Annotated in this window: 253 protein-coding genes, 12 tRNA genes, 1 other RNA gene and 10 pseudogenes (1 of these 276 only partly in view); 135 read left to right on the top strand and 141 right to left on the bottom strand. The window is 34.3% G+C overall.

Annotated elements, in window-relative coordinates; translation table 11 throughout:
* Nucleotides 1-1136 carry the 5' portion of a Cdc6/Cdc18 family protein gene (locus YN1551_RS04660; protein ID WP_012714016.1) on the bottom strand. It extends 58 nt beyond the left edge of the window, so the window shows 1136 of its 1194 coding nt (coding positions 1-1136); it begins with the start codon at nt 1134-1136; the stop codon falls past the left edge of the window.
* A 309-nt stretch (nt 1137-1445) separates the two neighbouring features.
* On the opposite strand from YN1551_RS04660, the gene YN1551_RS04665 reads away from it, so the two are divergent.
* Nucleotides 1446-1519, top strand: a tRNA-Ala gene (locus tag YN1551_RS04665).
* A 4-nt stretch (nt 1520-1523) separates the two neighbouring features.
* On the opposite strand, the gene YN1551_RS04670 is transcribed toward YN1551_RS04665, so the two are convergent.
* From YN1551_RS04670 to YN1551_RS04730, 14 genes and pseudogenes are all read right to left on the bottom strand, one after another.
* The gene (locus YN1551_RS04670) at nt 1524-2855 is read right to left on the bottom strand and encodes a tRNA(Ile)(2)-agmatinylcytidine synthase (RefSeq protein ID WP_012717286.1); all 1332 of its coding nucleotides are present in this window, start codon (nt 2853-2855) and stop codon (nt 1524-1526) included.
* Nucleotides 2852-3103, bottom strand: coding sequence for an Lrp/AsnC ligand binding domain-containing protein (locus YN1551_RS04675; RefSeq protein ID WP_009990524.1), 252 nt, complete (start codon nt 3101-3103; stop codon nt 2852-2854). The genes YN1551_RS04670 and YN1551_RS04675 overlap by 4 nt, the downstream gene beginning before the upstream one ends.
* Before the next feature lie 311 nt (nt 3104-3414).
* An RNA gene (gene rnpB / locus YN1551_RS15540) (RNase P RNA component) lies at nt 3415-3719 on the bottom strand.
* Nucleotides 3720-3743: 24 nt separating this feature from the next.
* Nucleotides 3744-3911 carry a preprotein translocase subunit Sec61beta gene (locus tag YN1551_RS04680; RefSeq protein ID WP_012711854.1) on the bottom strand — a complete coding sequence of 56 codons (168 nt, stop codon included), beginning with the start codon at nt 3909-3911 and terminating at the stop codon, nt 3744-3746.
* Nucleotides 3912-3931: 20 nt separating this feature from the next.
* Nucleotides 3932-4678: a phosphoglycerol geranylgeranyltransferase gene (locus YN1551_RS04685; RefSeq protein WP_457852378.1), complete on the bottom strand. Its 747-nt coding sequence runs from the start codon at nt 4676-4678 to the stop codon at nt 3932-3934.
* Nucleotides 4629-4952, bottom strand: coding sequence for a transcriptional regulator (locus tag YN1551_RS04690; protein ID WP_012711852.1), 324 nt, complete (start codon nt 4950-4952; stop codon nt 4629-4631). The genes YN1551_RS04685 and YN1551_RS04690 overlap by 50 nt, the downstream gene beginning before the upstream one ends.
* A gap of 155 nt (nt 4953-5107) precedes the next feature.
* Nucleotides 5108-5470: an SWIM zinc finger family protein gene (locus YN1551_RS04695; RefSeq protein ID WP_012714013.1), complete on the bottom strand. Its 363-nt coding sequence runs from the start codon at nt 5468-5470 to the stop codon at nt 5108-5110.
* Between the two features lie 253 nt (nt 5471-5723).
* A tRNA-Val gene (locus tag YN1551_RS04700) sits at nt 5724-5798 on the bottom strand.
* Nucleotides 5799-5824: 26 nt separating this feature from the next.
* Complete coding sequence (locus YN1551_RS04705) at nt 5825-6289, bottom strand: RecB-family nuclease (RefSeq protein ID WP_012717288.1); 465 nt, start codon at nt 6287-6289, stop codon at nt 5825-5827.
* Complete coding sequence (locus tag YN1551_RS04710) at nt 6261-7229, bottom strand: DNA cytosine methyltransferase (protein WP_238527878.1); 969 nt, start codon at nt 7227-7229, stop codon at nt 6261-6263. Before YN1551_RS04710 ends, YN1551_RS04705 begins: the two co-directional genes overlap by 29 nt.
* Nucleotides 7216-7753: pseudogene (gene tfe / locus YN1551_RS04715) on the bottom strand (transcription factor E). The gene YN1551_RS04710 and the pseudogene tfe overlap by 14 nt, the downstream one beginning before the upstream one ends.
* Nucleotides 7746-8228: a tRNA methyltransferase gene (locus YN1551_RS04720; protein ID WP_039698602.1), complete on the bottom strand. Its 483-nt coding sequence runs from the start codon at nt 8226-8228 to the stop codon at nt 7746-7748. The pseudogene tfe and the gene YN1551_RS04720 overlap by 8 nt, the downstream one beginning before the upstream one ends.
* A gap of 50 nt (nt 8229-8278) precedes the next feature.
* A complete protein-coding gene (gene hflX / locus YN1551_RS04725; protein WP_012711836.1) occupies nt 8279-9349 on the bottom strand; it encodes a GTPase HflX in 1071 nt (356 codons plus the stop codon).
* Nucleotides 9346-9840: a multiprotein bridging factor aMBF1 gene (locus tag YN1551_RS04730; protein WP_012717290.1), complete on the bottom strand. Its 495-nt coding sequence runs from the start codon at nt 9838-9840 to the stop codon at nt 9346-9348. Before YN1551_RS04730 ends, hflX begins: the two co-directional genes overlap by 4 nt.
* A 72-nt stretch (nt 9841-9912) precedes the next feature.
* Here YN1551_RS04730 and YN1551_RS04735 point away from each other — a divergent pair, with 72 nt between their 5' ends.
* From YN1551_RS04735 to YN1551_RS04745, 3 genes are all read left to right on the top strand, one after another.
* Nucleotides 9913-11094, top strand: coding sequence for a proteasome-activating nucleotidase (locus YN1551_RS04735; RefSeq protein WP_012717291.1), 1182 nt, complete (start codon nt 9913-9915; stop codon nt 11092-11094).
* Nucleotides 11095-11197: 103 nt separating this feature from the next.
* On the top strand, nt 11198-11602 hold the full coding sequence (locus YN1551_RS04740) for a PUA domain-containing protein (RefSeq protein WP_012714002.1): 405 nt from the start codon (nt 11198-11200) through the stop codon (nt 11600-11602).
* A complete protein-coding gene (locus tag YN1551_RS04745; RefSeq protein WP_012711832.1) occupies nt 11599-12321 on the top strand; it encodes a proteasome assembly chaperone family protein in 723 nt (240 codons plus the stop codon). Before YN1551_RS04740 ends, YN1551_RS04745 begins: the two co-directional genes overlap by 4 nt.
* Here the strand turns inward: YN1551_RS04745 and tgtA are convergent.
* On the bottom strand, nt 12289-13797 hold the full coding sequence (gene tgtA, locus YN1551_RS04750; RefSeq protein WP_012717292.1) for a tRNA guanosine(15) transglycosylase TgtA: 1509 nt from the start codon (nt 13795-13797) through the stop codon (nt 12289-12291). The genes YN1551_RS04745 and tgtA overlap by 33 nt on opposite strands.
* Entirely contained in the window at nt 13794-14234 is a 441-nt protein-coding gene (locus YN1551_RS04755; RefSeq protein ID WP_012714001.1) for an Lsm family RNA-binding protein, read from the bottom strand. The genes tgtA and YN1551_RS04755 overlap by 4 nt, the downstream gene beginning before the upstream one ends.
* A 46-nt stretch (nt 14235-14280) precedes the next feature.
* Here YN1551_RS04755 and YN1551_RS04760 point away from each other — a divergent pair, with 46 nt between their 5' ends.
* Complete coding sequence (locus YN1551_RS04760; RefSeq protein WP_012717293.1) at nt 14281-14679, top strand: DNA-directed RNA polymerase subunit G; 399 nt, start codon at nt 14281-14283, stop codon at nt 14677-14679.
* On the opposite strand, the gene psmB is transcribed toward YN1551_RS04760, so the two are convergent.
* From psmB to YN1551_RS04775, 3 genes are read right to left on the bottom strand one after another with little or no spacing between them, the layout of a single operon-like run.
* On the bottom strand, nt 14676-15266 hold the full coding sequence (gene psmB, locus YN1551_RS04765; protein WP_012711828.1) for an archaeal proteasome endopeptidase complex subunit beta: 591 nt from the start codon (nt 15264-15266) through the stop codon (nt 14676-14678). The two genes, YN1551_RS04760 and psmB, sit on opposite strands and share 4 nt — an antisense overlap.
* A gap of 35 nt (nt 15267-15301) precedes the next feature.
* Nucleotides 15302-16582, bottom strand: coding sequence for a histidine--tRNA ligase (gene hisS / locus YN1551_RS04770; RefSeq protein ID WP_012717294.1), 1281 nt, complete (start codon nt 16580-16582; stop codon nt 15302-15304).
* Nucleotides 16583-16588: 6 nt separating this feature from the next.
* Nucleotides 16589-17011 (bottom strand): tRNA-splicing endonuclease, encoded by a 423-nt coding sequence (locus YN1551_RS04775; protein ID WP_012717295.1) that lies wholly within the window; start codon nt 17009-17011, stop codon nt 16589-16591.
* On the opposite strand from YN1551_RS04775, the gene YN1551_RS04780 reads away from it, so the two are divergent.
* Complete coding sequence (locus tag YN1551_RS04780) at nt 17012-17524, top strand: TFIIB-type zinc ribbon-containing protein (RefSeq protein WP_012711825.1); 513 nt, start codon at nt 17012-17014, stop codon at nt 17522-17524.
* 55 nt (nt 17525-17579) lie between these two features.
* Nucleotides 17580-19238 (top strand): thermosome subunit beta, encoded by a 1659-nt coding sequence (gene thsB, locus YN1551_RS04785; RefSeq protein WP_012711824.1) that lies wholly within the window; start codon nt 17580-17582, stop codon nt 19236-19238.
* On the opposite strand, the gene YN1551_RS04790 is transcribed toward thsB, so the two are convergent.
* The 6 genes from YN1551_RS04790 to YN1551_RS04815 form a co-directional block, all read right to left on the bottom strand.
* Nucleotides 19235-20860, bottom strand: a complete 1626-nt coding sequence (locus YN1551_RS04790) for an ATP-binding protein (RefSeq protein ID WP_012717296.1) — start codon at nt 20858-20860, stop codon at nt 19235-19237. The two genes, thsB and YN1551_RS04790, sit on opposite strands and share 4 nt — an antisense overlap.
* 26 nt (nt 20861-20886) lie before the next feature.
* Nucleotides 20887-21168, bottom strand: a complete 282-nt coding sequence (locus YN1551_RS04795; protein WP_012713999.1) for a hypothetical protein — start codon at nt 21166-21168, stop codon at nt 20887-20889.
* A 119-nt stretch (nt 21169-21287) separates the two neighbouring features.
* Nucleotides 21288-21539 (bottom strand): hypothetical protein, encoded by a 252-nt coding sequence (locus tag YN1551_RS04800; RefSeq protein ID WP_012713998.1) that lies wholly within the window; start codon nt 21537-21539, stop codon nt 21288-21290.
* Between the two features lies 1 nt (nt 21540).
* Nucleotides 21541-21780 (bottom strand): 30S ribosomal protein S17e, encoded by a 240-nt coding sequence (locus YN1551_RS04805; RefSeq protein ID WP_012711820.1) that lies wholly within the window; start codon nt 21778-21780, stop codon nt 21541-21543.
* Between the two features lie 10 nt (nt 21781-21790).
* Nucleotides 21791-22939, bottom strand: a complete 1149-nt coding sequence (gene fbp / locus YN1551_RS04810; RefSeq protein ID WP_012713997.1) for a fructose-1,6-bisphosphate aldolase/phosphatase — start codon at nt 22937-22939, stop codon at nt 21791-21793.
* Between the two features lie 31 nt (nt 22940-22970).
* A complete protein-coding gene (locus YN1551_RS04815; RefSeq protein ID WP_012717297.1) occupies nt 22971-24779 on the bottom strand; it encodes a ribosome biogenesis/translation initiation ATPase RLI in 1809 nt (602 codons plus the stop codon).
* A gap of 377 nt (nt 24780-25156) precedes the next feature.
* Between YN1551_RS04815 and YN1551_RS04820 the strand changes: the two genes are divergently transcribed.
* Nucleotides 25157-25231, top strand: a tRNA-Arg gene (locus YN1551_RS04820).
* A gap of 87 nt (nt 25232-25318) precedes the next feature.
* Here YN1551_RS04820 and YN1551_RS04825 read toward each other — a convergent pair.
* The 13 genes from YN1551_RS04825 to YN1551_RS04885 form a co-directional block, all read right to left on the bottom strand.
* Nucleotides 25319-26053 carry an IS1-like element ISC796 family transposase gene (locus YN1551_RS04825; protein WP_012715555.1) on the bottom strand — a complete coding sequence of 245 codons (735 nt, stop codon included), beginning with the start codon at nt 26051-26053 and terminating at the stop codon, nt 25319-25321.
* Between the two features lie 190 nt (nt 26054-26243).
* On the bottom strand, nt 26244-27599 hold the full coding sequence (locus YN1551_RS04830; RefSeq protein WP_012717299.1) for an MFS transporter: 1356 nt from the start codon (nt 27597-27599) through the stop codon (nt 26244-26246).
* A 71-nt stretch (nt 27600-27670) separates the two neighbouring features.
* Nucleotides 27671-27760 (bottom strand) — tRNA-Arg (locus YN1551_RS04835).
* Nucleotides 27761-27803: 43 nt separating this feature from the next.
* Nucleotides 27804-28139: a transcription factor S gene (locus tag YN1551_RS04840; protein WP_012717300.1), complete on the bottom strand. Its 336-nt coding sequence runs from the start codon at nt 28137-28139 to the stop codon at nt 27804-27806.
* Between the two features lie 18 nt (nt 28140-28157).
* Nucleotides 28158-28430 (bottom strand): hypothetical protein, encoded by a 273-nt coding sequence (locus tag YN1551_RS04845; protein ID WP_012711785.1) that lies wholly within the window; start codon nt 28428-28430, stop codon nt 28158-28160.
* Entirely contained in the window at nt 28427-28705 is a 279-nt protein-coding gene (locus tag YN1551_RS04850; RefSeq protein WP_012711784.1) for a DNA-directed RNA polymerase subunit L, read from the bottom strand. Before YN1551_RS04850 ends, YN1551_RS04845 begins: the two co-directional genes overlap by 4 nt.
* A complete protein-coding gene (locus YN1551_RS04855) occupies nt 28695-29264 on the bottom strand; it encodes an exosome complex RNA-binding protein Csl4 (protein WP_012717301.1) in 570 nt (189 codons plus the stop codon). Before YN1551_RS04855 ends, YN1551_RS04850 begins: the two co-directional genes overlap by 11 nt.
* Nucleotides 29265-29269: 5 nt before the next feature.
* The gene (gene dph2, locus YN1551_RS04860) at nt 29270-30271 is read right to left on the bottom strand and encodes a diphthamide biosynthesis enzyme Dph2 (RefSeq protein WP_012717302.1); all 1002 of its coding nucleotides are present in this window, start codon (nt 30269-30271) and stop codon (nt 29270-29272) included.
* On the bottom strand, nt 30268-30804 hold the full coding sequence (locus YN1551_RS04865; RefSeq protein WP_012711781.1) for a 50S ribosomal protein L16: 537 nt from the start codon (nt 30802-30804) through the stop codon (nt 30268-30270). Before YN1551_RS04865 ends, dph2 begins: the two co-directional genes overlap by 4 nt.
* Nucleotides 30805-30845: 41 nt before the next feature.
* The gene (locus tag YN1551_RS04870) at nt 30846-31091 is read right to left on the bottom strand and encodes a KEOPS complex subunit Pcc1 (protein ID WP_012711780.1); all 246 of its coding nucleotides are present in this window, start codon (nt 31089-31091) and stop codon (nt 30846-30848) included.
* On the bottom strand, nt 31060-32139 hold the full coding sequence (locus YN1551_RS04875) for a DHH family phosphoesterase (protein WP_012713993.1): 1080 nt from the start codon (nt 32137-32139) through the stop codon (nt 31060-31062). The genes YN1551_RS04870 and YN1551_RS04875 overlap by 32 nt, the downstream gene beginning before the upstream one ends.
* A complete protein-coding gene (locus YN1551_RS04880; protein ID WP_012713992.1) occupies nt 32112-33008 on the bottom strand; it encodes a lysylphosphatidylglycerol synthase domain-containing protein in 897 nt (298 codons plus the stop codon). The genes YN1551_RS04875 and YN1551_RS04880 overlap by 28 nt, the downstream gene beginning before the upstream one ends.
* Nucleotides 33008-34051: a HesA/MoeB/ThiF family protein gene (locus tag YN1551_RS04885; RefSeq protein WP_012717303.1), complete on the bottom strand. Its 1044-nt coding sequence runs from the start codon at nt 34049-34051 to the stop codon at nt 33008-33010. The genes YN1551_RS04880 and YN1551_RS04885 overlap by 1 nt, the downstream gene beginning before the upstream one ends.
* On the opposite strand from YN1551_RS04885, the gene YN1551_RS04890 reads away from it, so the two are divergent.
* From YN1551_RS04890 to YN1551_RS04935, 10 genes are read left to right on the top strand one after another with little or no spacing between them, the layout of a single operon-like run.
* On the top strand, nt 33954-34778 hold the full coding sequence (locus YN1551_RS04890) for a transketolase (RefSeq protein WP_015581337.1): 825 nt from the start codon (nt 33954-33956) through the stop codon (nt 34776-34778). The genes YN1551_RS04885 and YN1551_RS04890 overlap by 98 nt on opposite strands.
* A complete protein-coding gene (locus YN1551_RS04895; protein WP_012717304.1) occupies nt 34747-35688 on the top strand; it encodes a transketolase family protein in 942 nt (313 codons plus the stop codon). The genes YN1551_RS04890 and YN1551_RS04895 overlap by 32 nt, the downstream gene beginning before the upstream one ends.
* Nucleotides 35689-36729, top strand: a complete 1041-nt coding sequence (locus tag YN1551_RS04900; RefSeq protein ID WP_012711774.1) for a chorismate mutase — start codon at nt 35689-35691, stop codon at nt 36727-36729.
* A gap of 1 nt (nt 36730) precedes the next feature.
* Nucleotides 36731-37726: a 3-deoxy-7-phosphoheptulonate synthase gene (aroF, locus tag YN1551_RS04905; RefSeq protein WP_012713990.1), complete on the top strand. Its 996-nt coding sequence runs from the start codon at nt 36731-36733 to the stop codon at nt 37724-37726.
* Nucleotides 37723-38787, top strand: coding sequence for a 3-dehydroquinate synthase (gene aroB / locus YN1551_RS04910; protein ID WP_012713989.1), 1065 nt, complete (start codon nt 37723-37725; stop codon nt 38785-38787). The genes aroF and aroB overlap by 4 nt, the downstream gene beginning before the upstream one ends.
* Nucleotides 38772-39581: a shikimate dehydrogenase family protein gene (locus YN1551_RS04915; RefSeq protein WP_012717305.1), complete on the top strand. Its 810-nt coding sequence runs from the start codon at nt 38772-38774 to the stop codon at nt 39579-39581. The genes aroB and YN1551_RS04915 overlap by 16 nt, the downstream gene beginning before the upstream one ends.
* Entirely contained in the window at nt 39559-40734 is a 1176-nt protein-coding gene (gene aroC / locus YN1551_RS04920) for a chorismate synthase (RefSeq protein WP_012717306.1), read from the top strand. Before YN1551_RS04915 ends, aroC begins: the two co-directional genes overlap by 23 nt.
* Nucleotides 40704-41510: a shikimate kinase gene (locus YN1551_RS04925; protein WP_012717307.1), complete on the top strand. Its 807-nt coding sequence runs from the start codon at nt 40704-40706 to the stop codon at nt 41508-41510. The genes aroC and YN1551_RS04925 overlap by 31 nt, the downstream gene beginning before the upstream one ends.
* Nucleotides 41479-42723 carry a 3-phosphoshikimate 1-carboxyvinyltransferase gene (aroA, locus tag YN1551_RS04930; protein WP_012713987.1) on the top strand — a complete coding sequence of 415 codons (1245 nt, stop codon included), beginning with the start codon at nt 41479-41481 and terminating at the stop codon, nt 42721-42723. The genes YN1551_RS04925 and aroA overlap by 32 nt, the downstream gene beginning before the upstream one ends.
* Nucleotides 42720-43382, top strand: coding sequence for a type I 3-dehydroquinate dehydratase (locus YN1551_RS04935; RefSeq protein ID WP_012717308.1), 663 nt, complete (start codon nt 42720-42722; stop codon nt 43380-43382). Before aroA ends, YN1551_RS04935 begins: the two co-directional genes overlap by 4 nt.
* Here YN1551_RS04935 and YN1551_RS04940 read toward each other — a convergent pair.
* Nucleotides 43343-43696, bottom strand: a complete 354-nt coding sequence (locus YN1551_RS04940; protein ID WP_012711766.1) for a Rieske (2Fe-2S) protein — start codon at nt 43694-43696, stop codon at nt 43343-43345. The genes YN1551_RS04935 and YN1551_RS04940 overlap by 40 nt on opposite strands.
* A gap of 217 nt (nt 43697-43913) precedes the next feature.
* On the opposite strand from YN1551_RS04940, the gene YN1551_RS04945 reads away from it, so the two are divergent.
* The 4 genes from YN1551_RS04945 to YN1551_RS04960 all read left to right on the top strand — a co-directional run bounded on the left by YN1551_RS04945 (nt 43914) and on the right by YN1551_RS04960 (nt 46946).
* Nucleotides 43914-44207, top strand: coding sequence for a hypothetical protein (locus YN1551_RS04945; RefSeq protein WP_012711765.1), 294 nt, complete (start codon nt 43914-43916; stop codon nt 44205-44207).
* A 1-nt stretch (nt 44208) separates the two neighbouring features.
* Nucleotides 44209-45861: a helicase C-terminal domain-containing protein gene (locus YN1551_RS04950; RefSeq protein WP_012717309.1), complete on the top strand. Its 1653-nt coding sequence runs from the start codon at nt 44209-44211 to the stop codon at nt 45859-45861.
* Between the two features lie 7 nt (nt 45862-45868).
* A complete protein-coding gene (locus YN1551_RS04955; protein ID WP_012713986.1) occupies nt 45869-46663 on the top strand; it encodes a thioredoxin family protein in 795 nt (264 codons plus the stop codon).
* Between the two features lie 64 nt (nt 46664-46727).
* Nucleotides 46728-46946, top strand: coding sequence for a sulfurtransferase TusA family protein (locus YN1551_RS04960; RefSeq protein ID WP_012711762.1), 219 nt, complete (start codon nt 46728-46730; stop codon nt 46944-46946).
* Between the two features lie 4 nt (nt 46947-46950).
* On the opposite strand, the gene YN1551_RS04965 is transcribed toward YN1551_RS04960, so the two are convergent.
* Nucleotides 46951-48858, bottom strand: a complete 1908-nt coding sequence (locus YN1551_RS04965; protein ID WP_012717310.1) for a hypothetical protein — start codon at nt 48856-48858, stop codon at nt 46951-46953.
* Nucleotides 48859-48922: 64 nt separating this feature from the next.
* On the opposite strand from YN1551_RS04965, the gene YN1551_RS04970 reads away from it, so the two are divergent.
* From YN1551_RS04970 to YN1551_RS04980, 3 genes are read left to right on the top strand one after another with little or no spacing between them, the layout of a single operon-like run.
* Nucleotides 48923-49558: a superoxide dismutase gene (locus YN1551_RS04970; protein WP_012717311.1), complete on the top strand. Its 636-nt coding sequence runs from the start codon at nt 48923-48925 to the stop codon at nt 49556-49558.
* Between the two features lie 33 nt (nt 49559-49591).
* Nucleotides 49592-50677 (top strand): sugar phosphate nucleotidyltransferase, encoded by a 1086-nt coding sequence (locus YN1551_RS04975; protein ID WP_012711759.1) that lies wholly within the window; start codon nt 49592-49594, stop codon nt 50675-50677.
* 11 nt (nt 50678-50688) lie between these two features.
* Nucleotides 50689-51393 (top strand): Rossmann-like domain-containing protein, encoded by a 705-nt coding sequence (locus YN1551_RS04980; RefSeq protein ID WP_012713984.1) that lies wholly within the window; start codon nt 50689-50691, stop codon nt 51391-51393.
* Here YN1551_RS04980 and YN1551_RS04985 read toward each other — a convergent pair.
* Entirely contained in the window at nt 51380-52561 is a 1182-nt protein-coding gene (locus YN1551_RS04985; RefSeq protein ID WP_012713983.1) for a hypothetical protein, read from the bottom strand. The genes YN1551_RS04980 and YN1551_RS04985 overlap by 14 nt on opposite strands.
* A 40-nt stretch (nt 52562-52601) precedes the next feature.
* Between YN1551_RS04985 and YN1551_RS04990 the strand changes: the two genes are divergently transcribed.
* From YN1551_RS04990 to YN1551_RS05045, 12 genes are all read left to right on the top strand, one after another.
* Nucleotides 52602-52934, top strand: a complete 333-nt coding sequence (locus YN1551_RS04990) for a DUF2175 family protein (RefSeq protein WP_012711756.1) — start codon at nt 52602-52604, stop codon at nt 52932-52934.
* 126 nt (nt 52935-53060) lie between these two features.
* On the top strand, nt 53061-53843 hold the full coding sequence (thyX, locus tag YN1551_RS04995; protein WP_012711755.1) for an FAD-dependent thymidylate synthase: 783 nt from the start codon (nt 53061-53063) through the stop codon (nt 53841-53843).
* A gap of 79 nt (nt 53844-53922) precedes the next feature.
* Nucleotides 53923-54312 carry an NADH-quinone oxidoreductase subunit A gene (ndhC, locus tag YN1551_RS05000; RefSeq protein WP_012711754.1) on the top strand — a complete coding sequence of 130 codons (390 nt, stop codon included), beginning with the start codon at nt 53923-53925 and terminating at the stop codon, nt 54310-54312.
* On the top strand, nt 54309-54803 hold the full coding sequence (locus YN1551_RS05005) for an NADH-quinone oxidoreductase subunit C (RefSeq protein ID WP_012717312.1): 495 nt from the start codon (nt 54309-54311) through the stop codon (nt 54801-54803). Before ndhC ends, YN1551_RS05005 begins: the two co-directional genes overlap by 4 nt.
* Nucleotides 54781-56013, top strand: a complete 1233-nt coding sequence (locus YN1551_RS05010) for an NADH-quinone oxidoreductase subunit D (protein ID WP_012713980.1) — start codon at nt 54781-54783, stop codon at nt 56011-56013. The genes YN1551_RS05005 and YN1551_RS05010 overlap by 23 nt, the downstream gene beginning before the upstream one ends.
* Nucleotides 56013-57071, top strand: a complete 1059-nt coding sequence (nuoH, locus tag YN1551_RS05015) for an NADH-quinone oxidoreductase subunit NuoH (protein WP_012713979.1) — start codon at nt 56013-56015, stop codon at nt 57069-57071. Before YN1551_RS05010 ends, nuoH begins: the two co-directional genes overlap by 1 nt.
* Nucleotides 57059-57562 (top strand): NADH-quinone oxidoreductase subunit NuoI, encoded by a 504-nt coding sequence (nuoI, locus tag YN1551_RS05020; protein WP_012711750.1) that lies wholly within the window; start codon nt 57059-57061, stop codon nt 57560-57562. Before nuoH ends, nuoI begins: the two co-directional genes overlap by 13 nt.
* Nucleotides 57543-58046, top strand: a complete 504-nt coding sequence (locus YN1551_RS05025) for an NADH-quinone oxidoreductase subunit J family protein (RefSeq protein WP_012711749.1) — start codon at nt 57543-57545, stop codon at nt 58044-58046. Before nuoI ends, YN1551_RS05025 begins: the two co-directional genes overlap by 20 nt.
* 2 nt (nt 58047-58048) lie before the next feature.
* Entirely contained in the window at nt 58049-58336 is a 288-nt protein-coding gene (locus YN1551_RS05030) for an NADH-quinone oxidoreductase subunit NuoK (RefSeq protein WP_012711748.1), read from the top strand.
* Nucleotide 58337: 1 nt separating this feature from the next.
* Entirely contained in the window at nt 58338-61724 is a 3387-nt protein-coding gene (locus YN1551_RS05035) for a proton-conducting transporter transmembrane domain-containing protein (protein ID WP_012717313.1), read from the top strand.
* On the top strand, nt 61724-63118 hold the full coding sequence (gene nuoN / locus YN1551_RS05040; RefSeq protein WP_012713977.1) for an NADH-quinone oxidoreductase subunit NuoN: 1395 nt from the start codon (nt 61724-61726) through the stop codon (nt 63116-63118). The genes YN1551_RS05035 and nuoN overlap by 1 nt, the downstream gene beginning before the upstream one ends.
* Nucleotides 63111-64145 (top strand): inositol-3-phosphate synthase, encoded by a 1035-nt coding sequence (locus YN1551_RS05045; RefSeq protein ID WP_012713976.1) that lies wholly within the window; start codon nt 63111-63113, stop codon nt 64143-64145. The genes nuoN and YN1551_RS05045 overlap by 8 nt, the downstream gene beginning before the upstream one ends.
* Before the next feature lie 108 nt (nt 64146-64253).
* Here the strand turns inward: YN1551_RS05045 and thiI are convergent, their stop codons facing one another.
* From thiI to YN1551_RS05145, 21 genes are all read right to left on the bottom strand, one after another.
* Nucleotides 64254-65375, bottom strand: coding sequence for a tRNA uracil 4-sulfurtransferase ThiI (thiI, locus tag YN1551_RS05050; RefSeq protein WP_012716393.1), 1122 nt, complete (start codon nt 65373-65375; stop codon nt 64254-64256).
* Complete coding sequence (locus YN1551_RS15790) at nt 65347-65565, bottom strand: hypothetical protein (RefSeq protein WP_012716392.1); 219 nt, start codon at nt 65563-65565, stop codon at nt 65347-65349. Before YN1551_RS15790 ends, thiI begins: the two co-directional genes overlap by 29 nt.
* Before the next feature lie 67 nt (nt 65566-65632).
* Entirely contained in the window at nt 65633-67999 is a 2367-nt protein-coding gene (locus YN1551_RS05055) for a hypothetical protein (protein WP_012716391.1), read from the bottom strand.
* A 94-nt stretch (nt 68000-68093) separates the two neighbouring features.
* The gene (locus YN1551_RS05060) at nt 68094-69137 is read right to left on the bottom strand and encodes a hypothetical protein (protein ID WP_012716390.1); all 1044 of its coding nucleotides are present in this window, start codon (nt 69135-69137) and stop codon (nt 68094-68096) included.
* A 250-nt stretch (nt 69138-69387) separates the two neighbouring features.
* Nucleotides 69388-69475: transfer RNA gene (locus tag YN1551_RS05065), tRNA-Arg, on the bottom strand.
* A gap of 24 nt (nt 69476-69499) precedes the next feature.
* On the bottom strand, nt 69500-70141 hold the full coding sequence (locus tag YN1551_RS05070) for a DUF434 domain-containing protein (RefSeq protein ID WP_012711741.1): 642 nt from the start codon (nt 70139-70141) through the stop codon (nt 69500-69502).
* A 9-nt stretch (nt 70142-70150) separates the two neighbouring features.
* The gene (gene alaS / locus YN1551_RS05075; RefSeq protein WP_012717314.1) at nt 70151-72853 is read right to left on the bottom strand and encodes an alanine--tRNA ligase; all 2703 of its coding nucleotides are present in this window, start codon (nt 72851-72853) and stop codon (nt 70151-70153) included.
* 220 nt (nt 72854-73073) lie between these two features.
* Nucleotides 73074-73394, bottom strand: a complete 321-nt coding sequence (gene rpl12p, locus YN1551_RS05080) for a 50S ribosomal protein P1 (protein WP_012713971.1) — start codon at nt 73392-73394, stop codon at nt 73074-73076.
* A gap of 46 nt (nt 73395-73440) precedes the next feature.
* A complete protein-coding gene (locus tag YN1551_RS05085; RefSeq protein ID WP_012713970.1) occupies nt 73441-74457 on the bottom strand; it encodes a 50S ribosomal protein L10 in 1017 nt (338 codons plus the stop codon).
* Nucleotides 74454-75110 carry a 50S ribosomal protein L1 gene (locus tag YN1551_RS05090; RefSeq protein ID WP_012713969.1) on the bottom strand — a complete coding sequence of 219 codons (657 nt, stop codon included), beginning with the start codon at nt 75108-75110 and terminating at the stop codon, nt 74454-74456. Before YN1551_RS05090 ends, YN1551_RS05085 begins: the two co-directional genes overlap by 4 nt.
* Nucleotide 75111: 1 nt before the next feature.
* A complete protein-coding gene (locus YN1551_RS05095) occupies nt 75112-75624 on the bottom strand; it encodes a 50S ribosomal protein L11 (RefSeq protein ID WP_012717315.1) in 513 nt (170 codons plus the stop codon).
* A 5-nt stretch (nt 75625-75629) separates the two neighbouring features.
* Entirely contained in the window at nt 75630-76088 is a 459-nt protein-coding gene (locus tag YN1551_RS05100) for a transcription elongation factor Spt5 (RefSeq protein ID WP_012713967.1), read from the bottom strand.
* Nucleotides 76089-76092: 4 nt separating this feature from the next.
* Nucleotides 76093-76281: a protein translocase SEC61 complex subunit gamma gene (locus YN1551_RS05105; RefSeq protein ID WP_012711734.1), complete on the bottom strand. Its 189-nt coding sequence runs from the start codon at nt 76279-76281 to the stop codon at nt 76093-76095.
* Between the two features lie 31 nt (nt 76282-76312).
* Nucleotides 76313-77281, bottom strand: a complete 969-nt coding sequence (gene ftsY / locus YN1551_RS05110) for a signal recognition particle-docking protein FtsY (protein ID WP_238527879.1) — start codon at nt 77279-77281, stop codon at nt 76313-76315.
* Between the two features lie 104 nt (nt 77282-77385).
* Complete coding sequence (pfdA, locus tag YN1551_RS05115) at nt 77386-77829, bottom strand: prefoldin subunit alpha (protein WP_012717317.1); 444 nt, start codon at nt 77827-77829, stop codon at nt 77386-77388.
* Nucleotides 77830-77835: 6 nt separating this feature from the next.
* Complete coding sequence (gene rpl18a, locus YN1551_RS05120) at nt 77836-78096, bottom strand: 50S ribosomal protein L18Ae (protein WP_012711732.1); 261 nt, start codon at nt 78094-78096, stop codon at nt 77836-77838.
* Nucleotide 78097: 1 nt separating this feature from the next.
* The gene (locus YN1551_RS05125; protein ID WP_012713966.1) at nt 78098-78769 is read right to left on the bottom strand and encodes a translation initiation factor IF-6; all 672 of its coding nucleotides are present in this window, start codon (nt 78767-78769) and stop codon (nt 78098-78100) included.
* A complete protein-coding gene (locus tag YN1551_RS05130) occupies nt 78766-79032 on the bottom strand; it encodes a 50S ribosomal protein L31e (protein WP_012711730.1) in 267 nt (88 codons plus the stop codon). The genes YN1551_RS05125 and YN1551_RS05130 overlap by 4 nt, the downstream gene beginning before the upstream one ends.
* A gap of 3 nt (nt 79033-79035) precedes the next feature.
* A complete protein-coding gene (locus tag YN1551_RS05135; protein WP_012717318.1) occupies nt 79036-79191 on the bottom strand; it encodes a 50S ribosomal protein L39e in 156 nt (51 codons plus the stop codon).
* Nucleotides 79188-79544 carry a DNA-binding protein gene (locus tag YN1551_RS05140; RefSeq protein ID WP_012717319.1) on the bottom strand — a complete coding sequence of 119 codons (357 nt, stop codon included), beginning with the start codon at nt 79542-79544 and terminating at the stop codon, nt 79188-79190. The genes YN1551_RS05135 and YN1551_RS05140 overlap by 4 nt, the downstream gene beginning before the upstream one ends.
* 12 nt (nt 79545-79556) lie before the next feature.
* Entirely contained in the window at nt 79557-80021 is a 465-nt protein-coding gene (locus YN1551_RS05145) for a 30S ribosomal protein S19e (RefSeq protein ID WP_012716386.1), read from the bottom strand.
* Between the two features lie 70 nt (nt 80022-80091).
* Here YN1551_RS05145 and YN1551_RS05150 point away from each other — a divergent pair, with 70 nt between their 5' ends.
* Nucleotides 80092-81255, top strand: coding sequence for a nicotinate phosphoribosyltransferase (locus tag YN1551_RS05150; RefSeq protein ID WP_012717320.1), 1164 nt, complete (start codon nt 80092-80094; stop codon nt 81253-81255).
* Here YN1551_RS05150 and YN1551_RS05155 read toward each other — a convergent pair.
* The gene (locus YN1551_RS05155; protein ID WP_012717321.1) at nt 81252-82307 is read right to left on the bottom strand and encodes an AbrB/MazE/SpoVT family DNA-binding domain-containing protein; all 1056 of its coding nucleotides are present in this window, start codon (nt 82305-82307) and stop codon (nt 81252-81254) included. The genes YN1551_RS05150 and YN1551_RS05155 overlap by 4 nt on opposite strands.
* A gap of 61 nt (nt 82308-82368) precedes the next feature.
* Nucleotides 82369-83364 (bottom strand): DUF711 family protein, encoded by a 996-nt coding sequence (locus tag YN1551_RS05160; RefSeq protein WP_012717322.1) that lies wholly within the window; start codon nt 83362-83364, stop codon nt 82369-82371.
* A 43-nt stretch (nt 83365-83407) separates the two neighbouring features.
* Here YN1551_RS05160 and YN1551_RS05165 point away from each other — a divergent pair, with 43 nt between their 5' ends.
* From YN1551_RS05165 to YN1551_RS05180, 5 genes are read left to right on the top strand one after another with little or no spacing between them, the layout of a single operon-like run.
* Nucleotides 83408-83809, top strand: coding sequence for a DsrE family protein (locus YN1551_RS05165; protein ID WP_012713962.1), 402 nt, complete (start codon nt 83408-83410; stop codon nt 83807-83809).
* Nucleotides 83806-84036 (top strand): sulfurtransferase TusA family protein, encoded by a 231-nt coding sequence (locus YN1551_RS05170; RefSeq protein ID WP_012711723.1) that lies wholly within the window; start codon nt 83806-83808, stop codon nt 84034-84036. The genes YN1551_RS05165 and YN1551_RS05170 overlap by 4 nt, the downstream gene beginning before the upstream one ends.
* 41 nt (nt 84037-84077) lie before the next feature.
* Complete coding sequence (locus tag YN1551_RS05175; protein WP_012717323.1) at nt 84078-84971, top strand: cysteine synthase family protein; 894 nt, start codon at nt 84078-84080, stop codon at nt 84969-84971.
* 16 nt (nt 84972-84987) lie between these two features.
* Nucleotides 84988-85146 (top strand): hypothetical protein, encoded by a 159-nt coding sequence (locus YN1551_RS17010; RefSeq protein ID WP_012711721.1) that lies wholly within the window; start codon nt 84988-84990, stop codon nt 85144-85146.
* On the top strand, nt 85139-85795 hold the full coding sequence (locus tag YN1551_RS05180; protein WP_012717324.1) for a BUD32 family EKC/KEOPS complex subunit: 657 nt from the start codon (nt 85139-85141) through the stop codon (nt 85793-85795). Before YN1551_RS17010 ends, YN1551_RS05180 begins: the two co-directional genes overlap by 8 nt.
* Here YN1551_RS05180 and YN1551_RS05185 read toward each other — a convergent pair.
* The gene (locus YN1551_RS05185; RefSeq protein WP_012713960.1) at nt 85775-85963 is read right to left on the bottom strand and encodes a hypothetical protein; all 189 of its coding nucleotides are present in this window, start codon (nt 85961-85963) and stop codon (nt 85775-85777) included. The genes YN1551_RS05180 and YN1551_RS05185 overlap by 21 nt on opposite strands.
* A 38-nt stretch (nt 85964-86001) precedes the next feature.
* On the opposite strand from YN1551_RS05185, the gene moaA reads away from it, so the two are divergent.
* Genes moaA through YN1551_RS05205 form a run of 4 tightly spaced genes read left to right on the top strand, consistent with a single transcriptional unit; the run spans nt 86002 to nt 89588 of the window.
* Nucleotides 86002-86928, top strand: a complete 927-nt coding sequence (moaA, locus tag YN1551_RS05190; RefSeq protein WP_012717325.1) for a GTP 3',8-cyclase MoaA — start codon at nt 86002-86004, stop codon at nt 86926-86928.
* Entirely contained in the window at nt 86925-87983 is a 1059-nt protein-coding gene (locus YN1551_RS05195; protein WP_012717326.1) for an aminopeptidase P family protein, read from the top strand. Before moaA ends, YN1551_RS05195 begins: the two co-directional genes overlap by 4 nt.
* Nucleotides 87984-88036: 53 nt before the next feature.
* Complete coding sequence (folE, locus tag YN1551_RS05200; RefSeq protein ID WP_012717327.1) at nt 88037-88663, top strand: GTP cyclohydrolase I FolE; 627 nt, start codon at nt 88037-88039, stop codon at nt 88661-88663.
* A 25-nt stretch (nt 88664-88688) separates the two neighbouring features.
* Entirely contained in the window at nt 88689-89588 is a 900-nt protein-coding gene (locus YN1551_RS05205; protein WP_012711715.1) for a DUF7343 domain-containing protein, read from the top strand.
* On the opposite strand, the gene glnA is transcribed toward YN1551_RS05205, so the two are convergent.
* The 4 genes from glnA to YN1551_RS05225 form a co-directional block, all read right to left on the bottom strand.
* Nucleotides 89585-91000: a type I glutamate--ammonia ligase gene (gene glnA / locus YN1551_RS05210; protein WP_012717328.1), complete on the bottom strand. Its 1416-nt coding sequence runs from the start codon at nt 90998-91000 to the stop codon at nt 89585-89587. The two genes, YN1551_RS05205 and glnA, sit on opposite strands and share 4 nt — an antisense overlap.
* A gap of 122 nt (nt 91001-91122) precedes the next feature.
* On the bottom strand, nt 91123-91731 hold the full coding sequence (locus YN1551_RS05215) for an ATP-binding cassette domain-containing protein (protein ID WP_012713955.1): 609 nt from the start codon (nt 91729-91731) through the stop codon (nt 91123-91125).
* Nucleotides 91728-92129, bottom strand: a complete 402-nt coding sequence (gene trxA / locus YN1551_RS05220; protein ID WP_012711712.1) for a thioredoxin — start codon at nt 92127-92129, stop codon at nt 91728-91730. Before trxA ends, YN1551_RS05215 begins: the two co-directional genes overlap by 4 nt.
* Complete coding sequence (locus YN1551_RS05225; RefSeq protein WP_012713953.1) at nt 92116-93498, bottom strand: class I adenylate-forming enzyme family protein; 1383 nt, start codon at nt 93496-93498, stop codon at nt 92116-92118. Before YN1551_RS05225 ends, trxA begins: the two co-directional genes overlap by 14 nt.
* Nucleotides 93499-93516: 18 nt before the next feature.
* Between YN1551_RS05225 and YN1551_RS05230 the strand changes: the two genes are divergently transcribed.
* The 4 genes from YN1551_RS05230 to YN1551_RS05245 are packed head-to-tail and all read left to right on the top strand — an operon-like array spanning nt 93517 to nt 96909.
* Nucleotides 93517-94395, top strand: a complete 879-nt coding sequence (locus YN1551_RS05230) for a beta-ribofuranosylaminobenzene 5'-phosphate synthase family protein (RefSeq protein WP_012711710.1) — start codon at nt 93517-93519, stop codon at nt 94393-94395.
* Between the two features lie 8 nt (nt 94396-94403).
* Nucleotides 94404-95423, top strand: coding sequence for an RsmB/NOP family class I SAM-dependent RNA methyltransferase (locus tag YN1551_RS05235; RefSeq protein ID WP_012713952.1), 1020 nt, complete (start codon nt 94404-94406; stop codon nt 95421-95423).
* Nucleotides 95424-95434: 11 nt separating this feature from the next.
* On the top strand, nt 95435-95944 hold the full coding sequence (locus YN1551_RS05240) for a DapH/DapD/GlmU-related protein (protein WP_012713951.1): 510 nt from the start codon (nt 95435-95437) through the stop codon (nt 95942-95944).
* On the top strand, nt 95941-96909 hold the full coding sequence (locus YN1551_RS05245; protein WP_012713950.1) for a radical SAM protein: 969 nt from the start codon (nt 95941-95943) through the stop codon (nt 96907-96909). The genes YN1551_RS05240 and YN1551_RS05245 overlap by 4 nt, the downstream gene beginning before the upstream one ends.
* On the opposite strand, the gene xerA is transcribed toward YN1551_RS05245, so the two are convergent.
* Complete coding sequence (gene xerA, locus YN1551_RS05250; protein ID WP_012713949.1) at nt 96880-97755, bottom strand: site-specific tyrosine recombinase/integron integrase; 876 nt, start codon at nt 97753-97755, stop codon at nt 96880-96882. The genes YN1551_RS05245 and xerA overlap by 30 nt on opposite strands.
* Nucleotides 97756-97824: 69 nt before the next feature.
* Here xerA and YN1551_RS05255 point away from each other — a divergent pair, with 69 nt between their 5' ends.
* A complete protein-coding gene (locus YN1551_RS05255; protein WP_012717329.1) occupies nt 97825-99339 on the top strand; it encodes a cation:proton antiporter domain-containing protein in 1515 nt (504 codons plus the stop codon).
* 12 nt (nt 99340-99351) lie between these two features.
* Nucleotides 99352-99870, top strand: a complete 519-nt coding sequence (locus YN1551_RS05260) for a cob(I)yrinic acid a,c-diamide adenosyltransferase (RefSeq protein WP_012717330.1) — start codon at nt 99352-99354, stop codon at nt 99868-99870.
* Here YN1551_RS05260 and YN1551_RS05265 read toward each other — a convergent pair.
* Nucleotides 99854-100783 (bottom strand): ornithine cyclodeaminase family protein, encoded by a 930-nt coding sequence (locus YN1551_RS05265; protein WP_012713947.1) that lies wholly within the window; start codon nt 100781-100783, stop codon nt 99854-99856. The two genes, YN1551_RS05260 and YN1551_RS05265, sit on opposite strands and share 17 nt — an antisense overlap.
* Before the next feature lie 151 nt (nt 100784-100934).
* Here YN1551_RS05265 and YN1551_RS15795 point away from each other — a divergent pair, with 151 nt between their 5' ends.
* Nucleotides 100935-102458, top strand: coding sequence for a hypothetical protein (locus tag YN1551_RS15795; protein WP_012717331.1), 1524 nt, complete (start codon nt 100935-100937; stop codon nt 102456-102458).
* Between the two features lie 31 nt (nt 102459-102489).
* Here the strand turns inward: YN1551_RS15795 and YN1551_RS05275 are convergent, their stop codons facing one another.
* From YN1551_RS05275 to YN1551_RS05295, 5 genes are all read right to left on the bottom strand, one after another.
* Entirely contained in the window at nt 102490-103572 is a 1083-nt protein-coding gene (locus YN1551_RS05275) for a sugar phosphate nucleotidyltransferase (protein WP_012717332.1), read from the bottom strand.
* Between the two features lie 2 nt (nt 103573-103574).
* Nucleotides 103575-105350: a glutamine--fructose-6-phosphate transaminase (isomerizing) gene (gene glmS, locus YN1551_RS05280; protein ID WP_012717333.1), complete on the bottom strand. Its 1776-nt coding sequence runs from the start codon at nt 105348-105350 to the stop codon at nt 103575-103577.
* 40 nt (nt 105351-105390) lie between these two features.
* Nucleotides 105391-106335 carry a mevalonate kinase gene (mvk, locus tag YN1551_RS05285; RefSeq protein ID WP_012711699.1) on the bottom strand — a complete coding sequence of 315 codons (945 nt, stop codon included), beginning with the start codon at nt 106333-106335 and terminating at the stop codon, nt 105391-105393.
* A gap of 197 nt (nt 106336-106532) precedes the next feature.
* Nucleotides 106533-107693, bottom strand: coding sequence for a threonyl-tRNA synthetase editing domain-containing protein (locus YN1551_RS05290; protein WP_012713944.1), 1161 nt, complete (start codon nt 107691-107693; stop codon nt 106533-106535).
* Between the two features lie 22 nt (nt 107694-107715).
* Nucleotides 107716-108984, bottom strand: a complete 1269-nt coding sequence (locus tag YN1551_RS05295; protein WP_048052117.1) for an MBL fold metallo-hydrolase — start codon at nt 108982-108984, stop codon at nt 107716-107718.
* Nucleotides 108985-109042: 58 nt separating this feature from the next.
* Between YN1551_RS05295 and YN1551_RS17415 the strand changes: the two genes are divergently transcribed.
* Nucleotides 109043-109393 carry a nascent polypeptide-associated complex protein gene (locus tag YN1551_RS17415; RefSeq protein ID WP_012713942.1) on the top strand — a complete coding sequence of 117 codons (351 nt, stop codon included), beginning with the start codon at nt 109043-109045 and terminating at the stop codon, nt 109391-109393.
* On the opposite strand, the gene YN1551_RS05305 is transcribed toward YN1551_RS17415, so the two are convergent.
* Nucleotides 109359-110084 (bottom strand): helix-turn-helix domain-containing protein, encoded by a 726-nt coding sequence (locus tag YN1551_RS05305; RefSeq protein WP_012716376.1) that lies wholly within the window; start codon nt 110082-110084, stop codon nt 109359-109361. The two genes, YN1551_RS17415 and YN1551_RS05305, sit on opposite strands and share 35 nt — an antisense overlap.
* A 36-nt stretch (nt 110085-110120) precedes the next feature.
* Between YN1551_RS05305 and YN1551_RS05310 the strand changes: the two genes are divergently transcribed.
* Nucleotides 110121-110196, top strand: a tRNA-Pro gene (locus YN1551_RS05310).
* Between the two features lie 118 nt (nt 110197-110314).
* On the opposite strand, the gene YN1551_RS05315 is transcribed toward YN1551_RS05310, so the two are convergent.
* Nucleotides 110315-111547, bottom strand: coding sequence for a glycosyltransferase family 4 protein (locus YN1551_RS05315; RefSeq protein ID WP_012713940.1), 1233 nt, complete (start codon nt 111545-111547; stop codon nt 110315-110317).
* Nucleotides 111548-111603: 56 nt separating this feature from the next.
* Here YN1551_RS05315 and YN1551_RS05320 point away from each other — a divergent pair.
* Nucleotides 111604-111677 (top strand) — tRNA-Ala (locus YN1551_RS05320).
* A 28-nt stretch (nt 111678-111705) separates the two neighbouring features.
* Here the strand turns inward: YN1551_RS05320 and YN1551_RS17420 are convergent.
* Nucleotides 111706-111855 (bottom strand): annotated as a pseudogene (locus YN1551_RS17420) (putative integrase); the annotation flags it as partial.
* 194 nt (nt 111856-112049) lie between these two features.
* On the opposite strand from YN1551_RS17420, the gene YN1551_RS05325 reads away from it, so the two are divergent.
* From YN1551_RS05325 to YN1551_RS05340, 4 genes are all read left to right on the top strand, one after another.
* Entirely contained in the window at nt 112050-115754 is a 3705-nt protein-coding gene (locus YN1551_RS05325) for a hypothetical protein (protein ID WP_012717335.1), read from the top strand.
* Nucleotides 115755-115796: 42 nt separating this feature from the next.
* Complete coding sequence (locus YN1551_RS05330) at nt 115797-116990, top strand: hypothetical protein (RefSeq protein WP_012713926.1); 1194 nt, start codon at nt 115797-115799, stop codon at nt 116988-116990.
* A 112-nt stretch (nt 116991-117102) separates the two neighbouring features.
* Nucleotides 117103-117178, top strand: a tRNA-Gly gene (locus YN1551_RS05335).
* A gap of 17 nt (nt 117179-117195) precedes the next feature.
* Nucleotides 117196-119376 carry a tRNA(Met) cytidine acetyltransferase TmcA gene (locus tag YN1551_RS05340; protein ID WP_048052025.1) on the top strand — a complete coding sequence of 727 codons (2181 nt, stop codon included), beginning with the start codon at nt 117196-117198 and terminating at the stop codon, nt 119374-119376.
* Nucleotides 119377-119427: 51 nt separating this feature from the next.
* On the opposite strand, the gene YN1551_RS05345 is transcribed toward YN1551_RS05340, so the two are convergent.
* The 6 genes from YN1551_RS05345 to YN1551_RS05370 form a co-directional block, all read right to left on the bottom strand.
* Nucleotides 119428-119512: transfer RNA gene (locus tag YN1551_RS05345), tRNA-Ser, on the bottom strand.
* Between the two features lie 24 nt (nt 119513-119536).
* Nucleotides 119537-120097, bottom strand: a complete 561-nt coding sequence (locus YN1551_RS05350) for a class I SAM-dependent methyltransferase (RefSeq protein WP_012711692.1) — start codon at nt 120095-120097, stop codon at nt 119537-119539.
* On the bottom strand, nt 120087-120833 hold the full coding sequence (locus tag YN1551_RS05355) for an RNA-guided pseudouridylation complex pseudouridine synthase subunit Cbf5 (RefSeq protein WP_039698542.1): 747 nt from the start codon (nt 120831-120833) through the stop codon (nt 120087-120089). The genes YN1551_RS05350 and YN1551_RS05355 overlap by 11 nt, the downstream gene beginning before the upstream one ends.
* On the bottom strand, nt 120830-121129 hold the full coding sequence (locus tag YN1551_RS05360; RefSeq protein WP_012713923.1) for a tRNA pseudouridine synthase A: 300 nt from the start codon (nt 121127-121129) through the stop codon (nt 120830-120832). The genes YN1551_RS05355 and YN1551_RS05360 overlap by 4 nt, the downstream gene beginning before the upstream one ends.
* Nucleotides 121130-121134: 5 nt before the next feature.
* Nucleotides 121135-121425 carry a 50S ribosomal protein L14e gene (locus YN1551_RS05365; RefSeq protein ID WP_012713922.1) on the bottom strand — a complete coding sequence of 97 codons (291 nt, stop codon included), beginning with the start codon at nt 121423-121425 and terminating at the stop codon, nt 121135-121137.
* Between the two features lie 41 nt (nt 121426-121466).
* Complete coding sequence (locus YN1551_RS05370) at nt 121467-124205, bottom strand: DEAD/DEAH box helicase (protein ID WP_012717337.1); 2739 nt, start codon at nt 124203-124205, stop codon at nt 121467-121469.
* 39 nt (nt 124206-124244) lie between these two features.
* Between YN1551_RS05370 and YN1551_RS05375 the strand changes: the two genes are divergently transcribed.
* The 3 genes from YN1551_RS05375 to YN1551_RS05385 are packed head-to-tail and all read left to right on the top strand — an operon-like array spanning nt 124245 to nt 127032.
* Nucleotides 124245-125963 (top strand): ATP-binding protein, encoded by a 1719-nt coding sequence (locus tag YN1551_RS05375; protein WP_012713920.1) that lies wholly within the window; start codon nt 124245-124247, stop codon nt 125961-125963.
* Entirely contained in the window at nt 125964-126278 is a 315-nt protein-coding gene (locus YN1551_RS05380; RefSeq protein WP_012711687.1) for an RNA polymerase subunit Rpo13, read from the top strand.
* Nucleotides 126279-126282: 4 nt separating this feature from the next.
* Entirely contained in the window at nt 126283-127032 is a 750-nt protein-coding gene (locus YN1551_RS05385) for a DNA polymerase sliding clamp (RefSeq protein WP_012711686.1), read from the top strand.
* Here YN1551_RS05385 and YN1551_RS05390 read toward each other — a convergent pair.
* From YN1551_RS05390 to YN1551_RS05410, 5 genes are read right to left on the bottom strand one after another with little or no spacing between them, the layout of a single operon-like run.
* Entirely contained in the window at nt 126999-128138 is a 1140-nt protein-coding gene (locus YN1551_RS05390; RefSeq protein WP_012717338.1) for an amidohydrolase family protein, read from the bottom strand. The two genes, YN1551_RS05385 and YN1551_RS05390, sit on opposite strands and share 34 nt — an antisense overlap.
* The gene (locus YN1551_RS05395) at nt 128111-128809 is read right to left on the bottom strand and encodes a GTP cyclohydrolase IIa (protein WP_012713918.1); all 699 of its coding nucleotides are present in this window, start codon (nt 128807-128809) and stop codon (nt 128111-128113) included. The genes YN1551_RS05390 and YN1551_RS05395 overlap by 28 nt, the downstream gene beginning before the upstream one ends.
* A complete protein-coding gene (ribH, locus tag YN1551_RS05400) occupies nt 128806-129270 on the bottom strand; it encodes a 6,7-dimethyl-8-ribityllumazine synthase (RefSeq protein ID WP_012713917.1) in 465 nt (154 codons plus the stop codon). Before ribH ends, YN1551_RS05395 begins: the two co-directional genes overlap by 4 nt.
* The gene (gene ribC / locus YN1551_RS05405) at nt 129251-129718 is read right to left on the bottom strand and encodes a riboflavin synthase (RefSeq protein ID WP_012717339.1); all 468 of its coding nucleotides are present in this window, start codon (nt 129716-129718) and stop codon (nt 129251-129253) included. Before ribC ends, ribH begins: the two co-directional genes overlap by 20 nt.
* Nucleotides 129715-130374: a 3,4-dihydroxy-2-butanone-4-phosphate synthase gene (locus YN1551_RS05410; RefSeq protein WP_012713916.1), complete on the bottom strand. Its 660-nt coding sequence runs from the start codon at nt 130372-130374 to the stop codon at nt 129715-129717. Before YN1551_RS05410 ends, ribC begins: the two co-directional genes overlap by 4 nt.
* A gap of 128 nt (nt 130375-130502) precedes the next feature.
* Between YN1551_RS05410 and YN1551_RS05415 the strand changes: the two genes are divergently transcribed.
* Nucleotides 130503-131261 (top strand): DUF2208 family protein, encoded by a 759-nt coding sequence (locus YN1551_RS05415; protein WP_012711680.1) that lies wholly within the window; start codon nt 130503-130505, stop codon nt 131259-131261.
* Here YN1551_RS05415 and YN1551_RS05420 read toward each other — a convergent pair.
* Nucleotides 131233-132537: a cobyrinate a,c-diamide synthase gene (locus YN1551_RS05420; protein ID WP_012717340.1), complete on the bottom strand. Its 1305-nt coding sequence runs from the start codon at nt 132535-132537 to the stop codon at nt 131233-131235. The genes YN1551_RS05415 and YN1551_RS05420 overlap by 29 nt on opposite strands.
* A 62-nt stretch (nt 132538-132599) precedes the next feature.
* Here YN1551_RS05420 and pcn point away from each other — a divergent pair, with 62 nt between their 5' ends.
* Genes pcn through YN1551_RS05440 form a run of 4 tightly spaced genes read left to right on the top strand, consistent with a single transcriptional unit; the run spans nt 132600 to nt 135841 of the window.
* Nucleotides 132600-133379: a proliferating cell nuclear antigen (pcna) gene (gene pcn / locus YN1551_RS05425; RefSeq protein ID WP_012713914.1), complete on the top strand. Its 780-nt coding sequence runs from the start codon at nt 132600-132602 to the stop codon at nt 133377-133379.
* Nucleotides 133380-133381: 2 nt separating this feature from the next.
* Complete coding sequence (locus YN1551_RS05430; protein ID WP_012717341.1) at nt 133382-134368, top strand: uroporphyrinogen decarboxylase/cobalamine-independent methonine synthase family protein; 987 nt, start codon at nt 133382-133384, stop codon at nt 134366-134368.
* Nucleotides 134361-135359 carry a methionine synthase gene (locus tag YN1551_RS05435; protein ID WP_012717342.1) on the top strand — a complete coding sequence of 333 codons (999 nt, stop codon included), beginning with the start codon at nt 134361-134363 and terminating at the stop codon, nt 135357-135359. Before YN1551_RS05430 ends, YN1551_RS05435 begins: the two co-directional genes overlap by 8 nt.
* Before the next feature lie 23 nt (nt 135360-135382).
* On the top strand, nt 135383-135841 hold the full coding sequence (locus YN1551_RS05440; protein ID WP_012717343.1) for a 30S ribosomal protein S15: 459 nt from the start codon (nt 135383-135385) through the stop codon (nt 135839-135841).
* Here the strand turns inward: YN1551_RS05440 and YN1551_RS05445 are convergent.
* Nucleotides 135838-136224: a CbiX/SirB N-terminal domain-containing protein gene (locus YN1551_RS05445; protein ID WP_012711674.1), complete on the bottom strand. Its 387-nt coding sequence runs from the start codon at nt 136222-136224 to the stop codon at nt 135838-135840. The two genes, YN1551_RS05440 and YN1551_RS05445, sit on opposite strands and share 4 nt — an antisense overlap.
* Before the next feature lie 77 nt (nt 136225-136301).
* Here YN1551_RS05445 and YN1551_RS05450 point away from each other — a divergent pair, with 77 nt between their 5' ends.
* Genes YN1551_RS05450 through YN1551_RS05475 form a run of 6 tightly spaced genes read left to right on the top strand, consistent with a single transcriptional unit; the run spans nt 136302 to nt 139865 of the window.
* On the top strand, nt 136302-136946 hold the full coding sequence (locus YN1551_RS05450) for a 30S ribosomal protein S6e (RefSeq protein ID WP_012711673.1): 645 nt from the start codon (nt 136302-136304) through the stop codon (nt 136944-136946).
* An 8-nt stretch (nt 136947-136954) separates the two neighbouring features.
* A complete protein-coding gene (locus YN1551_RS05455) occupies nt 136955-138202 on the top strand; it encodes a translation initiation factor IF-2 subunit gamma (RefSeq protein ID WP_048052297.1) in 1248 nt (415 codons plus the stop codon).
* Entirely contained in the window at nt 138181-138603 is a 423-nt protein-coding gene (locus YN1551_RS05460) for a PIN domain-containing protein (RefSeq protein ID WP_012713910.1), read from the top strand. Before YN1551_RS05455 ends, YN1551_RS05460 begins: the two co-directional genes overlap by 22 nt.
* A gap of 3 nt (nt 138604-138606) precedes the next feature.
* Complete coding sequence (locus YN1551_RS05465) at nt 138607-139149, top strand: DNA-directed RNA polymerase (RefSeq protein ID WP_012711670.1); 543 nt, start codon at nt 138607-138609, stop codon at nt 139147-139149.
* 6 nt (nt 139150-139155) lie between these two features.
* Nucleotides 139156-139356 carry a transcription elongation factor subunit Spt4 gene (gene spt4 / locus YN1551_RS05470; protein WP_012711669.1) on the top strand — a complete coding sequence of 67 codons (201 nt, stop codon included), beginning with the start codon at nt 139156-139158 and terminating at the stop codon, nt 139354-139356.
* The gene (locus YN1551_RS05475) at nt 139329-139865 is read left to right on the top strand and encodes a GTP-dependent dephospho-CoA kinase family protein (RefSeq protein WP_012713909.1); all 537 of its coding nucleotides are present in this window, start codon (nt 139329-139331) and stop codon (nt 139863-139865) included. The genes spt4 and YN1551_RS05475 overlap by 28 nt, the downstream gene beginning before the upstream one ends.
* 84 nt (nt 139866-139949) lie before the next feature.
* Here YN1551_RS05475 and YN1551_RS05480 read toward each other — a convergent pair whose 3' ends face one another.
* Both YN1551_RS05480 and YN1551_RS05485 read right to left on the bottom strand, forming a co-directional pair.
* The gene (locus YN1551_RS05480; protein WP_012717345.1) at nt 139950-141194 is read right to left on the bottom strand and encodes a 2,3-bisphosphoglycerate-independent phosphoglycerate mutase; all 1245 of its coding nucleotides are present in this window, start codon (nt 141192-141194) and stop codon (nt 139950-139952) included.
* On the bottom strand, nt 141191-143470 hold the full coding sequence (locus tag YN1551_RS05485; protein ID WP_012717346.1) for a CDC48 family AAA ATPase: 2280 nt from the start codon (nt 143468-143470) through the stop codon (nt 141191-141193). Before YN1551_RS05485 ends, YN1551_RS05480 begins: the two co-directional genes overlap by 4 nt.
* A 23-nt stretch (nt 143471-143493) precedes the next feature.
* Between YN1551_RS05485 and rgy the strand changes: the two genes are divergently transcribed.
* Nucleotides 143494-147213, top strand: a complete 3720-nt coding sequence (gene rgy, locus YN1551_RS05490) for a reverse gyrase (RefSeq protein ID WP_012717347.1) — start codon at nt 143494-143496, stop codon at nt 147211-147213.
* 17 nt (nt 147214-147230) lie between these two features.
* Complete coding sequence (locus YN1551_RS05495; protein WP_012711664.1) at nt 147231-148100, top strand: carbon-nitrogen hydrolase family protein; 870 nt, start codon at nt 147231-147233, stop codon at nt 148098-148100.
* A 3-nt stretch (nt 148101-148103) separates the two neighbouring features.
* Here the strand turns inward: YN1551_RS05495 and YN1551_RS05500 are convergent, their stop codons facing one another.
* Nucleotides 148104-148436, bottom strand: a complete 333-nt coding sequence (locus tag YN1551_RS05500) for a 30S ribosomal protein S25e (protein WP_012711663.1) — start codon at nt 148434-148436, stop codon at nt 148104-148106.
* Between the two features lie 48 nt (nt 148437-148484).
* On the opposite strand from YN1551_RS05500, the gene YN1551_RS05505 reads away from it, so the two are divergent.
* From YN1551_RS05505 to YN1551_RS05525, 5 genes are read left to right on the top strand one after another with little or no spacing between them, the layout of a single operon-like run.
* On the top strand, nt 148485-149216 hold the full coding sequence (locus tag YN1551_RS05505; RefSeq protein WP_012716358.1) for a TrmB family transcriptional regulator: 732 nt from the start codon (nt 148485-148487) through the stop codon (nt 149214-149216).
* Nucleotides 149217-149259: 43 nt separating this feature from the next.
* Entirely contained in the window at nt 149260-149412 is a 153-nt protein-coding gene (locus tag YN1551_RS05510) for a ribbon-helix-helix domain-containing protein (RefSeq protein WP_012711661.1), read from the top strand.
* Between the two features lie 49 nt (nt 149413-149461).
* On the top strand, nt 149462-150283 hold the full coding sequence (locus YN1551_RS05515) for a tRNA (adenine-N1)-methyltransferase (protein ID WP_012711660.1): 822 nt from the start codon (nt 149462-149464) through the stop codon (nt 150281-150283).
* 24 nt (nt 150284-150307) lie between these two features.
* Complete coding sequence (locus YN1551_RS05520) at nt 150308-150640, top strand: hypothetical protein (RefSeq protein ID WP_012711659.1); 333 nt, start codon at nt 150308-150310, stop codon at nt 150638-150640.
* Nucleotides 150637-151617: a V0D/AC39 family V-type ATPase subunit gene (locus YN1551_RS05525; protein ID WP_012717348.1), complete on the top strand. Its 981-nt coding sequence runs from the start codon at nt 150637-150639 to the stop codon at nt 151615-151617. Before YN1551_RS05520 ends, YN1551_RS05525 begins: the two co-directional genes overlap by 4 nt.
* Here YN1551_RS05525 and YN1551_RS05530 read toward each other — a convergent pair.
* Nucleotides 151600-151935, bottom strand: a complete 336-nt coding sequence (locus tag YN1551_RS05530) for a hypothetical protein (protein ID WP_012711657.1) — start codon at nt 151933-151935, stop codon at nt 151600-151602. The two genes, YN1551_RS05525 and YN1551_RS05530, sit on opposite strands and share 18 nt — an antisense overlap.
* A gap of 48 nt (nt 151936-151983) precedes the next feature.
* Between YN1551_RS05530 and YN1551_RS05535 the strand changes: the two genes are divergently transcribed.
* Nucleotides 151984-152964 (top strand): aldo/keto reductase, encoded by a 981-nt coding sequence (locus YN1551_RS05535; protein WP_012716357.1) that lies wholly within the window; start codon nt 151984-151986, stop codon nt 152962-152964.
* A 22-nt stretch (nt 152965-152986) separates the two neighbouring features.
* Here YN1551_RS05535 and YN1551_RS05540 read toward each other — a convergent pair whose 3' ends face one another.
* The 6 genes from YN1551_RS05540 to YN1551_RS05565 all read right to left on the bottom strand — a co-directional run bounded on the left by YN1551_RS05540 (nt 152987) and on the right by YN1551_RS05565 (nt 156584).
* A complete protein-coding gene (locus tag YN1551_RS05540; RefSeq protein WP_012711655.1) occupies nt 152987-153565 on the bottom strand; it encodes an XTP/dITP diphosphatase in 579 nt (192 codons plus the stop codon).
* Nucleotides 153525-154223, bottom strand: a complete 699-nt coding sequence (locus YN1551_RS05545; protein WP_012717349.1) for a Kae1-associated kinase Bud32 — start codon at nt 154221-154223, stop codon at nt 153525-153527. Before YN1551_RS05545 ends, YN1551_RS05540 begins: the two co-directional genes overlap by 41 nt.
* Nucleotides 154184-155179 carry a KEOPS complex N(6)-L-threonylcarbamoyladenine synthase Kae1 gene (kae1, locus tag YN1551_RS05550; protein ID WP_012717350.1) on the bottom strand — a complete coding sequence of 332 codons (996 nt, stop codon included), beginning with the start codon at nt 155177-155179 and terminating at the stop codon, nt 154184-154186. Before kae1 ends, YN1551_RS05545 begins: the two co-directional genes overlap by 40 nt.
* Nucleotides 155180-155182: 3 nt before the next feature.
* Nucleotides 155183-155410 carry a 30S ribosomal protein S27ae gene (locus YN1551_RS05555; protein WP_015581307.1) on the bottom strand — a complete coding sequence of 76 codons (228 nt, stop codon included), beginning with the start codon at nt 155408-155410 and terminating at the stop codon, nt 155183-155185.
* A complete protein-coding gene (locus YN1551_RS05560; protein ID WP_012713901.1) occupies nt 155352-155714 on the bottom strand; it encodes a 30S ribosomal protein S24e in 363 nt (120 codons plus the stop codon). Before YN1551_RS05560 ends, YN1551_RS05555 begins: the two co-directional genes overlap by 59 nt.
* A gap of 66 nt (nt 155715-155780) precedes the next feature.
* The gene (locus tag YN1551_RS05565) at nt 155781-156584 is read right to left on the bottom strand and encodes a sulfide-dependent adenosine diphosphate thiazole synthase (protein WP_012717351.1); all 804 of its coding nucleotides are present in this window, start codon (nt 156582-156584) and stop codon (nt 155781-155783) included.
* Between the two features lie 89 nt (nt 156585-156673).
* On the opposite strand from YN1551_RS05565, the gene YN1551_RS18150 reads away from it, so the two are divergent.
* Both YN1551_RS18150 and YN1551_RS05570 read left to right on the top strand, forming a co-directional pair.
* Nucleotides 156674-156883 (top strand): TRASH domain-containing protein, encoded by a 210-nt coding sequence (locus YN1551_RS18150; protein ID WP_012711649.1) that lies wholly within the window; start codon nt 156674-156676, stop codon nt 156881-156883.
* Complete coding sequence (locus tag YN1551_RS05570) at nt 156814-157431, top strand: UbiX family flavin prenyltransferase (RefSeq protein WP_012717352.1); 618 nt, start codon at nt 156814-156816, stop codon at nt 157429-157431. The genes YN1551_RS18150 and YN1551_RS05570 overlap by 70 nt, the downstream gene beginning before the upstream one ends.
* Nucleotides 157432-157471: 40 nt before the next feature.
* On the opposite strand, the gene YN1551_RS05575 is transcribed toward YN1551_RS05570, so the two are convergent.
* Genes YN1551_RS05575 through glyS form a run of 6 tightly spaced genes read right to left on the bottom strand, consistent with a single transcriptional unit; the run spans nt 157472 to nt 161592 of the window.
* Complete coding sequence (locus tag YN1551_RS05575; RefSeq protein ID WP_012711647.1) at nt 157472-157861, bottom strand: hypothetical protein; 390 nt, start codon at nt 157859-157861, stop codon at nt 157472-157474.
* Nucleotides 157862-157901: 40 nt separating this feature from the next.
* A complete protein-coding gene (endA, locus tag YN1551_RS05580; RefSeq protein WP_012717353.1) occupies nt 157902-158450 on the bottom strand; it encodes a tRNA-intron lyase in 549 nt (182 codons plus the stop codon).
* Nucleotides 158451-159092, bottom strand: coding sequence for a hypothetical protein (locus tag YN1551_RS05585; protein ID WP_012717354.1), 642 nt, complete (start codon nt 159090-159092; stop codon nt 158451-158453).
* 25 nt (nt 159093-159117) lie between these two features.
* Entirely contained in the window at nt 159118-159522 is a 405-nt protein-coding gene (locus YN1551_RS05590; protein WP_012713897.1) for a hypothetical protein, read from the bottom strand.
* Nucleotides 159519-159884, bottom strand: coding sequence for a hypothetical protein (locus YN1551_RS05595; RefSeq protein ID WP_015581305.1), 366 nt, complete (start codon nt 159882-159884; stop codon nt 159519-159521). Before YN1551_RS05595 ends, YN1551_RS05590 begins: the two co-directional genes overlap by 4 nt.
* Nucleotides 159868-161592: a glycine--tRNA ligase gene (gene glyS / locus YN1551_RS05600; RefSeq protein WP_012713896.1), complete on the bottom strand. Its 1725-nt coding sequence runs from the start codon at nt 161590-161592 to the stop codon at nt 159868-159870. Before glyS ends, YN1551_RS05595 begins: the two co-directional genes overlap by 17 nt.
* 53 nt (nt 161593-161645) lie before the next feature.
* On the opposite strand from glyS, the gene speB reads away from it, so the two are divergent.
* Entirely contained in the window at nt 161646-162539 is an 894-nt protein-coding gene (gene speB / locus YN1551_RS05605) for an agmatinase (protein ID WP_012717355.1), read from the top strand.
* Here the strand turns inward: speB and YN1551_RS05610 are convergent.
* The gene (locus YN1551_RS05610) at nt 162526-162672 is read right to left on the bottom strand and encodes a DNA-directed RNA polymerase subunit P (protein ID WP_009988725.1); all 147 of its coding nucleotides are present in this window, start codon (nt 162670-162672) and stop codon (nt 162526-162528) included. The two genes, speB and YN1551_RS05610, sit on opposite strands and share 14 nt — an antisense overlap.
* 95 nt (nt 162673-162767) lie before the next feature.
* Between YN1551_RS05610 and yciH the strand changes: the two genes are divergently transcribed.
* Nucleotides 162768-163070, top strand: coding sequence for a translation initiation factor (yciH, locus tag YN1551_RS05615; protein ID WP_009988719.1), 303 nt, complete (start codon nt 162768-162770; stop codon nt 163068-163070).
* Here the strand turns inward: yciH and YN1551_RS05620 are convergent.
* Nucleotides 163060-163989, bottom strand: coding sequence for a transcription initiation factor IIB (locus tag YN1551_RS05620; RefSeq protein ID WP_012717356.1), 930 nt, complete (start codon nt 163987-163989; stop codon nt 163060-163062). The two genes, yciH and YN1551_RS05620, sit on opposite strands and share 11 nt — an antisense overlap.
* A gap of 159 nt (nt 163990-164148) precedes the next feature.
* Here YN1551_RS05620 and YN1551_RS05625 point away from each other — a divergent pair.
* The 4 genes from YN1551_RS05625 (at nt 164149) to YN1551_RS05640 (ending at nt 166300) form a co-directional block, all read left to right on the top strand.
* Nucleotides 164149-164221, top strand: a tRNA-Gln gene (locus YN1551_RS05625).
* Between the two features lie 253 nt (nt 164222-164474).
* A tRNA-Gly gene (locus tag YN1551_RS05630) sits at nt 164475-164550 on the top strand.
* A 170-nt stretch (nt 164551-164720) separates the two neighbouring features.
* Complete coding sequence (locus YN1551_RS05635; RefSeq protein ID WP_012713894.1) at nt 164721-165305, top strand: helix-turn-helix domain-containing protein; 585 nt, start codon at nt 164721-164723, stop codon at nt 165303-165305.
* Entirely contained in the window at nt 165302-166300 is a 999-nt protein-coding gene (locus tag YN1551_RS05640) for an aminotransferase class I/II-fold pyridoxal phosphate-dependent enzyme (protein WP_012713893.1), read from the top strand. Before YN1551_RS05635 ends, YN1551_RS05640 begins: the two co-directional genes overlap by 4 nt.
* Here YN1551_RS05640 and YN1551_RS05645 read toward each other — a convergent pair.
* From YN1551_RS05645 to YN1551_RS05655, 3 genes are read right to left on the bottom strand one after another with little or no spacing between them, the layout of a single operon-like run.
* Complete coding sequence (locus YN1551_RS05645) at nt 166280-166717, bottom strand: GtrA family protein (protein ID WP_012711637.1); 438 nt, start codon at nt 166715-166717, stop codon at nt 166280-166282. The genes YN1551_RS05640 and YN1551_RS05645 overlap by 21 nt on opposite strands.
* Before the next feature lie 38 nt (nt 166718-166755).
* On the bottom strand, nt 166756-167466 hold the full coding sequence (alaXM, locus tag YN1551_RS05650; protein ID WP_012717357.1) for an alanyl-tRNA editing protein AlaXM: 711 nt from the start codon (nt 167464-167466) through the stop codon (nt 166756-166758).
* Nucleotides 167467-167739, bottom strand: a complete 273-nt coding sequence (locus YN1551_RS05655) for a hypothetical protein (protein WP_012716330.1) — start codon at nt 167737-167739, stop codon at nt 167467-167469.
* Between YN1551_RS05655 and cdvB1/B2 the strand changes: the two genes are divergently transcribed.
* Both cdvB1/B2 and YN1551_RS05665 read left to right on the top strand, forming a co-directional pair.
* The gene (gene cdvB1/B2 / locus YN1551_RS05660; protein ID WP_012717358.1) at nt 167693-168454 is read left to right on the top strand and encodes a cell division protein CdvB1/B2; all 762 of its coding nucleotides are present in this window, start codon (nt 167693-167695) and stop codon (nt 168452-168454) included. The two genes, YN1551_RS05655 and cdvB1/B2, sit on opposite strands and share 47 nt — an antisense overlap.
* A 56-nt stretch (nt 168455-168510) precedes the next feature.
* Entirely contained in the window at nt 168511-169653 is a 1143-nt protein-coding gene (locus YN1551_RS05665) for a tryptophan--tRNA ligase (RefSeq protein WP_039698541.1), read from the top strand.
* Here the strand turns inward: YN1551_RS05665 and cbp1 are convergent.
* A complete protein-coding gene (gene cbp1, locus YN1551_RS05670; RefSeq protein WP_012711633.1) occupies nt 169622-170074 on the bottom strand; it encodes a CRISPR DNA repeat-binding protein Cbp1 in 453 nt (150 codons plus the stop codon). The genes YN1551_RS05665 and cbp1 overlap by 32 nt on opposite strands.
* A 55-nt stretch (nt 170075-170129) precedes the next feature.
* On the opposite strand from cbp1, the gene YN1551_RS05675 reads away from it, so the two are divergent.
* From YN1551_RS05675 to YN1551_RS05685, 3 genes are read left to right on the top strand one after another with little or no spacing between them, the layout of a single operon-like run.
* Nucleotides 170130-170852 (top strand): DUF72 domain-containing protein, encoded by a 723-nt coding sequence (locus YN1551_RS05675; RefSeq protein ID WP_012717359.1) that lies wholly within the window; start codon nt 170130-170132, stop codon nt 170850-170852.
* An 8-nt stretch (nt 170853-170860) separates the two neighbouring features.
* Nucleotides 170861-171421 carry a LysE family translocator gene (locus YN1551_RS05680; protein WP_012717360.1) on the top strand — a complete coding sequence of 187 codons (561 nt, stop codon included), beginning with the start codon at nt 170861-170863 and terminating at the stop codon, nt 171419-171421.
* The gene (locus YN1551_RS05685; RefSeq protein WP_012713888.1) at nt 171411-172136 is read left to right on the top strand and encodes a 5-formyltetrahydrofolate cyclo-ligase; all 726 of its coding nucleotides are present in this window, start codon (nt 171411-171413) and stop codon (nt 172134-172136) included. The genes YN1551_RS05680 and YN1551_RS05685 overlap by 11 nt, the downstream gene beginning before the upstream one ends.
* Here the strand turns inward: YN1551_RS05685 and YN1551_RS05690 are convergent.
* On the bottom strand, nt 172107-172457 hold the full coding sequence (locus tag YN1551_RS05690) for a helix-turn-helix domain-containing protein (protein WP_012711629.1): 351 nt from the start codon (nt 172455-172457) through the stop codon (nt 172107-172109). The genes YN1551_RS05685 and YN1551_RS05690 overlap by 30 nt on opposite strands.
* 98 nt (nt 172458-172555) lie before the next feature.
* On the opposite strand from YN1551_RS05690, the gene YN1551_RS05695 reads away from it, so the two are divergent.
* On the top strand, nt 172556-172774 hold the full coding sequence (locus YN1551_RS05695; RefSeq protein ID WP_012713887.1) for a hypothetical protein: 219 nt from the start codon (nt 172556-172558) through the stop codon (nt 172772-172774).
* Here YN1551_RS05695 and YN1551_RS05700 read toward each other — a convergent pair.
* From YN1551_RS05700 to YN1551_RS17020, 7 genes are read right to left on the bottom strand one after another with little or no spacing between them, the layout of a single operon-like run.
* A complete protein-coding gene (locus YN1551_RS05700) occupies nt 172768-173658 on the bottom strand; it encodes an Mrp/NBP35 family ATP-binding protein (RefSeq protein ID WP_010922978.1) in 891 nt (296 codons plus the stop codon). The genes YN1551_RS05695 and YN1551_RS05700 overlap by 7 nt on opposite strands.
* Entirely contained in the window at nt 173659-174222 is a 564-nt protein-coding gene (locus tag YN1551_RS05705) for an adenylate kinase family protein (protein WP_010922979.1), read from the bottom strand.
* On the bottom strand, nt 174219-174383 hold the full coding sequence (locus YN1551_RS17015; RefSeq protein WP_012717361.1) for a hypothetical protein: 165 nt from the start codon (nt 174381-174383) through the stop codon (nt 174219-174221). The genes YN1551_RS05705 and YN1551_RS17015 overlap by 4 nt, the downstream gene beginning before the upstream one ends.
* Nucleotides 174384-174385: 2 nt before the next feature.
* Nucleotides 174386-175030, bottom strand: a complete 645-nt coding sequence (locus tag YN1551_RS05710) for a rhomboid family intramembrane serine protease (protein WP_014512761.1) — start codon at nt 175028-175030, stop codon at nt 174386-174388.
* Nucleotides 174970-175572: a site-2 protease family protein gene (locus tag YN1551_RS05715; RefSeq protein WP_012713883.1), complete on the bottom strand. Its 603-nt coding sequence runs from the start codon at nt 175570-175572 to the stop codon at nt 174970-174972. The genes YN1551_RS05710 and YN1551_RS05715 overlap by 61 nt, the downstream gene beginning before the upstream one ends.
* 2 nt (nt 175573-175574) lie before the next feature.
* Entirely contained in the window at nt 175575-176198 is a 624-nt protein-coding gene (locus tag YN1551_RS05720; RefSeq protein WP_012716326.1) for a hypothetical protein, read from the bottom strand.
* A gap of 19 nt (nt 176199-176217) precedes the next feature.
* On the bottom strand, nt 176218-176376 hold the full coding sequence (locus tag YN1551_RS17020; RefSeq protein ID WP_012711624.1) for a hypothetical protein: 159 nt from the start codon (nt 176374-176376) through the stop codon (nt 176218-176220).
* A gap of 27 nt (nt 176377-176403) precedes the next feature.
* On the opposite strand from YN1551_RS17020, the gene YN1551_RS05725 reads away from it, so the two are divergent.
* Nucleotides 176404-178917: an MMPL family transporter gene (locus YN1551_RS05725; RefSeq protein ID WP_010922983.1), complete on the top strand. Its 2514-nt coding sequence runs from the start codon at nt 176404-176406 to the stop codon at nt 178915-178917.
* Here the strand turns inward: YN1551_RS05725 and YN1551_RS05730 are convergent.
* Complete coding sequence (locus tag YN1551_RS05730; RefSeq protein WP_014512759.1) at nt 178889-179809, bottom strand: thiamine-phosphate synthase family protein; 921 nt, start codon at nt 179807-179809, stop codon at nt 178889-178891. The genes YN1551_RS05725 and YN1551_RS05730 overlap by 29 nt on opposite strands.
* On the opposite strand from YN1551_RS05730, the gene YN1551_RS05735 reads away from it, so the two are divergent.
* Together YN1551_RS05735 and YN1551_RS05740 are read left to right on the top strand one after the other, a co-directional pair.
* Nucleotides 179769-180527 (top strand): DNA double-strand break repair nuclease NurA, encoded by a 759-nt coding sequence (locus YN1551_RS05735; protein WP_010922985.1) that lies wholly within the window; start codon nt 179769-179771, stop codon nt 180525-180527. The two genes, YN1551_RS05730 and YN1551_RS05735, sit on opposite strands and share 41 nt — an antisense overlap.
* Nucleotides 180508-182256, top strand: coding sequence for an ATP-binding protein (locus YN1551_RS05740; protein ID WP_012717362.1), 1749 nt, complete (start codon nt 180508-180510; stop codon nt 182254-182256). Before YN1551_RS05735 ends, YN1551_RS05740 begins: the two co-directional genes overlap by 20 nt.
* Here the strand turns inward: YN1551_RS05740 and YN1551_RS05745 are convergent.
* Both YN1551_RS05745 and YN1551_RS05750 read right to left on the bottom strand, forming a co-directional pair.
* The gene (locus YN1551_RS05745) at nt 182251-182520 is read right to left on the bottom strand and encodes a hypothetical protein (RefSeq protein ID WP_012711621.1); all 270 of its coding nucleotides are present in this window, start codon (nt 182518-182520) and stop codon (nt 182251-182253) included. The genes YN1551_RS05740 and YN1551_RS05745 overlap by 6 nt on opposite strands.
* A 15-nt stretch (nt 182521-182535) precedes the next feature.
* Nucleotides 182536-183441: a selenocysteine-specific translation elongation factor gene (locus YN1551_RS05750; RefSeq protein ID WP_012717363.1), complete on the bottom strand. Its 906-nt coding sequence runs from the start codon at nt 183439-183441 to the stop codon at nt 182536-182538.
* A 50-nt stretch (nt 183442-183491) separates the two neighbouring features.
* On the opposite strand from YN1551_RS05750, the gene YN1551_RS05755 reads away from it, so the two are divergent.
* Nucleotides 183492-183773 (top strand): TIGR00304 family membrane protein, encoded by a 282-nt coding sequence (locus YN1551_RS05755; RefSeq protein WP_010922988.1) that lies wholly within the window; start codon nt 183492-183494, stop codon nt 183771-183773.
* On the opposite strand, the gene YN1551_RS05760 is transcribed toward YN1551_RS05755, so the two are convergent.
* Nucleotides 183770-184861 carry a zinc-binding dehydrogenase gene (locus YN1551_RS05760; RefSeq protein WP_048052299.1) on the bottom strand — a complete coding sequence of 364 codons (1092 nt, stop codon included), beginning with the start codon at nt 184859-184861 and terminating at the stop codon, nt 183770-183772. The genes YN1551_RS05755 and YN1551_RS05760 overlap by 4 nt on opposite strands.
* Before the next feature lie 79 nt (nt 184862-184940).
* Here YN1551_RS05760 and YN1551_RS05765 point away from each other — a divergent pair, with 79 nt between their 5' ends.
* Both YN1551_RS05765 and YN1551_RS05770 read left to right on the top strand, forming a co-directional pair.
* A complete protein-coding gene (locus tag YN1551_RS05765; RefSeq protein WP_010922990.1) occupies nt 184941-186275 on the top strand; it encodes a DEAD/DEAH box helicase in 1335 nt (444 codons plus the stop codon).
* Nucleotides 186262-187719, top strand: coding sequence for a DUF790 family protein (locus YN1551_RS05770; RefSeq protein WP_010922991.1), 1458 nt, complete (start codon nt 186262-186264; stop codon nt 187717-187719). The genes YN1551_RS05765 and YN1551_RS05770 overlap by 14 nt, the downstream gene beginning before the upstream one ends.
* Here YN1551_RS05770 and YN1551_RS05775 read toward each other — a convergent pair.
* Complete coding sequence (locus YN1551_RS05775; RefSeq protein WP_012717365.1) at nt 187706-189331, bottom strand: B12-binding domain-containing radical SAM protein; 1626 nt, start codon at nt 189329-189331, stop codon at nt 187706-187708. The genes YN1551_RS05770 and YN1551_RS05775 overlap by 14 nt on opposite strands.
* A 127-nt stretch (nt 189332-189458) precedes the next feature.
* Here YN1551_RS05775 and YN1551_RS05780 point away from each other — a divergent pair, with 127 nt between their 5' ends.
* Nucleotides 189459-190601 carry a metallopeptidase TldD-related protein gene (locus YN1551_RS05780; RefSeq protein ID WP_010922993.1) on the top strand — a complete coding sequence of 381 codons (1143 nt, stop codon included), beginning with the start codon at nt 189459-189461 and terminating at the stop codon, nt 190599-190601.
* A gap of 32 nt (nt 190602-190633) precedes the next feature.
* A complete protein-coding gene (locus YN1551_RS05785) occupies nt 190634-191182 on the top strand; it encodes a class I SAM-dependent methyltransferase (RefSeq protein ID WP_012717366.1) in 549 nt (182 codons plus the stop codon).
* On the opposite strand, the gene YN1551_RS05790 is transcribed toward YN1551_RS05785, so the two are convergent.
* The gene (locus tag YN1551_RS05790) at nt 191166-192587 is read right to left on the bottom strand and encodes a tRNA uridine(34) 5-carboxymethylaminomethyl modification radical SAM/GNAT enzyme Elp3 (protein ID WP_012717367.1); all 1422 of its coding nucleotides are present in this window, start codon (nt 192585-192587) and stop codon (nt 191166-191168) included. The two genes, YN1551_RS05785 and YN1551_RS05790, sit on opposite strands and share 17 nt — an antisense overlap.
* 76 nt (nt 192588-192663) lie before the next feature.
* Here YN1551_RS05790 and YN1551_RS05795 point away from each other — a divergent pair, with 76 nt between their 5' ends.
* The 7 genes from YN1551_RS05795 to YN1551_RS05825 all read left to right on the top strand — a co-directional run bounded on the left by YN1551_RS05795 (nt 192664) and on the right by YN1551_RS05825 (nt 197593).
* On the top strand, nt 192664-193296 hold the full coding sequence (locus YN1551_RS05795; protein ID WP_012717368.1) for an HAD family hydrolase: 633 nt from the start codon (nt 192664-192666) through the stop codon (nt 193294-193296).
* Nucleotides 193297-193372: 76 nt separating this feature from the next.
* Complete coding sequence (locus YN1551_RS05800; RefSeq protein ID WP_039698596.1) at nt 193373-193657, top strand: twin-arginine translocase TatA/TatE family subunit; 285 nt, start codon at nt 193373-193375, stop codon at nt 193655-193657.
* A gap of 36 nt (nt 193658-193693) precedes the next feature.
* Nucleotides 193694-194011 (top strand): twin-arginine translocase TatA/TatE family subunit, encoded by a 318-nt coding sequence (locus YN1551_RS05805; protein ID WP_012716323.1) that lies wholly within the window; start codon nt 193694-193696, stop codon nt 194009-194011.
* On the top strand, nt 193995-194879 hold the full coding sequence (tatC, locus tag YN1551_RS05810; RefSeq protein ID WP_012717369.1) for a twin-arginine translocase subunit TatC: 885 nt from the start codon (nt 193995-193997) through the stop codon (nt 194877-194879). The genes YN1551_RS05805 and tatC overlap by 17 nt, the downstream gene beginning before the upstream one ends.
* A gap of 133 nt (nt 194880-195012) precedes the next feature.
* Nucleotides 195013-195969: an ABC transporter substrate-binding protein gene (locus YN1551_RS05815; protein ID WP_012717370.1), complete on the top strand. Its 957-nt coding sequence runs from the start codon at nt 195013-195015 to the stop codon at nt 195967-195969.
* On the top strand, nt 195970-196956 hold the full coding sequence (locus YN1551_RS05820; protein WP_012717371.1) for a FecCD family ABC transporter permease: 987 nt from the start codon (nt 195970-195972) through the stop codon (nt 196954-196956).
* Entirely contained in the window at nt 196934-197593 is a 660-nt protein-coding gene (locus YN1551_RS05825) for an ABC transporter ATP-binding protein (RefSeq protein WP_012717372.1), read from the top strand. The genes YN1551_RS05820 and YN1551_RS05825 overlap by 23 nt, the downstream gene beginning before the upstream one ends.
* 140 nt (nt 197594-197733) lie before the next feature.
* Here the strand turns inward: YN1551_RS05825 and YN1551_RS05830 are convergent, their stop codons facing one another.
* Nucleotides 197734-198507, bottom strand: a complete 774-nt coding sequence (locus YN1551_RS05830; RefSeq protein WP_012717373.1) for an ATP-binding cassette domain-containing protein — start codon at nt 198505-198507, stop codon at nt 197734-197736.
* A 144-nt stretch (nt 198508-198651) separates the two neighbouring features.
* On the opposite strand from YN1551_RS05830, the gene pstS reads away from it, so the two are divergent.
* The 8 genes from pstS (at nt 198652) to YN1551_RS05870 (ending at nt 208206) form a co-directional block, all read left to right on the top strand.
* Nucleotides 198652-199869: a phosphate ABC transporter substrate-binding protein PstS gene (gene pstS, locus YN1551_RS05835; RefSeq protein ID WP_012717374.1), complete on the top strand. Its 1218-nt coding sequence runs from the start codon at nt 198652-198654 to the stop codon at nt 199867-199869.
* A gap of 2 nt (nt 199870-199871) precedes the next feature.
* Complete coding sequence (gene pstC / locus YN1551_RS05840) at nt 199872-200756, top strand: phosphate ABC transporter permease subunit PstC (protein WP_012717375.1); 885 nt, start codon at nt 199872-199874, stop codon at nt 200754-200756.
* Nucleotides 200753-201571: a PstA family ABC transporter permease gene (locus YN1551_RS05845; protein ID WP_012717376.1), complete on the top strand. Its 819-nt coding sequence runs from the start codon at nt 200753-200755 to the stop codon at nt 201569-201571. Before pstC ends, YN1551_RS05845 begins: the two co-directional genes overlap by 4 nt.
* Before the next feature lie 223 nt (nt 201572-201794).
* Entirely contained in the window at nt 201795-202820 is a 1026-nt protein-coding gene (locus tag YN1551_RS05850; protein ID WP_012717377.1) for a pyridoxal-phosphate dependent enzyme, read from the top strand.
* Entirely contained in the window at nt 202817-203479 is a 663-nt protein-coding gene (locus tag YN1551_RS05855; RefSeq protein WP_012713867.1) for a DUF72 domain-containing protein, read from the top strand. The genes YN1551_RS05850 and YN1551_RS05855 overlap by 4 nt, the downstream gene beginning before the upstream one ends.
* Nucleotides 203480-203563: 84 nt before the next feature.
* Entirely contained in the window at nt 203564-204388 is an 825-nt protein-coding gene (gene proC, locus YN1551_RS05860; protein WP_012717378.1) for a pyrroline-5-carboxylate reductase, read from the top strand.
* A gap of 54 nt (nt 204389-204442) precedes the next feature.
* Nucleotides 204443-206599, top strand: a complete 2157-nt coding sequence (locus YN1551_RS05865; protein ID WP_012717379.1) for a hypothetical protein — start codon at nt 204443-204445, stop codon at nt 206597-206599.
* Entirely contained in the window at nt 206596-208206 is a 1611-nt protein-coding gene (locus tag YN1551_RS05870) for a hypothetical protein (protein ID WP_012713864.1), read from the top strand. Before YN1551_RS05865 ends, YN1551_RS05870 begins: the two co-directional genes overlap by 4 nt.
* On the opposite strand, the pseudogene YN1551_RS05875 reads toward YN1551_RS05870, so the two are convergent.
* Nucleotides 208187-209454 (bottom strand): annotated as a pseudogene (locus tag YN1551_RS05875) (hypothetical protein). The gene YN1551_RS05870 and the pseudogene YN1551_RS05875 overlap by 20 nt on opposite strands.
* 15 nt (nt 209455-209469) lie before the next feature.
* On the opposite strand from YN1551_RS05875, the gene YN1551_RS05880 reads away from it, so the two are divergent.
* Together YN1551_RS05880 and YN1551_RS05885 are read left to right on the top strand one after the other, a co-directional pair.
* Nucleotides 209470-209757 (top strand): hypothetical protein, encoded by a 288-nt coding sequence (locus tag YN1551_RS05880; RefSeq protein WP_012711599.1) that lies wholly within the window; start codon nt 209470-209472, stop codon nt 209755-209757.
* On the top strand, nt 209742-210407 hold the full coding sequence (locus tag YN1551_RS05885; protein WP_012711598.1) for a hypothetical protein: 666 nt from the start codon (nt 209742-209744) through the stop codon (nt 210405-210407). The genes YN1551_RS05880 and YN1551_RS05885 overlap by 16 nt, the downstream gene beginning before the upstream one ends.
* A gap of 37 nt (nt 210408-210444) precedes the next feature.
* Here YN1551_RS05885 and YN1551_RS05890 read toward each other — a convergent pair whose 3' ends face one another.
* Complete coding sequence (locus tag YN1551_RS05890; RefSeq protein WP_012713862.1) at nt 210445-211134, bottom strand: hypothetical protein; 690 nt, start codon at nt 211132-211134, stop codon at nt 210445-210447.
* 59 nt (nt 211135-211193) lie between these two features.
* On the opposite strand from YN1551_RS05890, the gene priX reads away from it, so the two are divergent.
* The 5 genes from priX (at nt 211194) to YN1551_RS05915 (ending at nt 216784) form a co-directional block, all read left to right on the top strand.
* Nucleotides 211194-211658 (top strand): DNA primase noncatalytic subunit PriX, encoded by a 465-nt coding sequence (gene priX / locus YN1551_RS05895; protein WP_048051913.1) that lies wholly within the window; start codon nt 211194-211196, stop codon nt 211656-211658.
* A gap of 49 nt (nt 211659-211707) precedes the next feature.
* Nucleotides 211708-211947, top strand: a complete 240-nt coding sequence (locus YN1551_RS05900; protein WP_080513534.1) for a hypothetical protein — start codon at nt 211708-211710, stop codon at nt 211945-211947.
* A 132-nt stretch (nt 211948-212079) separates the two neighbouring features.
* Nucleotides 212080-213003, top strand: a complete 924-nt coding sequence (locus tag YN1551_RS05905; RefSeq protein ID WP_012717382.1) for a hypothetical protein — start codon at nt 212080-212082, stop codon at nt 213001-213003.
* A 38-nt stretch (nt 213004-213041) separates the two neighbouring features.
* Nucleotides 213042-215846, top strand: coding sequence for a leucine--tRNA ligase (leuS, locus tag YN1551_RS05910; protein ID WP_012717383.1), 2805 nt, complete (start codon nt 213042-213044; stop codon nt 215844-215846).
* 2 nt (nt 215847-215848) lie between these two features.
* Nucleotides 215849-216784, top strand: coding sequence for a nucleoside hydrolase (locus YN1551_RS05915; RefSeq protein WP_012713858.1), 936 nt, complete (start codon nt 215849-215851; stop codon nt 216782-216784).
* Here the strand turns inward: YN1551_RS05915 and YN1551_RS05920 are convergent.
* A complete protein-coding gene (locus YN1551_RS05920; RefSeq protein WP_009991401.1) occupies nt 216781-216936 on the bottom strand; it encodes an AbrB/MazE/SpoVT family DNA-binding domain-containing protein in 156 nt (51 codons plus the stop codon). The two genes, YN1551_RS05915 and YN1551_RS05920, sit on opposite strands and share 4 nt — an antisense overlap.
* A gap of 169 nt (nt 216937-217105) precedes the next feature.
* Between YN1551_RS05920 and YN1551_RS05925 the strand changes: the two genes are divergently transcribed.
* The 3 genes from YN1551_RS05925 to YN1551_RS05935 all read left to right on the top strand — a co-directional run bounded on the left by YN1551_RS05925 (nt 217106) and on the right by YN1551_RS05935 (nt 220553).
* Nucleotides 217106-218092, top strand: a complete 987-nt coding sequence (locus YN1551_RS05925) for a tetratricopeptide repeat protein (protein WP_012716316.1) — start codon at nt 217106-217108, stop codon at nt 218090-218092.
* A gap of 31 nt (nt 218093-218123) precedes the next feature.
* Nucleotides 218124-218456, top strand: coding sequence for a hypothetical protein (locus YN1551_RS05930; RefSeq protein WP_015581281.1), 333 nt, complete (start codon nt 218124-218126; stop codon nt 218454-218456).
* A 471-nt stretch (nt 218457-218927) separates the two neighbouring features.
* Nucleotides 218928-220553, top strand: a complete 1626-nt coding sequence (locus tag YN1551_RS05935) for a cupredoxin domain-containing protein (RefSeq protein ID WP_012717384.1) — start codon at nt 218928-218930, stop codon at nt 220551-220553.
* 946 nt (nt 220554-221499) lie between these two features.
* Here YN1551_RS05935 and YN1551_RS16530 read toward each other — a convergent pair.
* Nucleotides 221500-221658 (bottom strand): annotated as a pseudogene (locus YN1551_RS16530) (IS256 family transposase); the annotation flags it as partial.
* Between the two features lie 15 nt (nt 221659-221673).
* The gene (locus tag YN1551_RS05940; RefSeq protein ID WP_012717385.1) at nt 221674-222732 is read right to left on the bottom strand and encodes an ISH3-like element ISSis6 family transposase; all 1059 of its coding nucleotides are present in this window, start codon (nt 222730-222732) and stop codon (nt 221674-221676) included.
* A 157-nt stretch (nt 222733-222889) separates the two neighbouring features.
* Here YN1551_RS05940 and YN1551_RS16535 point away from each other — a divergent pair.
* The 5 genes and pseudogenes from YN1551_RS16535 to YN1551_RS18085 all read left to right on the top strand — a co-directional run.
* Nucleotides 222890-223018, top strand: a pseudogene (locus YN1551_RS16535) (ISH3 family transposase); the annotation flags it as partial.
* A 14-nt stretch (nt 223019-223032) separates the two neighbouring features.
* Nucleotides 223033-223166, top strand: a pseudogene (locus tag YN1551_RS18075) (IS701 family transposase); the annotation flags it as partial.
* A 134-nt stretch (nt 223167-223300) separates the two neighbouring features.
* Nucleotides 223301-225802, top strand: a complete 2502-nt coding sequence (locus tag YN1551_RS05945; RefSeq protein ID WP_012716310.1) for a tetratricopeptide repeat protein — start codon at nt 223301-223303, stop codon at nt 225800-225802.
* 123 nt (nt 225803-225925) lie between these two features.
* Nucleotides 225926-226072 (top strand): annotated as a pseudogene (locus tag YN1551_RS18080) (IS630 family transposase); the annotation flags it as partial.
* 4 nt (nt 226073-226076) lie between these two features.
* Nucleotides 226077-226253 (top strand): annotated as a pseudogene (locus YN1551_RS18085) (IS630 family transposase); the annotation flags it as partial.
* Between the two features lie 21 nt (nt 226254-226274).
* On the opposite strand, the gene YN1551_RS17865 reads toward YN1551_RS18085, so the two are convergent.
* The 6 genes and pseudogenes from YN1551_RS17865 to YN1551_RS05970 all read right to left on the bottom strand — a co-directional run bounded on the left by YN1551_RS17865 (nt 226275) and on the right by YN1551_RS05970 (nt 229492).
* Nucleotides 226275-226409, bottom strand: coding sequence for a hypothetical protein (locus YN1551_RS17865; RefSeq protein ID WP_274379018.1), 135 nt, complete (start codon nt 226407-226409; stop codon nt 226275-226277).
* 42 nt (nt 226410-226451) lie between these two features.
* Nucleotides 226452-226586, bottom strand: a pseudogene (locus YN1551_RS16540) (IS110 family transposase); the annotation flags it as partial.
* A gap of 72 nt (nt 226587-226658) precedes the next feature.
* Nucleotides 226659-227603 carry an IS110 family RNA-guided transposase gene (locus YN1551_RS05955; RefSeq protein ID WP_012717387.1) on the bottom strand — a complete coding sequence of 315 codons (945 nt, stop codon included), beginning with the start codon at nt 227601-227603 and terminating at the stop codon, nt 226659-226661.
* A gap of 161 nt (nt 227604-227764) precedes the next feature.
* Nucleotides 227765-228106 (bottom strand): annotated as a pseudogene (locus tag YN1551_RS05960) (IS110 family transposase); the annotation flags it as partial.
* Nucleotides 228090-229109, bottom strand: coding sequence for a tyrosine-type recombinase/integrase (locus YN1551_RS17425; RefSeq protein ID WP_052292739.1), 1020 nt, complete (start codon nt 229107-229109; stop codon nt 228090-228092). The pseudogene YN1551_RS05960 and the gene YN1551_RS17425, both read right to left, overlap by 17 nt.
* 293 nt (nt 229110-229402) lie before the next feature.
* Nucleotides 229403-229492 (bottom strand) — tRNA-Glu (locus YN1551_RS05970).
* Between the last annotated feature and the right edge of the window lie 361 nt (nt 229493-229853).

Consider the following 229853-nt stretch of genomic DNA (forward strand, 5'->3'; position numbering starts at 1 on the left):
TTCTTATCAACAGCTAAACCTATCTCCTTAGTCTTACCATACCTACCACGATTAACAACCTTGGCTGTTAGTATACCTACCATATCTAATTCATTTATAATATCACTAACTCTTCTTTGCGTGATAGGTTCCACGCCTAACTTCTTACAAATATTCAGATAAGTCTCATATACAGCACCAGTAGTCAAAACTACGTTATCTTCTGAAGACATAGAAGCCACTGCGGTAAGAACTAACTTAGAGTGAAAAGGAAGGGTTAGTATAATATCCCTTACTCGATCCCTCTCTATTTCTTCCTTAGCTAGATGTACGTACTCCTCTTTAACCTTAGAATCCTTCAACCTCTCAGCTATTTCACCTGCAACTCTCAAAAGATCTAAAGCCCTACGTGCATCTCCATGCTCTCGTGCAGCTAATGCTGCACATAATCTAATTACATTATCCGGTAAAACTCCAGGCCTAAATGCCATTTGGGCTCGCTTTGTCAGAATATCCTCTAACTCTTCAGCGTTATAAGGGGGGAAAACTATCTCTTCTTCACTTAAACTACTTTTAACTCTAGGATCCAATAAATCTACAAACTTAACATCATTAGTTATTCCTATAAAAGAAACTTTACTCCTATTTACCTCACTATTGATCCTGCTTAACTTGTATAGAATATCGTCGTTATACCTCTTAACAAAAGCGTCTATCTCATCCAAAACTATGACAACTTGCGAATCATACTCTCTTATAGCTTTTACTAAACGTCTATACAGCTCAGCTATGGACAACCCGGTAAAAGGAACCTTTACATCTAAGGATTCTAATAAATCAGCCAATACTCTATATGGCGTATCTATCTGCCTAGTGTTAATATAGATATACTTAAATTTTCCCAAAAATTTTTTATGAAATCTAGATAAAACAAACTTTACTACAGCCGTTTTTCCTGTTCCAGTCAATCCATATATGAAAATATTGTTGGGTTTCTCTTCTCTATATAGTGGAGCTAAAATGCTTGCAATTTTTCTTATCTGATCCTCCCTATGTGGTAACTCATCTGGAATATAATCAGGCATCAAATATTCTCTATTTACAAAGATACTTGAAGTTCTAAATGAAGAAATAACTTCATCAATTATATCACTCATCTTTTCTATTGTTTGTGCTAACCCAGCTTTTAAAATATAAGCTATTTAACTGGGGAGTAAAAAACCCCTTTATTTCCACTGGAAAAATGTAAGTTGTGTCATATACAAGTCCTACCCCAGTATTTCATTTGGAGATTCTAGTGACATAAAATAAGCTTTGATTTCATTCTTATACAATTCTTTTGTATAATGGTTATCTAATTATAACAAAATGTTGCTCAAAATAATCTCCAATGGAACCGAAGGGGTGTCGCTGAAGATATGAACAGGTAAAATTTTTAATCTATCCTTGTCTTTATTTTTACTCAAGGGCCGGTAGCTCAGCCTGGAAGAGTGCTCGGTTTGCACCCGAGAGGTCCCGGGTTCAAATCCCGGCCGGTCCACCTTTTATAGATGATAATCAAGCTTGTATAATTCGGATCTATACATATCTAGGAACTTTCTCTCTTCATGAAAACTTTGATTATTGTTTTCTAGTGTTAAGAATATAGGTCTGGTAAGATGCCTGTAAGCTCTAGTTTGGTAAATTCCTAATGATAAGTTTCTTATTATATTTTTCATACTCTTATTAGCTGTATTTATAATATATTTACATTTTTTACATTTATATCCCTTATTTTTTCCTAGAGATTTTGTAGGTCCACCACATATGGGACATTTAGGATTGACCAGTTGTAGATCATTTAATTTTAATATTTCAAACCTCTCTAGCTCTATGATCTTTCCATAAGTTATGGATGGCTTTATAGCCCCATAAGCTACTATTTCGTCACCTTCTTTTAATAATTTAGCTGCACTATTTAACTCCCCAGTTTCTTTATACACGAGTAAAATATCATCGTCTGTAGTCCTAATCATTACATCTCCGCCTTCAAGTATCTTTATATTTTTTATTTGTATAACTTTCTTAATTTCTTGGTAGAAACGATTACCAACTTTTTGAAAATGAATATCGGTATTTTGGTTAGTCTTAAAAACAGCGAAGAAATTGATATCTTCATTTGATTCTATTAGTTCCATAGCCTTAATTAGGTGTTCTATGGAGGTTCCTCTAATACCATATAGGATTGGATCATTTCCGTGTGGAGTTATAAGGGGAGAGTCATTTATGTAATCATAATTTGCAAACGTTAGCGGGAACGTCTCCTCATCAACTCTCTTTACCGAATCTTCATTTATCATTCTCTTTTTGAGCCAATTTTCTTTTTTCCTATAAGTAATTAATTCATAGGTGTAATCCCCACTCATTCCTAGCGCTGCAATACTTCCGATAATACCTCTATCTCCTCTAATTTCTATATCGTTTTTCTCTGCGAATTTTTTCGCATAATCTATAGGAATGATATCTAAGATTCCTTTAATATAGAAATCGTATAGTTTTTCGAATAAAGATTTATATTTATCATATTCAATTATTGCTATTCCAGGTCTTCTTCCGTGCTCTAGTGCTAGTGAAACATTTTTAACATATTTAACTGAATATGAAAAAATTATATCTGCTAACTCTTTCTTTGTTCCGTTAAAGTCAACAATAAGTTTTATACTCGCATTACCTCTTGTCTTCCAAGGTATATTGGGGTTTAGTCTGACTAAATAAGGTAAGTCTAATAAAATAGTATTATGGTTTTTATACAAATAGGAGGTCAGAATAACAGAAAAATGTGTAGTGCAACCAAACTTGTAGGAATCGTGGTCGTCAATCCCTATTAGATATTTCATTTCTTTATTACACTTCTTCCCTCCATTATTATCATTGTTAATGTCGATCTTACTTTAGGTATCTTTCGTATCGAATTACTGATGAAATTCTTTAGCTTATCCATATTTTCAGTTTCAACTTTTATTACGATATCATATACCCCATAAACTACATATGCTTCCACGACTTCATTCATGTTTTTTAGCTTTTCGAATACCTCTTCTTCTCCTCCAGCATCTGTATTTATAAGGACTATCGCACTAGCCACTTTTATCCACAGAGTTTTAATTTTATATAGCTATAAGAACTTTGCGACAATTAATGTACTTTTTTTGATTGATTTTGGAAAAGACAAAAGTATATATAAAGATAACCAACAATTCAAATAATTTTAAAAAATAACCCTAAATATTTAATATATAATGATATAGGTGATAAAGGTAAGCTTAGTCTTTTAGAGAAGGACAATAACGATATATTTTAACTAGAGACGAAATTTATAACGTCTAAAGATCTCGATAATAAACTATCACTTTAACACTGTAGAAAGTTTGTATTGTTTTCACTAATATACTAGTAGGGACCCCTAGCATAACCCGGCTTCTGTACTGGGGGATTCGACTAAGCGTACTGCAAGGAGTCAACCCTTTATTCATTCCCCTTTAACTTGCTCCCAAGAGGTCTACCGTTTCAAGTCCCGATACTTTCATCTATCACGTACTACTAGCAATTACTTGCTAGTAGTTCCGTTCATCTATCTAGTATTAAGACTTCGTTTCTGTGTAGTTGCCAGGGATTCTATCCCTACCCCTTTCGGGGTTCTTGCAAGGGTTGGAGGCCGGAGTTTCCTCAGGTTTTATCCCGTTACCCCCGCTAGGGGTCCCATAATTAACTTTCTCGTTATAGCTTTAAAATAGTTTTGTGATCACTATAACGATAATTGTTAATGCTAGACTAGCTCCTATTACAATTTTAGGATTTATCTTGATTTTCTCGTTTTCCTCCTCATAATATCTAATTAATCCTGCCATTGACATTACTGGGACAGTCTCTTTTTTCTTCTTTGATGAAGGCATTATAAACCCCTCTTCCTTGGTTATTTATTCTTTATTCCCCTTATTATTTTTATTGCCTTATCGACGTCTCTTTCAATTATATTTCCAGTAACAATTATATTTGCTCCAGCTTCAACTAATTTTAAAGCGACTTCCACGCTTCTTATTCCACCTCCTATAATTAACGGGATACTGGAAGCCTTTTTGATAAAAGATATCATTTCTGGCCTTATTGGTTCTGGGGCTCCAGATCCGGCCTCGAGGTAAACAAAATCCATTCCTAAATACTCCGCGGCTAAAGTATAGGCAGTTGCTAACTCAAAATTATCATAGGGTATTACTCTGGCCTTGCCTATGTGTGCTGCAGTACCTCCATGTCCTACTATTACATAAGCAGTTGGTATTACCTCCATTTGTAACATTTTTATGATTGGAGCAGCTACTATTTGCGCACCTATCACATAATATATATCGTCAGAGTTTAATAGGGATAAAAATAATAATGCATCAGCCTTCTCAGATAAAAGGTTTATATTGCTAGGGAATATAATCTTCGGTATTTCATAATCGTCAAGTAAGGATATGACAAAATCTAATTTATCTTTAGAAACACCTAATGTGCCTCCAATAAGAAACGCATCGGTTCCAACGTTATATAAGTTCTTAGCAATATATTTAAGTTCTTCACTAGAATTAATTTTAAATGGGTCTAGGAGAGAAAAATGTAATTTCTCATTATCATTTAACTTGTCCATGAGGTATTTCTTCACTTTCCCCTTCAATTTCATTTTCTTCTTCCGTATTTTCATTAGTTCTCTCTTTTATTTGTAATCTTCCCTCCAAGTACATGTCTATGAATTTGGAATAAGCATTTGCCTCATCAAATACAGAGGGTACTTCAATTTCAGTATAAAGACCACAACTTCCACATGTAATTGTTGCAATATTATCTTTTATCTTTACACTAATTGAGACCTTTCCACATCTAGGGCACTCAAATGTTTTCGGTAATTTAGGCTTTACTCTGATAATTTTAGTCCTCTTTCGTCTTTTCCCTCCCATAATCGACCACTATTTATTTTTACCTTTCTTCTTTTTCGTATAAATGTCTTTTGTACTTGAAGACTTTATTGGAAATTCCATTAATATTATATAAATTATTATAAATGCCAATATCAAAATCCCAGATATAAATACTAACTGCACATCGTTCAAAGTCAACTCTCCACATTGCTCAATATTCTTCTCAGTTTTAAAGATTTTCCACAAGTGTATATCTCGGTTAAAATTTCTTTAAAATCCTCTGTATATAACTCAATTTTTGTTAATTGATCCTTCTCTAATGCATATTTTAAACCTAAAGTATGATAGCAAAAGTCATACTTGTTTCTTAAAAGTACATTGAATAAATAAAATGGACAACTACAGTAATTAAGATCAAGGGTGTAATCGTTATTACGTCCAATATAAATAAAAATCGTGAACAAAGTACCTTTAAGAGATAGACTTACAAATCTTCCTTCTTTAACTACTCTTCTAGCTTTCAATAGAAGATGCCTATTTGTTTGATTTGAAGACACTTATACTTCTTTATCCCGTCTAAGGATTAATAATTTATCTAATAATCAGTTTCACTATCGCTAGTCGATTGCTAAATTGTTTAGATCGTGGCAGAATTTCTAGTATCGTTGTTCCATGATTCATTGGAGATAAAAGTTGTCATAACATTATTTCTGACCTCCACTGCCCTAAAGGAGAAGCTTAAGGTTGTGATCTGTTAAAATATTATATAATATCGACTTTTTCGATTAAAATATGATAAAATTTAAAGTTTGGGCCCGCTGGGATTTGAACCCAGGACCTCCGCCGCGTCAGGGCGACGTCCTAACCAGGCTAGACGACGGGCCCTTAATACTAGGTTATTGTTTTCTCTTTTAAACTTTACCTTCTACTAATTGTAAATACTTACATAAAAAGAAGGATGCCAAACTTACGGCTCCTAAATCTTGAGCATCTTCTACTATTCTTACATACTCCCCTAGAGATTGTTCTATTTTGTTAAAACCACTCCCTTCTATTCCAGAAAATATTATCAATATTTTATCATATTTCATAAGAATATTAAAATCAATTTGTTTTTCAGCATTCTGTGATACTAGGAGTGTAATTTCTGGTTTTAATAGATCTATAGCGTCCTTTAGTTCTGGCAGTACCAAAATAGGCTTATTATATTTAAATGCTAGTTTACTAACTTCTGGAACTCCAGATTGCGCAGCTGTCCCACCTAACTTAGTGAGAACTAAATACTTTACGTACTTTATATTAAAGGCTAATTTAGAAAAGTCCAAGAGTCTTTGATTACTAGTTAGGTTATGTAGGCCGAAATATAACTCTTTCATTTAGTATACCCAGAATCTCTTTAGCTATAGCGGTAGATAAGGCTACTGGAACAGATTCACCTACTTGATTATACTGTTCATCTTTGCTTCCTAAAAATACATGATCATCAGGATAACTCATTAGTCTGGCCTGCTCTCTCACAGTTAAGAATCTATCATGGAATGGGTGTATAAATCTAGAATTACCCAAAATTGTAGGTGCTAGATCGAATGGAGAAAGTCTAATATATAGTGGCATACTTTTTCCCTTACTCGCCTTGTACATTGTTAAATACTCTCCGTACCCAATTTTAGAAATTTTCAGAAGTTTTTTCTCGTTAGGCTCGCTTACCTCGTTATTAGGAACGTCTAGTTTGCTATCTAAATCATGAATCGCATCATAAACTGTGACTCTTTTTTGAATTTTAATAGGCAATATTTTAACGTTTGAGATGAATACCCTATTTCGTTTAGATGGGTTACCATAATCTTCAGCATGTAATATATTGAAGAATATATTATTGTATCCAGCTCTTTTAAATTCATTAATTAGAGCATCTCTTAGTGATTGAGTTTCAATAATCGCTGGAACATTTTCCATTACAAAGATTTTCGGTTTTAGTTCATCCACAATCCTTATGAATTCCAGTGTTAAACTCCCTCTTTGATCTAAATATAATCTATCTAAAGGATCTTGCATACGTAAGGGATTAGCTGCAGTATATCCCTCACATGGAGGGCCTCCAATTATTACGTCTATTTCATCCCCTACATTTTTTAAAATCTCTTTTCCACTTATTTGTCTTATATCGTCTTCGATTACTATTGTATTTGGAAAATTTAATGAATATGTTCTAGCTGCAGCGTGATTTATATCTATTGCTAATTTAGGCTCTATTCCTAATTTTTTGAAACCTAATGAAAATCCTCCAGCTCCAGAAAATAGATCAATGACTTTTATTTGCCCCAAAGTTTTGTCTCCTTATCTATCTCTTCCTCTATTTGTCTTATTTTTTGCTCCAAGAATGACTTAATCTTTTCCGTATCATAGTAGGTTAGTTGAGATCCACATTTCAAACATTTAAATTCATTTTCAAACGCTTCCTCAAATGAATATCTACTATTATCTTGTGGACATATGAAGAACGTATTATTTTTCTCATATTCTAATCTTGATTTTAATTTATCCAATATTAACCTTTTTCTATTTAATAGTATCTCATTAATTTGATCTATGTTAGGCTTCCAATAATAAATGAACCATCCGCTATCTTTATCCCTTGTTTTCCTATAACTTACAAAACCTTGCTCCTCCAGCAAATTCAATTTCTTTCTCACATCATTAACCTTTATATTAAGCTGATTCGCTATTTCTTCATCTGTCATTTCAGTCCCTTTTTCTAGTAGCACTCGCAAAACATCAATCACGTCATCTCCCAACAAACTTTTCGCTAGATTAATAAACAAGTCCTCTGCATTAACCATTTCTTATCACCTTCTTGCCAACATTCTGAGGTAATATCTTTATTTTCGCATCTCCAAATTCCATATATAGCTCTCGTCCCTTATAAATTCTGTCTAAAAAAATTGCCAGTGCTGCTACTTCAGAATGTGGCTGATTCCCTATTGCTATGTTGTAATCCACATTACGATAATACCAACCTTCAACTTTTTCTGCTCCTACAATTATTAATAGAGGATATTTTATTTTATCAAGCTTATCTTGAAGATCGTTAATATTAATTCCATACATTGTTAAGTGTATTACCGTACCTCCTTTTTCTTTCCATTCATTTACAATATTCTTGCCGTTTTCGATTTCTTTTACCAAAAAATATGACGATCCACCCCAACTATCTATGACTTTTGATATAGATTTTATCATTTTTTCATCTTTACCTTCGATATAAACACCCTTAGCTCCAAAAGCTCTTGCTACTAAGATTACATGTGTTGTCACTCTTTTATCTCTAGCTGGTCTATGGCCTAACCTTAAAACATATATATCTTTCAACTCAACTGTGTTGTTAGCTGGTATATCCTCTCCCTTAATAATTCAAGATTTGTTCTCTTTAAAGCTGATATAGGTATGACATCGAATATGGGAGAATATAACTCTTTTGATAGCTTTTCTATTAGATTAAGCTTTTTATATAAATCGCCATCAATTTTATCAATTTTATTAAGGGCTACTAGTATAGGCTTACCCGAAACTCCTATTTCTCTTAAAATTTCGAAAGAGGATTGCAAAGTCTCAATTAGTAAATTTTCCGAAAACATAGAATCTATTACAAGAATTAATGCATCTGAGTATTTTGCTTCTGACAGAGTGACGAAGAAAGCATCTACAATTTGTGGTGGAATTCCTCTAATAAATCCTACAGTATCAACTAGCATAATCTTTCTATTATTTATAGAGAGGGCATATCTTTTAGGTGACATTGTGGTAAATAGTTTTGTATCAACTTTCTGTGTTAACCCGGTTAATGAGTTAAATAACGAGGTCTTTCCGGAGTTTGTATATCCTACGATTCCAACAGAAGGAATATTGTTCCTCTTATTAGATTCTATGGATTTTTCTTTAAAGGCCTTTATATTTTCTAATTCCTTCATAAGTTTATTGATTCTTCTTTTATAAAATTTTATTGTAGATTCTACTCCATACGTTCCAGCTCCTAAAGGACCTTGTTGTTCGCCTATTTTTGATTTAGTATACGTTTCCTTTATTATCGGTAGTTCATACTTAAGCCTGGCCAGTTCTATTTGCATTTTTGCTTCTTTTGACCCTGCATGCAATGCAAATATTTCTAAGAGAAGGAGTATTTTGTCTAGGATCTCTTTTCCTTTTAGTTCTTTTCTCAGATTTATAAAGTGTCTGGGCTTAAGTTGTTCGAATACGATTAAAGTGGAAATCTCCTCGTCGTTTTTAATTTGTTGCAGCTTATCATATTGTATATAAAATTTCACATTAGGCGATTTTGGTAATTTGTAAATCCTAACTATCTTGTAGTTAGCCCCCTCAACTAACGCGATTGCCTCTTCCTTAAATTCTTCAGATACAAAAAGAACTGCACTTTTCACTTCTTTCCCTCTTTAATATTAACTACATCCCCTAAGGTTAATTCTGTTTCATCGAATTCTTTCTCGCTTTCTTCATTTTCTAATGGGGTAACTAGCTTAATACCAAGAATTTTCTCTAGCTGTCTGGCTTGAGAGATTGTAGGCTTCAATTTACCACTTTCAAATCTTTTAATGATATTTTCCGATACTTTTAATTTCTGTGCTAATTGTTGTTGTGAGATACCCAATTGTTCTCTAGCATTTTTAATAATCTTGTAATAGTCTGCTACAATTTCTAATTCAGTATCTGCCATTTTAGGCGGTTTAGGAGTGGTTTTCTTTTGTGTTTCACTTTTCTTATTATCCTCTTTTACTATCACTGCATGCTTTCTTATTCTATTGTAACATGAATTACATACAGTAATAATTGAGCCTTCATATGACATAGTTATACCTTTACCATGAATTGGAGATCCACATAATTCACAGTATTCTTCACTATTAGCTTGCATATAGATACCTATTGTAAATACTTGTATTAAACATTTTTAGTCTATGTCAAACAAGTATATATACGAGTTAAATTGTCCGGAGATTTTGACACAATAAGGGATGCTTCTTCTTCAGACGAGGTTCAATTGGTTAGATTATTAGAAGAAAAAATCAAGTCATTACAGATTGAAATTGAAAATCTAAGAAAAGAACTAAATTATTATAAAGCAGAAATGGAAAAAATGTTAAGTCCTCCATTAATTGAGGCAGTTGTATTAGACGTTTTACCAGACGGTAGAGTACTAGTTAGAAGTTCGTCTGGACCAAATTTAGTAGTAAATGTAGCTAGTCATATTGATCAAAAATTAATAAAGCCTGGAGTATCTGTTGCCTTAAATCAAAGAGGATCTACTATATTAGAGGTTTTGCCACAGAAGGAAGATCCAATTGTAAAGACAATGGAAATTGTGGAAAAACCTAACGTAACTTATTCTGAGATAGGTGGATTAGAAGAGCAAATAAAGGAGTTAAGGGAAGTTGTGGAATTACCTTTGAAGAAGCCTGAGATATTTAGAGAGATAGGAGTAGAACCACCAAAGGGAGTTTTATTATATGGTCCGCCAGGTACTGGAAAGACTATGTTGGCAAAAGCAGTAGCTACTGAGAGTAATGCCGTCTTCATTCATGTTGTTGCTTCAGAGTTCGCACAAAAATTTGTGGGGGAAGGTGCTAGGATAGTTAGAGAGTTATTTGAAATGGCTAAAAGAAAGGCACCATCAATAATCTTCATTGATGAAATTGATGCCATAGGTGCTAAGAGAATAGATATAGGAACAAGTGGAGAAAGGGAGATACAGAGAACGTTAATGCAGCTCTTGGCTGAGCTCGATGGATTTAATCCGTTGGATAACGTTAAGATCATTGCAGCTACGAATAGGATAGACATATTGGATCCTGCATTATTGCGACCTGGTAGATTTGATAGGATAATAGAGGTTCCCTTACCAGATTTTAGAGGAAGAACTGAGATATTTAACATATACCTAAAGAAAATGAAAGTCGAGGATAATATAAATCTTGAATTATTGTCGCAGCTTTCAGAAGGATTTAGTGGTGCTGATATTAAGAATGTTTGTGTTGAAGCAGCGTATATGGCAATTAGGGATGGTAGGAATAAGGTTACAATGAAGGATTTAGTTAATGCTATAACCAAGATTAATGTTAAAAGGAATAATATGGAGAGTATGAAAGAGAGGCGAGAGAAGTATAGCTAAGTATAAAGAGTTTTTAAGTGAACCAGTAGAAGCAAGCTATAATGAAATCTCAACCTTACGTTACATTGCTGAATATCAATTCGATTATAATGTTTCTAGATGTTTGTTTCCCGAGGATAAGCATTTTTTAATTCAGAGATCCATAAATACAAAGAAAATCAGAAACGTGTTAACCAGTGGGGGAGAGTTATATTTAGTGTTAAGGGCCCAAGATGTTTTATTTTCCCTTACCTTGTTAAGCGGGAGTGTAATTAAGGGTTGTTCAAAGTTTCCAGAATATAGGGTTGTAATACCCAAGAATTTAGAAGAGTTTATAAAAAATGGAAGAAATGTTTTCTCTAAACATGTAATAGCAGTTGATAAACGAATAAGGGCTGGAGATGAGGTGATAGTTGTAAATGAAAATGACGAGTTAATAGCAATAGGTAAAGCTAAATTATCCGGAGAAGAAATGATGGAGTATAAAAGAGGTATGGCAGTTCACGTGAAAAAGAGGTGTACTAGATGAGTAATGTTAAGATAATAATAAAGAAAGACTTAAGTGAGCTAAAAGGTTCTACATTTATAACTGGATTTAGAACTATAGGGGAGGTAGGCTATTTAGCAATAAGACATTTAGCCTTAAAAAGAAAAATGGAAAGAATAGGGTATGTTGTAACTAAATATTATAGAGACGTCACGTTTGTAGATGATTACGGTATCGCAACACCTTTTGATATATTTTATGACAAGGATAAACATTTAGTACTATTACTTAATCATATTTTACCGTTTCAACGTGAGTGGAATGATTTCGCTTCACAAGTTATAAAATGGATTAAGAAATTATCGATTAATAATATACTTCTAGTAGGAGCACTAGATAAAAGGTATAAAGTTGGAAATGAGAGTTTAAAATGGCTAAAAACATCAAAATGCAGTTTGAATTTAGATTACCCTCAATTAGACAAACAATTACTAATGGTAGGTCCATTAGCTTTATTCACTTTACATTCTGAAATTGAAGACTTGCCAGCATTAGTTTTGTTACCATACGCAGATCGTGAAAGGACAGATCCAGTAGCAGCTGCAACTGCAATAGAAGTTTTAAATAAAATGCTTAGCTTAAACGTTAGTGTAGATGAATTATACGAAGAGGCAAAAAGAATAGAAGAGGATTTACAAAAACAAATGGAGTTATTGCAGAAAGAATTATCAAGAGGAAGTGCTGATAGAGTCTATATGTAAACCTAGTTTTTCACAGTTTACTAACTCTACTTTTTGGTAATTTTTACATCTTAAGAACGAAACGATTTTAGTTTTCATGTCTGCTATTACGTCTTCATCTATTTCGTTTGGAATCTCGAATTGAGATAGTGGATAAGAGTCCGAGACCTCTAACGGTATTAAACCAAAAAACGGTATCGCTATAAATATGTCACTACTATTATGATCAGTTATTCTTTCCTTTATACTTTTAATATAATCATAGGCAGTATCGCTTATCGCCTTATCATAGCAATATATAGCTACTTTATCTTTCTTTTGCACATACCTTTCCAAAAATCTCGAGTGACGTATGATTTCTGGCCTATGTAAAGAGTTATTATCAAATAAAAACAAACCTTTTGGATCTCCCCTTATTCTAGGGTCATATTTTTCTAAATAGTCTTTATATTTTATCAATCTTTTGAATGCAGAATATACTGCAGGATGAGAGTAAGCTTTTTCTTGAAGATATTCAAATAGTCTTCCTTCCTTAATTGCTTGTTTAGCTGCTTTGAATTCTTCTAAAATAGTATAAAGGTTATGAATAGCTAATGCTCTTGTTCTTTCTTCCTCATTCATTTCAAGTAAATCTTTAGGTGTGTATTTAGAACATATTGGACAAGAACATGGAAAATATTCTAAATCCTCTAATTTGTATACACGTGTCCTAGTAATATATCTATTATCTCTAGCATATATTATATATGAGGCAGAGTCAAAGCTATCTACTCCTAATGCTACTGCAAATGGAATGATATGAGGTAACCCTCCTCCGAATAAATGAAACGGAATTCCTCTTTTTATGTTAGATTTAGCAGTATAAATCATGTCAATTACGGTATCATACATGTACCGCTCTAAGAGAACTGTTGGACTACCAAGCGCAACCATATTGTATATGTCTTCAAATTTAGATAATCCTTCAGCAGAAGTCTTAACTAGATCAAGATATTTTCCTCCTTGTATCGGATATACCCAAATAATATTGTTATCTTGATTTTTTACTATGATTTTTGATGCTTCTTCTATTCTCTTTAAAGTTTCATATACTGTTATTTTAGCATTTTCATAATCATTTGTATTTCCGGTAGGTAAATCTAATATTACCCCAATGTCCGGTTTTATCTTGAGCTGATAATTCACTATCTCATAATTGGTTATTCCTATATCCCCATACTCTAGAATTTGATATGCTCCCGAATCCGTCATTATGATCATATCTTCAGAGTTTAGCTCCTTATGTATATCATCTTTTATATATTTATTTTTATATAATATATACGAATTTGTGATAAAATTTTTAAATCCCATATTTTTAATCTCATCTATTGATATTTCATCTTTTAATATACTAATTACTGGAAAGAATACTGGAGTTTCTAAGTTACCGCTTCTTGTTTTTAAGATTCCTATTCTTCCTGCCAAATCTTCGTATTTCACTTCAAATACGGTCATAGACCTAATTCCTTTTTCTTTTTATTTATATAATCGTTGTATAGATCGTAAATTCTTTGGGCCATTGGCCCACTTCCTTCTACTCCATTTTGTGATACTTTAATTCTCTCCAGAATTGTCACTACTCCTGTCTCTTCGTAAACTTTTATATCAGCTGGCCTTAAATTTAAGGATTTTTCAACTAATTCTGCAAACTCTCTTGGCTCAAATAGAGGAGGATTCTTAATTATTATCTCAGAAATTATATTTCCATTTATCATTAACTTATAGAAAGTGTTATTATTATCATCTTTAACATTTGTTAAACTAATAATAAATGGCGAAAGTTCATATGCATAAAGTTGACCAGTATACGTTTTTCCATTAGTTGTTTTTACAATAATAGTCTTATCTATTAGGTTATTCAATTCGCTCGAGATTCTTCTTCCACTACTCATATTATAGTCCCCAATAACGTTAATAAATTAAAACTTAAATAGTAATATGATGGAATCAAAGGCACAAGAAATAATTCTAAGTTGTGAAATAAATAGTATTGAAAGAGGTAGCCTAAAGAATTTATCCATAATACACATGTCTTGCAACGACTTTAATATAAGTTTTGATATAATTGATAATATCAATATATTTAGCCAAAAAGAAAAAGTGAAGGCTATCATTTCTAAAAATAGGCTATCATATACTAATGATGACTTCTGTGGACACGGCTATATAGTTACTGAGCTCAAAGATTCTTCTTCAAACAACGGAAATAGATATACAACGATAATTTCATTATTTGGATTGCTAGTAAAGATAATAAGCAATAAAGAAAGCTTTCTTAAAACACATCAATTAAATGTTATGGATCATATTTACTTCTGTGTGAAGAAAAATACTTAGTATGGGATGAATTTGTTTTCATAGTTTCCTTTCTTATCCATTATCGCTAAATCTATTCCATCTCCCGATGTGATATCACGTTCTATAGATGCTTTTATCGCCTTTGTTATTAATTGTGCTGCTATGTCTAAATTCATATTAGGATCATATTCAGATTCAAGAACTCCTATAGCGATCCTGGCTCCCGATCCCACTGCAGCGTAGTTATCTTCAATTAATGAACCTATAGGGTCTAATACATAAAGTTGTGGTCCTTTTTCATCCACTCCACCGAATAGAATCTCTGAAATGAACGGCATTACTTTATACTGATATAGTATTACTGAAAGTAATTTAGCTGCAGCGTGAACAGAAATTGGTTTACCAGTTGAAATCTCATAGTACTTTATTTCTACATTCATTATTCTCGTCAAAGTCTGTAAGTCGCCATATATTCCGGCCCCCGCCATGAGAAATTTACCTATTTTATGTACTTTCTTCGCTTGTTTACTTAGTACATAACCACCATAGCTTAATCGTCTTTCAGAAGCTAATACAATTCCATCATTTACCTTTAAACCAATAGCAGTTGCAGGCAATTCTTCCATGTTAGTTTACCCATAAATATACTTCTAAATGCCATTTATAACGTTTGTTTTATTGCATCTTCAATGTTCTCTAGTGGAACGGAAATCTGTTTTCGTGTAATTAAATTTCTAACAGTTATCATATTTTTCTCCAATTCTTGCTTACCTATTATTATCGCGACTTTAAATCCTTGTGAGGCGTAGTAAGGTAATAGCTTTGAAAGAGGCTGATCTTTAGTGTTTATTACTACCTTATATTCTTCTTTTCTTAATATCCTCGATACCATAAACATGGATGGAATTGTATCTTCTGACATGCCTATTACTATTACATTTACTGGTTCTTCAACTTTCAAGTCTTTAATTACTAATAAAGTTCTCTCAACTCCTATTGCAAATCCTATTGCAGGTGAGGGTAAGCCACCATAAAGTTCTATAAGTTTATCATATCTACCTCCTCCGGCAATACTAAACTGTACCGAGGGATGAAGAACCTCAAATATTAATCCAGTATAATATGCCAATCCTCTTACAAAACCTAAGTCAATCTTAAATTTTATATTTAAGTCGCTTAGAATCCTAGACAATCGAAATAGATATAAAAATTCACTTTTAATATCTAGTCTTGAAACTTCCTCTAATTCAGCTAGGGACTCTATATCTTCTAGCTTTGTATCCTTCTTAGTTAGAATCTTATAAAAAAAGTCTATTATATCTTTATTCTTTAGGTTTTTTTCAAGGATATCTAGAGCTTCGTTAATCTTGTTCTTATCTATTAGATGCAAGATGTGCTCTTGTAAATTATCTTCAATATTATATTTGTCCATTATTTTTCTAAATATGCCAATATTATTTATTTTAATAGTTATATCATTAGAAAGATTAAGCTTATCATAAAAATTATATAACAAGTCTAGTACTTCTAGATCAGCTAAGATAGAAGAATCACCTATCATCTCTATTCCAGCTTGTCTAAATTCTCTATATCTGCCATATTGCGGTTCATCATATCTATAAACGGTACCAAAGTAGAATAGTCTTATCGGCTTGGGTGAACTCTGTAAGTTTTGTATATAAGCTCTTGCTACACTTGGTGTTATTTCAGGCCTTAATGATAACTCTCTATCTGCCTTATCCTTAAACACATACATGGTTTCCCTTAACTCCTCCCCGCCCTTCAACGCAAACAGTTTAAATTCTTCTACTACTGGAGTTATAATTTCAGAATATCCATATTTTATTGCTAAGTCTCTGAAGGTAGATTCTAAATATCTAATTTTTTCTGCGTCGATTCCAATATAGTCTTTCATACCTCTTACTGTTTCAAATTTTGTCATGTTAAGTCACTTTGACATTTTTATCTCAGATATTGTGCAATATGTTACATCTCCATATTTATCAACAATTGAAAGATAAAGTTCTAAATTCATTGATTTCGACTGATGTAGTTTATCTAATATTTTCTTAAAACTTACCTTTTCATTTTCATCTACTATTAAAACCATAGCAGTATATTTTCCATTTTCCTTGTCCTTTATTATAAGCGATTGTTCATCTATACCGTCAATTGTAACTCTTCCTCTCTGCTTTAAGTCAACAAATACATCAACTTTATCCCAATTTACAAGATAAATGATCTCACTAGGTAACTGTTTAGATGAGCTTAATGCTAAATATATCTTCTCTAAAGTAGTTTCAGCTTTCTCAGACATTATAGTCACATTATCAAAAATAAGTATATTCCCCATAAAAGTTATTGTTTTCATATGGAATGTCCTGTATGTGGTTCAAACGAAATAGTTTGGGATAATAAGAACGGGGAAGTTGTATGTAGTAATTGTGGTATAATTATTGATAATATTTACTATAGTGGGCGAAATGAATCAGAGAGTACAGAGACAATCATAATAAGCAATAAGTTCTATAAAGATGATATCTTAATTAAAGAATTAAGAATTAAGACTTTCTTAAAGAAGAATCGTATTGAAAACAAGAAAACAGATCAATATGAAATTATCTTAAGATCTATGTTACTTGATGCTCAATATAAAAAAATATATAAAGTGTTATATGACGAGGGTATTTTGAGTGGTTTAAAAGCTAAAAGTAAACTAGGTCTTCTAATTTATTTTAGATTTGCATTAAATGATCGATATTTGCATCAATTGAAAGAATTTGGTATAAAAAATGAAAATCTTAGAAAAAGACTTAAAAGAATTAGTAGGAAACGTTTAACATTAATTTTCGATAAACTCAACGAAGAAAGTGATCGGATCTGATTTGAGTAAAATTTTTATATAACCTTTTTTTAAGACAGAGTGGAAGGTGCGTAAAATGGCAACAGCTACAGTTGCAACTACACCCGAAGGTATACCTGTAATAATTTTAAAAGAGGGATCAAGTAGAACATATGGAAAAGAAGCTTTAAGGGCTAATATTGCTGCAGTGAAAGCAATTGAAGAGGCATTAAAAAGCACCTATGGTCCACGTGGAATGGACAAGATGCTTGTTGATAGTTTAGGAGATATTACAATAACAAATGATGGAGCTACTATTCTTGATAAAATGGATTTACAACACCCAACAGGTAAGCTTTTAGTTCAGATAGCTAAAGGACAAGACGAGGAAACAGCTGATGGCACTAAAACTGCTGTAATTCTAGCTGGAGAATTAGCTAAAAAAGCAGAAGATCTTTTATATAAGGAGATTCATCCAACAATAATTGTAAGCGGATATAAGAAGGCAGAAGAGATTGCATTAAAGACCATCCAAGATATAGCACAACCGGTCAGCATAAATGATACTGACGTACTTAGGAAAGTAGCATTAACATCCTTAGGCAGTAAGGCAGTAGCAGGTGCACGAGAGTATTTGGCTGACCTTGTGGTTAAAGCAGTGGCACAAGTAGCAGAATTAAGAGGAGATAAGTGGTATGTTGATCTAGATAATGTACAAATAGTTAAAAAACATGGTGGTAGCATTAATGATACTCAATTAGTATACGGCATAGTAGTTGATAAGGAAGTTGTACATCCGGGCATGCCAAAGAGGATTGAAAATGCTAAGATAGCGCTTTTAGACGCTTCATTAGAAGTTGAGAAACCCGAATTGGATGCAGAAATAAGAATTAACGATCCAACACAGATGCACAAATTCTTAGAAGAAGAAGAAAACATATTGAAAGAAAAAGTAGATAAGATTGCAGCTACTGGTGCTAACGTTGTAATATGCCAGAAAGGTATCGATGAAGTTGCACAACACTATTTAGCTAAGAAAGGTATATTAGCTGTTAGGAGAGCCAAGAAGAGTGATTTAGAGAAATTAGCTAGAGCTACCGGAGGTAGAGTCATATCAAATATTGATGAATTAACTTCACAAGATCTAGGTTATGCCGCATTAGTGGAAGAGAGAAAAGTAGGAGAGGATAAGATGGTATTCGTAGAAGGTGCAAAGAATCCAAAATCAGTTAGTATACTAATAAGAGGAGGATTAGAGAGAGTAGTAGATGAGACTGAAAGAGCTCTTAGGGACGCTTTAGGTACAGTGGCAGATGTAATAAGGGATGGTAGAGCAGTAGCTGGTGGTGGAGCTGTTGAGATAGAGATAGCTAAGAGATTAAGAAAGTATGCCCCACAAGTTGGTGGCAAAGAGCAATTAGCAATTGAAGCATATGCTAATGCAATAGAAGGACTTATCATGATATTGGCGGAAAATGCAGGATTAGATCCTATAGACAAATTAATGCAATTAAGAAGCCTTCACGAGAATGAGACCAATAAATGGTATGGACTTAATTTATTTACTGGAAATCCAGAGGATATGTGGAAATTAGGTGTTATTGAACCGGCATTAGTGAAAATGAATGCAATTAAGGCTGCAACAGAAGCAGTAGCATTAGTGTTAAGAATAGACGATATTGTAGCAGCTGGAAAGAAGGGTGGAAGTGAGCCAGGCGGTAAGAAAGAGAAAGAAGAAAAGTCCTCTGAAGACTAAGACATTTTTTTAATTTTAATTATTATAGGAACTTTTAGATTTGGCGCGCTTATTACTGCCTCGCCTACGTCTAGTTTATCTAAACTTTGTGTAAGCCTTTCATCAAGTGATAACGTATCTCTAATAGCCTTCTTATCAATATCAGATTTTATTGAATGAATAATCTTGATATTTGTATTTTTTAACACATTCTGTGAAAGTAGTGAAGGCGATTGTGTAATAAAGCATAGGCCTATATTATATTTTCTGATCTCAGAGGCTAATCTATCTATAAATTCATTTCCTTCCTTATTGAAATAATTTTGAGCTTCATCTAGAATGACAAGAGTCTGTTGAGTTATCTTATATCTTATATAACTTTCCACTATAAGTTTTATTAGGAATAATGAATACAATTTCCTAAGTTTAAGATTCGAAATAAATCCTAAGTTTATGACTGTAGAAGTCATCAAATAGTCTGGGAACTCATTAAGGGAAATTTCATCTATAGTAGAAAATAATTTTGAAGCAGTCGGTATAAATAAGATAAATATTTTTCTAAGCAACGCATATTTTACGTCTCTCATCCAGTATGAGGTATCCTCAATATTATTAATAACTTCTAATAACTGATTAATTGAGAATTTTCTATAACTTTTTAGTTTTAATAATATAGTATAAAGTAAAAATCGTTGTGGATCTGTTAATTGTAAAACATCTCCAATAATATCTACTGTATCCTCTACGTCCAGATCTATCAAGTGCAACGGATTTATTTTTACTATAGTTTCCTCATCATAAACTCTAAAATCGTTTTTAAGGAATTGAGCATATTCACCATGCCAATCTAATATAATCACCTTAACACCTTTGGTGTGTAATTGAGAAGCTAAAAGTATCGCCGTATTTGTCTTTCCAGATCCAGTACTCCCAAATATGCCTATATGTCTTGTTATGTCCTTTACTCTTATACCTACCTTTGATGTTACTGTTCCATTAGTAGCCTCTCCTATCTCTACGTCAAAATCCTCAGATACAATATTATTAGAGTTAATAGGATTGGTGTAGGTTATCTCTGACACCGTTAAAAAAGGGTAGTTCCCAAAGGTCATTGGAATTGGAAGTACGTTTTTTGATGGTTGAATAACTTTAAACTCTAAATGCGGAGCTATGGCTTTTGCTAGCACCAATAAATTATTTACTTCTTCCATAAAACTATCTAGTCTTGTATCAGCAGAATTCTCTAATATCTTATAAATTATAATTGAAGAACCTAGTTTATTTTTTTCTACTATAGTGAATATTGTGAACTTAAATTCAGAATCTTTTCTGGCTATCGCATTTATAAAGTCTTTAAGTTCTTTTTCTATATCGTTTTTATTCGAAGTTGGTTCAATTTTACCTGTTATTTTCATAGCAACACCGCAAACGCAAGTATTGTCGTAAACGATTTGGAAGATTCCATTTTTTAGAATATATTTATTTATATGTAATTTTAAAGAATTTCTAAAAATAAACGAAATAATTATCACTATTATAATTGGTACCATGAAAAACACTAAGTTAATATTAATTAAATTATGAAACAGAATACCAATTCCCAGAACTATGAGTAATATAGGAACCCAAAGATTTTTATTCATCTTGTAACGAGTTTTATGATTATTAACTACAGCGAGTCGATTAAAAGTAATGCGTTCTTAGTTAAAATTAATCTTTCTTTATTTCCTACAATTTGATATGGTAAGTAGTCTTCTTTAGTACTAACAGCCTTTTTACATTCTATTAAATACAACTCATTCACCTTACCGATTTCACTTCTAATGTAATCTAATGCATCCTTTATTTGTTCATATGGTAATAGGAGAAGTAAGAAAAACATAGTTGGACTCTTTATCTTATTTCTAGTTGTATTATAGTTGAAGTATAAAAAGCAAGCTTGTCTTAGCACCCCTTCAAACGGTACGATAGGTAAGACTTGACTAACATAATTATTGTCGTTTTTAATTAAGTTATTAACTTTAGCAACGTCTATCTTATCTAACTTACTTACTTGAACCTTCGATATCTCTAACCACCATGATTTATGGGTATTATCTCAATGATATCATTTTCATTTAAAAATTGATCATTATATAATCTCCAGTCTTTTCCATTTATTAATATTAGAATTCCAGATTTTATTTGATTATTATGGTTCAATATTAGATGCTTCTCGCCATCTATCTTCAGTAATACATTGAAAAGTTCTTTATCACTGACGTCTATTTCTCTGCAATTAAGTTGAGAAACTAGTGGTCCCTTTAATATCACTTTCGGCATTCTAGATCTCTTCTGATATTTCCTCCTTCTCTTCAGTTGGAGAAGTCTCTTTTTCTTTCATGATTTTATAATACCTTGTAAGATATCCCGCTATTCTGTTCCTCACTTTCTTTGACTTTACATCAACATACCTAACAACTATTTGTTTATTTGTATTATAATCATCTTTTATTTCATCTTTATATTGGTTATATATCTCCTTTACTATTCTTTTTATATCTTTAGTGTATATATTACCCATTTGAATCACCTTATTCATGCGAACTTTCGTGTGAATATACGCTTGGTTTAGTTTTATACATATCTGTCTCTTTCTTAAATCTATTCTTTAACTTCTCTATTACTAATGGGAGTGTGGTGTACTCCATTTCTTGTGGCTCTAATCTATGAGGCATAAATGGGCCATGTTTCCTAATGTAATCTGCAATTATTACAGCTGTTCTCCTTACCTCATCAAATGCAGGATCATCAAATAAATCAGTAGGCCCTACTAGTTTCCCATTTTTGATGTTAAATCCTAAACCTACTAACCTAGGAGGACCATCGAACCTTGTGGCTCTCGCATCCTTTTGTGATACTGGCATAAGAGGTCCATAGTGACTACCTCTCATCCACCCCGGTACCAAATAAGGTACTGTAAATGCTTCTAAGATTTCTCCTAACGCAGGCAAACCGTGTTGAGCTCTTACTACCATAACTGGATCGTCTTTGCCTACGTATTTGCCAGCTATTAGATTCAATCTTTCTACAGAAACAACTGAGGCTTGTAAATTATCGGCCTTTCTATAAACTCTTCTAACAATGTATCTGCTAGGGGTTCCTATTAACGCAAGTAGATCGTAAGTCTCTTCTGGTGTGTTTAAAATTATTGACTCTCCTTCATATACATCTAAAACTTCAAATTTATATCCTTCATGCATGGTTGGATCTATTACTAGCCCAGCAGTATTGAATGGGTCTGCAAATATTTTATATAATGGTAGATTATATGCACCAGGCTCAGTCTTATCAGCCATAAAAATAACCACTGGTTCAGCAGGTCTCTCCTCAAATTCCATTTCAGCAATTCCAGGACCCATTCCTCTAAGATTTCCAGAAAAGGAATCTGAAAGCAAATCTTGCCCTGCAGCATATAATCCTAAATCCTTAGCTACTTTCGCAGCTTCTTTAAAGGCATTCCAGGCTGTTTCATGAACTTTAGTATCTAGTTCTCCTCTATTATGAGTCATTATTAATTGTAAATCGTCTCCAACATAAGTTATGTAATAATCGGAAATTACGTTATTCCTTTTAGCTTCTGCTAATATCTTATTAGCTGCAGCTATAGTATCAGGGTGAACAACATGATGTCCAGCTAGGCTTCCTATATCGGCTTTGATCACACTAAGTGTAGTTTTCATAATTTAATTTAGATATACATAACTAAAAATCTTACTGGGTAGAAAGAACCATGGAGTAATACTCTCCTCTTTCTTTCTGGACCCTATCTAAGTAACTTCCGATTTTATTTACTCTAGGTCTTCCAGTCTCAGCATCTCTTCTGAACGTTACCTCTAATTCTCTCAAAAATTCGTTCATTCCCGTTTTTAGTGTTACTGGAGATGTAGCAAATCCAGCTTTCTCTGGCTCTCCTTTGAAAACAATAATTCTATCCGCTATATAGTCATGTATTGAAAGATCATGATCTATGATAAAGGTTACTGCTTTTCTCTCTCTCACAACTCTCTTTATAGCTTTAGCAACGATATACCTCTCTTCGACATCAAGATAAGAAGAAGGTTCATCTAAAACATAAAGATCAGCCTCTTTCGCTAAAGTCGCTGCTATATACAATTTCTGTAACTCACCTCCACTTAGATCATTCACATTAGACTCTAGTAACCTATGTAAGTTAAGTCTCTTAGTTACTTCTTCGAAGAACCATGATGACGTAGAAAGTGTATCTTTGCTTACGTTTTCTAAGTACTGTTGAACAGTTCCATCGTAATTAGGTAAAATTCGTTGTGGTTTATAAGATAATATTTGTTTTTCAGGAGTTACAGAGCCTTCATCTGCTGAAATTTCACCAACTAATATTCTTGCAAAAGTTGTCTTTCCTATCCCGTTTGGTCCTAAAATTCCGATTATTTCTCCCTCTTTAGCCTCTCCTTCATTTACTACTAGCTGAAAATCACCTAACTTCTTGATTATCTTAGTCCATTTCATTTTTGTTTTTAGATCTTTAGAGAGATCTAAATCACTAATCTCTTTTAGCATAAACCTTATTTCGTCTGGTCTTATTTTCATATTTTCCGCTGGTAAATATCCTTTTAGAAAATTATTTATGCCAACTCTCGCTGCATAAGATTTTGATACCCTTCCATATACTGAACTTTCTCCATAAATTATGTGTATCAGATCTGTAAGATAATCTAAAACTATCAAGTCATGATCAACAACCATAACATATTTATTCTTTAATAATTCTCTAATTGCTTTAGCCATATTCATTCTTTCCCTAACATCTAGATAAAAGGAAGGTTCGTCAAATATATATATATCTGCTTCTCTTAATAGTGAAACAGCTATTAATAATCGTTGAAGACCTCCTCCAGAAAGTACATTAGCATCCTTATTCCAAAGATTAGCCATATTTAGAAGTTCTTTAACTTCATCTTTTTTCCCTCTTTCGTCTATCTTTGTCAAAATTTCGTTTACTGTACCTTTAAGGAATTTTGAAGCGTACTCAACGTATTGAATCTTATGTATTATTTTTAGCCCATTATTATATAATTCCTTAAAATAATTATATAATTCCTTACCTCTAAACTTTTTTAATACTTCATCCTTACCTAATTTGGAATTAGGATCACCAAAATTCGGAATTAATTCACCAGCCACTATTTTAAGCACTGTAGTTTTCCCTACTCCATTCTTTCCTAATACTCCTAATATCGTATTATTTTTAGGCGTTGGTAAGCCAAACAATTTAAATCCATTTACTTTGTATCTGTGTATAACCTCCCCTTCCAACTCGTCTGGCAAGTTTACAATCGATATCGCTTCGTATGGACATTTCTTCACACATATTCCACAACCTATACAGGTTTCTTCATAAATTACTGGTTTCCCTTTAACAATGTCCGATAGTTCTATTGCTTTTCCTCCAGATCTGTCAACAGGACAGAAGTTTATACATTCTAAGTTACATTTATCTGGCTTACAAAAGTCATAATTTATTACGGCAACTTTCACGAACACTCACCTACTATGTAAAAATATACTTGTTGTTAGAATACTCACATCCTATAAAATTACCCTCTATGTCATTTAATAAATCTTCCTCTACTTTTAATATTTTTCCTAATTTCAATCCTTCTCGAGAGATGACTGTAATAAGAAAACCCTTAATACAAAAACATTCTAACTTTTCTCTAAAAGGTCAAACTATAATTGATGAGAATTTCGAGATCATTCATGAAGCTAAGAGAACCCCTTATATATGGATATGAAACTTGCCTTATAATTTAAGAAGGTTTAGTGGCGTTAACACCTAAGAAGGCGAAGTTTTCTTCCTTACACCTTGCAGCTATACTATGCCTAACAGTTTAAAATATCGTATGAGGCATATTTATGTTGGACCCGTAGCTCAGCCAGGATAGAGCACTGGCCTCCGGAGCCGGTGGTCCCGGGTTCAAATCCCGGCGGGTCCGCATACTACATTTTTTGGGTTCAGATTAAGATTTGTAAATCTTTATTAAAAAGATAATTTAATGTTAAATAATGGGATAGTGTCGTCGTTAAGCTACAAATTCTGGGATTAACCTTCTCTCCCATAAGACTAGGGCTATGGAGTACATCATGGTGCGAATGCTCCTATTTACTGCCTTCGTTGCTCTCTTGAATCTAATTAGCCTATCCCTTAATGAGGAATGAAAGGACTCGTTCGGGTTAACTGGCGAGACAACCGTGTGGTCTTTCAACCAGAAGTACAAGTTATAATCATCGCTCACCCATCTACCCTCGTCAGGCAAATACTTTTTGACCTCAAGGAAAGTACTCTCATCCCTATCCCCCACAGAGTAAATGAGGTAAACTCCCAGCTTCGTGTACACGTAACAAGTGAAAACCCACTTGTAAAAAGCCCTAGCATTCTTGTACAAGTAAGTCCACATCTCATCAACAACCTTAGCAACAACCTTACCCTTGACCAGCTCCTTAGCCCTACCCCACAACTCAACCAACTTCTCATGCTTTTTCCTACCATAACGCTTAATCCAAGTGAAAACAGTACCAAGAGGTACGTTAAGCACCCTAGAAATAGCCCTCATACTCATACCATTAGCATACATTCTCAAAGCCTCCTCCCTCAACTTCCTAGAATGATGATGATAACTAGCATCACCCAAGAAGTACTTACCACAATCCCTACACAAAAACTTCTGCCTACCCAAAGGCCTACCACACTTAACAACATGATGACTACCACAAGAGGGACAAGAAACGTCTTGCCTAAATACAGGCTTCCTACCCATAAGTAATACTCGTTATACAAATATAAATAACTTAACGACGACACTACCAATAATGGTACACTCTCTACTCTCTAAGTTTTATGAGAAATTCACGATTGCCCATTATACCATAAATAGCTAAGCTTATCACAGTTTTTATTAAAATCTTTATATATTGCGACTAAAAATAAAATATTAAGTAAAAACTATTTCAACTTAACTCTACTCCTTTGGTTTCTGGTATTAAAAGTAGAGTTATAATACACGATACTAGTGCAATTGTTGAGTATACTGCTAGTAATGCAGGGAGTCCAAATTTGGCTAATAGCAGAGGAAATGCTGTAATACTAAAAGCTGCGGCTAGTCTATCTGCTGCCACACTAATAGCTTGGCTGGTCCCCCTAACTTTGGTTGGAACTAACTCTGAAGTTAGCATTGCTGACCCTATTATAGATGCGGGTCCAATTGCTGATGATAAATAGTTCATAAGATAAAATAATAGACCCAACAATGCCGCCTCTCCGGTTAAACTTTCTGCTGCTTTTAACGGATTACTTATATGTATGCTAAGTCCAAAGTAATACGGATTCATGAGAAGCATTGTATACATGAAAAGCCAAAACGCAACACCAGCATAACCTATCACAATTAATGGTTTTCTTCCTATTTTGTCCACTAGATAAATGCTTATTATCTGACCCGGTAAACCTGCAAGAAACTGTGCCAAATATGTGAATTCTATGGGATTTAGGCCTAAGTTTCCCGCTATGGTTATTGGCCCGTAGATCGCAAACGTAGAGGAATATATATCGTAAAGAAGCCAGAGTATAGAAGATATAATTGTAATTCCTATAGCTGATATGAATCTTTTTGAGAATGGAACTTCATCTAAAGAAATTGTAATTTTACTTTTTATTTCGTTTTCCAACTTTTTTAATTCTTCTCGCTTTGGTTTAATTCTAGTCAAGAATTTATATGTTTCAGGGAGTTTTCTCCTTAGGTAAAATACAGAAACTGCTGGGAGGATTCCCATAAACAATACTATTCTCCATATGAGATCATTCCCTATGTTAATTAACAGCAAGATTTGTTCGATAAATGCTGCGGCAACTGCACCCATTCCCCAAAGTACTGCAAATGTTATTATCATTCGTTTTCCTCTATTTTTGGGATTTGAATTCTCTGCAGTAATTATAGGAGAAAGAACATAATCTGCTCCAATTCCAAAACCTAAGATTATTCTAGACATAGCTAACTCTGTAAAATTCGTTGATATCGACTGAAATAGTATTCCTAGACTCATTAAAGCTACATCGAGACCATAGATGAACTTTCTTCCTAGTTTATCTGATAAAAAGCCTAATAGAATTGCAGAAACTGCTGCACCATAATACGCACTAGCTATAACTATTCCTTCCTCAAGCCCATTTAATAAAAATTCCTTTTGTATATAATAGAAAACTAAAGAGATCGCGTAAAGTTCATACCCATCAGTAAATACTCCCATACCCGCTGTCAAGACGCTCTTGAATTCTAATGTGGAAAAATTCGTTTTATTATAGTCCATTTCGTGTTGTATGTATTTTGTTGAGATTATAAGAGTATCTAGAATTAGTATATACCAAGTGATAATATGTGCGGACCCGCCGGGATTTGAACCCGGGACCGCCGGCTATCCCCCTTAGACGCTAGAAGGCCGGCGCTCCGTCCTGGCTGAGCTACGGGTCCAACATAAAATGAGAATTCAATAAAATAAGATTTTCTCATTCTTTTATTCGTACTCTCTCCATACTTTACCACATTTTGTGCACTTATAAAATCTAGTTGGTGGCTCATCTGCCCTTCTAGTTTGCAATATCCAGAAGTAGGCTTCGTCATTTTTACATGAAGGACATAGAACACCTTTTATTTTTTGAGCCCCACTGGGCATTTCCTCCTCCTCTAATATTAACGTTTTTTCTTTAATACTGTGTTTTACTTTGCTTGTCACTACTATTGTTGTCTCTGGAACCTCCTCTTCATAACCACATTTCGTGCATCTATATATGTTCTTACCATTGGATTTCTTTGGGACCATCATAGAGTTACATTTGGGACAGAACTTCATTAATACCACGCTACAAGCTTAACCATTTACTTTATCTATATTTAACTTTTCTGATAGTTTCTTTATGAGATTTTCACATATTTTCTCTGGTTCTTGTTCTTTAAAGTTTTCACCAATTCCGATATTAGAATATCTGATTTCATCAATTATGGAAGATGTAGCTATTTGCTTAATTAGATTCTCCTCATTTATATCTAAAAATAGCTTTTCTAAGAAATTACCCCTAAATATACATATTGCATACAAACAATCGACTTTAACTAATATTGCTATCCTTGTCTCCTTTTTCACTTACTTAATCCCTTTATTTCGTCTATATAATGTGAGGCCATTACTCTTACAGTTTCGATAGCTTTTAGTAAAGCATCTTTAGGAGCTATTGAACCATCAGTTAGTATTTTAACTATTATTTTATCAGTTAGGGGATGCGGTTGATAATATGAAGCAAAACTTACACCACTAATTTTCCTCAAGGTACCCGCAATTAAGTTACCTAACGTATGATCTTCCCCTTCTATCTCTAATTCTAAGTAATTTCTTTCACTTTTTAGTATTTTAATTTCCACCTTTCTTCACCATATAAGATCCTATTTTTCGTTGTTCAATATTTCCGCATCTCTGACATTTTAAATTATTTTCGTCTTGCTTGATCAATAAGTATCCACATCTTGAGCATCTAGCATAAATAACTCCAAGATCTTTCATCTTAATAGTTAAAGCTAAAGGAAAAGTGTATGAAAGTAATTTAGCTTTAATTAAGTCTCCGATTTTTATAGCATCTGTTATACTATTAAGTTTTTTATTACTTATTTGAGAGATATGTAAGTAAGCCGAAATTGATGACGCAAGACTTTTCTCCTCGATACCTACTATTGAAACTAGTGCTGAATCTTCTTTAATAGAATTTACAATACCGATCACGTATTTAGCCTTCTTTAAGTGTTGAAGTATGATTTTCTTAAATCCCAGTACGTTACTTTTCCTATTTAGCATATCATAAAAGATTTTTCCTACAACCGCAGCTCTAACTATACCATTTTGTTCATACGTACCGTCGCCAGCTATAAATTCTTCAATCACTGCTAGCTCTTCTCCGGGTAAGGTTAATTCACCTTGAACTCTCATTTACTTCACCATGGGAAAATATAGGGTTCCAGACTATTATTTATGATCATTTTGGCCTCTCCAGGTGTTAACACTGGCTTTTCATAGTTATATAGATCATCTATGGGCAATCTAGGGCAAGATGTAACTAAAAATACATCTATATAGCTTCTATCTAGATTTCTAAGTACATCTTGTGTTAACACTTTATTTGTTACTATAAAAACATCATAGCCTTTTTTAGTTAGCTCATCATAGAAGTATTTTATCATATTTGGTCTATTTTGCCCAACCTTAACACCTTGTATAATTACCCAAGTGCGTTTATCCATTGCTTGTAGGATTTTACCATATCTAACTTTTAGTATCTTCCTAACCTCGTTTGTTATATCCTCACTTTTCTGTAAATACGGATCAAGTTTTATAGTCGGTTTATTTGTAGCTAATCCTAAACCTAAAGCATGAAATAGTCCACCTGATACAATAACATATGTATCTGCTTCTACTTCGGCTGCTTTGTAGTCACAGCCTAAAATTTGACCATTAAACATAAATCTATTAGATGGCTTGCCTATGACTACATCGTATCCCTTATCTTCTAAGAAAGACTTAATTTTGGACACTAATCTTACGTGCTGTAAGGTTGCTGTTAATGAGATTTTTCTTCCATTATATTTACTGATATCATTTTCTAAAGATTGAAGAACACTTTCAGAAATATTCAAATTACTTTCAGCATTAATAAATATCGTAGGAAACTTAGGATAGTACCACGTATAAGGGGTATGACCGAAATGAATTATTAGGTCAGCATTTACTTGTTGGGCTTCATCCTCAGCTATGTCACAAGCCCCCCAACTAGGTTCACCAGATATTATAAAATCAACGTTAGGTAGCTTTTCCTTTAACTTCTTTACTATATCTATAGAAAAATACTTCAATCCTTCGGGAAATTGTAAAAGAACCCGTTTTGCGTCCTTTTCACGTATTTCCTTCACTACACGTTCTTCTTCAAAATTATAGCTCAACTTTGAACCTCCTGTCTTATGGGCCTTAATGGAATGATCTCAATTCTAGTACGCAAAGGTAACTTCTTTGATGCTATCTTTAACGCCTCTTTTGCAAAGTCTAGATGTTCCTTCTTAACTTTTACTACAATTAAAATTTCTCCTAATTTTTCAATCCTAGCAGCAGTACCAATTGGTGTACCAAAAGACAATCTCATTCCGTCCTGTAATCTATCAGCTCCAGCAAACGCCATCATTTTATTCTCTCTTAATACATGATGGGGGTACTTTAAGATCCACATAAAGAACGAAGTTTCACTTCCAGTTCTCTTAGTTAATGTCTTTAGAGTAATAGTCCTAACAGCTTCCAAAGCATTATGCCTTATTTGCCCTATCTCAGTAGTAATTAACCTAACTTCATAGTCATAATCTCCATTTGGATTTCCAGATGTAAATTTAGTTATCTTTGGTTGTGGAATACCAGGGATGTATTCTTTCCTGGTATATGCAGGACCGGAGAAATGTCTATAACATCTTCCAGGTCGTAGTGGCATTTAACCTCACGATATAGACTTTTGTATTAAAGACTAAATATTTAACTTATAGCATCAAATGACGATTGAAGTGCCTTTATATGCGCTAATATCTCGTCCGCAGTATTTCTGACTGTCATTAAGTCATTTGGCTTTGTAATTCTCATCTTTATTACAATCTCTAACTCTTTGCCTTCAACCTTGGTTTGAATTGACATTCCTTCTGGTAAATTTACATTATCAACGTTTAAACTTCTTATAATTAGTTCTGCATCTTCATGTTCCGATAAGATTCTTAATTCTATCATCAATTTTAATCAACCCTTCTTTCTTTATTGATGGGATAAAAAATCTACTAGTGTAAAGCTTATCATTATCTTTTATTACTATCATTTTATCTCTCCTTATCTTTTGTAATTGTAACAATATTATTTGCACCAAAAAAGGAGAATTAAAATTGACTGTTTCAACAATATAATACGATTGCTTATTTTCAACTAAATTAATTGAGAATCCCTTGGAGAGAGTTTGTCTAAATCTGCTGATTAATGCCTCAGCATAAGATGACGATAAAACAAACTGCAAGATCTCATTACTACCGATAGTATCAAACGAATAAATTAACGAAAACGCTAACTCTAATATATCATAGTCAAGATAAAAAAATCTATCCGTAATTATATCATCTCTAGTAAATTTCGGGTTTTCTTTTACAATAGTAGAAATTATTCTGAAAAGTAATGTATTTAACTGACTCTCGTTTAGATCTTCTAGTTTTGCTATTTCACTAGTATTTATTTCCTTTATAAGATTTATTGTATTTTCTCTATTGCCAGATATACTAGGTATATAAGGATCCAGAGAAAACATTAAAGATAAAAAGAGTGGTAAAGTTTTATATGCTGGGATTTTCAGATTTTTTTCATTAGTTATATCAAATTTTTCCATTTCTTTTATTATTTCTAGTTCCCATTCAGAAAATGGTCTTCTATCTACTATTGTGGATGTCACAATACAACTAGTAATTGGTAAAACATCTTCAGCAGTTATAGGCAAATATGAGCAAAAGGAGTTTTGTCCTAAGAAATACTTTTTCTTATCATCTATTATCCATTTACCGTTAGAGTCAATTCTGATTTGCGTCTCACATTCTTCTGGAATGAACGAAAGAATGAAAGAATTCTTAGTATTCTTGGAAATAATGAATGAAAATAATATAGGCTCTATAGAATAGTATACAGATAAACACAAACTATCCTTTGAATATATATTCCTAACTACTTCCCTTATTTCTTGGTTATTGGGCTCTCCTAAGAATAGTTCCATTACTATCTCTTTAGAATTTCTTTTGACCATTTTTTAAGCTCTTCAAAGCTCATATCCTTAAAGAAAATAGATCCAAGTAAGTTTGATATGATATAGTTTAATCTTGTTGCAAAAACATAAGAGGGATTTAAAAATATTGATAGTGCTAACTCCCCCACTACTGCAGCAGATGGTATTGGTATTAATATAGATACTTGATATAAAAAAGAGATAAAAATTGATATAAAAATATTATGTGTAATATAATAAAAATAGCCACCATAGCAAGCGAAACCAAGTATATCAATTATGATATAAATTACAAAATCCTTTGTGGTTCCCTGCTTAAGGTAATACTTAAATTCCATATAATCTGTCACAATTCGTTCCATTTTAACTATCTTAAAGATGAATTGTTCTATTTTGTTTACTTTATTATGCTGCAAGTAAAAATATGATAGTGCAGCTATCCATCCAGCTATGTTAAATAATACGACTAAAATGAATATAAATTCTAATGGGTTAAAAAAGAATGGCAATAGTAAAATATAACCCAAACATATTGCAAGTACATCTATGGATCCTATAAGGATAGAGTAACTAAATGCTTGCCTTAAATTTACTTCATGTTTATTATAAACTAAGCTTCTAACTAGTTCCTGCCCAGCCCATCCAGGTAATAACAGACCTACAAAATTACCCAGTAATCTAGCTCTTAATGCTATGTCTACTCTACGCTTAATTAGCGATGAATCCTTAAATGATGAGATGGAATTCTGAGCAACATACGCTAAAAGAAAAATTAGAAAGAATTTGGGATCCTCCTTTAATACATATACTACATTGATTTTAAATATGTATGCATAGATTATAATAACCACAAATGGAAGAACAATCGCCGCAATGTATTTCTTATCCATTATCTTCCCCTTTTCTCGAAACATCCAATATTAGGATAACATAAAATTGCATTCCCGATGTTTTTAAAAACTTTAGGCTTATCTAACTCCGTTACTTTCATATTAACCCTAAATATTCCGCAGTTAGGTTTAGTTATTTTCTGATTTAGAAAAGGGTATTCATTTAGTACACATGTCTTGCATTGAAAGTTCTTCTCGATGTTTATCCTCTCAATTTTTAGTTCTCTAGAATCTATGTAAAACAACGAGTAATCCGGATTACCTCTCAAATGATTAAGCATTAAATTAACTTGAAGCGTGGCTGTTAATTCTACTATTAATGGAGTAGTTCCGATGACATCGCACGAATTTCCAATTTCATCTTGATCTGAATAATTAATAAAACAAGATAGGCAAGAAGTTTGATTAGAATCTATTAATTTAACAGAGCCATATTCACCATTAATCCCTCCATATATTAGGATTTTTCGCAATTTTACTGTGGCATCATTTAATAATAACTTGTAGTATAAACTATCTAAAGCATCAAATACATAATCCTTATCAGAAATTAGCTTCTCAACATTTTGCTCGTCAAGTATATCTATAATATAATTTATTTTGATTGAAGAATTTATAAGAGATAACTTTTTAGCACAAATCTCTGCTTTAGGCTTACCTACATCGTTCTCGTCAAACAAATGAACCCTATGCAAATTAGTTACGTCTAATACATCTGCATCAACTACAGTTATCTCTCCAACTCCTAATCTAGCTAAGAGCTCCGCAATAGCAGAACCCAAAGCTCCACAACCTGCAATTAATATCTTTAGTTCATTTAACCTCTGTTGAACTCCTAATCCTAAGACTAAGAGCTGCCTAGAATACCTTTCCACAAGATTATAATGTAGAATAATCTTTAAAAATAAGTGTTGCCTACTAAAAGTGGGGATTGATATTGTTCCAATGGAAAAAGGTGGAGGAAGTGATGGAACTCCAATATCAATAGAAGAATTGGATAAGTTAAGACAAGTAGCTGAAAAGGCAAGAAGAAATGTAATCAAAATGCTGTTTTATGATCAGACAATCCATGTAGGATCTTCTCTAAGTAGCATAGAGATACTAACTACATTAATATTCAAACATATAAGGACTGATTCAAGCTTAGTGAATAAGGACTGGTTAATTTTAAGTAAAGGTCATGCAGCACCAGCTCTTTATGCTGTTCTAGCTGAAAAAGGTTATATAAAAGAAGAGGAACTTTGGAGAATACAAGATATAACGGGATTACTACAAGGTCATCCAGAGACTTTTATTCCCGGTGTAGATATGTCGACTGGTAGTTTAGGGCAAGGATTAAGCTTTGGAATAGGTGTCGCTACTGGTATAAAAATGGCTAATGGAAGTGGAAGAGTGTATGTGATAATGGGTGATGGAGAACAAGATGAGGGAGAGATATGGGAGGCTATGACACATGCAGTAGTTAGAAATCTTGACAACTTGATTGCATTTATAGAGATGAACAATTTCCAGCTTGATGGTTCAACAGAGGAGATAAAACCAAAGAACTTCTTACCTAAGGTATGGGAAGCGGTAGGTTGGAAAGTGTTAAACTGTGATGGACATGATTTCATAAGTATTACTAATGCAATCAACGAGGCACATAAGGCAAGTAAACCTGTTGTAATATTCGCTAAAACTGTAAGAGGAAAGGGATTCCCCGCAATAGAAAATACCCATAAACAGAGGTCTAGTCCAGATGATGCAAGGAAATATCTACTCAATGCGTGAAACTTTCGGAAGATTGTTAGCAGATCTAGGAGATAAGAACAAAGATCTAATTGTGATAACTGCAGATGTAGGAGACTCTACCAGAGCATTATACTTTAGAGAGAAGTTTAAGGATAGATACTTTAATATCGGCATATCAGAGCAAGACATGGTAAATTTTGCTGCTGGCCTAGCTGCTGTTGGAAAAAAACCTGCTATAGTTAATTTTGGGATGTTCTTAATGAGAGCTTGGGAGCAAATAAGGAATAGTATAGCTAGAATGAATCTGGATGTTAAGATGTTTGTAACGCACACCGGATATAGTGACCATGGTGATGGATCTAGTCATCAAGTTCTTGAAGATATAGCGTTAATGCGTGTTTTACCAAACATGAAAGTAATAGTACCAGCGGATCCTAAGGATATTGAAAGAAGCTTACCAGTAATAATAGATGAGGAAAGAGGCCCATTGTACTATAGGATAGGTAGGGAGTATTCACCACCAATTACAGTAGGTCAAGAATATGAATTCAAAATTGGCAAAGCTTACGTAATTAAGGATGGAAGCGACTTAGCCATAATAGGGGCAGGTGTCGTTTTGTGGGACGCCTTAAAGGCAGCTGAGGAATTAGAGAAATTAGGAATTAGTGTAGCGGTTATAAATTTATTCTCAATAAAGCCGATAGATGAAAGTACTATAGAATATTATGCTAGAAAGACTGGTAAGATAATTACGATTGAAGAGCATAGTATATATGGAGGTATTGGTTCTGCCGTTGCAGAGGTTACAGCTAGGCGTTATCCAGTACACATAAGATTTGTAGGTGCCACGACTTTTGGAAGGTCTGCTAGAAGTCAAAGGGATCTACTAGATTACTATAATATAAACTATAAAACTATTATAAGGGAGGCAATTGAGTTATTGAAGTAGATGACTGAGGAAATAGCACGACTAAGGGAAGAAATAGATAAGGTAGATGAGCAGTTAGTAAAATTGCTCTCGTATAGATTAGAATTATCTAGAAAAATAGGGAAAGCTAAGTTAAATTCCAACGTAAGTGTTACCGACGAGAATAGGGAAACGAAAGTTAGAGAAAGATGGATATCTAACGCAAAAAAGTATAACATTCCGAATAGTTTAGTCGAATCAATATTACCTTTAATTTTTTCCTATTCTAAATTAGTTCAGATAAATCCTGGAGAGAAAGAGAAGGTAGTAATATATGGATACGGTGGAATGGCTAGATCGATTGTTTCTATTCTTTCATTAGCTGGTCATGAGGTATCGATTACTGGAAGAGATTTAAGTAAAGCGGAGATTTTGGCTAATCAGTTTAAATGCGTAAGTATGGCTCCATTAAGAGCAGTAGATTGGGGAGATATAATTATATTTGCAATACCTCCTAATGTTATATTAAGTAATTCTAATGAGCTATTTTCAGATAAGCTTAAAGGCAAAGTTGTGATGGATATTAGTTCTTCTAAATTTGAGATTTTTAAATTTCTAGAAGAATTATCTAGAAAATTGGAATTCAAGTACATTTCTACTCATCCACTTTTCGGCCCAATTGAATATCCCGTAGGTGAGAGAATAGTAATTATACCTTCCCAAACTAGTTCTAATAATGATATTATAAGGATTGAGAATTTTTGGAGAAAAAGTGGTTTAGTACCTATTATAACAGATGTTGAAACTCATGAAAAGGCCATGGCAATTGTTCAAGTTCTAGCACATTATTATCTTTTAGGTTTATCCAATGCAATTGAAACTTTATCATTAGAGTTAGGTGTAGAGTACAGTAATTTTCATACTACAAACTTTAGAGAATTAAATAAGATTTTAAAGAAGGTCAAAGATCTGAAAAATGTAATTATTGAAATACAAAAGCAAAATCCTTATTCTTATAAAGTTAGAAATATAGGTTTAGAGGAGCTTAAAAAGATTAAAGAAGAATTAGAGGGAGGTAAATAGAATGATCTTATACGTCCTTAAAGATAAAAGTGATTACTCCACACTAGTAGAAAAGCTAAATGAAAACTCAGCCTCTTTTAAAGTACTAAACCTATATGGTAAGAACTTGGTATTAGCATGGCCAGATCAAAACACTAAAGGTATCATTGATAGTAGTATAGAAATAGCTGTGGAAGTTAAGAAAAGTTATGTCTTAGCTAGTAATGATTGGAAAAAGCAACCGACAGTAGTAAATGTGAAAGATGTAGAAATTGGTAGTAAAAAGGTAATAGTAGCCGCAGGTCCTTGTGCAGTAGAAAGCGAAGAACAAGTTCTTACTACTGCCAAAGCTGTCAAAAGAGCTGGCGCATCACTACTTAGAGGAGGTGCTTACAAACCTAGGACAAGTCCATACTCCTTCCAAGGTATAGGAGAAGAAGGGGTAAAAATCTTAAGGAGAGTAGGAGACGAAGTGGGTTTACCTATTGTCACAGAAATAATGGATACTAGAGATTCTACTATATTTACCCAATACGTTGATATGATACAGATTGGAGCTAGGAATGCACAGAATTTCTCCCTATTAAAGGAAGTTGGTAAGTTAGGAAAACCAGTACTACTTAAGAGAGGTATGGGAAATACAGTAGAGGAATGGCTTCAGGCTGCAGAATATATTTTACTAGAGGGAAATGGTAATACGGTGTTATGCGAAAGAGGAATAAGAACCTTTGAAAAGTCGACTAGGTTCACACTAGACATAGGTGGAATGGTAGCTGCTAAGCTAATGACGCATTTACCCATTTGTGCTGATCCAAGCCATCCTGCAGGAAAAAGAGAACTAGTACATTCTTTAGCACTGGCTGCAGTTGCTGCAGGTGCTGATATGTTATTAGTTGAAGTTCATCCACATCCAGAAAAGGCATTAAGTGATTCAGAGCAACAACTAACACCAGAATCATTCGAAGTCTTAATGGATAGGATTAGAGCATTAGCTAGAGCCTTAGGTAGAGATGCATGAGAGAATCCTTAGAAGACATCTGTTGCTCTAAAATAAGGGTAATAGTGGGTGAAGGTTCACTTTCAAAATTATCTGAAATTAAAGATAGTAACACTGTAGTTATTTATTCAAGGAGAGTCGATGTAACGGACAAAATTAATAAGTATTTACCAAATGTATACTTCATTCCTATCAATGATGGGGAAAGTGCTAAAGAATTATCTAATGTAATCTCTATAGTAGAGAAGTTATTTGAAAGAAATTTAGATAGAGGGGATTATGTTATTGCTGTTGGTGGGGGAACAGTAACTGATGTAGCAAGCTTCATAGCGTCGATATATTTAAGGGGATTGAACTTAGTAAATGTACCAACTACCTTTTTGGGCATGGTTGATGCCGCAATAGGAGGTAAGAATGGAGTAAATTTTAATAATATAAAGAACTTAATTGGAACATTCTATCAACCTAGTATGATAATTTCTGATTTAGAATTTTTGGAAACTTTGCCAATAGAAGAATTAAAGAAGGGATTAGCTGAAGTAATCAAATATGGCTTGACTCTAGATAAAGAATTGTATGACTATTTATCTTTAAATAAGGATAGGGTAATAAATAAAGATAAGCAAGTATTGGAAGAGGTAATCTTTAGATCTACATTAGATAAACTCGGCATTGTGAAAGAAGATGAGAGAGAAACCAAAGGAATACGAATAGTTCTAAATTTCGGTCATACTATAGGTCATGCTATAGAAGCTGGTTCCTCTTTTAATGTTCCTCATGGTTACGCTATTTCTGTAGGAATGGTTTGTGAGGCTAAAATTGCTGAGGAGTTAGGTTATGCGGAGGAAGGAGTAGTAGAAGACGTCTTATGGTTATTACAACTTTATGGATTGCCTTATGATATATCTCAAATAGATGCTCCAATAGATATTAGACTTGCGTTAAATGCAATTAATATGGATAAAAAACATAGGAAAGATGCAATTTTGATGCCCTTTCCCACGAGAATAGGTAGCTGGAAAAAAGTCGAAGTCCCTCTAGATACTATAAAGGGGTTTGCTGAACAATGCTTGAAGAAATAAATTATGATACTAAGTTATTTGGACTAATAGGTAAAAACATAAAATACACGTTATCTCCTTATATTCATAATTTCTCATTTACAACACTAGGAATAAATGCGGTTTACCTAGTTTTTGATCTCGATGAAATGAAATTTAATCGTATAATTAATGGTTTATTGGAAATTGCAGAAGGGCTTAACGTTACGATACCGTACAAGGAGGAAGTAATGAAATATTTAGATAATACTGATACATACTCCACAAGAATTCAAGCTGTAAATACAATATACAAAAAGGGTGGTTATAACACTGATTATTTGGCAATAAAAAATCTTGTCAGAAAGAAAATTGGAAATATGTCTGGCTATGAATGTTACGTATATGGTGCTGGAGGCGCAGCAAAAGCTGCTGCTTTTGCGTTATCTGAATTAGGATGCTCTAGCATTAGTATTGTAAATAGAACCAATTTAAGGGCTAATGAGTTAGTTGAATTACTAAATAAGAACGGTTATAATGCGTCAATTAAGGAGAATTGTAATAGTACTAGCAATATTGTCGTTGTTAACAGTACTCCTAATCCTTCTGTGGTCCCCGAGAATTGTATTCAAAAATCCGAGCTAGTTATAGAATTTGTTTATAAGCCAGTTGAGACTGAGTTAATTAAAAATGCTAAAAAATATAGTATAAAATATATAGACGGTCTAGAAATATTAGTAAATCAGGCTGTAGAAGCAGAGAAGATATGGTTTAATAAGAGTGTATCAGATGAAAAGATTATAGAGTATCTTTATGCCAGGAAACTCGTTTGGTAAACTATTTAGAGTAACCACGTTTGGAGAGAGTCATGGCCCTGCAGTGGGTGTAGTAATAGATGGAGTTCCCGCTGGTTTACCATTAACTGTCGAAGATATAAAGTTTGAATTAGAATTTAGGAAACCTGGAAGATTATATGTTTCTGGAAGAAGAGAAAAAGATGAACCAGAGATATTAAGTGGGATCTTTAATAATAGAACTACTGGATCTCCAATAGCAGTTATAGTACGAAATACTGATGTAATATCAAGTTTTTATGAGGAGATTAGGTATAAGCCAAGACCTGGGCATGCTGATCTTCCGTTTATAATGAAATATGGATATGAAAATTGGGATTATAGGGGAGGTGGAAGAGCAAGCGCTAGAGAAACGGTAGGTAGAGTGATAGCAGGTGCAGTGGCTAAGAAGTTGCTTATGTTGGCAGATACTTGGATAGCAGGACATCTTAGGAGTTTAGGACCAGAAGAGTTAAATGAAGAGGTAACATTCGAGGAGGTTTTATGCTCAAAATATAGCCCAGTGAGAGCTAGTAAAAAGGTTCTTGAGGAAAAATATGAAGCGTTAATAAAGAAAGCTACTCAAGAGGGAGATAGTTATGGTGGAATTGCTGAAGTGATAACTAAAAATCCACCAATAGGGTTAGGAGAACCAGTGTTTGATAAGATGAAGGCTGAATTAGCTAAAGCAATAATGTCAATCCCTGCTGTAACGGGTTTCGAATACGGTTTAGGTTTTATGGTAAGCAAAATGAAAGGGAGTGAGGCCAATGATGAGATTATAAGAAAGGATAATAAAATCGGCTGGAAATATAATTACGCCGGAGGAATTTTAGGTGGTTTAACTAATGGCGAAGATCTTATAGTGAGATGTGCATTTAAACCTACTAGCTCGATTAGAAAGCCTCAAAAAACTATAGATTTAAGGAACTTAGAGGAAACTTACATTTCGGTAATTGGTAGACATGACCCAGCAGTAGCAATTAGAGGAGTTACTGTTGTAGAGTCAATGGTAGCACTAACCTTAGTAGACCATGCTATGCGTGCAGGAGTTATTCCACTAGTTAAACTTACAGAAGAGCAAGGTAATATTGTACAACAGCGTTGGGAGAGGTATGTGAGATCATGCAAACCTATGGAGGAGTCTCAATTATAAACGCGTTACCATCTTGGTATGGCTCATCCATGGCAGTCAATTTAAAGGTTAAAGTAGAGATTAAAGAAGGTAAAAGAGATTATTCTAAAGAGAGTGATCTAATTAGGGTCATTATTGATTACTTTAAAGAAAAGTACTCAATACCAGATATTGTAGTTGACATTGAATCTGAACTTCCACAGAAGAGTGGATTAAAAAGCAGTAGTGCAGTTTCTGTAGCTTTAATAGCTGAGATTGCAAAGCGATATAATCTAAGAAATATTAACCCTCCAGTGTTATCTGCAATACTTTCGTTGAAAGCTGGAGTATCATACACTGGAGCGCTTGATGATGCAACTGCATCATATTGTGGGGGAATAGCATTCACCTATAATAAGATGTTTAGAATAGTAAAGTTGGATAACCCCGAGGATGATTTATCTGTTCTCATATTGGCTAGGGGAGGAAGGCAAAAATCGGTCAATTTAAACGAGTTAAGAAAATACAATCACGTCTTTGAGGAGATTTTTAGGATAGCACTTAAGGATTCTTTGACTGCTATGAAGATTAATGGAATATTAATTGCAAATATTTTAGGTTACCCTTTAGATCTAATCGAAATAGCATTAAAGAATGGAGCGTTAGCTGCTGGGATTAGCGGAAATGGCCCGTCGTATTTTGCAGTATCTAGGTATGGAGAAGAAGGTCCAATATACGAAAGCCTTAAGAGATTTGGAGATGTTATTATAGCTAGGCCTGTAAGCCTTGATTGTAAGGATTTATCCATCAGAGATTAGTGGGACAATAAAAGCTCCTCAATCAAAAAGTTTAGCAATTAGACTAATTTTTCTTTCACTTTTTACTAGAATACATCTTCACAATCTAGTTCTATCGGAAGATGTTATAGACGCTATAAATTCAGTAAGGGCATTAGGAGTTGAGGTGAAGAATAATTCCGAATTCATACCTCCAGAGAAATTAGAAATCAAGAAGAAGTTTATAAAATTGAAAGGTTCAGGGACTACTCTTAGGATGCTTATTCCAATAGTAGCTGCAATAGGTGGAGAAGTGACAATTGATGCTGAAGAGAGTTTAAGGAGAAGACCTTTAAAAAGAATCGTAGAAGCATTGAGTAATTATGGCATATCTTTTTCTTCCTCTAGCTTGCCTTTAACCATCACTGGAAAGTTAAGTAGCTATAATATAAAAATTTCTGGCGACGAGAGTAGCCAATACATTTCTGGCTTAATATATGCTCTTCATATCCTAAATGGTGGTAGTATTGAAATACTGCCCCCAATTTCGTCTAAAAGTTATATTCTGCTTACAGTAGATTTATTTAATAGATTCGGTTCTAATGTTAAGTTTTATGGTAATAAGATTCATATTAATCCCAATAATTTAGTCGAATTTCAAGGAGAAGTAGCTGGAGATTATGGCTTAGCTTCATTTTATGCGCTTTCTGCATTAGTTAGCGGTGGTAGAACTACAATAGTTAATTTATGGGAACCAAAGGAGTATTTCGGTGATCATAGCATTGTTAAAATACTTAAGGAGATGGGTGCTACTAGTGAATATTTAGACGGTAAATGGTACGTGGAGGCTAAAGACAAATATTCTTCCATAAAAGTAAATATAGATGATGCACCTGACTTGGCTATGACAATTGCAGGATTAGCTGCAATAGCAGAGGGAACAAGTGAAATTACAGGAATTGAACGATTGAGGATTAAGGAAAGTGATAGAATCGAAAGCATAAGGAAAGTTTTAGGATTATATGGTGTAGGAAGTGAAGTGAAGTCTAATTCCATTTTGATATTTGGAATTAACAAAAGGATGTTAAGCTCTCCGATTACGGACTGTTTAAATGATCACAGAGTAGCTATGATGTCTTCAGCTTTAGCTTTAGTGAATGGTGGGGTAATTACATCTGCTGAATGTGTAAGTAAGAGTAATCCTAATTACTGGCAAGACTTATTATCACTAAATGCGAAGATTTCTATTGAATGAGACCTTTAATAGTAGCCTCACTGCCAATAAAAAAGATAGAAGACTTAAAACTTATAGGTAATTTTTTAGATGCAGATCTAATAGAGCTAAGGCTTGATTATCTAAAAGATCGAGAGGTTAGTGTAATATCTGATTATTTTGAATTTTTAGATAAATACAGAAATAAATTAATAATAACGTTAAGAGATAAGGCTGAGGGGGGAATAAACGAATTAGCGGACGAATTAAAGATAAGTCTTTTAAAGGAACTTTACGACAAACAATTTCTATATGATGTTGAGGTTTCATTTCTCCAAAAACATAATGTACCATACGATAATGCGATAGTTTCTATCCACTATTTTAACTATCTTCCAACTTCAGAAAAGGTAAAGGAGATTGTTAGTAAGTTTTATGAGAAAGCGTTTAGTGTTAAGATTGCAGTTCTTGGTCTAAAAGGATATAAGGAGGTAATATTACCTCTTCTTGAATATGAAAACGTAACTGTAATTCCGATGAGTAATAATCCTTTAGAGAGGATCGCAGTTGGTCTACTAGGCTCAAAACTCGTCTATTCGTACGCAATAGAACCTTTAGCACAAGGTCAACTTTACTATAAAAAAGTAATCCAGATTTTTGATTATATTAACAATATAATAACTTCGTCTTCAGTTACTTGAACTTTGTATAATTTTATAGGCTTTTTGGCTGCGCCTTTCTTAGGTTCTCCACTATATATAGAAAAATGAGAAAAATGACACTGGCATACTAATTCCTCTTTTATGATGACGCCGTATTTTGAAAGATCGCATCCCAAATGGGGACATCTATTATCAAAAACGAAAAATCTATCTGCTCCTAGATAAAAAATAACTAATTCTTGTCCATTTGGTAGTGTTATTTTTCTCTTTTCACCTGTTTTAAAGCTAGTCTTACTTATCCTTATATTTTCCACGTCTTTAATATGAGCTAATGGAAAATTAAAGTAAACCATTTATAAGTAAAATACTCTTAATACAGTAACATTGACCTTAATGGGTGATTTTTTAGCAACTAATATTAAAAATTTTCCTTAGCGGTTATTTAATCTTGTTAATCAAATTGTAAGATTTAAACATAGTAGTCATAGGATAATAAAAACTGCTTAAAAGATTATGAACAAACAATTTATAAGATTGGAAGCAAATTAAGTAGAGTAGAGGAAATCAAAGATGTTAGAAATAAGTGAAGATCTTAAAGCAAAACTTGATTACAGAATATTTGAGATAGTTCAAAATTCACCTGCTACCGAAATTAGAGCCATAATCATAACCTCTTTACCACCATCAAGTGATGTGATAAATGAGATTCAAAAAGAGTCATTAAAGATAGAAAGAGTATTTAATATAATGAACGTTGTAAAAGTTAGAGGAAAAGCAAAGGCCATTGTATCCTTACTGGATAAGTCTTTTGTAAAGTATATTATGCTAGAAGAAGTTATAGTAAACACTCCACAATTAATCTAATGTGGAACTTAGAGAGTGGCAAAGCAAAATAGCTGAAAAAATTGTTGAAGCATTAAGAAATAATTTTTTAGTCTCATTACAGGCACCTACTGGTAGCGGTAAGACTCTATTTGCACTCTACGCTTCTTTCAAGGTTAAGCCGAAAGTGGTATTTATTGTCAGAACCCATAATGAGTTTTTCCCAGTCTATAGAGAACTATCACTACATTTTAAAGATAAAAAATATGGATTTTTAGTCGGTAAATCTTCTGCATGTGTTTTTAGTTCTTCTGACGTTGATCCCCAAGATATATATTGTAATGGATGTGAAATTTTCAATGCATCCACAATTACTATAACTGATCCGCCAAAGGTAAGTCTGAATAGACTAAAGGAGGAGGGTAAAAAATTAGGGTTTTGCCCATACTACTCGCTATTGGAGAGTATAAAAAGCGCTGATGTGGTACTACTCACTTATCCTTATCTGTTTATACCTTGGCTTAGAGAATCCTTAGATATTAATTGGGAGGACTATGTTGTCGTGATAGATGAGGCTCATAATATAGAGAATATTTCTAATATAGAGGAGAAAAAGTTAAACAAAAGAATCGTAGAGATGGCAATTTCTCAAACAAAATCACAGAATGTGAGATTAATATTGGAAAGGCTCAAGGAAAACATAGAACAAATAATTTATTCAGAGGATAAATATATACTTATTGAAAAGGAGAAATTAGCCAGCATCATTCCTCCTAATGAGGAAATTGAGACTCTAGCTGAGGAATATGAAGAAGTTAGAAAGAATATGATAAAAAATAAGACAGTAAGTAGGAATTATCTTGGTTCGATTTTGAGGTTTTTTGATTTAGTTAATGATGAAAGAGTTAGAGTTTTTTCATATTCAAATTCCTTGGTTGTAAAATATATAATACCCTCCTATTTTACTGATATACTAAACGATGAAAAAATTACCTATATGTTAATGTCAGGTACTATGCAACCCTTGGATTATCTTAGAAATATTATAGGAATTACTAGAAAAATATTATATGTTGATGCTGAAAAGGTTATGAAAAATAGATTAACTGGGACATATGAGTGTCTTATATCTATAGATGTTACAACTACATATAGTTTAAGGTCAGAGCAGATGGCACGTAAATACGCATCATATTTATTAAAAATTTTCTATAATTCCAGAAAGCATGTTCTAGCTATATTTCCTAGCTACGAGTTTATGCGAATTGTATCTAAATTTCTAAATGTAAGATATTTGGCAGAGGATGCAGAAACTAATATCGAAGAGATAATGAGTAATCTGAAAAAAGAAAAAACAATTATAATGGGTATAGCAAGGGGTAAGTTAGCTGAAGGAATTGAAATAGTTGAAAACGGAAGTAGTTTGATATCAGATGTGGCAATGGTAGGTATCCCTTATCCTCCAATAGACGATTACTTAAAGATACGTATTGAGGAGATATCAAAAAGACTGAAAAAAGATATCAGTAGCGAACTAATAGGCATACAAGCATTAATTGCGGTAAAACAATCCATAGGTAGGGCCATCAGAGGTCCAATGGATAGCGCAACTGTATGGCTTCTCGATAAAAGATATGACAGTCTATGGTGGAAGAAAGAACTTAATTGCTTGAATGCAAGGAAAATTAAACTGTGAAATAGAAATGGAAGTACAGATTTTTACTCACAAAAACTGTGTAGAATGTAATATGCTTCTTGAATATTTAGAGAATAAGGGACTATTGGGGAAAGTAAAAATTATTGATACTGAATTATATCCATTTTTAGCTTTTGAAAGGGGCGTCATTTCAACACCGTCCATTTTTATAGATGGGAAATTAGTGTATGCGGGTATTGTAGATTTTGAGGAGTTCGAAAGGATTTTAAGTGGAGAAAAAGTAACTAGGCAAATAGATAAGGATAAGTTAGTTGAAAAATTAATGCTTGGTATAGTTGACTCTTTCGCTGCTACAGCTTGGTTGTATATTAATAGGGACTTTGATTCGTTCCTAGCGCAAAAGGATTTCGTGATGGCAGTAACTGGATTATCCCTTTTAGATGAGAAGGAAAGAGAAGAATATTATAATTATTTAAGAAACATAATGATAAAAGAAGGAGAGAAGTACCTAGAGGAATGGAAACCTAGAATGCTAAGAAATATATCGTCTAACTTCATTAGGGAGATATTTTGGTTATATGAGACAAAAATAAGTAAAGAAGTAGTCATGCAGAAATATTCAGTAGAAGTTTTCGCTCATTGGCTAATGGTAAGAGGCGGTGCAGTAGGAAGAGTTGGTCTAAGGATTTATCCACTTTCTGATTCCACTTTAATGAGAAGGGTATTAGAGGCATATAACTTCATGTTAGGGAACTACGATGATATATTCAATAAGGTTCAAAAAGAACAAACGGAACTGAAGGCTAAAAATAGGGAACAAGTAAGGTATTTACAAATTTAAAAACCTAACCATTAAAGCTAAAAACGTTTTAAACTTTTTAATCTCTGTTAAAATAACTCCTTTTATGGAGAAATTAGATCTTAGGGGAAAACCATGCGAAGAATTTATTCTAGAAATTTCAAAATATTTGGTAGCTATGAAGGTAGGTGATAGCATATTAGTACTAACAGATAAAGATAGAGTTCTATGTACTCATCAACTTCTGAGAAATGCTCCTAGGTACCTTTTTAAAGCGGATGTAGTTGACGACTATGCTGAGATTACTATAAAAAGACTAAGATAGGAAACTATCTCATGTAACAGATTGAATCATTAACAACTCTTAAATTTGTACCCTTTTCTTGTAGTACAAGATCTATGAACTTACCATAATCTAATGCTATTCCCAACTCACTAAGTTTTACGCATCCTTCCTCTATCACTTTTTGCAAGATGAGATCATAATTATCATTAATCAAGTTAATAACATCAGCAATTTCATTCTTATGAGTTATTATACTGGACAAATCTTGAATTACTTGAAGCGAAGAAGATAACGTTTCTATTCTCTTACATATCGGCTTAGTGGAGTCATTTATTTCTTTTTCAAGCAAGTTAATAAGCTCGAATTCTTTATATCTACTTAATGAAGGTATCTCGTTCTTGATGTGTTCGTAATCCTCTTTAACTTTAGCTAACACACTAGAAGCTGTCTTTAAACCTTGCTCTAAGATTTCCCTACTTTTTATTATGAAGACAGCAAGTTTCTCGTCATTGAGCTTTATTATGTTCTTCAATAATTCTTGATTCATATGTAAATTAAGAGAATTAGATAATTGTAAAAACCTTAGCATCAGTTCTGTACATGTCTTGCAACTTTCTAAATTTTCTTTACTAAGTAGTATCTTTAGATACTTAATTGACATTTCTATATTAAGTCTTACATCAATTATTTCGTTCTCGTAGTTCTTGCCTAACAACAGTTCCAATGAACTACTTATACTTTCAATATATTTATATAACAAGTTCACATTTTCATTCATTCTCATCATTAATTTATTTATCCTAATAACTCCCTCATCATTAATTTTTATAGGCTCAGATAACTGTTCTATTTTATCTAACACAATACCATAATTTTTAATTTCATCTACAATTTCGTTATATCGTGATATTTGATCAAATAGATAATCGTTAATACTTCTTTCTAGCTCTAATCTTTTGGCGTTTAATTCTAGCTCAATATTTTGCAAAGTCTTTATATCAGATATATTTTCCAAGTTATTTGAAATGTCAGCAAAGAACTTATTATACTTCTGAATCAAAGGAGTTAGCTCTATATCATTAGTATCCTTTGCGAGTAATTTTATCTTTTCTAATATTCCTTTAAGGTCGTCTATATTTTCATCGATTCTATTTCTCATCTCAACTACTTCTTTTTTAACGTAGAAATTAGCTTTAATCAGTGATACTATAGAAGGAATTATATTTAAAATCAAAGTTAATACTGAAACTAAGGTTATTACTTCTAAACTCTGATTATTTAGATAAAGAAAGATAGAAAGTGGTAAAAATCCAGTTAAGCTAAATAACTCTCTTATACTAAACAATATACCAGTAACCAGAACTAATATAATAGATACCAAGGGTAAATAACTATACAATATTAGGGTATAATGTAGAGTAATAGGTATTATTAGTAAAGGTAATGCAGATAAAATATTTACTATGATTTTACTATTTTTTTCAGCAATTCCAAAAGGTAAAAACAATAAAAAGAAGGGATTGTAGATTGATAAAAGTATTGAACTAGATACTATTATACCTCCTACAGAACTATATCTTAAAATGGAAAATAGAGGTATTATAAATACAAAAATTAACAACAGCAGTATTTCTATTAGATATTTAATTGAGTAGCTTTGAATCAGAGGATATAGTGCGACATTATATAGTACTTTATAAATCGCAGCACTGTCTATAATATATATTGATAAAAGTATTATAGAAAGAGGTTTATGAAAGAAAAACGAAATTACCGAGATAATCGCTATGGCAAAATATATATAATCGCTAGGCAAAAACGAAATAAAGATTTTGTATGATAGAATTGCGTTAATTACTGCTACTATTACTCTATTTATGTAATCATATATAGTTTCACTATTTGGCTCCGGGTTCTTTATAAACATGCTTAAGATAATATTATCTCTCAAAGATATATATGGTTTACTAGCTTTAGTAAGTTAAAGATATAAACGGTTCTTCATATCTATACCTATGACTCTCCAAATTCAGTTTAAAAAGTACGAATTGCCTCCATTACCCTATAAGGTAGATGCATTAGAACCATATATAAGTAAAGATATAATTGATGTACATTATAATGGGCATCATAAAGGCTATGTAAATGGAGCAAACTCACTCCTAGAAAGACTAGAAAAAGTAGTAAAAGGAGATTTGCAAGCTGGGCAGTACGATATTCAAGGCATTGTGCGTGGCCTTACGTTTAACATTAATGGGCACAAATTGCATGCCTTATATTGGGAAAATATGGCACCAAATGGGAAAGGTGGTGGAAAACCTGGTGGTGCACTAGCAGACTTAATAAATAAACAATATGGTAGTTTTGATAGGTTTAAGCAAGTATTTACTGAAACTGCTAATTCACTACCAGGAACTGGTTGGGCTGTTCTCTATTATGATACTGAGTCAAGCAATTTACAAATTATGACGTTCGAAAATCACTTCATGAATCATATAGCAGAAATACCTATAATATTAATATTAGATGAATTCGAGCACGCGTACTATCTTCAGTACAAGAACAAGAGAGCTGATTACGTTAATGCATGGTGGAATGTAGTAAATTGGGACGCAGTGGAAAAGAAGTTACAGAAATATTTAACGAAGTAATAGTTTTTTATCCATCATCGCATTTTTCTTAGTATGGTATCTGCAATTGTACTAGCTGGAGGTTATGCTACTAGACTTAGGCCCTTAAGTTTGACTAAGCCGAAAGCTCTTTTCCCTATTTTAAATAAACCTATTCTAGGTTATATTCTAGAAAGTCTTATGAATTCTGGTGTTGTTGATATATATTTATCATTAAGAGTAATGGCTGATAAGATAATTGACTACTTAAAGGATATTAATATGATAGATAAGGTTAAGATTGAAGTTGAAGATGAGCCTTTAGGTGATGCGGGTCCTTTAAAACTGATTTCTGAGAAGCATAATTTAGATGAGGATGTTCTAGTTATATATGGAGATATTTATAGTGAAATAGATGTGAAATCACTTCTAGATTTTTATTATAAAAAGAGTTGTGATGCTGTAATAGTAGGAACGGAGGTACAAGATCCTAGAAGATATGGCGTACTTTATACCGAAAATGACATATTAGTGGAATTAATAGAAAAACCTAAAAAACCCATAAGTAATTTAATTAATGGTGGAGTATATATTTTTAAAAAGGATCTATTCAAGTTAGTGGATACTCCATCTTCTATTAGTAAAGACTTCTTACCTAAGCTACTTAGAACCAAATGCATTGCGGTATATAAATATCATGGGATATGGGCGGATATAGGAATCCCTGACGACTATCTTAGGCTTAATTTTGAGGTACTAGTACAAAAATACCCTAAGGGCTATATTAATTCATCAGCTAAGGTTAGTGAGAAATCTACACTCATTCCTCCTTATTATATTGGTTCAAAAAATGTCATTGAAGATGACGTTTACATTGCGTCCAATACTATTTTGGGCAATGATGTGGAAGTAGGAAAAGGAACTTACATATCTGAGAGTATCCTAATGAATAAGGTGAAGGTTAAAGAGTATACATATATATCTGGGTCTATAATAGCTGACAAAACTAAGATAGGAAGATGGAATCATATACTAGATGGGTCTATTTTAGGCGAAGAGGTAATTACTAGTGATGGAGTGCTTATAAATCGACGCACGATAATCTTGCCTAATAAGGAAGTAAAGGAACATGTATATGATAAAGGTAAAATAATATTGTAAAGAGTGATAATTTGATCCTTAGGGAAGTTATTGAGGAATTATCATATCAGTTAAAGCAAAGGAAGATTATAAACGTATGTGTTAGCCCTACTTATACATCAGTAATGTTAGATGATCAATCCATGGGAATTTCGCATACTATAATAGATGGTGAGATAGAAGGTGCTGGTGAGATAATAGGGAAAAATGCATATAATGTTGTAATAAATAATCTGGATTCGAATTTACAAAGATCTTTATCTCTAGCAATTCTAAATGCTTTAGGAGATATAAATGATTTTACGCAAGGTGATCCTATTAATTTATACTCTGGAGGAAAGCTTTGCGTATTTGGTTTTTCACCACAATTATCATATAGTAATTTCGATAGCGTGATTGTTTACGATTTTATATCTATGGAAAATAAGAGGGTGGGTAGTACTGAAATAAGACCTTTCTCTTCATTATCTCATGAAGTATGCTCTACTGCACTCATTTTTGCATCTTCTCTAGTCAATAATACAATAGATAGGATTCTTAGTCAGATCTCAGCTAATCACCTAATTCTAACTGGCATTTCTTCGGTAGATGCACCGATTTCGCTTAAAAATCATGGATTTGAAGCCCTTGGCAAATTATTTCCAATAGAGAAATACCGAGTATTTCGAACGATATGTGAAGGGGGTAGTAGTAGGTTATTGAGTAAATATATGACAAGATATTTTAAAAAGTTGTAGGCTGTATTTCATCAACTTTTGAATAGCATTTCCCATTATAATATAGCATAGAATCTTGGCAACCATTATTCTTCACTATAGTAATTCTCGCATCTATAATATCAAGGTAACGATTAGCTTTTATACTATCGAAAAGTTTGAGATAAGCTATTGCCGCTCTTGCAATAACCTTAGGATTATCTAGAGAACCTCCTAACGCACTGCTTAATCCCTTGAGAGCTAAATTTTTGTATGTTTCATCACCAGTTATATTCCATAATCGTGAAAAGAATATGGAAGCTTCAGAGTTTGAAATTGGCTCTAAATAAGGTATTTTGGTTATATCATCAACTTCCTTTATGTCTCTAAAACCTTTTTCGTGTTGTAAATTATTCTTTATGTATTCTGCAATTTTTATAGAAAGATTAAGATAGTCTTCATTTAGTGTTCTTTCATATTCACTAACTAATGCGTTACCTGTTAAAGCTTCATCAAGTAAAATTCCCTTACTTTCTTTTCTCTTACTTCTATATACTTCACCGCTACCAGCATCTATAAAATCTATTAATGTTTGTACACTACTTATGCCGTAATTTACTAACATTGCAATGTTTGCAGAGTATTTCTCATCGATTTTTATTTCTCCTTTTCCTTCTAAAAGATATCTAGCTAAATCGTCAGAGTATTTTATTTTGTCTTTTATTTTAAGATATTCCTTATATACGTTAGTGTATGTAAAATAAACTTCTATCATTCTACTATCCGCTTCATAACCTTCAATTACTCTATTTACTGTCTCATATATTATACTAGGAGTGGGTTCTAAAGGCCCGGGGGTATATTCTTCTAGTTTTATACCTTTTATTACTTTTCTTTTATATTGATCCACTATCTCTCTCAGTTTGGTCTCAATAAATTTAAGATCTTTAGATTCTATTACCGCGATTAAATCTAGAGTAGGAGTAAGAATAGTAATTGTTGGTATTATTCCTCGTGTTAGTCTGATAGTATACGGAATGTATTCTAGTGCATCTACCTTTTTGCCTATATATTTTGAAAAAATTATTAACTCTTTTAGTTTTGAATAAATAATGTCACAGTCCTTGCAGTTTTCGTCGGTAAAAAATAGTAATATGGGCTTGTCGAAGAATTTAGCGTCATCAAGTATGCGTGAATTTAGTATCATCATTAACCGTAAGGCTTATTTACATATAAAACTTCTACTATCTATGAGTCGTCCTGCTACAAAATGGAAGTGTGTGTTATGTAATAATACAATATATTGGGATGAGTTATTCACTTATTTAAAAAATGGTGTTGCTCATTATACATGTTTGAGAGAGAAAGCAATCAGGAATGCTAAGATTGATAGCAAAGAATTAACTTTGCTTTTAGACTCTCTAGAGGAAGAATTAAAATCAATAGTTTCTTATAAGCAAAAGTTGTCATCACTACAAAATGAGGAGGCAAAAAAGACGCTAGATCAAATTGAAAAGGATGCAGAGAAGAACGCCGGGATTTTAACCAGATTAATTGAGAAGTTTAGCGATCTTTCTCAATAAATTACAATGATATTGATACGAAATTATTTTTATTAAAGTTACATGAATATTTTGGATCAAGTAAGTCTTCAATAGAGCCATGAACCATATTTCTTAAAAATGTAATGAGAGATAGTAGTATTTGATATGATCTCTGTTAAGTTAGTCTCATATACGAATGATGGGGAGAAAGTCATTGCTATTGCAGCTAAGATGAGTAGGAGTAGGAAGGGTTGGGATTATCATGAGAAGGAGATGAGCAATGACGAGGTCGAGATATGGATTAAGGACGCAATTCTCCATGGATACTGGAGTGTTCTTGAGCATTCTGTATACACGTTTTCGATAGAGGGCATTTCAAGAGTTGCATCCCATCAATTAGTGAGACATAGGATAGCCTCATATACACAAATGTCCCACCGTTTCGCTAAACCAGTTGATGATTATTATAAGCCGATAGTTCCGCCATCAGCTAAGAAAAGGGACAGAGAGTTCATAGAGAAAGCGTATAAGGAAGCTTATGACAACTACTTCAATCTTTTACAATCTGGTGTACCAGAAGAAGATGCTAGATATGTGCTACCAAATGGAGTAAACACTAATATTGTAGTGACAATGAACGCTAGGGAATTATATAACTTCTTCGCGTTAAGGCTTTGTAGTAGAGCTCAGTGGGAAATCCGTGCCATAGCATGGATGATGCTTGAGGAAGTTAAGAAAGTCCATCCATACTTGTTTAAATATGCTGGGCCAAATTGTATTATACATGAAAACTTCATAAGAAATGAAAACGAATCTATAACTTTAGAAGATATATTTAAAGATTACAAATTAGAGTTCATATCTCAAAGGTGTATTGAGGGAGTGTTGAGAGATGGGATTAAAAAATGCGTTATAAATTCGCGTTCAATATTACATAATATTAAATAACTTTCCTGTAGTATTGAACTTTTAACTGTAACTTTTTAACGAAGAGTATTTAAATGATCATCTTTTATATACACATGCGATGTCATTTACACAAGCTATTTTAGGATTTGGGATTCCCATTGTAGCTTTTCTGGCTGCTGGATACGGTCTTTACAAGTTCTTGCTGCTAATACTTCCATCGAAGCCTAACCCCTTAAAGGTTAGTCGATTTGAGGCAGGAAATATTCCAACGGGTTTAGGAAGACTTTGGTTCCCCTTACAATATTATGGTTATTTATTACTTTATGTTACCTTAGAGCCAATAATTGTATTATTACTTCCGATTGCATTCTCTGACTATTACACGACACTAGTAGCTTTCAGGGATTTGCTATTGATAATTGTGCTGTTTATTGTTTTGATGTATCCTGTTCTATATTACGCCATTAAACAAATTAATTTATTATATCAGTGGGAGATGAGAAGATGAGCGAAGCGTTAAAAAGTCTTATAAATGATTTACAGACTAAGTTTAAATGTCAAGCTAAAATTGAAAATGATAGACGAATAACTGTGATTGTGCCTGATAAGAAGATTATGAAAGATGTAGCAAATCACTTAAAAAATTTTGGGTTCGATCATGTTAAAGCAGTAACTGGCATAGATTATCCTGAGCAAGAGAAACTAGAGGTGGTTTATCATATATCTTCATACTCAAATTTGGATCTGGCCAAAATAATACTAGCCTTAAGAATAACAGTAACGTATAAAGATCCTTCTTTGCCTTCATTATATTCAATATTTGAAAGTGCTTGGATTGGAGAAAGGGAAACCTATGAGATGTTGGGGATTAGGTTTGAGGGTCATCCAGACCTTAGGAGATTTTTCTTGGATGAGGATTTTGAAGGAGTATATCCATTAAGAAAATCATTTAAGATTAAGTTGGAGGGGATTTTCGTTGACAAGCCAACCACAGAATGAAGCACAAGAACAACTACTAGCAGCTACTGGGATGTCTGTGGAGTTCATACCAGTTCAAGGGGAGCTTAATGTAGGTCCACAACATCCCGGTTCTGGTCATATGAGGATATTTGTAAAATTAAATGGAGATATCATAGAGGATGTAGACTTAGATGTCGGCTATGTTCATAGGACGGTGGAAAAACTTTCAGAAAATAGAAATTACATGCATCTTATACCTTTAGTAGAGAGGCCAGCAATTTTAGATTCTATACATATGAATTTAGGCTATATTATTGCGGTAGAAAAGATTTTAGGAGTTGACGTCCCAGAAAGGGCACAGTATTTGAGAAGTTTTGCAGCAGAGGTAAATAGGATAGCTAGCCACCTCTATGGATTAGGTATTTTGTCGATATTCCTAGGTCATTCTACTGGGTTTATGTGGGGTTTTGGAGATAGAGAAGTATGGGTTACCATATTGGAAGCATTAACGGGGGCAAGAGTTACTAATTCGTATGTAATACCGGGTGGAGTTAGAAGAGATATATCGCAAGAAATAAAAGATATGACCTTAAAAGCCATTTCATATCAGCGCAGAAGGCTAGAAGATTGGAAAAAAATCTTCTTTTACAATCCATCAATTAGAGCGAGGCTCGAAAATGTTGGAGTAATGAGTAAAGAAAACGCTATCAAGTGGGGTGCTGTTGGGCCTAATTTAAGAGCATCTGGAGTATACTATGATGTTCGAAAGATAGAACCGTATGGAGCTTATGATAAGTTAGACTTTGAGATTCCCGTATATAAAGAGGGAGATGGTCTAGCAAGAGGTTTAGTAAGATTAGAAGAAATCGAACAAAGTATGAGAATATTAGAGCAGATAATAAAGAATATACCAGAGGGTAATATTTTATCAGATAGGTTCTTTAAACAGATACCTCCTACTAGGCTTAAGAAGTATTGGGAAACATATAGACGTATTGTATTGCCAGGCTATTACGCTTCATTTAGACCACCTAAGGGTGAAGCTATATCTAGAGTTGAGGCTGGAAGAGGAGAGCTAGTATATTATGTAGTAAGTGATGGCTCTCCTAAACCTTATAGGTTAAGAATGATAACTCCCTCTTATAGGTCAATATATGTTTTTAAGGAATTATGTAAAGGTTCGCGATACGCCGATTTAGTTTCGATTTACGGTAGTTTAGATTATTTCCCTCCGGAGGCTGATAGGTAATGAGTGTTCTCTCCGCTTTACAATATTATTTCTTTTATCCTTCATTTTTCTTGACAGTAATATTTCCTGGACTAATATACACTCTAATTTTTCTTTTAGTCACTATATGGTTTGAAAGGAAAGCCGCTGCTATAGTTCAACTCAGGTATGGTCCTTATTATGCATCTAAAAGGATAGGAGGATTGCTCCAGTTATTTGCAGACGCTATAAAATTTGTCTTCTCGGAAATAATAGTTCCTAATGGAGTAAATCAAACACTCTATGCACTGTCCCCGGTCCTAGTTTTGATATTTGCGTTTTTGCCCATGTCTCTTATACCAATTTCCACTATTCCACCTCAAGGCTCTATTTTATCAGTGTACCATAGTATATTTTATGATAGCCAGATTCATCAAGGCGTTTTAGTTCCGTACCTTATCGAGTACAATTTGATAGGAATAATTGCATTGGAATCTCTATATCCAATCCTTGTCATATTCTTGGCATGGAATACTAACAATAGATTTGCTGTAGTAGGATCTATAAGGGAAGCTTATCTGTCAGTATCTTATGACGTTCTAATAATAATTTCCACACTTGCGTTAGCATTAGAGTACCATACACTTGATGTCGCTAAGATCGTGACTTCTGGAATACCAGGATTTATAGCTAATCCTATTGCGGCATTCGTTTTCTTAGTTGCAATGTTAATAGGTTCTTCAAGATTTCCTTTTGAAATAGTTGAAGCTGAAACTGAATTAGTTATAGGTCCTTACACTGAATATAGTGGTTTTCTATTTGTGTTAACCATGGCAGGTTCTTACATAGCGAATTTAGTTTATGCAATTCTTTTTGTGGACTTGTTTTTAGGTGGTTGGCTACCATTCACTGGATTTACTGGTGCAGTATTTACTGTTTTCAAAGCCGCAATAATAGTATTTTTTGCTGTTTTTCTTAGAGCGGTTTATGGAAGGTATAGGATAGATCAAGCTCTAAGGGGGAGTTGGAAGTATTTCTTCCCTCTTGCCTTAGCTTCCTTAATATTAGGTGTGGTGGTGGGTTATTTATGGATAAGGTGAAAGAATATAAGAAAGAAAATATAGCAAGTCTATTTGCAGAACATATACAATCGATAGTTACGGGTATAAAGTATTTCGTAAAACCTCAGAGAATAACGCTGCAATACCCAGAGGATAGTCTTAGTCTTCCTACTGGTTATAGAGGAATGATTAGACTTTACAAAGATGTATGTATAGGCTGTACTTTATGTGCATTAATATGTCCAGCAGATGCTATGAAAATGGTAACGCAAAGTGGAAAGAAGTTCCCTCAAATAAATTATGGTAGGTGTGTCTTCTGTGGTTTCTGTGTAGACGTATGTCCAGTGGATGCGTTAAAAGAAACTAAAGTTCATGATCTCGTTTTTAATTCTAGAAAACAACTAATTTTTGACCCTGATAGATTTAACGTAGATGTAGATGAGGTTCCCCTAGAAAATAAGCCAGTGAGAAAAGTAAAAGCAGTAGTAGATGAGAAGAGGGGGATAAAATATGTACCTGCAGACGAGTGAAATAATACAATATACATTGTTTGCATTTTTTGGGACTATGGCTATAGCGTTTTCGATATACATTGTCAGAGCTAAGAATGTATTTTATGGTGCAGTAAGTCTAGCATTTCTAGGTTTAAGCATAGCTGCACTAATAGCGTTAGAAGCACCTTCAACTTATGGCATATACTCAGTGTTTCACATTCTTCTTTACGTGGGAGCGACTGTAACTTTCCTAGCTATTTCCTTAGTCATGTTTAAGGATCTAGAAGTTAGGATTCGTAGAGGATCATTAGGGATATTGGCCGGAGGAGCAGTAACTCTTCTATTCTTAATTACAATTTTTATATCTAATTTTAAAGTTTCTCCATCAACGTTGCAACCAATTAATTTCCAGATATTAGCTAATGATCTTTTAGAAAACTATTGGTTCCCATTGATTATACTTATCGTAGCTCTATTAACTACTTTAATTGAAGCAATAGCTTTAGCTAGGAGGGATTAGAAATGATGGATCTTGGTTTATTAGGTATCATAATATCTGGTCTCTTGATAGGGATAGGCATATATGGTCTATCCTCAACATCAAATATTATCCGAGTATTATTATCGTCCGAAATTATCTTAAATGCGTCAATTTTATTTGTTTTCTCCTATTCCAGTGTCGTAGGTATGGTCTACAAGCCTGTAATATTTTCCCTTTTCGCAATAGGTATGGCCTTAACAGAAGTTGTAGTCGCGTTCGCAGCTGTTCTCTTGTATTATAGACAAAAAGATAAACTGGAGGTGGAATAAAATGATTTATTTCTCTTTTATATTATTGGTAATTTCATTTATATTGGCAGTCTCAATATTTTTTATTAGATCAAGAATAGCTTCATTTATTGTAAGCCTACTGTCGATAGCTATAAACGTTCCATTTTTATTTTTAAAAGGTAGTTATGAATACATTTTTGTCTCAAAATATATAGAAGATTTTGGAATAGTTATAAACAATCTCAATTATCCATTTATAATAACTATTCTAATAGTTACATTGCTAACTACTATATACTCCTTAAGATACATGGAACATAAGTTCAAGGAAGAAAACAAACATAATTGGGGTCTTTACTACGCTTTATACACTTTATTTGGTCTTTCCATGCTGTATACTGTACTATCAACTAATCTATTGGAGCTATACATATTTTTGGAGATTTCACTAATCTCGTCATTTTTGCTAATAGCACTTTACGGGTATGGTGATAGACGTAGGATAAGCCTTATGTATTTCATTTGGACGCATATTGGTACAATACTGCTTTTGGCTTCAATTATAATAATAGGTCTTACTTCAGATTCTATGAATATTTATACGGATGCCTATACTTTTGTGAATTATTCCACGATACCTTACTCTATTTTGGTATTTATAATAGCAGTTATTGGAATGTTTATAAAAGGTGCTCAAGCTGGTTTTAATATATGGTTACCTTATGCTCATGGTGAAGCTCCAACTCCTATTTCAGTACTATTAAGTCCAAATATGGTGGGTTTAGGAATATTCGTAGTTATCATTTACTATTATCTATTCCCTACTATGTCCTTCATAGCCCCTATATTTATAGCATGGGCCCTCATAACAATGATTTACGGCGGAATTAACGCGTTGGCCCAAAAAGACTTCAAGAGATTCTTAGCGTATTCAAGTGTTTCTCAAATGGGTTATATGCTATTAGGTGCTTCCATCGCCTTTTTAGGAGGACTACCGACTTCTATTATCTCATTACCTTTAGGAATATTGGCAAGTATCCTAATCTATGTTTCTCATGGATTCGGAAAAGCTATCCTATTCATGAGTGCTGGTGCATCAATAACTGAACTAAATGAAAGGAATATTGAAAAATTAGGTGGACTTTATCTATCTTCCCCTCTTCATTCCACGATGGCGTTTATAGGTACTTTAAATCTCCTAGGTCTACCTCCAACAATTGGTTTGATAAGTGAAGCGTTATTAATATTTTCGGTAGGTACGATATTAGATAAGATAGGATTAGCAGGGTTTATAATAATAGTAGCCTTTATAATGATTGCAATAGGTACTTCTTCAGCGTATATAGGTTACTTATTCAAGACTGTTTATGCTGGCAAAAAGGAAAATAAGAATCTTGACAATCTAAAAGAGTACTCAATCCCAATGCTATTGATTGGAGTAGTTAGTATAATTACCTTCTTTATTCCTCAGTACATATCTCCGTCTTTAACATTTACATTATTGTTTTCAAATTCCATAATTTTACCACTAGTAGCATTCTTACCTGTTATAGGTTCATTAATTGCACTAATAACTCCGAAGTCATTAAATCAAGATTTGAGAGGAGCAATAGTGGTGTTGACAATAGGTATTTCAATGGTCTTATCCGCGTTATTGCTAGTTAGTAATTTAGGGCAACCGTTATTCGGGCATCCCCAATTATCATACTCATTTGGTTATTTACAATTTAGTGCGAACTTGCTTCAATCTATTTTATCCCTTTTCGTGTCTTCACTATCATTCTTTATAGCATTATATAGCATAGGGTATATGAGAGAGGATAACGTTTTAAGAAGATACTGGGGGTTCTTTGGGCTTTTCGTAACGTCAATGCTATCTGTTGTGTTAGCTAATAATGTTCTACTGTTTATTGCGGGATGGGAGGGAACTAGCCTAGCCTCCTATGGTCTAATTAGCTATTGGTTAGATGACAATGAAAGAAATGTAGTTGGAGATTTTGGAAGAAGAATATTTGGAATTGAAAACATTTCCAAACCAACAACTAGTGGGATCAGAGCTTTAATTTTCACTCGTGTAGGTGATGTTGGCTTGTTAGCAGTATTAGGTTATTTGCTTTCACTATCAAGTTACAATTATATCTTGTATCCTATGTCAAATATATTATCTACAGTATTTTCTGCATTATCTACTGTAGCTTCACGTCCAGAAGGGTGGTTAATATTGCTAGTATTCTTTTTAGGGGGGCTTGCTAAGAGCGCACAATTTCCTTTCACTCAATGGCTATTAACCGCTATGACTGGTCCAACGCCAGTCAGTGCTCTAATACATGCAGCTACCATGGTTAATTTAGGAGCCATCCTTACATTCTTTACTTATCAATTTATATCCATAAATACAAACACTTATTTATTCTTCGCAATAATGGTGGGAATAACGTTATTTACTGCATTATATACAAGTGTTAATGCTCTAGCATCAAATGAACAAAAGGTAATTTTAGCTTATTCTACTGCAGATCAAATATCGCTTATGATATTCTCATCTTCTTTAGGTGCTTTACTTGGAAACGTAGGTTTGGGAATAATAGTAGGACTTATACAAATGCTTGCACATGGAATCTATAAGGCATCTCTCTTCATGAACGCTGGTTCCGTAATACATTATACAGAAAGTAGGTATGTAGCTTCGAAACCATTATTATATAAGGAGATTCCTTCTGTGTTTGTTTTACAACTAATTGCTGCGCTAAACCTAGCTAATTTGCCACCTTTAATAGGATTTTGGGCCCACAATATCATAGGCAATTTAGTTAGTAGTGCTTCATCTACTATATTTTACTTGTATATAATTCTTGAATTCCTAGGCGCAATATATATATTAAGATATATTGCTAGAACGTTCTTATGGAAAGGTGAGGAACATGATACTCATGAACATGGGCACCTGAGTACTTTGATGGTTATAAGCCCTGGATTATTAATATTAGCATCAATCATACTAGGCATACTTTACTTTAATCTGGCGACTTTCTTCAATGTTATACAACTTTCAGATATAGATTTTATTAGTTTAATATTATCTGTAATAGGTTGGATAATCGCTTTTGCCGTATATACTAGACGTTTAAACTTAAGTTCTATAATGCCTCTAATAGATTTTGCCTACTATGGTTGGTATGTAAATCCAGGTTTTGACAAATTTGGGTATATCTTCAAAGGTTTCGCCAATGCTTTATTCAATAACTTTGAGAGAGGGGTTATCGATATAGGGCTAAATGAGAGACTACCTAAATCTGTGATAAACTTTGGCTCGAGAATCTATAACGTGGTAGAGGACCACATCCTTGGGGACTATATTATGTTATATGCATGGGGTATAGTTTTACTTTTAATTATTGTTTTAGTTCTATTCGGGGTGATTGGATAATGAACTTGGATTATTATTTACCAATTTTAATACCATCAATTTTAATTTTATTTTCTTCAATCTCCGCATTATTTATAGATAATGGTGTTAATGAAAGTAGGTTTAGATTATCGCTGATACTTTCCGAAGTACTTGTAGGGGTTAGCCTAGTGTTTTTAATTTACTCTTGGGTGGCTGGTATCGTGAACTATACATTATTTTCTAAGTCTTTATTTATAGATGTACCTGGCTATTTCTTCTCAATAACTATTTTTAGCGTAGGTTTACTTGCGATTTTATTGAGCAAAGATCATATAATATCTTGGTCTACACGCTCCTCTATGTTATCATTAATGTTACTATCCTTACTAGGTTTATTTTATATGTCCTTTGCTAACAATATTATTATTATTCTCACTACTTGGGCAATATCATCTGCTGCAAGTTATGCAATAGCTATGCTTAGAAAGGACTATAAGTCAGTTAACGCTGGTATTAAATATCTTATTATGGGACTATTGTCAAGCTCGATCATGATAATTGGTTTTGCTTCGTATTTAGTTTCAACTGGTTCACTACTATTTACCACGTCTGTACTTTATCCAAATCTCTTCCTTTTCTCTATATCTTTCATTTCAATAGCATTTCTATTCAAGATGGGAGCTTTTCCATTTCAAGCTTGGTTACCAGATGTTTACACAGATGCTGATAGAATATCAGTAGCGTTCATTTCAAGCGTTGGTAAGCTTGTAGGTATAATTCCTTTATTTAGAGTAGTATATCTCTCAGATCCTAACATAGTAGAGGTAGTTATATTCATAGTTATTTCGATAGGTAGTATGCTAGTTGGAAATATAACAGCTTTTTCAAGAAGAGATATTGCAGCAGTACTTTCATTTAGTTCAATAACTCAAGTTGGATATATCTTAATAGGTTTTGCGATGTTCACGATATCTCCAGCTATAGCTATTGTCGGTATTCTAGTGCAGTCTCTTGCATATGGAATAGCACAAGTAGGTCTATTCGGTATAGTGAGTCACGTAGAGAAAATATCTGGGACTTCTGATATTTCTGGGCTTAGAGGTATATCATCTCAAGATAAGCCATTAGCTTTTGCCATAGTAATTCTTATACTAAGTTTACTTGGGATACCACCGCTTTTTGGATTTTGGGGTAAGTTATTCTTATTCGAAAGTTCATTTACATATCCTTGGCTTACCATAATTGCTGTCCTCAATAGTGCGATATCTGCTGGATATTACGTTCCTATAGTTAGAGAAGTATTTAGAGAAGGAGAGTTTGAGATTACAAAAAGCTCAGAAAGAGACATTGCAGTAGTCTCGGCAATTTTAAGTATAATATTAGGTATAGTTATTCCAATTGTATTCCAGATTTTGGTGAGTCAGATTGGTTAAGATTGCGTTAATTGGAGTAGGTAATGTGGCCTCTGCATTAGTACAAGCTATAGAACTAGCTAAAAACGGCAAGGAAATATATGGAATATTGGATCTTCCCATAAAGCCATATGACATAGATGTAGTAGCTGCTTTTGATATCGATAAGAGGAAGGTAAATAGGAAGCTTAGGGAGGCAATATTTATCAAACCAAATGTTGTTGATAAGTATGTGGATGTTAGGAGCGATGTAATTGTAATGAGAGGTCCTACTCTAGATGGAAGAGTTGGGGTTCTTTCGAACATTATTGAAGAATCTGAAGAGAAACCGGTTAATGTAGTTGATATCTTAAAGAAAGAGAAAGTAGATGTAGTATTAAATCTATTACCTACTGGAGCAGTAAATGCGAGCAGTTTTTATGCTAAGGCTTCATTAGAGGCTGGTTCTTCTCTTATAAATTCCACTCCTTCTCCAACTGCAAAGGAATTTAAAGATCAATTTAAGGAGAAAGGTCTTGTAATCCTAGGGGATGATTTATTAAGTCAAATAGGGGGAACTATCACACACGCTGGAATAATAGAATTTTTAAAAAATAGAGGTGTAAGGGTTTTAAAGTCTTATCAGATAGACATTGCTGGATCTACTGAAGCATTAGTTACGTTAGAAGATTGGAGAAAAGATCTTAAAAAAAGTATAAAGTCATCTCTTATCTCTTCGTACGCCAACGGGGCTGAGGTTGTAGCTGGAACATCTGATTATGTGGAATTTCTAAAAGATAGAAGAGTAAGTTATATGGTAATTGAAGGCTTATATGGAATAGGGATCCCAGTAAGAATTGATATTTCTCTGAAGACATATGATTCTTTTAACGCAGTTGCTCCTTTAATGGATCTAATAAGAATTGCCAAACTCCTAACTCAACACGGTTATAGTGGTGCTGTAAAAGAGGTTTGTTACTATTACTTTAAGGATCCTCCAGAAAAGGCTAAGAGTATTATGGATGCTAAAAAATCATTGGATTCTCTTTTGAATAAGCTTTTAGGATAGAATCTTTACTCTTTTTTAATGGTAAAAGACTGAAATAGGCTTCGTCATTTATGGTTAGGTGATGTGAGAACCCCGGACTGATAAATGATGTACGCGTGTGAGGGCTGATCATATTTCAATTACCTCTGAGTTTTCAAGTACTTTCTCGTAATCAATGTTTAGATTCTCCTCATCCTTTAGTACTTCATCAAGTTCTACAGACGTCCTAGCTTTAGTTGATATTGCACAATATTCTGGGAGTTTTATTGAATATTCATAGGTTCCAATTTTCCTTGCAAGTTCGACAATCTCTTCTTTATCAAATCCAATTAAAGGTCTAAAAATTGGATATTTTATCCCGTATTCAGTTACGTATAAATTAGTCATGGTTTGTGATGAGACTTGTGACAGAGATTCCCCTGTGGTTATAGATTTAGCGTTTGCCTTATCACATAACCTTTCAGCTACCTTATACATTACTCGCTTTAACATGACTACACGATTTCTTTTCTCAATCTGCGATAATTTAATTAACACGTCTGTGCCATTTACGATAAATAGTTTTAATTTATGTCCTCCGCTCCATTTTCTAAGGACACTTAATTCTTCCAATACAAACTTCCTATGTACACTTCCTCCTAAATTGAAGTTTAAAATAACGGGAATTGAACCTCTTTTCATCATCATCCATGTGGCTACGGGCGAATCAATTCCTCCGGAAAACAACACAACGGTCTTTCCAGCTACTCCAACAGGCAACCCCCTAGGGCCCTTAATAATTTTATAATAAAAATACGCTACATCATTCCTAATTTCTATGAATACCTCAACTTCAGGATTCTCTAGATTAACTCCTCTGGAAAATGGATATAAAGCTTCACCAACTTTCCGTTGTACATCTAGACTGGTAAAATTATGAGAACCTATTCTTTTAGCTCTTACAGAAAAAATCTTACCTTTGACTATTTCAGCAAAGACTTCCTTAGCTTTGTTAATAATATCTTCTAAATTATTATTGTAAGATTTAATCGACATAACTGGTGAAAAGGAGGCTATTCCAAATACCTTACTAAGCTCCTCTATGTTCTTATTGTTATCGTTAACTTCTAAAAATAATACGCCTTGCGATCTCCATATTTTCCCTTCTTTTATAACACTTCTTATATTATTGGCTAGCGTGTGCTCAAAATTTCTTCTGGATCTGGGAGATTTTAGCGCAATTTCACCCGATGGTCTTATGATGATTAACATTATTCTTCACTCTCATGTAGTGTAAATATAGCTGTACCGTATGTCTACAAAATTTTTGTCCACATTCACACTCAGAATCAACAATTTTAAACTCGTTAATTTTTATTTTTACCTTATAGTGACCAGCAGCACATCTAGCACCTACAAGACCTTCTACGATATTATTATTGATGGACGTGATAATTATCATAATAGAAAAAGGGGAATGTGAAGAAAAAAGATTATTCTTTCTACGAAAAGGCTTATGCTTTAAATACTTAACCCCAGTATGGAGTAGATGTTGAGGTTGTAGTAGTTGAAGAAGAGGACGAACTCATCGATGTACTTGATGAATAAGATATCTCTGGTGCTGTCAATATCCAAGGTACTGGTTTAAAGAATGTTAAGTTAACCACTACGCCGTTTCCTACTATTATTGGATCCTTAAATATGTAGCCCTTAGCTCCCCATGTCCACATCGATACATTCTGGCTGGGCGTGAATATTACAGTTATAAATGGATTAGCTAGGCCAGTGACCGAGTTTATTGATGAATAACTAAATGTCACATTTCCGTTTATAGCATAAGCGAAAGCTAATATTGGCACTTGCCCATTTGGTGCTGTTCCTCCATTTGCTGGATTGTAGAATACTACTGAGAAGTTAAATATGGTCAAGTTACCATTAGGTGTTACTATCTTAGTGTTTGGCTGTATTGCAACTATCATGTTACCAGCTACTGCTACTCCTCCTTGTGTACCATTTATTTCGTAGCTATATACGTTAACTGGAGTTAGTCCATACGCGCTACCTACACTCACTTGTACTGGTTTAGGTGTTTGTGCAACTGGAGTTGGTGCTGATTCAAATATCCATATAACTGGTTTGAAGAATTGTGTGTTAATCATTACACCATTTCCATACAACCAGTGATCTACAAACTTGTAGCTTCCACCTATGTATGCAGTACCATTAAATGTTCCACCAAACCAAGTCCATGAAGTCCAAGTACTTGGAGCTCCCCATACAACTGTTATCGGTGGTTGCGCTACAACTTTTCCATTACTCATTGTTACTAATGAAATACCCGGTGTTATCTGATTATTTACAGCAAAGGCGAACGCATAAAGTGGTGTTAAGTTTAATGCAGTAGGAGGTGAATATATAGCTTCTAGGCTAAAGGTTACTAATGAGAAATTATATACAGATAACATTGTACCATTAGCTAATGCTGCATAAGTATTTGGTTTCACTATTACTATAATATTGCCAACTTGCAATGTATATCCTTGGCCGCTAGTAGCGTTTACAGTAACAGTTTCTTCTCCATTAACTTTCATAATTGGCTCGTTTAAGTTATAGTAAATTGTGTCAGATAATGCATTAACTTCAGTTGAGTTCCATACTTCCTTGGTTATTTGCCAGCTAGCTGTAGTGGTATTGTAAACGAAATATGCGGTTATTGCAACATGCAGATCATATATCATTGGGAAGTTAGGTTCACCTTGATTTACAAATCCATAGAATACTGTGTCGTTAGCTATAACTTCAGCAGTTGCATTTGATGGAGATAAATACACTTTAACTGTTGGTGGAATAGCTGTTCCGTTGGGTAAAAGATTTTGCACATATGTTAAGGCAAAGATGAAGTATTGGTCCCAAGTGTTGAAAACGTTTGCTATACTAGAAACTCCAGTATAAGTTCCCGCTTTAAATACTGGAGGTAATTGTCCAATTAACACTAATTGTGCATTTGGAGCGAAGTTCTTTGCTATCGTATTACCTGGAAATTCCGCTCCTAATGCGTTCATCTGTGACAAGAATTCATCAAGTACTTGATTTGCTTGTATTGAGTGTTGAGATGGATATCCTGCAATTACAGTTGATGGAGGTACCTCATTCCCTTTCCACATTAGTTCAGTAATTTCCGGAACTCCGTGAATGTACTGTACTATTATAGTATTGCTAGCATTAAAGACTTGTAAGTATACTGGATCTGCGGTGGGTGCTACAAAGTATTGCACAACGTCAGTTACATTGAACGTGTTTCCATTAATTTGGGTTACAGTGGGTAATGCAGTGGTGTAGAAGTATACTGTCTCATATGTTCCGAAGAAGTTAGCTAGCCAAGTTGTATTAAATTTAGTTAAGTTGTATGTTCCGGCAAACGGCTGGCCCATTATGTATGCAGTAAAGTTAGTTGCTAATAAAGGAACAACATCTGATGGAGATTCTATCGCAATGCCATCATAGAATTGTAATACTGTAGATAGAGCTGCGCCAGGTTTATATCCCGAAATGTTTAATTTACTGATTTGTTGTAACATTTGTTCATATAAGGTCTTATAATAAGAATAGTTTGTTTCTGCTTGCTTATATAGGGTGTAATTATTCTGAGCCTCTGCTAGTACTGCATTATACATACCTTCTAGTACTTTGTACTGGGAAGCTAGTTGTGAATATGTCTGATTTAATTTAGTATAGTTTCCTTGTAATGCCATGTATTGACTATTTTCGCTCTGATACTCATTATATGCGTTAATGTATCTCGAGTTTGCTACTGAATATTCATAAAAACCTACAGCTGCTATTACAATTAAAACTACTGCTACTATAGAGAATGCAATAGTTTTCATATCTGCCATTTTGGATCGAGAAGAAAGTTGAAACTTATTTAAAAAGTTTTTACCCAAATCTAGTTACTTGCATTTGAAATTAACTTCTTAATTGCGGTTAAACCTAGGTTGTAATCTTGAGATTTTTGTATATTATGGCTCCAAGTGAAATCGAGGATAATAGAGTTAATATTGCTGAGTTTATTTCTATATCTCCAATACTAACCAAAGAAGGTATTAGAAATCCGCTTAATGAGGCTAGGTTCATGCTAGGCCCTATTTTCGTTACTTCAACTTTCATTGATCTAATTATAATAGGTAATAACGAATTAAGACCCAATCCCAATACGGTAAAAGGTATGAATATCCATACTTTAAGCATAATAAATGATGCAAATCCCAAAATTCCTATAATTAGAGAACTCAGCAGTGATGTAATTCTAATGTTTCTGATAGCTGGTAGAATTATATATGCTATAAATGAAATGGAATACGCGATTATAGTTTCCTCTATTGCATTACTTTCTCCTAATAGTGATGGAGTTAGCTGTAATATATATGCTGGTTCAAATCCAAGTAAAAATATTAACAATGCTTTCCACGAGAACACCATACCTATATTTCCTGGATAGGAGAATAATCTCTTATCAGTACTAGATCTCTTGATTAGAAAGAAAAATACTAGTGAAAAAGAGCTTGCTATAAGTATCATTTTTCCCACTAGGAATGATATGAGTGCGGCCAGTATCCATCCTAATGCCCATCCGCCCATCGTCATTCCTACAATTATTTTGCTCCTACTCTGAGTTGCAAGTTCTACTGCTGCTGATGTAGCTAAACCGAATAGAATTCCCGTTGCTACCCTTAATGGAATTAGTACAAGGGTATTTGAAGCCATAAAGAATTCCACTATATCCAAAATAGCCATATTTCCCAACGAGAGATAAGTTATTCTCTCAATGTCCATTTTTGTCATTAGAAAAGGATATGTTATTGGGGTTATCGCTCTTCCTATGAATGGAGCACCTATTAATAGGAACTCCACTAAGCCAGTATAATCTGTATATTGTAGATAAAAAATGAAATTGATAAGGAAGTAGGAAGATAATGTAAAGCTTAATACTGGTAGTATGGTAGTTTTCCTCAACGGTATTTTTATACCTAACATTTCAATCAAGATATATACTTTTCAGTTTGAATTTAAAATTAAGCATCATGTAAGTATAATCTACTTATACTTTTCACTATCAATAATTATTATAATGATAGTTTTATATAATTATTACATGCTATCGAAGTTCTTTATTGCTGATAGAGAAATTCATAATATATTATGTGAAGATTTTTATAGCAGAAGCTGACTTCCTATTCGCCCTAAAGAGCAAAGTTTTCAGTTATAAACACATTATGATAATGTGCGGACCCGGCGGGATTCGAACCCGCGACCACCGGCTTTCTTCCGAAAGTTAGGAGGCCGGCGCTCTATCCTGGCTGAGCTACGGGTCCAATTATTAGATTACTATAATCCCATTAAAGTTTTTCTTCAAGATTAACAATCCAAGGTCCCTTAAGTATCTTAAATCCGCTTTCGAAAAATATATTGTTTAAGATAGTGGAAATTTTTTGTGACTTAAACAAGATTACGAAATCGTTACTATAAACAGCTTTATTTGAAATTATTATCTCTTTATCAGCCTTGTTAACAGTTCTTATTTCTATACCTTTTTTCCTTAATCTGCTTGCTATCTCGCCACTGTTACTCAACTGTTTATCAAGTATTATCTCGCATTTTATTCTATGTTTCTCGCAATATTCAGAAATTAGCATTAATGTATCGGATATTATCTCACTAGATTTATGTCTTCCTAAGCCTAGATCTCTAAAGAAACCATCATCACATAGGTATAACTCCTCATTATTTATCGCAGAAATTAGTGTTAAAGCCAAATTATATCCATCTAGAATAACTTCTCTTTCTTCATTGTTTATTTTTCCTTTAATTATTTCTATTTCCTTATCGGAATGTACGCAACGATATAGTAAGAGTCGTTCTAAGCTGGATAAGTTATATCTAGCAGCTATTACATCAAGGACAACCTTTCTGGAATAATCTCTGTTTAAAAAATATTTATAATCTGTGTAAGCTTCCCTAAAAACATCTGTGAAATACATAATATTCTCTTATAGTGATTTTATCACTATCTCTATTATTTCTTCTTTACTCTTTTTACTATTTAGAATTACGTTTGCAAATGTGCCTTTTCCTCCTCCTTTTCCTCCTCCCTTTAGTAATTCTTCTACTATCTTATCTACTCTCATGTTTTTAGATGTGGCAATTTGTAATCTATTATCTGAGATGGATATTGCAATAGTATTATCTGTGGAAGTTAATTTCCTTAGTATCTCCTTGTTTTCCTCTTCATCACCTAATCCCTCTATGATGTATATTTTATTACCGTTGATTTCGTAAGGCTTTAGATTATTTAGTAATTCAGTTTCAATTATTCTTCTATATTGGATTATTAAATTATTTTTCTCCTCAATTTCATTAAGTATTCTTCTTAATCTACTGGTTAGTTGATCTGGAGAAGTACCTATTATTTTCGAAGCTTCAACGATTTTCGCTTGAGTTTCCCTAATATAGTCAACTAATGCTGGTCCCGCAACGTATTCAAGTCTTATTACACCATCTTGTATTCTCTCAACGTTGATTATCTTCACAGCTCCTATCTCACTAGTATTACTTACATGAGTTCCTCCACAACTCTCTATATCCCAGTCCTTTATCTCTAACAATCTGATTGTTGCAGAATTAGGTACTCCACCCTCATATATGGATACTCCATATTTCATTTCAGCTTCCATTCTGTTCATTTCTAAAGGTTTAACTTGTCTTCTATCAGATATCACACTATTTGCGTAGTTTTCTATTAGCTTAACCTCTTCCTCAGTTAAAGTCTTATGATGAGTGATATCTAGTCTTCCTTTTTCCGGTGTCTTTTCAGCTCCAGCTTGCCATACATGCTCACCTAATACTTTTTTAGCAGCTGCAAGTATTACGTGTGTTACTGTATGATGTCTCATTAAACGATATCTTCTTTCCCAATTAATTTCCCCTCTTACATTATCTCCAACCTTTATTGTTGATGGCTCCTCCTTTAGTATATGTACTATCACATCATTTACTTTCTGCGTATCTATGACTTCATATCTTTTACTACTTTTTTCATCGATTATGAGGCCAGTATCACCTAATTGCCCTCCTCCCTCTGGATAGAATGTGGTCTTATCTAAAATCAGATAGTTTTTATAAACTCCCAACACTTTACCTTCAAAAGATCTCATATACTGGTCTTTATAGTATAATTTTTCAGTTGGCTGTAACGCAGTGATATATTCTAACATATCCTTAGGCAATTTAACTTTGTCATATGCACTTTTGATTGTTGAGGTTTGATGTCTCTTAGCCACTAACGCGTAAAAGTTACGCGGTAGTTCAAATTTCACACTCTTTTTCTTTAGTTCCTCTTCTAGTAGATCTGGAGGAATACCATTAGAATCGTAGACTTGTATTAAATCTTCTGTTGTTATTTCGCTCTTTCTAGCTAAAGTTGAGGCTATAGATGGAACTTTTTCCAAAATCTTTTCAAATCTCTGTTGTTCTAATTCTACCGCGTCTAATATGTAATCTTTGTTCTTTAATACTTGAGGGAAATCTTCCTTCCAGAAGTCTATTTGTTCTTTTACTAGTTCATAAAGTCTTACATCCGATTTAAGTAATCTTAGTACTTTTAAGGCTCTTCTTATAACGAGTCTGCCAAGATATCCTTCACCAGAGTTGGAAGGAACTAGACCATCAGCTAGCATCAACATTATTGTCTTCGTGTGGTCTAAGATCTGAAATACCTTAGCTGCCCTATCCAATTCTTCTTCAACAGCTTTAATATCAATTCCTAATTCCTTGCTAACCATTTGTCTATGAATTTTTATAGTATCCGGATTATCTGGGTCTATTTTGCCTGCAAATCTAGATGCTACTTTTAGTAATGTCTCATCTATATAAGCTACGCCTATTTTGTTAAAGAATTTATATACTAAATTACCATATATTGCGTGAAATGCCGAGGGAGTCTTTTGTGTTATCCACGCAATTCTTTCTACACCATATCCGGTATCTACAATTTTCAATTTGAGTGGAGTATAATTACCATTATCGGTTATCTTGTATTGCATAAATACTAGTGTAGCTAACTCTAATCCACCTACTGTAACTTCTAAGCAAGGTCCAGCATTTCCTCCCCCTTCCCACCAAGATTCTTTGAAGTTCAATTCCTCTTCTGGTATTCCTAACTCTTTTGTGAAGAATTCTGTAGCATACGCTGTTGTTTCCTCCTTCCAATACACATAATGGTCTGGATAGTTGAATGCGTGATGTGCGGCCATTTCGAAAGTAGTTAAATGTCTTCCAAAGGTTATTCCGACATTATCTATATCCTCTAATCTTATTGAGGGCTGCGACACTACTAGTGGATTTGTGGGTGGGGGAACTAAGCCACTAGTTACATGTGGCTGGAAATCAACTATACTTGCTATTGTTAGATATAAGTCCTCTCTCCATCTAGCCAAAACTGGTTTAGGAGATATTCGTGTATGTCCTCTCTTTTCGAAGAATGAGAGGAATTTCTCTCTAGCTTCCTTGACAGTCAAGGGTTGGCTTTTTATATTTATGTCAAAAAAGTAGTAGTCGGTACAAGGTATGTCTGAACAATATTCTTTCTTTTCATCCCTAGTCCAAAATGGTGTTTTGCATGATTTGCATATTTTTCGCTTGAAATCATTCTTGATAAAGAAATTCAGTCTGTACTCCTCTTCACTAGCTTTCATACAATAAAAAGAAAAGTATCTAAAGCTTAAAAACTGACTTCTTCCGTAATGGGATTCTAGAGTAGATATTCGTTTTTAATTCATTTAAGATTTCTCTCTAAGGAAATAACCTAAAAAGTATATTCCAAATGACAAAAACAAATCTTAAATGTTGTCCCTTAAAAAGTATTGAATTAATATCTCTACATTAAAAGATTGTTTCGTTATCCTTAACAAAGCCTTAACCGAATAGGGAGGCTAACCCGCTCGCAATTTCTTCTTCGCTTGGTCCTTTCTTTTCTTCTTCTTTCTTTTCTTCTTTCTTCTCTTCAGCTGCAGGCTGTGCTTGAGCTGCTTGTGGTTGCGCGGCTACTGCTACTGGCATGGAAGCTGCGTTCTTTAATACTTCATCTATGTTCACTTCTTTTAATGCAGCTACTACAGCTTTTAATCTTACCTCATCTACGCTTATTCCAGCTGCAGTTAGTATATTCTTTAGTGTATCTTCATTTATTTCCTTCTTGGCTGAGTGTAATAGGAGACTCGCATATATGTACTCCATTGTTATTCACACTCCACATTTTTGTCTTAGGTTATATAAATTTTTATCATCCAAATAAGGATGCAAGTCCACTTCCAATTTCTTCTTCGCTTGGTCCTTTCTTTTCTTCTTCTTTCTTTTCTTCTTTCTTCTCTTCAGCTGTTGATTGTTGGGTTTGGGTCTGTTGTGCTGAAGGTAATTTTACTCCTAAATCTACTTTTCCACTTATAGCTGTAGCCAATGCATATGCTTTAGCAACAGCTTTAGATATTACTGCTTGGGCTGATTCTGGTGTAAGGTATCCTATCTCAGATGCTAACGTAATCGCATTCTTAAATATCTTGTTTATTGTAAACTTTAATACATCAGGAACTGGATATGCTATCTCTACTGCAAGAGTAAATGCGTTCCTATAAGCTTCAGCTATATTACTCCTATAACCTTCTAAATTAAGTTTTAGATTTTCTGCAGGAATTACTAAACCCTCATGATATGCTACTTTTATTTTTAATTTGACGTACACTGGCATTATTCCAAGTTTCTGTAAAATTGGTAAAGCTTCTGTCGGAATTACATCACCAGGTTTTGCTACTACGGTATCTTTTACTACGTGTACCTTACCATCTTGTACCTTCGTTTGTACCTTTAACTTTCCAAACACACTTAATATTGGTCCAGCAGGCATTCCAGTATCTCCCGCAGGAATTATAACCTCCTCTTCAGCCTTATCCCCTGGCATGGCGTACCTTCTCAGTTTATAATTTTCGAAGAACATGTTAGTTAGGAATGGGTTATCTTTAGTAAATATGAAGACGTTTGGACCAGTTAAATATTGCTCAAGTTTTTCTGTACTTATACCAGCATTTTTAGCAGCTATCTTGAATAAAGTGTTCTTAGTTACCTTTATTATAGCTTTTCCTCTTAATTTCTTCCTAATTTCGTGTAATTTGTCTGCTGGGAAACCTTCGAGGCTTCCAATTAGTATAGTATTACTATTTTTAATAAGCTCAGTTAATTCCTTAACTTCTTCAAGCTTCCAACTGGCAACTTTTTTCTGCTTCAAGGCTAGAGCCAATCTTTTCACCTTAACTCTACTTTTACTACCTTACCCATAGTAGTTTTTACATATATATTCCTTATCTTTTGGGCGTATCCTTTAGATTCTATTACGTTTAGTACTGCCAGTGCATTTTCAGCTAAATCTGCAATTTGTTGGTTCTCAGTGCCTATGAATGCTTGTGTTTGGGGTTGATCTTTAGTCTTAACTAAAGTTGATCTTTTAAATCTCAGTATATACTCTGATATATCTGCAGTATTCGGTAATGGTGTTGGGAATTTTCCTCTGGGACCTAAAGCTGGGCCTAATATTCTACCTACCAAAGCCATCGAATCTGGAGCTATTAGAAACCAATCATTTTGACGAGCTAATTTTTTAATTGCCCTCTTATTTCCTTGTAGTCTTTGTAATTCTTCTTTGGTTAAAATTGTATTAGGTTCAGCTTTCTTTGCGTACTCTAACTGCTGAATAGTTGGGACTACTAAAACTTTCTTTGACTTTTCTGGAGGCTTAGGTAATACCACTATTTCTCTTAGCTTCAGGTCCCCCTTTTTCATATCAACTTCTTTAAATGTAACTATTATCTCTACGCTCTGGACAAAATTTCTCTTGGGGTTGTTTTCGGGAGATAATGCCAGCTTAAGGGAATCTTCAATATTACTTCTATCAACGATTGGCATTTTACTCTTTCACCTCATTCCATTCATTCTCATATTTTGCTAATAAATCATCATATTTACCTTCTTCCACTTCTTTTACTAGTTCTTTAGGGTCTTTATTTTCCACAGTTACTCCAATAGATTTAGCTGTACCTAGCATACTCTTAACTGCAGCCTTTAATGATTTCGTAGTTAACCCCGGCTTTTTCATAATCACGATTTTAATTACTTGTTCCAATGATAAATTACCTATCTTTTTGTGTGCAGGGTCTCCAGATGGTTCGCTAGCTCCAGCTTCTTTTAATAGCAATGCAGTAGTAGTAGGTATTCCAACTTTTATTTCGTATTTCTTAGTATTACTATCAACTTCTATTGTTACTGGAACTGACATGCCTTTAAAACTACTTGTAGCCTCATTTAATTTCTTGACAACCTCCCCGACATTTAGTCCTAACTGCGAAAGTGTTGGTGCTAATGGTGGACCTGGCTTAACATTACCTCCTTCTACCATTATTTTTATAGACTTTGTGGGCATTTACTTCACCTTTTAGACACCTTAATTTGATCTAAAGGAACTGTGACTTGTAATGGAAATGCTGATTCTAAAATATTTAACACTACCTCTCCTTTAGCTTCCTCAACTCTTACCACTTGAGCCTGAGTACCCCTAAAGGGACCAGAAATTACTTCTACTACATCCCCAGGTTTTACGGTTGGACCTATGGTTTTCTTAGATACAATTTTTAGTACCTCATCTCTAGGTAGTAAACCTTGTGCAAGTCCTCTTGCATTCCTTATCCCAGCAATTAATGGTTTAACTATATGCAAACCCTCTGCCTCCAGAACTACATATCCTTTCAAATTGGGTGGAACAATTATTGCATATATTCCTTTAATATTATTAGTTTTTATTCTCTCTTCTAACATTAAAGCTACATTTATTTCTTGCCCTCCAACAACTTTTACAGCATAATAATTTCTCATATTCGGTTTTTCCACAAAATTACACCCCAATTAATGTCAATGCAAGTTGAATTATGTAAGCTAATACACCTACTACGACTAATACTAATAAAGTAACTTTAAGGTTAAGTGAGAAAAAGTTCCTATCCGGTTTCCTAGCTACTGTAATTATTCTATTCCAGTCCTCCCTAAGCCTTCTGAACCAGCTAATTAGCTTATTTGAACTCACAGTAATTTATAATTGGTTCAAGGTATTTAAGTTAACTGAATAGTCTTTGAATGAACCACTCGGCATTAAACGGAATTAGATCATCATAAGTTTGACCCACTCCTAAATATCCAACAGGCTTATTCAATTCATACGCTAACGATAATATTACACCACCTTTTACATCTGCATCAACTTTAGTCAATATTACTAGATCGAATCCAACATTATTTTCAAAATATTTAGCTTGTTCCAATGCGTCGTTTCCACCTAGAGAGTCTAAAACTAATATTTTCAGATTTGGTCTGGTGATATTAACAACTCTCTTTAGTTCATTTACTAAATCAGTATCTGTGTGCATTCTTCCTGCAGTATCAATTAATACAACATCTATTCCTCTGCTTTTAGCTGCCCTTATTGTGTCATAAGCAACTGAGGCAGGGTCTCCTCCATATTTGCCTTTGATTAAAGGTATCTCCAAGTTTCTTGCATGGATTTCCAATTGTTCTTGTGCTGCAGCTCTAAACGTATCTGAAGCTGAGATAATACACGATAAACCATTTTTTTTAAGTATATATGCAAACTTAGCAATAGTTGTAGTTTTACCTACTCCATTTATTCCGAAAAATATTATTATATAAGGTTTCGTTGATTTCTTTATTTCTTCTAATACATTCATTGGTTTATTTTTTGTTATTATTTCGGTGATGGATTTTTTTAAAGAATCTTTTACTATTCTTTCAAGATCTTCACTTCGCCTTACCTTTTTACCGATTATGTTTTCTTTCAGATCTTCAAGAATTTTCTCGGCAACTTCAAAAGAAACATCACTTTCAAGTAGCTGATATCTTAATTCCTCTATGAAATCCTCAATATCTTTCTCTTTGATTTCTTTGTATCTGAAAACATCAAAAATACTTCCGCCACTCTTCTTCTCCTCTTCTTTACTTTCTTCCTTTACTTCACTGGTTGTTGATTGATTCGTTACGTTATTACTAGTTTGCTGTTGATTACTACCAATACTCTGCGTAGGTATATTTTGTTCGATCTTTTCTGTTTCTTCTTGCTCTCCCTTTAATTTATCTACAAAATTAGAAAAAGCTTTCTTTATTTTATCAAAACAATTTATTCACCTTGTTGTCTCCTAGCGGCAGCTTGCTGTATTTGATTTAGTATGTCAACTATCTGATTGTATGTACTAGCAGCTTTTTGAAGTTCATTATTTAGATTTTGTGCTGCTTTACTTATCTCATCTTTTCTTTTATCAAGAATTTTTATAGCTGAATCTAGATCTACTTCCGCGTAGTAAGATAAACCTAAATGGACAGTTACCTTATCCCCTACTACACCCCCTACTTTGGCTAAAAGATATCCTTTCCTATCTATGAAGACTAACATTTCTTTATTTCCACTCTTTATCGTCTCTATGGCTTGTTTTGCAGAATCTATTGAATTTATTGACTCTAGTAATTCTAATTGAGTTCTCTGTAATGAATCTATGTACCTTTTTAAGTAATCTGCTTGCGCTATTAAATCGTCTAACGTTATACCTCCTTGTCCTTGACTCATGTCTCATCACATTATAATTTTATCAATCTTTGCTAATTCTCTTATCCTTCTATCTGGAATTTCTTCTTCTTTTATTTCACTTATTTGCTCTATCTTTATGTTATATCGTTTTATCTTATTTTTACTACCAAAATACGAATAAATATACTCAATTGCTTGTTTTTCATTCAGTGCTCTAACTATTTTTACAAATTTTCTCTTCTCTGGATAGTGGGACTCTCCAAATAGGGCAGATCCTTTGACAAGGTAAAACTTTATTTCACTCATCTCATTCACCTAATGCTTTTTGAATTCTTAAAATCTCTGGACCCGTAGTTGACGCACCTACTAACGTTCCTTTATCGTTTGCGACTAGTCCACTTCTAATGAAGACGCTTCCAAAATTTACCGTGCCTATATCTATCTTTACGCTGAATAATTTTTCCAGTTCTTTTAGTTCTTTCTCACTTGTATCTACATGTACTAATCCGCCTTTATTTGTTACAACTCCTACAGAACCTACGGTTATCATTTGGGCTATTTTTCCTCTTCTTATCTCTTCAACGCCTAAGGTCTCTTTTATTATCTTTTCTTCAATATCATTAAATTCAGGATAAATTAATGCTGCCTTATTATTTGTGAGTATTGTGTTTCCCAACGCGGTTACTTTTGAATTAAGAACCTCAACTCTGCAGTCCCTAAGATTCTCCTTCAGAAATCTGAACTCATCATCAATTGTGGATTTAGGTAAAAGAATGCCGTTATCATTACCACTTATAAAAATACCTAAAAGAAAACTTCTGGATATCTCCGCTTCTATTAACTCAGTTCCTAATATTTGAACAATATTTTCTTTTGTTTCACTATCTAATCCTCTAGGTACTACTGTATATTTATTATTAGTATAAATATAGACCCCTATATTATCTGTTCCAAAAATTGATAACCTTTGCAGATTCATCTACTTTTAATAGCAAGTCTTACAAGATATATTTTTTCTCCTACCTTACTAACTACTACTCTAACTTTACTAACTACCTTATCATTTCCGTTTTTAGATATTGACTTAGCTAACAGTGGATCTATTACTACCTTATCCGCGTTAAAGTGCCTTGCCACAATTTTTCTTACGAATTTCACTGCCCTCTTACTTCTTCCAGTCCTTTTTCCAGTTTTTATTTTTCTCAGATTAATTACCATTTCAAAATTATCCTTCTCTTTCATTTTTTACACCTTTAGATCATTTCTCCTCCAATTCCTTCTAAAGGGATTATACCTAACTCTTCCACGGGTCTTTAACACTATCCATATTGGTATTGGAGAGTTTGCTTTTAATGCTTTGGCTAATCTAAATTTCTTAGCTACTGGTTTATTTCTACTCATTTCCATCCTCTCTCTCTTATTTGTATTTTGAAATCGCGTCTGTTCTGTTCTGAAATCTGTTCTAGTATTTGCTTTAATTCCTCATCTGTTATTGGTACCTTTATTCTCCCAGATTGTGCCAGCGCAATTAACTGATTCTCTAATGATTCAGCAAATTCAGGCTTAACTAATTTTATATTTGTTAGTCTCTGTCGTGCCTCAGGTGTTAATATGACTCTTAATATTGACTCTTTTTGGGATTCTAGTTCCGCTTTTCTTTTTCTCTCTTCTTCTAGCCTTTTTTGCTCTTGTGCTGCTTTTCTTCTTAATAATTCTTCTAATTCTTCGTCATTATATGAGGTTGGAGCTGACATCTTTTTCACCCCTTATTCTAAGTATACTTTCAAAGAAGTATTATTCTCGGCCAGCTCTTTAAAGATTTCTAATGCTAATTTATCTAATAATGACCTTCCCTTAGGACTTAAAGTTCTCCCCTTATTCTTTATTTTTTGAACTAGTCCTGCTTTTTCTAATTGTTGAAATATTAATCTATTTACATGACCAGGAGCTTTTACGAATTTTTCTGGCCTAGTCCCCCTTCTTTTGCTTCCACCGTAGATTGTTCTTGTTTTTTCTATTCCAATAATCGAGTTCACGTAAAGTTTTCTCAATAACGATGCAGTTCTTATATACCACCAATCCTCTGAGTTATCTGGGACTCTTTCCTTAAAGCTAGCTGTTTTAGCTAATAATGCCCAATCTGGTGGGTTCACAGTCTTCACATTCTGCTTAAGATATATCGCTAGTCGTTTTATCAAAAGTTCCGGAGGTACCATTTCAGCTGTTATCATTATAAGACTCCATTACATTCGTAGTATATAAGGTTTAAAATTTTTCCTTTTTAATAACATATGATCTTGAATGGAATTTTATATAGCCGATTTTAAGCAGATTAAGGAGGGTAAAGTTACAGATATTTATTTTGAAAGAACCTTAAAGACACTAGAGTATCTCGGAATTAAAGACGCTAAAGTGAGGATGGAAGTGCATTCTTACGGTTTACCTAAAGGCTATGAATGGGCTCTTTTCACTGGTTTAGAGGAAGTCCTTCATTTATTGGAAGGTGTACCAGTTAACGTTTACGCGATGCCAGAAGGCACATTATTTAAAGAAATAGAGCCGGTTATGATAATAGAGGGCAATTATTTGGATTTCGGAATTTATGAGACTGCATTTCTAGGAATATTAAGGCATTATTCTAGTATATCTACTAAAGCTGCTAGGCTTAAATACCTCGCAATGGACAAAACGTTATTTTTCTTTGGTTTGAGATCTCTCCACCCTGCATTAGCTCCTATGGCAGATAGGGCAGCTTACATAGGTGGTATGGACGGGGTTTCCGGTGCCATGAGTAAGGAATATCTAGGAGTTGACCCTTCAGGTACTATGCCTCATGCGTTAATGCTTGTTGTAGGTGACAACGTGAAAGCCTGGAAGGCTTTTGATGAGGCTATGGCTCCTGAGGTTCCTAGAATAACCTTAGTTGATACATTCGAAGATGATAGAACTGAGGCTTTAAAGGCGGCAACTTTACTCGGTAAGAAATTGTATGGTGTAAGGTTGGATACACCATCAAGTAGAAGAGGTAATTTTAGAAAAATTATTCAAGAGGTTAGATGGACGTTAAAGATACACGGTTATGACCACGTTAAGATATTTGCGAGTGGAGGGATAGATGAGGAGGATATAATTAATCTTCGAGATATCGTTGATGGATTTGGAGTTGGAACGAGTATAGCGTTTCCTCCAAGCGTTGATTTCAGCGCTGATATAGTAGAAAAATTTGTCGATGGTAAATGGGTGCCTTTTACAAAGAGAGGCAAATGGCCTGGAGCTAAGCAAGTATATAGATGTGGGAAGTTAAATGATATTATTACCCTTATGGATCAGAATCCTCCTACTTCAGACTGTAAGCCCTTACTTCAAAAATATATTGAGAATGGGAAGATTGTAAAACCTTTACCTTCTCCAAAAGAAATAAGGGACTACGTGATTAAACAGCTGACCGAATTGCAAAGTAGCTAGCCTGTTATTAGAATTTCTTTTTGATTTTCTATGCTTCTGTTAAACGCTATTTCAGTTATAGGCTCCATTCTTCTTATTGCATTATATAACCTTAAGTTAAGTGCTCGTAATACCGCGATCAAGCTAGGAGATTTGATCTCTTTTATCATTTCCTCTGATATTATAGCTTCAGTTATTAATACTCTTCTTAGTGTTCTTAATTCTTCCATTACTTCATTTATCAGTATGGTATCTTCTTTCGCCAGAACTTTTACTGCATGGTCTATTACAGAAGAAGTTTGCTCTATATACATATTTATCTTGTTCCATAGTCTTTTCATTTCCTCAAGATCTGATGGATGCAATGACAATAGATCTAATGCTATCTCACTTATCTCATCTGCAGCCTCCTCTATTGCCTTTATTAAAATTCTGTTTCCTACTATTTGTATTCTTTTAACTCCTATCATATAGGCTAAACTTCTATTCATTTGAGCTAATAGTAATTGTCTTAAAGCTAGATAATATAATCTATCTACTTCTCTTTCTAATTCTATTACTTCTTGTAAGAAAGTTCTACTTGATTCCTTAATTCCAAGATCTAGGTAGTGAAGCATTTGTTTTATTGAATTTGATAATCTATTAATTAGATTGTTCATGGTATATTTTGTAGGGTCAAGAAAAGATTGTATTTGTATTGTATCTGTTGTTTGCGATACAATCTCTAATCCAATCAAGTTCCTTATCGTATCTTTAACTTTCCTCAGTATATCCTCAGTAAATATCCCACTTTTACTTTCTATATCTATCCTATCATAGCCTAGAATGTACAATGAGTATATTACTCTGCTTACTAATTCACCTTGCACACTATCATTTTGTATACTTATTTTCATCTCTTTTGCCTTACTTTCCGCCTTTAGATTAGGCGGATATACTTTTAGACTACCATCCTCATCAACTTCTAGATATACACTTTCGCCTGGACTCAGAGATACTTCCTTAACCCACTCTGCAGGTAAAGAAACCATAAGTGTAGATTTGCCGAACTTTTGAACTCTTCTAACTTCCATTAAATACTACCTCCACTTGTATCATATAGTTCAAAGTTTATAAAAGTAGTTTTATACTATACTATACTACTTTTACCTCGGGTATTTCTCCAAACATCTTAGTTAATACTGGGCTTCCATTAGTTGGTATCATCCTTACACCGTAGGGTTTTCGTTTTGTATATTGAATATAGTAAATTGATTTCAATATATTTTCATATGTAACTAAATCTGAATATATACCAACCATGTCAATGCCTGCGACACAAACATAACTCATTAATAACAAATCCTTTAAAGTTATGCTTCCCTCCTTAGCTCTCTCCTTAAGAAGATTATCCTCTGCAACTGGTAACATTAATTCTGAAAAACCTATGGGATTTACTCTATTTCTCCAAACCCCCTCAAATATCTCCCTATTAATTTCGGCTATTATTGATAAATTGGAGATGTCAAATATTTTCCTACTCCTATTTTCTATGATTTCTCCCACACTACTTTCCATCCACGGTGATAATGACGCATCAATTCCTAAGTATTTTATACCTAATTTCTTCTCTAATTGTCTCCCTATTGCGTCTGCTTTTGATAAGGCCTCATTTATCTTTCCTTGTCTGAATTCATTTACATATAGTAAAGATAGTCCAAAAGAGTCATAAATAGTATTCGAAGAAGAGGTTGGAAAATATGGGGTTAGTAGAAAATCTTGGTTAAATAATAAGGCAAACCTCGACGCTTCCTCAGGCTCTAGACTAATGTTAAGTTTTGCTAGATCTTTTAGTTTATTCGTTGTTTTTACTAATACATGAGCGTAAATTCTATTATCAGATTTCAAAATGTCTTTAATTTCTCCTAATCTCTTATCTTTTTCTTGAAGATTGACTAGACTAAATATAATTTCATTATGCGATGTAGGTAATAGTTCTATTAGCTTGCTTAAGCTTAAATCACTAGGTGTAGGTGGTAGTGAGATCCTTTTACTCCATATGCTGTTATCATTTAATTTACTTAATTTCTCCGTGTATTCATTAATTTTTGAGTAGTTAGTGACGAAAATTGTTATCGCTCTTATCATCATCTTGTTTACACTTTTATAATCTTTGTAGAAGTTTAAATTACTGATGAGTAAGATTACTATCTTGCTTGCAGATAATAGTTTAGATAAACTCTATCATGGTCTGGTAGTAGCTTTAGGCGCAAGAGCGTTAGGCTGGGATGTTAAGTTTTTCGTAACATCGCAAGCCGTAATTCTTTTCACCAAAGCAGGGAAGGGAAAAGGGAGATTAGGTTTACCTTTCCTTGCCAGATTTTTCGTTAAGCTTCAAATGAGGAGACTATCTATTCCAGATCCTGAAAAATTAATTGATGATGCGATAAATCAAGGTGTTGAGTTCTTTGTTGATGAGGCTGGCTTAAGGCTTGTGGCCGCTAAAAGTGAAGATCTATTAGATAATGTTAAATTATCAGGAAGTATATCATTTCTATTGGAAGCAAAGGAATCAGATGTGGTGATTACACTATGAAAATTATCGAATCAAATGATATATGCCCAGTTATTTTAACTAATGTAGTAAAAGAGTGGGTTTCCCTAAAAAAAGGCGAGGAGGAGGAATTAGTAATAATTACTACATGGCAAGCGGTAGGGCAAGAGTTAGAGAAATGGTGTAACGAAACTGGTAATCTATTTCTTGGCGTATCTAAAAAGGATGGAAAGTTAGAAGTAAGGCTAAAGTTGATTAAAAATAAATAAATACCAGTTTCTCACTACTAAAATCTCGGTAGATCTATATTGTGTCAAAACCTCTTCACGTATTCTCAAATGAGCAAGAGTTACTAGAAGGCATGTGGCCTACTCCGCTACTAAAACTTAGAATAGGAAATGATACGTGGGCTAAACTAGAATTTTATAATCCTTTTAGCAGAAGTGTAAAAGATAGGACAGCGTGGTTCTTATTTAGACAAGCGTTAATAAAGAATGTAAATCATATAGTTGAAGCCACCTCTGGCAATACTGGAATAGCACTAGCATCATTATCGTCAATTTATGGAATGCAATTCACAATGTTTCTCCCAGTAGTTGCCCCAAAGGTCTATAAGGTTTTGGTGAAGCTATTAGGAGGTAATGTCATAGAAGCTGGCAATTCCACCAATGATGTAATACCTTTAGTAAAGAGGTTTGCAGAAATGAGCAATGCGGTCAATTTGGATCAGTTCAATAATCCAATAAATGTAATAGCTCACTATGAGACTACTGCTAGAGAAATTGATGAACAGTTAACTTCTATTGGAAAGAGACCTTCACGTATTATAGCCACAATGGGAACTGGAGGTCATATAGCAGGGGTTGCTAAGTATTTTAAAGAGAAATACGGGGATAATGTAGAGATAGTAGGAGTCCAACCCTCAGAAAATTCCAGAATTCCGGGGATAAAGAGACAAAATGGATCTAATTCTTTACTGAGGGATATAAAGATAGATCGCGTAGTTGATGTAAGTTTGGAAGAGGCAATTGATGGAACAATTAGCGTGGCAAGGACTTCTGGGATTTTAATAGGCATAAGTGCAGGTGCTACTGTGGCAGCCTATAAGAAGATAAACGACGTTTCCTCAACTACAGTGCTTATATTTCCAGATGATGCTTTCAAGTATGTTGATATTCTAGAGCAAACTTTAAAAGAGATTTAGGAGTAAGCAAATAACTGTGCCAGAAGTAATAGTTATAATGAACAAGAAAGGAGATATTTTGGATTTTTCTCCTAGAAGCTTAGATATATCAAAATTTTTATCTAAAAAACCTAATGAGATATATGATGACGGAGAGTTAATAAGGTTAAGAATAGATATAGCAAACGATGTTTAAAAATTCATACAGTCAGTCAAGAATTATAAAGAAGGATGAAAAGATATATGTGCAAAAATGCTACATGACAATCTTTGGAATAAAGTGGTATTTTATCTCCACTTTCTTTTGGAATTATCCATATGTTGCTGATCCTAAGGAAAGATTCGTTAGAGAACTGGATTTTTTCTTGGATAACACATGGAAGGATATAGTTATTGTACCTAAACTAATCGATATTGATGCAAAAGAACTTTGCATTACTAGAGAGTTTATAGAAGGGGATGAAATAAATGAAGAAAATATAGAGATCGTGGCGAAAGGCTTAAGAGAAATTCATGAGGTCGGATATGTGCTAGGTGACACTAAAATAAGTAACTTTGTTATAGTAAATAGAAGTAAGTTAGCTGTCATAGACGCTGAGCAATCATTTAAATCTAATAATCTGTATTATAGAGCTTGGGATTTAGTAGTATTCTTCTTATTTTTAAGTTACAAAATAGTTAATATAAATCACTTCCAGGAGGTAGCTAAAAGATTTCTAGATGAGTATATGCCAGATAAGAGTATTGCTAAAGAGTTCTTTGATATAAAGAATATAAATCTAATGGGATTATACCCTCCTACTCATTTATATATACTAAAAAACTTAATGAGTAATTTTTATTAAAATATTTGTTGTATCTTTTATAGTCTCTATATTAGAGTCTAAAATTCTTGATCCACATGCTGGACATCTATAGTAATATCTTATTACCTTCTTTGTGCCATCAGTACTTTCAGACTCAGCAATAAAGTCCATTCTAATTCTGCATTTTGGACAAATTACTGCATTCATACATGTGTTTATAATCTTTTGAGGTAAAAAAGCTATTAATGATTGATAGATTTGGTAGACCATTAGAAGATCTTAGGATAACGTTAACACACGTATGTAACTTTGAATGCTTCTTCTGCCATATGGAGGGGGAAGAAGGAGATAATTACATTTTAAGTAAAGAAGATATTCTATTAGTTGCCAAAGTAGCTAAGAACTTTGATATAAACTCTGTGAAATTAACTGGAGGAGAACCAACATTACGACGAGATCTGGTTGAAATTGTTCGAGGACTTAAGCAATTAGGATATAGAGACGTGTCCATGACAACTAATGGTCTTCTCCTAAAGGATTTGGCTTATAAATTAAAGCTAGCTGGACTTGATAGGATTAATGTTAGCCTTCACGCTATTTCAAGGGAGACATTCAAGAAAATTACGGGCGTAGATGCTTTCGATAGAGTAATTGAAGGGATAAAAAGCGCTATAGACGTGGGTTTAGTACCAGTTAAGTTAAATTTTGTTGTAAATAGGAGAAATCGTGAAGAAGTCTTTAAGTTTATTGAACTATCCCAAAATTTAGGTGTAAATGAAATACATCTTATAGAACTACATCCAGTAGGATTAGGGAAATTAGCTTTTAAAGAACATGATGATTTAAGAGAAATAGAAGAGTATATTGAGAAAATATCTATTAAAAAGCAAATTAGGAAAAAGCATTTTAGACCACGTTATGTGCTACCTTCTGGGTTAATAGTTGAGGTAATCAAGCCTTATGCAAATCCAATATTCTGTGCTGGATGCAATAGGATTAGATTATCTGTTGATGGAAAGTTGAAGACGTGTTTATATAGAGAAGATAACGTAATAGATATATTAGATATATTAAAAGGTGAATATTCGGAAGACGTTAAAGAGGAACTATTAGGAAGGGCCTTTATGATAGCAATAGCTATTAGAGAGCCTAACTTCAAATATAAAATATGAATAGATTAAGAAAGCTCAAGGCGATCCTAGAAGATAAAAAAGATAGTTGTGCTATAATACTTGGTTCTCCAAATTTATTTTACTTCCTAGAGTATTCTGGAGCAGGGGCGTTAGTTTATTGTGATTCACGTTTTACCTTGCTCGTTCCCGCTCTAGAGATGTACAGAGCAGAGAATGTAAAAGACGTTGATATTGTGATTTACTACCCATCTAAAATTCTTGAGAATGTTATTGAGGGTAATATATTTAAAGCTATTGAAAAAATTATCAATAAGAATAGCATAATGGTAGACGTAAACTGGGTTGATGCGAGTACGTATAGGGCATTATCAGAAAAGTATAGGGTAATGGATTTTTCTAACGAAATAACAAGGTTAAGGGAAGTTAAGGATGACGATGAGATAGAAAGAATAAGAAAAGCCGGTGAAATCACTGCCGTTGCAATGAAAATTGGAATGGAAAAATTGAGTGAAGGAACCTCTAATGAAAAACAAGTTGCAGGCATTATCGATATGACTATGAAATCTATGGGTGCTGAAGATTACGCTTTTCCATCTATAGTGGCCTTTGGGGAGAATTCCGCATACCCTCATCATATTCCTACAGATCGTGTGTTAAGAAATAACGACATTGTACTCTTTGATATAGGTGCGAAATATAATGGTTACTGTTTTGATAGTACTAGGACTTTTGTATTTAAAAATAGTGAAGCAAAGAAAGTCTATGAAATAGTTTTGGAAGCGCAAATGGAGGCTATAGATATTGTAAGGGATGGGATAGTGGCTTCGGAAGTAGATGTTATTGCTAGAAGAGTTATAGAAAAGGCTGGTTATGGTAAATATTTTATACATTCTACGGGTCATGGAGTTGGGATAGAAATTCACGAAAGTCCTGCAATTTCAATGAATTCTAAGCAAATATTAAAGGAAAATATGATTATTACTGTCGAACCTGGAATATATCTGAAAGGCAGGTTTGGTATACGTATAGAAGATACCCTTATAGTAACCAAGGGTAAACCAATCGTGTTAGAAACTGCTTATAAGCTGTTGTAGAAGTTTTTTAACAAAATAGTTATAATAGATTTCTTCACTAAACTATAAACGGTATGCAAAAGACAGAATTAGATGACCAAAAACTAGTAGAAGAAATAGCTAGAAGGATTAGAGAAATTCTCGAACTACTGGGTGAGAATCCAGAAAGAGAAGGGCTTAAAGAGACACCTGAAAGAGTAGCAAAGGCTTTATTAGAAATGACCTCAGGGTTGAGAACGCCACCCCCTCAAATAAAGGTATTCAGTTTAGGCGAAGATGGTGAAGCATACGAAAAGAACCAAATAGTATTAATAAAAGACGTTAACTTTTCGTCATTGTGTGAGCATCATATGTTGCCAATAATTGGAAAAATTCATGTAGCGTACATTGTTAGTAATAGTGGCAAGGTTGCTGGTTTTAGCAAAATAATTAGAATTGTAAATTATTACTCATCTCGTCTTCAAATTCAAGAGAGGTTAGTAGAGCAAATAGCTGATGCTATAATGAATAGCGAAATAAAACCTAAAGGTGTTATGGTGATCGGGAACGCAATACATATGTGTTCATATGTCAGAGGAGTAAAGGATAAAGAGGCCAAGTTAGTTTCAGTAGCATACAGAGGGCTGTTTAAGACTAATAGAGCTTTACAAAATCATGTCTTCAGGTTACTCGATAATGCAAATAAGGTAAACTTATTATAGAGTTTTTTAGAATAATTAATTGTTAATGAGTAGTAAAGATAAAGTTATATCTATCTTGAAGGAAAAAGGTTCTGTTCCTCAAAGTGAACTAGGGAAACTTTCTGGATTATCGAAGAGTAGATTATCTGAAGTCTTATCCGAACTTGAGAAAGAAGGTGTAGTAAAGAGAAGAAAGGTTTTAGGAAAAAACCTAGAGGTGAGCTTATCTCAAGATAGATTCTTAAGGTTAGGGATTATAAGAGCTGCAGAGTATCCGTTCATAATTCCATTTATCAAAAACTTAGAGAATAGAGGATACAACGTTACTGTTAAAATTTATGAAAATGGGGTTGATTTGACTAGGGACTTAGTTGAAGGCAAGTTAGATTTAGGTTTATCCCCGATAATAACGCAAATGATATTTTCAACAATATATCGTAATATAAGAATTATTGGGGGAGGTGCTAAAGGTGGAGGTGGAATTATAGGCAAAACGTGCAACAGAATTGCATCAACTGTGATGTCAAGTATGGAAATATGGGCATTTAGTGAATTCAAGAATATTGAGATCATTCCATCTTATAGTTCGTATCAAATGTTGGACTTTCTTGAAAAAGGAATAGTTGATGGTATAGCAATCTGGGAACCCTTTTTGTCAATTTTAGAGAGGAAGGGACATAAAGTGCATAGATTTACACCATTGCATTGTTGTACATTAGCAGTAAGGGATACTATGGATTGGGAGAGAATAAAGAATATTTATGAGGAGTCGTTTAGCTGGTTTAAGTCTTCTATGGATAGGTGGATTTCAAGTTATTCAAACTTACTTAATATTGATTACAATATTCTAAAAGAAGCATCAAAAAATTATGAATTCGACTATTACCTAGACCTTAATGAGTTTAAAAATGCGTTAAAAAATTCTGGAATTTTTATACCAATTTAAGAATCTAGGTAATAGTATAACTCCATAGGGTGTGGATAGCCTTGCAAGCTTCGTGCTTCATCTCTCTTTAGGTCTATGTAAGTATCTAACAATGACGAATTAAATACTGGCTTTAAGAACTCTTTATCACTTTCCAACTCATCCAAAGCTTCATTTAATGATCTAGGTAGTTCTTTTATTCCTAATTGTCTTCTCTTCTCTGGAGTTAGATGATATATGTTCTCATCCACCGGATCTCCTGGATCTATTTTCTTGTTCACACCATCCAATGCAGCCATTAGCAATGCAGCAAATGCTAAATATGGATTAGTGGAAGGATCTGGAGGTCTATACTCTATTCTCTTAGCCTTCTCCATTCCTTTGTAATATGCTGGAACTCTAACTACAGCACTTCTGTTTCCCTTGCTCCATGCAATGTAAATAGGAGCTTCAAATCCTGGTATCAACCTTCTATAACTATTTACAGTAGGAGACACTATTGCTGATAAAGCTCTAGCATGTGTTAAAAGACCTCCGATTACATATCTTCCAAACTGGCTTATCTCTGCATATTCTTCATTAGGATCATACATTAAATTCTTCTTTCCATCCTTAGTCCATAAACTAAGGTGCGTATGCATACCCGTTCCATTATCACCATAAATAGGTTTTGGCATGAAAGTTACTACCAATCCGTGTTTTGCAGCAACGTTTTTGGCTACATACTTCAAAGTTTGAACCTTATCTGCAGTATCTACAAGAGTGGAGAATCTGAAATCTATTTCTCCTTGTCCTGCAGTTGCAACTTCATGATGTGTAGCTTCTATGGTATATCCAAAGTATTTAACTAAAGTATCAACGATCTCTAATCTTACATCCATTAGTTGATCAACTGGTGGTGCAGGGTAATATCCTTCCTTAAATCTTATTACAAAGGTTCCACTATCGCTCCATGGAGCCTCTCTTGCATGAATTTTGTATCCAGTTCCGGACTGTGGAGTACTTACGTCTAATTTTACCTTATCAAACATGAAGAATTCCAATTCTGGACCATAGAAAGAAGTGTAACCTTGTTCTGCTTGATATTTCTCAGCTTCCTCTGCTATGAATCTAGGATCCCTTTCAAATCTTCCCTTTCCTCCTCCCCAGAAAACTTTGCATAATACTCTAGCTACTCCAGGAGACCAAGGAACTAGTGTCATGGTTTCTGGTACTGGTAATAGCACCATATCGCTTTCATAAATACTAGTAAATCCTCTTATACTGCTTCCATCTAATTTACCGAAACCTGTTTTTAGAGATTCTAAATCAAAATCACTAGCAGGAATTGTAATATGATGTAGTCTACCAGGGACATCTGTAAATTGTAGATCTACCCATTTTATGTTATTTTCCTTTAGGAATTTGAGTACATCTTCTGCAGTACTTGGCATGTATGTGGCTACTCATATATAGTTTAAAAAGATTCCTAGATATTATCATAGAAAGTTTTCACATTCTTATGTAGGATTTCACATGAGATTTCTCAAAACCTTTCAATTATCTTATAAACCTTTTAAAAAACTTTATGTAGAGAGCCATTATTCATCACGTAATGATGATCGGAAAATTTTGCATCCTCAGTATCTTGAGTAACATAAATTAGTTCTATTTGATTCTTTTTACATAAATCCACATAAATATTAATAAAATGTTCCTTTTCTGAGATATTGCTGAATCCTTCATCAACCAAAATTAGATTAGGTTTTGTTAAAATAGCTGTAACTAATGACACTTTCTCTTTATTTCCTAAGCTCAAATTACCTACTTTTTTATTCTCATCTGGAACTCCGAGTAATTTAGCTAACTCCATTATTTCTTTATCATCTACTTTTCTTCCCTTTAGTTTAGCTCCCCATGTCAGATGTTTCTTTAAGTCCAATGTGGGAATATAACTTTCTGGAGTTACTAATACAATGTTTCTCTTATTAATGGGTAAATTTGTAATATCTATGTTATTTAATTTAACATACCCTTCGTCTGGTTTTAAAATTCCGGCTATCACGTTTAATAATGTGCTTTTCCCACTACCATTTTTACCAGTAATTGCAATTATACCTTTTTCAGAAAAGTTAACATTTAACAAAAAAGCCTGTAATCTCTTTTTTACATATACCTCAATCATTCTAAGTATTTATTTATAGTACTCTCTAAAGTATCTTCATCAACAGCCCCAACTAAAGAGTCAACTAATTGACCATTAACGAAAATTAACGTAGTAGGTATGTTAAGTACACTATACTTATCTGCAATCTTTTGATTCTCATCAACATTTAATCTTCCAAAAACTGCTTTACCTTTATACTTTTCAGCAACTTTTTTGTAAATTGGTTCATAAAGGTGGCATGGAGCGCACCATTCTGCCCAGCAATCTACTAAAACTAACTTATTATTTCTAATTACTTCATCGAAGTTCTCTTCAGTTAAGACTAAGGTAGCATCCTCCTTCTTTTTACCATACTCCTCAGCCTTCTTTTGCAACCTTTCAGCAACTTCCCTAATTAATGAATCAATTTCGCTCAATCCTATCTACCACATAAACTTTCTTCAATCTCTTATAAAAAGCTACCCTAGAATTTACATAATTAAGTAATTCATCTTCAATCCCAGTCTTGAGCTCCTTTACCTTAACCAAGGCAATAGGTTGTTGTCCTAGATTTCCAGCGTCTTCTCCTATAACTTTCACGTCTTCCACCAGTGGATGAGTCTTCAAGATTTCCTCTAAATCTCTCGGAAATATCGGATATCCCTTAAATTTTAGCATCCTCTTTTTAATTCCTCTAAAATACAATAGGCCCTTTTCATCAATCCTAACTAAATCACCCGTTCTTAGCCATCCCTCATTAAACGCTCGAGCTGTCTCCTCTCTATCCTTATATCCTAACATTAGCCAAGGAGCCTTAACCCATAACTCCCCTTCATTATTCTCCTTCCCCTCGTTATCTACTATCTTTATTTCAACGCCCGGCAAGGGTTTTCCTATTGAAATTACACCAGCCAGTTCCTTGGGCTGGAAAGTTATAATTAAACCTTCAGTAAAACCATACTGTTGAACAATATCTTTTCCGTACTTACTCTTAAAGGTGTTTACGGTTGATGGAAACAACGGAGCAGCAGAGCTTACACATAATTCTAAACTATCTAATTTCCTTTTTTCCTCGTTATTCAAGTAATCGTAAACAGTTGGAACAGTTGATAGGTAGTTAATGTTATATTTATTTATACTTTCAATGGCTTCATTGACGTTAAACTTACCCATAACATATAGCGTTCCTCCAGCTTCCAAGGTAACACCTAACACGCTATTTCCTAAGACGTGAGCTATAGGGACTGTTAGTATTCCCCTAATCTCTTTAAGGTTAATCGAATTGTAAAGCGTTGCAGAATTAAGTTCAACCCTACTGGCACTATGCAATACTTGCATCGTCCTTCCTGCTATTCCAGCATAATAGTAAATTAGGCCTACCTCGTCTTCTCTATACTCGTATGGTTTTGTAAAAATGTCTTTTCCCTTCTTATTGACTATAACCTTATACGATTTGAGAACATCGTATTCTCTCTTATGTATTTCCTCGTCGGTTATTATTAGATCAGGATTTGAGTCATCCAAAATGAACTTTAAATCTTCTGCTGAAGTTAATGGATCAACCGCAACTACCTTTCCCCCAGCCCAATATATTGCCAAATAGTTAATTACTGACTGAAGGGAATTAGTCATCACATGAACTACAGTATCTCCAGGTGAGATATTGGAAGCAACATATGCTACCTCTCTTGCAGCTTGTTCGTAAGTAATTGACTGATTTTTATCAATTAAAAAGGTTTTTGAAGGAGTTTCTTTATACCACTTATAAAGTAACGTTGCTAGACTCACAGTTTCCTTTTTTATCACACAATCTTATTAATTCTTATGATAAAGATTATTGGGCTTTCACGCATTCACATTACGTTGTTTGACCTTGAGGGGAAATACGGCAGAATTGATGGTGGGGTAGGAGTCGCCTTAAAATATCCTAGGATAGTGGTTAGGAGTGGCAATTGTTTCAAGCCTGAAGTCTCTTTACCCTTTGAGGTCCCTAAAATGTGTATAGAGGAGGACTTTGAAGAGCATATAGGACTTGGTCATACTACACAATATCTGTTATCAGTAGCTAAGCTATCCGCTGAGTATAATTTTAAGAGACTCAGCTCATATGAACTAGCCAAATTGGTAAAACGAGGTGGAACATCCGGAGTCGGAGTTTACGCCTTCGATTATGGGGGTTTTATAGTAGATGGTGGGCATTCCACTAAAGTAAAAAGGGAGCTACTGCCATCGGATTTCTCCTCTGCTCCTCCTCCCCCATTAATAGCTAGGCTAAATTTTCCCTGGTATATTTACGTTAATGTACTTAAGGGTGGTAGAAGAATATTTGGTAAGGATGAGATTAAGGCATTTAAGGAGGCTAAACTGGAGGGATTAGACACTTTAGCGAGAGTAGTCTTAATGGAGTTAATTCCATCAGTTGCAGAAAAAGATTTAGAAGGGACACTAGATGCGATCTCGTTAATACAAAATTTGGGATTTAAGAAAGTTGAGGTCTCTTTGCAAGCTGATGAGGTCAAAAAACTTATGAATGATATGGCTAAAATTGGTTTTCCTGCGGGCCTTTCCTCCTTTGGCCCTGCTGTCTATACATTCGTTAGCTCTAAAAGGGAGGGTGAGGAGTTAATTTCAAGATTTGATGGGTTTATATCTGAACCAAATAATGAGGGTGCTAAGGTATTCTGGAGTACGATAAATTCGTAATTAGTGATTTGAAAGAAGTATATGGTGAATACTTAAATGACTTCCTAGATGCCATAAGGAAGCCGAATCCTAGATTATACGTTAGGGTGAATACCCTAAAGACCTCTGTAGAAAGTATACTGGAAAAGCTTCCACATTTTAAGTTAGACGAAGATTTCAAAGAGGCAATTTACACTGAGATAAAAGGACCAAATGAGATTAACATTCGTCAAAATAAGGTTATTGTAGATAAGAAAACTGCTGAGAGCGTTATGCTAGGTGCTAACGTTTACAAACCGGGTCTGAAGAGGGTTGTAATTAATGATCCCAAGGATAAAATGGTTACAGTTTATAGTGATCATGAGATACCAGTAGCTGAGGGTAAATACTATGGTACGAATACTGATTTGATAGTAGAGGTTACGAATTCCTTATACACTTCTCCTAAATTAGCTGATTTATCAGAGTTGAAGAATGGACTAATATACGTTCAAGGTAAGGCATCGATGTACGTTGCTCATTTACTTGATCCACAGCCTAATGAGAAAATCGTAGATATGACTGCATATGCCGGTGGGAAATTAACTCATATTTATCAGTTAGAGCCTAGAGTTAAGCTTATTGGTTTTGATCATACTGAGAAGAAGGTAGAGAAATTACGGGATTTAGTAAATAAGATGGGAATGAGAATAGAAATATACAAGGCAGATTCAAGATATCTTTACGAGGATTATAATATAAGGGATGTCGATAAAGTGATTATTGATCCCCCATGTTCAGCGTTGGGGATAAGACCTAAATTATACGATAAGAAAACTGAACAAGATATACTTAATTTCCATAAATATCAGAAGCAATTCCTAAATTCCGCTTATAAGATTTTAAAGAAAAATGGTGTGGTAATTTATTCTACTTGTACTGTAACGACATGGGAGAACGAGAAGGTTATAAATGATCCTAGATTTTCAGTAGAATACGAGATTAGATTTCATCCCCATATTCACGAAATTACCGGTTTTTTCATAGCTAAGCTAATAAAGAAAGGCTAAAAATTCTATATATGCCAATAGAAGAATATTTAGGTAAAACCCCAAAGGTTTCTCAGAAAGCGTACATACATCCTACTTCTTATATCATAGGTGATGTAGAAATAGGTGATTTGACTAGTATATGGCATTATGTTGTGATTAGGGGAGATAATGATAGTATAAGAATTGGCAAGGAATCTAACGTGCAAGAGAATACTACAATCCACACAGATTATGGATATCCAGTTGAAATTGGTGATAAAGTCACAATTGGACATAACGCTGTTATTCATGGTGCTAAAGTTTCATCACACGTTATTGTGGGAATGGGGGCAATATTACTTAATGGATCTCAAGTTGGGGAATACTCAATTATTGGAGCTGGGTCTGTGGTTACTCAAGGTACTGTTATCCCTCCCTATAGCGTAGCAGTTGGAGTTCCCGCAAAGGTTATCAAGAAGTTAAGAGAAAATGAGATTACAATAATTGATGAAAATGCTGAAGAATATTTAAAGCATACAAGGAGGTTATTAAAATTATGAATAAGGATCTAAAAGCCATAAAATGGTTTATTATCACTCAAATTCTCAAGGATCCTTTTAATCCCGCATATGCAACATTCAAGGTAACATCCAGATGTAATTTGAGATGTACGTTCTGTTCTCCATCATATTACTCTGGGGAATTGGGAGAGGGAAGTACAGAAAGAGTGAAAAAGATAATAGACAATTTGAGGAATTCGTCAATAGTTGTTTTATCGTTTGAAGGTGGAGAGCCAACTTATAGGCCAGACATTTTAGATCTTTTAGAATACGCACACGATGGATCCTTTTACGTTATGCTCACAACCAATGGTTATAGGCTTAAAGATGAGAATTTCCTCACCAAATTAGCAGACAAGATAGACTTCTTGCACTACTCAATAGATGAATATCATTGGAATGTAAAGGAATTAGACAATTTATGTAGATTTAGACAATATGGTCTTAAGGTTAACGTTCAAACTGTAGTTACCAGATATAACCTCCATAAATTGGAGGAAAAAGTTAGAAAGGTCGCAGAATGTGGATACAAGATTCTTGCAATGCCAGCAGTAGATTACCCCAATTCGAAGGTAAAGTTAGCACCAGATCCGTATGAATTTTATAAAGTATTATACGATCTCAAGAGAAAGTATGGTTCCACTTTAAATAACTCGTGGGGATTCATAAATGCCATAATAGGCAAGATACCCAAAAGGGTGGTAAGTTACGCAATAACAATATATCCTAATGGTGACTTACCTTACCCAGATGATATAAATGGGGACATAGTGGGTAATGTAGCCGAAAAACCGCTAAATAAGATATTGCAATCTAAAAAAGTGAAGGAATTACAGCAGAAAATGCTAGAAAACCAAGCTAAATTTGAATACTTACATTTACAAACTGCTTCATTCAATAGCATTAGAGATTTGGCGTCATATGTTAGTGAAATGTTAAAGTGGCGTTTTACTGGAAGAGCTTGACATTGCCTTAAGGTATTCATTCCTTAAGTCGTCTAAAACTAGATGTGTATAAATTTGGGTTGTTTTTATATCCTTATGTCCTAGAAGCTTTTGCAACGTTATTACATTAATTCCCCTTTTTAGTGATAACGTAGCGAAGGTGTGCCTTAAAATGTGTGGTCTTAACTCAATTTCAACCTTATTGCCTAATCTCTTTAGCTTTCTATATAAAGCATCGTAAGTTATATCAAATAACTTCTCATCAAGTTTCTTTCCCTTCATGTATTTTCTCAACAGTTGCTTAGTCTCATCGGTAAAGAAAACTACTCTTTCCTCACCATTCTTAGTATTCCTGACTCTAATCATGTTATTTTCCAAATCCACATCCTTTACTAATACCGATAGTAGTTCATTTGCACGCAAGCCAGTATCTAATAATAATCTTATTATTAATTTATCCTTAGTTCTCTTGCACGTGTTAAGAACTTTCTGAATTTGACTCTCATCTAGAGCTTTAACTTCTTTTCTCCTTACTTTAGGAATAGGTGGCTTTACAGAAACGTTAAGCCATTTAAGGAATCTTCTCACTGCAATTATATAATATCTAATTGTAACACTCTTAGCTCTCCTTTTTTCCACCTCATCTCCTTTAACCTTACCCTCTCTGTTTAACAGATTAGAAATCCATTTGTTTAAATCTTCGCTAGTAACCTTTCTAGGATCCTTATTTATAAAGTCCAAGAAGTCCTTTACTGCGGTGGAGTAAAGCTTAATAGTTCCATTTCCGGCCCCTGCTAAAACTAACGCGTTTATGAAAGCGTTATAAAGATCTCCAGATTCTGGTGGAGAACCCAGCTCAAGTTTCACGTATGATATATAGTGGAGTTAAGTCTCAAAAGGATAAACTCTTAATAATATGGTATTACTTACCTTACTATGGTATCAATACTTCTGATTTCACTATTGTATCTAGGAATAATGTTGATAGCTGCCAAGATATCTGAGGAAATATTTAGGAGAATTGGTTTAGTAACTTTTGTTGGTCCTATATTAATGGGTATTCTACTTGGAAATGGTGTATTCGGAGTTATACAGATTAATGAGATTATCTCGTTTATTACATCTCTTGGTATAATTTTTCTATTATTCTTGGCTGGAGCTGAAGAGTTCGACGTGGAAAATAGACCTAATGCTAACATATTTCTAGCAGTAATATTAGAGTCAATTATACCATTTTCGGTAGTACTAGTTGCGCTCTATGTTGTAGACTCAAAGGACTCCCTAATTCTCGTAGCTCCATTGGCGATGAGTAGTGCTGGTCCGTTATCTAGAATGTTAATGGATGTTGAAATTTCTGAAAACAGAATTTCTAACCTAATTTTCCAACAAGTGATCTTAATAGAAATAATTTTTGTAATATTATTTGCGATATTCTTGAGGACTGGTAAAATTCTGATTACAATAATTGAAATTTTCTTAGTATTCGCATTTACGATAATGTTCGGTGGAACTTTAGCCAAGATTCTAGAGAGAATAGAGTATTATTTTAAGGCTAGAGAAATAGAGTTTGCTTTCCTTATTGCAATAATTTTAATTATAGGCTATTTATCAGAATTATACAAGTTTAATTCAGCTATATCTGCCTTCTTTTTGGGTATATTGCTAAAGAATTATTTAAAAGATAGGCCCGAATTGCTGGAGAGACTTCATGCATTTACATATGGATTCTTTGAACCATTATTCTTTTTGGGCATAGGCTTATATGTTACTGAACTAAACATAATTATTATTCTTTTTTTGCTCTTTTTCTCATTAATAATCGCTTCTAAATTCCTTGCAGGTTTTATTTCATCAAGAGTTGTAAAAATTGATGGGAAGATAAATGGAATTGCAACTAGTGTAAAGGGGGGAGTAGATTCATCATTATTACTTACAAGCTTAACTTTAGGATATATAAACGAATTCATGTACTCGTTTTCGATATTAGCGATTTCACTTTCAGCATTAATAGCTCCCCTTCTTTTTCAAATGAGCTACAAAGCTAGAAAGAAAATTTCAGAGAGTAAAAGGGTAAAGCTTTCTCAAGAGGTAATTAAGCTTCAAATAAAACCACTTTACGTTACATGTCAAGAGAATTTAAGGTCTGTAATTTCAAAAATTAGTGAAAGAGGCGTTAGGGGAATAGTTGTTGTAAATTATGAAAATAAACCACTTGGTTATGTGTCAATACAGACTCTGCTTGAAATTGATCCAGAACTATATGAAAATACTAAAGCTTGTGATGTGCTACTGGAAGAAGTTCCAATAGAATATGATAACGTGAAAATTATAGATCTGCTAAGAAAATTTAGGGAGACTGAGAAGCCAGTAATAGCAATTGTAAATAAGGAAGGAGTTTTAGTCACTACAGTTTATGAAAGAGAATTAGCGAGGTTTTTAATTTCCTTGTGAGCATTACATCATATGACAGTTTGGTATACGGGAACTGGTGATAAGGGTAAGACAAAATTACCTTCAGTTGGTGAGATTTGGAAGGATGACGATATTGTAAATGCTATTGGAGACCTTGATGAATTAAATGCCAGTTTAGGTGTAATTTCGTCCCTTTATCCACAACTCCGTGAAATTATAGTGAGAGTTCAATCAGACATATTCTCGCTCTCCTCGGAAATTGCAGGGTTCAACTTGAATTTTGAAGAAGATAAGGTAGAATGGATAGAAGAGGAGATCAATAATTTCTCTAAGGGTTTACCAGAGTTAAGAAATTTTATTTTGCCTGGTGGACATATCGCATCTTCATTTCTTCATCTAGCTAGAACAGTATGCAGAAGGAGTGAGAGAAGTGTAGTAAAGCTACTAAAGAGGAATAGGGCAAAGGAAGTCCACGTTAAATATCTTAATCGCCTATCCTCACTACTATTTGTTTTAGCGTTATATGTTAATAAGCAAGAGAATGTGCAAGAAATTATATGGAAACGTTAACTCCAATTCCTCTTTTTGAAGCTTCTTTGTAAGCTATATGGGCAGTTACATTATCCTCAGCTGCAATTCCCACGGTTTTAAATAATGACGGCCTCTCTACCTTTATACCCTTATCTATTATCTCCCCTAATTCCTTTATCATCTTATTTTCCAATAATCCCCTTTGTTTAGGAATAATGTAATCACCGCTCTCTTTAGAAACCGCTTCCAATGAGTCGACAATATAACTTTTTACCTTTACTATAGTATCATCGTCTATCTCTCTTGAATCGGGAGTATGGGCACCTATACTTGATACATGAAATACGTCCTTTAGATATTTTCCTAAGACTACTGGAACATTGGATGAAGTGGTTGCAAAAATGATATCTGAATTCTTCAATAATGTCTCTAAATCTGTAGCCTCACCGCCAATTTTCCTAGCCAATTCGAAGTGAGATTTTCTAGCAGAAATGTAAATTTTCTGAACTTTGAAGTACTCTAAGGCTAACTTGGCGTGATAATACGCTTCAATTCCCGCACCTATTATTCCCAAATTGCCAATATTTCTACCATTTATGGCTATTTCAGTTGATAATACACTTGCTGCAGCAGTTCTTATTGCAGTTAATGTTGTTCCATCAATTATCGCTAAAACTTCTCCGGAATCTGGTGACATCAATATTACAACGCCTTGAACTGACGGTAAACCTCTTTCTTTGTTCTCAGGTATAACGTTAACTATTTTGGTTACAAAAGAATAATCAGTAGATGAGGGCATTAGACCCCACCAATTTCCCTTTACACTCATCACTAAACGTTGTGGTTGATTTATCTTCTTCTGATAATTTAGTTTGAACGCCTCTCTTACTGAGTTTACGGCTATTTCAGCTTTGAACAGTTCATCTAGATCTTTTCTTGTTAAGATAATCATTAAGTTAAGATCTTTTTATCGATTATAAACTTTAACATTATTTTGGAATATTCTGATCAATATAAGAATTAACGCTAGGACTATATGCAGTATTATTTAAAAATGTTTTTAAGGGGCATTAAGGGCACATTAAAAGGGAAATCAATAATTAATGTTCTATCTAATGCATCTTGACCCATTGTATTTAATACTTACTAACATAATACTACTAAGCAAAAAGTTTATTTACAAACACGGTTTGCATAATGTGATGTCAGTAAATTTAAGAAAAGTACTTGTAACTGGTTTTATATCACTATTTGTAATTTTAATGTTAATACTTCCTATCACATTAGCGCAATCGCAAACGGTAACTAATATAACACTTGTTCCAACTGGCTTTATCACAATTCCTACAACTAGTTCATCTGCCTCGTTTACGGCTTATGTCATAAATAATAACCCAAATAGTGAAACAGTTACTGTTTATTTGAATGGTAACTCATATACTACAGTAACTATCCCTCCCTATTCTTACTCTCCAGTTACGTTATCTTTACCAACTGGTAAGAACGTTTTAACCGTAAACGGCCAGTCTCTAATAATTACCGTGAATAGCGTATCTAAGGTCGTATCTGCGAATATCTTGCTAAACAATAGCGCAAACTTAATATTAATAAATGGAATATCCGGTAAGCTTTACACAGTAAATCTAACAATTTCGAATATTCGTAACTGGAACACGTCTGTATCAACATATACCTATTCATCAGTATTTCTCACCAATATGTATAGGCTATACAATGCTCCATTTGAATTACAACCGCCCCTCTCAAACTCTTCTTACGTACCGATTCTAGTACCAAGTTACGTCTCACAAGGTCTATATTATTTCTACAATTACATTCAGTTCTACAATATTAGTAATTATCGACAAGTATTAGGATACGTTCCATTTGTAATTTTTGTAAATGTTAGTTATGGATTAAATGGTACTTTAGTTACGTCCAATACATATACGTCTAATAACATTACAGTGTCATTTGTGACAACAAATGGCTATATATACATTCTATCTAAATATCCATTTAGCTTGAGCGATAAAGTTATAGTGGAAGTTTTACCACAATCATCGTCTCTCAAGCCATTTACAACAGCCATAGGCAATTTCACTTCAACGCTGACAATAAATGGTCAACCAATTCAAGAACCTTACTTTGGCAGTAATAGCACTGAATTCGCATATGGTAGTTCTTGGATAGAATTAAAGATACCTGAACAGTATACTGGAACACAATATCAAATAAATATAACTTATATTACACCTCATGGTATAGTAAGCACTGGATTAATACCCACAATTACTTCCACTACAACAACCACCACGACCAGTACCACATCGACTACCAGCTCTACCACAACTACTACAACAACTTCTACAACGACCGCTTCGACTACAACTACATCTTCCTCAACTACTACAACGACTACTTCTACTTCCACGTCTTCAACCACGACTATATCCACAACCTCAACGACTTCAACTTCTACCACATCGACTACCACACCTACAACTTCTTCTTCAACAACCACGTCTGTTACTAGTTCCGGGATATCAACTCCAGTTATAATAGGTATTGTAATAGTTATAATAGTTATAGTAGTAGCTGCCGTAGTACTTTTAAGAAGAAGATAGAGAAAACACTAAAGAAATTTAGGCTTTTTTATTAAATTTTCATACCAGCTTCTATTACACTTCCATGTTTAATTACTTTTTCTGGTGAAATTAAAGCACCTAGTTTATTGAATCTAGGCCTACTTAGTGATTGTGCTGGATAACTTGCAGTTATGACAGAAGCCCCTATCTTAGCTCCTTTACCCACTATTGAGTAAGTCAAATAGGATTTAGAACCCACTTCAGCGAAGGGTTCAATTAGTGAATGAGCAATTTCACAGTAAGCCCCTATCTTAGCTCCCTCTTCTATGGAGGAATAGTCTCTAACTAAAGAAAACGATCCTACGTAAGCGTTTTTACCGATATAAGCTGGTCCTTTAATTATCGCATAATCTTCTATTATCGCATTATCTTCAACAATAACTCCCTTCCCAATTATCGCATCTTTCGAAATTTCAGCCTTATCTGATATAACGCTTTCCTTTCTCCTTAACAGCGTTTCTAATGCGAATAGTAAATCCTCTGGATAACCTATGTCAACCCAATTCTCTGACCAAATAAAATAGTTGAGTTTAGCTTCACTAGCAAGAAGATCAATATAATCCAGAAGAGAAGTGAAATTGTCCTTTGGTTTTGGTAATATGTAAGCTCCACCTAATGCTAGGGTTGAGCTTTCTTTAACCACCTTCAGTTTGTTGTCAACGATTTTAACTAGACCGTAAGTTTCTGTTCCCTCACTCACTGGTACCAACGGTATAACGGCTTGTCTCCCTGTCATTATGTAAGTGTCCATAAGGCTTTTGTAGAATTCCGCAGGTACAACAATATCACCAAATGCCAACACAAATACATCGTCATCAATCTTTTCCATACCATCTAGAACTGCACCATCAATTCCTTGTCTCTTTTGTACTATAGTTTCAAACGATACATCAAGTTTCTCAACCTCTTCTTCTATTTGATTTCCCTTCTCGTTTACGATTATCTCAAATTCTTTTACGCCTGCTTTCTTTAAACCATCTATTGTGTAGTTTATTATTGCTTTGCCTAGTACTGTGATAGCCTCTTTCTGAACCTTGTCAGTGTATGGCAATAATCCTTCTCCCTTTCCTCCAGCTAACACTATAGCTTTCATCTTTACTCAACCGTTACTGTTTTGGCCAGGTTTCTAGGCTTATCTGGATCGTATCCTCTTTTAACAGAAGCGTAATATGCTATTAGTTGAATTATTGGCGCTATTGCAAGTGAAGAGAGTTTTTCATCAGTATTTACTAGAATCTCAGTATCTGCGAAGTTAAGTCTCTTATTCACACTTATTGAATAAGTCTTACCACCTCTCGCTTTCATCTCTTGTAAATTCTTCTCCAATTCATCTACCAGTTCTCCATCGTTTATGAAGACTATTGGAAATCCATTCTCAACTAACGCTATCGGTCCATGTTTACTTTCTCCAGCTGGATACGCTTCAGCGTGGATGTACGCTATTTCCTTTATCTTTAATGCTCCTTCCATTGCTAAAGGTACTCCTAGACCTCTTCCCAAGTAATAGGCGTTGTTCTTGTTAGCCAACTCCTCCCCAATCTTCTTAGCAAATCCTTCCGTCTCAGTTATTATATTTCTAACTGTCTCGTGAGCGTTTTCTAGATAAGAGATGCTTTCCTTTTCTATTAGAGAATACAAGAAGAGTAAGGATGCAATTTCAGATGTGAAAGTTTTCGTAGCCGCCACTCCTATTTCTGGTCCAGCTCTCATATATAGTTTGTAATCGCTTTCCCTAGCTATGTCGCTCTCAATTACGTTTGTTAATGCAATTATCTTAGCCCCTTCCTCTTTGAATTTCCTAATACCCATTTTGACGTCTAGAGTTTCTCCACTTTGACTTATCGCAATTACAATATCACCTTTTTTAACTCTAAAATTATGATATTCTGAGGCAATTAATGGAATACTCATATATCCTTTTCTAGCAAGTAATAATGAGAAATAAAATCCAGCATGATAACTTGTTCCAGCAGCTGTGACTATTATTCTAGAGGACTTCCTTATTTCCTCAGCGATTTCACTTACCTTATCAATTTCACTTAAAAGTCCAGAGATCGTATCTTTAACAGCAATTGGACTTTCATGAATTTCCTTAAGCATAAAGTGAGGATATCCTTCTTTAGAGGCTGAGGATGCGTCCCAATCTATAATCTTTATCCTACTTGTGACATCTATTGGATTATCGTTTTCGTCTTCTATATAAACAGTATTCGGCGTTACATAGCCTAGCTCTCCATCAGATATTACTATAACCTTTCTGGTGTAAGGTAGAAATGAAGGAATATCACTAGCTATAAACGTCTTATCGTCTCCTAATCCTATTACTAATGGGTTATCTCTCTTTGCGAAGAAAATTCTCCTCTCTCCCTTAACTACTGCCAAAATCGCAAAGCTACCTTGAATGCTTTTTACTGCACTTCTAAAAGCTTGAAAAGTATCCATACCCCTTTTCATGTATTCCTCCATCATATGGGGTATTACCTCAGTGTCAGTCTCACTTTTGAACTTATGGCCTAGAGACTGTAACTCATCTCTTAGCTCTTTAAAATTCCTTATTGTTCCATTATGAATTACCGCTATATTATTACTACAATCTGTATGTGGATGAGCATTATAGTCAGTAGGGGCTCCATGAGTAGCCCATCTGGTATGTCCTAAAAACGCGTAACCAGACAACTCTTTAATATTCTTCTTCCTTACTACTTCCTCAACAGTACCCTTAGCCTTTCTTACCTCTAAATTAGCACTTGAAAGTGCAGCAACGCCAACACTATCATAACCCCTGTATTCTAGTCTATTAAGGCATGACACTACTAATTCAGCTAGTCTCTTGCTTTCCTTATTCGAAACAACCCCTATAATTCCACACACAATAATCTATCTTCTAGTTACTGGTAAATTAGACTTTTCCTCATATTATCGAAATATCGACACCATCTTTGATTAGAGTTGAATTAACTATCCTAGCGTTGTAGCTCTTTAAAAGAACTTCAGCCTCAACGGACTTTATACATATTATGGAACCTCCAGCCCCTCCCCCACTAATCTTACAACCTTTTATTCTCAATTGTTTAGCTCTAGAAACAATCTCATCAGCTTCTGGAGAAGTTATTCCTAATGAAAATAATAATCCATGATTTACGTACATTAAGAGTCCTAATTCCTCGTAATTTTGTTCAATTATTAAGGATTTAGCTCTATTAGTTATCTCACCTATTACATCCAATATATTATCGAAGACTTCCTTGTTTAACTCCTTAAGTTTTCTAACACGCCATAAGACATCAGCAGTACTCATACTCCTCCTTATGTAACCAGCTGTTAGTTCAAAATTAGTATCTATCCTTTCAAATCCCTCTCCTCCGGGCAGGAAATAAATCAAACCACCATAGGTTTCAGTATAAGTATCCATCCTACTTGCTATTCCTTGAACCTTTAACTCTATGTCGTGGGAAATTTTGGCTATTTCGTCTCTGTTTAAATCGATTCCCAAATATTTAGAATAAGCAGCAACAGTACCAACAATAACTGCAGCACTTGTACCTAATCCAACAGATGGTTCAACTGTGGAGTCTATTTCTATTTTAACTGGCTTCTTCATTTCAAAGTAATTCAATACTTCAAATACATACCTAAGTACTTTCTTCGCCTCATCACTCTCAATTTTCATCTCATTTAGATCTAACTTAACCCCTCTTATATTGAGGGACGGTGATATAATTAGGAATCTGTCACTCTCACTTACCCTAACCTTTAGGCTCTCTGAAATAGTCATTGCGATGGCCGGTCTATCATAAACTACAGCGTGTTCTCCAAATAATGTTAGCTTTAACGGAACCTTAGCTTCTACTCTCATCCCATGAAAAATCTGAATTTAAAATAAAAAGTTCATTTACGTCTTTTAGACTTACTTCCTCTCGTTAAGGGACCTTCCTCATTTTATTTAGGTCACATCTCTTACTAGAGAGGCATTAAAGGGTTAGTATCCAATTGCAGCGTGAAATATTTGTCTAGCTTCCTCCTAAAATTTCGTACTTCATTCACATCGCAAACTCAGCGGTTTTCGTGCTTATAGAGACTATAATAAAGTGGTAAGTTCTGCCTTTCCTTAACCTCATCCTTTATCTCCTTAACTAACTCCTCTACACTCATACTCTTTTGCTCATTATTCGCTCTAATTTTTACAGTAAGCGTACTAGTCTTCACTTCCCTTTCTCCTATAATTATGACGAAAGGTATCCACTCAGTCCCAGCTCTCCTTATCTTATTTCCTAAGCTATCATCCAAATCATCAATATTAACTCTTATTCCCTCCTTTCTTAACCTTTCCGCAACTTGTATTGAGAAATCTAAGAAGTCCTTCTTTACTGGTAACAGTCTAACTTGAATTGGATTAAGCCAATCTGGCAAAGTAGGAGGCTGTTTCCTAATCGATTCTAAAATAAAGTAATATACCAATCTTCCAACGTCCACATAAGTTCTACTCTCGTTTACCCACCAGACCTTAATTCTATTTTTGCTATCAATAATCTCTTTGGGAAAATCTAACTCCTTAACACCACCGTACACTGCTATTACCCTAGGATTCTCATTAATACATGGGAGAATTCTTCCGCTCTCAACATTTCGATAAAGTATACTCATTTCACCATTACTTACGTTTTCATTATTCTCGGATTCGAAAATTGGTTGAAGTATGTTCCTTAAATATCCTATTACTGCTCTCCTCATAAACGCGCTTTCAGCAGAGGTAGGAAATCCGAACTTTTCACAGTACTTCAACTCCTCACTTTTCTCCAACTCCTCACCCTTTCTTATTCTCCTAGATAACTCGCTTAAGGGATGGCCATAGCAAGATATTGAAAAAGCCTTGTACCAACCAAATGGTGCCCTATAAACCTTTACCTTATCCTTTAATAAGTTCTCCAACGATTCAAGCACCTTTATGGCAGTGTCTGGATTTGCTAAGTTAGAAGATAAGTGAGCATAAGGATAAATAACCACGGAAGCTGCTTTCACCTTACTGTAAACGTCTAAGATATCGTTTATGGCCTCGTTTAAAATCTCCTCATTATCACCTTTCTCCACTGTAGTAAAACAGACCAGAACGTTCTTTAACTCTATTGACTTTAATTTAGCCTCTTCTGGTTCCTTAATGGCTTTTTCCTTTACATTAAACGAGAAGTCCGACGCGTGAATAAATAGTATTATCACAAATTACGTCTACTTCAAACGTTTATAAACTAATTTCTTGACCATTTTCCGGAATTATTACTTCAACTCCAGTCTCTTGCTTTATTAAATCAGCCAATGACGTTTCGTTATCTGGAGAACCGTGAACTAGTACCGCCTTTTCCAAACCCTTAATCGATTTGACTATCTCTAGAAGTTGTCTTCTCCCAGCATGACTTGAAAAGTCAAAGATCTCCAATCTAGCCTTTAATAACCCAGAATACTCATCGAACTTACCCATTTCCAATAACCTCCTCCCCGGTGTGTTAATAGCTTGATAACTAACTAAGAATATCGCATTCTTACTACTTTCTGAAAGCTTTTTGAAGTAATAAACAGCTGGTCCACCCTTAAGCATTCCCGCACTGGCAACGATAACTCCTCTCTCCTTCCATGCTCTATGTCTATCCTCCCATCCCTTAACGTAATTGAAATTATCGTAAGCCTTCTTAAGTAAATCTGGTTTATTTAAAAACTCCCTAAAACCAAGCATTATCTCCGTTATCTCTCTAGACATTCCATCATAGTAAACTGGATAAGGGAAATCCCTTTCCGCCAATACAGACAACACTTCTTGGCTTCTCGCTAAACTAAAAGCCGGTACTAAGACAGTCCCACCACTCTCAACGACTTCTAAAACCTTCTCGTAGAACTCGTTCTCAACGTCTTTCCTATTAGGATGGTTAAATTTACCATAAGTCGACTCCATGACTAGAACATTTGCATTCCCTATACTCTCAATTTCTGCTGGTTTCATCAATTTAGTCTCAGTTAAGTTAATGTCTCCGGTAAATGCTACTGCGCCTTTCTCTGATGATACCTTAATAATGGAACTTCCAGGTATGTGGCCGGCATTATATAGTGAGACTTTCATACTATCAATTTCCGTCTCTTCCCCATATCCAATCGCCATGAAATTGTCCATGGTCTTCCTTACCTCAACCCACTCGTAAGGTATTTTAGAACCGGAAAGCTTTAGGAAGTCCTTTAACATAACCTCAGTTATTATCCTAGTTGCCACAGTGCCGTAGACCTTAGTATTCAATGAGCCTATTTGATAGATTGGCAAAGCTCCTACATGGTCTAGGTGTGCATGAGATACGACAAAGCCCTTTACTCTATTAGGCACTTCCTGCAATGGAAAATTTGGATTATCCTTTTCATCAAAGTTCACTCCATAATCTAGTATGATACTGCTGTCGCTATTTCCGACCTCAATAGCAGACCTGCCTACCTCTCTTCCTCCACCTAATATTTTCAGAAAGTAATTCATTTGTGAAATATTGTAACCGCAAACTATTAAGTTTACTTCTTCTTCAATAAAACTTGTAATGGCAAAAATTAAACCCTCAGACCTAAAGAAAATGGAAAGAATGGGAATAAAAACTGAACAAATAAACGCAATTAGAGTGATAATTGAGACTAATGAAAAGAATATAGTAATTGAAAATCCCACTGTTACGAAAACAAACGTCATGGGCAATGAGGCAATTGTTATATTTGGAGGAGAAACTAGGGAAGAACAAAAACATAACCAAGTAGAGATAAAAGAAGAAGATGTCAAATTCGTCGCCGAGCAAACTGGTAAAAGCGAAAAGGAAGCGAGAGAGGCCTTAATTAAGGCAAATGGTGATATAGCAAAGGCAATTATGATTCTGCAAGGAGAGACTTCAAACCCTTAATCAAATCCTCCTCAGTTGGCTTCGTAGAGACTATAATATTTATTCCTTCAACCTCACTTAGCATCAATGCTAAAGGATCTAGCTTAATTGGTCTGTGGAAAACAACTATTTGAGGCCTTATTGGGGCAACCTTAAGAGCTATCATTGGAGACCTACCGCTACTTACCCTCGTGAAGACCACAACCCTATTCACCATCATGCTCAAAACTTGATAAAACTCCAAGCCGCTTAAGCTGAGAATAGCCCTAATACTATCAGTAACAATATAACCATAAATCTTCTTATCAGCAACAAAAGAGTTTACAACAACACCGTCAACAGCCCTAATTAACTTATCTATGCCAATAGGAGAATTGAAATCCCTCATATCAATAATGAAAGGAAAATTTATACCAAACATCTTAGCCAATTCTTTAATAACCTTATAACCCCTCCTGGCGTCTATAGAAATCAAAGCTAGCACATACCGCTTAATGAACTCACTACCAGCTTGCCTTCTCCCCCTCTCGTAATCTGCAATAACGGATTGCTTAATCCCCATCTCCCTAGCCAATTCGCCTTGAGAAACATTAAACATCTCTCTCCATTTCCTTAAAGATCCCGACACATCCTTACTCCAAACAATGTCTCCAGATATTCTCTTTCCAATGGTCTCTATTGCATAGGAGTCAAATAGTTCATCAACTGCCATTAGTGTTATAAACACGCGTTATAATTTAAATAATAGGGGTCCGTGGTCTAGCCTGGACTAGGATGCGACGTTCGGGTCGTCGTGGTCCCGGGTTCAAATCCCGGCGGACCCATACACAAGATGTAAAAAGTTTTTCCTTAAAAAAAGATACAAAACGGTCCGTCCGTGTAAGTTCCTCATGAGTAGTAGTAGCAGAGTATTGAATAAATTATTAAATACAACCCACTAGTTTAAATGTACTTCTTTATGATCTTTAACACAGCCTCAGCTACGTTATCCCAACTGGAATGTAACTTTAAAAACTCCATTAACTTATTTCCATTCATTATTTCTTCAATTTTACTCTCATTCATTTTATAGAATCTTAAAGCATTTTGCGCCATGCTTCCCTTATCGAACTCCTTAACTATACTAACGCTTTCTAAACCCCCATAAACGCTTTTAATTGCGGGAATACCATACGCAACAACTGGAGTACCTAGAGCTAAGGACTCTAAGACTACTAGGGAAAAACCATCAACATGAGAAGGGTAAATAAGAACCTTAGCCCTTGACACAATTTCAGCTAACTCCTCTCTCTTCACAAAACCCTTATACTCAACCTTCAAATCGTATTTTCTAACCTTAGACCAAAACCTCCTCTCGCTATACTTATCGAAAAACTTACCCATTACAACTAACCTTATCCTATTACCACTCTTCTTTTCCATTATGCGTAAAATGTCTGGCAATTCGTGAAATCCCTTATCTTGATTCAACCGACTCCAGAATATAACGTAATCCTCCTTTCCTTTGTTTCTATACTTCATGAGAAATGGGTCAAAAGCGTTACCAGGTTTTATAATTTCCCCTTCCAAGCCTGACTCAATCAAAGGGGCTTCGCTAACACCAGCCAGAAAAGTTGGCTTATTACTTACCTCTTTTTTTAGTAATCTCTTATACAGAAATTTCACATACTCGTTATATAAGAACCTAGTGTGAAAACCTTTGCCAGTATACGGATTAACACCATAAAATTTCATTAACCTTCTCAAGTATCTTAAAGAATCGTTATAAAATGGGGGTTCATGGAAAGTTATACCGTACTTTGTATTCCTAGCCAAGTAGAAAATGTCAAGCGATGTATGGTCTGGTTGATACAAAATATCAGCGTCAACCTTATAATCTTTAGAGAACTCCTTAGCGACCTTATCAGCGAATAAAAACCTCTTAATTTTACTAATCTTCTCCCTCTCTTCCAATATCTTATAAAACTCCTCAGCAATTCTTATGCCTTGGCTTTCCAACTCCTTTGCCTTCTTTTTTACTACTTCCTTATCCCAAACTAGGACTGGGCTTGTAGGGTAGTAGATAATTTTGAAGTGATTTTTAAGCCTAATTGTAACCTCATAAGCATGAACTGAGCCTCCTCCCGCAAAGTATGGTGATAGAAATTTGTCGTAAACGATTCCAAGTGTAGTCATTTTTCCTATCCAATCGCATAAACTTTATTTAGTCTAAATAAAAATTCTTAACCAGTGGGCCGGTAGCTCAGCCTGGAAGAGTGCTCGGTTGGCATCCGAGAGGTCCCGGGTTCAAATCCCGGCCGGTCCACTGCGTTAGGGGGAACACCCCCTAAAACCCCCAATGTTATTTTTACAACCTTATCTAAAGGTCCTACGTAATGGTCCCTTCTGTTACCTTCATTATCCTTCTCTATCTTGTGAACATAATACTTCTTCCCTCTCTGACGAATCTTATATTGCCCGGCTGAGAAAACTCTATAAACCATATTTAAACTAGCCCCTTTTCGGTCATATAAGCTTTTAAGCACGGGGCTAATGCCCTACTCAGTAGTCGAGTTGAAAGGAAGTGGCGAAGATTCACAGTCCAAAAACGAATTTAACTCTGCTTATTTTGTGCTAAATTCAATCCGTATACAAAGCTTTATAAAGTATTTTTGCTTATTCCACTACCAGAGGTAGTATGAATAAAACCCTAGGTCTAATCTTAACCTCTGTATTCCTCCTATCTACTTTAGGCATAATAACTGGATTTATAATACCGACACAAGCTGCCAACTCTAATGATGCGGCAATATATACAATACCTAGTACTACTAGTGTAACTAATACTTCTAATATAGTAATTAATCTATTCTTGAACTCTACATCAAACGCTACAATCGCTGCCCAAGCAACTGGGTTTAATTATGGTCTGGCAATTAACTATACTTTAAATGCAACACAGTTTACCTTAGTAGTACCAAACGGTAACTCTAATATAACATATGGACCAATAGTATTAGGTCCCAATGATTATGGAAAATATGGCTATTTTGACTTAGCTCACAATTCCGTAGTTCTATTATTAAATACCACTGGTTCTTCTAAAGAATTAGCATATAGTTATGAGCAAAGTATTGGTGTGACTCCTTCAGCAAGCTATAAGATTTATAACTATACCAATAGAAGCGTGTCGGTTAATCAATATATGAATGAACTAAGCTTACCAAGTTTAATTTCCAAAGCGACTAGTGGAAAATATAATAGTCTAGCAAAATTACCAGCAGGTACTAAACTAGAATTTACTTATGCAGGTGTCACTTACACTATAACCATATCCCCAACTGTGAAAATTGTGAAACTGGTAGGTACATTATTAAATCCATTGTACTACGCTAACTCAAAAATGCTGCCAGGTGTTAACTACGCAGTTGGTAGAAGTAATATAACCGTAGCTGTTTACGATAACTTCATTACAACTACAACTTCACCATTTAACTTTACCTTAACCTACTCCTCGTTAGCTCCAGCATTAATATACTGGTTTGTGATAGCTACTACAACATCTAACCATAGTGGTGTTCCCACGCCAACAGCCAACTTCCAAGCGCCACCGTTTAAAAAATACTTCAAATCAAATAGTACAATATTGTATTCTGCTGCGCCTACTAATAGTTCAATACTAATGTTCAATGGACAAATGAGCGTTACCGCAAATGAGAACGTAACGCTAACCTTACAGACCGGTACTAATATTTTCACGTCTCGAAACTTCAATGTAACACCACCAGGTAACTATACCTTCTTAGGCAGACTAGGTGTTGGATTTAATGCCTATATTTATCAAAACGGTAGCGCATCATTAGCTGCAAATATATTTAATGGTACCATAAACTTCCTCTTCAATAGTACTTTACAGAAAGCCAGTTTTATTTTCTTCCTTGCTCCGATAGTTCCAATAAGCTTAAACGGTTCGACAGTGATCTATAACGGAGTATCCATAAACACTGGCTTCCCGCAAGTAGTATTAATGTTCAACATAACTGGTAGTTTCACTAAGTCAGGAGATAACTATCTAATACACGGCTCAGTGAACGAAGCTCAATTGTATCCATTGAATTCGAGTACTTTAGATAATTTAAATAATGCAACTAATGGTCAACAATTCGTAAATGACTTAATTTCAGCCTCTGTGAAGCCTTTAGTATATTACTCTAACTATGGTGAATCTACAACAACACTACCTGGAACATCACTATCCTTCACTGTCTTAATGCCATTAAAATTCATTGTTGAGACATTAGGCTATATATATCTAGTAATATTCCACATATGGGGTCCATCGACAACCGTAACTGTAACTGGTGTTGACTATAACAATATTTCAATTTTACTAGGTTCATTTAGAGCTTATATTGCACTTCCAAGCTTCTACACGGTACCTAAAACTCCATTAGTTGGTTTGACATGTGATAACATGTACACATTAGCACAAATAAGTGATGCAGGATCTGTATTACAGACTTCCACAGCCAATTCGAGTGCTAACAACGCTGCTGTTATGGGACCTTACGACTTAATGTTCAAAGCTGGTCTACATGTTACCATTTATAATGGTACTAAGTCGATAAAGAATGGAAATGAAAAGGTAGGTCCACTACCCAATGCAACAACAGCTCCTATAACTACTACTGTTACACTAAACGGACAGACTGTAGCGTTAACCTATAACTCTCCTCCAACTGGATATTATCCTGTTGACTTTAAGTTCGAGCCAGGGTTTGGTTACAACGTTACAACAAACGTTATATACAACACTTCAACTCCAACATATGTAATAACTGTATATATGCCATTAAAGTATATACTGAACACCAAGATTGTAATATCGTATGTAAGCCCAGACTATGCAGCTTTCTACTACTATTTAAGCACTGGACAATATCAAACTAATAATGTAACCCTAACGTTTGCAAATGTTACTCCAGAATTAGTAATGCCACAAGTGTTCCCAGTCGGGAAACTATATATGCCATTCGGAATTTATGATCCATATTACGTATTCTACAGCAGTATAAGTATAGGCCCACAAAGTGGTGTAATCGAGGCCATTGAGAATGGATTCAATGTTGGAAATATTACTGCGATTACTGTACAGTTAAGCGGAATGAACGAGTCAATAGTATTGTCGCCATTAAATGTTAGTAAATTACTAGTATCACCTAACTTAGGCGAAGTATCTCAGTGCAGTCCATTATTTGAAACTACGTTATTCAACATATCTGCACTAGCTTCGCTATTAGGTCTACCAAATCCAGCAGCTTTGAATGGGAGTTACTTATACGTAACCTATCATGATGTTATTAGTGGAGCCTATGTGACAAACAAGACCTTGCTAGTAGTAGGTCAATTCTACGTAATGCCACCAACTACTCCAGGCTCAGTGGAATGGATATTAACTGCCAAATATGTTAACGCTACAACTGGTATTCCAGTTGAGATAAGCTATGCAGTAGTACAACAGCCAAGTGCTAAAGTACTTGACATAAATGCGGCTAACGCGAGTATTACACAAATACAAGTAACCGGCGTTAAGATAGTTAGCAAGTATGCTACTGTAACGGTTATGTACAACCCAAGTAATGCAAGTACTATAGTATACATGAACGGAATGTTTGTAGCGTCTTATGGTGGTAATCTAATATCCACGCTATCACAGACTTCAACATATGGTGTCTATTATGGACCAGTGGTAAACTTATATGTAGCAGCTGGTTCATTAAGCAGTCCAAATGGAACAATGTATATAATATTAGGATCTCATAAGGTTTCAGTGGGAACTGCTAATCTATACACCTATGCTGGATATCACTTCGGTCCATATACTGCTTTACCATTAGCGTCTAATGTAACATTCACTGTACAAGATCCAGTAACTAAAGCGACTGTAAGTGGGCAAACTACGTTAGGTGCATTTAACAACACCCCAATTAGGTTAGCTCCATTAGGCGTGTCGATACCCCAGACAGCTCAATACAAGGTATTCTACTACTACAGTACCCCATTAGTCTTAAGTCCAACTAGTCAGTACATAGTGTTATCTGCGACAAGCGTTATACCCTATCCATATCCATTCTATATAGAAACTGTATCATTCTTAGGTTATAACGTAACTACTGGCACTCCAGTACCCGGTACTCCAGCATTCCAGACAGTATACTCGCCATCCTTAGGTCCTGGTGTAGTGTTACAAGTACCAGTTCAATCATATCAGTTCATAAGCTTGTCAAGTCCAAGTGAGCCCCATACAGTAGTAATGTTTGCAGTACCATTTGCTGGTGGTCCAGCAATATCTCTATACCCAACATTCTTAGTGTATACCAACGTGACGGCTGTTTCAAGTTAAAAGGTTTTTATTTTTTTCTCTTTACCATATATTTGAGGTGAAATGGTTATGAAAAAAACATTCGTTTTATCTACCTTGATATTAATTTCAGTTGTAGCACTAGTGAGTACTGCAGTTTATACATCTGGTAACGTTACTTTTTATAGTCCTAGTGTAAATAATCAGATTTACTATGTTGGAAAATCAGTGACGATAGATGCAGTTGTTCCTACTCAATTTGCTGGGCAAGGTGCCGTCATAAATTTATTCTATCCTAATTCAACCTTAGCTGCAAGCATTCCTACCAAAGTTAATGCTTCGGGTGGAATTTACGTACCAAATGCGTATACATTCACTAATGTAATTGGAATTTGGCAGATTACCGTAGAAGTTGCTGGTGGTGTTGCCGTAGGTACTATTAATGTTAATGTTACAACTCCCGCAATAGCTCCAATAATATTAACTTTACAAAACTTGGCAATGTATGAAAATAGTTACCCACAGTTTATAGAATTGGCTAACGGTATAATAACTTCAGTGGTAATGCAGAACGGAACTGTGAATGTTATGGGTTATGTGTATAATACAACTGTGGCTCCATTATCTGGGGCAAAAGTTTCCTTAACTCTTAATATACCAAGTGTCGGGACTGAGACATTCACTACCACTACCGCTGCGAATGGATCATTCATGCTGAGTTTCCAAGTTCCTCAATTGTCAACCAGTTTAACTCTAATATCGTCTTACTTGATTAGTGGGAGCTTGACGATATCTTATGGTACCCATACTGTTACTTATAATGTATTTATAACTGCAATTCCAAACTATCTTAGTGTAATTAATGCTTTAAATACTCAAGTCAATACGTTAAAGGCTGAAATTTCATCATTAAATGCTACTATAACCAGCTTAAACAAGAGCTTAGCTAATGCAAATACGCAAATATCTACTTTACAGGGTGAGATTTCCAATTTGAATACTGAAATAGGAAAGTTGAATAGCACTGTAGGTTCGCTAAGTAATCAGCTTGCTTCACTATCTTCACAATATACTACTTTAAATAATCAAGTTACAGCACTAAATGCTAAGATTGGTAATTTGAGCACAAGTCTTAATAATTTAAGTGGAGAAGTTGCCAGCTTGAAGGGTACTGTTAGTAGTTTAACTACGGTAGCTTATGGTGGAATAATAGCTGGGATAATTGGTCTAATTGTTGCCATAGTAGCAATAGTGCTAGTCATGAGGAGAATAAGTTAAGTTAATTATTTTTTTAAAAAGAAGGTTTTCTCTTTTTTCCCTTTTCTTTTTTTAAGGAGCTACTGGTTTGAAGAAAAAAATAAATACCTTCCCATTCTCATAATTATACAGTGCGGCCGTAGTCTAGGCTGGATTAGGACGCCGGCCTTCCAAGCCGGTGATCCCGGGTTCAAATCCCGGCGGCCGCATACATAATGTGGTGAAAATGTTTCAAAGCTATTTCATGGACGCGGTAAATGGTTATTATAGGCACTTAGCAATAATTGAATCCCAAGATTATCTAGAGAAGGTCAATTCGCTGGTTGAGGAATATTTAGAAGTCAATAAGAAGCCAAGGGTTATATATGGTTTTCATCCATGGCTTGATAATTCAAAGGATAGAATGATTGAATTTAGGAAGAAATTTGAAAATTTTCTTGACATAGATTATTCAAATTCAGAGAAATATCTTGGGCAAAGTGTTGATTTGGTAATATTAGATGCAATAGGTGATTTTAGGCCTAACTACATAGCTAGATTCGTAGACATGACCAAGGGAGGAGGTATGGCAATAATTTATAGTGATGACATTTTAAGGGGTAAGTTGTATAAGGAGTCTTTGACTAGGGATGGTGTTGTAAAAGACCTATTTGAAAGGAGGTTTATGGAACTGGCAAAGAGGTATAGGGGTATAATTTTCTTGCAAGGGGATAGGTTAACCTTTACTCCATACTCCTCCAATGAAACTCACAAATCTCATAAGAAAATTCCTAAAAGCCCTAAAGTTCCAATGCAGCTTCATGAGCTTTGTCTATCCTCTGATCAGAACAAGGTTCTTGAGGAGTCCCTGTTCATCACTAGCCCAGGGAAAAGGGTTCTAGTAGTAACTGCTGCTAGGGGTAGGGGTAAGAGTGCATCTATAGGTTTGTTTCTATCTTATCTAATGACTGAGGAAAAGTTCGGTAATATCCTTGTGACTTCCCCAACATATTACTCTTCACAAGAGATATTCAACTTCGTAATTAAAGGATTAGATGCTCTAAATGTCAAGTATAAACTAACTACCTCAAAGGATGGTAAGATAATGAAGATAACTACTGGTGAATCCAGAGTAAAGTGGGTTTCCCCTGACTTGGCTAGAAATGAGGAGGGTGATCTAATAGTTGTAGACGAAGCTGCTGCCATTGGTATGGAGTTTTTGGATTATATTTTACAAGGCTGGGATAAGACGATCTTGGTTACAACTGTTCATGGCTATGAGGGTTCTGGTAAGGCGTTTTTAAAGTACGTTAATAGATTAAAGAGTAAGGTTCTTTTGAAGCACATAAAGATGGATTATCCCATTAGATATGCTAAGGGTGACCCCATAGAGAAGTTCATGTTTGACGTATTCCTACTTGATGCTGAACCTGCTGAGGTTATGTATAATGGAGAGCTGAAAATAGAAGATGTCTCTCAAGAGGAGTTATTTCAAGATAATAATTTGCTAAAGAGTGTTTATGGAATACTGGTTACTGCTCATTATAGGAATTCTCCGGACGATTTGATGCTTTTAGGTGACATGGCGTTTCAAAAGATTGTAGTTGGTTATTCGTCTGAGAAACCAATTGCTGTTTGCCAAGTTGTTTCTGAGGGAGATCTTACTGATAGGCAAATAGAGGATATTTCCAATGGTTTAAAGAATGAGGGGCATTTGATTCCCCATAGGCTCATAAAGTACATGAGGGCATTTGATTTCGGTAAGTTGAAAGGTTGGAGGATAATGAGGATTGCCGTTTCTCCGGAAAATCAAGGTAAGGGTATAGGAAGTAGAATTATTGAAGAGGTTATTAAGATGGCGAAGGGAGTGGATTGGGTAGGGTCCTCCTTTGTTGCAGATTATTCCGTTTTACGCTTTTGGATTAAGAATGGATTTACTCCAGTCTACTTATCCTCTATTAAGAACGAGGAGCTTAACGGTTACTCTGTTATTGTAATTAGGGCATTGAGCGAAAAAAGTAAGGGGTTTGTTGTAAAGCTTTCCAGTTTATTGAAGGATAAGTTACTGAGGACTTCTCACCAGGTTTATTATAATTTGAACCCTCAACTTATCGCTTTGTTAATGAGAAATACTTATAGTGAAAGAAGAGAGGGAGAAGTACCGGATTTATATGTTAATAAGATCAAGGCTTATATAGAAGGTAAGGTACCTTATAATGTTATTGCTGAGACTGCGCATTTTTTAATCACTAAGCACTTTTTGGAACTTAAAGTGAATCTGAGTATCGAAGCTGAGGCTTCTTTAGTTGCTAGGGTTTTACAAGGTAAAAGTTGGTATCATGCTGGTTTAATGTTAGGTTTGAGTAGTAGGGAAGTTGAAGAAAGGGTTAAGCAAGGTTTAGAAGTTTTGTTAAGAACATATTCGTGACTAATTAGTATAATGAATGGACGAATATTTTACAACATAGAAATAATCATACGCCGGGGACGGGATTTGAACCCGCGCAGGCTTTACGCCTACTGGCTCTCAAGGCCAGCCCCTTGGACCACTCGGGCACCCCGGCAAATTATAGTTTTACATTGTAGCTTTAATCTTTAACTATTGTGATTAAGGAGTACCCTTTTTTTCTCTTTATCGATTCAATTTTAAATCTTTTACCAAATATTTTCTCTATGTTCTCTTCACCCTTATATGCTACTAATTGCAAGAATCCCTTTTCAACTAGTCTATCATATGATTGGTCTTCAAGTTTTTTTAGAAAATCCACTCCTTTAGAAAGCGGTGGGTTAGAATAAATTGCGTTAAATTTAACGTCAACGGGAACATTGTCGAAGATGTCTGATTTTAATATTATTGTCCTATTTTCGACTCCATTAAGTTTGGCATTTTTCTTAGCTAACTTTATGGCTATGTAGTTTACATCTACCATGTAAACCTTTAGATTAGGGTTTTTTAATGCTAAGTAAATTCCTATGGGCCCATAGCCACAGCCAACGTCTGCCACTATTCCGCTTTCCGCTAATTTTATGTTTTCTAAAAGTACTCTTGTCCCCAAGTCTAATTCCTTTTTTGAAAATATCCCCGGGGAGGAGAGAAGGGTTAGAGGTACACCATTAATTACTTCAAAAATCGCGTATTCATGACTCATGTTTTTTCCATGCTTTCGGATATATATCTCTCTGCATAAAAACTCTACTCAAATTGACCACTATACCCTTTTTGGCGTTTTCTAACTCTTTACTATCGATTAATGCGTTACCCGTCGCTACTAATTCCCCCTTAAGTGTTAATACGGCAACTGTATCGTTTCTTTTGAAGTTCTGGTAGGCTACTATACCGGGTACTGCTAGTTGTGCACCGTAAGCTAACGCATTTACTGCTGAGTCCTCTATTATAAGTTTGGGCATTTCACATGTCGCATATTCCATTGGCATAAGTACTCTTCTCAATTCCGTTTCGTCCTTGCAGTTCTTGTATAAGTATATTGCTTCAGAAAGGTCATGTAGCTTCACTAAATTTGTAGATTCTGTGAAAATCCCTGATCTAGTTCTTCTTAACTCTCTCATGTGTGCCCCACAACCGTAAATTATCCCTATGTCATGGCATAATTTTCTCATGTAAGTTCCAGAGTCACAACTTACTCTGAATAGTACTAATTTCTTGTCCATGTCAAGTATTTCTATATCATATATACTTCTAACTCTCAATCTCCTCTTGACTGATGATCTAACTGGTGGTCTTTGGTATATTTCTCCTTCAAACGATTTTATTATCTTTGTCAATTCCTCTTTATCGTATTCACAGTGGACTTGCATTACGCATACGTACTCTTTTCCTCCTTTACTTATGTAATTCATTATTTTAGTTGCGTTCTCTATTCCTATCGGTAATACGCCGGTAACTTTTGGATTACCCCGCCCAGTGAAATGGGCTCCAGGGTCCCCCCATGTCCCGCTTTGTTAACGTTTAACATCTTTTTAATCCAATACGCCACTTCATGACTTGTTGGTCCGGGAGGTTTATCAAGGTTTATTATTGAGTTTTTTATATGTACGTCTATTGGTCTTTTCTCTGGATAGTATCCGTATGTATCTGATGTCTCACTATCTTTTCTTATCTTCCATTCATTTTTATATCCACAAAAATTATCTATTTTGTAAATAAAATCATTTAGAATCATCTAAATCACAATGTTGGTATTTTAATCTTTATTCTCTCTTTCATGTACTCTGTTAAACCAGCTTCCTCTATTTTCTTCCTTACTTCCTCATCTGAGGCTCCTTTCTGTATATCTATTTTCTTATCAGTTGGTTCTAAATGTAGAATGTTGACTCTTCTTCTTTTAACACCGCTTATATCTTTTGGTCCAGTGACTAATACGAAGTTGTCATCTATTATATCGACTATTACGCATTTGCTTCCAGCTTCTCTTCCCTTTACTTTTACACAAATTCTTCCAACTTCAATTGCGGGCATTTTTAGTCTCACAAAAACTTTTAAGAGGCTTAAATTTAAGATTAGTGCCAGTATTTTCTTGTTCTTATAAACCTTTTTTCTTCATCTATTAAGGCCATGTAAAATTCATTTTCCCCTTCACTTAATTTACTTAAAACTTTGCCTAAATTACTTGGTCCCACTCCATTGGTTGCTAATGCTATAAGGGTATATTTACCGTAATCTGGGAAGAAGGAGGCAATTCTCTTTAGGTCTTCTAATTGTCTTTTTTCCCTACTTGTTAATTTCTCCCCTTTTATCGCTTTTCTCACTATGTTTATAGAATCGTTATCATCTGGATTAGTTGCCGTTAAGAAGATTGAGGAGCATTTAGTGCATTTGTTAGGTGAGTTGATTATAGAATAAATTGAATTCCATCCACATGAAAGACAGATTAGCCTTAACTCCTTGTTTACTAGTCTCTTCTTGAAGATCTCTATCATAAGTGGTTTTTCCTCTTTGTCAAATACAGTGTAATTAAGGATTTTATCAAGAAATTGCCTAGCTAAGGAAGATGCTTCGTAAACCTCAACTATTTTCCAGCTGTAGTTTTTGAGTTCCTTTAATATTTCTATATCATAATTTTTCACCAATAGCTCATTAACTGCCTCTTCTCCGATTATTGTATCTCCATAAGCTTTTATAATGGATGATGTAAGCGTTATTTCCTTTTCTGGATCTACCATTCCAAACCTCTTTATTTCCACTAATAATTTCCACTTGAATTGCGGACTTTCCTTTATTCCTCTCTTTAAGATTTCGACTATTTTAATTATAGGCAAGGAATTTAGTGTATTGACTATTTTTTCCATGTCATTTTCAGTTATTGGTAGTACAGAAGATATTGCGATGTGATATGGATCTGCCCTATAGGATGTTTTGGTCTGTTTTTCCACATCTAACATAACTGAAATTATTGCACCAAGTGTGTTGTTCCCCCTTGAACCAAATGGTGAATGAATTATAATTAAGTTATTCTTTACTATTTCAACTAAGATAAGATCTGGTCTTAGTTCTGGGTATCCTCTTTCTACGAATTCCCTTACTACTTTAGATATACTATCGTCCTCAGTTTCTATTTTTCCCTTTTCTAACATGTAAATATACTCGTAAACTTTCCTTGCTATCTCTTTCTCAACCGGAATTGATTCCCCAAACCAACTTGGCAATATTCCGTTTTTTAGTTCAGCTCTTTCTACGAATATCCTATCGTTTTCAATAGATACGACTTTCCATAGCTTGCTTCCTAAAATGAACACGCTTTCCTCATCTAACGAGGCTACGAAATCTTCATCCAAAGTACCTATTTTGATGTTAGTAGCGTGGTCGATTACAATATAGCTTCTAATGGAATCTGGTATCATATTAGTAGTGTAATAATATTTCCAGATTCTTCTACTTGGGACTAGGCTTCCATCTTCCCTTCTTTTAACTATTTTAGCACTCTCTAGGAGTTCTATCACACTTTCGAACATTTCGTCCGTGAAGTTCTTGAAATAAAATGAATTACGTAGAATTTCCAAGATTTCGTTAGGATTTTTATAGCCCTCTAAAACCATTCCCGCTATTTCATGTGCTGCAACATCAAGCGGGTTTTCCTCAAATAGCGGTTTTTCCAAATAACTTGAATATAATGCCTCTATTATTGCTCTACACTCTAGAATATCGAAAACGTCCTCTGAAGGTATAACGTAACCTATAGACGTTCTACCTATTTTATGTCCGCTTCTTCCCACCCTTTGAATTAACCTAATCACTTGTCTAGGTGACATGTATTGGACTACTAGATTGATTCTACCAATATCTATACCTAGCTCTAAACTTGAAGTTGCAACTATCGCGTCTATATTTCCACTCTTAAAGTCGTTTTCCGTTTTTATCCTAATTTCTCTTGATAATGAACCGTGATGAGAACCTATTTTTAAGGAGTAGTTGCTTGTGAGATGATTGGCTACGAATTCACTAGTCTCCCTAGTATTTGTAAATATTATGATTGGCTTATTATTTTTTATAATCTCGTTAAGTTTCTCGAGTCTTGCAATTGTATCTGGCCTTAATCCTAACCTTACTGCTAAATCTGCGTCTTTCTTTTCAACCTTAGGAAGGATCAGATTTACTTTTATATCCTTTATTGCGTTAATACTTGCTACTTCTACTTCTCCTTCCCTATCCAAGTATATTTTTGCCATCTCAATATCTCCTATGGTAGCAGAAATTCCTATTAATTGAATTCTATTTCTTGTTATCTTTTTGATTCTTTGGAGTAGTACAGAGAGTTCAATTCCTCTTTTCTCGTCTAACATTTCTTGTAATTCATCTATTATTATCCATTTCAGGTTTGTAAAGTATTTCCTAAAAGTATCGTTCAGTATTAAGTATAATAATGTTTCTGGAGTTACTATCAATACGTCAGGTGGGTTATCTAAAATTTCCTTCCTTTCCCTCTGGGAAGAATCTCCGTGTCTAACGTTAACGCTGATACCAAATGCATCTCCTACTCTTTTTAACCTTGACTCAAGGTCTCTATTTAGCGCTCTTAAGGGAGTTATGTAGAGTGTTGATATTTTTTCTGGTTTATCTTTGAAAATTGTGTAAAATATTGGTAATATTGCAGCCTCTGTTTTCCCATATCCAGTTGGTGCTATGATTAAAACGTTCTTTCCGGAGAGTATTTTAGGTATTGCTATTTTCTGGATTGGTGTTAGGTCTTCATAACCAAGTTTCTTCAGTCTTACCAAGAATTCATTGGTTACATTTATCATTACTTTAGCAGTAATGTAATACTAAAGGGGAATATATAAATGTATGAGAAGAGACACATTGTGGCTAATTTACTAATGCTTATCATAGCTTACCTAATTGATCGTTTAATGAATTATTTGACATTTGGAAGTAATCTAAGTCAGCTAGTAAATAATTTGTCTATATTATTGCTGGTAATTCCCATATTGATGATAATATTCTCAGTAGTTATCACTTTAATGTTTTCATCCATAATAGTCTCATTCCTTTATTATGTAACAGCAATAGCTTACGCGTTAATTATTTCAAATAATGTGGACTTCAATCTTATCTTATCTACATTCTTAAATCTATTAGGATATTATGCTCTTGCTACCATTGTTATTGGAGCTATATTGGGGATTTCTAGAAGAAGTTTTCCAGATGAGATTTTGTTAAATATTTCCAGGTTAAATGTTAATATTAGTAAAAATAAGATTATTTACGGTGGGTTGTTCGTTGTGGTGTCCTTTCTGGTTTTCTATGAAGTTTTGTCCAATCTCTTTCTATTTATTGGTAGTATGGCATCATTTGTCCTGACACTTCTTGTTTCAAATGATCTCGTTTTCCCTTTGATTATCTTGTCATGGTTCTCATTTCCTTTCCTATTTACGCAATTAGCTACTTATTCTATAAAGGAAAAGGGGATAGAGTTGGGTTATATTGAGGGAATATTGGCTCCTTCTTTAGTTAATAGGATATCTAACACCAAATACGGATGGAGAAAATTTTCCAATTTGAAATTTCATCTAAATTTTGACGAATCAAAGAATTATAACATAGTAATATTGGGTACGAGTGGATCTGGAAAGTCTAGTTTAGCTAAAAGTATTATTGGAAAATTTTCAGATATTAGTTACTTAGTTTTTGATTTACATGGAGAATACGAGATTGAAAGTGGAGAGAGGATTGATATCTCTAAAAATTCGTTAAATCCACTTTCATTAAATGGCGCATCACCTAGGCAAAGGGCACTGGAGGTTGCTTATATGCTAAGGTCCATTTTCAGACTTGGCAATTTGCAAACTATAGATATTTTTAATATCATAATGGATACCTACGCTGAGAAAGGGATCGATGAGAACGATGAGAGTAGTTGGAATTCAACACCACCGACTTTTAGGGATGTGCTATTGATGATAGAAAGAAGAAAGAAATTGGTTGAGAATTCACAAGATCTTTCTAGGCTATCTTCCATAGAACCTTATATACAATTTTTGTCTAATCAAATTTTAAGTGGCAATAGTTTGGACATGAAAAAGATCTTTGAGGGTAATATAATTCTGGATTTTTCTAAAGTTGCTACGGATGAGCTAAAATATATTTTGATTGAGACTATACTTAGAGATTTTAGAAATTATCTATATAGGCGTGGAATTTCTCGTTTGTGGAAATTTTTGGTTATAGATGAGGCGCCTTTTATACTAGGTAAAGAGACTGGGTTAGAAATTGTTGAGAGGTTATTCGCGGAGGTAAGAAAGTTCGGAGTGGGAATGATTTTGATATCTCAGATAACTGAGAATATAGAAAATATTTTCCAAAATTCAAGTTATATCTTTATATTTAATGTTGTTGAGCCGAAAGAGTTAGACTACTTAAGTAGGGCATTGGGAGGGAGCGATAGGGATAGATACGAGGCTATTTATCAAGCTATTCGATCTTTAGAAAGGGGTCACGTAGTTACTATAAGCGGGGATAGTATAGATATACTTTTAGTAAAGCTTAATTCTTTAAAATAAATGGTATCTGGTATGTCAACAGAGGAGGAAAAGGAAGGGACTATTGACGAGGAAGTTAGTGAAGAAAGGGAAGTTGAGGAGACATCAGAGGAGGAGTTTCCAAAACTTTCAATACAAGATATAGAGTTGCTAATGAAAAATACTGAAATTTGGGATAATTTATTGAATGGTAAGATCTCTGTAGATGAAGCTAAGAGGTTATTTGAGGACAATTATAAGGATTACGAGAAGAGGGATTCCAGAAGGAAAGCTAAAAAAGCGGTTAGTAAAAAGGTTAAAAAGACCAATAAAAAAGAAAAGAGTGTAGAGGGTTAAAGTTATGTTTAAGATTATTTACCCTAATGCGAAAGACTTTTTCTCGTTCATCAATTCTATTACAAAAGTTACTGATTCTATTGTTCTAAATTTTACGGAAGATGGAATATTTTCGAGGCATTTGACTGAAGACAAAGTGTTGATGGCAATTATAAGAATACCTAAAGACGTTTTGAGTGAATATAGTATTGATAGTCCCACTTCAGTTAAATTAGACGTTTCTTCAGTAAAGAAGATTCTTTCAAAAGCTAGGTCAAAGAAAGCTACGATCGAGTTAAGTGAGACCGACAGTGGATTAAAGATTATAATAAGAGACGAGAAAAGTGGGGCGAAAAGTACCATTTATCTTAAAGCGGAAAAGGGTCAAGTTGAACAATTGACTGAACCAAAAGTTAATTTGACCGTGAATTTCACTACAGATGAGAGCATACTTAATGTGATAGCAGCAGATGTATCTTTAGTTGGAGAAGAGATGAGGATTTCAACAGAAGAGGATAAGGTAAAGATAGAAGCTGGTGAGGAAGGTAAAAAGTATGTTGCATTGCTAATGAAAGATAAGCCCTTAAAAGAACTCTCCATAGACGCATCAGCTACATCTTCTTATAGCGCGGAGATGTTTAAGGATGCTATAACAGGCGTAAGAGGTTTTTCAGCCCCTACAATGGTGAGCTTTGGTGAGAATCTCCCTATGAAAATTGATGTGGAAGCAGTTAGTGGAGGTCACATGATCTTTTGGATAGCACCAAGGTTATAAATTATTTTATTGCCTCTTTTTATAATTCCCATATATTTATTGTTTGAGCTTAGTATCCCTGAATTCTCCCCCTCAAGAATTAATAAACCAGCTTCAATGTTGTTTCCCTCTTCTATCCATCCTCTAATCCCTAAAAACCTATAAGCGTTAATAGTACTGGCCTTCAATATTTGTAATGAGTAGTCGGAAAGTGGATCCTGAATTCTGGAAATCAGAAGTAAGGTTTCCATTTCCTTCCACATGTCTGGATCTAATACTCCCCCATTGTCAGTTCCAATCACTACGTTAACCCCGCTTTTTAACCCGTTTATAACCTTTGGTATTCCTACAGAGAACCAGAGGTTACTCCTTGGACAGTAAACTAGGGAGGCCCTCTTATCTCTTATAACGTTAATTTCCTCTTCACTTAGATGCGTTCCGTGTATTATTAGATTTGGGTCATATTTCCTCATCACATATTCTAAATCGTTTTTTAACCAATGCTTCATGGTCTCAGATATGTGGACTGCCCTAATTTTATCCTTAAATGTATCTCTTATTAACTCCATATTAGATGTACTAGAAGCACTAGATAACCCATAACCGTCAGCTATTTCATATAGTCTATTTAAAATATAGCTGTACTTGAATTCATCTTCTTCAAGTCTTCCTAGGAAGTAATATTTTACTCCGTTAGCAGCCATTTTATTCTTAATAGTATTCGAAAGTAAGCTTCCCTCTAATCCCTGCTCTCTAAAGTCGATTATTATATTAGAACCTAGTTCTCTTCCTCTCATGACGAATCTCTCTATAGAGTTCATGATTGATTCTTTTGTATTTTTGCTTAAACATTCATATTTAATACTATACGGATCTCCAACAACTTCACTTATTGGCATATTGTATCCCATTTCTTGGCATATGAAGTCGGCAGAATGAACATGAGCGTTAACTAGTCCAGGGATTAAGATTCCGTTTTTAAATGTTATGCCTTCAGCCGAGAAGCCATTTCCTATATGAGTTATTATACCTTCTTCTATTTCTAAGTTAACGTTCTCTCTTATTTCTAGTTCCTCTCCTACTAAAGCTAGTCTTACGTTTAGTGATATTCTTCCTCTATATGCCAAGTCTTTTCCCTATTATTCCTTATTTTCTCTAAAGAAGTAGTAGCCAATTTTATTGCAGTTCTCGCATTTTGTCCTATCCCTATCCCTACCTTTATCTTATTATCATCACTAAATTTCTCTATTACCTTATTGACGCTATTGGTGGACACAAAGCCTAGATAGTTATCTCCGCCTAAATATTGCAGTATCCCGCCTATCTTGTATAAAAATCTCGATAAGTCTACATATATATTGGTTATCTCCAAAAATGAGTCATATACAGATGTGTATTTTAATGCTTCCGTGTTGAAGTTTATATCGAAATGTAATGCAGCTATTTTTTCGTCCACATATTCCTTAAATTTGTCTTCTTTATTATTTAGGCAAACAGATGCATTCCATTGCGCCTCTAGCGGAGTTTTTCCATAACCTAAGCAAGTCTTTATTCCTACTGGAAGGTTTTCTTGCATATCGTTTATCATGTAGATAAGTTGGGTATTAGTTATTCCATCAACTATCATCAAAAAATTATCAAACCTGAGTTGAAGGGGAAATGTGCTATATTGTGAAGCTATCTCATGAATTTTCATCATGAATTTATTCTGAATTTTTTGAATTAACCATTCCCTATCATATCCTAGTCTCTCAGTCCACTCCCTATAATCTACAAGCTTTATCGCTAATACCTTCAATCTATAATCACCGTTTCCTTAACCTCTTTCAGCTCATCTATCTTTCTCGTCCTTTGAACTAACTTTATTGCAGCCTCTACTGCTCTGGTTGCGTATTCTTCAATTCTTTCAACAGCTTGCTCATGAGTTGCTCCATGACCAATTATTCCTAGTGTCACAGGTTTATTGAATTCTGTAGAGAGGTCAACTATTTTCCTAGCAGTTTGGCTTGCAACTATTTCATCGTGTTTAGTTTCCCCTTTTATTACTGCTCCTAAAGTCACTACGGCGTCTATGAAATCTTTCTCAAGCAGTTTTTTAATTGCAAGAGGCATGTCGAATGTCCCAGGTACTTTTATAACTACTTTTACCTCAGCGTTTAAGAATTTGGCATGTGACAATGCTTTTTGTAACATTAATTGCGTTATATCGTAGTTGAACTCGGCTACTACTATTCCTAATCTAATCGATTTCTCCTGCATTATTATACCCCTGCCTCAACCCTTTCCCTGCGTATTTAGTTAGTGCGTTTTTACCTTCCTTTACGAGCTTAACTAAGTTTTTAGCGTGTTTAGTAGCCCTATCAATTGCTATCTCCTTTAACTTTTCTTCATCATCTGCCTCATCTTCATGTACTGTTACGTCAATTACATGTTTAGAAGTTAGAATTTGAACCATTATTAAGCCTATGCTTGTAGCCAAGTAGCTATACTTATCCAATATCGTTTTACCTACCCAGCCTAGGGTTATTACACCATCACAACCTTCATCTAGTAATCTCTTTGAAGCTACTGGTAAATCTTTAATGCCCGGTACAGTATACCTAATGATCTCCGCTTCATCGTCTTCACTTCTTATTACCTTATACGCTATGCTTCCCATATCAACCCTGGAAAATGTTGCATCGGCTATTCCGTATTTTCTCGTCATATAACCACCTCTTTAAAAATATCTTTTCCCTCTATAAAGTGAAATCCTAGATTTTTTGCAATCTTTTTTACTTTTTCTTTACTCATGCTTAATTTCTCATCTAGCATCTCCGCTATTACCGCACTACTTTCTAACCCTAACTTTTGTAACAGCGCGATTGATAATTCAGTATGGCCTCTTCTCTCCCTTATATCTCTTGCAATTAGTATTGGCACATGGCCCGGTGTCATGAAATTCTCGTAAAATTCCCTTCTCGCATCTTCTGGATTTGTTTTAGTTTTAGCTATTATTTTATGTAATTCACTTATTGTAATATATCTATCATAGTCAGAGATTCCAGTTTTTGTATTGACATGGTTAACCCATAGGGAAAACGCTGGATAATCTCCATAAGAAGGCTTCTTTACTAATTTTTTGTATAATTCGTGTCGTTTTAACTCTTCTGCCATAAAATTCAAACCCAATGTTTTAGCTTCACTATTTGACGTTGCGTAACATATCAATCCTCCTGCTTCTTTTCTCAGAGTGTATATACTTTTCCAGCTTATTACTCCTGCGTAAAATATCATGTCTGTTTCTTCCTCTCTTCCGTCAAAGTCGTATATTAATAGCGGTATTCCAGACTCCAAATCTTTACGTAAACTAAGAAAATCCATCCCAAGAATATCAGAACTGCAATAGTATAAAAAAGTATTTACTCATATCTAAGTACAATATTTATTTGAGAGTTTAAATTATTGATCCAACAGAAATATAAGCCAATGTTATTAAAGTTATAGTAGCAATGTCATCTACTGGATATAATCCCTTCAACTGGAAGTTTGTACTACTATCACAAGTAATGATGATATTGTTTTCGCTAGTACTTAGCTTTTTCCCAAAATATTTTATAGAATTTTACATACTATATATTTTGGTTTACTTGGGTATAACATCCGTAATAATGATGCGTTCAAATCCTTTACTTAGAGAAAGGAGATCTCTAGGTGAGATAGCTAATGCTAGGACGTTATATGAAGAGAAAAAGGCAAGTGAACTTGTAAACAAGGATGAGGAATATTTAAAGGAAACTACTGAGGTAATGAAGAAGAATTTCTCCTCAATGGGTATAATGTTCTTATATATGATAATTCTAGTATTAATTTACAATTATGTAATAATTAGATTTGTCACCAACATTGATAATACGCTGTATAAATTTGGATTTTTCGTATTGTATTTTGAATTACTCTACGGTGTTAGCTTTTTAATGAACAGACGTGTACTAAAGTTTCAGACTAATATTCCCATGGCGCCTACATCATATAAAATAACAGAAAAAGGTGTTATAGCTACTGATAGATCGGGTGTATTTTTACCATCAAAGTATTTAGTAGACGCTCAAATTTCTCAAAATAGGGATAAGAAATACGTTGAGATAAAGTCTTCATCAAAGTTTCCATTCCACGTTAGGCTTTATTCACAAGATATAGACAAGGTAGCTGAATTAATTGAAAGAGTAAAGAAAATAGAGCTTAAAAAACAATCTTCTGCTGAAAGTTAGAAAAGTGCAAGTGAGAGTAATTTGCAATAGTATTATTGCTTTTTACACCATCTAATTTATCAACAATACCTTTCCCTATTCTAACTTTAAATACAAATTCTTTTTCATTAACGCTAATGGGTTTAGATATATGAAATTCATGTCCCCTAACTAAACTATTTTTGTTTGCTATGAAGTTTTCATTAATTGCTTCTAATTCTGTATATCCAATTGTTAATTTATCCTTAGTTTTTAGGTCAATATCAAAAATACCCACCATATTATAATTTTTATTATTCTCATCTATTAGATTTTTAGACAAGTACATTAGGCCACCACACTCAGCATAGATTTTCACTCCAGAATAAGACGAATTTTTAAGCCAACTTTTTGTCTTGATAGATCTTTCTAGTTCATTTAGATGAAGTTCTGGATAGCCTCCTCCGATATATATAGCTTCTGCATCTTCTACGTATTCGTCATTTAGTGGGCTGAAGAATTCCAATTCATATCTGCTTCTCAATATATCTAAGTTTTCTTGATAATAGAAACTAAAAGCGGGATCGTAAGCTATTGCCATTTTTCGTTTTAATCCCTTATTCTCATCATCTTTAGGAAGATCGACTTCAAGATCTTCATCAGAAGCCATCTCATAGATTTTATCTAAATCAACGTATTTCTCTACTAACTCTGATGCATATCTAATTAAGTCTTGTACTTCTTTATTATCCTCAATCGTGACCAAGCCCAAATGTCTGGATTTAACTTCCAGATTCTTATCAAATGGAACATAGCCTAAAACTTCAACATCTTCTACTGCAGTCTTACAATAATTATAATGGGTCTCTGAAGCTATTTTATTAAAGATGACTCCTCGAATATTCACATCGTTTCTATAGTATTTTAACCCCTTTACAATTGCACCCACAGTACTTCCTATATTAGAACAATTAATTATCAAGATTACTGGAGTCTTAGTAACTTTAGCTAGCTCATACGTGCTGTAAAGCGTATCTACACCATCATATAGACCCATTACTCCTTCAATTATTCCTATATCGAATTCTCTTCCATATTTTATTAAACTTCTCTTTACATTGTTTTTCCCCATCATCCATAAGTCTAAGTTTATTGAAGGAAAGCCTGTGGCAATCTTATGATACCCGGGATCTATGAAATCTGGTCCAGCTTTGAAACCTCTAACTCTGTATTTTTTAGATAATGCTTTCATAATTGCTGATGTGATAAGTGTTTTTCCCGATCCACTTCTGTCTGATGATAATAATATTCTTCTCATTGTTAGAAGTATATTCTCTAAAGGATAGTTAAATCTTTTGAATCTTTAGTTAGATTGAAAGTATGATATATCTTAAATCTTTTGAAAGGAATATAAGATTGATTGACATGAAAGTAGTTTATGATGATGTGAGGGTTCTCAAAGATATTGTACAAGCTTTAGCCAAGTTAGTTGATGAAGCGGTATTAAAGTTTAAGGAGGATAATGTGGAATTAGTTGCATTGGATAGGGCTCACATTTCCCTAATATCAGTTAAATTGCCTAAGGAGATGTTTAAAGAGTATGACGTAAGTGAGGAATTTAAGTTTGGCTTTAATACCCAATATCTGATGAAAATTCTGAAAGTAGCTAAGAGAAAAGAGGCAATAGAAATATCTAGTGAATCTCCAGAGAGTATTATCATAAATATTATAGGAGGAACTAATAGGGAGTTTAATGTTAGGAACCTAGAGGTATCTGAGGAAAATATTCCAGAAATCAACCTGCAATTCGATATATCAGCCACGATTTCTTCAGATGGTTTTAAGTCAGCAATATCAGAAGTTTCAACAGTGAGTGATAATGTAATCATTGAGGGTTATGAAGATAAAATATTGATTAAGGCTGAAGGAGAGAATGAAATTGAAGTTGAATTTTCTAAAGATACTGGTGGTCTTCAAGATTTAGAATTCTCTAAGAACTCCAAGAACTCATATTCTGGAGAATATCTGGATGATGTCTTGTCATTAACTAAACTTTCAGATTTCGTCAAGATAGCATTTGGTGACCAGAAGCCTCTTCAGTTATCCTTTAATATGGAGGGAGGAGGGAAAGTTACTTATTTATTAGCTCCAAAAGTTTGATAATGAATGTGAAAAAAGCCTTAGTGGGCAGTTTTCCAAAAAATCCCAAATTGGGAAAAATAATTTCATGGTATAATATGGGCAAGATAGATAAGGAGAAACTAGAGAAGTACATTAATGAAAATGTAAAGAAATTCTTTGAGCTAGCTGGAGATGTTAAATTAGACTATACTACCAATGGACTATTCAGATGGGACGATGTTATTGATGTAACATTTGGTTTTATTAGCGGTGCTGAAAAAGGTCCTTTGCAAAGGTTTTTTGATAACAACTTCTATTATAGGCAACCTGTAATTAAGGAGAAAATAAATGTAAAGACAAGAGAGGAAAACCTTTTCCTACAAGATTTAGAGTCCTCTAGGAAAATTAAGGAAGAATTAAGTTTATCTTCTAAGTTGAAAGCCGTAATTCCAGGGCCTTTAACATACTATGTACTATCTGATAATCGGTATTATAAGAATCCAATAGACCTAATGATCGATTACGCATCAGCTGTTAATTCATTATCGCAAGAACTTTTAAATGTCGTCGATGCAATAGAAATTCATGAACCTGCAATATTTAGTAGTAACATAAAGAGAGATGCTTTAGAGAAATTACCAGAGATATACAAAACTATGTTTGATAATGTAAAAATAGAGAAGCATCTAATGACCTATTTTGAAATTAATAACCTAAAAAGGCTAGATATACTCTTCTCCTTACCAGTAGACTATTTCGGTATAGATGTAATAGAAAATTTGAAGAAGCTTGGGAGAGTATATACGTATTTCCCTTCTAGGAAAGTATACTTAGGTATACTAAATGCTAGGAACACTAAGATGGAAAAGATAAGTACAATTATTAGAGTTTATAACTCAGTTAAGCGAAAAGGTGTAAGTGATTTGATTATAGGCAATAATACCTTATTTGACTTTATACCCGAGGTTGTTGTTGTAAAGAAACTAAAACTTTTAAAGAAATTAGAAAAGGTGGAGAGTAATGAGTAAGTTACCTTTACTTCCTACAACTGTTATTGGAAGCTATCCTAGGCCTAAATGGTTAAGAGAATCCATAAGACTCCATAAGGCAGGTAAAATAAGCGACGAGGACTTACAAGAGGCCTTTAGCGATGCTGTAATAGCAGTGCTTAAAGATCACTATAATGCAGGAGTTGATGTTCCTACAGATGGCGAAGTTAGAAGGGATGAGATGGTTGAATTTTTCGCTGAGAGAATAAAAGGATTTAAGTTCTATGGTCCAGTAAGAGTGTGGGGAACGGCATATTACAGAAAGCCTTCTGTTGTTAGTAAAATTGAGTACAAGAAACCAATGCTAGTTGACGAGTTTACTTTTGCAAAATCTGTCTCTTATACTGATAACTTGAAAATAACAATAACTGGTCCTTACACTATAGCTGAATGGTCCTATAATGAATACTATAAGAATAAAAAGGACTTAGTTTTTGATCTAGCGAAAGCGATAAATCAAGAAATCAAGAACTTGGTAGAAGCTGGAGCTAAAATAATACAAATTGATGAGCCAGCCTTACACACTAGAAGGGAGGATGTAAGTTGGGGAGTGGAAGCAGTAAATGAAGCTGTAAAAGGTGTAAACGCTAAGTTGGTTATGCACATATGTTATGGTGAATATAGCTTTGTTGCACCATACTTGAACGAGCTTAAGGTTGATCAGATAAATTTCGCATTTAAAATTTACAACTATAAGCCTTTAGAGCTTTTGAAGAGATATGGTTTCGATAAGGAACTTGGAGCTGGAGTAATAGATGTGCATAATAGAAGGATCGAGACATCTGAGGAAGTCGCTAATGATATAAGAAAAATTTTAGAATATTTCACACCAGAGAAGGTGTGGATAAATCCAGACTGTGGATTGAAATTGCTTTCTAGAAAAATAGCCTATCAAAAACTGGTATCAATGGTAGAGGGAACAAAGGTTGTAAGAGAAGAACTTAAAAGGAAAGGATATAGTGTAGATTAAAAGTAGTAATTTGGTGAGTATAGATGAACAAGAGAAGGGCTAAAGGGAAATCACATTCAATAAGACCTGCTAGAGCTGGAGCGCCCAAATGGGTGAGGCTAACCAGAGAAGAAGTTGAAATGCTGGTAGAAGAATTAGTGAAAAGAGGTTATACTCCATCTATGATAGGGATAATATTAAGGGATCAATATGGAATTCCTTTAGTTAGGCAAATAGTTGGGAAAAAAGTTACTCAAATATTAGAAGAAAGAGGTTTAGCTCCTCAAATACCTGAGGATCTGTTCAATCTAATAAGGAAAGCAGTAAATATAAGAAGACATATCAATGAGTATCCACGTGATAAGACAGCCAAGAAAGGATTAGAAGAGGTTGAGTCAAAGATCAGACGTTTAGCTACATATTATAAGAGCGTTGGAAAGCTTCCACAAGAATGGGCTTATGATCCTGCAAAGGCAGAACTACTAGTAGCTGGCGCAAGTTAATAGTTTTTGTTGTAAGTTTCGTTAACCCTTTTAACTAACACTTCTCCAATTTTCTCATCAAATCCCAAAGGATCGGCTATTATTATTTCAATTTCCTTTCCCATGTATTGTATTTTCTTTTCGTCACCATCTATACCTAGTAGCCTTGGGATATCTCTTTTGAAATGAGTTCCAGTTGCAAATAATAATGGAACTACTACTATCTTATTAGCTCCCTTAGCTAGAAGATTACTTAGTGCCTCGCTTAACGTAGGTTTATTAAACTCTAAGAAGCCGAATTCTACTAAATTAAAATATCTAGATAAATATTCTGCGTACTTAATTCCAACATCTTTCCATTCTGGTATCTTGCTACCATGTAAAACTAATAAAACTCCTAACAACGTTTCTCATGTAACTTATGGTGATGCGATTTTATATATTTGTTTTAAGTATACCACACAAAAGGTGGCATTGTTAAATGCCGGACTTCAAAATTGTCATTTCAGATCCACAATCTGTAGAGCCTAAAAGAATAAAGGTTAAAGTAAAGGCAAATGACCAAATAAAATCTATAGCTGGAGAAAAGGAAGGAAAAGCGGTACCCCAGGCTAAAGTTAATGAGAAAACTAAACAATTATTAAATATTGATACGCTCATTACATTAGAAATAACCAAACAAGAAGGGGATAAAAAGGTAAAGGTAAAAAGCCATTTTAAGGTTGAAGTAGATAACAATGTACCAGATAACGAAGTATGGATAAGTAAAACAATGGCAGAGAAGTTTGGAGCAGAAGATTTTGAAGCCATTGCATATAGGACTAAGACGTTACAAATAAGTATTGATCAAGACAAGGCTACAAATCTAGTTGGTCTAAAAATAGGTGATACATTTGAAGCTAATCAACTGATTGGATTACCAGTTAAGTTAAAGATAACTGGAGGATCAGATAATTCTGGATTCCCAATGCGATTTGATGTTACTGGAGCGGCTAAGCGTAAAATATTGCTAAGTGGGCCTCCTGGATTCTACCCGAATGAAGATGGAGAAAGAAGAAGAAAAACTATAAGAGGAAATACCATTAGCCAAGAAATAGTTCAAATTAATACCATAATAGTAAGGTGAAGCAGTTTTTGGCATGGCCTAAAGCTCAACCAGAAGTTAATATAGGTGTAGTTGGACATGTAGATCACGGTAAGACAACACTAGTTCAAGCTATAACGGGAATTTGGACTTCAAAACATTCTGAAGAACTAAAAAGAGGTATGACGATAAAATTAGGTTACGCGGAGACTAATATAGGCATTTGTGAGAGTTGTAAAAAACCAGATGCATATGTAACCGAACCCTCATGTAAATCTTGTGGATCGGATGAGGAGCCCAGGTTCTTGAGAAGAGTTTCCTTTATTGATGCCCCTGGCCATGAGGTTCTAATGGCTACAATGCTATCTGGAGCAGCGTTAATGGATGGTGCAATTCTTGTTGTTGCTGCAAATGAACCTTTTCCCCAGCCCCAAACTAGAGAACATTTCGTAGCACTAGGTATAATACGAGTGAAAAATCTAATTATAGTTCAAAATAAGGTCGACGTAGTCTCCAAAGAGGAAGCATTGTCGCAGTATAAGCAAATAAAGCAGTTTACAAAGGGAACTTGGGCCGAAAATGCACCTATAATTCCAGTAAGCGCGCTTCATAAGATTAATATAGATACTCTAATAGAAGGCATAGAGGAGTATATAAAGACTCCTTATAGGGATTTCTCACAACAACCTGTTATGCTTGTAATAAGGAGTTTTGACGTTAATAAGCCCGGTACCCAATTTAATGAGCTGAAGGGTGGCGTGATAGGTGGTAGCATTGTACAAGGCTTATTTAAGGTTGATCAAGAAATAAAAGTATTACCTGGTTTAAGAGTAGAAAAACAAGGTAAAGTGTCTTATGAACCTATTTTCACAAAGATTTCATCCATAAGATTTGGAGATGAGGAATTTAAGGAGGCTAAACCAGGAGGTTTAGTAGCAATAGGTACATATTTGGATCCCTCATTGACTAAGGCTGATAATTTGCTTGGAAGTATTGTAACCTTGGCTGATGCTAAGGTTCCAGTTTTATGGAATATCAGAATAAAATATAATCTCTTGGAACGTGTAGTTGGAGCTAAGGAGATGTTAAAGGTAGATGCCATAAGAGCTAAGGAAACATTGATGTTATCTGTAGGTTCCTCTACGACTTTAGGGATAGTTACTTCTGTAAAGAAGGATGAGATTGAAGTGGAGTTAAGAAGACCCGTGGCAGTATGGTCTAACAATATTAGAACTGTTATAAGTAGACAAATAGCTGGTAGGTGGAGAATGATAGGATGGGGGTTAATAGAGATCTAAAAGTACTGATTGATACTAATATTTTATTATATGTATACGATGGTTTAGATCCATTTAATAAGGTATTGGAATTTCTAGATTATAAACCGGCCTTTTTTATTCATTCCGCAGTATTAAAAGAGTTAGATATTTTATTTGAAAAGAATAAAGAAAGATTTATTATTACATCCAGAATCAGAATAGCCAGGAAATATTTGGAAGTATATAAAAACTCATGGAATTTAATAAATGATTATGACGATTTACCTACAGATGAGGCGTTGATAAGGACTGCTCTTAGATATAACATGTTTATATTTACTAATGATAAGCAATTAAAAAATAATGCAATTAAAAAGGGGATAGGAGTTTTATTTCTTCAAAATAGGAGTAAAATTATAAAATCCTTATATCCTATCTAACGTATGTATAAACTTATTAAAGCACGTAGCATTGTGAGGATCCCACCCAATGAGTTTGGTAAACCATTAAATGAGATCGCTTTAAATGAACTAAGACAACAATATCAAGAAAAGATCCTTAAGGATTTAGGTCTAGTTTTAGCTATATTAAATGTGAAAACCAGTGAGGAAGGGATATTAGTATTTGGTGATGGTGCTACTTATCATGAGGTCGAGTTTGATATGATAACCTATGTACCAGTTGTACAAGAAGTAGTTGAGGGTGAGGTTTTACAAGTTGATAACTATGGTGTGTTCGTTAACTTAGGACCGATGGATGGCCTCGTTCACATTTCCCAAATAACAGATGATACACTAAAATATGACAATGTAAGAGGTATAATATTCGGTGAGAAATCTAAGAAAGTAATACAAAAGGGTGACAAAGTAAGAGCAAGAGTGATAAGCGTAGCGTCTACGGTAACAGGTAGATTGCCTAGAATCGCTTTAACTATGAGACAACCCTACTTGGGCAAGTTAGAGTGGATAACACAAGCTAAGAAGTGAGTGTGAATGGCTAAGAAATCAGTTTTTAAAGCATGTAAAAACTGTAAGGCATTAGTAGAGACTGACAAGGAAACATGTCCAGTATGTGGCAGCAGTAGTTTTACAGAAGAGTGGGATGGTATGATTATTATCATTGATTCAGAGTCTGAAGTAGCTAAAATAACTGAGGCCCCAAAACCATGGAAATACGCGATAATAATAAAGTAAACCTATGTTTTGCTTTTGATAATTTAAGGAAAGAACTTTCTAGACCATATGGTATTCTTTTTACAAATAACAAACTCTTTTTAGATTTTGTATCTAAATCGATACAACAAGGTTTCAAGGTTATAACTGTAGGGGATTACGTAAGCAGAGTATTAGAAGAAAATGGTATAATCCCCTTCTTAGAAGTTATAGATGGAAAAACCAAGAGATCTATACCACAAAGGACTATTGTAAAGAATAAGGAATATAGGGTAACCAATGAGGCGGGGAAAATTCGATTTGAAATATTTGAAATTATGGAGAACATCCTAAAAGATAGGGATGGTGGAGTAGTTTTTGTAAATGGAGAAGAGGACTTACTTGTTATTCCGGTCACATTGAGTGCAGATAATGGTGATATAGTTATTTATGGGCAACCTAATGCGGGAGCGGTTGTAATTATAGTAAACGAGATGATAAGGTGGAGAGTAAGAGACATATTAGAAAAAGCCGTAGTTAAAGAATGTTAACTCTCTTTCATATTGGAGAGCAAATTCTACTTTAATCAGCCCTGCGCAGGATCTTCATTTTTAAATCCGTCCTTCCGAGCGTCATCACGCACCATATTTTTCTGCTCTATTAGAGTAGTTTAGCAATATATTTGTTACGTCCAATCCTCTTATTCTTAGACTTCCCTTTCTAGCCTCCTTCTCGTTAAAATCTCTGGCATTATCATTAATAATTGGATAAGGCACGTAGAGAAGTATTGGAACTGGATCTCCTGAATGTTCTTTAACCTCCACTGGGGTCGCATGATCTCCAGTAAACATCAATATTAGATTATCTCTTCCAACATTGTCCACAATAGTTCCTACCACTTTATCTATCCTCTCAATCGCCTTTACTTTTTCTTCTACTAGCCCATCATGTGATGCAGCGTCAGTAGCCTTAATATGTAGAAAAACGAAATCATTCTCCTTTAATAGTTCTATTGCCGCTTTAGCTTTAGCATTATAATCAGTATCTATACCTCCAGTGGCGCCTACTGGTGTTACAACGTTCATACCAAGTTCTCTACATATCCCTTTTATAAGTGCTGTAGCTGAAACAGCAGCAGCTTTAAGCTTAGTATAGCTTGAAAATGATGGCAACTTAATATAATGCGCAGCTCCTCTTAACAATACTATATTAGCCGGCTTCTCTCCTTGTTCTATTCTTCTCTTATTTACTTCTGAGGAGTTTAAGACATCGAAAACTTTCCGCGTAAGTATGTTGATTATCTCAGCGGTTCTCAGAGCTTCAGTAGAATCTTCCAATGGTTTACTTTCTAGAACTTTTAAGCCTTCGTAATGAGGATCAGTGTCACTAACCTTATCACTTATTCCTTTCCCGGATAATACTACCGCTACTCTATGTTCTGTTCCTTTATAAAATCTAATTTTTACGTCGTTTATCTCTTTAATTTTTTCATTTAATTCCTTTACTAACTCCTCTCCCTCTTCAAGCTTCCTTCCTGCTCTTCTATCAACTACTACTAGATCATTGTTCACTGTAGCGAAATTTCCTCTAAACGCAACATCTCCATGTTTGAGTGTGGCTCCAGCCCCCAATGCCTCGAAAGCCCCTCTTCCTCTATAATAAACGTGTGGATCTAGCCCAAATATTGATAGATGTGAAGTATCACTCCCCGGGATTACGCCAGGGGATATTGGATCCATCAAACCAATCATTGAGTTTTTAAGTAAATCACTTATGGCTGGTTTATTGGCAGCTTCTAATGGGGTTAATCCATTTAATTTAGATACTGGTCTGTCTCCTAAACCATCTGCAATTATTAAAAGAATTTTGTATTGCTTCAACCAATCACCGATCTCTTTATTTCCTTTACCATGTTTTCATATCTCATAATATCAGCTTTAGTCAGACTAGGCGTTACAACCTTCATGGTATCTAGGAAATCTTGCATAGTGATTTTTATTTCCAGATTGCTCATACAATTCTTTATGGTCTTATCACTACACTCTTGGTCTTTACACTCCTTTTTGGCTTTATTTAAACACTCATAATACTTTTGTCTTAATACTTTCATTGTGGTTTCCCTAGCTAAAGCCTCTATATCAGCTCCAGTATATCCCTCAAGTTTTTTGGCCAACTCCTCTAGGTTCACACTGGAATCTATGGGTAGTGTTTTAGTATAAATTTTGAGTATCTCTATTCTAGCCTTTTCGTCAGGTGGGGGGACATATATTAATCTATCAAATCGACCTGGTCTTAACAGAGCTGGATCTAGAATATCTGGTCTATTAGTTGCAGCTATAACTACAACTCTATTTAGCGATTGGATTCCATCCATTTCTGATAGTAACTGATTTACTATTCTTTCTGTTACACCGGAATCGTGTGTAAAGCCTCTCATGGGCGCAATCGAATCTATTTCATCAAAGAATATTACACAAGGAGCCGTTTGCCTTGCCCTCCTAAATATTTCCCTAACTGCTTTTTCACTTTCACCTACCCATTTGGATAATATTTCTGGTCCTCTCACTGCTATGAAGTTTGCTCCGCTTTCAGTTGCAACAGCCTTTGCAAGCATCGTCTTTCCAGTTCCTGGTGGACCAAATAATAATATACCCTTAGGTGGTCTAATACCAAGCTTTTCGAACATTTCTGGGAATTTTAATGGCCACTCAACAGCTTCTCTTAATTGCTGTTTAGCTTCTTCCAATCCTCCAATATCCTCCCATTTAACTTTTGGCACTTCCACATATACTTCTCTAAGGAGTGTTGGTTGGATGAACTTCATGGCGTCAATGAAATCTTGCATAGTTACTTTCAATTCCTTTAAGACATCGACTGGTATTTGTTCTTGTTCTAGATTAATTTTGCGTTCATTAATAAACCTTCTTAAGGCATTCATTGCTGCTTCTCTAGCTAGAGCTGCTAGATCAGCTCCAGTATAGCCGTGAGTCTGTTCGGAGATTTTATCTAAATCCACATCCTCAGCTAGAGGCATATTTCTAGTATGTACTTGTAGAATCTCTTTTCTAGCCTTAGCGTCAGGCGGTCTAATCTCTATTTCCCTATCAAATCTACCTGGTCTTCTTAATGCCGGATCTACAGCATCTGGTCTATTAGTTGCTCCTATGACTATTACTTTTCCTCTTCCTTTAATTCCATCCATTAGAGTCAACAATTGCGATACCACTCTTTTCTCTACTTCTCCGGTAACTTCTTCCCTCTTTGGTGCTATCGCATCTATTTCATCGATGAAAATTATAGCTGGCGCGTTCTTTTCCGCCTCCTCAAAGATTTCCCTTAGTCTCTGTTCACTTTCACCGTAGAATTTACTCATTATTTCTGGTCCATTGATTGAAGTGAAGTACGCACCTATTTCATTAGCAAGTGCCCTAGCCAATAAGGTTTTTCCAACTCCTGGTGGTCCATATAGTAATACACCCTTAGGTGGTTCTATTCCTAGATGCTGGAAAACTTCCGGATGTCTCATTGGAAGTTCTACTATTTCTCTTATTTTCTCCTTTACGTCTTCAAGGTCGCCAATATCTTCCCAAGTCACCTTAGGTACTACTGCAGTTTCCTTTACTGGTTCTTGTCTTATCTCTAAGGAAGTTCTACCTGTAACTCTTACAGATTGTGAAGGCTGTGTTGAAACTACAACGAAGTCTATGGATCCAACGTAAGTAGGAACAGAAATTGTTTCTCCTCTGCTTAGAGGTTTATCCATTAACCAGTCTTTAACATATTCTACAAAACTTTGGCTAAAGGAAATAGGTTGTGTTGGAGCTAAAACTACCTTGCTAGCATCTTGCACTTGTGCTTTCTTTACCGTAACTTCATCTCCAATACCCACTCCTATGGATTTTCTAATGTAACCATCTATTCTTATCTCACTGTCCGCTATTCCATCTCCTATTAACGCTTGTGCCAATGAAGATCCTGAAGGCCCAGTAATCTCTACATAATCACCGTTCTCTATTCCTAACCTACTCATAGTGTAATCAGTTATTCTGGCGACCTTCCTACCAACATCTCTTTGCCTAGCTTCTACCACTCTCAATTTTAATTGTTGGGACATATTAATCATCTTTCCGAAACGTTTAAAATAAGTCTTTCTCATTAAGACTATACGAGATTGAGAAATTGACAAGCATAGACAAAGTCCCTCCCTCAATATATACTAGATCATGTCCCAATTGTGGAGGAAATGTATCATCTCAGAGGCTATTTAACGGTTCTGCATGCGAATCGTGCTTAAAGGAGGATAAAGAGTTTAACAATTTATCTGATCTGATTAATATTCTTTCTGAAAACAATACTTTGAAAAATCTTAACCAATTATATAATATATTGGAAGAATACAAGGAAGTTGAAGAAATATTCAGTAAATTACTAAATAGTTCGAAACCTATAGGTCCTCAAAGGTCATGGATAATAAGGTTCTTAAGGGGAGAAAGTTTTGCAATAATAGCACCTCCCGGTCTAGGTAAGACGACATTTGGCTTAATAATGTCCCTATACAATGCTACTCGTAATAGGAAATCAATCATTATTTTCCCAACTAGGACTTTAATATCACAAACGGTAGATAAACTGGCAAAATTTTCTGAATCATACTCATATTCACCTAGAATACTTTATAATAAACAATCTTCTACTCAGACTGAGAACGTATTAGAACAACTTAAAAGTGGGGATTTTGACATATTTGTTTCTACTAGTAGATATGTTATTCAGAATCTATCTGAATTGTCGAATGTAAAGTTTGACTTTATTTTCGTGGATGATGTAGACGTTGCGTTAAAATCTGGGAAAAGTGCCAAGGCAATACTTCGGCTGGTAGGGTTTACTGATGAGGATATTCAAACAACTATGAAATTACTTAGAGAAAATATAGGTGATGAAGAGAAGTTCGGAAAAATCCAAGAAATTAGAGAAAATAAACTAAAGGACAAAATAGTAATTTTCTCCTCTGCAACTATTAGTAGGGGAAATCCAACACTCTCATCACTTATGGGCTTTAGACCCGGGAGTTCCGTAATATACCTAAGGAATATTTATGACTCTTATATTGATCTGACTCAAACTTGTAAAGAGCGAGATGTTGACGAATGCACACTCGGTACTGTTATTAGAGTTCTTAAAAGGCTTAATGACGGTACTTTGATTTTTGTGCCTATAGATAAAGGTGTTCAATATGCCGAGTATTTAGCTTCAAATTTGAGAGACCATGGGATAAATGCAGAATCAGTTGCATCGTCTTCTATTTCCAAATTGGAGAAATTTGAGAGAGGTGAGGTGGGATCTCTAGTCGGTGTGGCAACTCATTACGGAGTTTTAGTTAGAGGAATAGATTTACCTTGGAGAGTAAAATATTCAATCTTTGTAGGTATACCAAAATTTAAATTCAAAATTGGCGAATATATGCATCCATTGGCGTTAACTAGACTACTAAACTTAGTATACTTAGTGAAGAACGATGACAAGATAAGGGGCTTACTTAGTTATATTCGTAAGAGATTAAGAAGAATAAGCCCTGCAGCTTTAGCAATGTTAGCCAAGGATATAAGAGAAGGAAAGATAGATGATGAGAGGCTAAAGGAGGCGTATAGTTTAGTTAATGAATATCTAAAAGATACTGAGTTTTTGAAAAAAATATCAGCTGTTGGGGATTTGGTAATAGAAGGGGATTATATTCTAATGCCAGACTATTTAACCTATATTCAGGCTAGTGGCAGAACATCTAGACTTTACGGCGCTAATTTAACTACTGGTCTTTCAGTATTATTAATAGATAATCTTAGATTATTTGAATTACTTAACAAAAAACTAAATTTAATCTTAGATGAAGTAAAATGGTATCCCCTAGATATAGATGCAGATAGACTTGGACAAGTTAGTTTAAGTGATATTGTAACTAAAATAACTGAAGAAAGAGAGAATTTGAGTAAAATGAAGAAAGAGGGAAGAGTAGAATCGTCCGCTATTAACGTTAAGACTACTTTATTTATAGTTGAATCTCCTAACAAGGCTAAAACTATTTCAAACTTCTTTTCAAGACCATCTACAAGATCGTATGGTAAGCTCAGAGTTTATGAGACAGTACTTGGAGATAGGATCCTAATTGTGGCTGCTAGTGGTGGGCATATTTATGATCTAATAACTGAAGATGACAATGAAAGATACGATGGCAATTATGTATATGGAGTTCTAGTAAAAGATAACAAATTTGTTCCAATTTATTCTACCATAAAGAAATGTGAAAAAGGTCATCAGATAGTAAAGGATCTAAGTGAGAATAAATGTCCTATTTGTGGGTCCAAAATAGTTGCTGATAAGACAGAGGTTGTAGATATACTGAGGAAATTGGCTCTTGAAGCTGATGAGGTTCTTATAGGTACCGACCCTGATACTGAAGGAGAAAAAATTTCTTGGGATATATATTTGGCTATTCGACCATTTAATAGTAATATAAAGAGAGCTGAATTTCACGAGGTAACTAGAAGAGCAATACTTAATGCAATAAAGAATCCTAGAGAATTTAACGATAATTTAGTTAAATCGCAAATTGTCAGAAGGATTGAGGATAGGTGGATTGGGTTTAAACTATCACGGAAACTTCAAACGGAGTTTTGGGAACAACACTGTAAATCCATATCTAAGGAAAATACGGAGTGTAAAGAAAATCGTAATCTGAGTGCAGGTAGAGTTCAAACTCCAGTATTAGATTGGATAGTCAATAGATACCAAAAATATAACGAAAATAAGAAAAAGTACCTTATTATAGAGTCTCAAGATAAATCAGTCTTTCCCTTTAGCATATTGGCTTCAAAGAAGAATGGCTTATCTAAAAAAACTCAGCTATTTATACAAATAGTAGATATAAATACAAAAGAAGAAGATTTTGGTCCCTTACCACCATATACTACAGATACATTACTAACTGACGCTGCCAATCTTTTAAGAATTCCTGCATCGGAGACCATGAGAATAGCTCAAGATCTTTTCGAATTGGGTTTGATAACCTATCATAGAACAGACAGTACCAGGATATCTAACGTTGGTATAAGTGTAGCAGAAAGTTATCTTAAGTCTAAACAAGTTGACATTTCCAAGGTATTTAGACCAAGATCTTGGGGAGAAGGAGGCGCACATGAAGCTATAAGGCCTACTAAACCCCTAGATGAAACCATGCTAAAGGCGTCCATAGAGCAAGGGGATTTGGAACTTTCCAAACAATTAACCTTCAATCACTTTCGAGTATATAATTTAATATTTAGGAGGTTCATTACTAGTCAACTACCACCATTAATAGTAACTAAACAAATAGTTAAGATAAAGGCGTATACTGATGATAATACTGAATTGGACTTAGATGAGGGTAAGAAGGAGTTTGTTATTGGGTATAGGTTAAAAGAAGGAGATGAGTTTAGACAAGTATTACAAGAGGCTATTTATACTACATTTAAGCCTTATCAACCTATAGACGAAAAAATGAAGGGAAAAGAACTTATTGGTAAAGTAACAAGTACGTTAAATAAGAGTGATGTGCAATTATATACTGAAGGAGAGTTGATAAGCGAGATGAAAAGTAAACAGATCGGAAGACCGAGTACGTATGCAGTCATAATCTCTACATTAAAGAAAAGGAGATACATTATAGAGTCTAAAAATTTGAAGAAAATAATACCAACCAAATTAGGTATGGCAGTTAAAGAATATCTTATGGAAAAATATAAACAAGTAGTATCTGAAAAACGAACTGTGAAATTACTCGAAAAGATGAACGAGGTAGAGGAGGGTAAAGTTGATTATTTAGTACTCTTAAAAGAATTATATAATGAAATACAAACAATTAGTTAAGGTTGGTGAAAAAGTTTATGCTTATAGCTTTAGTTCATTTAAGGCTTAAAGAATTATCAAGGAAACACAATCTAGAGAAAGCCAAAAAACTAATAAGGCAAGCTAAAGATAAAGGTGCAAAATTAGTTATACTGCCATCGCTGTTCCCTTCTGGAAATATGTTTGAAATATACGATAATGACAAGAAGCTAAGGAGTTTCATTAAAAATCTCGCAGAGAAAATTCCCGGTAATAATACTGATACTCTAATAAACCTCGCTATGGATGGGGAAGTTCATGTAATAGTTGGGCCTATTTTAGAACAAGCTGGTCCTAAAATATTCTTGACTTCACTCATAATATCACCACAAGGGGAGATTATAGGGAAATATAGGAAAACCGTGCTGTCTGATAAGGATATAAGGCTAGGAATATCAGCAGGGAAAGAACCAGTTAATGTAGTTCTTGATAGGAGATATGGCATTATCGCTGAGGACGATATTTTCTCGCCGGAGATCAGTAGGCTTTTAGCTATGGGAGGCTCAGAAATTGTTATAGGTACTATGAAAGCCTTGGGAAAAGAGCAGCAAGTTATAAAACATCTTGCAATTGCTAGGACTATAGAGAACGGAATACCTTATTTGATAGTAGGGGAAAGTATAGAGGATGAAGAGGGAGAAATTATAGGCTACTCACCGACTTTCATTACCTCTCCAGATAATTTGATAAGTAAGGAAGCTGAGGAAGATGACAGTATATTGTTCGTTGAAAGCTCAATCTTAACATCATCGTCAAAACAGACATCATTAACTTATTTAGAACCAATTATAAATGGTCTTTGTAAAGGTGTAAAAAAGATTAAGGGTGAGGTGAAGAAGAGATCTGCTTCTACAGTAGAAGAGGAATAGATTTTAAGACGCAGCAATATATATTTCCAATCTTCTATTCTTAGAATATAACTTAACTACATTCTGATTTTCTAATTCCTTTAGTATTTTTCTAGCTACACTTATGCTTATTCCCGATTTTGTAGCTAAGGCATACGGGGTTATAATACTCTCTTTCTTTATTTCGTCTAGAACTCTCTTCTTAGTTTCTTCATCTATAGTTACTGCCCTACTAATTATCTCTTTTCCAGTTTTTGATGGACCTTTCTTCTTCTCCTCCGCCTTTTGTTGCTTTTCAGCCTCTTTCTTTAATCTCTTTTCCATTGTTGAAATAGGCTTCTTTGAAGCTCCACCCATCTCTTACTCACTATGTTTTAAATTCCAATTCTGCCTAATAAATTATAGATGTCATCTGAATTATTAGAAGAGACCATTAGCAGAGTATCGAAGTTTGCTTCAGTTTTTGGAATATCAAAATCGGAATTAAAGGTATATTCATATCTCTTAATATATGGAAGAGCAACTGCAAGAGAGGTCTCAAATAAGTTAAGCTTACCATACACTAAAGTATATAATATTTTATCTAAACTTGAAGGTAGAGGGTGGGTTATAAAGATAGATAAAAGACCTGCTGTTTATGAGGCAATTCCTTTAAGAGACGTTTGGAATAAGATTAAAATTACTTTCCAAGAGAAACTAGATGAATTTGAAAAACAATTCATTGAGCCGATATCCAGTATTTTTTCCTCTAATATGGCATATAACATAGTTGTTATACCAAGAGATAACATAATGGATAGTGCGTTAAGGCTACTGAAGGATTACAGCAAGACATATCTGGTTGCAGTATCCTATCAAGAGTTTGTAAGAAGTGATATTGTAGATATATTAAAGGCCAACTCTCTTAAGGCAGAAACTAAAATAATAGTGGATAAAAGCGTTAGTTTACCTGACATTCCCTCAGCTCAAGTTAAGAGAGCTCAATCTTTATTCGGCAGTGGTATAATTACTTCTGACTCTATTCTCCTAATCATAAAGAATAATGATGTATTGACGGGGCTATTTTCAAATCACAAATATCTTATAGACATTGGCACGGTATATTTTAATCATTTATGGTCTACATTACCGGGCTAACTCTTATAAATGTTATAAAATTAACTATGCTATCTGAGTTTCTATGAAAATAATAACGGTAAAACTACCAGAGCAGTTTTTGGAAGCAATAGATGAATTAGTTAATACAGGTAGATATGGTTCTAGAAGTGAAGTCATAAGAGCAGCAATAGGTGATTTTATACGGAAAGAACTATGGGTAACTACAGAAGAGTAGATGATGAAGGCTGGTATTTTTGATAAAGTGATATAAGACACCAAAGCTGATGCTTTTTTGCCAAGTAGAAAGATACTTAACTCACTATTTTTCCTATTATATGATGCCATTAAATGAGGGAGATCCAGTAGTAATTTGGATAGATCCAAAAAGAGCGTATATTTCCAAACTGGAAAGAGGTAAAAGGCTTGATACTGACAAAGGAGTAATATTTTACGATAATTTAATAGGTCTTGAGTATGGTTCCTCACTAACCTTGCAAACTGGCGCTAAAGCTTATTTACTAAAACCTACTATACAAGATCTCTACTCCAAAGGACTAAAGAGGCCTTCGCAAGTTCTGTATCCTAAAGATATAGGATACATCTTAACTACCCTTTCACTAAATCAAGTAAAGACAGTGATTGAAGCTGGAACTGGATCTGGATTTCTAACAATTTCATTAGCCTTAAGTTTAAGTGAGAACGCTAAAATCTATACTTATGATGTAAGAGAAGATATGCAAAAAGTAGCTAAATTTAATGCAAATGTGTTAGGTGTTCAAGATAAGATAGTATTCAAATTGAAGGACATAAGGGAAGGTATAGATGAGAAGGAGGCAGATGCAATTTTTTTAGATATGCCCGATCCATGGAATGCCATACCAAAGCTTTATGAACCTCTTAAACCTTCATCTACAATAATTGTATTCGTTCCTACGGTAAATCAAATAGAGAAAACATTTTTCGCAATGAAGAATTCTGGAATTATAGATATTCATGTGGAAGAACTTATTTTGAGAGAGTATCAAGTTAAGGAGAACGCTGTAAGGCCTAGAAATATAGGTATTATGCATACGGGTTTTATTATTAGGGGAAGAAAATCAATATAAGGTACTGTTAGCGGAGTATATTTGATGAGTGAAGTTAAGTTTAACGCGTACTCTAAGGCAATAATAGAGTTTGAGGATGAAATAAAGAGAATAAAAAGAGAGATAGCAGATGACAGTAAAAGATTAATCACCCTTTCAGACTCTTATCTTTCCGAATTAAGGGCAACTGCTGAGAAATCGCTGGATGAGGTTCAAAAATTATTAAATGAAGAGAAAAAAAGGCAATTAGACGAAATAAGAAATAAATACGTCTCTGAGCGAGAAAAACAATTGGATGAGATAAGGAAGGAAGCTGAGAAGAATGTTGATAAAGTTGTAAACGAGGTTATAAGGCAACTATTAGGTGTCTTTAAATGAGTTATGCGATTTACTCTTTTATACATTCGATCTCTAGAACGCAAAAGGTCTCATTATTAACAAAAGGTTTAGTTAACGAATTAATAAGTAGCGAAAGTTGGAATAATGTTGCCTCACTACTTAAAGAAAGGGGAATGATTGAGGAACAACCAGCTAGTATAGAGGATTTTGAATTCATGCTTAAGTCTAGATCTCTTACACTATTAGAAAAGATAAGAAATTATTTTTCAATATTTAGAGTGACGTATAATATAGTTGACCTATATATTTACATGCTATCTTTAGATGAATTGAAAAATATAATAGTTAGTATAGTTAATGGTATTGGAAATGGGGATAGTAATAAAATAAGATTTTTCAAAAAATACTTCGATCAAATACCATCTTCAATTGAGGAATTAACTAACAGTTTTAAGGGAAATATATATGCCAACGCTCTTTCATATGCTATCAAGGATGGGCAAGGTAAAAATATATCCTATCTTCTATCGTTACTTGATATCTATTTCATAAAGAAACTATCAGAGATCATAGAAGGTTTTAAGGGTGATTGGAAAAGTCTTGCCGAAAACATAATATGCTATTATAAGGATTACTACTCAATATCATTGGCAATCAAACACAAAACAGTAGAGAATACTGTTTGTAAAATCGGTACTGAGATACTTAAAGATCTCTCTTCTTCTACAAGTAATACTGAAATACTTGACATTTTAAGACGAACTCAGTACTCAAAGATGCTTAACGTAAATAATACTTACGAGGCACTAGCTAGTTTGTATAGAATGGCTAGGGTTAATGCTAGGAAGAGCTCAGAGCTAGTATTCATGAGTTCTCCATTTAATCCCGCATTGGCATTGGCATTAGCAGAACTGATACGTCTCGATACAGAGGATATAGTAAGCATAGCTAATGCAAAAAGCTTGAGATTAAAGGAAGAGGAGATTAAGAAGATGTTATCATTCGAGATCATATAATATTTTCTCGTCTACTATGTATTCATTGTCTTCTTTTATTATAGTCGATTCCGGTATCTGCGGAGGATTTGGCATATTCTGTATAGGCTTGGTTTTGCCAAGATATATCCATTTTAATTTCCCCCCAATTTTCTCTAATTTGTACCAATATTTTCCAATATAGATATATCTCTTACTATTTTTATAAACAATATGATAAGGTTTTAGGTAGACGCCGTATTCCTTTATCTTTGTGTTATACTCGTAGACCATTAGTTTAAGTTTATCAATAATCATGTCGAATTGTTTTTCGTTTACCTTAACTCGCATCACTATCATGTTTATTTTTATTATTTAAAATGCAATGATAATAATGGTTGATATTACATGCTCTACAGACGCATAGGTGATACTAACATTACAACATCTGAAATAGGGATTGGAGTATGGAGCTTAGTTACTGATTGGTGGGGCGCGGATACAAATAAGGCAGAGGATATATTACGAAAAGCGTATGAACTTGGAATTAACTTTTACGATACTGCAGATACTTACGGAGAGGGTAAGGGTGAGGAAATTATTGCAAAAGTTTTAGAGACTAAGAGAGACAATATAGTGATACTAACTAAGATAGGGTACGATTTTTATCATAAAGAGGGAGGTAAAATAAGACAAAGATTTGATATACCCTATCTTGAATTTGCTCTAAAGAGGTCCCTAGAAAGATTAAGAACAGACTATATTGACATACTGATGATTCACAATCCTAAGATTAATGTAATTAAAAATCCAGAGATCCTATCTTTTCTTAGATCGTTAAAGAAAGATGGGATAATAAGAATGTATGGTGCTGCTTTAGGTCCCACATTAGGTTGGGAAGAGGAGGGAATTGAGGCCATAAATATGGGATACGAAAGCTTAGAGTACATATATAATATTATTGAGCAAAGGCCAGGGAATAAGTTCTTGAAGTACGAGAAAATAGGACATGTAATAAGGGTACCTCATGCTTCTGATGTTTTAATTGAAGATAAATGGCCATTGATTTCTGATCCTAAACTGCATAGATCGTTAAAGGATAGCAAATGGCTAAATGAAGGAATTAAGAAAAGCTTAAAACTAAAGGAGTTTGCGAATTCTAAAGGAATGAAATTATCTGAATTGGCTCTAAAATTTATTCTATCCAATAAGAATGTGTCCACAGTGGTTCCTAATATAACTTCGATAAACGAATTGGAGGAATATGTAAAAGTGGAAAATTTACCAAGTCTTACTGAAGATGATTTAAAATACATTGAAGACTATTACAAGAAATACTATGAAGACCTAAATGAGGATAGTATAAAAGAAACTTTAAGGTATAAATAGTTTATTTCAAGAACTACTTATTTTATGCTTTTTCAAGATAGCTCATTAAGAAATCAGCAAATTTAGCAAACGCTCTTGCCCTATGTGAGTATTTATTCTTCTCCTCCAATGACATCTCCGCGAAAGTTCTCTTTTCTCCTTCTGGGATAAATATGGGGTCAAATCCAAAACCTGAATTACCCCTAATCTCTTCAGAAATAACTCCCTTTACGATACCATTAAATGTTTTAATTATTTTTCCGTCAGTAAACGTCAATACAGTCATGAAATACGCTGACCTATCTTTTAGGTCTTCGAGCAATTTTAGTATACCTTTAAGTCCAATTGTGTTCTTAACAAAATTTGTGTAGGGACCAGGAAAATTCTGTAAGGTTTCTATAAATAACCCGCTATCATCTACTATTAATGGTCTTCTGAAGGTCAAATACGCTAAATATGCAGCTGTTTTAGATATTTCCTCTAAATTATCACTTTGTATTTCTATTTTCTCTCCTTTAAGCTGTTCTAACTCTATATTAAAGCTCTTAGCAAGTTCTTTTAATTCCATAAACTTATTCTCATTACTCGTTACCACTCCTATTCTTACGTCTCTCCTCAACATATCTTCCCCTCATCCTAATATCCTTTACTAGCTCTAATATTTCGTCAGTCTTTCCACCCATGATTGTTCTGTAACCCTCCACAAATGAATTGTAGATAATATCCTTAAAGTCAGAATGTATACTTTCTAAAGATCTTAGAAATATATGAAAATCCGTTGCAAGATCCTCTTCATCTTGAGTTCTCCTTGATAAACCAAAATCTATTATAAAGATATCGTTATTTATAGAACTTAGGATGAGATTGTTAGTTGTTAGATCACCGTGAGCTATCCCTATACTATGTAACTTTCCCGTAAGTTCCCCTATTCTTTCTCCTATTTTAGATAATGGTTGGACAGAATTATTTGTGTTTATTAGATCCTTAACTATCTCCCCTTCTATATATTCAATTACCAATAAATAATTATTAGGATCTATAAAAAGCACTGCAGGTACATTCATATCGTTTTTAAGCGCAGTATAAATTATCTTAGCCTCTAATATTGTCCTTTCATAGTTGATTTTATGATCTAGTTCTGGATTTCTATAACTTTTCTTAATTCTTTGTTTAAATATTGCACGAATACCCAAAAAATATCCTTCATATATGTTGGATTCTGCACCACGCTTAATTAACCTTAATTTCTCCAAGGAATATCTACCTCGTCTACTCTCCATCTAGGTCTTATGTATGATTTATCAACATCAATAAATACACCTTTTGATGCAGCCAACATACCAGCATAAGCTATCATCGCCCCATTATCTCCCGCAAATTCTGGCGGTACTATTTTAATTTGTACGTCCCACTCTTTTCCCAACTCTTCCAACTTTTTTCTCAAACTTACACTAGCTGCTACTCCTCCAACTATCATTAACTCCTTTTTTGAGGTAAGTGCCAGTGCCCTTTCTGTAGCTTCCAATAACATATCAAATGCTATTTCCCTTATCGAGTAACAAATATCTTCTAACTTTTCCTTTCCGACTAACCTTAACGCTGCTGTAAGTAATCCAGAAAATGACATATCTTGACCCTTAACAACGTAAGGTAATTTAAGTAATTTGCTTCCTTTTTCTGAGCAAATATCAATTGCGTGTTTTCCGTTAATAATGTATGGTGGTGCCAAGTTCACCTCTCTTACAAATACATCCATCATGTTTCCTAATGCAATATCTAATGTTTCTCCAAAAATTCTAAACCTCCCTTTATAGAAGGTAGTTATGATTGTATTTCCGCCTGAGAGGTATAAGATTAAAGGGTCTTTGGCCTCAGTTGTTAAATACCCTATTTCAATATGTCCTATACTGTGATTCACTGGAACTAATTTCTTATTATACTTTAGCGATAACGCTCTCGCTAGTGTAGCACCAACTCTTAATGCTGGTCCTATACCAGGTCCTAAAGCTACTGCTATATAATTAATATCATTTATACTAATATTAGCTTTCTCTAGGGCTCTTCTCAGTATTGTCCCTGAGGCTTCAGCATGGTGTTTTAGTAGATCTCCAGGCTTCATACCACCCTCTTTGGGAACAAAAGCATCCCTTTCGTTTGCCAATATGTAGGGTGGTTGATCTTTTGCTATTCCTACTCCGAAAGTATGGGCGGTAGATTCGATACCCAGTACTAACATATTTTATCTTTTCTTTGAAGTGCCTATAAACTCAGTGTAACCACATTTTCCACAAGACCATCTCTCATTTGGTTTTAAGTGGTGAGCCATTATACTTCCGCATCTAGGACATTTCTTATTTTTTAGCTTAACCTTATTCCCTTCAATTACGTAATAAGTTCTTACTATTGCTTTAACCTTTTGCTCCTTGGCCACCTTTGCTTCCTCCTTTCTTTTGTTTAGTTCCAGCATCTCTATCTAATAAATATTTTGGCTCGATTTTCTCTAATATCTCACGGGATTTATAAATATGCAATTTTATGTTGCTTATACCAGCTCCATAGCTTGTAGATATTTTTCTAACTACTACTAGGTTCTCTTGGGAAGCAAAAGCTTGAATTATTGCCTTTATTATGTCTTTTCTCGATGGGGTTCCACTACCCATGTGATAAACTTTTAATGAGATTTCACGTCTTCCTATTACAGCATTTTGTACATCCCTTTCTATAATTCCTTCTGCCTTATCTGAGATCTTCACTTTAGCTTGAGACTCCATTCTATTTCACCATTTTTAAAAATACGTATCAATTTAAGGTTTACTGTTTTAAATGTTATCGCTACGCTAAGTTCTTATTTCACTTTTTAGCAGATCCTTAGTGATCTCCTCCGCAACCGCTTTACCAGAAAGTACCATAGCTCCAAATATTGGTCCCATTCTAGGTAATCCCTTAACCTCAGTAACCGCCATACCCGCTGCGTAAAGACCTTCAGCTACCTTTCCGGTGTTAATCACTGTTAATTCCTCGGCTCTTTCACTATATGCTGATTTTTCACCGGCTATAACTATTCCTAATTCTGGTATTTTTCTCGCTGCGACAGAAATCACTTCAGCATCATGACCAGTTGCGTCAACTACAGCCTTAGCTGAAATAAATATTGGATCTACATGAAGGCTTGCCATTTGTGTTGCTGTCCACTCCACTGCCACTCCAGCTACTCGTAAAGGATTCTCTCTAAATATCACATCATCCACTGTTACTCCATGAATTATTTTAGCTCCTGCGTCAATTGCAGCAGTTGCTAATTTAGCCATGAATTCAGCTGAATCCACAACATAGACTCCTTCTTCTACTTCCTTCAACCTTACATTAACTTCTCTTAGGATTTCGTCTGCGGGTTTTTCTATTATCAATTTGTGGAACAACATTGCCCCTCCGCCGATTCCTCCACCAAAACTTAACCTCCTCTCAAATACTAGTGTCTTTAATCCAGCTTTAGCTAAGTAATAGGCTGCTGACAATCCAGATGGCCCAGCTCCTACAATTACCACATCAGATTCTACAAATTGGTACCAATCTTCCATTGTTTCCTTAATTATGTATCTACTTATCTTAACTTCATCTACTTGCTTAATTTTAACTTCCATAATCTAAACTGATATAACTCACTTATAAATTAACTTTTATAATCATGAACGTGGACAAGGTTTTTTTATAGCAACTACGATTGATAGATATGCCGTTACAATTAAATACTAATACGGTTACGTTGAAATGCAGTTGGTGCGGCACTATCATAAAAGAAAATCCAATAGTAGTTAAAACATGTTGTAATAATAAACCGTGGGTTTTTTGTAGTAATAGGTGTTATCAACAATGGTTGGCGGATTGGCTAAGGAAGCAAGAACAAAGAGCGGGAGGGAAAAAGCAAAGAGGGTTATTATAGGAATAAGTGGCGCAAGTGGAACAATATATGGTATTAGGACTGTCCAGTTTCTAAATGAACTCGGTTACGAGACGCATATTATAATTTCTAAGAGTGCAGAGAAAGTAGCGCAAAAGGAGCTAGGTATAAATTTAATTGAAGAGTTAAAGAAGTATTCCTCTAATATATATATCCAATCCCAGATCGAAGCTGCACCTTCTAGTTCAAGTTTTTCAATAACGTCAGAAAGTATGATTATTATTCCATGTAGTATTAAAACACTTGCAGAAATTGCAAATGGAATTGGATCGAATCTTCTATCCAGAACTGCATTAAATTTCATCAGAACAAACAAGAAGTTAGTTTTGGTAATTAGAGAAACCCCATTAGGTGCCATAGAACTCGAAAATGCCCTAAAGCTAGCTAGATTAGGTGTTCTCATAATGCCAGCCTCTCCTGCTTTCTACATCTTACCAAAAACCATTGATGAAATGGTTAACTTCGTGGTTGGTAAAGCCTTAGATTTGTTGGGAATAAAGCATGATATATATAAGAGATGGAAAGGATAGGATAAAATAAATGTGATTTTTATCTTATCAATAAAATATCTTATAGTACATCTAATCCTTTTTTGCCAAATTTCTTTGATATTATCTCCTTCATTTTGTCATCGTAATCTTCCTTTTCAAGTTCTTTTTCAATCTCATTATCCCTCTCATTCTTCTTATTTATGGCAAATGCACATTTATTACCAGGCAGTAATGCTCTCTTCTCACAATAAGCGTATTGGCATTCACCAGTTATACATACATCCCCCACCCATCTGCAATAGCCCACTTTGTATGGATTGCCTTTAGTATATTTTACCTGTATTAGTAATGCTCTCTTATTACATCTGAAATATGGGCACAAGTAATTACACTTATCTCCTAAAGGCATTGGCTTCTGTTCATCACTAAAGGAGGGCTGTCTTTCAAAGCCTCTATTTCCGTTCTTCAAATTACTTAAACCCCCAAACTTTTAGACAATCATATTAAACTTACATTTTGACCCATTTAAACATTATGTATCTTACACTTTCACTTTTGCGATCTACTAGAGCCAATACTAATCTTTTCCTTGTGCTGTGGGAGACTCTCCCAAAACTCAATAACTCATGAGGAGTAATTTCTTCGTCAATATCCACTGCAATAACCACATAAGGTGCATGTTCTAATCCAGGTCCTAACGTATATACTGCAAAATCTGCTCCATACTTTACTCCAGATCTAACTATGAATCCTTTTTCCCTCAGGTCTTCGTAAACTCTGTACATGATATCAAATTTATTTATTATTTTAGAACTATATTCATATAATTTCTCATATTCAAGAACTTCACCATTTTTATCGATAACTTTAATTAAACCCTTTTTGGCTAGATATACGCTTTCAATTAATGATAATTCTAGAGGTCTAATTATATCTTTAGGGTCCTTCGGCTTAGAAATTCCTACTGCCTTTCCATAGAAACCGTTTGAATAAATGTATCTTGATTCATCTACATTTGGGATTAATACCTTAGATCCCACCAATAAGGCTTTTACCATCTACATCCTCTCATACGCGATATAGGTTATATTGTCAGCAGAACTCTTCAGCAGATCTTCACTATCTTCCAATCTATCAGCTATATCTTTTAGCAACATTATGTAGGAGAAGTCAACAAGTTTCCTTTCGAACAGTGTTAATTCTAGACTCCTATATAGTTCATCTATTTCTTGTTCCAGTTTTATTACGTTACGAGCATTTTCATAGGAATTGTTCGGATTGATAGATAATAACCTTAACGCCTCTATGAAGTAGGTGATCGATGTAATTATCTTTTCGCAGATAACTATAAGTAATCTATTTATTACGTCATCGATATTCATTTGCTTAGATAGCATAACACTTAGCCTATATGTTGCAGCGTCTAAGTTTTGTGCAACCTTCTCTAAATTATTCAATATTTCTATGTACAAGTCCTTATCTAATAATCCTTCTCTAATTTTGAAAATGTACTCGCCAAGTCTGTATTTACCAACCTCTATATCGTTTTTTATTCCGTTTACTTTGGAATAAATTTGCATAGCATTTACATTATTGTTATTAGATAAGAACTCATACAAAACTCTAGTTTCATCCAACAATTTTAATGATATTTGTTGTAATTGTTCCTCTATTGCAAGTGTAGCAATTCCTTCGCTCATTGTGATTTAAAACAGTCATTAAAGTTTAAAAATTAAGATGTGACATACTATTCATAATCTTGTCTATTTGTTCCAAATCCTTATCTATTTCCATATTTACTCCCTTATCTTTCAAATAATTATTTAGGCTATTTAGAAGCTCTTTTTCATCCTTTAATCCCACTATTACCAAATAATTAACTAAACCAAGTGCCTCCTCTTTAATCTTGGTATCACTTGTTTTATCTATATTTTGGATTATAACTTCTAATCCTTGGAAGAGTTCTTTTCTAACTCTTCTCATTCTTCTAACCAGTCTAGTGGCTTTTCCTATGTCGGGTTCTGGGAAAGTCACCAAATTCTCTAGCTCGTTCAAGTACTCAGTATGATCATTTATTATCGTTTCAAAATCAAATAATACTCTACTTATTGCCATATCGCTCTCATTCATTTAGAAGCCCTCACAGTTACCGTACTATTATCCTCTATACCTAGTGTAACCAGATCTTGGGGATTAGCCCAGACCTCTAATTCAAGTATCTCCTCTTGCAATATGGCCTTTAACTTGATTCTTTTCCCTTTAACTGATATTTCAACGTCATTAGTAATCCCTAGATCTTTAGCTAGTTTAGATGAAATTATTGCAAACCCCTTATCAACATCATTTCTTTTTCTAATCTTGACTCTTTTCTCTTTCGGTGGAGCTTTACTCCCCTTTAATGCTGAGGCTGGAGGTATAACACTAACAAGAGTTTTTATATCAACCTTTTTCTCTTCTTCTTTTTCATTCTCATTATTACTCATTACTATCATTCACCTCAATTCCAATCTTATTAAAGACTTCTCCTCTAAATAACTTTTCCAATGAAATCTTAAGGTCATCTATTTTAACTCTAACTTGCTTCCAACTATCTCTATCCCTTATTGTTACGCTGTTATCTAGTAATGTCTGAGGATCAACAGTAATAGCAAAAGGTATGCCAATCTCATCAGCTCTAGCATACCTTCTTCCAATGCTTCCAGAATCATCGTATAGTACTTCGTATTTTTCGGAAAGATTTTCTCGTATTTCCATTGACTTCCTAATTAGTTCTTCCCTCTCCAGAAGTGGGAAAACTGCAATATCGTAAGGCGCTAGATGTCTAGGCAAGGATAGCAAAACTCTACCCTCTTTTTCCCTATATGCGCTCAGTATAGTTAGGAATAACGTCCTTTCAACGCCAAATGATGGCTCTACAACATGTGGTATAAAGTGCTCACCGTGAACCTTCTCTTCTCTCTCAACAATGCTTATGAATTCACCTAAAGGTTTGCCATCTATCGTCACATTGTTCCTAATCATTTGCTCAATTTCCTCAGCGGATTTCCCATTTAATAGCTCCATAACCTTTTTTCTTAGTTCCTTATCCTTTAATTTCGTATTGTTTACTATGACATTCTTCTTTTTAATCGTTTTAGGTTCTTTATATTTTCTAAAAATAGTCAAATCTTGTCCGCTATATTTCATGTGCCTTGATAAATCGTAATCTCCTCTATATGCGTGCCCAGAAATCTCAACCTTCATACCATTAATTACAGCAACTTGGTCGAAAGTCTGTTTAGAATAATGTGCTCTTTCGTAAGGTAACTTCTCTTCAAAATAAAATTCGTTAATGCCTAGCGCTTTGACAAAAATCGATGCTACAGCCATCCAATATGCCATCCAAGGTTGGATAATAATCTTCTCTCTTACACTCTCTTCTAAATTAAACTCTTGTGGTTTACCATCTTTTTCCTTTTCACTCGCAGTCAAAATATTGAGCTTTGTCTCCTTAAATCTATGTAATGGTATGTTTTCAATATTATTATCCTCTGGGTCTATGAAAAACTCTACCTCCATTATGGTGAACTCCCTCATTCTTATTAACCCTTGTCTAGGTGAGATCTCATTTCTACCCACTCTCCCTACTTGAGCTATTCCAATAGGTAGTCTTTGTCTAGTAGCCTCATATACACGTTTAAATGCAGTAAACATTCCTTGAGCTGTCTCTGGTCTAATGTAACCTAAATTACCAGTATAAGGACCTATGTTGGTTGTGAAAAGTAAATTGAATAATCTTACTTCTCCTAACTCTCCCCCACAATATTGACATCTAATATTGTTTTCCCTTATTATTCTCGTTAGTTCCTCTGGCTTAAGACCCTCTACGCTTCTCTTTAATACGTCTTCGATTAAATGATCAGCCCTATATATTCTTTTACAATTATTACACTCAACGATAGGGTCTGTAAAACTTTCCACATGACCACTGGCTTCAAATACTTTAGCAGGGCCTATCATTGGACTTTCTATTTCTACTACAAAGTCACTGTTATCCTTCACGAAATATTTTCGCCATAACTCTACTATTCTATTTTTAATCTTTACACCTATAGGTCCTATATCGTAAAATCCCGCTATTCCTCCATAAATTTCATACGATGACCAAAATATTCCTCTTCTTTTAGCTAAGTCCAACACTTTATCTATTACTTCACTCACAACTCTCTAACATTAACAACAAGTTTATAAAGTTCTATGACCAAAATTAGCGAGTGAGCGACGGAAGATTACTTTATTTAAATGAGAATAGTAGGAAATTTGCTGGATTTAACAAGGAAAGATCACCCTTTGTAATAATTGGAATACCCATGGACATTACAAGTAGCTATAGGCCAGGAAGTAGATTTGCTCCATCTTCAATAAGAGAATCAGCTCAATATATTGAATTTTATTCAATAAGGAATGATGTGGATATGGGCGAAATAGGTTTCAATGATGTAGGTGATATAATTCTACACCCTTCAAACGTTGAGGAGAACATAAGTAGGATATCAAGTGTGATAAATTATTTCCACGAAAACGGGAAAATTACTATTTCCATAGGTGGGGAGCACACGATAACTGCGGGAGTGATAAAAGGAATGAAAAGGGAAGGATTATGTTTAGTCAGTTTTGATGCACATTTAGATTTAAGAGATGAATACATGGGATACAGATACGATCACGCTTGTGTTATAAGGAGGATATCTGAATATGGCGTCAAAATTATTGAAGTGGGGACTAGGGCAGTTAGTAAGGAGGAAATAGAATACGCTAGACAAAAGGGGATAGCATTTTTTACACCTCAGCAAGTTAGACTTTTAGGGGTTAAGGAGACTTCAAGAAGAATAATTACCTCAATACAAGAATGTAAATCACTCTATATCTCAGTTGATATGGATGGGATAGATCCAGCTTACGCACCAGCTGTTGCAACACCAGAGCCAGATGGATTAGACCCATCTACTTTATTGGATATAATTAACTTAATTGCAGATAAAAGAGTTATAGGATTTGATGTTGTGGAAGTTTCTCCTTCTTATGACACTTCAGGTATAACTAGTGTACTAGCTTCTAGAATAATTCTGGAAATCGCTGCAACGGTTTATAAGTCTAGATTGCTTTAACTATTTTTATAGTAGGTTTTCTAACCATAAATATTATTTTATAACCGCAATATGGGCATCTAACACCTGGTAATACTTTTAATTGTTCATCTGTAAACGTCTTCCAGCATTTACCACATCTATAGACCGCCATAGCAACATTTACTTAACGGTAACATTTATAAGCTTATCTGACAAAAAACGATAGAAAGATTAAAAGGGGGGTGTATATAAAGATAATTTCTGAGAATGGCAGAAAATCTGTGTGGTGGTCTTCCACCAGACATATGCGAACAACTTTCAAAGGAAGAACAATTTATTAAAATAAAAGTTGAAAAAAGAAGATATGGAAAGGAAGTCACAATAATAGAAGGATTAGGAGGTAATGATTCTGAACTTAAAAAAATAGCTTCTGAACTTAAATCCAAGTTAGCAGCAGGAGGTACAGTAAAAGATGGTAAAATACTAATTCAAGGAGATCATAAAGAAAAAGTTAGGGAAATCTTAATAAAAATGGGATATGCGGAATCTAACATTCTAGTTATTGAGTAGGTATTGAAATTTTTAGTTCTTGTGTCACTTCTTTATACCTATTTCTCACAGTAACTTCAGTAACGCCTGCAACTTGCGCTATTTCTTTTTGTGTTCTTCTTTCATCGTGTAATAATGACGCTATATAAATCGCAGCTGCGGCTAAGCCAGCTGGATCCTTACCAGCAGTTAAACCAGAACCCTTCGCCTTGTCTATAATTTCGGCAGCTGTTTTCATAACGGCTCCACTTAGGCCTAACAAGTTAGCTATTCTAGTTACGTAATCCTTTGGATCGCTTACTGGCACACTGACATCTAACTCTCTAAGTAATAGTCTATAGCATCTAGCTACTTCCTTCCTATTAGCCTTAGTATATTGTGCTATCTCATCCAAAGTTCTAGCTAACTTCATCCTTCTACATGCTGCGTATATTGCAGCTGCTACAACGCTTTCTATACTCCTTCCTCTTACTAACCCTTTCTCTACTGCTTTTCTGTAGATTAGTGCAGCCTCATCCTTAACTGATTTTGGCAAGTTCAGCAAGTTCCCAATTCTTTCTAATTCATTCATAGCTTGTGCTAAGTTCCTGTCTATAGAACTTTGTATTCTAGCCCTTATCTGCCATTTTCTCCATCTTAATGCTTCAAGTCTTCTCTTAGGGTCTAAGGTTCTTCCCATTGCGTCCTTATCTTTCCAGTCTATAAGAGTGGATAAGCCCCTATCGTGAATAGTATTATTTAAAGGCCCTCCAACTCTGCTTCTCTTTTCTTTCTCTTCTGGAGTAAATGCCCTCCATTCTGGTCCTTGATCTATAATTTTATCTTCTAAAACTTCTCCAGTTTCAGAGCAAATATATTCCCCCCTCTCCGCATCGAATATAATTTTATCGGGAGGGCAAGGAGTAGATACAGGTTTATTTTCTTCAGACAAATACAACACCCCAATTATATACAGCCACGAATAGTAAACCTTTTAAACTTTTCTATTTCTTTCCTTATAAATCTTTCCCCCATGTCTCTCCTTACTTATCTAAAAATGGGAGAGATCAGTATAAATTAAGCGTTAAGCTTAAATGATAAGTTGGAGTAGTATAGAATTAGCCGGGTAGTCTAGTGGTCAAGGATCCAGGGCTTTGGCCCCTGGGACCAGGGTTCGAATCCCTGCCCGGCTACCTGTAGGCTAGCTTATATTTTTGTTCTTCTTTATCTTCATGGATATAAAAACTTATATTGACTAAAAATTCCTCTAATATATTTTAATTCAGTTTACTGCAACTTAGTAAGATGGAAGAACAAGAGAAAAATTATAATGTGTTTTTAAAACTCTCTGAGAAAGGCTCAGATTAACTACGATCTTAAAAATGTTGAGAAGCTGGTTACTAAAGGAAAAAAATAAATACCTTCCCGTTCTCATAATTAAACAGTGCGGCCGTAGTCTAGCCTGGATTAGGACGCCTGCCTGCCACGCAGGAGGTCCCGGGTTCAAATCCCGGCGGCCGCATACAATATTTTTTTATTCTCGTTCTTTTTGTATGGCTTAAATTACTCCAAGGCTATAATTCTCGTAATGATGAACCTCGTAGTTTATGAAAGGTGAATGAAGGTCTTGAGTACTGAATTTAAGCGTTAGTAGATAAGTTTAAGTAGTATAAGTTTAGAGGTAATTATGTAATGCTGTTATACGTCGTAATAAAAACTCCTAATTTACTTCAGTTCCCAGAATTTATTCCTAACAAGATTACAGTCAACATTCTCGATATCAGGGTTGATGGCGAGAAAGGTAAGCTACTTATTGAAGTACGTGGAGACGAGACAAACGCTAGGCAAGTTTGTGAAGAACCTATTAAGGTTTCAAAGTATAAATTCATTTGTACAAATTACATATCAACTGAATTCATTAAGGTCTTGTCTCAATATATCATAATGAACGGTGCTTTAACAGATGATGGAATCCTATGGACTTTAATATTAAACGGTTATACAGAGCTGAGGGAATTACTTAATTCGTTAATAAGAATTACAAAAGAGGTTAGAGTTTTAAAAGTCGTGAAAGCTGAAAAAAAGGATGCAATAACTGCAAGGCAGGAGCAAATACTGAGGATTGCTTTAGAAGCTGGATTTTTTGACTATCCTAGAAGAATAGGATTAAAAGACCTGGCTAAAAAGCTAAACATTAGCCCATCAAGCCTAAGCGAAATTATAAGGAGAGCTGAAAAGAATGTAATTACAGCGTATTTTGAAGAGAGGGAACTATGAAACATGGAGGATATTCTTGGAGAAATGGAAAACCAGTTTTAGACGTCAAGGATTTTAGCGTAAATCTTAATCCGTTAGGTGTTCCCAAGTTCGTTGAAGAATTAATTAATGAAGCTGTAAGGCTTAAAATATATACGTATTATCCCCCTCAAAATCTTAGAGAGATAAAGAGCGTAATTGGGGAAATTTACGGAGTCAGTGAGGATTTGGTAGGAGTATTCAATGGTGCTTCTGAGGTCATTAATGTGCTTGATGATAACTTCACTGTTCCACATCCTAATTATAGTGAATATAAATTTCGTAGCTATTATTTTGCTGAGGAGCGTGAAGACGAATTCGTTTTCAAATTAAAGGCTGGTCGAATAATAGCTAGCAATCCAAATAATCCTACTGGGTCTGTAATCAAATTAAATGAAATTGAAGACTTTCTTAAAGATAAGAACAACGAACTTGTTTTAGATGAATCGTTTATTGATATAAGCTTGGCTGAGAGTGCGTCTGGACTAGTTAACGAATTCTCTAATTTGACAATCATAAACTCATTTACGAAGAGTCTTGCAATTCCAGGCTTAAGATTTGGTTTTTCACTAGGACATAAGAGTAAGGAATTGGAAAGACTTGCGCCAATTTGGAGAATTAACTCCATAACCTATTATGTTGTATCTAACTTAAATGCTAAGGAAATAAGGTCTTTCTTTGCGAGTAGCAGAAGTAAAGTGAAAGAAATTTATGATAAATTAGAAAATGCGAAGAAGTTGTTCAAAATGTACAAATCCTATGCACCGTTTTTCTTGGTGGAATTTAAGATTCCCTCTAGCTTAATTAATGACGAACTAATTAGAAGATGTAAGTGCTATATTAGGGATGCTAGTAACTTTTTAGGGTTAAGGAATACTCACGCCAGAATAGCTTTAAAGGATGATGTTATGGGGTTAATTCATACTATAAATGAAATCATATCTGAAAAAAGGGAGTTAAGCCCACACGTACTTTAGACTAGTTATAAATCTTACTAAAAATCCAGACATGATACCAATGAAATTTGTTAAAACTAAGATAAATGTTGAGGTGGTAAGTTTACTAAAGAACAATATAAATACCGCTTGAGAGATGGAAGTAACGTGTAATAAATATATTAATAAAACTAATGCGACTACGTATTGGACTATATTTCCAAGATAGGAAGAGCCATGGAACTTTAGTAAACGATTAAGGTATGAATTATTCCTCTTATCTTTAAATGTCCATGTATCATTTAGGACGAAATTAAAGATAAGTGAAATCTCAATTGCTATGGCTAAAGAGACCCCAATTGGTATAGCCTTAGAAGCTAAAACGTAAATGGTCTCATTCACAATTGTCCCTAACCCACCAACTACGGCAAACTTAGCAAGTCTAATAATTAATGACACAAAAATAGTTATTCTGATTAAGCTAATAAATAAATTCCCTATGGTTTAACAGTATAGTAAACTCTCTTTCTCCCTTTTCCCTTATTTTCAACCTTAAGTAGTACTATTTCTCCTATTTCCTTGGTATTGTTAACGTGAGGTCCGCCATCAGCCTGTATGTCTATTCCCGGAATCTCGACTATACGCCATATTGGAATTTGTGGTGGATTTCTCCCGGCTAGTTTCACTATCGCTGGTATCATTAGAGCTTCTTCTCTAGGTAAAAAATAGATCTTTAGCTCTATCCCTTTTTTGACTATTTCATTAGCTTCGTTTATTAACTCGATAAGGGTATCCTTATTTTCAACATTAAAATCGTCTTTAGCTTGTTCTGGACTTATATGCCCTCCAGTTATTAAAGCTCCGAATTTGCTATAAGCTAATGCAGCAACTATATGCGAGGCAGTATGTAATCGCATCATTCTATATCTTCTTTCCCAATTTATTTTGCCTATAACCTTATCGCCAACATTAAGAGAAGCATTTTGATCTATCTTATGTAAAATCTCCCCGTTCTCTCCTCTTTTTGCCTCAATAACATTTATCTTCTCTCCTCTCTCATTTATTAAAAATCCTGTATCGTTCTCTAAACCCCCTCCTCCTGGGTAAAAAGAAGTCTTATCGAGCATTACATAGCTATCTTCTATCTTAACTACTCTTCCCTCAAATTCTTTAATATAAGAGTCTTTTAGGTAAAGTTCCTCTGTCATCTAGTTTAACTTATTGCCTTGCAATATAAATATTCCATTCTTATGCTTATAAGTTAAGGTTAATGGATCTATTCTTATTGGTAACGATATCACTTTGATTACTCGATTATTCATTGAGTCAGTTATATAAATCTTATTTCCATCAATATTTATACTAACTCTGTTATATTCTAGTTCTTTCCATCTAAGATCTAAGTATATTACCACGTCATTAGCTGATATTAAGATGTCGTATTCCGGATCTTCATCTTCTTTAATGAACGTGTTTGGCATATTACTTATTTTAGATTCTAATAATTTAAACTCTTCACATAATGTGTTTGATCTTATAAGAGTTAATGAGGTAAGTTATATATTAGCCATGCTCGGAAAAGATTTCCAAAAGATTTGGGGTTATGAGCAGGAGAGATTTAAAATAAAGGGTTCTAAGGAGCCTTTAAAGTATAGGTTAGTTAACGCTCACTATAAAATTAGCTCTATGATTAGTAGGCTTGACGCTTACATTTCTAGAATGCAAGAAAGGGATAAAACACTATTTGAGAGAGTAGTAGAAGCACAAATGTCTAAGGATACACAAAGGGCAGCAATGTACGCTAATGAGGTAGCAGAAATCAGAAAGATCTCCAGACAGTTGTTAACAACCCAAATTGCCTTGGAACAAGTACAACTCAGATTAGAGACAGTAACTGAATTAGGAGATGTATTTGTAAACTTAATCCCAGTATTAGGAGTTATTGGTGAATTAAAGTCTACCTTGAAAGGTATAATGCCAGAAGTTTCGTTAGAACTTGCCGAATTAGGAGAAGGACTACAAGAGATAGTTACTGAGTCTGGAGAGTTCACAGGTATGGGAGCTTATGCAGCAGCATCTTCGCCGGAGGCAAGAAAAATATTGGAAGAAGCGTCTATTGTTGCTGAGCAGAGAATGAAGGAGAAGTTCCCAGACCTACCTGTTGGTGCTGGAGTAGCCTCCAAATCTAACTCCTAAAACCCCTATTTAACTTAATTTTAACCTTTTATATTTTCATGTATTTTCATACTACAATGCCAGATGAATTTACTGTAACTCCTTGGGAAGTTAAGGGTAAAGTGGATTACGATAAATTAATTGTTCAATTTGGCACTCAGAAAATTACAGAAGAACTGAAACAAAGAATGAAGAATTTAGTTGGGGAATTGCATGTCATGCTTAGGAGAAATGTATTTTTTTCTCATCGAGATCTAGATTTAGTTCTAAATGATTACGAGAAAGGTAAAGGGTTCTTTCTATATACTGGAAGAGCACCTTCCTTAGGTATGCACATAGGACACCTAATACCATTCATATTCACTAAATGGCTACAAGATAAATTTAATGTTAATCTGTATATTGAGATAACAGATGACGAGAAGTTCATGAGAAATCCAGAATATACATTGGACCAGACTAGGAGTTGGGCTTATGATAACATTTTAGATATTATTGCGGTTGGCTTTAATCCCGATAAAACATTCATCTTTCAAGATACCGAGTATATAAGAAATATGTATCCTATAGCAGTAAAAATTGCAAAGAAGTTGACGTTTTCAGAAGTAAGAGCCACTTTTGGCTTAGACGTTTCCTCAAATATAGGTCTTATATTTTACCCAGCCTTACAGATAGCTCCTACAATGTTTGAAAAGAAAAGATGTTTAATACCAGCCGGTATAGATCAAGATCCCTATTGGAGATTGCAAAGGGATATAGCGGAAAGCCTTGGATACTATAAGGCTGCACAGATACATAGCAAATTCCTTCCTCCACTTACAGGACCAGAGGGTAAGATGAGTTCTTCAAATCCAGAGACCGCAATATACCTTGTAGATGATCCTAAAACTGTGGAAAGGAAGATAATGAAATATGCGTTTTCAGGAGGACAGCCCACAATAGAGTTGCATAGGAAATATGGTGGGAATCCAGAAATAGATGTTCCCTTCCAGTGGTTATATTACTTCTTCGAGGAAGATGATAATAGGATTAAGGAGATTGAGGAAGAGTATAGATCCGGTAAGATGTTAACTGGAGAGTTAAAGCAGATATTAATAGATAAATTAAATAGTTTCTTAGAGGAACACAGAAGGAGAAGAGAAGAGGCAAAGGAACTTATACAAGTATTTAAATATGATGGTAAGCTAGCTAAGCAGATGTGGGAGAAGATTCACGAATAGGTCTATATAAACCCATTTTCTTTAAATGATATACTACAAGATTAGTGGAAATGTTAAGTTCTTTTGCAATCTTATATATACTATTTCCTTTATTATACTCTTCCCTTATTTTCTCTATTTCCTTTCTATCCAACTTTCTCCTTTTTTTACCTAGATTATATTTTTTAAAAATTCTCAATACAGTATTAAAATTGATATTTAACTCCTTACTTATTCTATTTGCACTATAACCTTGCTTTCCCATTTCTATGATTTTTTGAATTTTATCATTTGGCACTTTCCCTCTGAAATTAACCTTAGCCTTAATAAGCATTCTACGAACCCTAGAGTAACTTAACTCCAATTGATTAGCAATTTGTCTAATACTTAATCCTTCTTCATACATTTTCTTAACTTTTTCAATTATTTCTTCTTCACTCACGAATTAAGTCTATGCAAAACCAATTATATTAATCTTTTCCCAAAATCTATGCAAGATGATAAAAATAGGTACATGTGGATTTACGAGAAAGCATTTCAATTATTTCAGTGTGCTTGAGGTACAAGAGACATTTTACAACTTTCTATCTGAAGAAAGACTAAGTAAATGGAAGGAACTCTCTATACAGAACAACGTTGAATTAACTGTTAAGGCCAATCAGATAATTACACACGAATATAATAAAATCACATATAAGAGAACTAAGACAGTTATTGGAAATGTAAAAAACTATGGATATTTTAGACCAACTAAAGAAGTTATGCAAGCTCTGGAAATCACATTGAAGGAGGCTAAATTCCTAAATTCTAAAATCATAATATTTCAAACACCAGCATCTTTCACACCCAATGACGAAAATATGAAGAATCTTAAGGACTTTTTCAGTACATTAGATAGATCATTTACCTACGGTTGGGAACCTAGAGGAGAATGGAATCTCAATCATGATTTGCTAATGAAAATATTTTCTGAAATCGATGCAATTCACGTAGTAGATCCGTTCAAAAATAAGCCAGTAGATAGCAAACAAATTAGGTATTTTAGACTTCATGGTTTAGGATCCGAAGAGGTCAATTATAGATACAAGTATACAAGAGCTGATTTGGAGAAGCTGAAGGAATATGTAACATCCGAAAAGAAAGAGTTAATTTACGTTCTTTTCAATAACGTTTACTCATTTGGTGATGCTTTAAGTTTTAAAAGGATGATTGAAAGTTAACTTAATAGATGTTACTCACTTACCTGGGCTTAGGGATTATTTTAGGTTTGTCAATGGCTGCACCTCCCGGGCCAGTTAATGCCATGATTGCCAATGAGTCTACAAAATCATGGTTTCATGGAAGCAGTATTGGAGCAGGGGCAATGACGGCTGATTTGATTTTCTTTATAATCGTTTACTTTATCCAAGGGTACATTCCCATGCCAATTATAAATGCTCTGTATATAGTTGGGGGCATATTCATGCTATATTTATCATATTTAACAATTAAAGCTAAAATGCCCTCTAGCTCTGTAAGAGGAAATTATATCATAGGACTTTCCATGGGTTTAACTAATCCTTACCAAATAAGTTGGTGGGTTACTGTTGGGATTTCCATGATTAGATCCCTTTCGGTTTTAATAATACCAGGATTTTTTGTAGGTATATTAATTTGGATAATAGCTTTTCCTAAGGCAATAAACATGTTAGGACCAAAATACGTGAAATACGTGAAAATAATTTCATCTATAATATTAGTCGCATTTGGTGTTTACTTATTATATGAGGGTATTCTAAATGTTATCTAAACAAGAAATAAGGGAATTAATATGGAAAAGATTGGAGGAGGAAAACATAGCACTGTTTCCCCGACCAGTCTATGGTAGAATTCCGAATTTTAAAGGAGCTGATAAAGCTGCTTCAAATTTGGCAAAGTGTAAGGAATTCAAAGAAGCTGAGATCATTAAGGTCAATCCTGACTCCCCGCAATATAAGGTAAGAGAAATTGCATTGAGACAAGAGAAAAAAGTTCTAGTCCCTACTCCTAGATTAAGGGGAGACTTCTTTTTATTGGATCCAACTAGGATTTCCTCATCTGATATACCTAAAGCATCTCGAATATCTGGCTTTGAAAAATACGGAATAATGGTAAGTTTGGAAAGTATAGAGAGGGTTGATTTCATCGTAGCTGGATCTGTAGCTGTTGACTTAAATGGAAATAGGGTTGGCAAAGGTGAAGGGTATAGTGAGCTGGAATTTGGGATTTTGAGAGAGCTTGGCAAGGTAGATGAGAATACTCCTATTGCGACTACTGTACATGACATACAAATAGTAGACGAGGTTCCCTCAGAACCTTTTGATGTACCAATTGATATAATTGCAACTCCTACTAGGCTTATAAGAGTTAATAGGAAAAGGGAAAAACCAAAGGGAATTTACTTAGAATATTTGAGTAAGCAAAAAATAGATGAGACACCTTTTTTAAAGGAATACTTAAAGAAGAGAAGATATAATAGTTTGTAGATCTCTGCAAGTTTCTTCAGATCTTTTTATAAGTTTTTTCTTTAACTCCTCTTTGTTAATACGATATAAGAACTTGGGCCTTCCTCCTCTGCTTACGCTAGTTTTCTCCTTTTCTACTAATCCAGCATCAGCTAACTTTTTTAGTATTAGACTCGCTCTGCTTTTGCTTATTCCTAATTCTCCAGCTATTGCATCTACGTCTTTTCCAGTCTCGCTACTTAGTATCTTTATAAAGGCATCCACATCTGCTTCTGATAGACCATAGGCTACTATCAAGAACCTTTTTAATAAAAAACTTTTTTCGCTAATTTCAATACTCAATAAACTTTCACCAATCTTTATTTAATATTTTTTTATTTTTAAGTTTTTCCTTCATTAACCCTCAATTTTTTATTTGCATTTATATAATAAATATTATCATGAGTGCAGAGTTAAAACGCAAAATAATTGACATCGTATCTAAAGGTGATAAAACGTCCACACAAATAAGGGATGAACTAATTCAAATGGGGGAGGAGATTAATTTATTGGAATTTAGAAAAGTTCTAGCGAATTTAGTTAGAGAAGGACTATTAGAAAAATATCCAGTTTATAATGAAAGGAAATTTTATTTTCGACTTAAGTCAAAAAGCTATTGATTGGATTCAACAATTTTAATTACTTTGTCAGCTATATTTAAGAATTCTTTAGAAGTTGGACTGTCTGGATGTTTCAAAAAGAAGGGTTCTCCAGCATCATTAGCTTCTGCTATGGAAGGATCAAGAGGAACTTGACCTAAAAGGTCTACTCCCATTTCCTCTGCCATTTTCTTACCTTTACCTTCTCCAAATATATAATAGACTTTCCCATCACTTGGGCATACAAAATGGCTCATATTTTCAACTACACCTAATATTTTTGTGTTTACAGTTCTAGCGAAATTTATTGATTTCTTAACAGCTAATGTGGAAACTTCAGATGGTATTGTAACGATAACAAATCCTGTAATGCCAGGAACTAATTGAGCAATGGACAAAGCTTCATCTCCAGTCCCTGGGGGCATATCTATTATCAGATAGTCCAATTCTCCCCAATTAACGTCACCTAGGAATTGTTTTATCGCTGAATGTTTTATGGCTCCTCTCCATACTACTGGCGTATCGTCTCTAGGTAATAGAAAATCTATGGAAACAACTTTTATTCCGAAAGGCCCTATAACTGGATTTATTCCCTTATCATCGGCAGTTAACATTTGTCCTCTAACGCCTAACATTTTTGGCACTGATGGTCCATGGAAATCAACATCTACTATACCTACTTTTCTACCGCTCGCAGCTATAGCCATTGCTAGGTTAGATGAGACAAATGATTTACCAACTCCACCTTTTCCACTAACTACTCCAATCTTATATTTTATATTTTTCATCTTCATTTGTACTTTTAGATCAACAGCTTGAACTTGTTGGTTAACCTTTCTTAAATCACGAGGCTGTCTTTGAGGTTGTGGCTGAGGATTTTGAATTCTAAAAGGATTACTGCTCATCTAGATATCATTCTCATAGGAGCTAATAATCTTATCTAATTCCTCTAAAAATCTTTGTACTTTTGTATCAACTAACCATTCTATTGGTCCATCACATTGTTTATTTAGTATTTTATTTAATATTTGTTCTGTACTCATTTCTGTGGTATCTACTTCACACACCTTATCCTTAAAGGCTTCTCTAGCCTCTTGTGAGATCACTCCTAGAATTTCTGCCTCCACGTTCTCAGCTACTTTTATATCAGCCCAACCCCTTCCTTTTAGTTCATTATATAGAGAAAAAGGATTCTTCCTAAGGACAACTACTAAGTCAGCGGTAGATACCAATGAAGGGTATATAGTTTCAATCACGAGATGGCTAGTTGAAATAATTTTCTCTAATTCTTCCTTTACTTTATCCTCGTCTATTATATAACTTTGCCTAAGTTCATCATATTCCGTATAAAGTTTATTTTCTATAACAAATTGGGAAAGAGAAAGATAGTTTAGATTAAGCGCCTCAGAAAGTTTCTTTGAAGCTACGGTTTTTCCCACACCGGGTGTGCCAGTCACTATTATTATCATTGCTTCACTACTAATATCGTTTCAATTGCAAATAAAACTATTGAAATCCCAACAAGGGTTATCTTCACAGCTCTATCTGCCTCACTTTTGATAATTTCATACAAACCGTATGGGAGCATTAAGAATCCTATAATTAATAGTATTTCCTCTACTAATATCATAATTATTTTATTGTCCTTCCACTCCTTATAAGGTAATAGACAACTGCGTACATAATACCTCCCAAAATACCTCCGATATGAGCAACAACGTTCACATTAGGGAATATTAAATCACTAACTCCAAATACCGATACTAAAAATACAAGACCATAAACCCCTAAATTATCCTTTTTTAAGAAATCGTAAAACGTGTAGTAACTTAATAATCCAAATATTCCCCCAGACGCTCCCGAGCTTAGTGTAAAAGGACTATAGAATATTACAGTTAGTAGATTTCCTAGAATACCAGCTAGGATAAATATACCATATTCATGTTTTCCCGCTCTACTACCAAAAATTAAATATATAACATATAATGAAATAAAATTAAATATAAAATCAACAAAGCTATTAGTTATAAATATTGATGTGAATAGTTCGTAATAATACCCTTTAATTACTAAGTAGTTTAATTGTTCTAGATAATATAATGAGGTAGAATCTATAAAAGTTGCTAATAAACCTACCATAAAACCCAAAGTAACAAGAAACATTAAGAAAAAAGTTGATATACCTATTATTTTTTTTATTATCACTTTATTCACCATTATAGAAATGTTAGTGCGAATGCAATGATTATCAATACTGCCCACACTATCATGTTCCATCTAAAGATCTTTAATCCGTCTAAAACCCAGAATGGAAGCAAGTTAAAGAATGCTACCCAGAAGTTAAACCTAGCTAATTCAAAGAAAAATAAGCCAACAAGGCTAAAAGGCACTAACGATGCACCAATAAGGCCAACAAATCCTACTATTATGTTAGTTAGAGGTCCAGCTAGAGCTGTTTTTCCCTCAACGTCTCTATTAAGAAATCCACAAGATATTGATGTGTATCCCGAAAAGAAAACTAAGATACCTACGAAGCTACCAATTATATTCAGTATTAACGTTGTCCAAAACCCTGAAAAACTTAAAGTAAATCTAGAGAAACAACCATATCTTCTCGCAGCTTGTCTGTGGCCTATTTCATGTGGTATTATAGCTAATAATGCTACGATATATGGTATGATTATACTACCTATTGGATCTGAAAGTATGGATGTTGGGCGTATATAAGCTACTGCTAAAGATAAGGCAGCAAGTAAAAAGGAAGTGATCTCATTTAGGTTGGCGAATCTCCATTCTAAGTATCTTATATCCCAAGACATACCTATCTTATTAATCTTAACAACTCTGAGGGTATTAAATTATTGCTTACATATCGAATGTTTGTACTATCTATTTTCCATAATAACGCTTTTTTGTCATTACTGATGGTTGCCATGTAAATATTTCCACTTAAGTTTATTATCCCTTCAAATATTATGTCAAATAATCTTTTGAAGGAATTAAAGGTATCAAAGATTACTGATCTATACATAAATGGCATCGTAATTTTTAGACAAATATATCTTTTTGCTAAAATTTCAATTAAGTCCTTAGAGAAATCGTTATAGAGTTCAGGTCTCAATAACGTTATTTGCGCATTTCCTTCAACGTTTATAATTATAACTAACATTTTTCTTGTCTGATTAGTTACGGATATCCATATCTCAAATATCCTTAGGACGTTCTCACACTCATCACTTATCTTTTTAGCTGGCAAGAAAAAAGAATAAGTTCCATTATTTTGAGTTACAGCATCTATTAGTCCCTCTGCAAAAAGTTTCGATGAGACCCCTATTAAGGACAATTCCTTTTCAAGCGAAGGATTTAATTCTACTACATGCCCATCACTTGTAAGTACCTTTCTCCCTATACCTTGTAGGTAATCTACAGTGACTTCGAATCTCACAAAAATAAAATAGTGTACATTAAACTTTTATATATTTTGCGTATATCTCTGCATTTAATTCCATGTTCTTTGCCAATACTTTTTCGAGTACTTGTTTATCCTCAGCGGATGGATTATAATTCTTTATGATAGATTCGATTTGTTCCAACAGCCTTAATACATCTTGTATACTTTCCATGATTTTACTTTATGCTTAATCTAAAAAATGGTTACCAATGTAAAATTGGTATTTCCACAATACTTTTTACTGTATATAAAGTCTAGGAATAATGTGAAGAATGGACTTGTATCGTTGGTATTATGGTTATTACTGATTATGATATTATTGCATTTTGCAATTAAAACTCCTAGTTTATTTACGTATTCGGATTCCCCATTCTTGTCAAGCAGCGTACAAAGTGTAAGGGCTGATAAGATAGTAACCAATTACTTTCACATTGGCAACGTTGATAATCTGTATATTATTATCAATTCCTCGTCTTATAACCAAGCTTTACAAGAAATTTATTCTAATTTATATCTCCTTAATAACGCTACGGTGATAACTCCCAACGGTTACGTTAGCATGCTTAAGACAGAGTATCTCAGCTACCTTGGCTTAAATGAGAAGAATTTCTCATCTACGATAAGCCAGTTGTATGAGAATTTGACTCGTTTGAAACTTTATTTAATTTCAAATTTTCAATACTTTGAATATCAGTTAAATATTACATTTGGTCTTCCACTTCATAATTTCACTAGTAACATATGCCCTACCTATAAGGAAAATTTTGATAAAGTTAATGGAAGTTTACTAGAGAAAGCTAGATATGCGGGATACTTAACCTTTAAAGATCCATTTCTTTTCTACTTTGGATTTAATAATTACACTAATTACACTTTGGCATTAAAGTTTTTGATACAGTTTAATAACTACACTAGTCTAATCGAAAGGATACTTAAAACTCAAAACATAACGTCTGTTAATGAAAGCAATGTGATTTTTAATAATATAACTACAGCCTTTAACTCATCCTTTCATAAGGGTACTTTATGGCTTTTCATTATAAATGTTCCTAGCAATGAAAGCCTAACAAATATTAATCAATTTACTGAAAGTCTCAGAAACGCCTATGTAATAGGTCACCTAGCGTATTATGCACAATCCGCATATTATACTCAAAGTAACGTTGAAATTATAGATATAACTACAATTATTCTTGTAATGATATTACTAATACTGTTAGTTAGATCAATTGTTCCAATTCTGATTTTAATATCTAGTGCTGGTACTAGTCTTTTATTAGCTTATGGTCTCATGTACATGGAAACGCTTCTAGGTTATAAGATATATTATATTTCGGGTTTGGTTGCACCTCCAATTGTATTTGGTCTTAACATTGACTATGGCATATTACTCATATATAGATATTTTGAAGAAATTAATAAAAATAATTTAGATGCTCTCCTATATGCGCTTAAAAATTCAATAAAAGGTATACTATTAAGTGGTATTAGTATCACGATTGGGTTCTCCAGTTTTATCCTTTCCCCTTCTGCACTACTTCAAAACATAGGAATAGCGTTAGTGACATCTTCCATTTCAGCATTAATACCAGCAGTTTTCTTTACGTACACGTTATTGCTCTTAATCCCTCAAAGATATCTTAGTTTTCCTAGACGAAAATTACCGAGTATTACGGATATAAGGCAAAGGTACTTATATAAGCTTTCCAACTTTGCAGTAAGGCACAATAAGTTATTAGTAATTCTTATGCTAGTTTCTATCGTTATCTTTATCTTTTATTTTCCTTCTATACACACCAACGTTAATATAGATGAAATATTACCTCCCCATGCAAATTCACTTGTAGGTACAAAGGTTCTTAATCAACTTTACAATTATAGTATAGACTATATTATATTGTATGGAAGCCCTAAGGCTAACTACACTCTCATTTATAATTTAACTAAAACTCTTATAGATCAAGGTAACTTAGTTTATGGACCAATGTCCTTAGGTTCTCAGATCATTGTCAATAATAGCAACTTATATGATCACTTTCATCAAGGAAATTACACCTTGTTGATAATTTACCTAAAGTACCCTGTATTTAGCAATGGCGCTATAAATTTAACAAATTGGCTCATAAGCAAGGGATTCCTAGTTGGAGGGGATAACGCACAAAGAATAGATATCGTTAATAATACCGTTAGTACTTATTTTAGCTATACTTTACCACTTACTATAATTTTAATTGTCATTTACCTCTTCATGATTCTCGGATCTATTCTACTTCCCTTGAGGTTATCCTTAACTGTAGGTCTAAGCTCATTATTGGGAGCATTTACAGTGGCATTAGTATATAACTCGCCATATTGGCTATCCCCACTTGTAATTTTTGCCCTTCTTTTCAGTTTAGGTATAGACTATGATATGTTCATAATCATAAGATTATTTGATGAGATGAAAAACGACGATGACATAAATAGTGCTATAGTAAGATCGGTAGAAAATACTGGATTAGTAGTAACTACTTGTGGTTTGATTTTAGCCGGAGCCTTTTTCTCATTGATGGTGGCAAATATGAGATTCTTACAAGAAATAGGTCTAGGTGTAGGAGTCTCAATACTGTTTGATACTTTTGTAGTTAGGCCTATTCTAGTACCTGCAATTATTTCAATTCTGAAAAAATATAATTTTTGGCCATTTAAGGCGAGAAAATTTCTTTATACTTAACTGATATATTTATAATCTTTTTTACAACATCTAATGGATCTCTGCCAAAAACATAAGTGTTGGCCTCAATACCAGTACCGCCCAAATGTATTACCACATCTGTACCTTCATCAAATACTGCAGCTATTGTTTCGGCTATTCTTTCATTGCCTAGGTCGTTCTGAGGACCTACTTTCTTAAATTTATAGCCAATTTCCTTCAATATCATTTCCACTTTCTCATCATACTTGATATTCATAACTGACCTCACAGCGGGATGATTTTTCATCACTGATAATAGTACCTTAGCTAAATGCTTGCTTCCTCCCCACATTGGTTTAGAAGCAGGTGTTGGTAGGTTTCTAATTTTAGTTATTCTCCCTGGAATTGCAAGCACATCTTCTTCCCTCTTAGCGTTGGCTTTTGCAAAGGCTAAATTGCTTAGAACTTCTGGGATTAATTCCGCTACAGACTCGTTTTGAAGCATTGATAGTGCAAGTTCCATCATTTCCTCTTCATTCTCCTTGTACAAACTTTTACAAATGTCGCAATCAACAGGAATTTCACTATCAATCATTTTGTGGTATTTACAGAATTTTAGCCTACTTAAATTGGAAAGGAAAAACACACTGATATATTGCATTACTTGTTTAGGGTCACCATTTATTAGTAATTGCGTAAGTTTATCTAGAAAATCGTCTATTTCTTCACGTGTTAATCCCAAATTCTGTAATCTTTTAATGTACGAATTTTCGTCTTCATCTAAGTATTGTTTCACTGCTGGTTGGCTAACTCCTAATAGATTAGCAATTCTCGTTTGACTCATATGTAGTTCCCTAAGTCTTTTAGCCTCTAATACCCTAATTGATGTTATGAATATGTCATCAAATATTGATAGTGGTGATTTTAGCACAATAGTAAGATTGAGATCAAACAAAAATTACTTTCTGAATAGAGAGTTAACGTTTGCCGCAATTGATGGAACCTTCTCTGACATTATTTTGGAAGGAGAGAAAGGAGGTTATATAGTAATAGGCATAATCAAAGGCAGAATATTTAAGGATTTTAAATTTACTATAGAAGATATTTCAGTTGATGATGAGCTGTGCATTTGTGAAGCAGAGAAGAGAATGAGAGAACTAGAATACTACAATATAAAGGAAAATGAAGTTGATCTAATATTTTTCGATAGAAAACTGTCATTTGATAAATCTTTAGGTATTTCGGTTCCTAAAAATTCCATTGGAATTGTAAAGGATTTTGATATAGTAAAAAGAGAAAATTTGAACAATGTAGAAAACCCCCCTTGGCTAGTAATTAATGAAAAACATGATGAAACGATTTATGGATATTTTAAACTGTTTCCCTCCTCATGGGTATTCTACATAGAGTCTCAAGTTTTTGTAGAAAATCCGGAAGAATTGCTTTCTCTAATCTATAATCTAGGAAGGGAGCCAATACCAGAAGCTTTAGGGTATAATTATCCATTGTTTTTAGCTGATAAGTTAGTGAAATATTACAGAAATAAATTAAGCAAGTTCATAAATGTCACCAGTTTGCAAAGCAATATTAGATACAGAGAATTTAGAAGTTGGATTGAGAGATTAAGAAATGATGGAAAGTATTTTTGAAGTAGAAGAGGGAAAGCTAAGAGAAGCCAAAATAATAACTAGGCAAACTTCTGATGGCAGGGGTACAATATCTTTTAGAAATTATATAGTAGAATTCCCCTTCTCGCTAAAGGATAAATTAGGTATAGGAAAATTGCTTGCTGTAAATACAATAAAGGAAAATTACTATCTGATTTTAGAAGTTGCAGATATTATTCCGATGCATTATGGTATGATAAATCTGGACTCTACAATACCTAAGGAGATTAGAAATGAAATCATGAAAAAAGTTAGTGAAAGTTGGTATTCGAACGATGAGAAAGAAATATGGATAGATTCAATAACTTATCCTTTGGGATATATTCTAGAAATAAATTCGAACAATATTCAATTTAAAAAAGGATATTTCCCACCTCTATTGGGTTCCTCAGTAAAGATTTTAAATAAAAAGGCGTATGCGTCATTTGTCTGTGCAAATAGTAATGTAAGTTTAGGAAACATTCTACATGAACAACTTTCTTTAGATATAAATTTAGAAAAAGCAATAAAGTATCACCTAGGTATTTTCGCTTTTACGGGCTCGGGTAAATCAAATTTAGCATCCTTGATAGCAAGAAAAGTGTTAGATAACCTACCCGACACTAAAGTTGTAATATTTGACGTATCAATGGAGTACGCAATACTTCTCTTAGATAAGTTGCTTGAAGTTCCATCTAGAGTTATAAGCTTAGATAGAGTTCCCCCTAATCCAGCTGATGCGAGTAGAAAATTTTTAAGAAGTCACGTGATTCCTGACGACATTATAGATATTAGAGATAAGATAAAAAAAAGTGCAGAAATTCTACATCAAAATGGGAAAATGAAACAGTTATACGTTCCACCTGAAGGTTTTACTTACTTAACTTATGCCGATTTAATAGATCTAGTCAAAAAGCAGATAGAAGATAAATATACTGCAATATCGCAGAAACCACTACTCTATACTTTCCTAAGTAAGTTAGATAATTTCATGAGAGAAAGGAAATTGACAGTGGATGATATCATAGATGACTCTATTAATAATTTATTGGATGAAATAGAAAACTTAGGAAAAGATGCGCATTTAAAGGAGAATTCGTCACTGTTTACATTTATATATGGTATAAGAGCATACATCTCACTCGGCATCAGAGAAACTGAAGATTATGATATAGAAAATTTAGCGATTGAAATTTTGGATTCTTCCAGGGACTCACCTAGATTATTTATTTTAGAACTCCCTAACTTAGAAGAGGGAAGGCAAGTAGTTGCGACTGTAATTAATCAAATTTACAATAGGAGAAAGAGAATGTATTCCGACAATCCTAAAGTACTATTCATAATAGATGAAGCTCAAGAGTTTATACCTTATGATACCAAACAGAAAGATAAAAGTGAAGCCTCAAGCACTGCCATAGAGAAATTGCTTAGACATGGAAGAAAGTATCACTTACATTCACTAATAAGTACTCAAAGACTAGCTTACCTAAACACTAACGCACTGCAGCAGTTACACTCTTACTTCATAAGCACACTTCCTAGGCCGTACGATAGACAATTATTAGCTGAAACTTTTGGAATTAGTGATATGCTCTTAGATAAGACCCTAGAACTGGAACCAGGGCAATGGTTATTAGTAAGCTTTAAGTCGGCTCTCCCTCATGATGTTCCAGTATTCTTTGCCGCTGAGAACAATCTAGATTTATTAAAGGATAGAATAAATAAGCTATGACTGTACTTCTATTTCTTCCAAATTTTGATCAGCAAAGGCCTTGTAAGAGCTCTTAGACATAATTAGAATTGTAAGGTTTATCTCATCAGTATGTTTGTATACCTCATCATAAATTGCATCTATTAGTTTAGACTTTTCTTTGCAATTAGCCGTTCTAACTATGATTAGATAGTATGCACCACTTTCATCTTTAAAAAGGTGAACTTCGCCATCTTTATTTAGTTCCCTTGCCTTCTTATATGCAGTCAGAATAGCGTTTTCCATATAATACTAATTAACTTATAAACTAATATATCCAGCGACTCTTGGTTTTCCCTGTCTGACGTTAACGTTTAAGACAAGTATCCTATTGTCAACAATAGGTATTGGAACAGATGACATAATCTTAGCTTTTTGATTATCGACTTTTATATTAGCTGCAATTCCATGACCCTTAACTATTATGTGATTTTGACCTTGATTTATAGTGGACCATTTGTAATTAGTTATTTGTCCTTCTATTTCCTTTACAACCTTAACATTTGGCTTAACCAAATACAGTAAATCTTCTATTTCCTCTTCTTTTACGTTTTTCAGAGCAAACCCTATTCTAACTCCGGTTGAAACACTCTTTTGATCCTCATCTAAAACTTGAATACTCTTTATTTCAACCTCCTTATTATAAGGTAACGCCACTAATTTCTCATGAACTTCAACATTGGTAAATGAGAATCCAGTAACTACGGTTCCAACACCTTTGACTGTGAATACTCTATCTACATATACTATTCCCTTATCCTCCTCTTCGGTCTCGCTTAAGTCTGGAATATCATTATATAGATCGAATTTAGTAAAGGAGCTTAAAGAGCCTAAAATATTATTTATTTTACCTTGATCTAAGTTGGATATTACTATCTTGTTATGCGTATTTAGAGAATCAATTAAAAGTACTAGCTCTCCATCCATCCACGTTAAAGTTTCTGGTATATATAATATTGCAGTCGACGAGAGTGATAATGCTTCAGCTAAATCTATAATTTTTTCCGGATACTCTGTAGTCAATAGGATTGATCTAATGTATTCCCCCTTTTTTCTATAATATATTTTTGTCTTGGCGGTTTCATGAAGCTTACCTAGTTTTTCGGCTATCCCAGTTAGTTTATTCTTATCTGACGATAAGACTGTAATTATACTCCCGTAATACATACGCTCACCTTAATATAAAGTTTATAAAGCTTATAACAAAAGATTAACATATGAAGTTAATTGCGGCTGGTCTCACATTAATATTTCTTGGTTTCATCCTACTCTTCCTAGGTGTAGTATTGCAAGTTCAAACTCCCCAGACAACTACTTCATCTTCTCCGCAATTCGCAGGATTAGTGTTATTAGGACCAATTCCAATAGCCTTTGGCAATGTCCCACCATCGGTCTTAAGTAACCTAATTATAGTAGGTGTTGTATTTACCATAATAATGTTAATCATCTATTTAATAATGTTTATAATTGGAAGAAAAACTACCAGAGCTCCATTTTAGTTAGGAATTATTAAACTTCTTATTGCCTCTCCTTGCTCCAATAATTTTACTGCCTCGTTAATTTCTTCTAATCTGAACTTTCCAGTCACTAACGCAGTAGGGTCATATTTTCCCAATTTTACAAGTTCAATAAGTCTAGGCATATCTACTCTAGGCCTCCCTCCATAGTCTCCTATGATTTTAATACCCCCTCTAACTATACTTGCTATCCTAATTGGAATTTCAGCAGTAGTTGGAGGTAATCCCACTAGTACTACCTTTCCTCCTATTCTAACCATATCTAAAGACATTTTCACTGTTTCCGTAGTTCCTGCTACTTCTATTACAACATCCGGCCCTCCTCCAGTAATATTCTTAACAGCTCTAACAACATCAGTCTCTTTAGAGTTAACTACATCACTAGCTCCTAGCTCTAACGCCTTTTCCAATTTCCATTTTCTAGTCCCGACTGCTATTATCCTTCCGGCACCAGCAATCTTTAACATCTGTATCACAGACAATCCTACACCGCCAACTCCAATTACAGCAACTGTTTCACCAGGCTCTATTTTAGCGGAATTTACAGCACCATAAGCAGTTAAACCTGCACAACCCAATACTGCAACCTTTCTTAAATCCAAATCTTCCGGAACTTTAGTTAATGCAGTATAAGGTACCATTGCGTATTCTGCAAATCCTCCTCCTAAAAATGCCCTTATCGGAGTTCCATCCTTAAAGTGTAATCTAGTTGTACCATCTAGTAATGTCCCATTTAGTCTATTTTTCGCAAAGACTTCACATAAATTCTCCTTTCCCGTTATACAATTTTTGCATTTACCGCAGGGATGAATAAATGCTGATATAACCCTATCGCCAGGTTTAAAGTCTGTAACGTTATTTCCTACCTCCTCTATAACACCAGCTATTTCATGTCCCGCAATGACTGGTGGAGGGACTGGAGTTTTTCCTTCAAATACATTTACATCTGAATGACATAAGCCAGTTGCCTCAATTCTAATCTTTGTTTCACCTACCTTAGGTTCATCTATTTGAATATTATCCTCAATAATTAATGACTCATTATATTTATACAATATTGCTCCTTTCATTAGTATAAGGTACAGTATAATCATATTTAAACATTTCTAAACATCTCCCTTTATAACTGCGAAAACTATTCATTATATCGTGGTACGATTACGATACTTTAAATGTTTATTACTATCCGATTTTTCAGCTCCCGGTTTAAGCTGGAATGATGAGTTTAAGTGCTATATAGGCCAAGCAAACAAGTATCGAGAAGTCCTTTATTACTATAAGAGGTCTCACGTTGAAGTTGAGGATAGCGTCCTAGAGTTATTACCTTTTCCTTTGATTGTAGATCGAATAAAATTAAGGGAATATCAGCAAGAGGCTTTGAATGCATGGTTAAAGAGTAAGCTAGGGATAATAGTGATTCCCACTGGAGGTGGAAAAACTGTAATAGGATTGAAGGCCATAGCTCTGATTAGGCTTGCTACACTAATAATAGTGCCTACAATCGATTTATTACAGCAATGGTATGAAAATATAAGAGAGTTACTTGGAGTTGAGGCGGGGAGGGTAGGGGGAGGATATGATGAACTTAAGGGAATAACCGTAATTACGTATGATTCAGCGTACACTCAGCTAGAGAAAATAGGAAATAAATTTGGATTAGTAATTTTTGATGAAGTTCATCATCTACCTTCAGAAGGATATTCCATAATAGCTCAAGGTTTAGCTGCCCCATATAGATTAGGCTTGACTGCTACGCCAGAAAGAAGTGACGGAAGACACAAACTGTATCCATCACTCGTTGGGCCCTTAGTATATAGGATTACAGTTTCTAACCTAGTCGGAAAATATCTTTCAAGTTTTGAAATTCAACGTATATACGTAAATCTCACTGAAGACGAAGAGAAATTATATAGGCACTATAGAGGAATCCTAAAGAAATTTTTATCTCAACGTAATCTTAAGTTAAAGTCATTGAATGATTTCAATAGGCTACTTAGGCTAGCAGTTAAGGATAAGGAAGCTAGAGAGGCATTATTAGCATGGCATGAAGCTCTCAAGATAGCTGTAAATTCCAAGGCAAAGTTAGAGAAGCTTAAAGACTTGCTCAAGGAGCTAAATGGTGAGAAAATTATAATATTTACTAGAAATACGTCAATGGTATACGAGATATCAAGACTATTCTTAATTCCTGCAGTTACATACAAGACGAATAAGCAAGAAAGGATAGAGATTCTGGAGAAATTTAGATCTGGAAAATACAATGTAATAGTAACTTCTAGTGTCCTCGATGAAGGTATTGACGTTCCAGATGCTTCTATTGGTATAGTTCTAGGAGGTTATGGAACCTCTAGGCAATTCATACAGAGGTTAGGTAGAATCTTAAGGAAGAAAGAGAATAAAAAAGCTAGATTGATAGAAATAATAACTAAAGGTACTAGTGATTATAATTTAAGTAAAAGGCGAAGACAAAATGCTAACCTCTGATCTAGCTAGGTTTAAGATAGAAAATCAGAGGATAATTCCACTATTTGCTACAGATTCTGACATAGATGTAGCAAAGGAAGTCATTGACATGTTTAAAATAGGAGCAAAAGTTGGTGATATTCTAGAAGATTTAAAATATTTATCTAAAATATATGATTATAAACTAGTCAAGGGATTAGGGAAAATTTATCTAAGATATTGTATCGTTGAAAGTGCGACTAAGATCGATTATATAGAATTGCGTAGGCAATTATTTAGTAGGGGTCCAGTATTAGAGGAGAACGATAAGGAGAGAGTATTAAAAGAGGTCGGTGACCTTTTTCACGTTGATCCCATAAAGGCTATGTATGAAGACCTTGACGTTGAAAAGAAAATAGTGGAACTCCCTAAATTTTCTCCAGAAGATCTATTAAAAATATATAATCTTTCCCTTTTGCAAACCATTATTTTCAACGCGTATAAGGTTACAGTTTCCGTTAGTGATGGCTGGAAAGAAATCGCGAGAAGAATAAAAATGCTAGGATTAATGTATTTAGCGTATGAAAATCCGCTTAGAATAGAGATTTTTGGTCCATTGTCCCTAGTAAAGATGACAGAGAAATATGGGAGAAATTTAGCTGCATTAGTACCGTTTTTAGTCTCTAAGAATAAGTGGACTATTATAGCTGATATAGTTTTAGGCAAAAATAAAAGAAGAACCTATAGACTGGAACTCTCGAGCGGCTATTCTAAACTCTTTAAGTATATTAATGATGAAGAGATGGAAAAGAGGTTTGATAGTTCAATTGAGGAAAAGTTTTACGAGGAGTTCAGAAGGGTCATAAGGGATTGGAATATAGTAAGGGAACCAGAACCTATAGTGATAGAAAAAAGGCTTTATTTTCCGGATTTCGTACTTAGTAAAGGTAATATCAAAGTGTATGTAGAGATAATGGGATTTTGGACTAAAGAATATGTAAATTCTAAGATAGAGAAACTGAGAAACTTCAAATATCCGATTTTAGTTCTCTTGAATGAAGAGCTTTCATACGAAAATTACATACCGGATACTTTAAATGTAATAAAATTTAAGAAAAAAATTGATATAGGTAAACTGTATTCAGCTTTAAGAGGCTTTCAAGCAAATGTTAACGAGGATATCGACTTAAGTGATGTTAATGACGATATTATCTTGATTAAGGAGCTGTCTGCCAAATATAATGTTAATGAGAAGATAGTTAGAAGCAAGTTGATGCAAAGACCTGATTATATAGTACTTAAAAATTACGCTATAAAGAAAACGTTTATAGAAGAGCTAAAAAAGGAAGATTTCTCAAATACGCAACTTTCTTCATTAGTTAACAAATATGGAAATTATATAGTTGACATTATAGATTATCTAGGTTATAAAATTGTCTGGAAAAACATTTCCGATGCAATTGTAGAAAAGATCAAAGAGGTTTAAAGGCTAACCTGAATAACCAGTAGATCGCCTTTATCACTCCCGTCGTGTTATTGAGATTGATACTTGCGAAAGTGTACGCATATTTCCCTTGTGTCTCTTTTAGTTGTTTAAATACCCATTCAATGCTGTAGAATATTTTGTCTATCATGTATTGGACAGTCCTTTGAGCGAATTTGTTCTTGATACCTCCAGTGAGAATTGGTATCATCTCTCTCGTTATCTGTAAATCGTATTTCCACGATATGTATAGTACATCCCAATATCTGGTGGGCATTTTTTCTAACACTGGAAATGGATTATTTCTTATATAAGAAACTCCCATAGGTATGACCGGCAATGGGAATATCCAAGCTTTAAGTTTATGATCAATTATGGACTGAACTAAATCAATTGATTGATCAACATCTTCATTTGTCTCCTCTGGATAACCTATTGTCATAGTGTAACAAGGATAGATGTAATTATCGTTCATTATCGCAGTCGCATCAAGTATGACATCTTTCCACTCTCTAGGAGTCCAAGGGAATGGCTTTGCTCTCATGTACTTACTTAGTATCTTCTCACTTCCACTCTCTAGTCCAACCACTGGAGCAGCAGCTCTATCCTCATCATATCTTGCAATCTCAGACATAGCCTTTACTGTTTGTGGACTACTTCTAACAGCTGGGGCAGAGATATGTGGAAACCATATCCCATCTACTCCCATATTCATGGTTTCGGTAAACAACTTTGTAATAGCTTCGTGATTTACCCTCAATTTCTGTGAACCGTACAGTAGGACATCATCAGTTATAAATTCAACCCTCTTTACACCAGCCCTCATGTTAACTTCAACTTCCTTCTTCACAACGTCTAATGGTATCGTTCTAAAGGTTTCAGGGGTTATTGGACAGAATTGACATCCTCTTGGACATCCTCTGGTTATTTGAACTTCCCCTAGTCTTGCAGGGTTTATTATTGGTGGTATTTCATTTACCTTTGGATTCTTGCCATAGACAACTTTAGGGACTTCTTGTCCATCAATTATGGATTTTACAACTCGTGGTAGATCTGCTTCAGCTTCTCCTATGAATATAACATCTGCCCAATCCTTATTCTCCTTGGTTAACTCCCAGCTCCCTGGCCCACCTACTATTACTTTAAAATTATACTTTGACTTAAGCTTCGAGATCTTTTCTCCAAATTCTTCGAAATATTTGGCTGTCCATGTAGGACCACCTCCAAATATCATACTTAACTTAAAGCTAACTGGATTTAGGCCAAAGGGATCATGAACTGTTAATCCCACTACTTTAGTCTTCTGGTTTATTGCTTTCTCTAGTCTGTGCGGAGGTATTACTACAACGCTATCGAATCCCGCATGAACAAGCGTACTTTCTACTTTTCTAAGAGCGTACGGTGCTACTATTGCTCTTCCTTCAGAATCCACTGGGACATCTGGAGTGAAGAATCTATACATAAAGAATTTGGGTATTAGTCTTGATGGCATGCAAGCTACATAACCTAATACACTTGAACCCCCATAATCTGTAAAAGACCCTTTATCCGCGGTTAATATGATCTCCCATGCCATAATATTATATTTTACTTTCCTACTATAAAAAGTATTCATTATAGGGCGTATAAAAGAGTAATATTTAATTTATGTAAACTTTTTTATTGTATATAGAATTATACTAAAGCTTGGAACTATTACGTCTAATTACTTTTAGCTAGTTAAATGTAAACAATCTTACTATGTGAGAAAGTTAAAAAGGGAGGCATATAAATTAAATAATATTAAGATGTTACAGCAAGATGTTAAATATTCTGAAGAAGTGATAGAGGCTGAATTTTCAGTTGAAGGGTATAGCCTCATCGATTATAAAAGATCTTATACGTTAAGTCGAGCTTTAGTTAATGGTAAATGGATAGTTTATGATGGTAACAGATTAGAGAGTAGTCAAAAAATAAAGGAGTTTGAAATTTGTGAAGACTTTTATCATGAATCAGTGAAGGCGTGGCCGAATAAGGAAAAGTATTCCAGACTCTTCACTAATATTAAATTAAATGAAGATGACCAACTAAAAGTTATAAGCAAGAAAATTTCAAAGTCTATCTTAATTCACGATGTTAAGGAGTGCCGCGAAGAAAAAGTAGTAAACTATGTAGAGTATAACGATTTAAATTTCTCATATGCTGGTAACCCTAAAGATATACCGTCAATTGTAGAATATTTAAGGGCAAGTCAGTCCCAACTTACTTCTCCATCTAGACAAGTCTTAACTGAGAGTGGCAGACTAACTTTCATATTAGATTCTGAAATAGTAGCCTCCATTTTCCATTACGTTCTTAGGAATTTTTTAAATGGTAACTCACCTAAGTTGAAATTAAATGAAAAAATATCAAGTGAAATTACAATTTATGATAATCCATTAAATTCATTCTCCTCATCCTTTTCAGTCTTTGATGATGAGGGAGTAAAAACAAAGAAGAAAGAGATTATTGGAGATGGGATAATTACAAATTATTTAGGAACACTTACTTCAAAGTACGGTGAAGCAGGGAACGCACGAGGTATTTTACCAAAACCAGATTATTTCTCCTTAGAAGTAAAGCAAGGAGACTGGTCTCTTAATGAACTAATTGATGAAAGTAGAGGGGCGTACATTGCCATGGGTGTTAAGAAGTCGGAATTAATACGTAATAGTATTAGAATAACTCCGAGAAGTGTAGTTAAAATAGGCCAAGGACAAATATTCTTTAGGGAGATTGCAATTCCACTTCAAGAACTGGTTACAATTGATGCTGTTACTAGAGAGAATAGAGGGGTATTTATTGACGAGGAACATGGAGGTGTAACTCCATACGTAAGAATGAAGGTAAGAGCGATATTGTACTAAAGCAAGATATAATAAATGCATATGATAATATAGTGTATAGAAGAAAGCCTAATCCTTATGTCAAATTGATAAATGGAGATAAGATTATTGATGTAGGTTGTGGATCTGGTCAAAATTGTGACCAATTTAAGGGAAGACTAGTTATTTGCTTAGATCTTTCACTAAATCAATTAAATCAAGCTCGTAAAAAAGGATGTCAAAATTTAGTACAAGCAGATATGGAATATTTACCATTTAGAGATTCATCAGTTGATTCTCTAGCCTATATAGCGTCTCTTCATCATTTGAGAGATCCATCTCAAGCTTTAGGGGAAGCTCAAAGGGTGCTAAAAGATAAAGGTGAAATACTGGTTACTGTATGGTTAGTACAACTAAAGTTTTTCTTCTTAAGAAGATATATAATCAAGAGAAGTCTCATAAACGACAAAGAGGTTAGACGTTTCTATAGACTTTATTACCCTTGGGAATTAAAGCGAATAATGGAAAGCAAGGGTTTCGTTACAAAAATCTATAAGTTATATAGAGTAAATAGTTTATTGCCAAATAATTCCCTTTATTACGGTATCAAATCAACTGCTTAGACATATAAGGACCTTCTTTTACATAGCCTCTTTTAGCATAGTATTCTCGAGCACCTATTCCAGATAAAACAGAAATTTTCCGCATATCGAATTCCTCTCTCGCAATCTTTTCAGCTTCGCTTAATAACTTACTTCCATACCCCCTATGTTGGAAACCCAATTCATCCCAGCTTCCTATAGGTACTTCTATCCCGTATACGTGAAGTTCTCTTACTATGGCCGTCTTTCCATCTATCTCTTTTCTATGAGCCTTATTTGATGTTATTCTTAATCGTAAATAACCTATTAAAATCTCTTTTTCATCCTCAAAAGATAGGAAAATTTCAGTACCTTCACTTGCTTCATAAACTTCCTTGTAAAGATGAATTTTAGTATGATCTGGTAATAATCCCCTATGTTGCCACATCATCCCAACTTCCCTAAATCTAATTTCATTAATCTTAATTCCTTTCTCCAAGACCTTTTTCTCTACCAATTCTCTTAAGTTTCCCTTTTTGTTACCATCTAAGATTACATTAGCAGGAATATCTCTTTGTATTCTCATCACTCTAACCCATTTAGGAATATATCTATACATTTCAGATATTAATTCAATTAAAGTCTCCGTACCATAAGGCTTATATAATCCCCTTCTCCATAAATTCGCTAACGGCGCAGTTTCAACTACTAAGGTAGGATATATTTTCAACATATCCGGCCTAAAATTAGGATCAGAAAATATTGTCTTAAATGCCTCCAGATCCTTATCAAGATCTGATTTAGGAAGACCAAGCATTACATGATAGACCACTTTGAACCCTGAATCCTTCAGTATTCTAGTAGATTCTATGGAATCTTTTACGGTATGACCCCTATTGGTGAACTTTAAAATGTCATCGTATACAGTTTGCACTCCTAATTCAACTTTGGTTGCACCTAATCTTAGCATTTGATCTGCGTGCCACTCCTTAGCCCAATCCGGTTTCGTTTCAATCGTCATTCCTACACAACGTACTTCTGCCTTTTCGTTTTTCACTTGTGCATCTTCTAAATATACAAAAGAAGGTTTATCATAACTAGGAAATCTATTCATAGCCTCTAAGGCATAGGTCACAAACCAATCTTGATAATCTATGGGTAATGATAGGAAAGTACCACCCATTATTATTAACTCTACTTTACTTGGAGTATGTCCATTCTCAACATATTGTCTTAATCTTGACTGTACTTGATGGAATGGATCATAATCGTTTTCTATTGCCCTCATTAAAGTGGGTTCTCTACCATAGTAGCTTTGGGGGGTATCCACATCTACTCCTCCGGGACAGAATACACACTTTCCATGCGGACAAGAATGCGGGTGAGTCATTATCGATACTATCGTAACGCCAGAAAGCATTCTAGTTGGTTTCCTTATTACTTGCATTAAACTATACTACTCTTTATTCATATTTAGGACTTACTGTGTTAAAACTTTAATATTTCCAGTAAGGTTATAACTTATGAGAAAAGCAGTAATATTTGACCTAGATGGCACTTTAGCGAATACGGATGAAGTTCACAAATTAGCTTGGGAAATTGCTTTACGAAAACTGGGATATGACGTTAAAGTGGATATTAGATATTTGCTTGGTAGGAAAACGATAGACATAGCAAAGATTTTGATTGGGGAGAGTCATGCGGAAAAATTGGCTTCTGTAAAAACCGAAATTTATAACGAATTAGTGAAAACTTTGGCAAAACCTAAACCTTGCGTAATGGAGCTAATAAATCGTTTGAGAGATGTGGAAATACCTATTGCAGTGGTAACCTCGTCGATGCGTAACTCTGCTGTTCAAGTTTTAAAGGTAATTAATGTAGAACCAGATGTCCTAATTGCAGGGGATGATGTTAAACTAGGAAAGCCTAATCCTATGCCGGTAATAGAGGCAATTAAAAGATTAAATGTAGATCCTAATGAAAGCGTAGGAGTAGGAGATACAATCTATGATGTAATGGCATACTATTCAGCTGGAATAAGGGAGATTATAGTGGTAAGGAGTAGTGTTCCTCTAAATGTAGAAGAGGCAAGAAAGTACGATGCAAAGATATTGGATTCATTATGTGAAATATCGGATTGGTTTGAATTATTTTAATACTATCTAACCTCCCACTCGAATGAAAACAAAGTTTTTAATCTCACAATACGACTTTTCTTATAAGGATGGGAAAATGTTAACAAACCCTTACGATTGGATCATAATACTAGTAGTAATTGCTGTACTATTCTTTGGAGCATCCAAAATACCAGAACTATTTAGATCGATGGGGAGAGCTGTTGGAGAGTTCAAGAAGGGTAGAGTAGAGGCCGAAATGGAGTTGCAGCAAATGCAAGCACAAAACCTTCAACAACCGTTAGTTCAACAACAGCAACCTAATGTTCAAGACCTAGAGAAACAAATAGCCGAATTACAGAAACAGTTAGAGGAGTTAAAGAAATCTAAGCAGAATCAATAAAATAATAAATACTTTTTTTACTTAGGTGAGATAGGAATGATTAGCAACTTAAGTGACTTTTTAGTAGTGGTAGTTGTGTTTATACTGTTGATGGCCGGAGATAAAAATGCTGGAAATACCGCTAAGTCAATAGGGAGGTTTTTAGGTGAAATAAGGAAAAGACAAAACGAATTCAAGAACGAGTTAATGAGGGAATTGAATAGTGTAGAGGCTACTAATAACACTCCTTTTACTGGGTCTAATTTCAAATACGTAAAGGTTACAAATCAAGAAAGAGTTAAAGAATTAGAGGCTCAAATAAAACGATTACAAGAGGAATTGGAGAGGCTGAAAGCTAGTGACGGAAAGAACTAGAGAGGTTGAAAAGCTTGAAGAAAGACCTTTAATAGAACATTTGAGAGAATTGGCGTACAGATTAAGGAGAATTTTAATTGCTCTCGCAATAACTTTTATGATATATTTCATGCTGGGTTTAGAATTAGTTAGAGTATATTTACCTTATCCATTCTTTGGTCTTAAATACGTTTTAGCGGAAGTTCCCGTTTTATACCCATCTCTATTTGATAGTATATCTGTACAACTGACACAGCTTTTCATATATAATGAGCTACCTAAAGGCGTGAAATTGATAATCATAAATTTGTTCGATCCACTTTTCGCATCCTTTTATATTTCCCTGTATCTGGCAATATTTACTACAATCCCTATCATTGTAAGGGAAATTTGGGCATTTGTAGCTCCGGGATTATATGAACATGAGAAGAAACTTTTCAAGAGTATAATATTTCCTGCCTTTTTATTGTTTGCCTTAGGTTCTGCCTTTGCTTACTTTCTTCTTATTCCCTTAATGTTAAGAATAATACTCTTATATGCTACTGCTTTAGGTTCTGCAGTGGAGCCAACTTTAGGCCTAAGGTCCTTTGTAAGTACAGTAATGACATTGCTAATTGCTACTGGATTGTCTTTTGAACTACCCTTAATAATGGGCGGCTTAACGGGCGTTGGAGTTGTAAAGTCAATTACGTGGCTTAAAAATTGGAGATGGGGAGTTCTAGTATCCTTTATTATCGCATGGATAATTTCACCAGGTACAACTGGAGGTATAATAGAAACAGTAATAGGAATAACCTTATCTACCCTATATTTTATTGGTGCATTAATAAGTAAGTTTATGGAAAAGGGTAGGAAGAAAGAATCCCAGAAACCTTTGGAAAGAATTTAGAAAAATTACGTGATTCGGTTTATGAAGTTTTAACCATACGACTAAGGCAGCCGATAGAATAAACTTCAATTTAATATTTTCTTATTCTAACTGAGCCAAAAAATTTATAGTTTGGATAGTCTATCCAGACATTATGCCAAGCGTAAAAGCGATTGGTACGATAGTAGCTATAATTATAGTAGTGAGTGTAATTTCCGTCTACTATTATTACAAGAGTTCTTCTACATTACAACCGGCTACTGTTAACAATAATCTTAGAATTGTATCATTAGCACCTAGTGATACACAAATTCTAATAAGTTTAGGCTTAGGTAAATATATAGTGGGAACTGATTACTATTCATACCAGTTATTGCAATCTCTTAACCTCACAAAGGATATACCATCTAATATTACAGTGTTTTCTCAAATATCTCCTCCAAATATTTCTGGCCTGCTACTATTACATCCAACGGTTATTGTAATTGAAAAAGGGCTTATAGGAAGTTACATAGAGCAAATGAAAGAAGCTGGACTTAACGTCTTAATTACGAATAATGATTTTGCAAGTACCTATTCCCAGATAGAAAATTGTATATTAAAAGTAGGAGAGTATTTTAATGTAACTAGTAAAGCTCAACAGTTAATAGATTGGATGAATCAGAAAATAAGCGATTTCTCTAATGTAGGAAATGTAAGCGTAGCTTATTTATTATGGATATGCCCAGATTTAAGTTTCTACACCGCTGGCGGGAACGTTTTTATAAATAGCATAATTGTTCAAGCGGGCGGTATTAACGTTTTTGCGAACTACTCTGGCTATCCATTATTAACCCCGTCACCACTATTGATAATAAAACCCTCTGTCGTAATTGCGCAGGAAGTATATAATTTAACTTACACCAACTACTTAATTTCCCAATATAAGGGAATAAATAGTAGTAATGTCTATATAATAGGAAATATAGCAACTAACCTATTAAATGAACCAGGACCACTTTCGGTGTATTCCATACAAGTTATTAAACTCATAATTGAGGGAAAGGCGCCACATTTCATTTCAGACAATTGGGTGATAAACAATCTTAATATAACTCTGCCGGTGTTTTAGATGGTTCGTTTAAGTGGTATTTTTTTAATTATAGGATTTATTATTTCGTTTTTGCTTGGGTTACTCTACGGTGATGTTACTATACCGATTAGCGAGATTTTCCATCCTAGCGGAGTTTACGCTTATATATTGCTTAACATAAGATTACCTACCTTAACTGTGGCAATTCTCATAGGTGCAATCTTATCCACATCTGGGGCAGTTCTTCAGATGTTATTGAGAAATCCACTCGTAGATCCCTATATAAGTGGGACAGCATCTGGTGGGGCTTTTGGGGCAGTTCTTACGTATTTACTGCTGATGCTTAATTTGCCCTTTTCATGGATAATATACTTCCAACCTTTGGTAGCATTCTTCACTGCAACGCTAGCAACCTTGATAACCATAATGATTGGAAAGAAATCAGGATATCTTGGTCTTGTGATTGGTGGTGTTTTAGTCTCGTTCATTTTCTCATCTCTGGTAACGGTCATATTATCAGTAATGAGCGCTAAATATCCTCAAATACCCCCACTTACCTTTTGGCTCTTGGGAGATATTAGCGTAGTTGGCTGGTTTAATGCCATAATATTATCATTATTTGCCATTCTCTTACTTTACTTTAGCCTATCAAATTCTAGATTGATAGACTTACTATCAATAAGTGATGAGATTAGTTATTCTCAAGGGGTAAATCCTAATAAGCAGAGAGTCTTCTGGCTATTATTCATAAGTCTTGTAGTAGCTTACTGTGTTTCAATAGCCGGTATTATAGGATTTTTAGGCATAATAGTTCCACATATTATTAGGAGATTAATTGGAGGAAACACAAGCCAGGTAGTGATGTATTCCTCACTATTAGGTTCAACAATCTTAATTCTAAGTAACATTTTATCTCATGGTATATTTGGTTATTTTATTCCTCTAACTGCGCTTCTTTCAATCATGGGAGCTCCAATAATGATATTCGCGTTGGTGAGAAAAGATGTTAACGTTGAGGAATATTAGTGTAAGATTAGGAGGCAAATTAATTTTGTCAAGCATTTCTTTTAGTGCAGTAAAAGGTATTAATGTGATTTTAGGACCAAATGGAAGTGGTAAGACTACGCTACTAAGAGCGATAATTGGGATGATAAAGTATGATGGTGAAATAAGAGTCGATGGTGAAATATCATACGTTCCAGCTGAGTTTTTCTCTCCTAGTATGAAAGTTCTAGATGTATTAAAAGCAGGTAGAAAAAGGGCTAATTATGAATCATATATAAAGGAGTTAAATGTGGAGAAGTTTCTTGAGAGTGATTTCTCCACCTTAAGCTCTGGTGAAAGAAAACTAATCTTAGTAACAAAGGCTCTAGCTGAGGGAGACAATGTAATAATGGATGAACCTCTTTCAAATCTTGACATTAAAAATAAATTCTTTGTGATGAATATTTTAAAGAAGTTTAACCATAAGACCTTTCTGATTACTTCTCATGAGCTAGAAACTTTAAGGTATGCTGATAAAGCTATCGTGATCAATAAAGGAAAATTGGAATATGATGGAGGAGTTAGCGATCTTTCTGACGATCTACTTTCCAACGTATATGGTATAAAGTTCAAAAAAATACAAGTTGACGGTAAAACATTCTTTAATGTTACGGGATAATAAGCGTTTAAAGGGAGGCAGAGTAATTTGTATTTGTAGTTAAAGCTTATGTTTCGATTAGATCACGATGTAGTTAAGTTTTCATTAGGTTGCAAATTTTTATAACTTAACTATGTTTTCATCAAAGAAATTAATTAAATCTAACTTATCCTACCTATAACGTATTTTTCAGTTAACTCGTTTTTTGGCGAGGTAAATATTTCATTAGAAGATCCACATTCTACTAATTCTCCATTGTATAAGAAGGCTACATAATCAGCAACTCTTGCGGCTTGCTGAGGATTATGTGACACAAGAACTATAGTCATTTCTTTTTTTAGCTCCGTTATTAATTTCTCGATATCTTGAGAACTAACTACATCAATCATAGATGTAGGCTCGTCCATTAAAAGTACTTTTGGCTTAAGCGCAAGTGCTCTGGCTATTGTTAATCTTTGTTGTTGTCCACCTGAGAGTTGAGAAGCTGGACTATTTAGCCTATCATGTACTTCTTTCCATAGCCCTACCTTTCTTAAGCTCTCCTCCATTATTTTCTTTATTTCCCTTTTATCTTTGATCCCGTGTGACTTTAGCGGATATGCTATGTTATCATAAATGCTAAGATGTGGAAATGGATTAGGCTGTTGAAATACCATTCCTACTTCTTTTCTAAGTTTTATAGCATCTATTTGAAAGATATCTTTGCCAAAATATAGAACCTTTCCATCAACCTTTATTTTACTATCATAGATCTCTATTAATCTATTCAAAACTTTTAATAATGTTGACTTTCCAGAACCTGAAGGCCCCATTATACCAAATATTGAATTATTAGGTATTTTAACAGTGATATTTTTCAGTATAGCTTTATCGTCTATATATAAATATAGTCTAGATATGTTAAATACGTCCTCTGCGCTTTTTCCAGCTTCCATTGCGTTCTACTCATACTTCTGTTTTTGATATATAAAAAGATAATCTATATAATCTATATATACTACTATATCCTATTAAGAATACTATATTTTATATACAATATGTTTATAATCCTACTCTAATAGTTAATCTCAAGATAGGTCATGAAAGGGTTTTCAACTTTGGCAGCTGTGATAATATTAATAATAGTTGTTATTGCAGTGGCAGGGATTTTTTTCGTGATATATTCCCAAGGTGGTCATAGCACTACAACTACTTCAACAAGTTCATCTTTTTCTACTTCGTCACAAGCTTCATCATCTCAAACTACAGCCTCATCACAAATTTCGGCAAGTATTGTAGCTGGTGGTTCTACTTTTGTTAATCCAGTAATGCAAGTGTGGGTTAAAGATTTCCAGTCAAATTATAATGGAATCCAAGTAACTTATAGTTCAGTGGGTAGTGGAGCAGGAGTGAATAATTTCTTACTAGGTGCCTATGACATAGGAGCTACAGATGCTCCTCCGCCCAGTAATTTGTATCAGCAATTTACTCAAAAATATGGTGAAGTTCTCACAATCCCTGATGTTGTAGGTGCAGAGGATATAATATACAATATTCCAGGCTTTTCTGGTACCTTGAACTTAACAGCTGATGTTATAGCAAAGATATACTTAGGGCAAATTCAATATTGGGATGATCCAGCAATAAAAGCATTAAATCCTCACTTTAATTTCCCTCATCAAAAAATAATAGCAGTTCATAGAAGTGATGGAAGCGGCACTACCTTTATCTTTACATATTGGCTTTACACCTCATCTCAATCTTGGAGGAGTTCAAATGTTAGTTATGGTTATACCGTTAACTGGCCGGTAGATAAACTTGGAAACGGATTAGCAGGTAAGGGAAATGATGGAGTTACAGCGTATGTATATCAAAATCCTTATTCAATAGGCTATGTTGAGGCACAGTACGCAATATCGAATAATTTAACTCCAGCGGCCGTATTAAATCCATCCACAGGCGAGTATGTTTTACCAACTCAAGCTTCAATTGAGACCGCAGTTCAAAACGCTAATTTATCTTCGCTTCCTTCTTCATTGACAGTAGATATGTCTCGATATCTTTCAGTCTTCTTAAACGTTAAAGCACATAACGCTTATCCTATAGTGTCGTTTTCATGGCTAGTTATTAAGGTAAATTATACCGATAAGTCTAAGGCAGAAGCGATTTACTTATTTTTGAAGTATATTGTAACTACTGGACAGACTGAATTACCATCGGGGTATATTGAATTACCATCAAATATTCAACAATTAATTCTACAAAATCTTAAGCTAATATCATATAATAATACGTCTGTTTATACCTTGGTGAGCTAAAAATGATAACAATTAAAAGAAAAAGAGAAAAAATTTTTTATTTTCTACTTATACCTTCATCTGTAGTAGTCTTTACTTTTATATTGATACTGAGTGTATTAGTGTATAATTCTATTCCTGCTTATGAGAAAGTTGGTCTTTCGATTTATACTAAAAATATATGGAATCCTATTTACGATCAGTATGGTGGTTTAGCAGCGATTTACGGTACGATAGTAACAAGTGTGTTAAGCGTAATGATATCTATCCCATTTGCTACTGCTTTTTCCATTTTTGTTAATGACATTTCTCCAAAAAAAGTTAAAAGTTTTCTAGTTAACCTTTCGGATCTTCTGGCGGCTTTTCCTACAGTGCTATACGGATTCTGGGGTCTTCTATCACTTGGCCCATTTTTATCTCGCACATTATTTACGTTTCTAAGCTCTCACGTTGGGCTTCACCAAACTACTAATGGACCTAGTATATTACTGGCCTCAATAATATTGGCAATTATGATAACACCTTTTGCATCTTCTCTCATAAGGGAAGTTTACTTTCAAGTTCCTAGGTCCTTTGAGGAAGCTGTGTATTCTCTAGGGCTAGGTAAGTGGGAGTTAATTACGCTGAAGTTTTCCTACATTAAAAAGGCTTTCTTGGGCGCATATGCATTAGCATTTGGAAAAGCAGTTGGAGAAACTGTGGCAGTAAGCCTTACAATAGGCAATGTATTAAACATTTCACCGAACATATTTGAACCGGGTTATACGATACCATCTTTAATTATTAGTCAGTTTGGAACTGCGTATGGAATCCAGTATAATGCAATGTTTGCACTTGCGTTATTTCTTGTTGTAATAGGGTTCATATTTATAATAATCTCTAAATTAATCTTGAGGGTGAGATCTTGAGAAGAAAAGATACTGTAATTGTCTCCCTTATAACATTATTAGTTATATTATTTTTACTTCCTATAACATTTCTTTTTTACACTGTAGTTGTAAATGGATTAAAGGTTATAATTAGTTATGGACCTAGATTTTTTATAGATTTGCCTCCAAATCCTGGCGAGGGATTAGGCGGTATAGGTCCAGCTCTAGAAGGCTCTTTATACATGGTCTCATTAGCAGTGCTAATCTCAGCTCCTATCTCCGTATTTACTGGAGTTTTTTTATCGTTCTTCGAAAGGTCAAAAATAGCTAGTTTAATTAGAGCAAGTTTAGAGCTAATAGTTGAATTGCCAACTATTGTCATAGGTATAGTCATATTCGCAATTCTAGTTCTAGAAATTGGTTTAGGATTAAATGGGATTACGGCCGCTATGGCATTAGCAATTGTCATGTTGCCCTATTCAACTATACAAATTAGCGAAGCCCTAAGAATCCCAAAGAAGCTTTACGAAGAGGTCGCCTACTCCCTCGGTTTAACCACCTGGCAAGTAATAAAATTAGTCATGTATATAGGAAGAAGAGGAATAATAAATGGTCTATTAATAGGCTTCGCAAAAATAATAGGCGAGACTGCTCCCATAATTTTCCTCACTTCTTCCACTGCTAACCTTTATATAAAGACTTTTAATACACCTGTTACTGGAATTCCAGTAATGATATATAATTATGCGTTTAGCGGCTACTCAAACTTAAACGAAGTAGCTTGGGGAGCATCTTTTGTATTAATAATTCTTGTTACAATAATATTTGTCGTAGTTAGAAAAATGGCAAAATAAGTTCACATTGTCATCATTGACCTACAAATCAATTAATTTAATTAACCTTCAAGAAGAGAAGGCATTAAACTGATTTACTTAATGTACGTTTAGTATATTAGGAAGAGAATTTATAGCTTAATAGTAATAATATGAATAAGTTTTATCATTTAACCCGTTCTTAGGTTCCTATATAATCAAAGCCAGCAAACTTGTTATATACTTTAGATTCGTGATTAGTAGTATGGTAAAAGAGGTTTGTATGAAATGCAGAAAGGAAAGGGAAAGTATATACGAGATTAAGTGTAACAAATGCGGAGGACCATTCGAGATCCTGATAGATTTTGAATTTGATAAGAATTCTGAGAGAGGTTTTCCCTATAGTGAAAAGATTTTCCCTTACATCAAACATTTCATATCCCTAGGAGAGGGAAGAACTCCATTAATTAAAAAGGGGAACATATGGTTTAAACTCGACTTCTTAAATCCATCAGGATCATACAAGGATAGAGGAGCAGTGACTCTGGTCTCTTATCTTGCGGAAAAAGGTGTAAAACAAATTAGTGAAGACTCTTCTGGAAATGCAGGATCAGCAATAGCTGCGTATTCTGCAGCTGCTGGTATTGAGGCATACATTTTCGTTCCTGAAACGGCAAAAGGAGGAAAACTTAAGCAAATAGAATCCTACGGTGCTCACGTTGTTAGAGTAAGGGGGAGTAGAGAAGATGTAGCAAAAGCTGCAGAGAATTCTGGTTACTATTACGCATCACATGTTTTACAACCTCAATTTAGAGATGGGATTAGAACTCTGGCATATGAAATTGTAAAGGATTTAGATTGGAAAATTCCTAATTATGTTTTCATTCCAGTATCAGCAGGAACTTTACTTTTAGGTGTTTATAAGGGGTTCAAGCACTTGCTAGATTCTGGTGTCATATCGGAAATGCCTAAAATCGTAGCAGTCCAAACAGAGCAAGTTATGCCACTTTGTGCTAAATTCAAAAAGATTTCTTACACACCACCAGACAAGGTTACCTCCATTGCAGACGCTTTAGTATCAACTAGACCATTTCTACTAGATTATATGGTAAAGGCTTCTAGTGAATGCATAGTTGTAAGCGATAATGAAATAGTAGAAGCTTGGAAAGAATTGGCTAAAATGGGACTGCTGGTAGAATATAGTTCTGCTACTGTATTTGCTGCTTATAAGAAATACAGTGTTAACGATGCAGTATTAGTTTTAACCGGTAGCGGATTAAAGGTATTATGAAGATTTTTGTTGGAACCTCTGGCTGGACGTATGACTGGAATGATGATGGTACTTTAGAGTGGTATGTTAAGAATAGTGGGCTTAACGCAGTAGAGGTTAATATGTCGTTTTATCGATATCCTACAAGAAAACAAGTTGAAAGGTGGAGTAAATTTAAGGAGATTAGATGGATAGTAAAGGTAAATAGGAGAATCACGCACATGAAAAGGCTAAAAGATTTTCAGTCTTGGAAAGAGTTTCAACAAATAGTTGACTCATTGAATCCAGATTTTTATTTGTTTCAATTACCACCAACTTTTAAGAGGAATTCAGAAAATGAGAAGAGAGTATTTCAATTTGCTGAAGTATTAAAGGATAAAATGGCCGTTGAGTTTAGGGACATTCAATGGTACTTAAAGCCCCTTAATGTTACTTGTGTAATTGTCTCAATAGATTCACCAATAGGTACTTATGTTATAAAGAATAACGATTACATTTACCTAAGATTGCATGGAAGAGATGTTTGGTACACTTATGATTACTCTGAGAAGGAACTAAAGGAGTTAGCAGATAAAATAATCTCGTTGAATCCTAAGTACGTTTATGTGTTCTTTAATAACAATCATTGGATGCTTGATAATGGTAGATATATGCTTAAAATTTTAACTGAGAAATCTTAAAGTGTGTGATGATAAGGGACCACATGGAGTGGTGAAGATAACTTACCCGTCTGAATATTTAAGTTCCAGAGCATTTTGAAAATTATGCAAGATTTAACTATTGGAATATTAGGAGCTGGTAAAATAGGTTCTGCAATAGTAAGGGCAATAAGGCTAAAGTATCCTAGCATCCACGTAATTGCTACTGCGAGAAAAGATGAGACTTTAAGAAATGTAAAAGATCTAGAGGTAGAGACTACTAAGGATAATAATTATGCAGTTAATAAATCAGATGTAATTATCTTAAGCGTTAAGCCTCAGCATTTTCCTACTGTTCTAAGGCAAGTTGGCATAGAGTCATGGAGAGATAAGGTAGTAATTTCAATAATGGCAGGAGTTAAGTTATCTACATTATCTACCCTACTTAATAATGCTGAGGTTTATAGAGCCATGCCAAACATTAATGCAATAGTATATAAGTCTACTACTACAATTGCTGAGAATAACGGGAAAAGTAGAGAATTAGTGGAGAACATATTTAAGACACTAGGTAACGTATACTGGCTTCCAGAAGAATACTTGGATATTTGGACTGCACTAGTAGGCAGTGGTCCAGCTTTTATATCTGAAATTATAGATGCGTTAAGTTTAGGTGCAGTTGCTTGTGGAATGCAAAGAGAGATAGCCTACAATGCGGTTTTGGATATGATAAGTGGAACTATAATTATGCTTAAGGAGGGTAAAATAGATCATCCTATGCTATTACGTGATCAAGTGACTACGCCAGTCGGTACCACAATAAGGGGACTCATGGTTATGGAAGCTAAGAGCGTTAAGTCAGCGTTAATTGAGACAATAGAGGCATCATATAAGAGGGCAGTTGAAATAGGCAATGAGATTGACAAGAGTATTAGGAATAATAGCAAATAAGGAGGTGATGATTAAGCTTAATAATAACATGCGAAAATAATTATTGCGCTCAATATGGATAAGCGTATAGCGACAATCATATTGAGTATAGTAAATATTATAGGTATATTTGAATTTCCATTATACGAATCGTTCATAGGGTTCTTCTTTATTTCCTCCGCCTTGTCTATCCTTTATGAATCTCAACTGTCCTTGATTGTACCAACAGTTCTATTCGCATCATTAGTTTTATTACATATTATTACTATCCAATTACAAAAACTGATTATATTATCTATTCTGATGTTGATCTCGATTATTGGGAAAAATAATAAATGGATTTATTCAATTCTTATAACCCTTGCGCCGGGTTTAATTATAAATAATCTCTACCTCTTATTAATTGTATTGGCATTACTGATTCCCCTATTAATAAAACTTGGAGGTGAACCAAGGACTATAATCATTTCGGGTATTTTATATTTAATCTATTCCGGTATAATATTTCCAAATAATGAAGCACTAGCTAATCAGATTTCACAGATATCATACTTTTATCTAATGTTTGGAATAATAGGGATAATTGTTGAAGACAAAAGAATTACTAGAATTACGTTAAGAAAAATTCTCCCATATTTGTCTTTCATTCCCGCATCTTTTGCATCAATAATGTTAGGATACCCAAGCGATTCTTCCTTTATTTATTGGTCATTACACTCATTTTATTTCTCGCACTTATATTTACCTTGGATATACGAAATAGGTTATAATTCGAATCAGCACTTAATCGCGGGCTGGTTTTTTGCTTATCTTTTAGCACTTCTCATAGAGAACCCTTTAATAACAGCGGAAGTATTTCTGTGGATTTTTACATTCTTATCCGGTTTAACGTCATATTATGTATTTAAGAGACTTAATTTGAAATATCCACTACTTTTCTCAGTGCTATATCAGATTAATATATTTAATCCCATAATATCTCACTCAATTTCAGTTTTTTCATACGCATTTCTACCTTTAGTCCTATTCTTTGCATATAATAAGAATAAAGTACTCTATTCAATTCTAACGCTAACTGCAGCATCTTCTATCCCGATCTTCATATCTACTCTGGTAATTCCATTAGTATACCGTAGGTATTACTTCCTATTATACGCCCTAGGTGTTAATGCGTTTTGGCTAATTCCCTTCTTAATCTTTGGTTATTATAGATTTACATTTAACGTATCTAACATAGAAGTTCTTATCTCAATTATTCTAGTTTCAATGTCTGTTCTTTTATATCAATTGAGGCTTAAAAATATTGAGATAGTTTATATGATTTTTATATCATTCATTCTACAAATATTGGGAATAAATACGGGACCATTAATTCTTCTTGCTACTATTTTAATATTTGGAAGCCTAAGAGACATCAGTGCTCTTTACTTGACCTTGCTTACTGGTCTAGTTATTCTATCTATTAGTAGTTTTTCATACGGCGTAATTTCAAGTTACGCAAATACAGCGTTTTACACATACAATCTGCCTAATTTACCTAAACCTGGAGAGTATGGATTTGGAATTATGACGCAAGTTAACGATCTAAACCTAACTGCTAGTGGAATGCCAACACAATCAATATCCTATAATGTTAGGTACTTTATATATAACTCACGTGTTATTGAGAATCCCCTTTACTTTGGATTTCCAATTCCAGCTATACCTAACTACACGCCACAATTAACGTTTTCTTACATTTACTCTAATTCTTCAGTTAAGGTAATTTACTCGCCCTTTGATAAACCGTTAGGCCTCATACTTTACTCTAACGTGACACCATCAAAAATTGCAATAGTATTTCCAACGCAGATTGATAACATTAGTGGAATAAAAGGTCTGGTAAAGAACGATACAGTTGAGATTATTACTAATAGTTCCTTAACCATAATAGGAGGTAAAGTAACTGTAGATAATAGATCAATCTTTTCATCCTATTATAAACCTAAAATAACAACAAGTATAGCGATTGGCGAAATTACTGAAATTATAGAGTCGAATTATTCAATTTACCTTTCAATACACGAGAGCTTAACTATTAACGGAAAAGTAGTAAATCACTCAATAATTCTCCCTCCAGGCAAGTATACTATCGTGATTTCTGATGAAAAGATTGAATATGTAAGCTATGCTTCAATATTCCTTAGTGTAGCATCTTTAGTACTATTAATAAGAAGAGGGATGAGAGTATGAAAGTATTGCTGGCATTAGCGATATTGTCACTTTCCCTTTCTACATTCGTAATCTCATCTTTCTCGATTGTGATAATATCGCCTAACATATTAAGGGTTTTATCGTATCAGCAAGTTGGAAATAGTGTTTCCAGTAGTCCATTATGGTCCAACGGAACCGCCATAGTGATTCACAATACGACTTATGAGTCAGTAATAGGTTCGCCTTATAGTTATGCTGTACAAGAGGTAAATTTTTCTAATTATTATAACTTCAACTATTCAACTAGATATAGTTACTTATCAGGTGTTCAAGCAGGCGCTATAATATTAGGTGGAAACGTAGATTTGAAAAAACCAGCAAATCAACAGCCGTATGTGTTAATTTATTCTGTAACCTCCGGCCAATTATTAGTTAAGACTCCCAACACTAGTTTGCTAACTGTAGCAAATAATCTACCAATTAGCGTAAGTGGTTTTCTTTTAATTCAATTTTCAAATGTTGAAGGTAATTTAACAGTCGTCTATATTTCATTAAACGGTAACATTACCAGATTAGTATATATAACGCCTATACCTTGGTCTGAGGTGAAATATGCTGGTTGGTTTCAAAATTATGGTTTTTCCTACGTATATTACGTTGCACTAGCTAAGTGTGTGGAAACTCAACCAATGATAGCTGGAGAAACTTACTTATCGCCAGATATTGTTAGCTCTTCAACATGGAAACTTGGAGTTGCTAAAATTATTAACATAACTTCAACGTATGAGACAGTAGAAGGGCTAGTGGGTGGTAGTTATGTAGCTCAGTTCTATAATATATCACGATTGAATTATCTTATTTTAACGGTTAACTTTACGTATTATAATGGAAGCGATGTTGGGGTTGAACTTTTAGGAAGCAATCTAAATTTGATAAAGACCGATCTCTCACAAAAAGTTTATGCTTTGTTATATTCTGTAAATAATGGACAATTACAAGTTAAGCTACCAAACTCAGGTTTTAGAATTATCAATAATACTTTGCCAGTTATTAGAGGAGGGTTACTGAGTATAGTGTTTTTGGATAATAATAATAATATAAGTTTATATGAAATTATTAACGCTAGTAAAACATACTATTTAAACATTACTACACCTATACCTTGGTCGAATATAAGTTATATTGGATGGAGAACCGATAATGGTATCTCAAAAATTTTCTTTGTTCTTCCAAATTTCATAATAGGATTACAAAGCATTCTAACGTTTGAATTTTTAGGAAATAACGCTACTGCTGTTCCGAATCAAGAATTCTACGTATATCTTGGCGATAATCTATCAAACTTGCAACTTTATTATAAAGGTCACACTGATTCCAATGGTCAATTTTCACTTCCATTACCCATAATATATCCCTCAACAACATCTTATGAATACGTAAGGATCGTTTGGGTTAATTCATCGACAAACGTAACCTTAATAATACCATTAATAAAAGGTGGAAGCAATTTATATATTCCTGCTAACGTCATATCAGTTGAGGAAAAAAGTATTGATGTAACTGTAGACTACTATACACTATTTTTATTTATTGTACTTTTGTTCTTATTGGTAGCGTATATTTTTGCTAGAGAAAAACGCTTTTGAAATATCCTAGTTTTACGTAATTGTTTAAGAATTCGTTAAGCTTGTTGACGTATTCCGTAATAGGACAATTCGTACATATTTCGTCACTGTTCAAAATCTCCTTAGAGTACCAATATAGGATTGGATTCGCTAGTTCTATTCGATTCTCCATGGTTCTCATCACTATAGGTATCGAGTAGTTAACGTTAGTTTCTCTCTCTATTATATCTTTAGTCAACCTAGAGTAGTTACTCTTTGCAATGTAAGTGTTTAGTAACTTCATTAATATGTTATCAAAGAACGAGTAATCCTCATTTCTCAGTATATATAATGAAGAATATATATATATTCATTTACCGTAAATACGTTCTTCTCATGAAGTTCTCCAAGATTTATATCGCCGATCTGAACAATATTGTTACCATCACTTCCCAAGAATAAACCAACTTTGACATTATTTCTATCTAAACTATTTTTATTGTTTAATATTTCAACTTCTTCGGTATGTAAACTACCTTTTTTACTTACTGAGAACATATTCACTTTATGCTTTACTAGTTTTAGATTTCTCTGCAACATACTGACGGAAGTCTGGCCTAACAACTCAACATCGTTGTATAGTGCAGTAAAGAAAGTTAACGATTTTCCATTTAAACTTGTGGTCGAGAAAGGATTAGAAGTATTAAATCTATCTAGTTTAAATAATGAAAGAACGTTATATACTGTTCTCATTTCTCTAATTTTATATGGCGTGACTTGATTTCTTTCGACGATGATTGGTGAGGAAGAAGGCAATTCCATAATATCTATCACACCCAATTCCAATGTTAAATACAAATACTTTTTCTCACCTAAATGCAATAAAGGAATAATGTGTTTTTGTGGTATTTCAATTCTCTTGTATTCGTCAATTGAAGGTGGTTTTGGTCTTTCCCTTTTTCTTCTCTTTGATTTTTCTTCTTCTCCTCTTTCATCTATGCAATTCCCGAAAGAAACTCTTTGCGAAATCTTTAATTCCTCTATAGGTTGCGATATTATATCCTCTATCTAATCAATTAGCTCATATATTGCCTTGGGAACCGTGGTTCTGGTAAATCTCTTTGTTATCCTTTTCGCTATTCCATTAATGCAGAGAATTGCAGTTAACGTATGAGGATCTTCCTTGACTAAAACGATTTGCGTTCCATTACTCGTCTCTAATGCAGTAAAAGTTCCTTCTAAACTGTGTTCTATAATATATTCAAGGAGTTGGTAAGATTCTTCTTTCATTTTGCCCTTTTATAATTGCTAACCATTTTTATACATATTTTTCATAAACTCTTTTGGATGGAAACAGCTTTACAGTTGGCGAGAAAAGGGAAGATATTATATGCTCTAATGTTCCTAAAGGATTATGTAATAGAAAATCAAGAGAAATGGGATGATTCTGTGGAGTCTTGTAGGGAGCTTCTAAATGCAATAATGAGTATGCCTTCACTTAATGACGAAAGTTGGAGAATCTTCGTACCAAGCATTACCTTAGAGGAGTTTGAAAAAATTACTTTTAGGGTAAGTGAATGTATGCGATATTAGCATATATTGACACTATAGTTTTTAATGTTGTTAGGAAAGCCGCTTACGAAAATTTTTGTACAGTGTATGCAATAAAATCCTATTCACCTTCGAAATTAGTAGCTTTCGTGGGTAATATCATAATTGTCGTAAGTAGAAGTAATACGACTGTTAGAATAAGTGCAAAATGCGGAAACAAGAAAAAACCGTTTTATATAAGAGTAAACAAGGATAGAATAACTTACGATGGAAATGAGATTGATGCAAATTCATTCATTTACCATATTGCATCGATAGAAAACAGATTATATGAATCTTTAGTACTAATGAGTGAAAATTGTAATACCCAAGAGATTTGCTACAAACAAAACAAGGGGATAAAGGAAATTTTAGTAGAAGGTAAAAAGATAAATATAAATGAAGATATTAAACGTAATTTAGAACAACTTTTAACAATACTCTATAAGAGAGAAGTTTCTGTAGAATGCAATAAAAGTTCTTTATGTGTAAAGAAAGTTATAGCAACTAGAAGGAAAGTTTACGTGCAATTAATTGATGCTAAAAAGGAAAATTATTGGTACCTCGAGCTCAATGATTTAATAAATAAAATGCCAGACCATGCTCAAGAAATTCTTAACATTATAAAGCAAATTCGTACTCAGTTAAGCTAGTTTTTCAGGCTTAAATCTCAAACCTTTTGCTATTCTTTCATAGTTTTGAGTATAGTCTTTCGAAGAAGCTCAAATCACCTAGAGATGAAATTAAGACTGCCTTTACTCCTAAATTATCAAGCGAATGGATAATTGAAAATATCTCATTCTCTAAGAAATAAGGTTGATCAAGATTCTTTACTAGTTCTCTATTCTTTTCAGTTATCACTATTAAATAAGGGATTGCTCTATCAACAAGCTTTGAACCATAATACTTAATCTGATCTACGTTTTTCATCCTAAGAACTAGGAAGAAATCAGCATTTGACTCCAATCTAGCCATAACTTCGTTGTCGTTTTTTCTTAAACTTATCATCATTCCACTTTTCACACCATATTCCTTTGCCACATTTACAGCATCATCTGACGACAAATAACCCACTTCTTTGCCATATTTTGGTTTATCTCCTTTTGTAAAAGCTAGTTGGACATCTAACATCTTAGCAGTTATTGACAACGAACGAATAAATAATTCGTTAACATCTAATAGTCTTTGGTTTATAATTATTGTTTTTTTATCTAGAGATAGAGAGTATCTAATTAACGAAGCTATAAATGATGGCATAGGCGATGGTATACCTAGAGGTGAGTCGGGTATATCAAATCCATCAAATGGGGATAAAGTTTTTATTTCCTTTAGCAGTTTCTCGATTTTTTTCTTGGGATGTAGTTCTACTAATATTTGCATTTAGAGTAGTAGTACAGATTTTAAGCTATATTTTTTTCCTTGAGTATCAATCATCTATTGTGAGCCAAGAGAAAAAAGTTAGAAGAATTATTCTTCACTACCCCGATGATACGCCTGCTGGACACATAGAGTATGCCGATGGTTTTTCCTCAATCTATGACAATGAGGGAAATTTCTTGTTTAAAGTGGAAGGAAAATTTCCACCTCCACCTAAAAAGTCGTCAGATTATTCGTGGATAGAGAAGGTTTTAGAAAAAGGATTACAAGACTCAAGGAAAAGATTTATACTTTATGTTGCATCCAGATATTTAGTAAATGTAAAAGGTATTGATGAAGATGTTGCATTAAATATCTTAAAGGAGTTCTACTATAAATTGCAATCTGGGAAAGTTTATGAAACTTGGTTAAAATCTGTACTAAATGGAGTTAAAAAGAAAGGATTGCTTCCTTGGTCATTAAAGAGAATAGAGGAAAGAGATAAGGAAATGTACAATGAGATAATGAAAGCATTAAAAAATAACTAGATTTCATGAAAAAGATCCATTATGAACAATTAAATTGTTTTTATGGTTAATGCTTAAAACCCTAGTTGAAGTAAGATATATTATGAAAGATAAGTACTTTATTACAACTTGGCTGCTAATATTGGTTCCTTTAACAGTATTCCTCATAATAACAATATGGGTTGTTGATTTACTGTTTCTAGCTCCTCAATGGAGGCAAGCAATTCCAGCAGTTGTAGGATTTGCAGCAACATTCTTAGTATTGGGTGTATTTATAAGGGGAAAGTTTGGAAAATTGGTATTATTTTAATTTTTTTTTTAAAAAAAAGTCATTACTTAAGACTTTCATCATTTTTTCAGACGCTGGCGAATCAATCATCTAACTTAGATTGTTGACAGAAAAATTTAAATTTTATTAGGGTAACCCTAATATTGTGAGAAAATGATAAGCCTATCCACACTACTAAATCCACCAGAAGGATTAACTCTATCAGAAATACTTGTAATCTCGTTAATTTTAGGTATGCTTCATGGTGCAACTCCAGATGAGCATACATGGCCAATAACGTTCAGTTATGCGATAGGAAAATATAGTTCAAAAGAAGGAATGAAAGCTGGATTTTTATTTTCACTAGGTTTTACCATTCAGAGGGCATTTCTAACCACATTAGGTTTTATAGGTTTCGCAACTATCTACGAAAAATACAATTTGGATGGTCCAGTATATACTATAGTTGGAATCGTCATGGCTATTGCTGGTTCTTATATACTAAAAGGGAGATATCTGCATTTACCAATAGACGTTCTATTTAAGAGCAAACATCATAGTACCAAAACTAGTGGAGTAGAATTGTATGATATACCGTTAAAAATGACTATAGTTCATGGTCTAATTGCTGGTTTTGGGTTTGGAGCCTATGCTAGTATAATAACGTTTGTTTTAGCACCCCAGTTGCCCTCAATAGTTTATGCGCCGTTGCCAGGGCTAATGTTTGGAATAGGTACAATGATTATGCAGATGATATTTGGTGCAATGTTTGGCAATATATTGCGTACAAAAAGGTTAACAGAGGAGGAGATGTCATATGTTGCGAGGAAAACTGCAGGGAGAGTACTTTACTATGGCGGTTTGGTATTTACTATGGTGGGTTTGCTTATAATAGCGTTCCCAGTTATTGACAACTTTGCAATATCAACCGGAAATCCAATACCTAATCTTGATGCTATAGATATAGGATTCTTATTAGTGCTTAGTGTTGTCGGTATAATAGGTATTAGTAGTATAATTCTAGGAATTAAAGAAGCTACTAGACTATCTAGAACAAATCGGAAATCTGCTAACTTCTCTGCATATAAAAAGTCTTAAGTTATAACGTTTTTAAGATTAGAAAGCATTTTAGTTTTATGTATAATGATTTCTTCAATTCCATAGCTTCTAAATGGCAAGCGGAATGGGAAAAAAGTAAGGTATTTGAAGCAAATATAGATTACTCTAAACCAAAATTTTTCATCACAGTTCCTTTTCCTTATACAAATAGCCCAATGCATGTTGGTCATGGGAGAACCTATGTTACTGCAGATGTTTACGCTAGATACTTAAGGATGAGAGGATATAACGTACTATTCCCGTTTGCGTTTCAATTTACAGGTACTCCGGTATTGGCTATAGCCGATTCAATAAGAAGAGGGGATGTTGATATGATAGAGTTCTTTAAGAGCGTTTATGGAGTACCAGAAGATAAAATCAAGGAATTGGGGGATCCATATAAGTTGGCTGAATATTTTAAAGAAGAAATGAAAAATACGGCGAAATCTATTGGAATGAGCATTGACTGGAGGAGATCTTTTACGACAACTGATACTAGGTTTGAGAAGTTTATTCATTGGCAATTAAGGAAACTAAAAGAACTGGGTTATTTAGTTACTGAAGATGACGTTGTTGGCTATTGTCCTAATGATAATTTTCCAGTTGGCATGCATGATACAAGAGGTGATATAGAACCGGAAATCACCACAATGAACGTTATCTTATTTGAGGGTAGTGAGTCCTATAATTTCATGGTAGCTACCTCAAGACCGGAGCTAATATTCGGGGTAGTCGCACTAATGGTAAACTCTGACGCGAATTACGTAGTGGTTGAATATGAGGGCAAGAATTTCATAATATCAGAGAAGGCCTACAAGAAATTATCCTATCAGAAGGATATGAAAATGATAAAAACTATTTCTACATCAGATATCGTTAAATTATACGGTATAAACCCAGTAACTGGAAAAAAGCTTGAGATTATTAAAAGCAAACACGTTGATCCATCGCTAGGAACTGGAGTTGTAATGAGTTATCCAGCTCATGATCCATTTCATTATTTGGCAATTACTGAGGCTAATAAGGAATTTGAAATAATACCAGTAATAGAGACTGAAGAACTCGACGAGATCCCTGGTGAAAGTGCAGTTTTACAAACCAAAAACATTTATGCGTTAAAGGACTTCATGGAAAGTATCTACAGAACTGAGTACTATAAGGGATATATGAAGGATACAATATTATCTCTAGTTCCAGACTTCTTAAAACAATACGTAAAGGAAAACATCGTTGGGAAGCAAGTTCAAGAGGCAAGAAAAAATACAATAGAGTTATTGAAATCTCTAAACATATACGATACTATTTATGAAATCTCGAATGGTCCCATTTACTGTAGATGTGGAGCTGAAATCGTACCCAAAAAGATAAAGAATCAATGGTTTATAGCTTATGATAATCCTAAGTGGAAAGCGTCAGTACTTAAGGCTATTAATAATATTGAGTTAATACCAAATCTAGCTAAAAGTGAACTAGAAAAAACTATATTCAATACTAGAAGAGAACCCATAGGGAGAAGTAGGGGTATTGGAGTTAAATTACCATGGGACGAGTCGCAGATTGTTGAAAGTTTGAGCGACTCCACATTGTACACTGTCCTATATACGATAATCTACAAGATGCCCGTCGACATTGATAATGAGCTCTTTGACTTTATGTTTCTAGGAAAAGGAGATACTAAAGAACTGGAAAAGAAGTACGGCGCAGATCTTGTCCAGCTAAGGGAAGAATTCTTATATTGGTATCCGGTAGATCAAAGACATACTGGAAGAGATTTAATCCAAAATCATATACCATTTTATATTTATAATCATCTTGCAATTTTTGGTGAGAAATACCTTCCTAAAAGAATTGTAATCAATGGCTTTGTGAGGGTTGGAGGAAGAAAAATGAGCAAAAGTCTAAAAAATATTTATACACTATCAAAAGCAATCAAAGAATTTGGGGTAGATCCAGTGAGAATAACATTGACTTCAACTTCTGATCTACTGCAAGATTTAGACTTTAATGAAAATTTGGTAAACCCAATAGCTGAACAACTAAAGAAGGTTTATGATCTAATTGATAGATTGTTAAGTATAAACACTGAGATTAAAGGGCTAAGAACAGCAGACGAGTGGCTTTCTTCTAAAATTAGGGAAATAGTAGAAAAGGTGAAGAATGACATCACATCTTTTGAATTTAGAGATGCTGTAAATTTTCTCCTTTATGAAATGTATGATGTTTTAAGAGATTATTTTGATCTAATTGAAATACCCAATCAGGAGGTAATAAGGAAGATATCGTCCATATGGATAAGGGCTCTTGCACCATTTGCACCACATATTGCAGAGGAATTATGGCATAAAATCTCAAGCACTTTTGTCTCTTTAGAAAAGTATCCAGACCCAAATGAATTGGATCTGTACCCAGATGCAATTCTTGAGATATCCTATATTAACGAGATCATAGAAAATGTAAGGGAGCTGGAGGACCTTGTACATAAGAAAGCTGAAAAAGTAGTAATATACATTAATGAGAGTAAGAAAGTCAAAGAACTAATGAAAAACGCAATAAGTGCAATTAATGACGGAATCTCTCTAAGGGAATTCGTTATGAAAACTGGAGATAAGATTGCTGAAAAAGTTTATGTCGTGGTCTCTAAATTAGACAAGTCTATAAGAGATTACCTATTGAAAAATGAGGTGGATGAAGAGCAAATAATAGTGAAGAATATGAATTTCTTATTAAAGAGATTGGCAGTTTCAGAGATTGTAATATACAACGCAGAAGACCCCACAGTACCAGACGTAAAAGGAAAGAAGTCTCAAGCATTACCTTTAAGTCCAGCTATTGTGATAGAATAATCATGAGACATTTTATAATAGATTGTGATACTGCTGAAGATGACGTATTAAGCCTATATCTTTTGTTAAAGAACAACATTGACGTAATTGCATTAACTGTTGTTGAGGGTAATATATTATATGACCAAGAGATAAAGAATGCGCTATGGGCTTTGGAACAAGTTAACCGTGAAATTCCAGTTTACCCTGGTGCTAAAAAGCCATTAATAAAAAATTACATGACAGTAGAAAAGGTTCATGGAAAAGGTGGAATAGGCGATATATTGGTAGAACCCAAGAGGTTAAAAGCCAAAGAGAAGCATGCTGCATTAGCAATAATAGATTTGGCAAGCAAGTATGCGGGAGAATTGGAATTCTTAGCGATTTCGCCTCTAACTAACTTAGCTCTAGCTTACTTATTGGATAATTCGATAATAAAGAAAATTAAGAAAGTCTGGATAATGGGTGGAGCAGTATTTGGAATAGGCAATATTACTCCAGTGGCAGAGTTTAATATTTGGGTAGATCCAGATGCTGCTAAAATAGTATTTAACGCTGGTTTTGATATTACCATGGTACCGTGGGACGTTATAATTAATTATCCAGTAACGGATGAAGAATGGAATCTAATTAAAAACATGAGGACCAAAATGAGCGAACTTTACGTTTTGATGTATTCACATTATAGGAAATACTCCTCAACAATTCAGAAGATAAATGGACATCCACACCCTGATGCAATTACTACTGCAATAGCTATCGATGAGAGGTTAGCAACAAGGAAAGAGAAAAGGTTTGTGGCAATAGACAACACTGATAATATTACAAGAGGTATGACACTAGTAGATAGATTCGATGCCGACACTAGCTGGTCTGACAAACCTAATGCTGAAATAGTTTATGAAATAAATAAGAGGATGTTCATGGAAAAAATATATGATTTATTAAATTGGTTTTAGCTCTTTAAAATCTGAATCTTTACAACTCCTTCGTTTTCATCGTAAATTACCTTAACTAAATCTCCTTCCTTTACTGGGAATTTCTGTCTTACTTTTGCTGGTATTGTTACTTGATAGTTACGAGAAACCTTTACAACTTCTTCAACTGGCATAAAAATGTATTAGTAAAAGAAGGTTTAAATATTTTATCAAACTCTAAGAAAAGACAATCCTTGAAACTATTAAGGACTATTAAATATATAATGCATTAATTATACAGTTATATGAAAAATACTAATGTTTCCATAATAATTTTATGCCTCCTTTCCTAATTTTACGAAAATGGAAAGAATAGCAGAGCTTGAAGAACAACTAAAAAAGGAGAAGAACAAGGAGAAGAGAAATATTCTATATACTACACTTATTCAAGAATATTATAATCTTTATAAAAAATATAAAAATATGGAGTTCCTAGATAGAGCATTATCTATAGCAAATGAAATTGAGAAGAAAAACCCTACTATCCTAAATTTTTTGGGGCTGATATATCTAGAGAAAAGAAAGCCAGATATTGCAATTTTAACCTTTAAAGAATTACTTAGCGAGTATAATCTAAATAATGAAGATAAAAATATCATTCTATATAATTTATCTTTAGCTTATTTTCAAAAAGGGGAGCTATCAAACGCGTATAACACACTAAAAAGCTTAGTATTAAACTCGAAAGAAGAGATAAATGCGCTAAGCAAAAAACTATTGGCGAAAGTTTGTCTAGCATTAGGGGAAATCAAATATGTAGAAGAAGCGAGAGAATTGTTGGAAGAATTCGAAATTCCCTCTGAGGATCTCGCAATAACATATGCTGCATTAGCTAAATATTATAATGACACTAAACTACTAGAAAAGGCGAAAAGTATTGCAACAGTTTTAGGAAATGAAAAAATTCTAGCGGATATACTTTCAATATCAGATAATGAGGAAGATCTAAGAAAAGCTATCCAAATTTATGAAAAACTTGGAGATTACAATAGTCAATTAAAACCACTATACAAACTATCGAATAGAGACCCATCTTTGCTTGTGGAAATATTAGAAAAGATAAAAAATCTTGAGGATAGTAAAGACAAGCTAAACATCCTCTATGACATTTACAAGAGGACGAAGATAGTACAATTTCTTAAAGAGGCAATAGAAACTGCTGAAAAACTTCAAGACTACATTTTCCTAGCTAGGGCTTATTCAGAGCTAGCCAGTTATGAGGAAGAGGTGTCTAATCTACGAAAAGCAATCTCGTTCTATGAAAAGTACATTCAGAAGAATCAAGAGTAAAAATATATTCACTCTCTCTTCTTATTATTTCATGATAAAACATGCTGAATACACTAGGCATGGAATCACAGAACCCCTAATGTTAATAATGCTCTATAAAAAAGTTGAAGACGGCAAGATAATATCTGCGTTTAGATTTTCCGTATATAAAAACATGATAATAATCGTATACGAAGAGGATAAATTATCTGGAGGAGAAGTTCTAGACTTCGATATATATAACATGACAAATCTGATAAATAAAATTAAAAAGTATTATGATGAAGCAATTGATGATATAGTTATATTTGGAGAGAAACAATATGTGGACGAATTTCTAAATAAATTCCTAAGTGATGAGGAAGAAGAAACAGAGAAAAGATGACGAGCCATTCATGCACTGATTACAATATTAATATGTGTTTTCTATCTTATTTTAGAATCATATTCTACCATCTACGTAACTGATTGTTAAAAATTCCCATAATGGATCAGTAACGTTAATCAATTCTTGTCCAATCCAATTTTGAAACTTTACATTTTCAGAATTCTATGTAATCTTATCATGTTATTTAAGAGCTCCGGCGAAATTGGGTGAATGGGGCGATTCAAGTCTCTTTTGCGAATTGTAATTTATGAATAATATGGATAAAACAAAGTAAACTACTGAGCGTGGATCTCCACCTAGTCAGTGGGGTGGTGTTTGATTAAATTCATTACGATTCTTTAAATAAACTGAATTCGCAAAGGATGCGTGAATGACCCAAATACAAAGTGAATTGTTCCGGGTTTACCAAACTTTGGTAAACCTAATATTTTTTTGTATCTACTAGTAAGTCGCTTTAAGGAGAAAGAAATGAAAACCAGAACGCCTAAAGGAAGACGATATATTGAAACTAAATACCTTCTAGTAATACTGTTAATGGTTGGGCTATTTATATATTATAGTAACTCGACGCAACAAACTTTAAGCCATGCAAATAGTAGTGTTTATAGCAATCGAGAATGGATAGTTTATGTTGGTGGTGGTACCCCCGATATGTCTGTCATGAGTATGGGATTCTTCCCTGAAATAATAACAATCGATGCTGGAGATAACATTACTTTTATAAACAATTCTAGTGAAGTTCACACGGTAACGTTTCTTAGTGGAAATCCACCAATTAATCCATTTTCTCCAGAGGCTAATATGAGAATAGGTGGAAATATATACAATGGATCTGGTATAGTTTCATCTGGCATGTTACTACCTGGTGAAAATTATACTCTAACCTTTACTACACCTGGTGTATATATTTATAGATGTATTTATCATGCAGGAATGATGGGAGTAGTAATAGTAAATCCAAAAGGAACTCCATATCCTATGACACAAGCTCAGTATAATGTAATAGGACAACTTGAAGAATCACAATCAATAGCACAAGGGGAATCATTATTTCAACAAGTAAATTTACCTGCAACTTCAGGTCCTAACGGAACTACAATATGGCATATAGACGCAGGAGTAATGACACCTGCAACCACGTTAGCAAATCTAAATTCAGTTTCAAGTGATAATGTTAGTGGGTTCGCTCAATTATCAATAATATCGCCTGGATTAATGAAAGTTGAAGTGAATTTAATAGGACTTAAACAAGGCGTTAAATATAATGTGCAAATATTTACCGGTGCTGCGGAAGCTGGAGGCAAAATGACTTATACTCTAAATCCAATAATTGGTAACTCTAACGGTACTGGATCCTCGATAACTATGTTAAAGATAGATCCCTTAGATCCTTACATCCCTACTAGCTATGATATACCCGCTGCAGGCTGGTACATAAACATAAGTAACGATAAGGGTACATTAGCTTTAGGTGATATAATAGCGCCTTCTGCAAGTTTAATGAGATTCCTTCCAACTACTTTAACAATTCATGTTGGTGATACTGTAGTGTGGACAGTAGATGCACCAGACGAAGTTCACACTATAACCTTTGTGCCTCAAGGCATGGAAATACCAGAGTTCGGAAGTCCTTTAAGCCTCATTCCAATTGGTGGAAATATATTTAATGGTTCAGGATACTATAATTCTGGTCCTCTAATAGCTGGACAGTCATATAATTTAACGTTTATAACTCCAGGGATATATACTTATGTCTGCCTAATACACGATAATATGGGGATGGCAGGAACAATAATTGTTCTGCCTAAAACCTTTACAAACAATCAAAGTATATCAGTTATACTAAATCGAATGACAAATATGTCTAATCAAATTTTCCAATTAAATTCAAAAATTAATTATATGGATAATAAAATTACTCAGTTTAATTCTACTATTAATGGCTTAGAAAATTCCAATAATCTTATTATGTTAGTTCAACAAGGAATAAATAATAAGATTTCTACATTAAATACAGCAATATTGATTCTTGTAGTATTAGTTATAATATTGATATTAACAAATATTGCTCTGATATTTAGAAAAAGATTATAAAACATTTTAGGTAAATTATTTTTTATTAAGTAAATTTTTTATTAAATAGTATCTTAGTCATTTTACATTGGGTTAGTATTTAGCGGAAAATCACTTAACACTATAATTTCTCATAAATATTATTTAAAAAATTTACTCTATTTTTCAACTAAAAATTAAATATAAATAAACTAAAATTAGATATTTTTGAGGGTATTAGGTTGGGTTATTTAGAAGACTAGTTATGTTATAAGAGTAAGTAAGCAAAATAGCTGCTTAGAAGGATAGTAGGAGCAGAAAAGAAGAGAATAGCAAAGCAGTAAGAGAGTAGAGCTGCTAAGCAGAGAGTAAGCAAAGATAGAGTTTAGGAGCAGAGAAGAGAGTAAGTAGTAAGCAGTGCAGATTAAGCAAAAAGTAGAGTAAGCGGAAGAATAAGAAAAGCTAGTTAGAAAGAAGCGAAGCAAAGATAATAGTAAAGCAAAAGAAGTGTTTGTTAGGTAGACAGAAAGCAAGGCTGCTAGAGTATAAGTTAGTAAAAGCTGCTTAGTAAGAAAGGAAGCAAATTAGTAGAAAAGAAGAGAGTTTGAAGTTAAAGCAGCAGAAAAGAAGAGTATGGCAAAGTGAAAGTTAGAGAGTTTAGAAAAAGAGTTAGAGTAAGCAAAGCTGCAAAGAATAAGCAAAAGCAGAAAGCAAATTAGGGCGGGCCCTGGCCCGGGGGTATAGAAATTTGTTTAAGATTATAAGCAAAAAAAGAGGGGTATAGAAATGAAATACGTGCAATGCCCTGGCAAATATATATATAATAACGTAGCAATAATATACAGTAACATAGTCTTAGTATTATTCTAGCTAGCAATAATATATTTGATTAAGCTATTCCAAACCTTGAGAGGGTTTTTAAGGGTGATTCAGGGCTCCTTTGCAAATTGTAATATATCTCTCGGTTTAGACTTATTCAATGAAGGAATTACTGAATATATTTGATCATATCACGAAGAAATAAGGGTTCTTGTAATATTATTACAATGATGAGATAACAGGTCGAGAGGTTGTAGTTGAGGGCTATGGCCCGGGCGATCTGGAGTATCCTCCAGGGGGAGTGGCACTTCCCGAACCTCCTCCTCTCCCGGTAGACCCAAAATCACCTCCTTGAAAATAAATCTATATTATTAATAAGCGGTTCTATTGATTTAAATAGAAAATCTTTTAGATAGAATAAATCATCAGAAAACAAGAGTATTAGGAGTATCCTGAACTGCTCCCTCCTCACCTCCCCCTTGAACACGGTGTACAGGGAGTAGAAGGCCACGGCCAGCACGAAGATCAACGTGCGGAAAACAAACTTAGTAGAACTAGTAAATGGAAGAAAAGCCTTAATGTTCCTATAAGAGGTCTCTATGGGACCCCTTACCTTATTGTACAAATCCAACACCTCCCCCTTCGGTAGGTCTAGATTAGTAGCCCTAGCAAAATAAACAACACTCTTCTTCTTTCTCCTCACTTTTTCCTTGCTGTACACGAGAAGCCTGAACTTGACCTGCTCATCCCTCCTATGCCTCTTACTATTAGTTGCGTAATCCCCGTCAAACTCCTCATAAACCTTAACATCCCCAACAGGCACAGCAACTATATACTTAAACTGTGAAATGAAGTTGAGCACATCAACAGTATAGAAACCTGCGTCAAGAGTTATCAACCTTATCTTGAACCCCATCGCGACGACTTGCTCCACGAGGGCCTTCACGATCTCTTCCTTAGTCATCCCCTTGACTTGAGTGACGAAGGCCAGTAGGAGCACTTTCCCATTAAACTTTGTCGTCGCAGTTGCGTAGTTCCAAGAGTTTCCCTCCTCCGAACTCCCGAGCCCTCCCACCGGTCTCCCGTACCAGGTCTTGGTTGTCCAGTCTATTGAGACGTCTATCTCCTTGACTCCCTTCAGTACCTTCAAGGATATCTTCCTGGCGCTTTCCAAGAGTTTCTCAATAACTTCCATCCCTTGCTCCTCCACGTAATTCCTCACGGTCTGTGGGGACACGCCATACGCCCTCGACTTGCTTTCCACCGAATCGTTCCATAAACACGCTGAGATGAGGGTTCTCGCCACCTCTTCCCCTTTCTTTCCCTTGAAGTTCAGCATGGAAAGTAATTTATATCCTATTTGTTGAATGTTATTTTGGTGAGGGAGTACCGGTGTTACCATCTCACTTACTCACGTGGTAATACCACATCTCCCTCAGCTTAAACCTTTCTTCAACTGAATTCTTAATACTCATATAAATCCTGTTATCTATCATGAATCGATATTATTCTGTCAGAATTATTTTTCATAATACGATTTTGGGTCTACCGTCAAGGGGGAGGTGGGGAGAGAGGAGTTTAGATTATTATTAATTCTTTTATTTCCTGATTTATTCAATCCAGAGAATTTTACATTTAATATAATTGAAACACTTATTTACACTATAGATTTATTTTTAAGGAGGTGATTTTGGGTCTACCGTTCTGGAGGAGGGAGAGGCTTCAGGGCTACCTCACGATCTTCACGTGACCAACGTCGTCAGGGAGCTGGTGGGGGCGCTGAACCTTAGGAGCGTGGAGGCGTTCCTCAGGTTCGTTGAACGTCATTTAGGCTGACCACCCAGGCTGATGAAAATCTTTAAGTTACGTTAAAGTCCCATAACTGCTGTACTTAACTCTTATTTTAGATAGGGAACAGCACCTATATAAATTTATTAGCTACATTTATAATTAAATATTACTTGATAAAAGTGAGTTATAAAAAGACTATTAAAAAAGGGCTTAGACATGATATTAAAGATCGAGAGATCTTGGATATTATATCTGATGAAATAAATCTCACTATAATAACCATGTTAAGAGCTGAACCAACTTATGTCAGAAAAATCGCTCAGCAATTAGGTATGAAAGAATCTCACGTTTCTGATAGGCTTAGGAAAATGGAGAAAGCCGGACTTGTATCAAGCTCTTGGAAGAGAGTTGGCAACAAAAACGTAAAACTCTATTACCCCATGCTAGATCGCTTAGAGATAAATTTTACCCCAATGGGATTCGTTATCAGAGGTAAAGATATAGAATCGGAGATAATTATACCTCATAAACTATTAGAAAATATGATACCTATAGTAACATCTTTTATAGGAAGAAGAGCTGAATTAGAACTTATACGTTCTTGGAAAGGTCCAATAATTATCTGGGGTATGCCTGGTATTGGAAAAACTACATTAGTAGCAAAATTTATATGGGATAGTGGACTAGAAAACAAAACTTTTTGGTATAATTGCAAAGAAATAGATACTTTTCAATATTTCGTAAATAAACTAGCGACATTTCTTTTTTTAAAAGGATATAGGACCTTACCAGATTATATTATAGCTGGAGTAAAGGATTCTTCAATCCTTATCGATATAGCAGTTGGCGAGATTATTAATAATAATATACTTTTGGTTCTAGATAACTTTGATCTATGTAAAGATGACTCAATTAAATTATTGGTTAATCAATTGATTGAAAAAGGAGAAAGCTTATTTGTGATTTCGCGTAAACAGATTAAAAATCTTTATAAATCATATAGTATACATCTTCAAGGAATGAGTGAAGAGGAAGTTAAGGAATTTTTGGCTATAAAATGTAACAAATCTTTTAATAATGCTTCTACATATGTATCAAAATTGGATGGTAATCCATTAGGTCTTTATTTTTTATGCATTTCTAAAGCAACTGAAAATGAGGGATTGCTTGTAAAATCCTTTAAGGAATGGTTAATAATGGAGCTTAGAAAAATGCTTACTAGTGAGCATATGAAAATCTTAGAACACTTATCTGTTTTTGACTCCCCTATAAATTTAGATTCTTTAAGGCGTTTAACTCGCATTAAAGGTCTTATAAATTATTTAAGAGAATTAGAAAATATGTCATTAATTGAGAGTTATGGTGAAAATTACTGGCTTTCGAATACTCTTAAAGATATAATCTATGACAATTCATCCTCTCAAGAAGAGCTTCATAAAAAAGCCGCTCATTACTATCTAAAACTATTGGATCCTTTTTCTACGTTGAAGGCTGTGTATCATTTTATCAAGGCAGGAGAGGAAGAAGAAGCCTTATCTTTAGTAAAATACTTACCTAGATTAGCTAATGCAGGTTTACTGGAGAAAGTAAATGAATTATTTAAAGATGTGATAGAAGAAGAACTTTCTCCTTATGGAAGAATTAAATCTAAGTATTTTAAAGGATTATATTTGCATCTTTCTGGAAAAATTAATGAATCTCTCAGTATATTTGAGGATATAGAAGGTGTAATCAGATCAGCAAAAGATTGGGAAACTTACGCACAATTATTATATTTTCTTTGTTCATCATATATAGTAATAAATAACTATGATAAGGCTAAACAAGTATGTGAACAAGGTATGAAAATTTATGGAAAGAGAAATTCAATATGGTTTAGCAGAATGGCAACCTTAATGGCTGAAGTTTATGAAGAAATGGGACAATTGGATAACTCGTTAGATCTTCTTCAAAGAGCCCTTGATAGTATAGATGAACTAGATATAGAGAATAGAGCACCTATTCTTCATCAAATGGCTATTGTATTATATAGAAAAGGAGATCTAAAAAAGTCTAGGATACTAGCTGAAAATGCGTTAGAAATTTTTAGAAAAATGCACAATTTATTTGGTTTAGGTCATTGTGAATGGGGAATAGCTAGTATGCTTATTGAGGAAGGTGATCCGATTTTAGCAATGGAATATTACAATAAAGCTATTGAAGATTTAGCTAGATGCATGCGATTTGGCCATTTAATGGTATGCTTATCTGAGAGAAGTGTATTAAATCTTAGATTGGGAAATATAGAAAAAGCTAGGGAAGATATGGAGAAAGTTGAATCATTAATGGGAAAAAAAATCCAAGGACCTTTATTACAAGGCGTAGCATTAAGGGGGATGGGTATTTATGTAGCTGAAGTGGAAAAGAATATAGGAAAAGGTATCTCGTATTTAATGAAGAGTCTTGAATTAATAGATGATTTAGTAATAGATGAAAAGGCTCTTACTCTATGGGCTCTTGGATTACTTGAGTTAAAATCTGGTATGAAGGATCAAGGATTAGCACACCTTAAGGAAGCTGAAAAAATATTAAGAGAAGTTGGTTGGGAAACTAGAGCAATAGAGTTAAAAAAGGCTATAAATGCAGCCATAAATGATGATTTGAATAACTTATATCCTAAAACAGCTAGAAGTTATTTGTAGTTTAATGAAAAATACTAGTAGTACAAATAATTGATCTTTTTATGGTTTATAGTCTTTTTCATAATAGGTGCAAAGGGGACTAGGAAGGTACTATCTCAAACTTAGCGGGGAGACACTGAGAAATTGGCGAAGTTAAGGGAATTAAAAAGGGGGATAAGGAAGCTAACTAGCAAGAAGGCTAAAAGTTTAAACGAGACTAAGGCTAGAGGAATACTATTACACTTGGAGGGGATGAAAACTAGGAAAATAGCTAAAATACTACAAGTACACCAACGAAAAGAAGATAAGCCCACAAGAACTTCAAGGCAAGAAAATATGGGAAGCAAAAACATAGAAGAGAAGTTCAACGTTAAGCCACATAACAGCTTGGAGAATAGCGAGGAAGAGATTGAGAATCCCCTACACAAAACCCTATAAGTTCAACAAGAAGGCCCACTGCTTAGCCTCTAACAAACCTACTGAAACAACAAGTCTAGTACATCACCCACATCAACATCCTTGACATCAACTTGCCTACCTTTAGATACCCTAAAACTCTTCTGAGTGTGGCGTTCAGTAATAAATCTTTCGGTTGAACTTCAAGCATAATATTAACTAAGATTGCCACGTGAATCCTTTCAACCCACGTGGCGATTGGGGGAGTGATCACCTATTTAGGCTCATAAGGCTTATTATTATACCACACGCTCCACACAACCTTAGCCAACTTCCTTGCAAGAGCAGTGTACAACTTCCAACCGTGAAGCTTATTCTTGTGAGACTCGTATAACTTCAACAAGGTAGCTTCCGGTATAAAAGCCTTTCCATGAAAAATCGAGCATAGTCCACACTACTTACGCAAGTGATGAAACCTGCTTTACTCACTAGCATCAAAGGGCTTATTATAATACAGCACAGCCCAAGTAATAACAGCCAATTTCCTTGCACAAGCAGTAATCAACTTCTTACCCTTTAACCTACCCTTATGATCCTCATAAAAACGCTTGATAACAGGATCAACCTTAATGGCAGTCAAAGCTGCAAGATAGAAAGCCCTCCTCAAAACAGCATCACCCCTCTTGGATATACCTCTCGATACAACACTCTTACCACTAGACTCAACAACAAGACCACAATAAGCAACAAACCTCTTCTTATCACTAAAGCGCCTAACATCACCAACCCTAGCCAAAATAATACAACCCAAGGTTTTACCAATACCAGGAATAGTGAAAATCAAACTATCCTTGGGAACAAAATCCTCAAGCTCCTTCTCAATCTCCCTCTTCCTACCCTCAAGCCTCTCAAGCTCCTCCAAAAGAAACCTAACCTCAGCCAAGACAACACTATCCCCACCCCTCAAAACCTCCTCCAAGTTTTTCTTAGACAAACTATCCCTATAGCCTAAAAGTACCAAATCCCTCCTCAACCTATTCTTAACCCTAGCAATACTCCTAGTAACAAAATCCCACTGGCTAGTCAACTCCCTAGCATCACTTGTTACAAACCCACTACCCATACTTACAACTATTTCTGCTAGCTTTTTAGCATCATTCTTATCACTCTTCTTACCCCTAAAACCCTTGAACTTCTTGAGAATAAAGGGATTAATGATCCTAACATCATACTCACTCATCAAGTACTTTGCTAGGTTAACGTGGTAAACTCCAGTACTCTCAATACCCACTTTGCAACCCTTAGGTAAGATCTTCCTTATCTCCTCATAACCTCGCTTATCATTAGTAAACTCGTAGAGTTTACCTTGAAAATACACGATTAATTTATCTTTTGATACATCTATTCCTGCAACTGGGGCCTCCATGTATACTCACCCTTATGTTTTATTCGGGCTTTTTGCCCAACTTCCGGTCCGAATTGGAGGAGGCCAAGCTCCCCGTCGAGCTTTACGCTCAGTGTTCTCAACGGCCTACACCCCAGTCAGATCTGTGTAATACAGATCTGACTAATATGTTTTATATAAGTGTTCTTAGAATAATTCATCTGCGCAAGAAAGTAGAAAAGGCTGCGCAAGTACTTGTTACCCCTCCTTGAGATTCCCTTACTTACCACTGCCTTACCGCTCCTCTCCACTACCGGATCTAGACCGCAATAAGCTACGAAAGTCTCCGGCTTGGGGAAGCGTCCAATATCACCTACAACGCCAATGATTATCCCTGCTGCAAGCTTCCCAACTCCCGGAATCGTCAGTAGGACGTGGTCTTCCGGTACTTGACTCCCTATCATCTCCTTGACCTCTTTTAACTTCTCTTGCGTCTCGAGGATGGCCTTAGCCAGTATTTTTACCTCTTCAAGTACTATTGGTGTTGTAAACAACAGGATGCATAGGAGCGAAGTTATTAGAGAAGCTATTGAAACATACCATGATCGGCGATACTCCATTTTTGATCAAATAGCTGGCAAAGAAGGACCGCAGGTCGTAAAGCCTGAACTCTTTTCCTAAAACCTTTTCCATCCCTTCTTTTATTGAAGATCTTAAGTCCGCTAACTGAAAAGGGAATAGTTTCTGCTTCCACGCTTCCACATCAGCTCCTATTTGACTTACAGCGTGTTCATACGTCTTTATAAACTCTTCTCTATATGGAAAATAAACTTCTTGCAACCACTTCTTAGTTTCTGTATGGATAAAGGAAATATAGGCCCTCTTGGTTTCCGATTCCTTCATTACTTTTATTATTCGGTTTTCTAGGTCTAGTTGGTCCATCTTAAGTGAGTATACCTCTCCTACCCTGAGTTCGCTCTCTGCTAAAAGCAAGAAAAACGCTTTGGCGCCTAGATGGTCTATGTTATTAAATATTTCCCTTAAAGTGTCAAGGGAAAGGGGTTGTGGTTTATACTTATACCTGGATTTAGGCACTTTAAAGGAGTTATAAAGTAGTTGCGCCAACTGGATGTTTTTCTCTTTTATTATAGTCTTTATGAATAGTTTTAGGGAATTCGCGGTATGTCTGGCTATATTGCAGCTATCTTCAGATAACTCTGCTATTAAGTCTCTGAAACTGTCCGGACTTAACTCATATCCCAACTTTGTAAGCGCTATCCCCAAATACCTCATCCTCATATCGATAATACTTTTAGTCTTTTCTTGGAGTGACTTTTCAAACTTCTTCACGTCTTCTTCAGTAACAATGTATGTCGATGATACGTTCTTCAAATAATCTCCTAGATATTGATAAAGGATAGAAACGAAAAAGTTCTGGAACTTCTCATCTTTCATGGCTTTAATAACTACGGATAATGCAGTAGTAGCGTCAACTTCTACAACTTTCAACCCGTAAATAGCGTCTGAAAGTTCATCTTGAGCTAACATTTCTGCAGCTTTTTAACTACCTCCAAAGGAATGTTCTGGTCATTGTTAACGTATCTATATAAAGTACTCCTACCGACATCCAGTATTTTGCAGCTTGAGATATAACCCCAACTTCTCTACTAACTTCTTAATAATTCTCTTCCTTTGTTGCTCGTCCAGTTTATAAACGTCAATTAGCATATATTTCTACCCTACTTATAAGAAAGTGACGCTGTTCCAAAAATAAGGATTGCTGTTCCATTTACGCCTTTATAAAGAGAACGTTACTCTCTTTCAATTTAATTAAAAATCAGTGCCGCGGCCGGGATTTGAACCCGGGTCACGGGCTCGAAAGGCCCGCATTCTTTCGGTGCCTGCGCTTGACCGGGCTAAACCACCGCGGCACGTCCTCATAAAATAAGTAAAGGGTGAAATTTAAAGTTTTTTGGACAAAGGTCTTGAATTTATCTCATGCTATCGCGGGGATTTGAACCCCGGACAACCGGATCTCTAAAAAATTAAATTAATAGTTTCGATTTAATGCCTTTACGTTAAAGAGTTTTTTCATTCCAATACTATAATTTTAGATTAATTATTAGATGAAAGAATCTACATAATATGAGACGTTAGACCCTAAAATACCTCAATTACCTTGCAAACTCTCCTCCTTTTTAGCGTATAAATTCTGAACTTCTTACCATAATATTCTATCTATAAACTGAATATTATTTCCTGTTTGATTTTAGAAAATTTTGCTAAAAAAGA

The organism is Sulfolobus islandicus Y.N.15.51, from assembly GCF_000022485.1.
GTDB lineage: Archaea > Thermoproteota > Thermoprotei_A > Sulfolobales > Sulfolobaceae > Saccharolobus > Saccharolobus islandicus.

Excerpts from the sequence above, each read along its gene's own strand:
- YN1551_RS04915 (WP_012717305.1), top strand. The coding sequence starts at position 38,772 with ATGCTTGAAGAAATAAATTATGATACTAAGTTATTTGGACTAATAGGT.
- YN1551_RS05360 (WP_012713923.1), bottom strand. The coding sequence starts at position 121,129 with ATGATTCTAAATGATTTTATTTACAAAATAGATAATTTTTGTGGATAT.
- endA (WP_012717353.1), bottom strand. The coding sequence starts at position 158,450 with ATGGTAAAAGCCTTATTGGTGGGATCTAAGGTATTAATCCCAAATGTA.
- YN1551_RS05825 (WP_012717372.1), top strand. The coding sequence starts at position 196,934 with ATGTTAACGTTGAGGAATATTAGTGTAAGATTAGGAGGCAAATTAATT.
- ndhC (WP_012711754.1), top strand. The coding sequence starts at position 53,923 with ATGTCATTTACACAAGCTATTTTAGGATTTGGGATTCCCATTGTAGCT.
- YN1551_RS05760 (WP_048052299.1), bottom strand. The coding sequence starts at position 184,861 with ATGAAAGGAGCAATATTGTATAAATATAATGAGTCATTAATTATTGAG.
- YN1551_RS05165 (WP_012713962.1), top strand. The coding sequence starts at position 83,408 with ATGAGTAAGATTACTATCTTGCTTGCAGATAATAGTTTAGATAAACTC.
- YN1551_RS04745 (WP_012711832.1), top strand. The coding sequence starts at position 11,599 with ATGAGTAATGTTAAGATAATAATAAAGAAAGACTTAAGTGAGCTAAAA.
- YN1551_RS05775 (WP_012717365.1), bottom strand. The coding sequence starts at position 189,331 with ATGAATACTTTTTATAGTAGGAAAGTAAAATATAATATTATGGCATGG.
- YN1551_RS05500 (WP_012711663.1), bottom strand. The coding sequence starts at position 148,436 with ATGGGTGGAGCTTCAAAGAAGCCTATTTCAACAATGGAAAAGAGATTA.
- YN1551_RS05125 (WP_012713966.1), bottom strand. The coding sequence starts at position 78,769 with ATGAATCTGCAAAGGTTATCAATTTTTGGAACAGATAATATAGGGGTC.
- YN1551_RS04800 (WP_012713998.1), bottom strand. The coding sequence starts at position 21,539 with ATGCCGAAAGTGATATTAAAGGGACCACTAGTTTCTCAACTTAATTGC.
- YN1551_RS05920 (WP_009991401.1), bottom strand. The coding sequence starts at position 216,936 with ATGCCAGTTGAAGAAGTTGTAAAGGTTTCTCGTAACTATCAAGTAACA.
- YN1551_RS05535 (WP_012716357.1), top strand. The coding sequence starts at position 151,984 with ATGCTCTACAGACGCATAGGTGATACTAACATTACAACATCTGAAATA.
- YN1551_RS05260 (WP_012717330.1), top strand. The coding sequence starts at position 99,352 with ATGACAGTTTGGTATACGGGAACTGGTGATAAGGGTAAGACAAAATTA.
- fbp (WP_012713997.1), bottom strand. The coding sequence starts at position 22,939 with ATGAAAACTACACTTAGTGTGATCAAAGCCGATATAGGAAGCCTAGCT.
- YN1551_RS05090 (WP_012713969.1), bottom strand. The coding sequence starts at position 75,110 with ATGCCAATCGTTGATAGAAGTAATATTGAAGATTCCCTTAAGCTGGCA.
- YN1551_RS05930 (WP_015581281.1), top strand. The coding sequence starts at position 218,124 with ATGATAAAACATGCTGAATACACTAGGCATGGAATCACAGAACCCCTA.
- nuoI (WP_012711750.1), top strand. The coding sequence starts at position 57,059 with ATGGATAAGGTGAAAGAATATAAGAAAGAAAATATAGCAAGTCTATTT.
- YN1551_RS05465 (WP_012711670.1), top strand. The coding sequence starts at position 138,607 with ATGTATAAACTTATTAAAGCACGTAGCATTGTGAGGATCCCACCCAAT.
- YN1551_RS05905 (WP_012717382.1), top strand. The coding sequence starts at position 212,080 with ATGATAAGCCTATCCACACTACTAAATCCACCAGAAGGATTAACTCTA.
- YN1551_RS18150 (WP_012711649.1), top strand. The coding sequence starts at position 156,674 with ATGCCGTTACAATTAAATACTAATACGGTTACGTTGAAATGCAGTTGG.
- YN1551_RS04870 (WP_012711780.1), bottom strand. The coding sequence starts at position 31,091 with ATGATAGAATTAAGAATCTTATCGGAACATGAAGATGCAGAACTAATT.
- YN1551_RS05160 (WP_012717322.1), bottom strand. The coding sequence starts at position 83,364 with ATGATGATAAGAGCGATAACAATTTTCGTCACTAACTACTCAAAAATT.
- YN1551_RS04755 (WP_012714001.1), bottom strand. The coding sequence starts at position 14,234 with ATGAGTAGTGGAAGAAGAATCTCGAGCGAATTGAATAACCTAATAGAT.
- YN1551_RS04855 (WP_012717301.1), bottom strand. The coding sequence starts at position 29,264 with ATGAGAGTTCAAGGTGAATTAACCTTACCCGGAGAAGAGCTAGCAGTG.
- YN1551_RS05140 (WP_012717319.1), bottom strand. The coding sequence starts at position 79,544 with ATGTCAGCTCCAACCTCATATAATGACGAAGAATTAGAAGAATTATTA.
- YN1551_RS05295 (WP_048052117.1), bottom strand. The coding sequence starts at position 108,984 with ATGAATTACTTTCTGAAAATATTAGGTGGAGGAAGAGAGGTAGGCAGG.
- YN1551_RS04975 (WP_012711759.1), top strand. The coding sequence starts at position 49,592 with ATGGTATCTGCAATTGTACTAGCTGGAGGTTATGCTACTAGACTTAGG.
- YN1551_RS05595 (WP_015581305.1), bottom strand. The coding sequence starts at position 159,884 with ATGATAGTAATGAGTAATAATGAGAATGAAAAAGAAGAAGAGAAAAAG.
- YN1551_RS05560 (WP_012713901.1), bottom strand. The coding sequence starts at position 155,714 with ATGGAGTCTCAAGCTAAAGTGAAGATCTCAGATAAGGCAGAAGGAATT.
- YN1551_RS05195 (WP_012717326.1), top strand. The coding sequence starts at position 86,925 with ATGAATAGATTAAGAAAGCTCAAGGCGATCCTAGAAGATAAAAAAGAT.
- YN1551_RS05205 (WP_012711715.1), top strand. The coding sequence starts at position 88,689 with ATGAGTAGTAAAGATAAAGTTATATCTATCTTGAAGGAAAAAGGTTCT.
- YN1551_RS05275 (WP_012717332.1), bottom strand. The coding sequence starts at position 103,572 with ATGAAAGCTATAGTGTTAGCTGGAGGAAAGGGAGAAGGATTATTGCCA.
- YN1551_RS05375 (WP_012713920.1), top strand. The coding sequence starts at position 124,245 with ATGTATGAGAAGAGACACATTGTGGCTAATTTACTAATGCTTATCATA.
- YN1551_RS05240 (WP_012713951.1), top strand. The coding sequence starts at position 95,435 with ATGCCAATAGAAGAATATTTAGGTAAAACCCCAAAGGTTTCTCAGAAA.
- YN1551_RS05145 (WP_012716386.1), bottom strand. The coding sequence starts at position 80,021 with ATGATAACAGCTGAAATGGTACCTCCGGAACTTTTGATAAAACGACTA.
- YN1551_RS05635 (WP_012713894.1), top strand. The coding sequence starts at position 164,721 with ATGCTGTTATACGTCGTAATAAAAACTCCTAATTTACTTCAGTTCCCA.
- YN1551_RS05230 (WP_012711710.1), top strand. The coding sequence starts at position 93,517 with ATGATAAAGATTATTGGGCTTTCACGCATTCACATTACGTTGTTTGAC.
- YN1551_RS05315 (WP_012713940.1), bottom strand. The coding sequence starts at position 111,547 with ATGACTACACTTGGAATCGTTTACGACAAATTTCTATCACCATACTTT.
- YN1551_RS05740 (WP_012717362.1), top strand. The coding sequence starts at position 180,508 with ATGATGGAAAGTATTTTTGAAGTAGAAGAGGGAAAGCTAAGAGAAGCC.
- YN1551_RS05555 (WP_015581307.1), bottom strand. The coding sequence starts at position 155,410 with ATGCTGGAACTAAACAAAAGAAAGGAGGAAGCAAAGGTGGCCAAGGAG.
- thyX (WP_012711755.1), top strand. The coding sequence starts at position 53,061 with ATGATCTCTGTTAAGTTAGTCTCATATACGAATGATGGGGAGAAAGTC.
- YN1551_RS05545 (WP_012717349.1), bottom strand. The coding sequence starts at position 154,223 with ATGGAGAGTAGACGAGGTAGATATTCCTTGGAGAAATTAAGGTTAATT.
- glnA (WP_012717328.1), bottom strand. The coding sequence starts at position 91,000 with ATGCCAAGTACTGCAGAAGATGTACTCAAATTCCTAAAGGAAAATAAC.
- YN1551_RS04960 (WP_012711762.1), top strand. The coding sequence starts at position 46,728 with ATGGAGAAATTAGATCTTAGGGGAAAACCATGCGAAGAATTTATTCTA.
- alaXM (WP_012717357.1), bottom strand. The coding sequence starts at position 167,466 with ATGACAGAGGAACTTTACCTAAAAGACTCTTATATTAAAGAATTTGAG.
- YN1551_RS05610 (WP_009988725.1), bottom strand. The coding sequence starts at position 162,672 with ATGGCGGTCTATAGATGTGGTAAATGCTGGAAGACGTTTACAGATGAA.
- YN1551_RS05655 (WP_012716330.1), bottom strand. The coding sequence starts at position 167,739 with ATGCCAAACACGTTCATTAAAGAAGATGAAGATCCGGAATACGACATC.
- YN1551_RS05865 (WP_012717379.1), top strand. The coding sequence starts at position 204,443 with ATGGATAAGCGTATAGCGACAATCATATTGAGTATAGTAAATATTATA.
- YN1551_RS04940 (WP_012711766.1), bottom strand. The coding sequence starts at position 43,696 with ATGGTTTACTTTAATTTTCCATTAGCTCATATTAAAGACGTGGAAAAT.
- thsB (WP_012711824.1), top strand. The coding sequence starts at position 17,580 with ATGGCAACAGCTACAGTTGCAACTACACCCGAAGGTATACCTGTAATA.
- YN1551_RS05130 (WP_012711730.1), bottom strand. The coding sequence starts at position 79,032 with ATGAAAGAGAAGGATAATTTTGAAATGGTAATTAATCTGAGAAAAATA.
- YN1551_RS05585 (WP_012717354.1), bottom strand. The coding sequence starts at position 159,092 with ATGAGCGAAGGAATTGCTACACTTGCAATAGAGGAACAATTACAACAA.
- YN1551_RS04945 (WP_012711765.1), top strand. The coding sequence starts at position 43,914 with ATGTTAGAAATAAGTGAAGATCTTAAAGCAAAACTTGATTACAGAATA.
- ribH (WP_012713917.1), bottom strand. The coding sequence starts at position 129,270 with ATGCAGGAGAAATCGATTAGATTAGGAATAGTAGTAGCCGAGTTCAAC.
- YN1551_RS05570 (WP_012717352.1), top strand. The coding sequence starts at position 156,814 with ATGGTTGGCGGATTGGCTAAGGAAGCAAGAACAAAGAGCGGGAGGGAA.
- YN1551_RS05795 (WP_012717368.1), top strand. The coding sequence starts at position 192,664 with ATGAGAAAAGCAGTAATATTTGACCTAGATGGCACTTTAGCGAATACG.
- YN1551_RS05770 (WP_010922991.1), top strand. The coding sequence starts at position 186,262 with ATGCTAACCTCTGATCTAGCTAGGTTTAAGATAGAAAATCAGAGGATA.
- YN1551_RS05790 (WP_012717367.1), bottom strand. The coding sequence starts at position 192,587 with ATGCAAGTAATAAGGAAACCAACTAGAATGCTTTCTGGCGTTACGATA.
- YN1551_RS05385 (WP_012711686.1), top strand. The coding sequence starts at position 126,283 with ATGTTTAAGATTATTTACCCTAATGCGAAAGACTTTTTCTCGTTCATC.
- YN1551_RS05805 (WP_012716323.1), top strand. The coding sequence starts at position 193,694 with ATGATTAGCAACTTAAGTGACTTTTTAGTAGTGGTAGTTGTGTTTATA.
- YN1551_RS05530 (WP_012711657.1), bottom strand. The coding sequence starts at position 151,935 with ATGATAGTGATGCGAGTTAAGGTAAACGAAAAACAATTCGACATGATT.
- YN1551_RS04760 (WP_012717293.1), top strand. The coding sequence starts at position 14,281 with ATGATGGAATCAAAGGCACAAGAAATAATTCTAAGTTGTGAAATAAAT.
- YN1551_RS05485 (WP_012717346.1), bottom strand. The coding sequence starts at position 143,470 with ATGAGAAAGACTTATTTTAAACGTTTCGGAAAGATGATTAATATGTCC.
- YN1551_RS04935 (WP_012717308.1), top strand. The coding sequence starts at position 42,720 with ATGAGACCTTTAATAGTAGCCTCACTGCCAATAAAAAAGATAGAAGAC.
- YN1551_RS04775 (WP_012717295.1), bottom strand. The coding sequence starts at position 17,011 with ATGAAAACAATAACTTTTATGGGGAATATACTTATTTTTGATAATGTG.
- YN1551_RS05665 (WP_039698541.1), top strand. The coding sequence starts at position 168,511 with ATGCCAGATGAATTTACTGTAACTCCTTGGGAAGTTAAGGGTAAAGTG.
- YN1551_RS05515 (WP_012711660.1), top strand. The coding sequence starts at position 149,462 with ATGCTTTTTTGCCAAGTAGAAAGATACTTAACTCACTATTTTTCCTAT.
- YN1551_RS05005 (WP_012717312.1), top strand. The coding sequence starts at position 54,309 with ATGAGCGAAGCGTTAAAAAGTCTTATAAATGATTTACAGACTAAGTTT.
- YN1551_RS05540 (WP_012711655.1), bottom strand. The coding sequence starts at position 153,565 with ATGTTGAGGAGAGACGTAAGAATAGGAGTGGTAACGAGTAATGAGAAT.
- YN1551_RS04680 (WP_012711854.1), bottom strand. The coding sequence starts at position 3,911 with ATGCCTTCATCAAAGAAGAAAAAAGAGACTGTCCCAGTAATGTCAATG.
- YN1551_RS05095 (WP_012717315.1), bottom strand. The coding sequence starts at position 75,624 with ATGCCCACAAAGTCTATAAAAATAATGGTAGAAGGAGGTAATGTTAAG.
- YN1551_RS05755 (WP_010922988.1), top strand. The coding sequence starts at position 183,492 with ATGAAGTTAATTGCGGCTGGTCTCACATTAATATTTCTTGGTTTCATC.
- YN1551_RS05745 (WP_012711621.1), bottom strand. The coding sequence starts at position 182,520 with ATGGAAAACGCTATTCTGACTGCATATAAGAAGGCAAGGGAACTAAAT.
- YN1551_RS04865 (WP_012711781.1), bottom strand. The coding sequence starts at position 30,804 with ATGCCACTACGACCTGGAAGATGTTATAGACATTTCTCCGGTCCTGCA.
- aroB (WP_012713989.1), top strand. The coding sequence starts at position 37,723 with ATGAGAGAATCCTTAGAAGACATCTGTTGCTCTAAAATAAGGGTAATA.
- YN1551_RS05460 (WP_012713910.1), top strand. The coding sequence starts at position 138,181 with ATGGGGGTTAATAGAGATCTAAAAGTACTGATTGATACTAATATTTTA.
- aroC (WP_012717306.1), top strand. The coding sequence starts at position 39,559 with ATGCCAGGAAACTCGTTTGGTAAACTATTTAGAGTAACCACGTTTGGA.
- YN1551_RS05915 (WP_012713858.1), top strand. The coding sequence starts at position 215,849 with ATGAGACATTTTATAATAGATTGTGATACTGCTGAAGATGACGTATTA.
- YN1551_RS05700 (WP_010922978.1), bottom strand. The coding sequence starts at position 173,658 with ATGAGCAGTAATCCTTTTAGAATTCAAAATCCTCAGCCACAACCTCAA.
- YN1551_RS04780 (WP_012711825.1), top strand. The coding sequence starts at position 17,012 with ATGGAATGTCCTGTATGTGGTTCAAACGAAATAGTTTGGGATAATAAG.
- thiI (WP_012716393.1), bottom strand. The coding sequence starts at position 65,375 with ATGTTAATCATCATAAGACCATCGGGTGAAATTGCGCTAAAATCTCCC.
- YN1551_RS05435 (WP_012717342.1), top strand. The coding sequence starts at position 134,361 with ATGAGTAAGTTACCTTTACTTCCTACAACTGTTATTGGAAGCTATCCT.
- nuoH (WP_012713979.1), top strand. The coding sequence starts at position 56,013 with ATGAGTGTTCTCTCCGCTTTACAATATTATTTCTTTTATCCTTCATTT.
- YN1551_RS05525 (WP_012717348.1), top strand. The coding sequence starts at position 150,637 with ATGAGTTATGCGATTTACTCTTTTATACATTCGATCTCTAGAACGCAA.
- YN1551_RS04830 (WP_012717299.1), bottom strand. The coding sequence starts at position 27,599 with ATGGACTATAATAAAACGAATTTTTCCACATTAGAATTCAAGAGCGTC.
- YN1551_RS05135 (WP_012717318.1), bottom strand. The coding sequence starts at position 79,191 with ATGAGTAGAAATAAACCAGTAGCTAAGAAATTTAGATTAGCCAAAGCA.
- YN1551_RS04685 (WP_457852378.1), bottom strand. The coding sequence starts at position 4,678 with ATGAAATTGAAGGGGAAAGTGAAGAAATACCTCATGGACAAGTTAAAT.
- YN1551_RS04890 (WP_015581337.1), top strand. The coding sequence starts at position 33,954 with ATGGAAAAAGGTGGAGGAAGTGATGGAACTCCAATATCAATAGAAGAA.
- YN1551_RS05330 (WP_012713926.1), top strand. The coding sequence starts at position 115,797 with ATGGTTATGAAAAAAACATTCGTTTTATCTACCTTGATATTAATTTCA.
- hisS (WP_012717294.1), bottom strand. The coding sequence starts at position 16,582 with ATGACAAAATTTGAAACAGTAAGAGGTATGAAAGACTATATTGGAATC.
- YN1551_RS05245 (WP_012713950.1), top strand. The coding sequence starts at position 95,941 with ATGAATAAGGATCTAAAAGCCATAAAATGGTTTATTATCACTCAAATT.
- cdvB1/B2 (WP_012717358.1), top strand. The coding sequence starts at position 167,693 with ATGTCGTATTCCGGATCTTCATCTTCTTTAATGAACGTGTTTGGCATA.
- YN1551_RS05025 (WP_012711749.1), top strand. The coding sequence starts at position 57,543 with ATGTACCTGCAGACGAGTGAAATAATACAATATACATTGTTTGCATTT.
- alaS (WP_012717314.1), bottom strand. The coding sequence starts at position 72,853 with ATGAAAGCTAGTGAAGAGGAGTACAGACTGAATTTCTTTATCAAGAAT.
- YN1551_RS05305 (WP_012716376.1), bottom strand. The coding sequence starts at position 110,084 with ATGGCAGTTGATGAACTATTTGACTCCTATGCAATAGAGACCATTGGA.
- moaA (WP_012717325.1), top strand. The coding sequence starts at position 86,002 with ATGATTGATAGATTTGGTAGACCATTAGAAGATCTTAGGATAACGTTA.
- YN1551_RS04925 (WP_012717307.1), top strand. The coding sequence starts at position 40,704 with ATGCAAACCTATGGAGGAGTCTCAATTATAAACGCGTTACCATCTTGG.
- YN1551_RS05800 (WP_039698596.1), top strand. The coding sequence starts at position 193,373 with ATGTTAACAAACCCTTACGATTGGATCATAATACTAGTAGTAATTGCT.
- YN1551_RS05640 (WP_012713893.1), top strand. The coding sequence starts at position 165,302 with ATGAAACATGGAGGATATTCTTGGAGAAATGGAAAACCAGTTTTAGAC.
- YN1551_RS05855 (WP_012713867.1), top strand. The coding sequence starts at position 202,817 with ATGAAGATTTTTGTTGGAACCTCTGGCTGGACGTATGACTGGAATGAT.
- YN1551_RS15795 (WP_012717331.1), top strand. The coding sequence starts at position 100,935 with ATGTTCTATCTAATGCATCTTGACCCATTGTATTTAATACTTACTAAC.
- rpl18a (WP_012711732.1), bottom strand. The coding sequence starts at position 78,096 with ATGAGTGAAATAAAGTTTTACCTTGTCAAAGGATCTGCCCTATTTGGA.
- YN1551_RS04690 (WP_012711852.1), bottom strand. The coding sequence starts at position 4,952 with ATGGGAGGGAAAAGACGAAAGAGGACTAAAATTATCAGAGTAAAGCCT.
- YN1551_RS05070 (WP_012711741.1), bottom strand. The coding sequence starts at position 70,141 with ATGTATTTCACAGATGTTTTTAGGGAAGCTTACACAGATTATAAATAT.
- YN1551_RS05440 (WP_012717343.1), top strand. The coding sequence starts at position 135,383 with ATGAACAAGAGAAGGGCTAAAGGGAAATCACATTCAATAAGACCTGCT.
- YN1551_RS17425 (WP_052292739.1), bottom strand. The coding sequence starts at position 229,109 with ATGTTAGCTCAAGATGAACTTTCAGACGCTATTTACGGGTTGAAAGTT.
- YN1551_RS05340 (WP_048052025.1), top strand. The coding sequence starts at position 117,196 with ATGTTTCAAAGCTATTTCATGGACGCGGTAAATGGTTATTATAGGCAC.
- YN1551_RS05510 (WP_012711661.1), top strand. The coding sequence starts at position 149,260 with ATGAAAATAATAACGGTAAAACTACCAGAGCAGTTTTTGGAAGCAATA.
- YN1551_RS05900 (WP_080513534.1), top strand. The coding sequence starts at position 211,708 with ATGCTTAAAACCCTAGTTGAAGTAAGATATATTATGAAAGATAAGTAC.
- YN1551_RS17415 (WP_012713942.1), top strand. The coding sequence starts at position 109,043 with ATGGCAAAAATTAAACCCTCAGACCTAAAGAAAATGGAAAGAATGGGA.
- YN1551_RS04730 (WP_012717290.1), bottom strand. The coding sequence starts at position 9,840 with ATGCAAGCTAATAGTGAAGAATACTGTGAATTATGTGGATCTCCAATT.
- rpl12p (WP_012713971.1), bottom strand. The coding sequence starts at position 73,394 with ATGGAGTACATATATGCGAGTCTCCTATTACACTCAGCCAAGAAGGAA.
- leuS (WP_012717383.1), top strand. The coding sequence starts at position 213,042 with ATGTATAATGATTTCTTCAATTCCATAGCTTCTAAATGGCAAGCGGAA.
- YN1551_RS05890 (WP_012713862.1), bottom strand. The coding sequence starts at position 211,134 with ATGCAAATATTAGTAGAACTACATCCCAAGAAAAAAATCGAGAAACTG.
- YN1551_RS17015 (WP_012717361.1), bottom strand. The coding sequence starts at position 174,383 with ATGATATTAGTAGAGGAAATACTATTAATTATAGGATTCTTAATGCTC.
- YN1551_RS05590 (WP_012713897.1), bottom strand. The coding sequence starts at position 159,522 with ATGAATGAGAGCGATATGGCAATAAGTAGAGTATTATTTGATTTTGAA.
- YN1551_RS05380 (WP_012711687.1), top strand. The coding sequence starts at position 125,964 with ATGGTATCTGGTATGTCAACAGAGGAGGAAAAGGAAGGGACTATTGAC.
- YN1551_RS05155 (WP_012717321.1), bottom strand. The coding sequence starts at position 82,307 with ATGGAAGTTAGAAGAGTTCAAAAGTTCGGCAAATCTACACTTATGGTT.
- YN1551_RS05475 (WP_012713909.1), top strand. The coding sequence starts at position 139,329 with ATGGAAATACGCGATAATAATAAAGTAAACCTATGTTTTGCTTTTGAT.
- YN1551_RS05675 (WP_012717359.1), top strand. The coding sequence starts at position 170,130 with ATGATAAAAATAGGTACATGTGGATTTACGAGAAAGCATTTCAATTAT.
- YN1551_RS05885 (WP_012711598.1), top strand. The coding sequence starts at position 209,742 with ATGTATGCGATATTAGCATATATTGACACTATAGTTTTTAATGTTGTT.
- YN1551_RS04670 (WP_012717286.1), bottom strand. The coding sequence starts at position 2,855 with ATGAAATATCTAATAGGGATTGACGACCACGATTCCTACAAGTTTGGT.
- YN1551_RS05820 (WP_012717371.1), top strand. The coding sequence starts at position 195,970 with ATGGTTCGTTTAAGTGGTATTTTTTTAATTATAGGATTTATTATTTCG.
- YN1551_RS05935 (WP_012717384.1), top strand. The coding sequence starts at position 218,928 with ATGAAAACCAGAACGCCTAAAGGAAGACGATATATTGAAACTAAATAC.
- YN1551_RS04900 (WP_012711774.1), top strand. The coding sequence starts at position 35,689 with ATGACTGAGGAAATAGCACGACTAAGGGAAGAAATAGATAAGGTAGAT.
- YN1551_RS05420 (WP_012717340.1), bottom strand. The coding sequence starts at position 132,537 with ATGAGAAGAATATTATTATCATCAGACAGAAGTGGATCGGGAAAAACA.
- psmB (WP_012711828.1), bottom strand. The coding sequence starts at position 15,266 with ATGGAAGAATTGCCTGCAACTGCTATTGGTTTAAAGGTAAATGATGGA.
- folE (WP_012717327.1), top strand. The coding sequence starts at position 88,037 with ATGCAAAAGACAGAATTAGATGACCAAAAACTAGTAGAAGAAATAGCT.
- YN1551_RS04895 (WP_012717304.1), top strand. The coding sequence starts at position 34,747 with ATGATGCAAGGAAATATCTACTCAATGCGTGAAACTTTCGGAAGATTG.
- YN1551_RS05415 (WP_012711680.1), top strand. The coding sequence starts at position 130,503 with ATGTCATCTACTGGATATAATCCCTTCAACTGGAAGTTTGTACTACTA.
- YN1551_RS05850 (WP_012717377.1), top strand. The coding sequence starts at position 201,795 with ATGGTAAAAGAGGTTTGTATGAAATGCAGAAAGGAAAGGGAAAGTATA.
- YN1551_RS05830 (WP_012717373.1), bottom strand. The coding sequence starts at position 198,507 with ATGGAAGCTGGAAAAAGCGCAGAGGACGTATTTAACATATCTAGACTA.
- pstC (WP_012717375.1), top strand. The coding sequence starts at position 199,872 with ATGATAACAATTAAAAGAAAAAGAGAAAAAATTTTTTATTTTCTACTT.
- YN1551_RS05170 (WP_012711723.1), top strand. The coding sequence starts at position 83,806 with ATGAAAATTATCGAATCAAATGATATATGCCCAGTTATTTTAACTAAT.
- YN1551_RS04955 (WP_012713986.1), top strand. The coding sequence starts at position 45,869 with ATGGAAGTACAGATTTTTACTCACAAAAACTGTGTAGAATGTAATATG.
- YN1551_RS04705 (WP_012717288.1), bottom strand. The coding sequence starts at position 6,289 with ATGAAAGAGTTATATTTCGGCCTACATAACCTAACTAGTAATCAAAGA.
- YN1551_RS05035 (WP_012717313.1), top strand. The coding sequence starts at position 58,338 with ATGATTTATTTCTCTTTTATATTATTGGTAATTTCATTTATATTGGCA.
- YN1551_RS05695 (WP_012713887.1), top strand. The coding sequence starts at position 172,556 with ATGAGTGCAGAGTTAAAACGCAAAATAATTGACATCGTATCTAAAGGT.
- YN1551_RS05685 (WP_012713888.1), top strand. The coding sequence starts at position 171,411 with ATGTTATCTAAACAAGAAATAAGGGAATTAATATGGAAAAGATTGGAG.
- YN1551_RS05940 (WP_012717385.1), bottom strand. The coding sequence starts at position 222,732 with ATGGTAACACCGGTACTCCCTCACCAAAATAACATTCAACAAATAGGA.
- YN1551_RS04990 (WP_012711756.1), top strand. The coding sequence starts at position 52,602 with ATGAGTCGTCCTGCTACAAAATGGAAGTGTGTGTTATGTAATAATACA.
- YN1551_RS05705 (WP_010922979.1), bottom strand. The coding sequence starts at position 174,222 with ATGATAATAATAGTGACTGGCACACCCGGTGTGGGAAAAACCGTAGCT.
- YN1551_RS05265 (WP_012713947.1), bottom strand. The coding sequence starts at position 100,783 with ATGATTATCTTAACAAGAAAAGATCTAGATGAACTGTTCAAAGCTGAA.
- YN1551_RS05925 (WP_012716316.1), top strand. The coding sequence starts at position 217,106 with ATGGAAAGAATAGCAGAGCTTGAAGAACAACTAAAAAAGGAGAAGAAC.
- mvk (WP_012711699.1), bottom strand. The coding sequence starts at position 106,335 with ATGAGAGTAGAAGCTAAGGTTCCGTTAAAGCTAACATTATTTGGAGAA.
- YN1551_RS05750 (WP_012717363.1), bottom strand. The coding sequence starts at position 183,441 with ATGTATTACGGGAGTATAATTACAGTCTTATCGTCAGATAAGAATAAA.
- YN1551_RS04970 (WP_012717311.1), top strand. The coding sequence starts at position 48,923 with ATGACTCTCCAAATTCAGTTTAAAAAGTACGAATTGCCTCCATTACCC.
- YN1551_RS04985 (WP_012713983.1), bottom strand. The coding sequence starts at position 52,561 with ATGATGATACTAAATTCACGCATACTTGATGACGCTAAATTCTTCGAC.
- ribC (WP_012717339.1), bottom strand. The coding sequence starts at position 129,718 with ATGACGAGAAAATACGGAATAGCCGATGCAACATTTTCCAGGGTTGAT.
- YN1551_RS05565 (WP_012717351.1), bottom strand. The coding sequence starts at position 156,584 with ATGGAAGTTAAAATTAAGCAAGTAGATGAAGTTAAGATAAGTAGATAC.
- YN1551_RS05055 (WP_012716391.1), bottom strand. The coding sequence starts at position 67,999 with ATGGCAGATATGAAAACTATTGCATTCTCTATAGTAGCAGTAGTTTTA.
- YN1551_RS04790 (WP_012717296.1), bottom strand. The coding sequence starts at position 20,860 with ATGAATAAAAATCTTTGGGTTCCTATATTACTCATAGTTCTGGGAATT.
- YN1551_RS05450 (WP_012711673.1), top strand. The coding sequence starts at position 136,302 with ATGCCGGACTTCAAAATTGTCATTTCAGATCCACAATCTGTAGAGCCT.
- YN1551_RS05150 (WP_012717320.1), top strand. The coding sequence starts at position 80,092 with ATGGAATTTTATATAGCCGATTTTAAGCAGATTAAGGAGGGTAAAGTT.
- YN1551_RS15790 (WP_012716392.1), bottom strand. The coding sequence starts at position 65,565 with ATGATAATTATCACGTCCATCAATAATAATATCGTAGAAGGTCTTGTA.
- tgtA (WP_012717292.1), bottom strand. The coding sequence starts at position 13,797 with ATGACCGTATTTGAAGTGAAATACGAAGATTTGGCAGGAAGAATAGGA.
- kae1 (WP_012717350.1), bottom strand. The coding sequence starts at position 155,179 with ATGTTAGTACTGGGTATCGAATCTACCGCCCATACTTTCGGAGTAGGA.
- YN1551_RS05680 (WP_012717360.1), top strand. The coding sequence starts at position 170,861 with ATGTTACTCACTTACCTGGGCTTAGGGATTATTTTAGGTTTGTCAATG.
- YN1551_RS04805 (WP_012711820.1), bottom strand. The coding sequence starts at position 21,780 with ATGGGTAATATATACACTAAAGATATAAAAAGAATAGTAAAGGAGATA.
- YN1551_RS05365 (WP_012713922.1), bottom strand. The coding sequence starts at position 121,425 with ATGCCCGCAATTGAAGTTGGAAGAATTTGTGTAAAAGTAAAGGGAAGA.
- YN1551_RS04840 (WP_012717300.1), bottom strand. The coding sequence starts at position 28,139 with ATGAAGTTCTGTCCCAAATGTAACTCTATGATGGTCCCAAAGAAATCC.
- YN1551_RS05715 (WP_012713883.1), bottom strand. The coding sequence starts at position 175,572 with ATGTCTTGGGATATAAGATACTTAGAATGGAGATTCGCCAACCTAAAT.
- YN1551_RS05180 (WP_012717324.1), top strand. The coding sequence starts at position 85,139 with ATGTTTAAAAATTCATACAGTCAGTCAAGAATTATAAAGAAGGATGAA.
- YN1551_RS05060 (WP_012716390.1), bottom strand. The coding sequence starts at position 69,137 with ATGTTAGGTATAAAAATACCGTTGAGGAAAACTACCATACTACCAGTA.
- YN1551_RS05520 (WP_012711659.1), top strand. The coding sequence starts at position 150,308 with ATGAGTGAAGTTAAGTTTAACGCGTACTCTAAGGCAATAATAGAGTTT.
- aroF (WP_012713990.1), top strand. The coding sequence starts at position 36,731 with ATGATCTTATACGTCCTTAAAGATAAAAGTGATTACTCCACACTAGTA.
- YN1551_RS05350 (WP_012711692.1), bottom strand. The coding sequence starts at position 120,097 with ATGAGTCATGAATACGCGATTTTTGAAGTAATTAATGGTGTACCTCTA.
- YN1551_RS05255 (WP_012717329.1), top strand. The coding sequence starts at position 97,825 with ATGGTATCAATACTTCTGATTTCACTATTGTATCTAGGAATAATGTTG.
- YN1551_RS04825 (WP_012715555.1), bottom strand. The coding sequence starts at position 26,053 with ATGGGTAGGAAGCCTGTATTTAGGCAAGACGTTTCTTGTCCCTCTTGT.
- pstS (WP_012717374.1), top strand. The coding sequence starts at position 198,652 with ATGAAAGGGTTTTCAACTTTGGCAGCTGTGATAATATTAATAATAGTT.
- YN1551_RS05955 (WP_012717387.1), bottom strand. The coding sequence starts at position 227,603 with ATGGAGGCCCCAGTTGCAGGAATAGATGTATCAAAAGATAAATTAATC.
- YN1551_RS05870 (WP_012713864.1), top strand. The coding sequence starts at position 206,596 with ATGAAAGTATTGCTGGCATTAGCGATATTGTCACTTTCCCTTTCTACA.
- YN1551_RS05410 (WP_012713916.1), bottom strand. The coding sequence starts at position 130,374 with ATGGATTTTCTTAGTTTACGTAAAGATTTGGAGTCTGGAATACCGCTA.
- YN1551_RS05495 (WP_012711664.1), top strand. The coding sequence starts at position 147,231 with ATGCTTATAGCTTTAGTTCATTTAAGGCTTAAAGAATTATCAAGGAAA.
- pcn (WP_012713914.1), top strand. The coding sequence starts at position 132,600 with ATGATATATCTTAAATCTTTTGAAAGGAATATAAGATTGATTGACATG.
- YN1551_RS05030 (WP_012711748.1), top strand. The coding sequence starts at position 58,049 with ATGATGGATCTTGGTTTATTAGGTATCATAATATCTGGTCTCTTGATA.
- YN1551_RS05185 (WP_012713960.1), bottom strand. The coding sequence starts at position 85,963 with ATGAATGCAGTAATTTGTCCAAAATGCAGAATTAGAATGGACTTTATT.
- YN1551_RS05710 (WP_014512761.1), bottom strand. The coding sequence starts at position 175,030 with ATGGAACATGATAGTGTGGGCAGTATTGATAATCATTGCATTCGCACT.
- YN1551_RS17020 (WP_012711624.1), bottom strand. The coding sequence starts at position 176,376 with ATGGAAAGTATACAAGATGTATTAAGGCTGTTGGAACAAATCGAATCT.
- YN1551_RS05325 (WP_012717335.1), top strand. The coding sequence starts at position 112,050 with ATGAATAAAACCCTAGGTCTAATCTTAACCTCTGTATTCCTCCTATCT.
- YN1551_RS05215 (WP_012713955.1), bottom strand. The coding sequence starts at position 91,731 with ATGATTGAGGTATATGTAAAAAAGAGATTACAGGCTTTTTTGTTAAAT.
- pfdA (WP_012717317.1), bottom strand. The coding sequence starts at position 77,829 with ATGAGTCAAGGACAAGGAGGTATAACGTTAGACGATTTAATAGCGCAA.
- yciH (WP_009988719.1), top strand. The coding sequence starts at position 162,768 with ATGGCAGAAAATCTGTGTGGTGGTCTTCCACCAGACATATGCGAACAA.
- YN1551_RS05815 (WP_012717370.1), top strand. The coding sequence starts at position 195,013 with ATGCCAAGCGTAAAAGCGATTGGTACGATAGTAGCTATAATTATAGTA.
- YN1551_RS04880 (WP_012713992.1), bottom strand. The coding sequence starts at position 33,008 with ATGGATAAGAAATACATTGCGGCGATTGTTCTTCCATTTGTGGTTATT.
- proC (WP_012717378.1), top strand. The coding sequence starts at position 203,564 with ATGCAAGATTTAACTATTGGAATATTAGGAGCTGGTAAAATAGGTTCT.
- nuoN (WP_012713977.1), top strand. The coding sequence starts at position 61,724 with ATGAACTTGGATTATTATTTACCAATTTTAATACCATCAATTTTAATT.
- YN1551_RS04875 (WP_012713993.1), bottom strand. The coding sequence starts at position 32,139 with ATGGTCAAAAGAAATTCTAAAGAGATAGTAATGGAACTATTCTTAGGA.
- spt4 (WP_012711669.1), top strand. The coding sequence starts at position 139,156 with ATGGCTAAGAAATCAGTTTTTAAAGCATGTAAAAACTGTAAGGCATTA.
- YN1551_RS05505 (WP_012716358.1), top strand. The coding sequence starts at position 148,485 with ATGTCATCTGAATTATTAGAAGAGACCATTAGCAGAGTATCGAAGTTT.
- YN1551_RS05735 (WP_010922985.1), top strand. The coding sequence starts at position 179,769 with ATGAATATGTCATCAAATATTGATAGTGGTGATTTTAGCACAATAGTA.
- YN1551_RS05430 (WP_012717341.1), top strand. The coding sequence starts at position 133,382 with ATGAATGTGAAAAAAGCCTTAGTGGGCAGTTTTCCAAAAAATCCCAAA.
- YN1551_RS05370 (WP_012717337.1), bottom strand. The coding sequence starts at position 124,205 with ATGATAAATGTAACCAATGAATTCTTGGTAAGACTGAAGAAACTTGGT.
- YN1551_RS05725 (WP_010922983.1), top strand. The coding sequence starts at position 176,404 with ATGGTTACCAATGTAAAATTGGTATTTCCACAATACTTTTTACTGTAT.